Consider the following 230,686-nt stretch of genomic DNA (forward strand, 5'->3'; position numbering starts at 1 on the left):
TTACACAAAGATTTTCTATTTTAAGCACCTTCACTCACCCCCAAATAAGCCTCAATAACTTTAGGGTTATTCTGAATTTCATTTGGAGTTCCTTCTGCTATGGTTGTCCCATAATCTAAAACATATATTTTTTCTGATATACCCATAACTACCTGCATGTGATGCTCTATTAAAAGGACAGTTAAAGAGAATTTCTCTTTAATATTTAATATAAATTCATTCAATTCTTCTGTTTCTTTAGGATTCATTCCAGCTGCAGGCTCATCAAGGAGAAGAAGTTTAGGATTTGTGGCAAGTGCTCTTGCTATTTCCAATCTTCTTTGTAACCCATATGGGAGTGAGCTTGCCTTTTCATTTTTATATTTCTCTAGTCCTAGCATTTTTAATAATTCCAATGAATTATCTATCATATTCCTTTCTTCTTTTATGTATTTACTTAAGTTTAAAACAGCTTCAAAAATATTAGATTTTATATGAAGGTGATTAGCTATTAAAACATTATCAAGAACACTTAAGTTTTTAAAAAGCCTTATGTTTTGAAAGGTTCTAGCGATACCTAATTTAGTTATTTGATCCGGCCTTAGACCAGTTATATCTTTTTCGTCAAAATATACCTTGCCTTCAGTAGGGCTATACACACCTGTAATTATATTAAAACAAGTTGTTTTTCCGGCACCATTTGGTCCAATAAGAGCAACAATTTGACCTTTATTTACTGTTATGTTAAAGTCTTTTACAGCAGTAAGCCCTCCGAATTTCATTGTAACCTTATCAGTTTTTAACAGAGCCATGGAGGTTACCTCCTTTGTTAAAAGGCTTTTTTATGTTTTTGAAAAAAGTTTTTATCTTATCCCAAGATAATTCTTCATTACCCAATAATCCATTTCTATAGAATAAAACTACAATCATCAATAAAGCTGAAAAAACAACCATCCTAAGACCAGGAATACCTGGTATTCTAACGAATATTAAATTTATTTCTTTATCCAAGAAACGCAAGGCTTCACCTGCTATTGTTATTACAAAGGCAGCTATTATAGTTCCTGAAATACTTCCCATACCTCCAAGCACTATAATTAAAAGTATGTTGAAAGTTAAAAAGAACCTAAACATAAGTGGATCAATCGTTCCTAATAAATTTCCTAATAATCCTCCACCAATTCCTGCTAAGAAGGAACCTATCGTGAAGGCCATTATTTTATGTTTAAATAGATTAATTCCCATATTTTCAGCTGCTATTTCATCTTCTCTAATTGCTTTAAAGGCTCTACCGTAGCTACAATTTATAAGCTTAAACATAAATATTACTGTTATAAGCCCTAAGCCATAACTCCAATATAGATTTGTATATGAAGGTATTCCTTTAATTCCTAATGCACCATTAGTTATGCTTTGGGCGTTTGTAATTAATACCCTTATTATTTCAGAAAAGCCCAAAGTTGCTATTGCAAGGTAGTCACCTTTTAATTTTAATGCAGGTGCTCCAATTAGATATCCTACAACTGCAGCCAACACTCCACCTATTAAAAGAGCTGGTAAAAATGGCATTGAGATAGAATTAAGTGGGTATATCAATGGTTTCATATAAAATATTTGTTCTTTTACTTCTGGTTTCATAGTAAGAAGAGCAGTTGTATAGGCACCTATTGCCATAAAACCTGCATGTCCAAGTGAAAATTGCCCAGTAAAACCGTTTATTAAATTCATGCTCAGTCCCAAAATCGTATATATAGCACATAAATTTAATATTCTTAATTTAAATGCATCAAGGGTATTCTGAGCAATTGCGATAACAAGAAAATATAAAATCAAGAATATTAGAATTTTAAATATATTCTTTTTCATATTTCACACCTTCTCTGAAATTTTTTCTCCCATGATTCCAGTAGGTTTGAACAGCAAAATTAATATAAGCAATACAAAAGCTATTGCATCCCTATAACCAGTTAGACTTGGCAGAAAAGCGACTAAAAGTATTTCAATAATACCTAAAATAAAACCCCCAATAACTGCACCTGTAATATTACCAATTCCTCCTATAACAGCAGCAATGAAGCATTTAAGACCTGGCATAACTCCCATAAGCGGTTGTATTTGAGGGAATTTTAAAGCCCACATAATACCGCCGACGGCAGCTAAAGCTGACCCAAGACCAAAGGTAAAGGAAATTGTTTTGTTTACATCTATACCCATTAGTTTTGATGTTTCTATATCCTTTGAAAGGGCCCTCATAGCCATACCACTCTTTGTTTTATTTATCAAATAAGCCAGGATTATAAGTAATACAATTGTTATTATTGGAATATAGAAGGTTAATTTTTGAATCATGACTCCCTTAATATTTACCATATCAGTCAATATATTTGGGGTTGGGAAGGGTTTTGGAACTCCTCCAAAAAGGACTATTGCCAAATTTTCAAGTAAAAATGAAGCACCGATAGCAGATATTAAAACAGATATTTTGGGAGCATCCCTCAAAGGTTTATACGCAGCAGCTTCAATACTTATACCTAATAATGATGTAAATACTATTGCAATGATGAATGAAAAATACCATGGGACGTGGAATATTAAGATAGTATAAAAGGCAAAATAAGTTGCCATCATGAATATATCACCATGGGCAAAATTTATTAGCCTTAATATTCCATAAACCATTGTATATCCAATTGCAATTAGAGCGTAAAGACTACCAAGAGAAATACCGTTAGCAAGATGTTGGAAAAAAGTATCTAAACCCATATACACACCACCTTCTAAAAATCCCCCAATAATGGGGGATTTTTTATTTTTCTGGTTCAATTGTATCTAGATAAGTGAATTTGCCGTCCTTAACAACCTTAATAACAGCATTTTTAACAGCATCTCCATTTTCATCGAGAGTTATTATTCCAGCAGCACCTTCGAATCCTTTTGTTTGTGCTATAGCATCTCTTATTTTTTCTGGTTCTGTTGAGTTAGCTCTTTTTATTGCATCGAGTATCAAAATATAAGCATCATATCCTAATGCTGTTACGGCTGCAGGTTCTTTATTGTATTCTTTCCTGTATTCTGTTAAGAACTTTTCAGACTCTTTCGTAATTGGCTTTTCTGAAGTAAAGAATGTTGAAAATACAGCACCTTCAACTGCACTTCCACCTATTGTTATAAACTCAGGTGTCTCCCAAGTATCCCCGCCGATGAAAGGTGTCTTAATTCCTAGTTGGCGTGCTTGTTTGATTATTAATGCAGACTCAGTAAAATTACCTGGTGCAAAAATTACATCAGGATTTTTTCTTTTATTGTTGTTAGCTGAGCACTGAAGTCCTGGTCACCTGTATTATAATTTGCTATTGCAACTATGCAGTTTTCGTCGCCTGTTAATTTTTTAAAGGCATCTTGGAAGAATTTAGCAAGACCTACTGCATAATCGTTTGAAACTTCTTGAATTATAGCAGCCTTTCTAGCATTAAGTTTTTGAAAGCATAATTAGCCATAACAGTTCCTTGGAATGGATCTATAAAACAAACTCTAAAATAAAAATCATTTCCTTTAGTAACTAAAGGATTTGTGCAGGATGCACCTACAGCTGGTATCTTTGCATTGCGGACAATATCGCCAGCTGCCATTGAAAGGGAGCTGCCCCAACTACCAATGATTGCAGTAACCTTTTCTTGTTCAACTAATCTTGCTGCTGCATTTGCTGCTTCAACTTTATCAGATTTATTGTCGGCTATAACGAGTTCAACCTTTTTACCAAGAACTTCTGGATATAGCTTGTTAGCAAGTTTTACACCTTCAACCTCAAGTTGTCCACCTGCAGCATTTGCCCCTGTTATAGGTTCAAATACTCCAATCTTTATTACGTCGTTGTTGGAGCTGGATTGTTTGGAACATCCAGATAAAAGAGAAATAAGTAAAAATAGACATAGAGCGGCTGAAAGAAGTTTTTTCATAAACATCCCCCTTTTTAATTTTTCTAAAGATGTTTGAATATTCGATTCAAACATCTAAAAAACATGTCGAAAAATTTATAATTTTAGAAATATTATAAAAAATGAATTTTATTAACACTTATATTTAAATTTTAATATAAAATTAAGTAAAAATGCAATCAAAGTTTATAGAAAATTAAAATTCAGAATATAAATTATTTCAATAGTATATTATAAACAATAAATGATGTATTACAAATATTTAACTTTAATTTTTGTGATGCCTTATATTCAATTATTATTTGAAATAGAGCTTTTTATTACTTTTATTAAAGTTATAAATGTTAAAATAATTTTAATTTTGTTATAATATGAATATAATGTTTGTGGGATTGGGGGATGATAGATATGAAAAAAATTAAAGATTATTTTAAATATAAAATTCTTGGTAATTTAGAAGGCAATGCCTATGCTTGTATTATTTTTGAACCAATGTGGGCTATATTTGGTGGAATGATATTTTTTATCAGCCATTATATATGAAAAGCTTAGGTGTAAATGAACTTCAGATGGGTTTAATAAATTCAATAGGAGCTGCTTTAATGATTTTAACATCTTTTGTTGCTGGTCCAATAACTGATAAATATGGCAGAAGAAAAACTACGCTTATTTTTGATTTAATCTCTTGGAGTTTGGTAATGTTTATATGGGCAATTTCACAAAATTTTTGGTTCTTTTTAGTGGCAGCTTTATTAAATTCATTACATAAAATATCATATACTTCATGGACATGCCTTGCAATTGAGGATACTATTGAAGATAAGAGGGTTTACTTTTTAGCCTAATTATGATAATAAATTTAGCTTCCGGTATTTTTGCACCTTTAGCAGGGATTTTGGTGAATAGATTTGGAATAACATTAGCAATGAGGTTGATATATTTTTTAGGATTTATTAGCATGACTTTGATGTTTGTTGGAAGAAATAAAATGACAACTGAAACTAGAATTGGCATGGAATTAATTAAAAAGCATAATAATCTTTCTTTAAGTGAAAAGATTACGGATTATAAAGAAGCTATGGTTTACTTTTTTACAAATAAATTAACTTTTCTAGTATTTTTAATTATGCTATTTACATATTTGCAGAATTCATTTTTATTTTATCAATCGATATATCTAAAGGATATCATAGGCATAAAAGAGTCATTAACATCATTAGTTCCAGGACTTTCGGCTATCATTTATTTAATTACATATTTTATATTTATGAAGTGTCTGACCCAAAAAGGCGAGGCAAGTAGTTTATCTTTAGGTTTGCTATTAAATGGACTAGGAATTTTGCTATTTTTGTTAGTAAAACCCAAGAATTATCTATTACTTGCTTTTAGCACTATTCTAACAGCTTCAGGTAATATTATAACAATAACATTTAGGGAAACCTTATGGAGCAATGTAATTGGAGAAGAGGAAAGGGCTAAAATTTTCGCAGCTGGTCAAGGCCTTATTTCATTGTTTTCTGCCCCGGCAGGATACTTTGCGGGATGGCTGTATAAAATTAATCCTGCTTTACCATTTTTGATGAGTCTAATTTTTTATTTAGCTTCATATGGAATATCGTTTGTTGTGAAAAATATAAAAGAATACATGCCTAGCAAACCAAGCTAGGCTTAAGTTTTACGTAAAGTATTCTATTGTTGAATTAGGGAAATATTGTTTTATCTTATCATAAAAATACTGCTTTATTTCTGATGATATTTCTTTAGGATATACATATTTATAATATCCATAGGGCCCCCATTTTTTAATCTAGTTTCCTCGTTTAAATCAAGTTTAGTTTTAGGAAAACGCTTAAGTATTATATCTTTTGATTTTAGTGTAAACCTATATTGGATTAGTTCAAATGTTAAATTGCTATTTGAAAAACCATCTAATTTGTTGTATAAATTAATTAGCATATCTTCATAATCCTTTTTCCATCCATCATATATGAAAATCGGGGCAATTATAAACCCTGTATCATAATCTGCTTTAAAAATTTTTGCTGCGGCATCCAACCTTTCTTGCAGATTATCTGTATTATGTTCATAGGTTTTAATAATATAATCAGTATTTATGCTAAACCTTATTTTAGTTTTTTGTTATGATTTACGTTTAATAATGAGTCGATGTTTGAAAATTTAGTAACTAATCTTAGCTTTCCGAATTCTTGTTTTGAAAAAATTCAACGGTTCTTGCAACAGAACCAGTTAGATGTTCTACTGATATAGGGTCGCTGGTGCTGGCAAGTTCAAAGGTGGTAATATTGGGCTTGCTTTCATCTATATACCCTTGAATGTTATCAAGGATCTCATTTATGTTTACAAATATTTTAATATGTGGTGAAGCAGCATGTTTTGTCTGAAGATAACAGTATTCACAAGTGCCGGGGCAGCCTGAAACTAATGAAAATTGGAAGTCTGCCGATGGCTTACAGGAGTCTAGCTTTTTATTTTTGCTTATACCAAGGATTATTGTTCTTTTGGAATATGCAAAAATTCTTGCTCGGATAGATTTTTTGTCTTTTTATTAAAGCTATCTTCAATTATTGGAATATTTAAGTTTTCTGCTTTTTTAGGATTTCGTATGTTAAACTATAATTTAAAGCTTCTTTTTCAACAAATATTTGAGAAGGAATAAACTTTTTCATGTATATCACCTATTATTATTTTTGTAAAAAATAATAAAATAATGTAAGTTATGATAAAAAATTATATAAAATTGGAAAGGAATTTAAGAGAAATTGTAGAATTAAATAAATAAGGAGAATTTTTATTTGGAGGCTGCTGGGTATGGGGAAAAGAGTAGTTGACATTTTTAGTTGCAGAGAAGGAGATAAATTAGCTCTTAATGTTGTTACTGACTCTGGAACTACTGTTGTAACTGAAGGGACGATTCTAAATAAATACCTAATAGATAAGATAATTAAAATGGGTATACGAAAAATATACATATATGAAGATAATGAAAACAGTAATATGGATTATATAGCCTTTAAAAAGGAATACTCTAAAAATGTTGATGCGGTAAAAAATATTCTAACCGAACTTGCTGCAGGTAAGAAATTGGATCTTAGCTTAGTAGCAGAAATTTCTAATGAAATAAAAAACATATAGATCAAAAGGATAATATTATTAAGTTTTTATCAACCCTTAAAGCCTTTGATCAATATACATTTAACCATAGCTTAAATGTTGCTTTCTATAGCATGCTTCTTGGTAAATGGTTGGGATTAAAAAGCACACAAATTGATGATTTAATTAAAGCTGCAGTGCTTCATGACATTGGAAAAGTAAAAATACCTGAGGAGATTTTAAATAAAAAAGGTAAATTAAGCGATGAAGAATTTGAGGTTATGAAAAAGCATCCTGTTCATGGTTATGAAATTGCTCTTGAAAGTCAAAAACTTTCTTTTGATATTTTAAAGGCTATACTTTTGCATCATGAAAAGGAAAATGGTTCAGGATATCCTCTGATGGTTAGAGGTGACAAAATTCCTTTATATGCAAAGATTATAGCTATCTGTGATGTTTATGATGCCATTACTTCAGAAAGGGTTTACAAGGGACGTATGTCTCCCTTTGATGCATTTAAAATCATAGAAATGGATGGCTATGAATTGTTTGATGTAAAAATAATGTTAACCTTTCTACAAAATATTTCTAATTATTATATCGGAACAGATGTGGTTTTAAACAATGGCGACATTGGCCAAGTTGTATATATTAATCCAAGAAATATTTCTTATCCTATTGTTAAAATAGGATCGGACTATGTTGATCTTTTAAGCAATAAGGAACTTAAGATTGTTTCATTATTAAATTAAAAAATATAATTGACTTAAATTGCAGTAATTCTTATAATCGAAATTGTGAAATTATAGGTGATGGGGTTCACCTTAATTGCCTTGTGCTGATAACTCCTACTTTTGTAGGAGATTTTTTATCTTTTTGGAGGTGGTCATGATGCTTAAGGTAATTTATGTAGGTTTAGGAGGATTTATAGGTGCATCACTGAGATATTTAATTTCGATGGGGGCATCAAAAACTTTCAATTTGGATATTCCAATGGGAACATTGATAGTGAATATTTTAGGTGGATTATTAATAGGATTTATAATGGAATTGAGTTTGTCGACAGATATAATATCGCCAGACCTTAGACTTTTTTAACAACAGGTATCTTGGGTGGGCTTACAACATTTTCAACCTTTAGTTACGAAACGATAAACCTTTTAAACTCTGGAGCATATATTTGGGGTATAATAAATATTGTTTTAAATGTTTTATTAAGCTTAATAGGGGTTGTAGTTGGGAAAATTTTATGTAATGCTATTATTTAGGAGGGAGTATATGAAGTTAGAAGGTAAGGGAAAACTTTTAAAAATATTTATAGGGGAATCAGATAGATGGCATGGTGAGGCTTTATATCATATTATTCTCAAAAAGGCAAAGGAGTTTGGTCTTGCAGGCGCTACAATAGTAAGGGGAATAGAAGGTTTTGGTGCAAATAGCAGGGTTCATTCGGCTTTAACAGAAGTATTATCCCACGATTTGCCTATTGTTATTGAAATCATAGATAAAGAAGAAAAGATAAATGAATTTATAAAGGTTATCGATCCTATGATAACTGAAGGATTGGTAGTTATTATGCATGATGTAGAAATTATTAAGTATGTAAAATCACAAAATTAATAAGAAAGTTGGAGGGACAAAATTGCAGGCAGCAATAATTTATTTTTCAGGAACAGGAAATACTGAATATGTATCAAAACTTTTTAAAAAGCATTTTGAAAATGGAGGAGTTGGTTGTGTTTTAATTGACGTATCAAAGAAAAGAACACTAAATGAGGAGTATGACTTTTATGTATTTGGAGCACCAATACATGCTGAAGTTTTCCCCAAAATTTATATAGACTGGGTTGCTAAAAACTTAAAAGAAGACAATAAAAAGTGTCTTATATTTTCAACTCAAGCTGCCAATAAAGGATCTGGACCTGATCAGTTATCAGAAATTCTTATTAAAAAGGGTTATAGGATTACAGTTCAGGATTTTATTACTATGCCTAATAATTATTATGTTGTAGCCTTTGAAAAACCAACTAAGGAGGAAATAAAAAAGCAAAAGAAAGAGCGGAGGAAAAAGTTAAAAGTTTAGTTCAGAAATTTTTAATGGATGAAATATACATAAATAAAGTAAGCAAAATAAGATTAAACCTTGCCAAAATAGAGTATAAGTTTTTTTATAGATTTTCTAAGGGGTGGGCAAGAAGAAATCTTACAGTTGATATGAAGCTTTGTGTGAAATGTTTAAAATGTGTAAAGAATTGTCCGACTAAAAATATTAAGTTCAAAGATAACAGTTTTTATTTTGAAGATAGCTGCATATCATGTCAAAAATGCCTACATACTTGTCCAACGAATGCATACCTTTATAAAGGTAAAAAATTTGAGCAATATAAAATTTAAAATGGACTGTCTCTTTATTTTGAGGCAGTCCATAATTTATTTATCCTCTATTCCGTCACTCCCAGGAGTCATAAGATATGCATAAAATACCCATAGAGATGATAATCCGACAATTCCATAAAACATTCTTGCAAAGGGCGATGTATAGCCGCCTAAGATTGGGAGCAAAGGGTCAAACCCAGATAGAGCAATTAATCCCCAATTAATTCCGCCTAATATAACAATAGCAAGGGCAACAAGATTAAAAATTCTCATAGTAATCATCCTTTCTATTTTTATTTTTTATAATTAGGATAAATTATTCAAATATATTATCTTGTTATTAAATTTAAAAATATTCCAAAATTACTTATTTAGCTTAACTTGTAATTTTAAATATATTAAAATTGTAGTATAATGTAGTATGAATTAAGTAAGCATAAAGAGGTGGACTTATGTTTATAAAAATAGACAATTTAGATATTTATTATAAAAAAGCTGGTAGTGGTAAAAAGTAGTTCTTCTTCACGGCTGGGGAGGAAGAGCAGATAGCTTTTGCCAGTTTTTAATTATCTTGCAAGTAAATTTGAAGTATATGCGATAGATTTTCCAGGCTTTGGTCAATCCTCTTTGCCGTCCAAAGCTTGGGGAGTTGGTGACTATACCGATATGTTAAATAAATTATTTGATAAGCTTAATATAGAAAAGGCTTCATTAATTGGGCATTCCTTTGGTGGTAGGGTTTCAATTATGTTCTCAGCTCTTTATCCTGAAAAAGTAGAAAAGGTAGTTCTTGTAGACAGCGCTGGGATAATTCCAAAAAGAACCTTGAAATATTATTTTAAAGTTTATAAATTTAAGCTATTTAAAAAATTATATTTATTATTAAATGGTGGCAAAAAGAAGCTATTGAAAAGTTTTATAAAAAATACGGTTCAAAGGATTATAAAAATTCTGGTCCATTAAGGGAAACTTTTGTAAAAGTTGTCAATGAGGATTTAAGAGGATTTTTACCTAAGATTAAAGCCCCAACCCTTCTTATTTGGGGCGAAAAGGATCAGGACACTCCTCTTTACATGGCAAAAATCATGGAAAAAGAAATACCAGATGCAGGTCTAATTGTTTTTGAGGGTGCAGGACATTTCGCATATCTTGATAAGTTGAATGATTTTAATATAATAGTTTCAAAATTTTTGGAAGGAAGTGAGTGATTTGAGCATGTTAGTTTATGTTTTAGCTATAATCTTTTTTGCCTTTGTTTCGGTTTACTATAATAGGTTTTACCTTCATATGGCTCAGCTTGTAGGATACAAACCAAATGAATTTTTAAATTGGCTTAATAAGTATGATAGGGATAATTTTAAAAGAAACTTTATATTTTTATTTTTACTTTTCATTTCAAATCTTTTTCCAAAAGATTATACTTCTTATGCATTATTAATTCTTTGGATTGCTTTGGCTTCAATAAATATTTACACCCATTATAATAGAAGAAAAAAGGCAAAAAACCTCTTAATTTTACATATAGAGCTAAAAGATTATTTGGTTGTGCATTATTTCTAAATTTATTGCTTGTTATAATATCTTATGCTTTATTTAAGTCACCATTGGCCTTTATAAATGGATTGATTTTAATACAGGTTTTTATTTCTTATTTGATGCTGATTTCCTTAAAAATAATGCTGCCTATTGAAAAGAAAATCCAGCAGGGCTTTATAAACGAGGCAAGGGAAATAATTAAAAGGAGAAAGGACCTTTAGTTATCGGCATCACAGGAAGCTACGGAAAAACAAGCACTAAATATTTTATAAAAACAATTCTTTCGGAAAAATATAATACCCTAATGACGCCTGAAAGTTATAATACTCCAATGGGAATTACAAAGGTAGTTAGGGAACAATTAAGGGATGAACATGAAATTTTTGTATGTGAAATGGGAGCAAGATATGTTGGAGATATAAAGGAGCTTTGCGATATAGTTTATCCTAAAATGGGAGTATTAACTGCCGTTGGCCTTCAGCATCTTGAAACAATGGGATCACAGGAAAACATTAAAAAGACAAAATATGCACTAATAGAATCCTTGCCAGATGATGGTGTCGCCTTCTTTAATGGAGATAACGATATTTGTTTTGAACTTTCCAAAAGGAGAAATATAGAAACCTATGTATATGGAACAAATAAAAAGAAGGCATAAATGTATATGCAACAGACATAAAAAATACTAGGGAAGGTTTAAAGTTTACTGTTCATGGAGATGTTGATGGTAAAATAGTGCAATTTGAATGTAGAACAAAACTCTTAGGAAAACATAATGTTAATAATATTTTAGCAGGAGTCGCAATCGCCCTAAAGCTTGGTCTTTCTGAGGAAGAAATAAAGAGGGGGATTGAAAAAATAGAGCCGGTTCCACATAGGCTTCAAATCCTCGATACTAACAATGGAGTTACAGTAATAGATGATGCCTTTAATTCAAATCCTGAAGGTTCAGCCTTAGCCATTGAAGCACTTTCTGAAATGGATGGAGGCAAAAAATTATTGTAACTCCTGGAATGATTGAACTTGGAGAAGTTGAGTATGAAGAAAACAAAAAATTTGGCCAAAGAATTGCAAAAACCTGTGACTATGCTATATTAGTTGGAAGAAAAGAAGTATTCCTATAGTTGATGGCTTAAAGGAGGAAAACTTCCCAGAGGATAGGATTATCATTGTAAATAGTCTTGATGAAGCAACAAAAGAATTAAGTAAAATAGTAGTTGTTGGAGATATCGTATTATTTGAGAACGATCTGCCTGATAATTATAATGAAAATTAAGGAGGATAGAGATGATTAAGAAAAATGTTTTAATAATGTTTGGAGGAAGAAGCGTTGAACATGAAGTTTCTGTTATAACAGGCCTTCAGGTGGCTGAAAATATCGACAAGGAAAAATATAATGTTGTTCCGCTTTTTATTACAAAACAAGGCGAATGGTATACTGGGGATGAGTTATTAGATATAAAAAATTATAAGAATTTAGATGTTCTTCTTAGCAAGGCCAAAAAGTTTATCTTGAGCCTATTCCTTATAATCCTTATTTAAAGTTTTATCCTGAAAAGGGTTTGTTTAAAAAACACCCAAACCAATAAAAATAGATGTTGTTTTTCCAGCATTACATGGATCACATGGTGAAGATGGAACAATGCAAGGCCTTTTAGAGCTTTGTAATATTCCTTATGTTGGAAGCGGAGTTTTAGGTTCTGCGGTTGGAATGGATAAAATCATAATGAAGGATATTTTCAAAGCCAACGATATTCCAATAGTTAATTATACATGGTTTTTAAGAAGGGATTATGTAAATGACAGCGAAAGGGTTTTAAATTATCTTGAAGATAAACTAAAATATCCTATGTTTGTAAAACCAGCAAATTTAGGTTCAAGTATAGGTATTTCAAAGGCGAAAAATAGAGATGAGCTAATAAATGCAATAGAAATTGCAATAAACTATGATAGAAAGATTATAATTGAAGAGGCTGTTGAAAATCCAATGGAGATAAATTGCTCTGTAATTGGCTTTGATAATGAATATAATGCATCAGTTTTAGAGGAGCCTGTATCTTGGCAGGAATTCTTGAGTTTTGAGGATAAATATTTAAGGGGAAATAAAAACTCAGGTATGAAAAGTGCAGCAAGGAGAATTCCTGCACCAATTCCAGAAGATAAAACTAAAGAAATTCAAGACCTTGCTATAAAGGTATTTAAAATTTTAGACTGCTCAGGAATTTCAAGAATTGATTTTCTTGTTGAAAAGGACACTATGAAGGTTTATGTAAACGAAATAAATACTATGCCAGGGTCTATATCCTTCTATCTTTGGGAACCAACAGGGCTAAAGTTTAAAGATTTAATTAATAAACTCATAGAATATGCAATTTTGAGAAATCAAGAGTATAATAAAAATATATACGTATTTGATACTCCATTGCTTAAAAAGGCTAGTTTAGGAGTTAAAGGAGGAAAAATATAAGAGGGAACTAATTTGTTCCCTCTAATTTTTGATATTTGGAATCCATTTTTACTGCTTTATCTACAAGGTCGCTTAAGTGTCCCATTGGACAAATCTGGCACCAGCTTCTTGGTTTAAATATTGTTCCAAGAGTTATACCTACTAAAAGGGAAAGAGTCATAAATCTATAAATTGAAAAGGAAATTTTGAGGATGTTTCCCTTTGAATGGAACAAAGATAGGCTTAAGAGTGAAAGCATAAGGAGTAACAATATATTTTTTACACCTTTTGTTCGCATAACATTAGGAAGTGGATTATTTAACGATACATATTTTAAAAATTTACCTAATAAAGAACCCCGAGGACAATAATGGGAACAATGAATTTTACCTCTACCTAAAAAGCATGAAATGGAGGCATTATCATACATATTATTCCTGAAAGCCCTATTACAGGATAAAAATAACCAAGTATCACGAAGGATGCTAATATTATCCATGACCAGTGCTGATGACTTTTCTTTTTCATATACTTCCCTCCCTTTAGCAACTATTTTTGTTAAAACTTCGTAACATAAGCTATTACTTATTATACTTATACGGGGTATAAGTGTCAAATGAAAAATATTTTAGAGATAGTGTCAAGATATTGTAGGTTAATTTTTTATAGACAACCCCTAAAATGTTTAAAATCAAGACTTTCGTAAACTTTTAAACTTTAAATTATATTTTCATATTTAATTGATTTTAATATCTTATACATCGGTGTTACTTTTCCAATGTTTAATATTGTTATATTATTTATTCCTTCTCGTGAAGAATTATTTATTCTTTTAATTGTTTCTTTTATCTTCTTTTTATTTAATCTAAATGTTTCAACATCTTCCTTGTATATACTTATTTCCCTTAAATTACCTCCATTCCTGCTAAATACCCTTAGCTTTGCCATTATCTTTAATCCCTCTTTACTCCATCCTAATGGCCTACTGCTTAATCTCGCTGATAATACATGGCTTATATGCCCTTCTGCACTGCATCCTATTACATCCTCGTCCTCTTTATATATTACTATCCCTTCCCAGTTATTTAATATATATCTCCTTGCTTCTTTTGCTCTCTCCTTTTCTGTCTTAGTTTCTGCTATATTTATTAACTCCTTAAATATCTCCCTTAAAACCTTCTTATCCCCTTCATTTATCGCTCCCCATATCTTTTGCCTATATTCTTCTCGCTTTGCTGTCCCTCTTATTATGTATTTGTTCAAATGATATCTATCTAATACAAATTTCGCTTTCGGAATCCATTCCATTCCTTCCTTTATCCATCTTGCTCCATCTCCTGCTATGTATATCTTTTCTATGCTCTCTATTTCATAATTGTCATACACATAATTCGCTACATCTATCCATATTTCTTCAGCTTCTACACCAACGTATGCTTTGTAATATACATTCTTTAATTCGTTTCTCCCATTTTTGCTTTGCCTTCCTTCATGTATATATACAAGCCTTGGCATCTCCTTCTTCCCATCCTGCAATGCCACATGATCCTCATCTGCTTCTATGTATAGCACCCTTACTTTCCTCTTTTCTTTTACTTCCCTTTTACTTCTACTTCTCCTACCTGTCTTATTGCATTAAATACTGCCTGTCTACTTAGTTTCTCCGGACATGTTATTTTACTACTCTCCTCATAGGACATATTAATTGCGTTCTCCACCAGCTTTATCTTTACTTCTTTATCTACCTTCTCATGTTTGCTTATCCCTATAATTTCATCAAGTAAATATCTATATTCCCCATTCTTCTTAGATTTGTAATACGTTCTTGCATATTCTATTTCGCCTAGCATTGTTACAATCTTTTTCTTGTCTTTCCTTTCTACTACCCATCCCTTTTTCCTTTTTTCATCTTCTTTAATCGTTTTATCTAATTCTTCTAAAAAGTCCTTTATTATGTTTGCTCCTAATTCATCAGTCATTTTTTTAACTACATCAACAAGTTTTGTTAGATCCCATTCTTTTGATATAGTTTCTTCAACATTTTTTATTAATTTAGTAGTGAAATTTATTAAATGTTGTTGTATAATATTATTCAAAAGAGACACCCCTTATTGGTTTGTGTGTTTTTTCACTTTTATTTTATCACAGGGGTTGTCTCTTTTAAATTTTTGTCTTTTTTCGTCCTACAATAATTTTACACTATGATATTTTAGAAAATTCTTTAACTTTCTACTAAAATAGTTTAAAATTAGTAATGTGAATGAAAAGGAGGGATAAGATGGAAGGAAAGGAGATATTAAAGAAATTAAGTGATCTAAATGCGGTTTCAGGTAGTGAATATTTATTGCAGGATGATTTGGAATGTATATTTAAACCCTATGTAAATGAAATTAAAAAGGGGAAAATGGGAGACTTTATAGCTATTAAAAGGGGAGAAGGGGAGGATAGATTAAAAATATTAATAACTGCCCATGTAGATGAAATAGGCCTTATGGTTACAGATATCGATGAACGTGGATTTGTTTCTTTTACAAATGTTGGTGGAGTAGATTCAAAGACTTTACCTGCCCAAGAGGTTATAATTCATGGCTTAAGGGATGTATATGGAGTAATTGGAGCAAAACCACCACATGTTTTAACTGAAAAGGATAGAAAAAAGGCAATCAAAATGGATGAGATGGTTATAGATTGTGGGATGACAAAGGATGAATTAAAAGAATTAGTAAAAATTGGAGATTACATTACAATAAAGAAAGAGTCGTTGGAGCTTTTAGGCGATTTCATTACAGGAAAAGCCCTTGATAATCGTGTTGGTATAATGGCACTTTATGAATGTGCCAAAGAATTGAATAAAATAAAACATACTGCTGATGTTTATTTTGCAGCTACAACTCAAGAGGAAAGGGGTCTTTTAGGGATTAAAACAACTACCTATGAAGTAAATCCTGATATTGGAATAGTTGTTGATGTAACCTTTGGAGATAAATATGCAAATCCTGATATTCAGCTTGAATGTGGGAAGGGAGTTGAAATTACTATAGGACCCAATATTCACCCAGAGCTCTCTGAAAAACTTATTAAACTTGCTGATGAATATGGTATACCATATACCATTGATGTTGCACCAGGAGGAACAGGGACAGAAACTTGGAATCTTCAGGTGACAAGAGAAGGTGTTCCAACTCTTTTAGTTTCTGTTCCTATAAAGTATATGCACACATCTACGGAAATTGTAAATTATAAAGATATCGTTAGAGCTGGAAGACTATTAGCTTTGTTTATTTCTTCTTTGAAGAATTGGGGTGATATTTATGCTTAAAAAATTAACAGATGCCTTTGGTGTTTCAGGTTATGAAAAGGAAGTAAGGGAAGTTATTAAGGAAGAAGTTAAGGATCTTGGAGAAGTATTTATAGATAAGCTTGGTAATTTAATAGTTCATAAGAGGGGTAACGGTAAAAGGGTTATGCTTGCTGCCCATATGGATGAAGTAGGATTTATTGTAACAGGAATTAAGGATGATGGTAGAATTAAGTTTTCACCCGTTGGTGGAATAGACCCTAGAATTTTAATATCAAAAAGGGTTGTATTTGGAAGAAGCAAAATAAAGGGTATCATAGGATATAAACCGATTCACCTTCAAAACGAAGGGGAAAGGTCAAATCCAGTAAATATAAAGGATTTGTTTATCGATATTGGTGCAACAAGCAAGGAAGAGGTTTTAAAGCATGTTAAGCTTGGTGATTATACTACCTTTGAAAGTGAATATGTAGATATGGGAAGATACATAAAGGCAAAGGCTTTAGATGATAGAGTAGGATGTGCTGTTTTAATTGATGTATTAAAGGAGAATTATAACTTAGATTTATATTGTGTATTTACTGTTCAGGAGGAAGTAGGGCTCAGAGGGGCCACGGTTGCAGCATACAGCATAGAACCAGAGATTGCTCTTGCTATTGAAGGAACGACCTGTGCTGATTTTGTAAAGGATGAAAAGGATTTTGTAACAGAAACAGGAAAGGGACCGGCATTATCGGTTATGGATTCCTCATCCATTGCTAATGAAAAACTTCTTAAGTTGATTATTAAAGTAGCAGAAGAAAATAAAATACCCTATCAACTGAGAAGAGGAACGGTGGGCGGAAATGATGCAGGCGCTATTCATAAAGCAAAAACTGGCTGTAAAACTGCAAGCATCTCTGTTCCTACAAGATATATACACTCACCCATAAGCATGATTCATAAGGAAGACTATGAAAATACTTTAAAATTAACTAAAAAAGTTTTAGAAAGTCTAGAAGAGGAGGAGTTATGATGGAATTATTAAGGGATTTAGTTTCAATATATGGCCCATCGGGAAGAGAAGATTTGGTTGCTGATTTTATAATAGAGCAAATAAAGGATTATGTTGATGAGGTTCAAAAGGATGCTTTAGGCAATGTCATTGCTATGAAAAAGGGTAAGGGAAGTAAGAAGGTTATGCTTGCTGCCCATATGGACCAAATCGGAATTATGGTAACCTTTATTGATGAAAATGGATTTTTGAGATTTTCTAACATAGGAGGATTAAATCCATATTCCCTTTTATATAAGAGGGTTATATTTAAAAATGGAGTTGAAGGAATTATATCAAAGGAACAAAAGGCAGATATTAAGGAACTTACACTTAAGGAACTTTACATAGATATTGGAGCATCTACAAGAGATGAGGCAAGCCAAAAGGTTCAAATAGGGGACTTTGGAGTATTTAAGTCGGATTTTCAAGATTTTGGCGACAGAGTAGTTGGTGCTGCCTTTGACGACAGATTAGGGTGCTATGTTTTATTAGAAGTAGCAAAACAGATTAAGGATAGTGAAAATGATATTTATTTTGTATTTACAACTCAAGAGGAGGTTGGGTTAAGGGGAGCTAAGGTTTCTGCCTTTAGAATTGAGCCTGATCTTGCTATAGCTGTTGATGTTACTGCAACTGGAGACACACCGAATTGTAATAAAATGGCTGTTAAATTAGGAGAAGGTGCAGCAATAAAAATAATGGATAGGGCATTTATAGTTCATCCTAAGGTAAAAGATCTTCTTGTTAGGGTTGCAGAGGAAAATAATGTTAAATATCAATTTGAAATATTAGAGATGGGAACAACAGATGCTGCAGAAATTTATACTACTAAAACGGGAGTTCCAACAGGAGTAATATCAATTCCTACAAGATATGTTCATTCCCATAGTGAAATGGCTGATAAAAGGGATATAAAGGCCGCAATTGATATACTTAAATATTTAGTGCCAAATAATTTAGAATAAAATTTTTGTAGCAAATTTCTTTTGGTTTCATATTATATAATTGTAATACTCTTTTTAGAGGATAATATGCCGGGGGATATAAAAAGGCAGCAAAATTTTCTGTTAATATCAATTATCCAGAACCTAAGGTTGAAAAGAAAAGTATTAATTATGCAAATTTACTGCTGCTTGACTATTCAGGCCTTGTTAGCGAACTTTCTGCAACATTACTTTATGTTTATCAACATTTAATATCTGATGGAAAATATGAGGATTATGCTGAAGCGGTGGCAGGGATAGCGGTTATTGAAATGAAACACTTAGAACTTCTTGGAGAAACAATTAAATTATTAGGCTTAAAACCGATGTATGCTATCCCGCATATGGGGCTTTATTATCCTTGGAATTCAAAACTTATTGACTACTCAACAAATATTAATAAGATGATAGATATAGATATACAGCCTGAGCTTGATGCCATTAAACAATACGAGAATCATAAGATATTAATAAAGGATAAATACATTGTGGAGTTATTGAACAGAATTATAGAAGATGAAAAATTGCACCTTAAATTTTTTAGAGAGCTTAAAGGAAAATATGAAAGGAGCTAATAGACTTTACTATTAGCTCTAATTTTATTAAGTATAAAACTAGATAAGTAGAGTTCATACTAAAGGTAATATATCGATTTATTGTATATCAACAAAGAATATTGGACAATTTGTCGTTGAATTATTGAAGGTAATGTTATAAAATTTAATATAAATTTTGCTAATGGAGGTAATAATTATGGCAAACATAACTCTAGACTATTCGAAAGTTTTAGGTTTTGTTAACATGGAAGAGATTAAAGGTTTAGAGGGGCAAATAAGGGATGCACATGAGAAGTTACATAATAAAACTGGTTCTGGAAGCGACTTTTTAGGTTGGGTTACGTTACCTAAAGATTATGATAAAGAAGAATTTGATAGGATTATTAATGCTGCAGAAAGGATAAAGACAAATTCTGATGCCCTTGTTGTTATAGGAATAGGTGGTTCATACTTAGGAGCTAGGGCAGCTATTGAGATGTTAAATCATACCTTCTATAATGTCCTTCCTAAAAATAAAAGAAAAACTCCTGAAATATATTTTGTTGGAAACAACATAAGCCCTGTGTATATGCGTGATTTACTTGATGTATTAGAAGGTAAGGAAATATCTGTTAATGTAATATCAAAATCAGGAACAACTACAGAGCCTGCAATTGCTTTTAGAATATTTAAAGAATATATGGAAAATAAATATGGCAAAGAAGGTGCAAAGGAAAGAATATACGCAACAACCGATAAAGCAAAGGGTGCCCTTAGAAAACTTGCCGAAGAGGAAGGCTATGAAACCTTTATAATTCCAGATGATGTAGGAGGAAGATATTCTGTTTTAACAGCGGTTGGATTACTTCCAATTGCGGTAAGCGGAGTTGATATAAGGGAAATGATGCAGGGTGCCTTGGACGGAATGAAGGAATATTCAAACTTAGATGTCATTAATAACCCAGCCTATCTTTATGCTGCAATAAGAAATGCTCTATATAGAAAGGGAAAGACAGTTGAAATAATGGCCAACTATGAACCAGGATTACATTATTTTGCAGAATGGTGGAAACAGCTCTTTGGAGAAAGTGAAGGTAAGGACGGAAAGGGAATTTATCCTGCTTCAGTTGATTTTACAACAGATCTTCATTCTATGGGACAGTATATTCAAGATGGTTTAAGACATATATTTGAAACAGTTTTAAATGTTGAAAAACCAAGATACGATGTTGAGATTAAGGAAGATAAGGATAATATAGACGGTCTTAATTTCTTAGCTGGCAAAACAATGGATTTTGTTAATAAAAAGGCCTTTGAAGGAACTGTTCTTGCCCATACAGATGGAAATGTTCCGAATATAATAATAAATATTCCAGAGTTAACTCCCTATTATTTTGGAAAGCTTGTTTATATGTTTGAAAAGGCATGTGGAATTAGCGGCTATATGTTAGGAGTAAATCCTTTCGATCAACCTGGAGTTGAGGCTTATAAAAAGAACATGTTTGCTCTTTTAGGAAAACCAGGATATGAGGAGGAAAGAAAAAGACTTGAAGAAAGATTAGGAAGATAATAGCCCCAAGGGATACCTTGGGGTTATTCCTCTAATACGATTATTTCGAACTTGTCAAAATCGATTTCTTCTATAAAGTTATCCTGTGTGAAAATTGTTTTTTAAGTTTATTAAATTCTTCAAGATTATGTGGAAGCCAATATGGTTTTTGAATATCAAGTTTTTGAGCTATTTCTGTTATACATTTTTTAAGCTGCTCTTGATAACTTATATTTTCATTATTTATAGCTTCTTCATGCATTATAATCTTATTATTTTTTATAACTTTCCCCCAAATTCTTAGCAAAATATCACCTTCCTATAAATATTTATTTGAATTATAACATCCTTTAGGTATAAAATAAAGATATAAACTATGGAAGGTGATAGAAGTGTTAATAAAAATTACGGATATAGCGATGAAAAAAATAATAGAAAATGCAAAAAATAATAATAAAGACACTTGTGATAAATATTTATATTGATAGATTTATGTGTAATTCTATAAAATATGGTTTGGCTTTTGGGGATAATAATGAAAAAATCCATAAAATCGTTGGACCAATTAAGTTAGTTATAGATGAAGAACTGAATAAATATCATAATGAACTAGAAATAGATTATATTTTTAAACCAAAGGAAGGATTTGTAATTAAAGGATATCCAAAGTTTAGTAAAGGATGTTCCAGCTGTAATGGATGCGATAGAAAACCTTGACAAATTTTTATAATTTGTTATCATAACAATTAAAAGTAAATATTTATACAATGAAGGGGAGGAGTAGTTGATAGCCTCAATCATAGCGAGCCGGTGGGGGTGGAAGACTGGCATTGAGTTTCAACGAAGGGCGCCCTGGAGTATGTAAAACGAGGTGGGTCATACGACCAATTAGGGTGGAACCGCGGAAGCTAAGCCTTTCGTCCCTTACGGGATGAAGGGCTTTTTATATTGCGAATTTATTAAAAGGAGGTCATAATATGGCAGTAGAGAAAACTATGGATAAAATAGTTGCACTATGTAAGAGCAGAGGATTTATATTTCCTGGTTCAGAGATCTATGGCGGTCTTGCGAATACTTGGGATTATGGTCCTTTAGGAGTTGAGCTTAAAAATAATATTAAAAAGCATGGTGGAAAAAGTTTATTCAAGAATCCCCATATAATGTTGGTGTTGACTGTGCTATTTTAATGAATCCACAGGTTTGGGTAGCATCAGGACATGTTGGAGGATTTAGCGATCCTTTAATGGATTGTAAAAGCTGTAAATCAAGATTTAGGGCAGATAAACTTATAGAGGATTATATGACAAATAACGGCTTAGAACCCCATGTTAGCGGATGGAGTAATGAAAAGATGATGGATTACATAAGGGAACATGAGATAAAGTGTCCAGATTGCGGGGCTTTCAATTGGACAGATATAAGGCAGTTTAATTTAATGTTTAAAACATATCAAGGAGTAACTGAAGACTCAAAGGCTTTAGTTTATTTAAGACCTGAAACTGCACAGGGAATATTTGTTAATTTTAAAAACGTATTAAGAACTACAAGAAAAAAGCTTCCGTTTGGTATAGGCCAAATCGGTAAATCCTTTAGAAATGAAATAACACCGGGTAATTTTATATTTAGAACAAGGGAATTTGAACAAATGGAGCTTGAATTTTTCTGCAAGCCCGGTGAGGATTTAGAATGGTTTAATTACTGGAAAAACTTCTGTAAAAATTGGCTTTTAAGCCTTGGAATTAAGGAAGAAAATATAAGATTAAGAGATCATGAGAAGGAAGAGCTTTCCCATTACAGCAATGCTACTACTGATATAGAATACAAATTCCCATTCGGCTGGGGAGAACTTTGGGGCATTGCAGACAGAACTGATTTTGACTTAAAGCAGCACATAGAACATTCAGGTGAAGATTTGGTTTACTTTGATCCTGAAACTAATGAGAAAATTGTTCCATATTGTATTGAACCATCAGTTGGAGCTGATAGGGTTCTGCTTGCCTTCTTAATTGATGCTTATGATGAAGAAACATTGGAAGATGGCGATGTAAGAGCAGTTTTAAGATTCCATCCAGCTCTTGCGCCATTTAAAGCTGCTGTTCTTCCACTTTCTAAAAAATTAGCTGATGGTGCAAGAAAGGTTTATGAAGATTTGTCAAAGGAATTTATGGTTGATTATGATGAAACAGGTAGCATAGGCAAGCGTTACAGAAGACAAGATGAGATAGGAACACCCTTCTGTATAACATACGACTTTGATTCAGTTAGTGATAATATGGTTACAATAAGAGATAGAGATACAATGCAGCAGGTTAGAATTCCAATAAATGAAGTTAAGAACTACATTCTAGAAAGATTAAAATTTTAAGGAGTGATCCTATGGAAGGAAGGGCACTAGTCCTTTATAAAAGGGAAAATAATATTTTGGCTGAAGAACTTGGAAGTTATGAAGTTGAGACGGGATTACAATTCATTACTAAGGCTTATGTAGAAAATGATATTTGTTATATCTACTTATCAACTGATAGGGATGTAACAGATGAACAATATAACGAAATATTTGATTTATACGATATGGAATTATTTGAAAATTTTGGATTTGAGATTGAAGAGGTTGAAGAGTATAATCCAACTTGGCTTATAAAATTTGAATTTAAAGATGATTATGATTACATGGAGGATAAATTAAATTTAATAGCCTCCCATCATGAGATGCAAATAAATGAGATTTACAAAAATTAGGCATTGAATAATTTTAAAGTAAGTTAAAAGCCATATTTTAGACTTGCTAAAGGTCTAAAATTATGGCTTTTTGTTTTGTTTAATTGTTTTTAATTAATATACAATTTAAAACTATTTTAAATTTAGAACTATTTTCATTTATATTGCATTGTTTGACATTTTGTATTAAATTTAATTTTGTTGCAATAATAAGAAATGAAAGGAGATTATTATGGAGAAACTGATTAGCTTATTGGGAATAGCAGTTATTCTAGGAATCGCATTTTTATTATCTGAGAACAAGAAAAAGTCAATTGGGTTTTAGTTGCAAAGGGAATAACTATCCAGTTTATTTTTGCTCTTATAGTTCTTAAGTGGTCTGTTGGACAAAGAATTTTTAATATAATAAGTAGGGGAGTTACAAAACTTTTGGATTTTACAAAGTTTGGAACTACATTTTTGTTTGGGGATTTAATCGATTCAAATAAGTTTGGAGTTATATTTGCACTTCAAATATTGCCTACTATTATATTTTTCTCCGCACTTATGAGTATTTTATATTATTTAGGAATTATGCAGGCTGTAGTATCTTTTCTAGCTAAAATTATGTTAAAAATTCTTGGAACTTCAGGGGCTGAATCTCTGTCAAATACAGCTAATATATTTTTAGGTCAAACAGAAGCTCCACTTTTGATAAAACCTTATGTAAATGATATGACAAGATCAGAATTATTAACTATTATGGTTGGCGGTATGGCAACTGTTGCTGGAAGTGTTATGGCTGGATATATAGCAATGGGGATTGATGCTGGCCATTTGATAGCTGCAAGTTTAATGGCAGCACCAGCAAGTTTAATGATATCAAAAATAATGCTTCCTGAAACTGAAGAACCTAAAACCAAAGGCAAAGTAAATATTGAATTTGAAAAAGTGGATGCAAATGTAATTGATGCTGCAGCACGTGGTGCATCGGAAGGGTTACAACTGAGTCTCAACGTAGGGGCGATGCTAATAGCCTTTATAGCACTTATATATTTGATAAATTATCTCATTGCAAAAGTTGGCTATTTAGTAGGCATTCGTGATTTTAGCCTTGAATGGATTTTAGGAAGACTATTTGCTCCAGTAACATTTATAATTGGAGTTCCGCTTAAAGATGTTATTAATGCAGGTAGTCTATTAGGACAAAAAATAGTTATCAATGAATTTTTTGCCTTTGCTAATTTATCAAACTTAATTAAGGGTGGAATTTTACAACAAAGAACAATAACTCTCTTAACTTATGCCCTTTGTGGTTTTGCCAATATTAGTTCAATAGCTATACAAATTGGCGGTATTGGAGGGCTTGCACCAGATAGACGTTCTGATATAGCTAAATTAGGGATTAAAGCTCTTATAGGTGGAACATTAGTAGGACTTTTAAATGCTGCAATTGCTGGGTTGCTTTTATAAGCAATCCAGTTTTAAATTTTATCTTCTAATGGAATTATTACTTTATATAAGTTTTCAGAGGGGATATTATAATATTTGATTTTAGAATAGTGTTTTTCAAACTCTTGTTTGTTATATTCTTTATTAAAAAATTTCTTATCTTTATCAAGAGTAATAATTTTAGAATATAACCATAAATTGCGTTTTACATATTTATCATTGTTTGCTTTTAAAGCAGCGCCGGGATTGACTATTTCGATTTTGTTATTCTTAATATAAACTTCAATGAACCTGTTGATACAAAAATAGTCTCTGTAAATAATTGCTTTACCAATATGTTCTTGGATAGCAGATTTTACCAGTGAATTATAAGGTATAACTTTATTTATAAACTGGATTGCGTCATCAAGCATGTCGATTATCGTTCCTTTTGAAATATGAAGTTTAGGAAATTCATTATTTATATAGTTATGAATAAGTATAATGGCATGTGGCAAGAAGATATCTGGATGTTTACCAAAGAGAAGCATAGCACCAAGGGAAGGATGAATTTCATTATTATCTTTTTCTTTAATGGCAAAACCAGCAGATATAAGAAGATGATTATCAACAGGATGATTTATACCAGCCATTTTAAAAAAGTCATCGACTTTGTTAAGATCAATATCCTTTAAATTAGCTTTAATTATAGGAATTTGTTCTATGTGGAAGAGACCTGTATCATGCAAAATAGAGGCTATTTCTTCCTTTCTCATATAGTCAGTAGTTGAGCCTCTTCTTATATAAAATGCCCCTGTTTCCCTTAATTGAAATGGCTTTTGCTCTGTATTGTAGATAGTTATGATACCTATTGTTTTTCCAGCGATATCTATTTTATCTACTGATACAGGAACTGGTGGCTCTATTCGCGTAGAAACTATTTGTTGTATTTTTTCTTCACTAAATAAATCTTTGTTAATACCAATAATTTTTTGCTTTTATCTTCTATACCAAATATTAAATATCCTCGACCACCCTTTGAGTTGGCAATTGCACATATGTCCTTTGCAAGTTCTTTTTGCCCGATTCGGTATCGATATTTAATTTTTCTTTAAAATCTAATTTTAATCCTTCTTCCTTTGAAATTAGAGATAAAAGTTTTTGAAAATCCACTTTAGTCACCCTTTATATCTTTTATATTATTATATGAATTGATGGCCTTATTTGTAGACAACATGCTTGATTATAAATTATGTTATAATACATCGGCATCTTTTGCAATAAATATTGCATCGATTTTGTGCAAAAATTGAATATTTCTTATAGATATAATATAATCTTATTGTAGTATATTTGCTGAATATTTGCTGAAATTTTGACGAAAAGGGTGAGAAGATGATAAACATTTTTCGAAAAAACAAGAAGGATGAAATATCTGTTACATTAGATGAAAAAGTAGAAAAGCAGTTATTTGATGAAAATGTAAAACGTGGACTTAAAAATGAAGATAAATTAGTGGAAAGAATGATAAATAGAATAGAAGAGATGGAATTTGCAACTCAAAATCTTATAGATACAATAAATGGTATATATGGCAATGTAGAACATAATCTTGAAGCATTAAACAATGTCTTGGATGAGATAAATAGTTATTCTGCAGTTGCGCAGCAGGTTTTTGCCAACACATCTCAGTCTAAGGAAACTGCCTTTGAAACATTAGACGTAGCCAAGGAAGGTTCATTAGCTGTTGACAAATCAGTTAATGCAATAAGAGGAATAGAAAGTTCAGTGGAAGAGATAGTAAGTATAGTTAATGTATTAAGTCAAAAAGCTGTAAAAATAAATGAAATGCTTGACATTATAAAAGAAATATCAGAACAAACGAATTTATTATCCCTTAATGCATCAATAGAAGCTGCAAGGGCTGGCGAAGTAGGTAGGGGATTTGCTGTAGTAGCGTCTGAAGTTAAAAAATTAGCACAAAGAAGTAGTGAATCTGCAGAAAAGATATCCCAAACAATAAGAGAAATAAATGAAACTATCAACAAAACGAAAGATGCTATGATAAAAAGTAAAGAAATGGTTGATCTTGGGGTTAGCATTGCTGATGATACTAAGTCGGTATTCGATAAAATAATTGAAGCTGTTAAAACTACAGTTACCGCTGCTGATGAAATAAATCAAGGTATATCAAAGCAGGTTGAAAGTTTCGAAAAAGTCATTGAAGCGACAAATATATTAAACGAAAACTCACAAAACCTCATGAAAAAAACAGAATATGCCCTTTTAAATGCAGGTTATACAAAAAATTCCATAGATGCACTTTATGAAACATCTAAGGATTTAAAATTAATTAGTAACTCTTTAGTTAAAAGAGTTAATGATAGCTTTTATAATGATGTAATTTTAAAAACTAATTTACATGCAAAGCCTGATAATTTGGATCCTGCTATGTCCTTTGATTCTGCAACAGCAAGGATTCTTTCAAATGTTCATGCGGGATTATTAATACAAGGTAATTCAACTGAGGTATTCCCTGGAATAGCAAAGAGTTGGAACGTTGAGGAAGATAATAAAACGTGGGTTTTCAACTTAAGAAAAGGTGCTAAGTTCCACAATGGAAGGGAAATTACGGCTGAAGATGTAAAGAAATCCTTTGAAAGGCTTTTAAGTCCAGAGTTAGATTCGCCAAATGCATGGTTTTTATCTTTAATAGAAGGTAGTGATGAGTATCAAAAAGGGATGTCGAGGGAAGTAAGGGGCATAAAGGTTTTAGATAAGTATAGATTGTCAATAAAACTTAAATCACCTTATACTGGATTCTTATTAAACCTTGCTCAAACCGCATGCGCTGTTATTGCTACTGAAGAGCTCAGCAAATGGAAAATAGTTGGCTGTGGCCCATATTATATTGATTATATTGACGAGGGAAGATGTTTATTAAAGGCGTTTAAGGATTATTTTGGAGGGGCCCCATACGTAGATATAGTTGAATATTCATTTGAAGATAATGATATTGCTGAAGGCTTTAAAAATAAAAAGTTCGATTTTATATATTTTGAAGACAAAGCTACTTTAGAAAAGTTAAAAGAATATAATGTATCGAACATTATTATGCAAAACATGCTTTCGACTACCTATGCAGGTTTTAATTTAAGATCAAAATCTACTCTTATAGCGGATAAAGAAGTAAGAAAGGCTATAAATTATGCAATAGATAAAAAACGAATAATAGATACCTTGATGAAGGGTATGGCGGAAGAATCGAAAGGACCAATCCCGCCAGGTATGATAGATAATTCCTATTTGATGGGCTATAGCTATAATCCTTCCAAAGCTAGAGAACTGTTGGTGGGTAAGAACCTAAAAGGAGAAACAATAATTATTCAAACAAGAATAGGAACAGGAAATAGCACTTACGAAATGATTGCCGAAATGATAAAAGAAGAACTCGAAAAGATTGGATTTAAGTGTGAGATAAATAAAGTCCCAAGGGAAGAATATTTAAAACCTCAAACAATAGCAAAGTGTCATATTTTCATTAGCGGCTGGATTGCGGATACCGGAGACCCTGATAATTATTTAGAGCCTTTGTTTAATATAGATAATGTTACTAATTTTTCAGGATATGATAATAAAGAAGTTGTAAGATTAATGAAGGAAGCAAGAGAAATGATAAATCCTCAAAAGCGCTTAGAGATATATAAGGAAATTCAAAAATAATAGTTGACGATGCTCCATGGATATTCTTATATCATCCACAATCTGGTGTAGCATACCAAAAGATATAATAGGGTTAAAGTTATCAACCTTGGGAAAAATAAAATTGGATGAAATTATAAAAGAGGATTAATGTTCTTTCCTTAAAATGTAAAATGTGATATTATATATATAGAATAATATACCCAGAAAGGGGAATTATTGGTGAATAATATACAAAATATTTTAGTATGTGTTACACAACAAAAACCTGTGAAAGACTTATTAAAAAAGGTGCTGAGTTAAAAAGAAACAATGAAAATTCCGAACTTTATGTTATACACGTAGCTAAAGAAGGCGATAATTTTTTAAACAATCCCTTTCAAGATGATGCGCTAGAATATTTGTTTGATATATCAAAGGAATATGGAGCTTCTATGATTGTATTAAGATCAAATTTAATTGCAAAGACTATTGCAGAATTCGCAAGAACAAATAATGTATCTGATATTGTGTTGGGTTCTTCGCCTTTGGATTATCGAAATAATAGTATTATAATAGAGCTTAAAAGTTTGCTTCCGGGAATTCAATTTCATATTGTTAATGGTGAATGACCTTAGCAATTTTTGCTAAGGTCTATTTTTTGATAAAAATTACGTATAAAAGTAAAATTTAAACAAATAATAGATTTGAAGGTCAAATTTACGGAAAAATAAAAATTGAAAAAATTTTCTGAATATAGTATGATTATTTTAACAATAAAAATAAATGAGGTGATAAAAATGGTTCAAGTTATCACCGGCGAAAAGGGTGCCGGCAAGACAAAGAAACTCATTTCATTGGCAAATGAAATGGTTTCAAATTCAAAGGGCCATATTGTTTATATCAGCAACAATTCAGAGCATATGTTTGATTTAAACTCTCATATAAGACTAGTTGATTCTTCTCAATTTCCCATTTCTTCCATCGATTCCTTTATTGGCTTTGTCTTTGGTATAATTTCAGAGGATTATGATATCGAAACGATTTTTATCGATAATGTAAACAACATATTTAAGGACAATTTTGAGCAAATTGAGCATTTTATTAAAACTCTTAAATTTGCTGAGGAAAAATACGGCATTAACTTTATCCTTGGTATACGTGCACCTAAGGACAAAGAATTTAATGTTGAAGTTGAATATTTGGCCGTTTAATATAGATGGGGAAATTCCCCCATATAATTTTGCTATAATTATTAAACGTTATTTAAATTAAAAAGACATGCAGGGAGTGATACTAATGAACAAACAAATATGTGAAAAAATAAAATTTATGCTCTCGGCAATTATTATTAGAGCTGAGGAAAACTCGGATTTCATCAAAGGAATAGATTTTACATTCAAATCCGGAGGAAAAGAATTTAAGGGAGTTTACGATATTGATAAGAATATGCTTTGTTATAATGGACAAAATTTAAATATCAAATTAAATGACTTAAGAAATTTCATAGCGGACGAATCAATAAAATATGATTCATTAGAATTAAGATTATTAGAAAGAGGAAAAACAACTATTTTATCTGCCGATAATAAAAATGTTAAAATTAAAAATATCGATGAAGAGGCATTAGAGGATTATGATGGGCATGAAAGGACGGGAATAAACTTAAAAAGAAGCTATTATATAAAAATTGGAGAAGCAGATGATTTATTAAAGGCAATAGGTATTTTAACAAAGGATGGGAAGCTAAAGAACGACATGATAAGGAAATACAATCAAATCGACCATTTTGTGGAACTAATTGATTCATATATCGATGAATTTCAGGATTATGATACAATAAATGTTCTTGATTGTGCCTGTGGAAAATCATATTTAACCTTTGTATTAAATTACTATATCAAAGAAAAAAGAAAAAGAATTGCTTCTTTATTGGCATTGATACATCTGAGGTTGTTATTGAAAATTCTAAGAAGATTGCAAAGGAATTAGGATATAAAAATATGATGTTTATAAAGGATAATATAAAAAATTATAACCCAGATCGAAGAATAGATATTGTAATAAGCCTTCATGCCTGTGATATTGCAACTGATATGGCACTTGGAGCTGCTATTAATTTTAATGCAAAGGCAATTTTTGCTGTTCCATGCTGTCATCGGGAATTGATTGAACAGATAAAATTCGATGATTTAGGGAAATTTTTAAACATGGAATTTTAAAGGCAAGATTTTCTGACTTATTAACTGATGGAATAAGAGGATTACTTTTAGAAGCTGCTGGATATAAAGTATCAATTGTAGAATACATATCCCCCTTGAAACCCCTAAAAATCTCTTGATAAGAGCTTTAAAGCTTAAAGATAAGGATGAATTTGCATGGAAAAAATATGAGGATTTAAAGAAAAGATTTTGCATTAATCCGTATTTAGAAAAATATGTAAGAATTTAAAAGCACGCTGAGGGCGTGCTTTATTTACAATAATTGTTTATTATGTATTCAAAATCATGGATAATATGTTCAACATAGTCTTCAAATTCTTCAGGTGTGCAGCTTCCATATTCATCGAACACTCCTATTACCTTCATTCCTGCCTTTTTGCTCCAATAGCGCCAGAAATTGTATCCTCAAAAACAAGGCACTCATCTGGTTGAACATTTAGACGTTTTGCAACTTCAAGAAAAACATGGGGCTCAGTTTTTGAATTAGAAACCTCTTCAGTTGTAACGATTACTTCAAAATATTTAAGTATATTGTTACGCTTTAATACTCTTTCAACAAGTTCATGGGAGTTGCTGGTGGCAATACCTATCTTTATATTATTTGATTTAAGATATTCCAAAAATTCCTTGACGCCCTTTTTAACTTCAATTACAGATGAATAGTATTCAGATACCATTTTATGCCATTCTGACATAATTTCTTCTATAGAATCTTTAATACCAAAATTTTCTTTAAAATACAGTGCAGTATCAATAAAACTTAAACCCTCTATATGTTTTTGTAAGTCAGGGGTGGAGTAATGCCATGTTTTTTAAGATACTCTATATCTACTTGCTTCCATACCCATAGAGAATCTATTAAAGTGCCATCAAGATCAAATATTACTGCCTTAATATTGTCTAGCATATCAACACCTCGCTTTGGAAAAAGTATATATAAAATTATACATAATTTAAAATAGTTTTTGAACCTCCCACGACTAAAGTCGCGGGATTCCTGCTTCATTGACCTTTTACCTACTATCTCCACAGGCGTTAATTCGGGTAGTCCCTACCCTACTGTTTTTACTTATGCTATACCTAATATCCTTTTCCCTTCTTTTAATATATTTTTACTTGCATTTACATCTCTATCGTGAACTGTCCTACATATTGGACATTCCCACTCCCTTACGTTTAAGTCTTTTACTTCTTCATTTTTATAACCACATACATTACATATTTGACTTGATGGATAAAACATATCTATTTTTACTATTGTTCTTCCATACCATAATGCTTTATATTCAAGCATGTTTACAAATTTTGACCATGCTACATCTGATATGGACTTTGATAGTTTGTTATTTCTTAAAATATTCTTAACCTTTAAGTCCTCCAAAATTATAACTTGGTTTTCGTTTATAATTTTAGAGGACAGCTTTTGTAAAAAATCTTCCCTTTGGTTTCTTATCTTCTCATGTATTTTGGCTACTTTCTTAGCTTGTTTCTTAAAGTTATTGCTACCTAATTGTTTTTTAGAAAGCCTCCTTTGTTCCTTAATTAATAAGTCTTTTTCTAACTTTATAAGATATTTAGGATTGGATATTTTGTTACCTTCACTATCTATCAGAAAGTGTTTTACTCCTAAATCTATACCTATTACTTTATTAGTTTTAGACTTTTCTGTAGTTTTTTCTATCCTACAACAAATTGAAACAAAATATTTCCCTGTTGGAGTTCTACTTATAGTTGCATTTAGTATTTTATCCTCTACTTCCATTGATTTTACAAACTTTACCCAGCCTAATTTGGGTAGTTTGATTTTGTTCCCTTTAATTTCAATGTTGTTATTTGTAAATGTTGTTCTATAGCTTTGATATTTACATTTCTTTGACTTAAACTTTGGATAATTTGCTCTGCCTTCAAAAAATTCTTAAATGCTTTGTCTAAGTCTTTGAGCGAATTTTGAAGTGCAAACTTATCTACTTCTTTTAGCCATGTATTAGTTTGTTTAAGTTTAGTTAAGTCAGCTGAGCAATCCTTATAATTAAATGTTATACCTTGAGTTTTATATATTTCTTCTCGTTTTGCAAGATAATAGTTATATACAAATCTAACACAACCAAAGGTTTTATTTATAAGCTCTATTTGTTGTTTATTAGGATAAAGCCTAAATTTAAAAGCTTTTTCCATACTTTCACCTCATAGTTATTGTAACATATGTTGTTACACAAAACAAACTTTTAACTAATATAAGTTATGATACACAAATAATATATGTTATTATTAGAGCGTCCTTACTCATGACTAAAGTCACAAGTAAGGACGCTTTCTCAATCAAACTAGTTATTATAAATTACACTACCATAGTAAGGTATATTGACAATTGTATAAGGTTATTATATCATTATAATATAATTATTATATGTTAAAAAATTAAATTTTTAACAAGGAGAGGATAAAATGAATAAGAAAGTTATAATAGTTGGAGGAGTAGCAGGAGGCGCTAGTGCAGCAGCAAGACTTAGGAGATTAGATGAAAATATTGAAATAATTATGTTTGAGAGAGGAGACTATATATCCTTTGCAAATTGTGGATTGCCATACTATATAGGAGGCACTATAAAAGAAAGACAAAACTTGCTTGTTCAAACAGAAGAAGGAATGGAAAAAAGATTTAATATTGATATTAGAGTAAGAAGTGAAGTAACGAGAATATTTAGAGATACAAAGGAAGTTGAAGTTGTATCTGAGGGAAAAACATACAGGGAAAAGTATGATTATTTAATTCTTTCACCTGGTGCTGCTCCCTTTGTGCCACCAATCCCAGGAGTTGAAAAGAGCAACATATTTACATTAAGAAATATGGCTGATGTTGATAGGATAAAATCCTATATAAACGAAAAATCTCCGAAGAAGGCTGTTGTAATAGGTGGAGGTTTCATCGGTGTTGAGATGGCGGAAAATCTAAAAGACGCAGGTTTAGAAGTTACTCTTGTTGAAGCCATGGACCAAATATTAGGACCTTTTGATATTGAAATGGCAAGGATACTTGAAAAGGAAATGAATGATCATGGAGTTGAGGTTATAACTTCGGATGGAGTAGAAAAATTTGAAGGTGAAGGAAGACTAATAGTTTCATTAAAAAGTGGAAAGGCCCTAGAGGCAGATATGGTAATACTTGCAATAGGTGTAAGACCAGAGACTAAGCTTGCAAAGGAAGCTGGGCTTGAGATTGGAGAAAGAGGCGGTATAAAGGTTGATGAGTATTTAAGAACAAGCGACCCTTATATTTATGCCGTTGGGGATGCAATAGAAGTAAAGGATTTAGTAACTGGTGTATGGACATTAGTTCCGCTAGCTGGACCAGCAAACAAGCAAGGAAGAATAGCAGCTGATAATATTTGTGGTAGAAATGTAAAATATACAGCAACACAAGGAACTTCGATTTTAAAGGTTTTTGATATGACGGCTGCTTCAACTGGAGCAAATGAAAAAACATTAAAGAGAATGGGAATCCCTTACTTAAAATCCTATACTCATTCAGGATCCCATGCAGGTTATTATCCAGGTGCATTTACAATGACAATAAAGTTGCTATTCTCACCTGAAGATGGAAAAGTTTTAGGTGCTCAAGTAGTTGGACGGGACGGAGTAGATAAAAGAATAGATGTTATAGCTACAGCAATAAGACATGGTTTAACCGTTTATGATTTAGAAGAATTAGAATTAGCTTACGCTCCACCCTATTCTTCAGCAAAGGATCCTGTAAATATGGCGGGATTTACTGCAGCAAATATTCTTAAGGGGGATATGAAAATCGTCCATTGGGATGAAATTAATAAATTAGATAAAAATAAATATTTTATTGTAGATGTTAGAACAGATCTTGAATATGAAACAGGTCACATAGAAGGAGCAGTAAATATTCCTGTAGACGAATTAAGAGGCAGATTACAGGAAGTGCCAAAGGATAAAAAGATAATTGTATATTGTAAAGTAGGATTAAGAGGGTATATAGCATATAGAATCCTTTTACAACATGGATACGATGTTTATAATTTAAGTGGAGGATATGATATTTATCAAGCATCTAGGAAAAAATATGGTGAAGGTATAAAGTTAAACGATGAGATGACAAAAATAGAGGAAGATGAAAAAAACTGAATTAAAAGAAAACGTTATTAAGGTCGACGCTTGCGGACTTCAATGCCCTGGCCCAATTATGAAGGTTAAAAATGAAATTGAAAAGATAAAGGAAGGAGAAGTTCTGGAAGTTCATGTTACTGATCCAGCCTTTTCAAACGATATTAAAGCATGGTGTGAAAGAACAGGCAATACCTTAATTAAGGTTGATAGGACGCAAGGCTCTTATGTAGCCTTTATTAGAAAGGGGAAAGCACAAGCTGTAAGCTGTTCTTCAAATGAATTGAGAAATGGAAAGAGCATAATAGTTTTTAGCGGAGATTTAGATAAGGCTATAGCTTCATTCATTATTGCAAATGGTGCAGCAGCTATGGGAAGACCTGTAACGATGTTCTTTACCTTCTGGGGATTAAATATATTGAGAAAAGATGTAGCTCCTAAAGTTGATAAAAGCTTCATTGAAAGAATGTTTGCAAAGATGATGCCTCAGGGTAGCAAGAAACTTGGTTTATCAAAGATGAATATGGGCGGAATTGGAGCAAAACTAATAAGAGGTATTATGCAAAAGAAAAATATTGCATCTTTAGAGGAGCTTATTGAACAGGCAAAGAAAAACGGCGTAAAACTTGTTGCTTGTTCAATGTCTATGGATGTTATGGGAATAAAAAGGGAAGAATTGATCGATGGAATCGAAATTGGAGGAGTAGCTTCCTTCTTAGCAGAAGCGGAAAAATCAGATACTAATTTATTTATATAGGTTTTAAAAGGGGCAAATATTGCCCCTTTTAAAATAGTAATTTTTCTAAAACTGATAAAAGTATATCTATCAAAAATAATATTATGACCATCCATTCAAGCTTTGCACCTCGTTTTGATTGAGTTAAGCTTGAAAATATTTCTGTTATATCTAGTAGAAGTTCAGTTTTATGTTTAATCTTTTCATATCTATCGTTTAGTTCAAAAAGCTCAGAAAGCTCGGTAAAGAATTTTTCTGCATCTTCATTTTCCCATACGATTTGAGGCTTATCAAGTAGCATTATGTATGATATAGTGTTATATTTGAATCTTAAAATTTTACTTGACATTTTTGCTAAGTTTTCATCGCTTATATTCAATTTCCCCTTTTCTAAGAAATTCACGATGTCTTCAATTTTATCAAGAAGAATATCAATGTCTTCTTCTATCTTTTCTAGAGCAACGGATTTTGCTAAAATAGTTGCTATTATATTAAAGTGATAGTCTTGGATTCTGTTGATGATTATAGAGTTGTAGGTAACTTCGAATTTAGCATTGGGATTAACGATCAATTTAAAGTCCTCTTTAATCATGGAAGGAGGATTATTCCTTAGATTTTTGTCTATTTTTTTAGATAATTAATGACATCTTGTGTCTCATGAAAGGCCATATTGACACAAACAATGCTACCAAAAGAAAATATAAAAACGAGCTTATCATCGGGTTTTGCTAATATACCTTTAAGATTTCTTTCCCTTAGAATTAAAGGTTCTTCCCATTTGAATTTTTATTTATACCGAAGTGACCGGCGATTTCATTAAGATTTATTTCGTTGCCGATAGTATATGATATAAAATCATAACTTGCCATTCTTTTCACTCCTTTGGATATCTCATATTTATTTTTCCTTAAATGGTAAAATAAATACTTTCAAAGCTTAATAATTACAGCTAGGCTATGGAAAGATGGACAATTCTGTGTTATGATTTTGTTATAGGCTAGAAAGGGGAGTAGTATGGATTTAACTAAAGCATTAAGCTTTGAAGAATATTTAAACGATTTGACAGAGGAACAGAAAAACGTATTATTTAACTTTTATAATAACATTTTTTTAGATGAAGATAATATTACTTTTATTGAAAAAATACAAGAAACTGTAAACTTAATTGTTTTTTCTGAAGGTTATTGCCCCGACTGTTTAGTAACATTGCCTATATTAAAAAGAATAATGGAAATAAATAAAAAAATCAATGTTTATTTATTTAAAAGAAATGGTAATGAAAAAATGCTTTTGGATATGGTGGGAGAGGCAAGAATTCCTACTATTCTATTATTTGACAAAGATTTCCAACCAAGAAGCTTTTATATTGAATTTCCTAAGGAATTTAAAGAAAAACTTACAGATTTAAAGGATGATGAAAAAAGCAGTATATACTAAAGTTTCGAGAGGGGAAATATGTAAAGCTTATTGAAAAGGAGATAATAGAACTGTTAAAAGATTTGGCCAGCTAAAGCTGGCCTTGCTTTATTAGTTCCTTTTGCTCCCTTGCCATGTCTTTTATGCGTGGTTTTACGCTTCTTGAAACAATAACTTTTCCAAACCATAATAATGCCTCATCATTTTTGCCTAGTCTTCTTGCAATTTCTCCTATTAAATACATTAGAGTATGCTGATCCAAATTGCAAATTGGAAAACTTTCCTTTTCAAAGGCTTCCTTAAAACCAATTAATGCAAATTCAAGAAATCTTAATTCATTTTCAGAATCTTTTTTAATCTATACATCCAGGCTAATTTAAGACAATTATATGCCTTTTCGCTGCTTTTTGAATTTTTTACAGCACAATTTAGTAATGAATATTTATATCTTTCTATAGCAATATCAACATTATAAATATTAGGATAAGCTTTAGGTTTAAATTTTGGGGTAATATTTTTTAAAATGAGTTCTATCTGATAGCTTCTAATTTTATCGAAATAACTTATCATTGCACCATAACCACAATAAGGACAAATTACTACATCATAAAAGAGAGGATTTATATTATCATAAAGGGGCATTAAATCCGTATCTTTACCTATTAATCTTATTTTTCCTATTTTTACAGCTCTTGCTTTAAAGGAACGATTACAAACTGGACATGAATAGGTTTTGTCATAAAGGAAATTTTCTTCATTTATTTCTTCGGATTTTTTATTTGACTTTCATCTTTTTTTCATCATCATAAAGTTTTATTTCATTAAGATTATTAAAGCCAAATTCCTCAAGACCAGAAAATATTTCCTGCATAATATCATCCTTTCGTATGCTTTTTTCAAGGTTATAAACAAATGCTATTATTTCAGCAACAGCCTCATATAATTCAACTGGGATAGGCTTATTTAAAGGTAGTTTTGATAATTCATCGGCTAAATTTTCATCTTCAACTACTGGGACATTTGATTTTTTTGCTAATTCTAATATTTTTTCAGCTATAAAGCCAGAACCTTGAGCAACAATTTCAGGAGCTTTATATGTTTTTTCGTATTTTAGAGCTATTGCTTTCTTTTTCATACCTTCACATCCAATTCAACTATATTATCAATAAAAAAATTATTTAAATCAACTATTGATATTCGTTTGTTATTTTCAGTTATTTTAATAATAGTATTTTTATGCCCCTTAATCTTTAGTTTATTTACTAAATCATCAATGTTATTTATAAAAATATCTTTATATTCTTTATTAACAAAAAATTTTATTGACAGATTTTGAAGATTATTGATTATAAATATATTTATATCCCCAAATTTTTCAGAGGAAATTCTCAAATAAAATTTGGAGTCATTATTATCTATGTTGTTTTTAAATTTATCTTTTTTTGAATTAGTAAATTTTTTAACACATTATCATTATCATAGAAATTGAAGTAGTAAATGTCATAATTTAAACATATTTTTTCAAATAATTCTTTTAGAGCAACTAAACTTTTTAGTTGTTCTAAACAATTGCTTGAGCTTTCCAAATTAATTTTACTTATAAAAGAACTAAAATCAACGGTTTTGTTTTTGATTTTTCTTCGGATGAATTGATTACTTCGTTTAAATCAATATCATCAATAAAAGCTAGAATATTAAATACATTGTCGATATTAATATCCAAATCATTTTCTATAAGAAAACATAGATGATTTATATTTACTTCCCTTAATTTATCCAAAACATTGCTAATGTTCTTGTATGTTTCCTCTGCATGTGTTATATTTTCTGTGGTAAACTTTTTTATAAGGGAAAGAATTTTATCATTATCTAATTTTTTTAGAGATTTAAAAAAATTAATATACTGATAAATTAATGAAATATAAAAATCATTTGCAGGAATATTAAATTTAACTAAAGTTTCGATTATTTCTTTGCCTATTTCTTTTGGGATATTAAGCTTGTTTAGAATATCTGAATAATCATTTTTATTTGATTCAATAACATTATAAGGTCGTAATAAAAGAACGTTATCTTCAATATTTTCAATATAAAATTTTATAAACTTGTTAGATTCTATATTTGATATGTTTCGTATAATTGCCTGTAAAGTTTGACCGTTAGGTAGCTGCAAATATCCTATGCCGTTATCTTTAGTTAATATTTTTGCGTATAAGGTTTTTCCAATTTGAATTTTTTCAATCGAAGTTTTATAGTTAAGGCTCTTAATGTTAATTATTTTCATGTTTATCACCTTTATATGTTATCGGAAAAATAATAAAAAATAAAGATGGGATGTGAAGATATGGCGTTATTCGCATTATCGGACTTACATTTATCTTTTTCATCAAATAAGCCAATGGATATTTTTGGGGAAGTATGGGAAAATCACCATTTAAAAATTTTAAATAATTGGAATTCAAAAGTTATGGAAGATGATGTTGTCCTTATTCCTGGTGATATATCATGGGCCATGAAATTCGAAGAGGCATTATTAGACTTAGAATTCATTCATAATTTAAATGGTAAAAAGGTTTTGTTAAAGGGAAATCATGACTATTGGTGGAGTTCTATTTCTAAGCTTAATTCTTTATATGAAGATATGTTTTTTTACAAAATAATTTTTATTCTTACGAAGATTATGCTATATGTGGAACTCGTGGCTGGATAAACATAAATGAAGATGACGAAAAAAATCAAAAGGTTTACAATAGAGAACTTATAAGGTTAAGGCTGTCATTAGAAAGTGCAAAAGGTTATAACAATAAAATAGTTATTATGCATTATCCTCCAATAACTAAAATAAGTGTTGCACAGGAGTTTATAGATGTCTTAAAAGAATATAAGGTAGAGAAAGTCATTTACGGTCATATTCATTATGATGCACGCCACATTTGTGTTAATGGATTTGTCGATGGAATAGAATATATTTGTGCATCTGCAGACATAATTAATTTTGATCCAATTAGGATATTTTAAAAAATGTGGACAAAATAATTATAGGAGGGATCAGCGATGAAAGAATTAAACTTAAGGATTCCTTCTATGCATGATGAGATGTCTGCTAAGAAGGTTGCAAGTATTATTGAAGGTATAAGAGGTATTGAGGACGTAAATGTGGATTTTCAAAGTGGAACAGTTAATGTCTTTTATGATGAAAACCAGGTGATAGATGAAAAAATAAAGTATGTTATCACCAAAAATGGCTTTGAAATAAAGTAGGCAAAATATCCCCAATTGGGGGATATTTTTTGCTGTTAAAGCTGATATAATTTAGATATAAGGTTGTTAGGAGGGACATTATGGATATTAGCAGAATTTTTAATCAGGTTTTGGTGTTATTTTTTATTATGATTGTAGGCTATGTAGCAAGAAGAAAAGGGATAATAGAAAAGAGTTTAAATAAAGGCATTACGGAGCTTATATTAAATATTACATTGCCTTTTATGATAGTATCCTCCTTTAATTATGAATTTTCAAAGGAAATGCTATTAAATGCAGCAAAATTATATATGATATCTTTAGTTTTACATTTATCATTGGTCTTGATAAGCAAATATATTTTTTATAAATACGATGAAAATGAAAAAAGCGTTTTAAGGTTTGCCATAATATTTTCTAATTGTGGATTTATGGGGTATCCAGTCGTTGAAAGCGTTTTTGGGAAGATAGGTATATTTTATGCTGCAATATTTAATATCAATTTCAATATATTTATTTGGACAATAGGAGTTATGCTCTTTAATTCCAAAGGTGAAAAACAAAACTTTAAAAAGGCCTTTTTGAATCCAGGATTGATTTCAGTTATAATAGGGCTAATTTTGTTTATATTTTCAATTAAACTACCATTTGCAATTCAAAAAACTTTAGAAATGGTAGGTTCAACGACAACACCATTATCGATGATAATTATTGGTTCTATGTTAGCAGAGGTTGAATTCAAAAAGCTTTTTAATGATAAAAAGCTTTATTATATTACATTTTTACGACTAATAGTTGTCCCCTTAATTACATTAACTTTATTAAAACTTTTGAATTATTCAAGTTTTTTATTAGGAATTCCTGTTTTAATAATGGCTATGCCTGCAGCAGCTAATACTGCTTTGTTTGCGGAAAAATATCAAGCTGATACCAATTTAGCATCAAGATGCGTTTTTTAACTACAATTTTATCAACATTAACTATTCCTTTAGTTATGTTGATGCTAAATTAATCCCTTTTCTTTTTTGATTTCATTGAGGGTTTTTGAGGTGACATTAGATAGATCTATTTTAAGCAATTTTATTGTTTCTAAAATGAAGCTTTCATCCTCCGACTCAATTTCAATATACGGAAAGGGAATTCTTCTTTATTCCATGTGTCAAAATCTATAATGCAGTTATTAAATAAAAAGCTTTCACGGTGCTTAGTTGCTTTTTTCAAAAATTAATGCCTATGCTTTTTAAAAAGTTTATGCCGGCTTCTACTGAATTAATTACAACATCCTTCTCAATTGTTTGCCTTGTTAAATTCTTTGAAATGATTAATTTGGAAGTTAAAATTATTTTTTCAGTATTATCAATTAGATTTTTTGTTTTTCTTATTCTTATATATCCATCATTTTGGATGGGCAGATCAAAAAATAATTTTCTTGAAATTCTTCTTTAATTTTTTTGCATTAAGGTTTATTAGTAGCTCTTTTATTTGTTTGACATCGATATCAATAACTTTTACTTCTATTTCTTTCATATTTTCTCTCCTTTTCATTTTGAATTTATTTTGATTATATTGTAAAATATTGCATAAGACAACTAAAAGGGGAATTTTATGGACAAATTTTATGAACAATTAATAACGACATCAAAAAGTGCTGTTTACAAGTTTTTGAATTTATTAATGTATTGCTCCTTTATTTTTGCAGTTTTTTATTTTCTTTTAGCTGCTCTTTTGTTTAGCATGCTTTATTTTATTGCAGCTGCAATAGTATTAATATTGGGATTTGTTTTTAGAATATTTAGAAACAGACAGTATAAAGAATACGAATATATTTTTACTAATGGTAACCTTCAAATAGACACAATCTATAATAAATCAAAACGCAAAACATTAATAGATGAAGATGTAAAAAATTTTGATGCTTTTGGCAGGGCTGATGAAATAAAAGTTCCGGATGATTATAAAAAATATTTTGTTTTCCTTTTGACTGTAAATCAGAAATATATGTATTTCTTGCTAGTGGAAAGAGGGCTGTTTATATAGCACCCGATGAAGAGATGTTAAGGCTAATTAATCTGTATAATGTGAGGAGAAGATGGTAAAATGAAGGGGATTAGGGGTAAAATATCGATAATATTTTTAATTATAGTTTTATTATTAAATTTTTCATCCTGTTCAAAAAGAGTGTAGAAAGAACAAAACAAGACGGAATGGTTTTTTATGAAGTTTTTGTTAGGGCTTTTTATGATAGCGATGGTGATGGGATAGGGGATTTAAAGGGACTTATACAAAAATTGCCATATATTAAATCACTTGGAGTTAATGCTATTTGGCTTATGCCTGTTTTTAAATCCCCAAGCTATCATGGTTATGATGTTTCTGATTATTATAATATAAATCCTGAATATGGGACAAATGAAGACTTTGAAAATTTTATTAATAAAGCACATGAACTCGGTATTAAAGTTATATTAGATCTTGTTGTAAATCATACCAGCAGTAAACACCCTTGGTTTTTAAATGCGGATTCCTCACCAAAGAGCAAATACAGGGACTATTACATTTGGGCCACACAGGATACAAAATTGAACGAACCTTCGGCTCTTGGAACAAAACAGTGGTATAATAAAGGAAGCGGATTTTACAATGCTATTTTTGGTCTGAGATGCCGGATTTAAACTTTGATAATAAAAAAGTCAGAAAAGAGATAAAGAAAATAGCCAAATATTGGCTTGACAAGGGTGTAGATGGCTTTAGATTAGATGCAGCAATGCATATATATCCACCTAATAGGGTTCAGGATACATTAAATTGGTGGAAGGAATTTGGAGATTACTGCAGGAGTATAAAAAAGATGTATATTTAGTCGGTGAAGTTTGGAGTAGTGAAAGGGCTATTGCACCATATCTTAAATATTTGGATTCTTGCTTTAATTTTAAACTTGCGGAAGGAATTATTGATGCAGTTATAAAAGGAGATTCATCAAAATTACAATATAATTTGCCTTTTATATATGATGAATATAAAAACTCCTATAAAGATTACGTGGATGCACCTTTCTTGACTAACCATGATATGGATAGAGTAATGAGTAAGATCAATGATGCAAATAAAATGAAGCTTGCAGCGAGCATATTATTGACTATGCCTGGTAACCCATTTATTTATTACGGGGAAGAGATAGGGATGAAGGGCGAAAAACCTGATGAATATATAAGGGAACCCTTTAAATGGGGGAAAGAATATGTCCCTGGTCAAACTAAATGGATAGATTCAGAATATAATGTTGGAGATTATGCACCATCGGTGGAAGAACAGGATAATGATCCTAAGTCATTGTTAAACTTTTATAGAGACATGATTAAATTCAGATTAGGTAATGACATTCTTTCAAAGGGAGACATAACCATCATAGAAACTCAACCTGAGATATTGGCTTATTATAGAGCAATAAATAATGATAAGTTATTTATAGTCCATAATTTAACGGGCAATTTAGTAAATACTGAATTGAAATTGGATCAAAATGATAAATTAAAAGGTGAGACGCTTAAAGGGGATGGAATTGTTCGAATAGAAGATAACAAAATAAAAATAAATTTAAAACCATATTCTACTGTAATAATAAAATAAAATTTTTTGTTAATAATTTTAGTTATAAATTGTAATATTTCTTTTTTATGGGATAATAATATGCAGCATCTATAAAATTTTGAGGTGGTAAAGTTGAAAAAAATTCTTGCTGTTGTTTTAATTGCTGTAACGGTGATGGCAGGTATTGCATTAGGATCATTTTATTATATAAACAAAAAATTTATGTTCCATCTCCTAAAGATTTTTTAAGCATAACGATGGACAAGGTGCCAATCTTAATTATAATGAAGAGAAGGGTATTTTTAATATATTGTTAGTTGGCTTGGACAAACGTAGTGAAAATGATATTGGAAGAACAGACTCAATCATATTAGCAAATATCAATACCGAAGCAAAGACAATAAAGCTTGTTTCTTTTATGAGGGATATGTATGTCCCAATTCCGGGGCATGGACTTAACAGAATTAATGCTGCATATTCGTTAGGTGGGCCTGAACTTTTAATGAAAACCCTTCAGCAGGATTTTAATATTGATGTTCAGTATTATGTGTCCATCGATTTTAGGGCCTTTCAAGATTTAGTTGATAAATTAGGCGGTATAGATGTTGAAGTTAAGGATTATGAAGTCAAGGAAATTAATAAGTATATTAAAGAAGTAAATGGTTCAAAGGCAACATTATTAAGTGGACCTGGATATCAAAAACTAAACGGACAGCAGGCACTATCCTATAGTAGAATAAGAAAGGTTGGTAATGGAGATTTTGAAAGAACGGAAAGACAAAGAAGGGTTTTAACTATTTTGATTAACAAAGCAAGAAGCGTAAGCATATTTAAAATTCCAGATCTTGCTTCTACTGCTTTAAATTATATAAAGACAAATATTCCTACTGGAAAGCTTATGAACCTTGCATATACTGTATATAGATTTGGTAATACACCTGTAGAAACTATAAGGATTCCCGCTGATGGAATGTTTGAAAATATGAGGGTAAAAGGAATGGCTGTTCTTGTTCCGAATTTAGAAAATAATGTTGTTTATTTAGAAAAGTTTTTATCATCACAAGGAATAGCATTTTCAAATTTGCCTTCATATATGGCTAATAACTTTCATTTTAATGACAAGCCGATAGATAACAGGGGAAAGGTTAGAAATGTTATAAAAATAGTCATTCCTAAGGAAGATTTAACACCCACGATTAATGAAGATGAAACAGAACTTGAAGAAAGCATTATAAATCCTGGTAGTAATAATAATGTTAATAACAATTCTGAAGTTATTGTTCCTTCAGAATAATATAGGGCACCAAAAGGTGCCCTATATTAATTCATCATTATAGAGTTTAGTATTTTCAAGTTTGCTTCTTGATTTAATTTAATTTCCCTTGGTAGAATTAAGGATAAAGGATTGTAGGGCTTGCTTTCACCAGAAACATCAATTCCAATAATGGTATATTTTTCTTTAATATAATTTAAAATATATAAAAGTTCGCTTAATTTCATTTTACCCTGATCCCAATTTGTAATAGCGTATTTAGGGTCTAATACATCCTTATCTATGCTTATATATACTTTTGAAATTGAAAAACTTTTAAGTAATGATAAAGCCTTTTTGAGAAAATTTTCATTGTATTCAAGAAAAGTAATATTCTTATTCAAGCATTTTGCGTTAATCTTTGATACTCCTAAAACAAGAATTTTGTAGATATTTGGTAATTTAGATGCTTGAGTTATCCACGAACCGCAGCTTATAGTTCCATTAGGCATATCATTGCAATCACAATGGTTATCAAAAACTATAAGGGAAAATTCATATGGAATATTTGATATGATAGAGTAGGTTATGTGATGGTAATCTCCAGAACCTATGAAATTAATGCTTTTCATAGTGGGAAGCAATTTTTACTTAATTTTTGTAACTTATCGAGGGATGAAAACAATTTTAGTCCGGATATATTTGTAAAGTCCAACACCTTTCCTGCCTTTGCAATTAATTCGCTTTCATAAATTAAGGTGTTATCAAAGTTAATGATATTTACGCCATTTAATCTCCCCATCAGAACACCTCCAATGAAGATTTAAACAGCTTGAATTTTAAAATTTGAAATTATAAAATTAATATATAAGTATGAATCGTAAAAAGAAAAGTTGACCAAACGAATAGGAGGCAAATATGCATAATAGGATATTAATAGTAGAGGATTCGGCTTTTCATGGTAAGGTTCTACAAGATATATTAATAAAATATGGATTCCAAGTCAAGTGGACAAGTTCTGCTGAAGAGGCTCTACAGGAAAAAATGTATGATTATGATTTGATTTTGCTAGATTTAATTTTACCAGGAATTGATGGATATGCTTTTGCCCAAAAATAAAAAGGGCTTATCCTTATCTTCCAATTATTGCAATAACTTCAGTAGTAGAAGAAGAGTCCGTTTCAAGGGCATTGAATATGGGGGCAGATGATTATATCAAAAAGCCTTTTTCAGAAGTTGAATTGCTTGCAAGAATTAAAGTTCAGATAAGAACACGGCGACTTCAGCTTGAATTATTGGAAAGAAACAAAGAACTGGAAATTGCTTATAAAAAATTAAAGATTTAGCTACTAAAGATATGCTTACAGGAGCATATAATAGGCTATATTTAAGAGAATATTTAGAAATGTATGCAAAAGGACATGATAATTATATAATTAGTTGTTTTATTATTGACATAGATAATTTTAAATTAATAAATGATACATATGGACATTTAACGGGCGATGTGATTTTGAAAAGATTAGTAGATATTTGCAAGAATACAATAAACGATTATGGTATTGTTGTTAGATTTGGTGGGGAAGAATTTTTAATAATAATAACGAAATTAGTTGATTCCTCCTTTTTAGCAGAAAATATTAGAAGGGAATGTGAAAAGGACAAAACGGGCGGCTTTAAATGGACTGTAAGTATTGGATTGAGCCAAGGAACAATAACAAAGGACAATTTTTTAACTGATTCAGAAAAGCTAATAAAACAGGCTGATGCGATGCTTTATGAAGCTAAAAGGACTGGTAAAAATAAGGTAGTTAAATATAAAGCTGAGGGCTAACCCTCAGCTTTATATTGTATTGCTACAGCCTAATACATTTACTATTTTATCCTTTACAACTTGCTTTATAGCTTCTCTTGCAGCACCTAAATACTTTCTTGGGTCAAATTCTTCAGGTTTAGTCGCAAATACTTCTCTTATTGTTGCAGTCATGGCAAGTCTTAAATCTGTATCCATGTTAATTTTGCATATAGCCATAGAAGCAGCTTTTCTTAACATTTCAACAGGGATACCTTGAGCACCTTCTAATTTTCCACCATATCTATTACATTTTTCAACGAATTCAGGCATAACAGCAGAAGCACCATGTAATACTAGTGGGAAACCTGGAAGTTTCTTTTGGATTTCTTCTAATCTTTCGAAGTCAAGTTTTGCTTCACCCTTAAATTTATACGCTCCATGGCTTGTGCCAATAGCAACTGCTAAGGAATCTACACCAGTTTTATGAACAAATTCATAAGCTTCTTCAGGATCAGTAAAGGTTGCCTCCCTTGCTGAAACCTTTACTTCGTCTTCAACTCCTGCTAATTTACCAAGCTCAGCTTCAACAACTACACCCTTTGAATGTGCATATTCTACAACTTGCTTTGTGATTTTTATATTTTCTTCTAAAGGATACTTGGAAGCATCAATCATTACTGAAGTAAAACCAAGATCGATGCAGGTTTTGCAGATTTCATAATTTTCACCATGATCAAGGTGTAGAGCAATTGGAAGACCAGAATCTTCAACTGCGGCCTCCACCATTTTAATAAGATACTTAGGGTTAGCATACTTTAAGGCGCTGGCTGAAACTTGTAGTATAACTGGGGCTTTTTCTTCCTTTGCAGCTTCAACAATGCCTTGAATGATTTCCATATTATTGATGTTAAAAGCACCAATTGCATAGCCGCCTTCATAGGCTTTTTTAAACATTTCTTTAGTTGTTACAAGTGGCATAAAAAATCCTCCTTAATATTTGTGTTATACTAATATATTAAATTCATAAAAAAATTATAACACAAAAAATAAATATGTATATACATATATGGGACAAAATGAGTCCCATATGGACAAAATATGTCTAATTATTATTATATACTATTAGATAATAATTTCAAGTTTTTGAATTAAATAATATTTTCTATTCTTAGTTTTTCGATTTCTGATATATGAGTTAGATAGTGCTCTAAAATTGCAAGGCTAGCCATTGCCTCAATGTTGTCTCTATGCTTTATATATTCTATACTTTGCTTTAAATACATGCTTATATTATCTATTTCATTGTGATTAACAAAAAAGACCATAGTTGTTTTTTTCTTTCCCAGTTTTTATTTAGAATTTCGATATTTTTATATGCATCATCCCAATTAGAAGCTTCAACCGATTTTTTACATCATTTAGATTTTCCATAAAGGAGATAGTATCCCTTTCGATGGTTCTTATTTCATATATACCAAGGATTATTATTAGGATAAGGGTTATAAAATTTATTGTAAGAACAATTTTACCTGAATTCAAAGCATTACCTCCTTTGCACAAATAATTGCCCCTTTGTATCTAGCATGGCTATAAAAACATCTTCATATTTTTCAATATTATAAAATTTCAGCTGTTCCTTTAACCAATTTTCATCATATCCTGCAATGAAAAGATTTACTTTTTGAAGTTCACGTCAAGTATTAAGCTTATTGGTAATTTCTCTGGAGGAGAAAATATATTTAAATCTTTCTTAGTTAAGGGAGCTTTGTCGGGTTTAGGAATTATGCTGAGTTTTCCGTTGGTTTCTAATATTGCATATTCTATATCGCTTATATTAAAATAGTTCAGCAATCTTAACTCTTCTAAAAGATCATCTAAATTAAATCGTTGTCTTCTTAATTCTTCTTCAACTACTTTACCATGCTTAATTAAAATGCTGGGTTCTCCACAAACGATTTTTCTAAAGGGCCTAAATTTTAAAGAGATATAAGATATTGTTACTTCAAGTATCATTAAGGTAAGTATAGGAATTATACCATTTAAAAGAGGAACTCCTGGTTCTTGCATTGGTATAGCTGCAAGTTCCGAAAGCATAATAGCAATTACAAGTTCAAAGGGCTGAAGTTCACCTATTTGCCTTTTGCCCATAATTCGCATTACAATCACAACAAAAAATACAAAACAATAGTTCTTATAAAAACTATCATAAAGTTCACCTCGTTTATTATTATTTCAAGTTAATTAAAATTTAATTACTTGAGATGTTGTTAAAGAAGGGGTATAATTTTTTTAGCATAACTTAAAGAAAGGAATTGGGACATGAGGACAAGAATTGAGAAATTTGAAATGAAATATGGTTATTTTTTGCCAAATGAATATAAAGAATTTATTAAAAAATTCGGTGGAGATACTCAGTTTGGAAGTTGTAGATTTGAGTATACTGAAAATATAGTTAATAATTTGTTAAGGATTCCAGGTAAAATGAATTTTAATTTGCTTCCTTTTGGGGATATTGGCAACGGAGATTACTATTGTTTTTACAAATACGGATCAGGAATTAATGATTACTATATAGGAATATGGCTTCATGAAACAAGAAATTTTATTTTACTGGCTTCATCCTTTAAATCATTTTTATTTAAATGTATGTTAGATGATATTATGTCCATTAATTTAATTCAAGATGATGAGGATTATGGGATAACTTCTGATGAAATACTATATAGAGCAAGAATTTTAAAAGATGAATATGGTTTTGATTTTGATAAGGCTATGAAATTACAAAGTGAATTGGATTATCATAAATTAATGGTTGAATTTGATAATAGAGCAATCCAGAGTTTATGTTATTTAGGAAGGCATTATTTGTTTGATAATTTTAAAGATGCAAGAGGTTATTTAGAAAAGGTAATCCAAACTGTTCCTTATTATACCGCTCCATACTATATTTTAGGCAAACATTATCTTTTGAGTGGAAAAAATTATAAATCTTATTTTAAAAATGCCTTAAAAACCTCATTAGATTTAACAGGTTTTAGCTATTGGGAGGAGGATTTTATAGAAATTCCTGAGGATGTTCATAGGGAGATTTTGATTTATTTAGAAGAAGAAATAAAATACGATCCTTATGATGCTGAATATAGAATTTATTTAGCTAAAAATTATGTAAAACAGAATGAATATGATAAGGCTATGATAGAATACAATAATGCACTATATTGCACAGAAGATAAAGAATTAATAAAAGAAATTTTAATTAACGCACATAAAGACACTGTTGAGGGTGGACTTTTATATCTTTCTAGATTAATAGAAAGCGATTTAAAACATTTAAGATAGGAAGGTGTTATTATGAAGGAAATAAGAGTTAGAATTGCACCGAGTCCAACCGGAAATTTTCACGTTGGAACTGCAAGAAATTCGCTATATAACTATATATTCGCAAGAAAAAATAACGGAAATTTTATATTGAGAATCGATGATACCGATATGAGAAGAAATAGCGAAGAATCAGAAAAGGGGATATATGAGGGGCTAAAGTGGCTAGGACTTGATTGGGATGAAGGGCCTGACGTTGGAGGACCTTATGGACCATATAGACAATCAGAAAGAATAGAAATATATCAAAAATACATAGATTATTTAATAGATAAAGGGGACGCATATTATTGTTTTTGCACAGAAGAAGAACTTGAAATGGAAAGAAAAGAACAAATTGCAAAAAAGCAGCCACCTAAATATTCGGGAAAATGTAGAGATCTTACAAGGGAAGAAATAGATAGAAAATTAAAATCAGGACTAAAACCAACGGTTAGATTTAAAGTTCCAAATAAAATAATATCCTTTAACGATGGGGTTCGAGGAGAATTAAAATGGGATGGAAATTTAATAGGAGATTTTGTTATAAGAAAATCAGATGGACTTCCTACATATAATTTTGCCACAGCAATAGACGATTGGAAGATGAAAATTTCCCATGTATTAAGAAGTCAAGAGCATATTCCTAATACATTTTTGCAAATTCTTATTTTGGAAGCATTAGATGCAGAAATACCACAATATGTTCATCTGCCTTTACTTTTAAATGAAGATAGAAGCAAGATATCTAAACGTGATGGAGCTTTATATATTGGAGAATATAAGGAAATGGGATATTTAAAGGAAGCTGTTCTTAATTTTATTGCTCTTTTAGGGTGGAATCCAGGTGATGGAGAAGAAATTTTATCTATTGAAGATATGATAAATAAGTTTTCCTTTGATAGAATTAACAATTCTAATGTTGTTTTTGATTTTAAAAAATTAGAATGGTTTAATGGAATTTATATAAGAAGGAAGGATATTAAGGAACTTGTAGATCTTTCGGTCCCCTTTTTAATGGAAACTGATTATTTTGAAATGAATGAAGAAAACTATAAAAAATTATTTAGCATTATGAGGGTAGAACAGGAAAGAATAAAAAGATTAGATGAGGTTAAAGAGGCTTTTAAAATGTTTTTGTTGAACCTTCAGAATATGACATAAATTTAATAAAAGAAAATGTTAAAAAGATAGAGGTAAAAGATATGGTATTTTTATTAGAAAAGACTATTGAAGAATTAAAGATGGAGGACAATTGGCACGCTGAAGAGTTGGAAAAGAGAATGCGCGATTTTTGCGATAGAATAGGAACTAAAACTAAAATTTTATTCATGCTTTTAAGAATTGCAGAAACTGGGTCAAAAGTTTCACCGCCACTATTCGATACCTTTGAGATAATTGGAAAAGATTCAACGATTAGGAGATTAACAAATTGTAAGAAATATTTAGAAGCTATTGAATAAAATTTGAATATAATAAAGATATCCTCTAATTTTTTAAAGGAAGGTGCATTATATGCTCCAACAAATAAGAATAAGTTTTGATAACAAAACAAGCAAATTATACCCAAAAGGTGTTACAGTAGAAGATATTGTTAGGGGAAATTTTAGGGATATTGAAGCAGTTCTTGCAGTTGTAAACGGAAGTTATATGGAGTTGAATACCCCGCTTTATGAGGATGCTATAATAAGACCTATTACTTTAAAGGAAACAGCAGGGGTTAGAACCTATGTTAGGAGCTTAGCCTTTTACTTATAAAGGCTGCTCAAGATGTCTTTAGTGGTTCTAGAGTAACGATAGAACATTCATTAAACAAAGCTCTTTATTGCGAGATTCATCTGGACAAAAATTAGATGCTGATATAGTAGAAAAAATAAAGTTAAGAATGAAGGAATTAGTTGACCTTAATATTCCTTTTGAAAAGGAATTAGTTGATAAAAAGAGAGCCATGGAAATATTTAATGGCTTAAAAATGAGTGATAAAATAAGACTTTTTAAGAATATAAATAAAGAATTTATAGAACTTAGAAAACTTGATAATTTATACGATTTCTTTTATGGCCCATTAGTTCCTTCAACTGGATATTTAAAGTTGTTTGATGTTAAATTTTATGATCCTGGAATTTTAATAACCTATCCAAACGAAGAAAATCCAAAAGAGATATTAAAATTTAAAGATGTGCCAAAGCTTGCCAAGATTTTTAGAGAAACTGAGGAATGGGCTAAGATTTTGGATGTTGCTGATGTTGGAGCTTTGAATGAAAAGGTAATCGATGGGGATATAAAAGACATAGTTTTAGTTTCTGAAGCATTGCACGAAAAAAACTTGCCTATATTGCAGACAAAATATATGAAAATAGGGATAAAATTAAATTAGTGTTAATTGCAGGGCCCTCATCATCAGGAAAAACTACTTTTTCTAAAAGGCTTTCTATACAACTTAGAATACATGGATTTAAACCTTATCCAATATCGTTAGATGATTATTTTGTTAATCGAGAGGATACTCCAAAGGACGAAAATGGAGATTATGATTTTGAATCAATTTATGCATTAGATATAGGGCTTTTCAATAAGCATTTAAGTATGCTCCTTGAGGGTCAAGAGGTTGAACTTCCAAGGTTTGATTTTGTTCTTGGGAAAAGGGTTAACTCAGGGAAGAAATTAAAACTAGATTCAAAAACAATTTTAGTAATAGAGGGTATCCATGGATTAAACGAGCTATTGACTAATTCTATTCCTAGGGAGAACAAATTTAAAATTTATATAAGCGCTTTAACTCAACTTAATTTAGACGATCATAATAGAATTCCTACAACTGACGTTAGACTTTTAAGAAGAATAGTCAGAGATGCAAAATATAGAGGAAAGAGTCCAGAAGATACAATTTTGTCTTGGCCTAAAGTAAGAATGGGTGAAGAAAAAATATTTTCCCATTCCAAGAGGAAGCAGATGTAATGTTTAATTCTACATTAGCTTATGAAATGCCAATATTAAAAAGTATGCTTATAAGCATTTAAAAGAAATTCCAAAGGATAGCCCTGCATATTTAGAAGCTTACAGACTTATGTTATTCCTTGAATATTTTATTGAGGCAGATAATAATATTGAAGATTTAATACCTAAAAATTCAATTTTAAGAGAATTTATTGGGGGTAGCTGTTTTGAAGAATAATTTAAATTGGATAAAAGAGAATAAAGCTATAAATTTTCTTATTAAATTCATGTTTATTTCCTTTGGGTGTTTTGTTTCAGCTGTGGGGATAAATGCTTTTATAGTTCCCCACAGGCTATTAAGTGGAGGAGTTTCTGGCATTGCTATAATTGTGCAATACTTAACAAGAATCCCTTCAGGATATTTAGTCATAACATTAAATATCCCTATTTTCCTTTATGGAATGAAGGAGCTTGATTTTGATTTTATTTTATTTAGTGCTTTAGGCGTATTTTTACTTTCCCTCTTTTTAATTTTAACGAGGGAAATAAATAAAACTTTTTTATTAAAGATATATTATTGTCCTCTATATATGGTGGTGTTCTGAATGGTATAGGATTAGGTATTGTTCTAAAAAATAAAGGGTCTATGGGAGGTATTGACATTGTTGCTGTAGCATTAAAAAAGAAATTAGGAATAAACATTTCGTCTATTGCATTTGGAATAAATTTTTTATAGTTTTAGCTGGAAGTTTAATTAACAATATTGAAGCTGGACTTTATACTTTGATTTCAATGTTTATATCCTCAAGGGTTTTTGAAGCAATTCTACAGGGATTTGATAGAAAGAAAATGGTTATGATTATAACGAATAAAACCGAGGAAATTTCTAAACACATATTGAATGAACTAGGTAGAGGTGTAACATTTTTGCATGGAGAAGGAGCTTATACAGGCGATGATAAGAAAGTAATATATTGTATTATAACTTTAAATCAACTAGTAAAAATTAAATCCATTATTTTTGATATTGATCCTAGAGCATTTGTTACTATAATAGATGCAGCTGAAGTTCAGGGAAAGGGATTTAAAAATACAATATAGAAAGGGTGTTTAGATGAAACTTTACAGTGTTTTTGACATATTAGGACCTATAATGATTGGACCATCAAGTTCCCATACAGCTGGTGCAGCAAGACTTGGCAAAGTAGCAGGTAAAATTGCAGGAGAGGATTTTAAAAAGGTGGAATTTTACCTTCATGGCTCCTTTGCAAAAACATATAAAGGGCATGGAACTGATAGAGCCCTTGTTGCAGGAGTTTTAGGTATGGAACCCTATGATGAAAGACTAAGAAACTCCTTAGAAATTGCAAAGGAAAAGGGGATAGAAATAATTTTTATTCCTACTGACTTAGGGGATCAACACCCTAATACAGTTAAATTTGTTTTTTATAAGGATAATGAAAAAACAATAGAAGTAATGGGCTCATCAATTGGTGGGGAAATATATTAATAACCGAGATTGATGGTGAGAAAGTAGAATTTACTGGAGAATATCCAACTATAATTACTAAATATAAAGACAGAAAGGGTATGATAGCAGATATATCAAAATTTATATTAGAAGTAGATGCTAATATAGCAAATATGAAGGTTACAAGAAATCCTCAAAAGATTACAACTGCAATTATAGAATTAGATGCCAAATTGGATGATGAAGTAATAGAAAAAATTAAAAATATAAAAGATATGATTAATGTCGTAGCAATAAATCCGGTATAAGGAGGATAATTTTATGTATACTAAAGGGAAGGATTTATTAAACTTAACTAAAGAATCAAATAAAAAAATTTGGGAAATAGTTTTAGATTTTGAATGCGAAAGAACAGGAAAAACCAAAGAAGAAGTATTTGAAGGAATGAGGAACGTTTTAAAGGTTATGATGGATTCTGCAAATAAAGGATTAAATGAAGAAGTTAATTCCATTAGCGGGCTCATCGGTGGAAACGCAAAAAAGTTGAAGATTATAGAAGAGGAAAAACCATATCAGGAGATATAATAAATAAAGCTATGGCAAGAGCATTATCTGTGTCTGAAGTCAATGCATCAATGGGTAGGATAGTTGCAGCTCCAACAGCTGGTTCTGCAGGTATTTTGCCGGCAGTTATGATAACAGCAGCAGAGGTTTTAGAAAAAATGAAGACGAAATGGTAAAGGCCCTTTTTACTGCTTCAGGAATAGGCCAAATAATTGCAAAAATGCAACAGTATCAGGTGCTGAGGGAGGATGTCAGGCAGAATGTGGTTCAGCTGCTGCAATGGCGGCTGCAGCTGTTGTGGAAATGGCCGGAGGGACTCCAGAGCAAGCTATACATGCAGCTTCAATAGCTATTCAAAATATTTTAGGATTAGTATGCGATCCGGTGGCAGGGCTTGTTGAGGCACCTTGTTATTTGAGAAATTCTTCTGGTGCCGTTAATGCCTTAACTTCTGCTGATTTAGCTTTAGCCGGTGTAAAAAGCATTATACCCTTTGATGAGGTTGTGGATGCAATGTATAAAGTTGGAAAGTCACTTCCCTTTGAACTAAGGGAAACAGCTTTGGGTGGAATTGCTTCAACGCCTACCGGTCAAAAGTTAATGAAAAATATTTTTGGAGAATAAATATTTACAAATATTGATTTGATATGGTAAAATTTATTTAACAAAAGATGAAGGGGGATTTTTATGGCAATATTTAAGTGCACTGTTTGTGGAGAAACAAAGGAAGGAAGATGTAAACCTGCAAAATGTCCAAAGTGTGGTGCACCAAAGGATAAAATTGAAAAGCAACAGTAAAAGGCATGGGATTTCCATGCCTTTTATATTAACCAATATCCTAATATTATAATTAAGTAAGAAGCTAATAAAATTGCACCTTCCAGCCAATAGCTTTTTCCGTCCTGGAATACAAAAATGCTAATCCTATGGAAATTATTAATATTATAAGCTCATAGAAGCTATACACTAAAGTTAAAGGAAGTCCCAATAAAAACGCAATAATAATAATTGTAGGAAGAGTAAATAATAATAACTGCATGCTTGAACCTATTGATATTTCTATAGATAGATTAATTTTATTTTTAAGGGAAGCATATATAGCAGTTATATATTCTGCAACATTGCCTATTAAAGGCATTATAATTATCCCCATAATTTTTTCTGGAATTTTGAATTTTGTAATTGCTGTATTTATTAAACTTACTAGGTGTTCACTTAAAGTGTAGGCTATTATTAGAAGAATGATAATTAAAATAAAATTTGTTTTTTAATGTTATTCTCATTATTGTTTTCGTCGGAATGAACCAAAAAAGATTTTTATGTGTTACTAACGAAAATATAAGACCTAATACATATATGAGCAACAAAATTATTGCTATATAAAAGCTAAAAATACATGATTTATGAGTGTTTAGCTTCCCTTGAAAGGAAATTGTAGAGGCGATGATTAGGCTGCAAAGTGCCAAAAACAACAAAGAAAAGTTTGTCCTTGCAATTATTTTATTAAATATTTGTTCGTTATATTTGATTCCACCAAATAAAATACTTAGTCCCAATACTAATAACATATTTCCAATTATAGAGCCTAGTAGTCCACTTTTCACAAGTTCGATTAAATTGCTTTTTAGGGCAAAGATGCTTATAAAAAGTTCTGGCAAATTTCCGGAAGTTGAGCTTATAAAACCACCAAGCTTATCACCAAACCAATAGGATAGAACATTAATTTCCCTGCTTAGCTTTATAGCTACTATAATAAGAAAGCAAAATGTAGTTATGAGATTTAAAATGAATATATTATTTAACATTGAAAAAATAAAAATAATTAATAAGATTATTAGAGTTATTTTTTTCATATTATCACCGCTTAAATTAGTAAAAGATGCCTTGTGCCCAAAAGACACAAGGACATGATTTTCATTTATTAATCTCTTCTTCAATATATTCTTCATCTATTTCTTTAAACAAATCTTCTTCAATTTCCTTTTGTGAGTTTCTTGTTAAACTTTCAAAAGTATCTACTTCATCGTTTAGCAATAATTCGATTGGAACCCATGCAATCATGCATCTTTTCATATAATCACTTCCTATTTGAAGTTTTCACAATAAATTTCAAAATAGCTTCTTGGGAATCCGCAAAGAGGACAGCGCTCAGGTGCTTCTAAGCCCTCATGGATATAACCGCAGTTTCTGCAATGCCATTTTGTTTCCTTATCCCTTTTGAATATTTTACCGCTCTTTAAATTTTGAAGGATTGTATTGAATCTTTCTCTATGATATTCTTCCGTTTCAGCAAGTTCCTTGTAAAAATCAGCAATTTCACTAAATCCTTCTTGGCGTGCAATTGTTTCAAATTCCTTATACATTTTTTCACTCTCATAAGCTTCTCCCATTGCGGCTTCAAGTAAATTTTCTGAAGTAGACTTATTAAGCTTTAAAAAATCATTAAAAACCCTTCTTGCATGGGCTTTTTCGTTATCAGATGTTTCGTTAAAAACGGATGCGATGAATTCATACCCCTCTTCCTTTGCTTTTTCTGCAAAGAAGGAATATTTATTTCTTGCTCTTGCCTCACCAGCAAATGTTTTTAATAGATTTTGCTCTGTTTTGCTCCCCTTAAGATTCATCAAACCACTCCTAAAATAAACTACAATAACATAATATGCAGCACCTATAATTTTGACACAAAAAGAGCCCATGGGCTCTTAAAGACTGTTGAAAAAGTTATTTTTGATAAGCCCCGTGAAGGATTTCCCTGGCATTCGCTCATTTCGCTAAGCAATTCTAAGCTTTTCTTTGTTTTCAAAGTCCTACTCTCGTGAGCCGACATCCGTGTCGGCCACTCGGCTCTGCACGTCCGTGTGCAGAATTACGGACTTTTGAAAAGTCGAAAAGCAAGAATTGCTAAAGCTCATGAGAGATGCCTTTTGAAATCCATTCACGGGGCTCTTGTAAAGCCTGAATACCAATTAGGGTTTGTCTACAATCTGAAAGAGCCCATGGGCTCTTAGAACTTTTTAAATTTGATTTTACATACCATAAGATAGGATAAAAGCAACATGATAATTGCAGATAAAATATTGTGAGGCAGTGATATAGCAATTAGATTATCAACTGCAAGAAAAAACCTGCGAAAGTTATTGGGACCCCAATAAAATAGTTGTTAAAGGGTGTTACATTGAACCTTGCCAATCTATATGCCCCAGCTATTGGTAATATTATTGAAATAATGTATCCTATAATTCCAAAATTTATCAAAAAGTTGCTCCATGAAAGAACAGCAGGTGCAACACCAAAGGAAATTAAATCACAAAGGGAATCAAGCTCCTTACCAAGAGGAGATACAGCGTCAAATCGCCTTGCTATACGTCCGTCATATCTATCCATAAATGCAGCGAGGATGATCATTAATGCGGCTATTTTAAAGTTGGAATTTAATGTAAAAATAATTGATAACATACCACATGTTAAATTAAAAAAGTAAATATGTTGGGAATAATATTTTTGTTTATTTTTACGTTCATTTTATCACTCCTATAACAGTTAATCCTCCTTTTACGGAGTCACCTACTTTTACTTTTATTTCAGTATCAATTGGCACAATGATTTCTGTGCAGGAACCAAACTTTATGAGCCCAAATCTTTCACCCTGCTTTAAAAAGTCTCCTATATTGCTCCAACAAACTATACGCCTTGCCACAAATCCTGTAATTTGATGAACTAGAACTTTTGTGTATTCGTTTTCTATACCAATTGTATTTCTTTCGTTAATTTCAGATGCATGGCTCTTAAATGCTGGAAGATATTTACCAGGTCTATAGCTTTTGTATGTTACCTTGCCAGTTATAGGGCTTCTATTAACATGGATATTAAATAATGATAAAAATATGCTAACTTTAATAGCTTTTGATTTAAAAAACTGATCTTCATAAATTTCTGATATTTCGATTATTTTACCATCAGCTGGCGATAGAAAACATTTTTCATCTATAGTTATATTTCTTTCAGGGTCCCTAAAAAAGAATAAAACGAATAATATCAATAAAAGTGGCAGGATGGATAAAAGTTTGTTAATAAAATAAAAAACAACAAAAACTATAAAAAGAATAAGTGCGTAGGGAAAACTTTCAGGTCTAATTTTTAGTTTCATAATCACGTCTCCTTTAAGCCTTTTTATAGTTATTATATAAAATTACAATATATTTTACAATATTTTAAAAGAATTATTAACAAACTATGGGGAAAACTATAATTTAGGAGGTGCAATAAATGAAGGTTAAAGATTTTATGACTACCAATGTAGCTTATGTAACACCCAATACACCAGTTGTAGAAATAGCAAAAATCATGAAAGATAAAAATGTTGGTTCTGTTCCAGTTCTTGACGGAGACAAAGTTGTTGGTATTGTAACAGATAGGGATATAGTTCTTAGGGATATTGCTTTTGGTAAAAATCCTAATGAAGTTTTAGCAAAGGATGTTATGACGGTTGGAGTAACAACAGCAAATCCTAATATGGATATTCATGATGCTGCAAGGGTAATGGCGGAGAAGCAAGTAAGGAGATTACCAGTTGTGGAAAATGGCAGATTAGTTGGAATGCTCGCAATAGGAGACATAGCAGTTGAATCTAAACTTGCAGATGATGCAGGAGAAGCTTTGAGTGATATTTCAAAACCAACTCATATATTATATTATTAAAAAGGTTCCTGCTGTTGCAGGAACTCTTATTTTATAGTAAAATAAAAAAATTGGGGGATTACAATGCAAAGAGCCTTCTTAATATACAATCCGTATTCAGGAAATAGATCCTTTAGATTAAAAATTGATCAGGTAGTTCATAAATTGCAATTAGGCGGATATATTGTTACACCATATAGAACCTTATCTATAGAAAATATTTATGAAGGAATAAAATTTACTAATGAACATGATATTATAATAGTTTCTGGAGGAGATGGCACTATAAATCATGTGATAAATGCAATGATACAACATAATATTAATAAGCCATTAGGTATAATTCCATCAGGAACGGCAAATGATTTTGCAAGTCATCTTGGAATAGGAAGAAAAATTACAGATGCCTGCGAAGCTATTGTAAGAGGCAATTTAACTAAGTTTGACCTTGGCAAAATTAATGACAGGTATTTTATAAATGTTGCAGCAGCAGGACTATTAACGGATGTTTCACAAAAATAGATATTAACTTAAAAAATACATTGGGAAAGGTTGCATATTATTTAAAAGGAATTGAACAGCTTCCTAATTTCAGAGCTATTCCAATAAAGATAACTACAGAAGATAAAATTATTGAAGAAAAAATATTTTTGTTCGTAATATTAAACGGGTCATCTGCAGGAGGTTTTAAATTAGCTCCTGACGCAACTGCAAATGATGGGTATTTAAATTTGATTGCTGTAAAGCAATGTAATTTAGTTGAACTTTTAAATTTATTTATTAAGATGCTCAAAGGAGAACATCTAGATAGCAATAATATTATTTATTTAAGAGGCAAAAATTTTAAAATTGAGTGTTCAGATGATATAGAAACGGATATTGATGGAGAAAGAGGCCCTAATTTTCCTTTAGATGTTAGGGTTTCTGATAAAACAATAAGTATTTTTACTCCTTATTGATATACCGTTTTAAAAGGAAGTATAAAAGAGTAATTAAAATTATACCTAATAAAACATAACTGGTATATTCTTTTATAAGTGATTTTAAAAGATGAATATTTTCTCCTGCAATTCGACCAGCAATAAAAAGCATTGAGTTATGAATAATTGTTGCAATTCCAATAGATATAACAGAATATTTAATGTCTATTTTAAATAGGCCTGAAGCAATTATTACTATAGAATTTATCCCAGGGATAAATTTACTTATAACTATAAAAAAGGTCCTATTTTTTTATACCATTTTTCAAAATTTTCAAGTTGCCTTAGATTAAAAAATCTTTGAAAGTAAAGGGAATTTTCAATTAAGGCTGAAAAATTATAGCTAAGATATAATAATAAAGAACTACTTAAAAAGGTTGAAAGAATTATTAAAGATAGAACCACGCCTCCTTTGATTATTTTTAAATAAGATAAATAGCCCAAAAGGGCTATTATAGTGTCTCCAGGATAAGGAGGGAAAAAAACTTGAAAAAAGCTATTAATAATGGCGTAAATATATGCTATTTGAGGATTATTCTTTAAAATTAAAAGAATATCCCATATGTTTATTTTCATGTCATTTTCTCTCCTTTTTCTTTGGCGGAATCAAACACTTTTTGTCATATCCTATAAGATCAGTTCGTTTTGCCTTAATAAGGGCTTTATAAACCAAATCATAATTTTTAGGGTCCCTAAATTGTAAAAGGGCTCTTTGCATTTTCTTTTCTTCAGGATCTTTAGGAACATAAACCTTTTCACCGGTTAAGGGATTAACCCCAGTATAGTAAATTGTTGTTGATAAACTACCGGGTGTAGGGTAAAAATCCTGAACTTGTTCTGGATTATATCCCATGTCCCTAATATATTCTGCAAGCTCTATTGCAGCCTTTAAATCGCTTCCAGGATGGCTTGACATTAAGTAAGGAACCAAGTATTGCTTTAGGCCGAATTTTTTATTATATTCAAAGTATTTCTTTACAAATTTATCATAGACTTTTTTGAAGGTTTTCCCATAACCTTTAAAACTTTATCGCACACATGTTCAGGAGCAACTTTAAGTTGCCCACTAATATGATTTTTTATCAATTCAGTTAAAAACTTATCACTTTTATCAAGAAGAACATAATCATACCTGATGCCTGATCTAATAAAAACTTTTTTAACCTTGGGTAAGTTTCTTACTTGGCGAAGAATATCAAGATATTCTTCATGGCTAACTTCAAGATTAGGGCAAGGGGTAGGATGCAAGCATTGCCTAGTTTTACATATTCCTCGTTCCAATTGAGCTTTGCAGGAAGGATTCCTAAAGTTAGCCGTTGGCCCTCCTATATCATGAATATAACCTTTGAAGTTTGGCATGTTTGTCAGCTTTTTAGCCTCATCTATGATCGATTCCCTGCTTCTTTTTGAATTATTCTTCCCTGGTGAAAATGCAGTGCACAAAAAGAACAACCGCCATAGCATCCCCTATGGGATACTACACTAAATTCTACTTCCTTTAAAGCAGGAACACCACCATATTTTTGTATATAGGATGATATGTTCTTTTATATGGTAAAGAATAAATAAAATCCATTTCTTCTACTGTTAATGGTTTAGCAGGAGGATTTTGAACAAGGTAGACATTACCATGTTTTTGAACTAATGTTTTTCCCTTTATAGGATCCTGTTCTAAGTATTGAATCTTAAAAGCCGCTGCGTATTTTAACTTATCCTTTGCCACTTCTTCATAACTTGGAATTTCAATATAATTTATAAGCTTTGAAATGTCCTTTGTTATATAGCATGTTCCATTAATATCATTAAGGTCAGTAATTTTTTACCATAGGATATTAGATTAGCTATCTCTATAATTTGCTTTTCCCCATACCATAAACTAAAAGATCTGCACTGCTATCTAATAAAATTGATCTTCTAACTTTATCATCCCAATAATCATAATGAGCAAAACGTCTAAGACTTGCCTCAATACCCCTGATTATTATAGGAACATCTTTAAAAATTTCTCTTATTTTATTGCAATAAACTATAACTGCTCTATCTGGTCTAAGATTGCCTTTACCACCTGGTGAATATGCATCTTCACTGCGTCTTTTTTATTTACTGTATAGTGGTTTACCATAGAATCTATATTACCTGATGAAACTAAAAAGCAATTTTAGGCTTACCGAGTTTAATAAAATCTTCAGCTGTTTTCCAGTTTGGCTGTGATATTATTCCAACTTTAAATCCTAAACTTTCTAAAAGTCTAGTTACTATTGCATGGCCAAAGGAAGGATGATCAACATAAGCATCACCTGTTACGAATATAAAATCAAGCTCATCCCAACCTCTTTTTTCATATCTTCTTTAGTAATGGGTAAAAAGTCCAAGAGCATCACCTCAATAAATTCTTTACTGAATAATAATATATTATTTTAATTTGAAATAGTCAAATAAAAAGGTATTAAATCTTTAATTTAACAAAAATATAATGGGAGGTGTTGCTGTGAAAAAATTGTATTTGTGACATGGTTTATTATTACTGTTATTTTATTTTCTATAATTTATATTAATATAATTAATGCAGCTACATATAGTTGGGGATCAAGAGGTGAAACCGTTATTGAAATACAAAGAAGACTTAAAAATTGGGGTTATTATAAGGGTAACGTTGATGGAATTTATGGATATCTTACTTATACTGCAGTAAAGGAGTTTCAAAGGAAAAACGGTCTTTATCCTGATGGGATTGTGGGACCTAAAACCTTGGCAGCATTAGGAATTAATGTAGGCAGTGCCCAAAGGGGATACAACGGTTCACAAAATCAAGAGTTATTATCAAGACTTATTTCAGGTGAAGCAAGGGGAGAGCCTTATGTAGGCCAGGTTGCTGTTGGGGGAGTTGTAATGAATAGAGTTAGAGATCCAAGATTTCCATCAACAATACCAGGAGTTATTTATCAGCCAGGTGCATTTACTGCAGTAGATGATGGACAGATTAATCTTCCTGCGGTTGATAGCGCCAAAAAGCTGCAGTAGATGCTCTCAATGGTTGGGATCCATCAGGGGAGCGCTATTTTATTACAATCCTGAGAAAACAACTAATAAATGGATATGGTCAAGACCTGTAATAAAGGTAATAGGTAAGCATGTTTTTGTAAGTGATAGTTAACAAATATTTAACATTAGATTGTTGACAAGGTTAATTAAAAATCATATAATAAAATCAGAGTAAATTAATCGGAATTAAACGCTGTGATCAGGGAAAGTAGGCTATATGGAGTGGCCAGAGAGGGGCTCCTTGGCTGGAAGAGTCCTACACAAAAGTATAGCTGAAGTGCACCTGTGAGCGTTAGGCTGAAATTCAGTAGGCTGAGACGGGTCCACCCGTTATAGTGGGACGGCATGATGGTGCCGGATAGAGATGGGATTATTGTCCCAATCAGAGTGGAACCGCGGAGATTAAGCCTTCGCCTCTGAACAAGAGGTGAAGGCTTTTTATATAGTTTTTTAATTTTCCTGTGCACAGGGAAAAAATAAATATAATTGGAGGGAGAATATATGATTTTTAACAACATTTATGAATTGATTGGAAACACACCAATGATTAAATTAAATAGATTGACTGATGAAGGAATGGCTGAGGTGCTAGTGAAATTAGAGTCCTTTAATCCGGGATCAAGTGTTAAGGACAGAATAGCTTTATCTATGATTGAAAAAGCAGAGGAGTTGGGATTAATAAAACCTGGAGACACAATTATTGAACCGACAAGCGGAAACACAGGTATAGGACTTGCAATGGTTGGTGCTGCAAAAGGGTATAAAGTTATTTTAGTTATGCCAGAAACTATGAGTATTGAAAGAAGAAAACTCATGAAGGCCTATGGTGCTGAGCTTGTTTTAACTGATGGTAAAAAGGGTATGAGGGGTGCTGTTGAGGAAGCTGATAGATTAGCAAAGGAAAATGGATATTTTATGCCGCAGCAATTTAAGAATATAGCCAATCCTCAAATTCACATGAAAACAACAGCACAAGAAATACTAAAGCAAACGGAAGGTAAAATAGATATGTTTATTGCCGGTGTTGGAACAGGAGGAACCATAACTGGGGTAGGTAGAATTTTAAAAAGAGAAATTCCTAATATAAAGATTGTTGCTGTAGAACCTAAAGATTCTCCAGTTCTATCTGGAGGTCAACCAGGCCCTCATAAAATTCAAGGTATAGGCGCAGGGTTTATCCCTGACATTCTTGATAAAGATGTAATCGATGAAGTTATAACTGTTACAGCAGAACAAGCTTTTCAAACATCAAGAAAATTAGCAAAAAAAGAAGGAATATTAGTTGGAATATCATCTGGCGCAGCAATTTTTGTTGCATTAAGTAAGGCAATGGACTTAGGAAAGGGAAAAAGGATAGTTACAGTAGCACCTGATACAGGTGAAAGGTATTTATCAACAGACCTTTTTGAGGAGTGATTAGTATGTTTAAAATGATTATTGAAGAGGCAAAAATATATTAAAGAAGGATCCGGCTGCGAAAAGTCTTTTGGAAGTTATTCTTTTATATCCGGGGTTACACGCATTAATTTATCATAGAATTGCCCATTGGTTTTATGTCAGAAAACACTTTGTGATAGCAAGATGGATATCTCAATTTGCAAGGCATAGAACGGGTATAGAAATACATCCAGGTGCTAAAATAGGCAAAGGTCTTTTTATAGATCACGGGATGGGAGTTGTTATAGGAGAAACGGCCGAGATAGGGAACAATGTAACTATTTTTCACGGTGTAACCCTTGGTGGAACAGGAAAGGAAAAGAACGTTAAACGTCATCCGACCGTTGGAGATAATGTGGTAATTGGAGCAGGAGCTAAGATATTAGGACCGATAAAAATAGGGAATAATGCTAAAATTGGTGCCAATTCAGTTGTTCTAAAGGATGTCCCTCCCTATGGGACAAGTGGTTGGAATCCCAGGTAAAGTAGTTAAAATAGATTATGAATCGATAAAGGATAAAGAAAATTTAAATAATGTTATATATGGATTATGGATTTAAAACCCAGGTTTCACCTGGGTTTTAAAATTCTAATTTGGTAACGCGATTATATATGTCTTGTGCTGTCATGCCAGTTGCATCGATAACAGGGGTTTTACTTTCAGCATTTTGAATGCCAAGAAAATCCTTATTTCCTCCTGCTACGATTATTGCATCATAGTTATTATTCCCTTTAATGTTATAAATTTGAGGACCATCAAATATGTCAACTTTATATCCTTGGCTTTCAAAGTATTGTCTTACGTTTTGCAGATTTCTTTCAACGGCTACCTTTCTTCTCATTGTTATCCCTTCATATTATTTTCTATTTATTATTGTGGAATTTTAAAAAACAATTTATACTAATAATAAGTCCTAAAAGTTTAAAACCCTGGGGTGAAATGATGATAAAGGAAAAAATAATAAATTATGCAAAACATATTGGCATTGAATACATTGGGTTTTCAAGTATAAATTTTAAGGATGAGTTTGTTAATAGATTAAGAGAAAAAAGGTTAAATGGACATTTGTCAGGGTTTGAGGAGGAAGATGAATATAAAAGAATAGATGTAAAGAATATTATGGAAAATGCTAAATCCTTTATATCAATAGCTGTTCCCTATAGAACGATGGAGATCGATTATAATAAACCATTTTTTTCAAAATCATCATTGGGATTAGATTATCATAAAGTTTTATATAATAAATTAAATAAAATACAAATATATTTAAAAGAAGAGTTTAATGCTAATTCCTTCTACTTTTGTGATATAGGGCCCTTACATGATAGAGAAATTGCATATATGAGTGGAATAGGGTTTTACGGAAAAAACACAAATATATACACTGAGAAATATGGTTCCTTCGTCTTTTTAGGGAGTTGGTTACAGACATTTATATTGAACCTGACATTCCAATTAAATCGAAATGTGGTGATTGTGAGATTTGCATGAAGGCCTGTCCAACAGGAGCAATTGAAAGACCTTATTATGTAAATTCTAAAAAATGTTTATCCTATATTACCCAGAAAAAGATGGACTAACTTATGAAGAAATGGCCAAAATGGGCAATAGAATTTATGGATGTGATACCTGTCAGGATGTTTGCCCCTTAAATAAAAATGTATTTTATTCGAACATAAAGGATTTTATGCCTGAAGAGTGGAATATAAATGTAGTAGCAGAAGACTTTTTAAATATGTCAAATAAAAGGTTTAAAGAAACATATCAAAAACTTCTGGTGGCTGGAGAGGCAAAAAATACTACAAAGAAACCTTATTATTGCCTTAGCTAATAGTAGAACTAATGAAGGTCAAGCTAAAATAAAATCTTTAATTAACGATGATTATTTTTCATATTATGTAGAATATTATTTAAAAAGGATGGGGGATATTAGTGTCAAAGAGAGATGACAAAGGTTTTTTAGCTAAGACATTAATAAACGCAACGGCTATTTATTTAACTGCAAATTTAGTTGAAGGCATACACATAAACAGCTTTGGGACTGCAATTGTTGCAGCAATTGTTTTGGGATTAGCAAATGCTTTAATAAAACCTGTTTTGTTAATTTTATCTTTACCTATTAACGTTGTTACTTTAGGACTTTTTACCTTAGTAATTAACGGTATATTATTAATGCTGGTTTCTATGTTTACAACAGGTTTTATTGTAAGCGGCCTTGGCTCTGCAATAATAGGTTATATCGTTATTAGCATCTTATCCTTCTTAATAAATGTTATATTGTAATTATTAGACTAAAGAAGAATTATTACGAAGGGATGATATAATGTTAAAAGACATTTTAGGCAAGGTTTTATTTGCTTTACCTGAAAGTATTTATAAACCTATTTGTAAAAAAATTGTTGACTATACTCTAAACAAATATGCTCATATTGAAGTTAAAAATTATGAAAATCTCGCTAGTTTAAAATCACCAGTCATTTTTATAGCGAATCATTTAAGCAATTCTGATGGACTTATATTAAATAAAGTATTAAAGGATTTTGATCCTTATTTTGTTGCTGGAGTTAAGCTACAGCCTAAAGCATTAAGTAGAATAGGTATTGAAGCGGTAAACACTATTACAATCCATCCAAATTCAGCTGATATTGAGGCGATTAAAAAAGTATAAATGTTATTAAAGAAGGACATTCTCTGATGATATTTCCTGAAGGAACACGTTCAAGAACTGGAAAAATGATAGAAGGTAAAAAAGGAATTATTTTAATTTCACGAAGGTGTAATGTTCCAATAGTTCCGATTGGACTTTATGGAACAGAAAAGCTTATGCCTATTAATGACGATGATATGGGGAAGGAAAGATTTTTAAGGCAGATGTTACTGTAAATATAGGAAAAGCTTTTAGTTTACCAGAAAAAATTGAAGGAATGAATAAAGAAGAATATGATAATTATTGTTTAAATTATTTAATGAAAAAGATAGCTGAACTATTACCAGATGAGTATAGGGGAGTTTATAAATGATAGTTGGAATTGCAAATATTAAATTAAAATTTTTACACCACATTCTTTAAAGGAAAAAAGACAAATAGTAAAGAGCTTAATATCCAAAATAATGCAGCACAATGCTTCGGTAGCAGAAGTTGGAGAAAATGACAAATGGCAACTATGCGAATTGGGTATTGCAACTGTAGGCAGCGATAAGAAAGTAGTAGATGCAACTTTAAATTCAATTTTTAGACAAATTGAGCAGGATGGAAGGGCAGAAATAATAGACATTAATATAGAAATATTGTAAAATAAATCTAGGATATGAATATAATTTGGAGGTGTAAAAATGGGGAGCAAAACATTACATGATTTTTTAGTTAAAAATTTGGAGGAATTAAAGGCTCAGGGGTTTATAGGAAACTTCCTGTTGTTACAGGTCCAACAGGCCCTAAGTGTATTATCAATAGAAAGGAAGTAATAAATTTATCTTCTAACAATTACTTAGGTTTTGCAAATGATCCAAGATTAATAGAAGCTGCAATCAAGGCTACTGAAAAATATGGTGCAGGAGCTGGCGCAGTAAGAACGATTGTAGGAACTTTAGATATTCATGAAGAACTTGAAGAAAAACTTGCAAAATTCAAAAAACTGAAGGAGTTATAGTATTTCAATCAGGATTTAACTGCAATATGGGAACAGTTAGTGCTCTAATGACAAAAGAGGATGCAATTCTATCCGACGAACTAAATCACGCAAGCATTATAGATGGTTGTAGATTATCAGGAGCTAAAATTCTAAGATATAAACATAACGATATGGATGATTTAAGAAAAACTTTAAAGGAAGCCTATGAAAGTGGCCAGTATAAGAAATTTATGATTGTAACTGACGGAGTATTCTCTATGGATGGAGATATAGCAAGGCTACCTGAAATAGTTGAAATCGCTGAAGAATTTGATGCCTTTGTTTATGTAGATGATGCTCATGCTTCAGGTGTATTAGGAAAGAATGGTAGCGGTTCTATTTCACACTTTGGGTTATATGGAAGGGTTGATGTTCAGGTTGGAACTCTTTCAAAGGCGATAGGAGTTGTTGGCGGATACGTTGCAGGATCAAAGGAATTAATTGATTGGTTAAAACATAGAGGAAGACCATTCCTTTTCTCAACTGCAATGACTCCAGGGCAGCAGCTGCTGCATTAAAAGCAATCGAAATTTTATCAGAAAGCAGTGAGCTTGTTGATAGACTTTGGGATAATGCAAAATACTTTAAAGAAAAGCTTTCTGCATTAGGATTTGACTTAGGAAAGAGCGAGACACCAATTACACCAGTAATAATTGGTGATGAAGCAAAGGCAATGCAATTTAGCGATGAATTATTTAAAGAAGGACTTTTTGCTCAAGGTATTGCTTATCCTACAGTTCCAAGAGGAAAAGCAAGGGTTAGAAATATTGTTACTGCAGCACATACTAAGGATATGCTCGATGAAGCAGTTGCTATTTATGAAAAGGTAGGAAAGAGAATGGGTATAATATAAAAGGGCTTTAAGCCCTTTTTATATTATTATTTAGAAGTGAAAATATGAATAATTCTTTGGATATAATTAAAATATTAGAACAGGAATATGGAAATTTGGGATGTGCTTTGAATTATACAACACCCTACGAACTTCTAATAGCTACAATACTATCGGCACAAACTACTGATGAAACTGTTAATAAAGCTACAGCTGAGCTTTTTAAGGATTATAATAAACCCCATGATATTGCAAAATTAACTCCACAGGAATTAGAAGGTTATATAAAAATATGTGGACTTTATAAGACAAAGGCAAAAAATATTATTGAAGCTAGTAAAATTATAGTTGAACAGTTTAATGGAAATGTTCCCAATAAAATGGAAGATTTAATAAAACTGCCTGGGGTTGGGAGAAAAAGTGCTAATGTTGTCCTTTCAAATGCCTTTGGGAAGGATGCAATTGCTGTTGATACACATGTGTTTAGAGTAGCAAACAGATTAGGCCTTGCAAATGCTAAAGATGTTTTGCAGACGGAAAAACAACTAATGGAGAATATCCCAAAGAGTTATTGGTCTAGAGCACACCATTGGCTTATCTGGCATGGAAGAAAAATTTGCACTGCTAGGAACCCTAAATGTGACTTGTGTAAATTAAGAGATTTTTGTAAATATTTCGCAGAAAATAAATAAAAAATATATTTTTAATTTAGAAGGAAAATTATCTTTTTGTAGAATAAACTAATTTAGCTTAAAAATTTCTTAGGAGGATCTTTTATGAATAAAGGCGCTAAGGCAGCACTTATAGTATTTATCTTGATTTTAATTTCTGTTCCAGCTGTGTCGGCTTTTTTAAAAACAAGTGCTAATAACAATAAAATATTTAAAGGCATTTATATTAACAATGAAAATGTTGGTGAAATGACAAAGGAGGAAGCAATAGGTCTTTTAGATGAAAAATTTAATAAGCCATTACAAGAAAAAACTATTAAATTTACTTATCAAGATAGGATATTCAAAACAACCTTTAAGGATTTAAATGTAAGATATAATATCGAAGAAGCTGTGGATAAGGCTTTATTAATTGGAAAAGAAGGTAATATTTTTAGACAAACTATCGAAAGAATCAAATTGTTAAATTCAAGTGTAAATATTACATTAGATTTAAGTTATGATAAAACTAACATAGACAAAATTGTTCAAAAGATTTCCCGAGAAATAAATAAGCCCTTTAAAGATGCAACAATTAAGTTACTAGGTCAGAATTTTGTTATTACAAAAGAAGAAAATGGCATTAAAGTTGATGAAGAAAATTTAAAAAGCCTCATAGTAGATGCTATTCAAAATAAAGAAAACAAAGAAATTCATATTCCAACTTTAAAAGTTGAAGCTAAGATAAAATCTTCAGATTTAGAAAAAATAAAAGAAAAGATATCAGTTTTTTCAACAAAATTCAATCCTTCAGATGTTAATAGAACTGGTAATTTAAAAATAGCTGCTCAAAGTTTGGACGGCACTTGTGGTTATGCCTGGCGAAATTTTTTCAATGAATAAGGTTTTAGGCCCAAGGGTAGCTTCAAAAGGATACAAAGAAGCTCCAGTGATAATAAATGGGACATTGGTTCCTGGACTTGCAGGTGGTATATGTCAGGTTACTACAACAGTTTACAATGCAGCATTATTAGCTAATTTCGATATAATTGAGAGACGCCCCCATGGGCTTAAAGTTTCCTATGTTCCTCCAGGGCGCGATGCTACTATTTCAGGCACTTCAATAGATTTTAAGTTTAAGAATACCAGTAATGCACCTATATATATAAAGGCATGGGTATCTAACTCTTATGTAAATGTAATTTTTTATGGGGCTAATGAAAACCCAAATATAAAAATAGTAATAGAAAGTGAAATAATAGAAAGAATTCCAACAACTACAGAATATATAAAAGATCCAACATTGCCTGAGGGTCAAAAGATAGTTGAAGCAAAGCCAATCGATGGGGTAAAGTCTGTAACTTATAGAAAAATATATAAAGATGGTATTTTAATAAAAAAGAGTTGTTATCTAAGGATTACTATAAGCCAGCAAAGGGGAAGGTTAGAATTGGAACAAAAAAGTCATATCACAAAATACTTTAGAGGAGAAAGTAGAAGATGTAATTGATTCACAATGATTAAATATATAGACAATTAAAATAAATGATGATAGAATTTTATTAGAAATATGCGGGCGTGGCGGAACTGGCAGACGCACTAGATTCAGGATCTAGGGCTTTAGAGCGTATGGGTTCAAGTCCCTTCGCCCGCACCACATTATCCACCTTTAAGGTGGATTTGTTTTTATAAATAATTTAGGGTTGGTGAAGATATGTATTTTTACTATGTTAACTTTCCGGATGGAGAAAAGGAATTTTGCAAAATGGAAATTAGACATCTTTTGGAATAGATTTAAAGGAAAAATATTTTTTTATGAAGATTATGTAGATGTAAATAGAAGTCCCTATGTTAAATATAGTATAAAAATCGATGCTGAGGATTGTGATATCAAAAACTTAGCTGAAAAAATTAAAACTATGGAGCTAAGTTATGATAATTATAAGGTTCAATATATAAGTTTATTTGAAAGAATGGATTTAAATAAAAAGCATTTTGTGGAAAGCATTATTGGTAGTGCTATTAAAGGCAAAGTAGCTATTCATGATCCCTTATTTAAAATCGGCGTTATAGATTTTGAGAATAAATGGATAGTAGGACAATTGCTTAGAAATGAAGGTATTTGGCATATACATGATAAAAAACCAGTTCAATATTGTAATTCTTTAACTTCAAGGGTTTCAAGAGCATTGGTTAACATAGCAGTTGGCAAAAATCTAAATTTAAAAGTAGTTGATCCCTGTTGCGGAATTGGGACAGTGGTTTTAGAGGCATTGTCGATGGGAATAGATATTAAAGGCTATGATATAAATTATAAGGTTGTAAAGGGAGCAAGAGAAAATCTTAATTTCTTTAATTATCCTGTTGCTATAAAAAGAAGTGATATTAAAGATATAAATGAACATTTTGACGCAGCTATAGTTGATCTACCGTATGGTGTCTTATCGGTAACTACTAAAAAATACAAGAGGATATAATTAAACATACTGCAAGATTAGCAAAAAGAGCAGTATTTGTAACTTTAGAGGATATGAAGGATTCTATTGAAAAATATAATTTTAAGATATTAGATAAGTGTCAACTAAGAAAGGCAAAATTTATAAGATTTATAACGCTAGCAGAATTAAATGAATATTGTTATTAATTGTATCTAGTGATATAATTAATACTATAAAACTTAATAAATATACAGGTGCCCTACAAGGGTTAAAAGGGAAAGCGGTGAAAATCCGCTGCAGCCCCTGCTACTGTAAGTGGGTATGAAACCTGAAAAGCCACCTAATTGGGAAGGCCAGGGAGTAAGATGATCCACGAGCCAGGAAACCTGCCTGTATATTAGGAGCAAAACCTTCGGAGGGAAGGGAAAGCTTATGTTAATAAGCCCTTTCCGGGCTTTTGTTTTCCCTCTGATGAAGAAAGGGGTGAATTTATGAAAAAGCTGTTAAGTATAATTTTAATCCTTTTATTATTTATATCATGTGCTAGTGTAAAAGTCAAAATATTGATACCTCAAAACAAAATATTAGTTCAACATCAATACAACAAAGCAATGAGAAGTTAAATGTAGCTAACAAAGACCCTAATAACTTACCTGTTAAAGAATTTAACAAAAGCAGCAAAGAAACTCAGAATACAAAAAAGAATTACAAGCTACTACTAAAAAGTTCAAAATAAGGAGATCAATATTAGACTGATTATATCAAAAGAAAATGGTAATGAAATAATATTTGATAAAACGGTAAAAACCTTATCATCCAAAAACGCTCTACAAATATTAAAAGAAAATGCAAAGGTGTATGAAGTTGGAGGTTTTATTAAGGAAATCAATGGGATTGCCTCCATTCCTCAAAATGAACTTACACAAGAAGATATTCAAAAAGGTATTTTAGGCTACGACTGGTTCATTTATTTGAATGGCAAAAAACAAAGGTGGGCGCAAAGGATATCATCTTAAAAGATGGGGATACATTAAATTTTGATTATAAAGGATGGACTATAAAAGATTTAACACCGTAAAAGGAGGATTTAAAAATGAAAAATTTAGGAAAGAGATTATTAAGCTTATTATTGATTATAGTTTTTATGATATCTTTAAACTTCAATGCGCTTGCAAGTTCTAAGAGTAACTTTAACAATGCCAAGACTGCTCTAAATTCTTCTTTGAAATACTTACTTACAAAGACAAAAACAAAAGGCATACAAGACTGGGATGCAATTGCACTTGCAATGGCAGGATACAAATTAGATAACATCAAATTTAACGAAAAAAGATATATCGATTTAAAAAGCAGCGATATATTAAAAGAGCTCTCATATAATTGGACAACAAGCTATGCAAAACATATTTTAACTATAACTGCCTCCGGATATGATCCTAGAAATTTTAATGGAATAGATTTAGTTGAAATTTTAAAATCCTCACAACTTTCTAATGGCAAATTTAAGGATATGATCAATGGAACAAACGAAAATTTTTTAAATGGTCATATATGGAGCATTATTGCTTTAGAAACTTTAAAGGAGAGCTACAATAGGAGCGCTGCAATTTCATATTTGGAAAAAAATCAAAATAAGGACGGAGGATTTCCATTAGTCATTTCAGGAAAAAGCGATTTAGATATTACTGCAATGGCTATCACAGCTTTGACAATGACAGGTAGAAATAAAAATTCAGCATCTGTTAATAAGGCTTTAAACTATTTAAAAAATAACTTAAAGAAATTGCCTAAAGAGCAACAAACTGCAGAAACGATTGCGTGGATCCTTCAGGCGGCTGTATCATCAGGGGATGATTTGTCAAAATATATCATTAACAATAGAAACATAATAAATGAATTGCTGTTATACAAGGATAAGACTGGTGGTTTTAAACATATTAAAAGTGGGAAAGTCGATGATATAGCTACAAATCAAGTTGTAAGAAGTTTATTAAGCTATGTAAATAAGAAAAATGCATATAAAAATATTATTTGTATGAGGGGTAATTACTATAAGGCTATAAATAGAGAAGAAAGTTCTAGCTTTAATATTCTATATTCTTCTTATTTTAAGGATGTTAAACAACTTGATTTAATTGTAAAGTCTAACTATTACGATGAAGCAAATATTTTATTAAATGGTGAAAAGAATTTACTTATTGCTAAAAGCAACAACGGCATAATTAAATTTTCTAAGAATTTTAATTTAAATAATTTAAACTATAGGTTAATATTAAAGAAGGACGGTAAAGTATTAAAAGTTGTTTTAGGAAATTTTGAACCGGTAGAAAAAAGTTTCATAACAAAGGTTAGAGTTGAGGCACCCGATAAAACCATATTTGATGCTGAAGTAAGAACTGGTAATAAAATAGTTTATGACCTTCAAGGGAAAAGCTATGTCACAGCAAAGCCATCTGCCTATGCTGCTTTAGTTAGGGCATTAATAGAAAACAATATTAGTTTTAGTGTAAATTATGATTATGGGGCACCATTTATAAATGAAATAGCAGAAATAAAAAGTGGATCCTTTGGTGGATGGGATGGCTGGATGTATATGGTAAATTATGCTGAACCAAACTCAGGAATGGCGGATTATGAAATAAAAGATAATGATAATATATTAGTTTATTATGGAGATTGGGGAATAAAACCACTAAGTATAGAAATTCTTGGCGATATAAAATTAAACTCACAAGTCCAAGTCAAAGTGACATCGAATGGTAGTGCTGTAAAGGATGCTATAGTTTGCTTTGGAGAAAATAGGATTAACACAAATGAGGAGGGAATAGCAACTATAGTTTTAGATCAAGCAGGGATATATAAAGTTTATGCAGAAAAAAATATCGACGGTAAGCCGATGTATATTAGAAGTGAAAGCAAATATATTGAAATTAAATGATGGGTGGTTTTTCCACCCATCTTATTATAAAAGGTGATAACTATGTTGAATTTTTCAAGGGATAAATTCATTCAAAGATTTAATACATTAACAAATATAATTTTAATTTTGACTTATATTATAGCATTTCTTATGATAAATAATATTTTAATTTTGGCGATTATTTTAATTTCACTAATTTTACTTGCTAAAGTTAACGAGATACATAAAGAAGTTTTTGCTTTTTTAGGTTTTCAGTTTTTATTGCACTTATAATTATTATTTTTAATTTATTGATAAACAAGAATGGAGAGACACAGATATTTATTATCGGGGACTTTTACATAACTTTAGAATCTTTTTATTATTCCTTGTTTATGGCATCAAGACTTATTGCAATAATGATGACATTTGCTTTTGGAAATTTAATAATAAATCCAGATGATGCCTTTAGTATCATATCAAAAATATTTGGTAAATCTTCACTGGTCATGAGCCTAGTGTATAGACTGAGCTTTAGTTTAATAAATCAAATAAATAATATTAAAGAAATTGAGTTTATTAGGGGAAATACATTTGAAGGAAATCTTTATAAACGAATAAAATCCTATGGTGAAGTAGTAAATATTTTGTTTTTATCTTCCCTTGAGGACTCGATAGAATTGGCAGAGGCGATGTATTCAAGAGGATATGGTTCAACAAAAGAAGTAGTTTTAAAAATCAAAATTTCAATTTTAGAGATTATGTTATAATTTTAATGTGCACTATTTCAATTGGATTCTTAATAGGGCAGTTAATATTAGGTTTAAATTCTTTTAAATTTTTTCCCCAAATCGATAGTCCTTTAAAAAAATTACAGTATATGAAATAATAATTTTATTTGTTTTTTATTCAATAGTATTTGTAAATTGGTGGTGGATTAATGGAAATGATAAAAATTAAGGATCTTACTTATTATTATCCTGAAACTTCAAGACCGGCCCTTGAAAATATAAATTTGACTATAAATGAAGGGGATTTTGTATTGATTGTAGGGCCTTCAGGATGTGGTAAGTCAACGATATTAAGAACAATAAATGGGCTTATTCCAAATTTTTATGGGGGAAGATTAAGGGGCAAGTCCTTGTAAAAAATAAGAATATAAAAGATATATCAAAAAAGAGCTATTTGAAACTGTTGGATTCATTTTTCAAGATCCAGAGAAACAAAGCGTTTATAACACGATAGAAAGAGAAATAGCTTTTGGAATGGAAAATTTGAATATGGACATAACACGCATGAAAAAAATATAGCAGAGGTTAGTAACCTATTTAATTTGGACTTTATAAAGGAAAAATCAATAAATAATATTTCAGGTGGGGAAAGGCAAAAGGTAGAAATAGCTTCAGTAGTAGCCATGGATCCAGAGGTGATTTTATTAGACGAACCAACATCTCAACTTGATCCAATTTCTGCTGATGAAATTTTAAATGCTATAAACAAATTAAATAAGGATATGGGTAAGACAATAATTTTAGTTGAACAAAGGCTGGATAAAAGCTTTGATATGGCTGACAAAATATTGATTATGCAAGATGGAAGAATAATTAATGAGATTGGCAAAGATGAAATTAATATTTATATAGAGAAAATTAATTTTTGCCTAAAGTATCGATTATTTTTAAAGAAGCTGGTTTTAAAGCTGTTCCGTTAAATATAAAAGAAGCCAAAAAATAATAGCTAATAAAAATGTCCCTAATAAAAGAGACAGTAATATAAAAAGTTTTAAAGATGAAATTTTAAAGGTAGAGGATTTATATTTTGAGTATAGTCCAAATAGACCTATCCTAAAAAATATAAATTTTAATCTACATAAAGGTGAAGTATTAGGTATAATGGGGCATAATGGAGCAGGGAAAACAACTTTATCAAAAATATTAGTTGGGTTAATAAAGAAATTTAAAGGTAAAATCATTTTAAATGGTAAGGAAATAGAAAGATTAAATGATGTTGAAAGAGTAAAAAGCATCGGATACTTGGCCCAAAATCCAACACTTTATTTTGGCAGAGATACAGTGTTTGATGAAGCTTCTTATAGTTTGAGAAATATTGGTGACTTTGATAGGGAAAAAGTAATAGAATTATTGAAAAAATTTGATTTATATGGAATAATGGATAAAAATCCTCGGGATTTAAGCGGAGGGCAGAAGCAAAGGCTTGCTATAGCATGCACTGTTGTAACAAAACCGGATATTTTAATCTTAGATGAACCAACCAGAGGAATAGATATTTATCATAAAATAGAAATAGGAAATTTTATAAAGGAATATGCCTCTTTAGGTAAATCAGTTATAATAATAACCCATGACAAGTGATTTTGTTGGTGATTTTTGCGATTCAACTATGATAATGCACCAAGGTGAAATTGTTGCTCATGGGAAAACCTTAGATATACTTTGCGATGCTATATATTATTCTCCACAGATTTCAAGAATTTTTAAAGATAAAATAAAAGTCGTTAATTCAAAGGAAGGCATAGAAATACTAAAAAGGATAACTAATTATTGATGGTGATAATATGAAAAAGTTAATAAATGGACTATTTTTTGTTATTTTTATAGCTTTAATTATAATTTTGACTTATTTTAATATCGGTTTAAATTCTATGATAACAATATCGGCTGTTTTAATTATTATTTACTTTTTCTTATTGTTTGAATTTAAGGGCATAGATTCAAAAAATTAGCAGTAATATCAACTATGGCTGCAATGGGAGGTGTTTTTAGAATTCCCTTTGCGGGTGTTCCTAATGTTCAACCTACTACTTTTATTGTGGCAGTGTCGGGCTATACTTTAGGTTCCGTTGAGGGATTTATTGTAGGTGTATTATCTGCTTTTATATCAAACTTTTTTTAGGGCATGGTCCATGGACTTTATGGCAAATGCTTGGATGGGGGTTGTGCGGAGTATTTTTGGAGTTTTAAGAAAACTTATAAGTAACTACAACATAGTAATATTTACGATTTTTGTGGCTTGTGGGGGTTTATTTATGGAATAATATTGGATATGTGGTTTGTTGTGGGGTTTATTCGCCCATTAACCATTAATGCGGTTTTACTTGGTGTAGCAAGCAGCTTAGTATTTGATTCTATGCATGCTATTGGCAACATAATATTTAGCATATTATTTTCAAATAAATTTGTTAAAATATTAGATAGATTCATTAAAAGATTCGAGGTGGAATATATTGACTGAGGAGGCAATAAAATGAGATATAAGATGATTGCAATGGATATGGATGGGACATTGTTAAATAGTAATAAGGAGATAACAGAACGCACTAAGATGGCTTTAAAAAGGCTGACCAAAAAGGTATTAAGCTTGTAGTATGCACAGGAAGAATTTTTACTTCGGCTTTATTTTATGCAAAGCTAATTGGGACTAAAGCTCCTATTATTGCTTCAAATGGTGCCTATATTAGAGAAAAGGATGAAGATAGAATTATATATAAAAAATGCTTACAAAAGGAAAAGGCAAAGGAAATAATTAAGCTTGCAGAAAATGAAGGATTTATTCCTCATGTCTTTACTGAAGATACCATTTACTCTACAAAATTAATTTATTCATCAAAAAATTATACCTTATGGAATCAGCAAATTCCGGAGAATGAAAGGGTTAAAGTTGAAATAGTTAAAGATTTATATGATGTAATCCAAGAAAATGACATTCTTAAAATCGTTGTTATGTCAGATGAATTGGATAAACTTTTTAAACTTAAAGAACATATAAAAAACAACATGGATGTTTCTGTTTTTCTTCTTTTGATAATAATTTTGAAATTATGGCGGAGAACACATCAAAGGGTAATGCTGTTAAAATACTAGCTGATTATTATAATTTAAAAAGCGATGAAGTAATCTGTATTGGTGATAATGAAAACGATATATCAATGGTAGAATACGCAGGGCTTGGGATTGCTATGGGTAATGCAACCGAAGAATTAAAGAATATTGCAGATTTGATAATAGATTCTAATGACAATGATGGTATAGCAAAATTTATTGAAAATTATATATTATAAGGGGGTCATTATGGAAAAGGTATTTTTATCAAAGTGTGAAAATTATAATAGAGAAGAGGTTTATAGTGCAATTGATAAAATTTTTGATATGGCTGGTGGGATAGGCAAAGTTGTAAATAAAAATGATAAAGTTTTTTAAAGATTAATCTTGTTATGAAAAAACATCCAGATGATGCCGCAACAACCCATCCTATGGTAGTTGAAGCTGTGGCAAAAAATTAGTGGATTATGGCTGCGATGTTATAATCGGGGATAGTCCAGGAGGACCATATAACGAAAAGGTTTTGAAATCCCTTTATAAAGTTTGTGGCATTGAAGAGGCAGCTAAAAATTCCGGTTCAAAATTAAATTATGACTGCCGAACAGAAGATTTTTTAACTCCTGAAAATTGTATGATAAAAAAATTAAACATGATTAAACCACCCTTTGAATGCGATAAAATTATAACCATTTCGAAGTTAAAAACTCATGGGATGGCATTATATACAGGTGCTGTAAAAGTTTTATTTGGGATGATACCCGGAATTTATAAAGCAGAATATCATTTAAAAATGCCAGATATAAAAGACTTTTCAAATTTGCTTGTAGATATTTGTGAGACAGTAAAGCCTCATTTTTCTATAATCGATGGTATTGTTGGAATGGAGGGGATGGACCAACTGCAGGAGTGCCTAAAAAACTGGTCTTATATTGGCATCCTTTAATCCATATTATTTAGATGTTGCTGGTTCTTATGTTATGGGAATAAATCCTGAAGATGTTCCGACAGTTCAAAGGGCTATTGAAAGGAATTTATGCACAGGGAGGATAGATGACATAGAATTTGAAGGTGAAAATATAAATAATTTTATATTAAAATATAAGCTCCCAAATACAAAAAGCGTTAACTTTTTTAGAGGAAGAGTTCCTAAAAGAGTTGAGGAATTCTTAACCTATTATCTTTCACCAAGACCAGTTTTTCAATATGATGTTTGTATAGGATGCAACAGATGCCATGATGTGTGCCCACCAAAGGCCATTAAAATGGTGAATAACAAACCACATGTTGATTATAAAACCTGTATAAGATGTTTTTGTTGCCATGAGTTATGCCCTCAGAAGGCAGTAAAAATCCATAGAAATAAGATAATTAGTAGATTTTTAAAATAGCACAATTAGTTGTGCTATTTTTTATGTTAATTTAACTGCTAAAAAATACAATTTTAACAAATAGGTGTATAATTAAATATGGAATTTTTTTTAATCATTTGTAATAAGTATTTAATAGTAAGGGAAAAGGGGTTTTACAATGAATTTGGCTAAGACAAGATTAGGAGAGGCAGCAATAAAGGAAGTTGTAAAGTATGTTTTGAAAGAACCTGAGAAGAATCTTCCTAAGCTAATCAATTGGGCAGAAAAGATAGTAATAAGGGAACAGGATAAAAAATATATAGCATCCATAAAAAAATATCTTGATGACAAAGATAGCAATTGGTATAAGTATACTTACAAGCTCTTAACAGAGACGCATCCTAATGTTAGAGAAAAAATCGGTATAAATTACTTTTTAAATGCAACTTTCTTTGGCATTCCTATGCAGCTTGAAAATGAGAAGAAATATGATTGTAACATTCCATGGGCTATTTTGATGGATCCAACGTCAGCATGTAATCTTAATTGTATAGGATGCTGGGCTGGAATGTATAAAACATGGAACTTAGACTTTGAAACTCTTGATAGAATTGTAACTGAAGGAAAACAGCTTGGAATCTATATGTATATTTTCTCAGGTGGAGAACCTTTAATTAGAAAGAATGATATAATAAAATTATGTGAAAAGCACGATGATTGTGCATTTTTATCCTTTACAAATGGAACATTAATAGATGAAGAATTTGCTAAGGAAATGCAAAGGGTAGGAAACTTTGCAGTAGCCTTTAGTATAGAGGGTTTTGAAGAAGAAACTGATATGAGACGTGGAAAGGGAACTTTTAAAGCAGTTATGAAGGCAATGGATATATTAAAAGAAGCAGGTTGTGTTTTTGGCTTCTCTACTACTTATCACAGATACAATACGGAAGCTGTTGCATCACAAGAATATATAGATCTTATGATTGAAAAGGGTTGTAGATTCGGCTGGTATTTTACTTATGTCCCTGTTGGAAAAGACAGTGATGTTAACTTTATGGCAACTCCTGAGCAAAGAAAATATATGTATAAAAGAATTAATGAAATAAGAGCAAAGGATCCTATTTTTGTTCTGGATTTTTGGAATGACGGCGAATTTTCACGAGGGTGTATAGCAGGTGGAAGAAGGTATTTCCATATCAATGCAAATGGAGATTGTGAACCGTGTGCTTTTATCCATTATTCAAATATGAATATAAAAGAACACTCACTTTTGGAAGTGTTACAATCTCCTTTATTTAAGGCATATAGAAAGAGACAGCCATTTAATGAAAATCAATTAAGGCCCTGTCCGTTAATTGATAATCCAGAAGCCTTAAAGGAAATGGTTCATGAAACTAATGCATATTCAACACAATTAAACGATGATGAAACAGTAGATGAGTTATCGGAAAAGCTAATGTATTATGCAAATGAATGGGCAAGGGTTGCAGAGGAAATTTGGAATGAAAAGCATATTATTAAATAATTATTTGGCATCCGCTATGGATGCCTTTTATTTATGATAACTCTGCTTGAATAAATTTTAAATGATTGTTAAAATAAGATTAAAAGAATTCAGGAGGGATAATATTGAATTTAAATATAGTTTTATATCAGCCTGAGATTCCTCAGAATACAGGCAATATTGGAAGAACTTGTGTTTTAACAAATTCTTCACTTCATTTAATAAAACCATTAGGATTTCTGCTTACAGATAAATACTTAAAAAGAGCCGGAATGGATTATTGGAAAGATTTAGATGTGCATTATTATGAAAGTTTTGAAGAATTCTATGAAAAACATAAAGGTAAAAGAATGTTTTTATCGACAACCCGAGGGAAAAAATTATATACTGATGTTCAATATAATGTAGGAGATTTTATTATTTTTGGAAGGGAATCCTCAGGTGTTCCTGATTACATAAGGGATCTTTTAAAGGAAAACCTTATAAGGATCCCAATGGTTGAGACTACCGATAGATCCTTGAACTTGTCAAATTCAGCAGCTATTATCATGTTCGAAGCGTTAAGGCAAATTGGCTTTCCAAATATGAAATAAACAAGGAGGTTTCTATGGAAAATATAGTAATTGTAACAGATAGCACAGCAGACCTTTCTAAGGATATAATTGAAAAACATGGAGTTGTAGTTGTCCCTTTAACTGTAACTTACAAAGGTATGTCTTATAAAGATGGAGTGGATTTATCCATCGATGAGTTAATAAGCTTTTTAGATGAATCTGATGAATTGCCTAAAACATCCCAAGTTAACCCAAAGGAATTTTACGATGTATATAAAAAATTTATTGATGAAGGAAAAGAAATCATTTCAATTCATTTGTCCTCTGGTGTTAGTGGAACTTTTCAATCAGCAAATATAGCAAAAGAAATGTTAAATACGGATAAGATTCACATTATCGATTCAAAGGTTGTAAGTTTTGGAACAGGACTTTTAGTTCTTTTAGCTATTGAATTATTAAAACAAGGCAAAGCTATAAAAGAAGTTGTGGATACTTTGAAGGAATATAGCAAAAAGTAAGAGTAGCCTTTGCTGTTGATGATCTTGAATATATTAAAAAGGTGGGAGATTATCTGGTGCTCAGGCAACAATTGCAAAAATATTAAATATTAAACCTATAATCCATATGGAGGATGGTAAATTATATGTATATGATAAAGTTAGGGGACTAAAGAGGGCTATAGAAAGACTTACAGAATATTTAGAAGAAATGGATGTTGATACTTCTAAGCCTATAGCTGTTGGAACGGTTTCATATTTTGAAGAAAGAGAACAATTAGGAACGATGGTAAAAGAAAGATACAATATTGAAAAGATACTTAATTTTATAGCAGGGACTGTTATAGCTACTTACTCAGGACCGGGTGTTGTTGGAATATGCTTTTTCAGTAAATAGTAATTTTTCTTGTAATATTTACAAAAATTTGCAGGAAATTATTTAAATTTATTAATAATATTGAAAAAACAATAGCAATTTATGTTAATTTATAATATAATATAATTGAAAGTTAAATAATGTCTGGATGAAGCAAGTAGGAGAGACCCTGATGGGCGCCGAAGGGGTAAGTTAGGTTAGCCGAACCTAATGATACTCTCAGGCAAAAGAACTATTTGCTGACAGAACTCTGGGCAAGCAGAGGATGTAATGGCAAACATTGCATCCTCTTTTTATTTAATATTTAAAGTTTTTAACTTTATGAGGTGTAATTTTAAATGGAAAAGGTAATAATAGTAACGAATAATGATATGGCTTTAGAAAAATTTAAGGACAAACATCAAGTAGAATTTGTAGATGGTAAGCTTTTAGATGTTTTATATAAAGTTAGGGACTTTATTCATAAACATCATAAATTATTAACCCATCCTCTAATGGGTAGTATAAAGCCTAATCAGACACCCTATAAAAGTGTAGCTTTAAGTTTAAAAAATCGGATGAGTTAGATGTTGACTCGTTAATGTATATAGAGAAAAGTATAGAAACAGCAGAAAATTTAATAAAGAATAAACCGCCAAGGGAATGGCCGGAAAATGTTCTTTATGATTTTAAAGTTATCGATTTTGATTTAATATATAATGCATTAAACAGATAAGGGGTGGTAAAATGTCAAATCATGTTTATGACATAGTTATAATTGGAGGAGGACCAGCTGGACTTGCAGCAGGTCTTTATGGGTCAAGATCAAAACTTGATGTATTGATTATCGAAAAGGGTGTATTTGGAGGTCAAGCTGCTACAACTGCAGAACTTGAAAATTATCCAGGATCAATTGAAAATTGCACAGGTCCAGCTTTAACAGAAAGAATGAAACATCAAGCAGAGGAATTTGGAACAAAATTTGTTTATGATGAAGTTGTAGATGTAGATTTCTCAGGAGATATTAAGGTGGTTAAGGGAAAAGAAGGGGAATATCACGGTAAAACTGTAATTATTGCAACAGGTGCAGCTCCAAGACTTGCAGGATTTAAGGGGAAATTGAATTAAGAGGAAGAGGAGTATCCTACTGTGCAACATGTGATGCAGATTTCTTTGAAGGATTAGACGTTGCAGTTATTGGTGGTGGCGATTCAGCTATAACAGAAGCTTTATATTTAACAAAGTTTGCAGAAAGCGTAACAATTATACATAGAAGAGATACATTTAGAGCAGCTAAATACTTAGTTGAAAAGGCTATGAACCATCCAAAGATTAAGTTTATATTAAATAGTGTTGTTGAAGAAGCTAAAGGCGATGAAATACTTGAAGGTTTAGTTGTTAAAAATCTTCAAACTGGTGAGGTTTCAGAGGTTCCTGTAAATGGTGTATTTGTATTTGTAGGTCTAGATCCAATAACTAAGGTTTTCGAAGGAAAGATAGCCCTTGATGAAAAGGGATACATTCCAACTGATGAAGAAATGAGAACCAATGTAGAAGGTGTATTCGCTGCCGGTGACGTTAGGGTGAAGATGTTAAGACAGGTTATTACTGCAGCTGCTGACGGTGCTATTGCTGCTGTTGCTGCAGAAGAATATATTAATGAAAAATTTAACAAATAGGAGGGATAGTAATGTTAGAAGTAAATAAGGATAATTTTGAAGCTGAGGTTTTAAATTATACTGAAAAGCCGGTATTTGTTGATTTCTGGGGAGATAAATGTGAAAAGTGTAAGCAACTTATGCCAGATGTTCATAAGTTCGAAGAGATGTATGGAGATAAGATCAAATTCTGCAGCTTAAATACAAGTGAAAATAGAAGACTTGCTATTGCACAAAAGGTTTTAGGTCTTCCAACAATGATTATGTATGTAAATGGAGAAAAGGCAGAGGTTTTAACTCCAGATAAGATTCATTCAGCAGCAGATATAGAAGAAATGATTAAAAGATTTTATAAGTAGGCTTACAACCTAGCCTAAGGCTAGGTTGACATAAAGTTTCAGAATCTTGTAAGTGTTCAAAATTTAAAGGAGGTGAAGGCTTTGCGCCTCGAATTAGGAAAAATTTATATTAAGGACGTTCAATTTGGTCCAGAAACTAAAGTTGAAAATGGTATTCTCTTCATCAACAAGGAGGAACTTTTAAAGGAAGTAGGTGGAGATGAAAGATTAAAATCCATCGACGTTGACATTGTTCATCCCGGTGAAGAAGCAAGAATAATCCCAGTTAAGGATGTTATCGAACCAAGAGTTAAAGTGGAAGGACCAGGAGGAATTTTCCCAGGATTTATCTCAAAGGTAGATACAGTTGGCTCAGGAAAAACTCATGTTTTAAAGGGAGCTGCTGTAGTTACAACTGGAAAGATTGTTGGTTTCCAAGAAGGTATTATTGATATGTCAGGAGAAGGAGCAAAATATACTCCATTCTCAAAAACTCATAATGTTGTAATGATATGCGAACCAGTTGATAATCTTCCACAACATGAGCATGAAGAAGCTGTAAGAATGGTTGGATTAAAAGCTGCTACTTATTTAGGAAAGGCAGGCAAGAACGTAACACCTGATGAAGTTAAGGTTTATGAAACATTACCACTTTTACAGCAAGTAGCACAATATCCAAATCTTCCAAAGGTTATTTATGTTTACATGCTCCAAAGTCAAGGTTTGTTGCATGATACTTATGTATATGGTGTTGATGCAAAGAAGATTATACCAACATTCATTTATCCAACAGAAGTATTTGATGGTGCTATAATCAGTGGTAACTGCGTATCAGCATGTGATAAGAACCCAACTTATGTTCATATGAATCATCCAATTATTGAAGATTTATATGAAAGACATGGTAAGGATATCAACTTCTTAGGTTGTGTTATAACAAATGAAAACGTATATCTTGCTGATAAGGAAAGATCATCAAACTATACTGCAAAGCTTGTAGAATTCTTAGGTGCAGATGCAGTTATTATTTCAGAAGAAGGATTTGGTAATCCAGATGCTGACCTTGTTATGAACTGCTATAAGATAGAAGAAAAGGGCATAAAGGCTGTTCTTGTAACTGATGAGTATGCAGGAAGAGGCGGTTCATCACAATCCCTCGCAGACTCAACTCCAAAGGGAGATGCAGTTGTTACTGCAGGTAATGCAAATGAAGTTATTGTGTTACCTCCAATGAAGAAGGTAATAGGCCATCCAGAAGCTGCAGATGTTATCGCAGGTGGCTTTGCAGGTTCCTTAAGACCAGATGGATCAATAGAAGCAGAAATTCAAGTTATAACAGGTGCAACATCAGAAGTAGGATTTGGATATTTATCTGCAAAGACATTCTAATTGAAAAACAATTTCAAAAGGAGGTATTTATATGATTTTAAAGGATAGAAAGGTTATAGCAATTGGCGATAGAGATGGAATCCCAGGCCCAGCAATAGAAGAATGTGCAAAGAGTGCAGGAGCAGAAGTTGTATTTACATCAACTGAATGTTTTGTTTGAACGGCTGCAGGTGCAATGGATCTGGAGATCCAACAAAGAGTTAAAGATTTAACTGAACAATATGGGGCTGAAAATATAGTTGTTCTTTTAGGAACTTCTGAAGCTGAATCTGCAGGACTTTCAGCAGAAACAGTAACTGCTGGTGACCCAACTTATGCAGGACCATTAGCAGGAGTTGCATTAGGACTTAGGGTATATCACATCCTCGAACCTGTAATAAAAGAAGAGTGCGATGCTGCTGTTTATGAAGAACAATGTGGCATGATGGAAATGGTTCTTGATGTTGAGGCTATAAGCAGAGAAGTTAGCGGTATAAGGGAGCAGTTCAGCCAATTTAAGGACTGATTAAGCCGCCGAGAGGAGGGAAAATTTTAAATGTTTAAAGTTGTTCATTATCTAAACCAATTCTTTGCCAACATTGGTGGGGAAGAAAAGGCACATATTGCCCCAGAAGTTAGAGAAGGATTTGTAGGACCAGGTATGGCATTAAATAATGCCTTTAAAGGAGAAGCTCAGATTGTTGCCACAGTTATATGCGGTGACTCATATTTTGCAGAAAATACTGATGCTGCTTTAAAGCAAATACTTGAAATGGTAAAAAATATAGCCCAGATATATTTATTGCAGGACCAGCATTTAACGCTGGAAGATATGGAACAGCTTGTGCAACTATTGCAAAGGCTGTTAAGGATGAACTTGGAATACCAGTCGTAACTGGTATGTATATTGAAAATCCAGGTGTTGACTTATACAAAAAAGATCTTTATATAATTTCTACTAAAGGCAGTGCAGTTGGCATGAGGGATGCTGTTCCAAAGATGGCTGCACTTGCCTTAAAGCTTGCAAAGGGTGAAGAAATAGGAACACCAGCACAGGAAGGCTATATAGAAAGAGGAATTAGAAAGAACTATTTCGCTGAAGAGAGAGGTTCAAAGAGAGCAGTTGATATGCTCATTAAAAAGATTAAGGGTGAACCATTTGAAACTGAATTTAAGATGCCTGTATTTGATAGAGTTGCACCAAATCCACCTATAGCTGATATTACAAAAGCAAAGATTGCACTTGTTACATCAGGTGGTATAGTTCCAAAGGGTAATCCAGATAGAATTGAAAGTTCAAGTGCAAGCAAATTTGGAAAATATGATATTGAAGGAGTTTATGATTTAACTCCTGAAACATACGAAACAGCCCATGGGGGATATGACCCAGTATATGCAAATCAAGATGCAGACAGAGTATTACCTGTGGACGTTCTTAGAGATTTAGAAAAAGAAGGCAAGATTGGATCGCTACACAGATACTATTATTCAACAGTTGGTAACGGAACTGCAGTTAAGAATGCTGCTAAATTTGGTCAAGAAATTGCAAGACAACTTATTGCTGACGGCGTTCAGGCTGTAATTCTAACTTCTACTTGAGGTACCTGCACACGTTGCGGAGCAACGATGGTAAAAGAAATTGAAAGAGCAGGACTTCCAGTAGTTCATATGTGCACAATTGTTCCAATTTCAAAGACAGTTGGAGCAAACAGAATAGTTCCAACAGTTGCTATTCCTCACCCACTTGGAAATCCATCATTATCGCATGAAGAGGAAAAAGCATTAAGAAGAAAGCTTGTTGAAAAGGCTCTTAAAGCATTACAAACTGAAATTCATGAACAAACAGTTTTTGAAGACTAATATTAAGGGTCGGGATTTTAAGGGGTTATCCCTAAACCCCGACCTATAATTTTAATGGAGGTGTTATTATGTTTCCAGTATTAAAAGGTGCAAGTTATATTTTAGTGCATACTCCAGATATGGTTATGCACAATGGAACAACTCAAACATTAGAAAGAGAAATTAACCCAGCTTCGGATTATTTAAAAAGGCTGTTGAACATTTAAGACCATTTGAAGACGTAGTTGCATATCCAGTAACACAGACATACATAGGCAATTATGATCCTGAAGAATTGGCAAAATTATCAAGGCCATGGTTTAATCATAAACTAGAAGGGGCTACTAGATTTGGAAAATTTGGAGAAATTATGCCTCAAGATGAGTTTTATGGTCTTATTAAAATTAGCGATGCCTTTGACCTTGTAAAATTAGAAAAGGAATTTACAAATCAAGTTAAAGCTAAATTTGAAGCCCACAAGTTATTAAAGGACTATGCAGCAAAACTTGGTGAAGGTGTTGATGCATCAGAAATTGAAAAGATGGTGGATTCAGGAATAGCAGAAGGACTTTACATGGATGGAAAATTAGTAGGATGCGTAAAAAGAGCCCATGAATTTGATAAAAATTTATCAGCACATGTTATTACAGAAAATTTAGCTGTTAAGGCATCAGGAGTTTTAGCAGTTTTACATTTAATAGATAAATTGGGAATTAACAAGGATGAGATAGATTACATAATAGAATGTTCAGAAGAAGCTTGCGGTGATATGAATCAAAGAGGCGGAGGAAACTTCGCAAAGGCTATCGGTGAAGTGGTAGGTCTTAAGAATGCAACAGGATGCGATATCAGAGGTTTCTGTGCAGGTCCAACTCATGCCCTTGTAAACGCTGCTGGATTAGTTCAATCAGGGGTATTTAAGAATATCGTTGTTGTAGGCGGTGGCGCTACTGCAAAACTCGGTATGAACGGTAAGGACCATGTTAAAAGGGATTCCCAATTGTTGAGGATGTTTTAGGTGGCTTTGCAGTTTTAGTATCAGAAAACGATGGTGTTCATCCAATTATAAGAACTGATGCAATAGGGAAGCATAACATAGGCTCTGGTGCAACACCACAAGCTGTTATGGAAGCAATTGTTGCAAAACCACTTGAGAAATTAGGATTAAAGTTTACTGATATAGATAAATATTCAACAGAAATGCAAAACCCAGATGCTACAGAAACAGCAGGGGCAGGAGATGTTCCAGCTTCTAACTATAAGATGATTGCAGCTCTTGCTGTTATGAAGGGTCAAATAGAAAAGGCTAAGATGGCAGAATTTGCAAAGAATTGCGGTTATGTTGGTTTTGCTCCAACACAAGGACACGTTCCATCAGGAGTTCCGATAATTGGTTTTGGTGTTGAAAAGATACTTAATGGAACTATGAATAGATTTATGCTTGTTGGTAAGGGAAGCTTGTTCCTTGCAAGAATGACAAATCTATTTGATGGTATATCCTTTGTTGTTGAAAAGAATCCAGGAAAGCAAGAAGATACAACAATTTCAAAGGAAGAAGTAAAGAACATGGTGGCAGAAGCTATGAAGGAATTTGCCTCATATCTACTTCAAAAGTAAGAGGTGATACTATGGCTAATGAAAATGTAAAGAGGCTAATCGGTGAAGTATTTAACGAAATAGCCGATGCGATAAAAAGTGGAACTTTTGGCAAAAAGTTAGGATAGGTTTAACTACATTTGGTAGCGAACATGGGGTAGAGGAGCTTGTTAAAGCTGCTGAACTTGCAACAAGAAAATACTCAGATTTTGAAGTGGTTTTAATTGGACCAAAGGTTGAAACTAATTTAACTGTTTATGAAGTTGCAAATGATGAAGAAGGACACAAGCTAATGGAAGAGCTGTTAGATAAAGGGAAATACATGGCTGTGTAACACAACATTATAATTTCCCAATTGGTGTTTCAACTGTAGGTAGAGTTATTACCCCAGGAAAAGGCAGAGAATTGATACTTTCTACTACAACAGGAACCTCATCAACAAATAGAGTTGAGGGTATGGTTAAAAATGCAATATATGGAGTAATTACAGCAAAAGCATGTGGTATTAAAAATCCAACAGTTGGAATATTAAATGTAGATGGTGCAAGACAGGTTGAAAAGGCTCTTAAGGAGCTTAAGGAAAATGGTTATGATATAAATTTTGCAGAGTCCATAAGATCCGATGGTGGAGTTGTAATGAGGGGAAATGACCTTCTCGCAGGTTCAACGGATGTTATGGTAATGGACTCTTTGACAGGTAATCTTTTAGTAAAAATATTCTCATCCTTTACAACAGGTGGAGATTATGAAGCCTTAGGATATGGATATGGGCCAGGAATAGGTGAAGGATATGAAAGATTAATTTGCATTATTTCAAGGGCTTCAGGTGCACCAGTTGTTTGTGAAGCGTTAAGATTTTGTGCAACTTGTGCTCAAAACAACATAATTAATATAGCAAAAGAAGAATTTGAAAAGGCAAACAAAGCAGGACTTAAAGAAATTTTATCGAAGATTACCAAGTCAAATCAGCCGGCTGAAGTTAAGGAAGTTACAGCACCACCTAAAAAGGTTGTTACAGCTCAAATTGCTGGTGTTGATATATTAGAACTTGAAAATGCAGTAAAAGAGCTTTGGGCAAATGGAATTTATTCAGAAAGCGGCATGGGATGCACAGGCCCAATAATACTAGTTGCAGATGAAGATGAAGAAAAGGCAATAAATGTTTTAAAATCTAAGGGATATATAGCATAAAATTGATAATTTATTGGCACCTTAAAATTAAGGTGCCAATTTTATATAATTTTATAAATAAAAAATTTTTTGAATTATTTTATTTTATTTCAAATAATAATATATTTCAAAAATTCTTCTTGATTATTTTATAAAAATGTCGTATATTAATATATGCATCCTATATAACAATTTTGTGCATTTTGAACATTTTGTAAATAGTAGAAAATTTTGCAGGATTTTAGAATTCTGCAAAGAATATATTTAATATGAAAACTAAAATAAAGGGGAACAAAAATGAAAAGACTTATTGCTTTAATTGCAACATTAACTCTTGTTGCAGGTCTTTTTGCAGGTTGTGCAAAGAAGGAAGCACAACAACCTACAGATCAAACTCAAATTAAAATTGGTCTTGCTACTGATGAAGGAGGAAAGGGAGATAAATCCTTCAACGATGCAGCTATTGCAGGACTTGAAAAAATCAAAGCAGAATACGGAATCGACCCACAAATTATTGAATCAAAATCAGCAGATGATTATGAACCAAATCTCACAACTTTAGCGGCTGACAATGATTTAGTATTTGGCGTTGGCTTTAAGATGGCAGATGCTATTAAGGCAGTAGCACAAAACAATCCTGATAAGAAGTTTGCGATTATTGACTCAGTTGTAGATCTTCCAAACGTTGCTTCTTATGTATTCAAAGAAGAAGAAGGTTCCTTCTTAATGGGTGTTATAGCTGGTAAGATGACTAAAACAAACATAATAGGATTCCTTGGTGGAATTAAGTTTGAACTTATTGAAAAATTTGAAGCTGGATTTAGAGCAGGTGTTAAGGCTGTAAATCCAAATGCTAAGGTTCTTGTTCAATATGCAAACAGCTTCAGCGATGTTGCATTAGGGTATGAAATTGCAAAGAAAATGTATAACGATGGTGCAGACGTTATTTACCATGCAGCTGGTGGTGTAGGAATAGGACTTTTCAATGCTGCAAAGGAAATGAAAAAGTGGGCAATTGGTGTTGACTCAGACCAAGCAGTTCTAATTCCAGATAAAGCTGATGTTATATTAGCATCAATGATTAAGAGAGTTGACACTGCAACATATACTGCTTCAAAGGCAGCAATAGAAGGAACATTCGCATCAGGAACAGTAGTTCTCGGCTTAAAGGAAGATGGTGTTGGAATATCACCAACTATTAATCCAGCTGTTCCACAGGAAGTAATTGATCTTGCAAATAAATATAAGCAAGCTATTATTGATGGTAAATTCACAGTTCCAACTAAGCCTGCTGAAGTTGATACATTCCAAGCACCACAAATATGATTGCATGCTAGATGCGTAAGCATCTAGCTTTTTAAACGCTTAGGAAGGAGGATTATAAGTGGAAAAAGTTATTGAAATGAGAGGTATCACCAAAATATTTCCCGGAGTTATTGCAAACGATAATGTAGATTTCGAACTTAGAAAAGGTGAAATTCACGTTCTACTTGGTGAAAATGGTGCTGGAAAAACAACGTTAATGAATATTTTATATGGTCTTTATCAACCAGATAAAGGAGAAATTTATGTTAATGGAAAGAAGGTTAATATAAAGGGACCATCAGATGCTATAGCTATGGGAATAGGCATGGTTCATCAACATTTTATGCTTGTTCATAATTTTACAGTTGCTGAAAATATAATATTAGGTAGTGAGCCTAAAACAGCCTTTGGTTTTAAAATAGATTACAAAAGGCAATAAAGGATGTAAAAGAGCTTGCTGATAAATATGGATTTAATGTTGATCCAAATAGCATTATAGAAGACATTACTGTTGGACAGCAGCAAAAAGTTGAAATATTAAAGGCTTTATATAGAGGAGCAGAGATATTAATATTGGATGAGCCTACAGCAGTTTTAACTCCTCAGGAAATAGAAGAATTGGGACAGATTCTAAAGAATCTTGTAAAGGAAGGAAAATCAATTATTTTAATTACTCATAAATTAAAAGAAGTTATGAATATGAGTGATAGAGTAACAATAGTTCGTAGGGGTAAGGTAGTAGATACAGTAAATACAAAGGATGTTGACATGGATACCCTTGCAGAGATGATGGTTGGTAGAAAGGTGAATTTGGTAGTTGAAAAGAAACCAGCAAAGGTAGGAGATGTTGTATTAAAAATTGAAAATCTTCAGGCTTTGGATCATAGGAAGCTGCCTAAATTAAAGGGTGTTGATTTAGAAGTAAGGTCAGGCGAAATACTTGGTATTGCAGGTGTCGATGGTAACGGACAAACTGAGCTTGTTGAGGTTATAACAGGACTTAGAAGGGCAACTGGTGGAAGAGTAATCTTAAAGGGCAATGATTTAACAAACAGAGCACCAAAGGAAATCATAGAGGCTGGTATTAGTAATATTCCAGAGGACAGACATAAACATGGTTTGGTTTTAAAATTCTCGTTAACTGAAAACGCCGTTTTGGGTCAACATGATAAGGAGCCTTTCTCAAAGGGAATTATAATGAATTATGACGTTATTAGAGAACATGCTAAAAAGTTAATAAACGATTTTGATGTTAGAACTCCAAATGAAGAGGTTCATGCAGGGGCACTATCAGGTGGTAATCAGCAAAAATTTATTGCTGCAAGAGAAATTACAAAGGACCCAGAACTTTTAATAGCGACACAACCAACAAGAGGACTAGATGTTGGAGCAATTGAATATATTCATAAGAGGTTAGTAGAAGAAAGAGATAAGGGCAAGGCAGTTCTATTAGTTTCCCTTGAACTTGATGAAGTAATGGCCCTTTCAGATAGAATTGCAGTTATGTATGATGGAAAGATAGTAGGAATTTTAGATGCTGACAAGACTAATGAAATGGAATTGGGTATCCTCATGGCAGGAGGAACTTTAAACAAGAAGGAGGGAGAACATGATAAACAATAAAACAAAAATGTAGCTTTTAATGATTTTATTAAAAAGGCAATAGACGTTTTAATGTTCCCTCTCATTGCAATTCTTTTAGGATTGTTTGTTGCAGTATTTTTGTAATGTGGGCAAAAAATTTAGGATTTTTGATGGAGCAGCAACATTATTTTCAGCTATTTGGGAAGGAACATTCGGTAAAAGGGCAAATTTTATAGAAACATTAGTTGCAATGACACCACTTATATTTACAGGACTTGCACACTCTGTAGCCTTTAGAACAGGTTTATTTAATATTGGTGTTGAGGGACAGTTTATAATGGGGATGCTTGCAGCAGCACTTATTGGTTTAATTCCTGGGATTCCCGCACCAATTCATGTTACATTAGTTTTATTAGGTGGATTGATTTTTGGTGCAGTGTGGGCAGCAATTCCTGGATATTTAAAGGCAAAGGTTGGAACTAACGAAGTTGTTAATACTATAATGATGAATTTTATCGCAATGAATGTTTCAAACTATTTCGTTAAGGGGCCTATTCATAGGGAAGGCTCAGCTTCATCAAAAATGATTTTAGAATCAGCACAATTATATAGATTTTTAAGCCCCTCAGAAAGAGTAAATGTTGGATTGTTTATTGGTATTGCTTTGATATTCGTTATATATTGGCTGCTTTGGAAAACAACAATTGGATATGAATTAAGAGCAGTGGGACTTAATATGCATGCTGCAGAATATGGCGGTATTAATTCAAAGAAAAATATCATTTTGGCAATGGTAATTTCAGGGGCAATAGCAGGTCTTGGTGGAGCTGCTCACGTTGCTGGAACTATTCATAAAGCCCATCAGCTTGTTGGATTTACTAATTATGGTTTTGATGGAATAGCTGTTGCCTTACTTGCAAAAAGCCATCCTATTGGAGTTTTATTCTCATCACTATTGTTTGGTGGCTTGAACTCAAGTGCTAGAATACTTCAAAAGTTTAGAATACCAAAGCAAATTGTATATATAATCCAGGGTATAATAATTATATTTGTAGCTGCTGATTATATATACAAATGGTTGAAAGAAAAGAAGAAAAAGGAGGCAATCAAGAATGCATAGCATAACGATCTCCCTATTCGTTTCATTAATTGCAGCTACATTAAGATTGGCAACTCCTATAATTTTCGCAGCCTTGGGTGGCGTAATATCAGAAAGATCGGGCGTTGTAAATATAGGACTTGAAGGTATAATGATAGCTGGAGCATTTTTGGAGTTTTAGGATCATTCCTTACAAACAATGCTTGGGTCGGAATGTTATTTGCCATTATAGCAGGAATGGGAATAGCACTAATTCATGCTGTATTGAGTATAAACTTAAGAGCAGACCAAACAATCTCTGGTGTTTCAATCAATATATTTTCTGCAGCTTTAATGAGCTTTTTACTCTTTAAGATATTTGCAAGAGATGGTCAAACTGACGGTGTTACACAGCTTAGCTATCCTAAGGAATTTTTAAGGGAATTCCGTTAATAGGTAATCTCTTAGCAGAGCTTAACTGGTTTGTTTTTATTGCCTTTGGTTTAGCGTTACTTCTTCATTTAATGCTCTACTATACACCTCTTGGACTTAGAATTAGATCAGTTGGTGAGCATCCAAAGGCATCAGATACTTTAGGTATTAATGTTTATAAAATGAGATATTTATGCGTTCTTTTATCAGGAGCCTTTGCAGGATTAGGCGGAGCTGCGCTATCCCTCGGTGCTACAAACCTGTTTAGAGAGGGTATGGTAAGCGGTAAAGGTTTTATAGCACTAGCGGCTATGATATTTGGAAACTGGAAACCTTTTGGAGCTCTTGCAGCAAGCTTGTTATTTGGCTTTGCTGAAGCCTTTAGAATCGTTGCACAGGGATTTGGATGGAAGGTTCCAGATGAGGTTTATTATTCCTTCCCATATCTTTTAACTATGCTTATGCTTGCTGGATTTGTTGGAAAAACTACTCCACCAGCAGCAGATGGAATTCCATATACAAAGGGTGAAAGATAAACAGGCTACAATGCCTGTTTATTTTTTGTATAATACAATTAGATTATTTTTTACAGTGGGGGAAGAATATGTTGCAATTTGACTTGAATTTAAAAATGGAAAACAAACTCATTTTAACACAAGATATGAATTTATCCTTAAAAATTTTACAAATGAATGTGTTGGATTTGGAAAAATATGTTTATGAAGAGATTGAGGTAAATCCTCTTTTAGACATAGATGAGGAAGAGGATAAAAAATTTATTCAATTAATGTCCTATGATGAAAGCATTTCTTATAGGGAGAATAGCGATGAAAATATTCAAAAAGAATTTATAGAAAATAAGGAGCTAATTCTTAGGGATATTTTACTTGAACAATTAAGACTTTTAAAACTTGATAATAAAAAATATAGAATTGGGAAATATATAATTGATAATTTAGATGAGGCTGGATATCTTATGCTCTCTATAGATGATTTAGCAAAGGAACTTAGGGTTAGGACAGAGGAAGTAAAAGAATTGATTAGAACTATTCAGACCTTTGAACCATACGGTGTTTGTGCTAGGGATTTAAAGGAATGCTTAAAGATACAATTGATCAATTCAGGATGTGCAGATGATATAATAATAAAACTTATAGAAGAACATTTAGAGGACGTTGGAAAGCTAAACTATACAAAACTTTCTAAGTGTTTAGGGCTAGAAAAAGAAAAAATAATTTACTATATTAATGTGATTAAAAAACTAAATCCTAAACCTGGGTTAGTTTATAGGGAAAGTTCTTCACAATATATCTTTCCAGATGCAGTTATCCTTTTTGATAAGATTAAAGACGAAATTAAAGTAGAAATAATGGATAAAAGAATACCTAATCTTAAAATAAATAAAATGTATGTAGATATATTAGCAAATGGAGATACCCTTGAAAGGGAATTTGTTAAAGATAAGATCAAGAAAGCCTTTGCACTAATAAAAGCCATAGAAAATCGGAAAAATACCATTGAAAAAATATTTTCGTATATTGCAAAGGAGCAAAAAGAGTATTTATTTAAAAATGGACTACAAAAAACTATATATCTTAGTGATATAGCGAAGGTAACTAACTTACATGAATCTACCATAAGTAGAACCGTTAATAATAAATATGTCCAAACACCAAAGGGAATAATGCTGGCAAAGGACCTTTTATCAAGAGGGATTTCGCAAGAAGATGATAGGATATCTGTTGAATATATAAAGAGATTAATAAAAGAAATAATAACAAATGAGGACAAAAGAAGACCCTATTCAGATGTTCAAATATCAGACCTTTTATTGGAAAAGGGTATTAAGATTTCAAGAAGGACAGTAACAAAGTATAGGGAGGAAATGAATATTTTACCTTCAAATTTAAGAAAATTAGATAAAAATGTTAAATAGGCTATTGAAAAAAATAAATAAAAGTGATATATTTGATTTAGAAAGAGGGACAAAATTAACAACATAGGGACAAATTAAGTCCCATATTTAAAGCACTTGAGGAGTGATTTTTCTTGAAAAAGTCCTTTCAATACAACAAAAGATTATTCCCGAGATGATAGACCTATTAAAGAAAAGGTATGAAATATTAAAAACTATATATTACAATCAACCTGTAGGAAGAAGAGCATTATCCCAGGAACTTAATTTAGGTGAAAGAATTGTAAGAACAGAAGTTGAGTTTTTGAAAAATCAAGGATTAGTAGAGGTTAATCCAATAGGGATGATTTTGACTAAAGATGGTGAGAAAATCCTTGAAGAGCTAAAGGAAATTATCTATGTTTTAAATGATTATAAACATTTAGAAGAAAAAGTTCAAAAATTGCTTAAAATAAAAAGAGTAATTATAGTTCCGGGAGATAGTGAAAAGGATAGAACCGTTTTAAAGGAAATGGGTAGGGTATGTGCAAATTATATAAAGGAGCTAATACATGAAGGCTCGATTATATCGTTAACGGGAGGAACTTCAGTAGCCCAAGTCGTTGAAAATTTTCCAAAGATTAATACAAAGGATGTTCTAGTTCTTCCAGCAAGAGGCGGTATTGGAAGAGATGTAGAGATTCAGGCAAATACTTTAACGGCAAATTTAGCAAAAAATAAATGCAAATTATAGACTTTTGCATGTCCCTGATAATATTAGTTCAGAAACTTTAGAAACCATCGCAAATGAGCCAGAAGTTAAAGAAATATTAGATGTCTTATCAAAATCTGACTTGTTAATCTTTGGTATAGGCAGAGCCGATGAAATGTCAAAAAGAAGAGGAATGCCACCTGAGCAGATAAATGAGCTGATAGACAAAGGTGCAGTTGCAGAAGCCTTTGGGTATTATTTTAATAAAAACGGTGAGGCAATATTTAGAACACCTTCTATTGGTATAAATTTTTACGATGTGAAAAATATTAAGAATGTAGTGGCGATTGCCGGGGAAAAAATAAGGCTGAGGCGATTATAGCAACAAGAGTAAACAATCCTAATATGGCCCTTGTAACAGATGAAGCCGCAGCCAACGAGATTATTAACATATTGCATAGCAAGTAAAAGTTTAATCTTTTACTTAAAATAAAAAATTTTACATATTTAGGAGGGATATTATGACAATTAAAGTTGCTATTAATGGTTTTGGAAGAATAGGAAGAAACGTGTTTAAAATTGCACAAACAAGACTAAATAAGGACGTAGAAATAGTAGCAATAAACGATTTAACAGATGCTCCAACCCTTGCTCATCTTTTGAAATATGACTCACTCTACGGAAAATTTGAAGGCACTGTTGAAGCTAAGGAAAATGCAATAATTGTAAATGGTAAGGAAATTAGAATTTATGCTGAAAAGGATCCAAAGAATTTACCATGGAAGGATCTTGGAGTAGACATTGTAATCGAATCAACTGGTTTATTCACAAAGAAGGAAAAGGCAATGGCTCATATTGAAGCAGGTGCTAAGAAGGTTGTTATAACAGCTCCAGCTACAGATGAAGATATAACAATAGTAATGGGAGTAAACGAAAAGGATTATGATCCTGCAAATCACCATATTATTTCAAATGCATCCTGCACAACAAACTGCTTAGCTCCATTTGCTAAAGTTTTACATGAAAAATTTGGTATAATCAAAGGTTTAATGACAACTGTTCACTCATATACAAACGACCAAAGAATATTAGATTTACCACATAAGGATTTAAGAAGAGCAAGAGCAGCTGCCCAATCAATAATACCAACAACAACTGGTGCCGCAAAGGCAGTTGGTAAAGTTCTTCCTGAATTAAAGGGAAAACTCAATGGTTTTGCACTAAGAGTTCCAACTCCAACTGTTTCTGTAACAGACCTAGTTTGCGAAGTTCAAAAGCCAACAACAGTTGAAGAAGTAAACGCAGCATTAAAGGCAGCAGCTGAAGGAGAACTTAAAGGCATTTTAGGTTACTCAGATGAACCACTTGTTTCAATGGATTACAAGGGAGATGAAAGATCATCAATAGTAGATGGACTTTCAACAATGGTTATAGATAACATGGTAAAAGTTGTTGCATGGTATGATAATGAATGGGGTTATTCAAATAGAGTTGTGGACCTAGTAAATTATATAGCTGAAAGAATGTAATATAAATGTCCGGTCAAGGCCGGACATTACTTTCAGAATGGAGGGGAATATATGAATAAAAAACTGTGAGAGATATAGATGTTAAGGGCAAAAAGGTTATAGTAAGATGTGACTTTAACGTTCCACAGGATAAAGATGGCAATATAACTGACGATAGAAGAATTGTTGCTGCACTTCCAACTATCAAATATTTAATTGAAAACGGAGCAAAGGTTATCCTTATGTCACACCTTGGGAGACCCAAGGAAGGATATGATCCTAAATATAGCCTAAAGCCAGTAGCAGAAAGATTATCACAACTTCTTAATAAGGAAGTTAAGCTTGCAGAGGATCCTGAAGTTGTTGGAGAAAATGCAATTAGACTTACCTCTGAAATGAAAGAGGGAGACGTTGTTCTTTTAGAAAACGTAAGATTTGTAAAGACAGAAACTAAGAATGACTTAGATTTTGCTAAAAAACTTGCATCCCTTGCTGATATATTTGTTAATGATGCCTTTGGAACTGCCCATAGAGCTCATTCATCTACAGCAGGAATAGCTCAATTTATTCCAGCTGTTGCAGGATTTCTAATTGAAAAGGAAATTACAATAATGGGTAAGGCCCTTGAAAATCCTGAAAGACCGTTTGTAGCAATATTAGGAGGCGCAAAGGTTTCAGATAAAATAGGAGTTATTAATAATCTATTAGAAAAAGTTGATAAGCTTATTATCGGCGGTGGTATGGCTTATACATTCCTAAAGGCTCAAGGGCTTAACATTGGAAACTCATTGTTAGAGGAAGATAAGATAGAATATGCAAAGGAAATGCTTGAAAAAGCACAAACAAAGGGAGTTAAAATCTATCTTCCTGTAGATCATGTAGTTGCAAAGGAATTCAAGGCAGATGCAGAGCATATGACAGTAGATGTTGAAATTCCAGAAGGATACATGGGACTTGATATCGGGCCAAAAACTATAAAGCTTTATGAAGAAGCTTTAAGTGATGCTAAAACTGTTATATGGAATGGACCAATGGGTGTATTTGAAATGCCAGCATTTGCAGTTGGAACTAAAGCTGTTGCAGAAGCGCTTTCAAAACTTGATGCTACAACTATAATCGGAGGAGGAGATTCTGCAGCAGCAGTAGAGCAACTAGGATATTCAGAAAAGATGACCCACATATCAACAGGAGGAGGAGCTTCTTTAGAATTCCTTGAAGGCTTAGAACTTCCAGGAATTGCAGCATTAAATGATAAATAGGAAGATACTAAGTATCTTCCTTCCTTATCTTAACTTAGGCAACAATTTTGAGGAGGAAAAATAATGAGAAGACCAATAATTGCAGGTAATTGGAAAATGAATAAAACTGCAAGGGAAGCTGCACAGCTTATTATAGAACTTAGGGATAAGGTAAAGGATGCAAAATGTGAAGTGGTTGTTTGCCCGCCCTTTACATCTTTAGCTCAGGTTATAACTTTGGTTGAAGATACAAATATTAAAGTCGGAGCACAGAACATGTATTTTGAAGAAAACGGAGCCTTTACAGGAGAAGTATCTCCTATAATGCTAAAGGAATTAGGGGTAGAATATGTAATCTTAGGACATAGCGAAAGAAGAATGATATTTAAAGAAGACGATGAGCTTATAAATAAAAAAGTAAAGGCTGCTTTTGTCCATGGTTTAACGCCTATACTTTGTGTTGGAGAAACCTTAAAGGAAAGAGAAGAAAATAGAACGTATGAAGTTATAAAAGAACAATTAAAAAGGACTTAGACGGTTTAGATAAAGCTAAAGTTGCTAAAATGGTTATAGCCTATGAGCCTGTATGGGCTATAGGAACAGGTAAAACTGCCACAGCTGAGGATGCAAATGACGTTATAAAGTTTATTAGAAATTACATACGTGAAAATTTTGGAAATGATGCAGCAGAAGAAATTAGAATACAATATGGAGGAAGCGTTAAACCATCCACAATAAAAGAACAGATGGCACAAAGCGATATAGGCGGTGCCTTGGTTGGTGGTGCAAGTTTAAACGCTACAGAATTTGCAGCAATTGTAAACTATAAGGAGGATTAAGATGGTTAAAAGGCCAAGAATATTAATTATACTTGATGGCTGGGGAATTAACGATAAAAAAGAGTGGAATGCAATAGAAAACGCAGATCCTAAAAATTTTAAATTTTATTGGCAAAATTATCCCCATACAAAATTGAGTGCATCAGGCCTTGATGTAGGACTTCCAAAAGGACAAATGGGGAATTCTGAAGTAGGACATTTAAACATTGGTGCAGGAAGAATAATATATCAAGAATTTACAAGAATAAATAAGGAAATAGAAGAAGGAAATTTCTTTAAAAATGAAGCCTTTTTAAAGGCTATAGAAAATTGCAAAATTCATAATTCATCAATGCACCTTTTTGGACTTTTATCCGATGGTGGAGTTCATAGCCATATAGAACATTTAGAGGCACTATTAAAACTTTGCAAAGACAATGGCCTTAATAATGTTTATGTTCATGCCTTCCTTGATGGAAGAGATGTTCCACCTCAATGTGCGTTAGATTATGTAGATAGATTAGAAAATTATATGAAACAATTAGGAGTAGGTAAAATAGCAACCATATCAGGTAGATATTATGCTATGGATAGGGATAAAAGATGGGAGAGGACGCAGCTTGCTTATAATGCAATAGTTAAAGGTGAAGGTGAAATTGCAAGATCTGCAAGGGAAGCTGTTGAAAAGTCCTATGAAGAAAATAAAACGGATGAATTTGTAATTCCAACAGTTATAGTTGAAGAAGATAAACCGGTGGCTATATTAAAGGAAAACGATTCAGTTATATTCTTTAATTTCAGGCCAGATAGAGCAAGACAGATAACAAGGTCTATTGTAGATGTTGATTTTGCTGGATTTGAGAGAAAATATTTTAAAGTATTTTTCGTTTGCATGACTCAATATGATAAAACTATAGAAAATGTTGAAATTGCCTATAAGCCTGAAAAATATAAAAACACCTTCGGAGAATACTTAAGTAATTTAGGATTAAAACAATTAAGAATTGCAGAAACAGAAAAATATGCCCATGTTACATTCTTCTTTAATGGAGGAGTTGAAGCACCCAATAAGGATGAAGACAGAATATTGATTCCTTCACCAAAGGTTGCGACCTATGACTTAAAGCCTGAAATGAGTGCATATGAAGTAACTGATAAAGTAATAGAAATGATAGATAGCGATAAATATGATTTTATTATATTAAACTATGCAAACCCAGATATGGTTGGGCATACTGGAGTTTATGAAGCAGCAGTTTCTGCAATAAAAGCAGTTGATGAATGCCTTGGAAAAGTTGTAAATAGGGTATTAAGCAAAGGTGGGGCAGCGTATATAACTGCTGACCATGGAAATGCTGAGCTAATGGTAGATTATGAAACAGGAGAACCTTATACAGCACATACTACAAACTATGTTCCTTTTATCGTAGTAGGAGAAGGAGATATAAAGTTAAAAGATGGTGGTAAATTAGCTGACATTGCTCCTACTATAATAGATCTTATGGGTTTACCAATTCCTGCAGAAATGACAGGAAATAGTTTAATAGAAAAATAATAAGAAAGGGGAATGAAAATGAAAAACTATGTAGAAATAATCGATATTTATGCAAGAGAAGTTTTAGACTCAAGAGGAAATCCAACTGTTGAAGTTGAAGTTGTTCTTGAAGATGGGACTGTTGGAAGAGCAATAGTTCCATCAGGAGCATCAACAGGTGCATTTGAAGCTGTAGAATTAAGAGATGGAGATAAGGCAAGATACAATGGAAAAGGTGTATTAAAGGCTGTTGACAATGTAAACAATGTAATAGCACCAGAACTTATAGGAATGAACGTATTTGATCAGACTCTTATCGATAAAACATTAATTGAACTTGATGGAACAGAAAATAAAGGAAAGCTAGGAGCTAATGCTATTCTAGGTGTATCACTTGCAGTAGCAAGAGCAGCAGCAGAAAGCCTTGGATTACCATTATATCAATACATAGGAGGAGTTAACGCAAAAGTATTACCAGTTCCTATGATGAATATTTTAAACGGTGGGAAGCATGCTGACAACAATGTAGATATACAAGAATTTATGATAATGCCTGTAGGGGCACCAAACTTTGCAGAAGCTTTAAGATGGTGTGCAGAAGTATATCATTCACTAAAGAAGACTTTATCAAATAAGGGATATAACACAGCAATAGGAGATGAAGGTGGATTTGCACCAAATCTTAAGTCAAATGAAGAGGCTATTCAAGTTATAATCGAAGCAATTGAGGCGGCTGGATATAAGCCTGGTGAACAAATCGCAATAGCTATTGATGCTGCCGCAACAGAACTTTATAAGGAAGATGGAAAGTATCACCTTGAAGGAGAAGGAAGAGTATTAACTGCAGAAGAAATGGTAGCCTTCTGGGAAGACTTAGTAAACAAATATCCAATTGTTTCCCTTGAAGATGGTCTTTCTGAAGAAGATTGGGATGGATGGAAGATATTAACAGATAGATTAGGTAAGAAGATTCAGTTAGTTGGAGACGACTTATTCGTTACAAACACCAAGAGACTTGAAAGAGGAATTAAGATGGGCGTTGCTAACTCAATCCTTATAAAGCTTAACCAAATAGGAACATTAACAGAAACATTAGAAGCAATCAAGATGGCTGAAAGAGCTGGGTATACTGCGGTTGTATCCCACAGATCTGGTGAAAGTGAAGACACTACAATTTCAGATCTTGTTGTTGCAGTCAATGCAGGACAAATAAAGACAGGTGCTCCTGCAAGAACAGACAGAGTTGCAAAATACAACCAATTATTAAGAATCGAAGACGAACTTGGAGAAGTTGCTGAATATCTTGGTTCAAAAGCCTTCTACAATGTAAAAAGATAATAACCTACATTATTGTATCCCTAAATAAGCTAAAGGGCAGTGCCCTTTAGCTTAAAATTTATGATAGCACATAAAATAATTATGATATATGATTATGATTGTATTTATTTTTTTATATGTTAAAATATGAAATATGAATTGATTTCAATAAGGAGGTGCTTTAGATGAAAACATTTGTTATTATTGTCCATGTAATTGTAAGTTTAATAATAATAACTACAGTTTTAGGTCAGCCTGCAAAAACCTATGGATTATCAACTGCAATATCAGGCGGTGCTGAAACTTTCTTTGGCAAAAACAAAGGAAGAACAATTGAAGGTAAGTTAAGAAAACTCACTGTATTTGCCATGATTCTTTTTGTTATTACATCCATGCTTTTAGTATACTTAACAGGCAAATAATATTCACAAAGGGGGTACAATAATGAATATTGTTTTAGCGCCAATTGCAGGTGTTATTGCGTTGTTATTTGCTCTTTATTTATCAAATAAGATTTCAAAGGCAGATGCTGGAACTGACAGAATGAAGGAGATTGCTAGCTACATACATGAAGGTGCTATGGCATTCTTAATGAGGGAATATAAGTCATTATCAATATTTATTATAGTTGTATTTTTGGTGCTTGGATTTTTTATAAACTGGCTAACAGCACTATGCTTTATTTTTGGTGCATTATTTTCTATTTTAGCTGGATTTTTGGAATGCAGGTTGCTACAAAGGCCAATGTAAGAACAGCTAATGCTGCAAGAACAGGTCAAAACAAAGCCCTTGAAATTGCCTTCTCAGGCGGTGCAGTTATGGGGATGAGTGTTGTTGGTCTTGGTCTTTTAGGAGTAGGAGCACTTTACATGATTTTTAAAGATGCAAACATAGTTACAGGTTTTGGTCTTGGTGCCAGCTCAATAGCCCTTTTTGCTCGTGTTGGCGGAGGTATCTATACAAAGGCAGCCGATGTTGGTGCAGACCTTGTTGGTAAAGTTGAAGCTGGAATTCCTGAGGATGACCCAAGAAATCCAGCAGTTATTGCGGACAACGTTGGTGATAACGTTGGAGACGTTGCTGGTATGGGTGCAGACCTTTTTGAATCATATGTAGGATCTATAATTTCTGCCCTTACACTAGGTGCTCTTGTTTATAATGATAACAAGGGTATAATTTTCCCATTAATTTTAGCAGCTATAGGTATTATTTCTTCAATTATTGGTTCATTATTTGTAAAAGGCGATGAAAATTCTAATCCACAAAAGGCCCTTAAGAGTGGAACTTATGTTAGCAGTATTTTGGTGATTATAGCTTCGGCTATATTAAGTAAAACTGTATTTGGAGATTATAGAGCGTTTTTGCAATAACAGCTGGTTTAATAGTTGGAGTTTTAATTGGTCAATTTACAGAAATGTATACATCCGCAGACTACAGCCACGTTAAAAAGATTGCAAAACAATCTGAAACTGGGCCTGCAACAACAATAATTTCAGGTCTAGCTGTAGGTATGTATTCTGCTGTTTTACCTGTTGTATTTATTGCTTTTGCAACTATCCTTGCCTTTTTATAATGGGAGGATATGGTTCAAGCCAAAATGTTTTAGCTGGACTTTATGGAATTTCACTTGCTGCTTTAGGTATGCTTTCAACAACAGGTATGACGGTTGCAGTTGATGCCTATGGACCAATAGCAGATAATGCAGGTGGAATTGCTGAAATGTCAGAACTTCCAAAGGAAGTTAGAAAAATTACTGATACTCTTGATTCCGTAGGAAATACGACAGCAGCAATAGGAAAGGGCTTTGCGATAGGTTCTGCTGCACTAACAGCACTTGCTCTATTTGCTTCCTATTCACAGGCCGTTCAATTAAAGGCAATTGACCTTCTAAACCCAATGACATTAGTTGGGCTTTTAATTGGTGGAGTTTTACCATATTTCTTTGGTGCATTGGCTATGGAGGCTGTTGGTAAAGCAGCAAATCACATGATTGAAGAAGTTAGAAGACAGTTTAAGTCCATACCAGGGCTTATGGAAGGTAAGGCAAAACCTGATTATAAAACTTGTGTTGATATTTCAACTGCAGCTGCTTTAAAGGAAATGGTTCTTCCAGGAGTTTTAGCAGTTGTTGTTCCACTTTTAGTAGGATTACTACTTGGTGCAGAGGCGTTAGGAGGACTTCTTGCTGGTGCCCTTGTATCAGGTGTTTTAGTTGCAATCCTAATGGCTAATGCCGGTGGAGCATGGGACAATGCAAAGAAATATATTGAAACAGGTGAACATGGAGGAAAGGGTAGCTTTGCCCACAAAGCAGCTGTTGTTGGAGATACTGTAGGCGATCCATTTAAGGATACTGCAGGACCAGCGATGAATATCTTAATTAAGCTTATGACAATTGTTTCACTTGTATTTGCACCATTATTTGCAAAATTCGGTGGAATATTATTAAACTTAATAAAATAATTAAAGACCTGCGAAAGCAGGTCTTTAATTTAAACATTTTTATATGAATAAAAAAGCTAAATTGTCAAAAATACTTAGGAGGGGTTATAATGGATAGAAGTTTGGCTCTATTGCAGGTTAAAGAAAGAGTTAAAAATGAAAATCTTATAAAACATATGCTTGCCGTTGAAGCAGTAATGAAATCCCTTGCAAGGAAATTAGGGGAAGATGAGTTAAAGTGGGGAATATGCGGATTAGTTCATGATATTGACTATGAAGAAACATATGAGACTCCAGAAAAACATAGTATAATAGGAGCAGAAATTTTACAAAATTTAGGATATCCTGATGATTTAGTTTATGCCGTTAAGGTTCATAATGAGGTTCACGGACTGCCAAGAGTAAGCCTTCTTGATAAAGCTCTATGGGCATCTGACCCTGTTACAGGGCTTATTATAGCATCAGCTCTTGTGCTGCCAGATAAAAAATTAGAAAGCTTAACAGTTGATTCAGTCATTAAAAAATGAAGAAAAAGATTTCGCAAAGGGAGCCAACAGAGAACAAATAAAATCGATAGAGGAGATAGGCATTTCTTTAGAAGAGTTTTTAAGCTTATCTATTGATGCTATGAAGGAAATTGCAAATGAATTGGGGTTATAAGGAGTGATTGCATGAGCAAAATTAAAGAATCTATTTTAGAATTTTTAAGAAGGGAAAGCTATAGGCCAATGTCGGCAGAAGAGCTTGCAAAGGCATTTCAAATCGACAGAAAACAAATTGGAGAATTCCTCTCTATTATCGATGAGATGGAGGAGGAGGGACTAATCTTTAAAACAAGTAAAGAAAAATATGGCCTTCCTGAAAAGATGAACTTAGTGATAGGTAAACTACAGGGACACCAAAAAGGATTTGGCTTTGTAATTCCTGATGATGAAAAGTTAATGGATGTTTTTATCCCAGCTGAAAACATCAATGGAGCTATGCACAATGATAGAGTAGTTGCAAGGATAATTAAAGCTGCAACACCGACCAAAACAGCTGAAGGTGAAATTATTAAAATTTTAAAAAGAGCTAATACAAGGGTTGTCGGAACCTTTGAGAAAAACAGTTATTTTGGCTTTGTTATTCCAGATGATAAAAGGATATATCAAGATATATTTATTTCAAAATCAAACTTTAATGGTGCTAAAGATGGTGATAAGGTTATAGTTGAGGTTACAAAATGGCCTGAAAAAGAAGAAATCCTGAGGGAAGGATTATAGAAGTATTAGGTAACAAAAATAAACCTGGAATTGACATCTTGTCGATTATTAAAAAATACAATCTTCCAGAGGAATTTCCTAAAGAAGTTGAAGAATATGCAAATGCCATTCCAGACGAAATACCTGAAAAGGAAATAAAAAGAAGAAGAGATTTAAGAGACTTAAAGATTGTTACAATAGATGGGGAAGATGCAAAGGACTTGGACGATGCAGTATCAATTGAAAGACTTCCTGACGGTAAATTTAAACTTGGAGTTCATATTGCAGATGTTACATATTATGTTAAAGAAAAGTCACCTTTAGATAAGGAAGCATTAAAAAGAGGAACAAGTGTTTATCTTGTAGATCGAGTAATTCCTATGCTTCCTAAAAAGTTGTCTAATGGTGTTTGTAGTTTGAATCCTAGGGTTGATAGATTAACTTTATCCTGCGTCATGACAATTGATCAAAATGGTAAAGTTGTTGATTATGAAATATTCGAAAGCGTTATAAAGACATGTGAAAGAATGACTTATACAGATGTTACAAAAATACTGCGGGATAATGATCCGGATTTAATAAAAAGATATGATTATTTATATGAAGATTTTAAAGCAATGGAGGAGCTATGTAACATTTTAAATAGAAAAAGAATGCAAAGAGGAGCTTTAGATTTTGACTTTGAAGAGTGCAAAATTATCCTTGATGAAAAAGGGAAACCAGTTGAGGTTAAACCCTATGAAAGGGATATAGCAAACAGGATAATTGAAGAGTTTATGATAGTTTGCAATGAAACTATTGCAGAACATATGTTTTGGGCAAATATTCCTTTTGTTTATAGAATTCACGAGGATCCTGATTACGAAAAGATAATGCATTTTAACGAATTTGTTCATAATTTGGGCTATAAGGTAAAGTTTGCAAAGGATATTCATCCTAAAATGCTGCAGGAAGTTTTAGAGAGTGCAAAGGGTAAAAAGGAACAGCCTATAGTTGATATGCTTCTTTTGCGCTCATTAAAGCAGGCCCGATACTCACCTGAATGCTCAGGACATTTTGGTTTGGCATCAAAGTATTACTGCCATTTTACCTCACCAATTAGAAGATATCCGGATCTCATAATTCATAGAATAATAAAAGAATATTTAAAGGGGAAAATCGATGAAAAAAGGATAGAAAAATTAAAAGCAGTTGTTGAAAAGGCAGCAAAGCAGTCAAGTGATATGGAAAGATTGGCGGATGAAGCTGAAAGGGAAACAGAAGATTTAAAGAAGGCAGAATATATGGCAGAAAGAATAGGGAAATTTATACAGGTATAATTTCCTCCGTGACACACTTTGGGATGTTTGTAGAACTGCCTAATACAATTGAAGGTTTAGTTCATATTAATAGCATGACGGATGATTACTATTTATTTGACGAAAACCTTTACGCATTGATTGGAGAAGAAACAAGAAAGATTTATAGGCTGGGAGATGAAGTTAAAGTAAAAGTTCATAGGGTTGATATAGAAAGTAGAAATATAGATTTTGTTTTAGTCGAGGAGTAGGGCACTTTAAAGTGCCTCTATTTTTTATTGCATTTACAAATTTAGCTGTTATAATATAAGATGAATAAAGGAGTAAGCATTAGCGTTCTATGTGAGGTGTTGATATGAAGAAAAACGAAAAGAGGGTTTTAGCTGAAAATAGAAAGGCAAGGCATGATTATTTTATAGAGGAGACTTATGAGGCGGGGATTGAGCTTTTGGAACTGAAGTTAAGTCCGTGAAATTAGGTAAAGCAAATTTAAAGGACAGCTATGCAGAAGTTGTTGATGGTGAGATTTTTGTTTATAATATGCATATTAGTCCTTATGAGAAGGGAAATATCTTCAATAGGGATCCTCTTCGCCCTAAAAAACTTTTAATGCATAAGTCAGAGATTAGAAGATTAGCAGGTTTGGTTTCTCAAAAGGGATATACTTTAATACCTTTATCATTATACGTTGTAAGGGGACTTGTTAAGGTTGAATTAGCCCTTGCAAAGGTAAAAAGCTTTATGACAAGAGGGAAGACATAGCAAAACGTGATGCAAGAAGAGAAGTTGAGAAGGAATTTAAGATTAAAAATTTATACTAAGTCCATTGAAAATCATATTAAAACTTGCTATAATATAATATGACCTCCTATGGGGGCGTCTTGGCTTTCGACGGGGGTAGGAGGAATTCGGGAAGCGAGTCGTGGTGCTCGGAACCACGTTAAAAACCGGGAATTAAAAATAAACGCAAACGATAATTTAGCTTTAGCTGCCTAATTAAAGGCGGCCGTCCTACCCAAGAGGCCCACGGCTTGGGATAGGGCGTGGACTAGTGGGGAACGGGCCTATCTAAGCTTTGCGATAGGTCGGCATCTATGAAGCTACTGAAGTCCGAATCCTGTCAGTGGGAGTCGGATGGAGGGAATGTCAAAACACTGACTGCACTCGGAGATGCCTGGGTTTCACTGCCTTCGGACAGGGGTTCAACTCCCCTCGCCTCCACCATATTTGAACAACACATTGATACGATAGATAGAAGCCTTGAGAAATCAGGGCTTTTTGTTTTTGAATGGCAGGCATATCACATATAACTTATTTAGTTGAAACCAATGGCAAGATCTGTAACCGTAATACCAGAAACAGCAAATAACGTTTCTCCAATTACAAAAACAAAAGTAAATAGAAAAAGAGTAGCTGCTTAGTCAAGAGTTTCAACGGATAATGAAGAACAGCTTCAAAGCTTTGAGGCACAGATGGACTACTATACAAAATATATAAAGGCAAACCCTGATTGGATATTTGTAAATGTTTATACAGATGAAGGCATATCAGCAACAAGCACTAAAAGAGAGATGGATTTAATAGAATGATTGAAGATGCCTTAAGCGGCAAGATAGACCTTATAATCACAAAGTCAGTTAGTAGATTTGCAAGAAATACAGTAGATACACTAACAACAGTTAGAAAGTTAAAGGAAAAAGGTGTAGAGGTATATTTTGAAAAGGAAAATATCTATACAATGGACAGTAAGGGAGAGCTTTTAATTACCATAATGAGTTCATTGGCTCAAGAAGAATCAAGGTCAATATCAGAAAATGTAACCTGGGGACATAGAAAAAGGTTTGCAGATGGTAGGTTTAGCTTGCCATATAAAAATTTTTAGGATACACAAAGGGAGAAGATGGCTATCCTAAAATAGTTGAGGAAGAAGCAAAGATTGTAAGGATGATATATAGGATGTTTTTAGAAGGGAAAACAGCACTTAGCATAGCAAAGTATTTGACAGAAAACAAAGTTCCAACACCAGCAGGTAAAGGGGTATGGCATCAAAGTATAGTATTAAGTATTCTTCAAAATGAAAAATATAAAGGTGATGCAATACTTCAAAAGAAATTTACAGTAGATTTTCTTACAAAGAAGATAAAGAGAAACAAAGGTGAAGTTCCACAGTATTATGTTGCAAACAGCCACCCTGCAATTATCTCACCTGAAGTATTTGATATGGTTCAGATGGAGATAAAAAATAGAAAAGAGGCAAGAGGGTATAAGACAGGTAGAAACTACTTTTCAGGAAAGATTATCTGTGGTGATTGTGGAAGTTTTTACGGCAGGAAGGTATGGCATTCCAATGATAAGTATAGGAAGATTATTTGGCAGTGCAATTCAAAGTATAAGAATGATAAAAAGTGCAAGACACCATTTATAAATGAAGAAGATTTAAAGAAGGCATTTGTAGAAGTGTTTAATGGGGTTATAAATAATAAGAAAGAAATATTAAAGGGTTATGAGGAAGTTATAAAGGAACTGATTTATACAAAAGATTTAGATGATAAAATATGTGAGTTTGAAAAGAAAGCAAAAGAAATATTAGAAGAAATAAATAGGTGTATTCGTGATAACGCAACTAAAGCACAGGACCAAGAGGAATATATGACAAGATACAATGCTTTAGTTGAAAGGTATGAAGGAAATAGAAAGTTAATTGAAGATGCTGAAAATGAGAGGTTTGAAAGGCTTGTAAAGAAGGATAGGATAGAGGAGTTTATGAAGGTTTTAAGAGATAGGGATGGGCTAGTAGATGAGTTTGATGGGGAGATTTGTAATATGGTAATTGAGGCAGTTAGGGTTTACGAAGGTGGGAAAATGTTGTTTGTGTTTAAGGATGGGATGGAGGTGGAGTGGGAGGTGTAGGGTGATAGTAGAAGATTATTTTACTACGGTTTTTATGATAAAACTTTAACGAACATTTTAATTTATATTTAAGTAATTGTAAGTTATTGATATTATAGGTGAGATAGAAAAGGAATTTATATTAAAATATGTGTAATTAATTGTATTACTTTAAGCTGATGCAGAATTATGTCGGGATAAAATGGAAATTTTTAATTGACATAATTGGTAGAGTGGGGGGTAAAATGGTAATAGTAGGTAACAGTTAAGAAGTGTGTGGACATGTTTTAGACATAATAATTTAAACTAATAGTTTTATAGGTTCGTTTAAGAATTATTTTATTTAGAAAATGATATAGTTACTAAGGTTATTTTAACAAAATTAATCAAAATGTGGATCAACTTTGATATTACAATATTCTTTCTTAACTGTTTCATTAATATTTTAAAGACCTTTAAATGATAAAAAAGAAAGTAAGAATTAATTTAACCAAATAGACGAAGATTTCAACTAAAGCACTATTAATCATGTTGATAACTTGCTCCTTTCTTTGTTTGTTGGTATAAAAATGATGTGGTAACTAAAAAAATACCTCGAAAAAGAGGGGGAGCAAGTTATTATATAAAAAATTAATTAAATCAAGGGGTTAGCGTCGGAAGTACCATAAAACTTTTGACAATACCTAAATAATTCTAGGAGGTGTACTATGCTAAAAAGTAAATTTACAACATCAACTCTAGTAATTATTGTAATAATGACTTTATTTTTAGTTCCACAGAATGCTAAGGCGGATGCAGATGGAAATTCAGTACAAATTGGTATTGAATATGTAGGCAAATATTCAGGTACTGGAAGCCCAGTCATATGGAATTTAGATACTGCTTCTAGTGCTTCGAGAGGGGATATTCGCATCATAAAAGAAAACCCAAACTGGGGATTGCTGTATATTTGGGGAGATTCTAATGTATGGGAAAAAGACTTTAGAAGTAGTTCACTTAATGGTAATGACTATAGGTTAACAGATGATGTTGATTTATTGTTTTATGTAGGTCACGGAGTGAAACCAGGTTTTTATAATGCTAATGATTATTCCTTAATAATGAACAATCAAAACGATAGTTATTATGCTAAACAGGGGAAATGTCATTAGGTGACAGGGACTTAGAATGGTTTATAACCTTTACTTGTAACTTTACAAATGGTTCTGCTAACCAAATAGGACGGTTATTTAATAAACTTCATGCATTAGCTGGGTATAAAACTGATATGACAGTTACATCAAATGCTGGAGATAGATTTTCTTATTGGGCTGCTACCCAAAAGTATCCTATTTCTGTAGCTTACGAAAATTATGCTTGGGATACTCAAAATGCAGTAAATAAGAATTCGATAAGGATATTTAGAGCAACATCAACATGGAATGATCATCTGTGGGGTTTTGGTAGTGTTGCAAGTGACCCTGTGCCATACTCAAGTAATCCAACTGCTTATTCTACATATGAGGCAGACATATGGTAAAGAGAGAGGAGGAATACAATGAAAAAGTATAATCTAATGAAGTATCTTCTAATTATTACCCTTACTGTATTCATATCTGGATGTAATAGTAGTTTAAATAATAGTAGCTTGAATAATTATAAATTAGCCAAAATCACAGTCAATCCATTAGGTGTAACAGGTTCAAGTGGAAATTTTAAAAAACTCAACATTGGTATTGATAAAAACAATATTCCCCAAAAATTTAAAGTATATAAAGTTAAGGATCCTAAAATAGATAAAAATCAAATCAAAGAAAAGGCAAATAAGTTGGGAATCGTAGGAGAACTTATCGAAGATGAAAAAATCATTAGAATAAGTGGAGAAACAGGTGATTTCATAGTCAATAAAATTACAGGTTCTGAGAGATATTTTACAAAACAAATGCGAGGAGATGTAGAACCCAAACCACTTAAAAATATTTTAAAAGATGAGGAATATGTAAAATTAGCCAGTGACTTTTTAAATAAATATGGTTTTTCAAAACCTAATATGGTGCTAAAAGGAGTAAATAAAGGTTATAGAATTGGTACTATTGATAAACAAGGTAATGAAACACAATCAGTTGCTAAGGTAGAAGTGATGTTTGAAAGCAAACCTATTGATGGAATTAAATATACTGGTGTAGGACCAAAAATTTCTGTTTGGTTTGGCGATAACGGAGAGATAATTGGTTATGGTTCCATATGGAGAGAAATAGAGGAAAAAGTAATTATCCATTAATATCTATGGATGAAGCAGTTGAAAATATTAAGAAAGGTAAAGCATTAATATATAATTTAAGTAATAGTGATGAAGAGGGAACCATAGAGAGTGGGAATTAGTTCTATGGAGTGATCCAGATGGTTATGAGCAAAAATATGTAATTCCTCATTATATATTCAAAGGTAAAACTAAGGATGGTAGGGCATTCACTATTGTCACTCGAGCTATATCTGATATATATATAGAAGAGAGCAAATCTGAAAATATTGATTATCCAATTCCTGAAATGAAAGAAAAACCTGAATAATGATTGTATTTGACAAGTAAAAATTTATCATTTTGGTTGAAAATTCATTATATAATCAATGCACAAATAATAAAAATTAATATAAAAATAAATTTAATCGACTCAATTCAATTTTTATAGCCGCAATTAGAATATCAAGGCTTATACATTTTTACAAGTAATTGCAGTGAGAATGGCTGAATAATGTTTGAAATATAAGAGACTCTTTGTCATTTCTTGGGGCGGGTATTCAATTAGAATGCCTGTCCTTTCTTATTTAAGATATAGCTTTTATTTAATTCAAAATAATAAAGATAGTTGTATCAACATCATCGTCCAAAGACATAATATAAACAATAATCTTGATACAATTGTCTTGAAGCTTTAAGTTTCAAGGCTTTTTTATTTTTGACATAGAGTTCATACAACCTTAAATTACCAGTTTACCACAATTTACTGGTTGAAACCGGCTCCCTTGAATGTTAATATTTTATTAACATTTTGCCGAGAGGGGTTTTATGATGCACACACTTAAACGTCGCATTTCTTTTATTCTAATCTTCACATTAATTTTTCCTTTATCAACATCAAAGTATTCGCAGACATTTTTAACAGTTCATCCTCAGCAGAAGATGCACCAAATATTACAGAAATTCCTAAAAAAGAAGCGAAAATAATCAAATTTGATTCCGATATTTTGACAGAGTTACTGCAAAAAATACAACGGAGCAGAAAGGTTTAGATACGAATATGATGCAAGTGGAAATTTAGGCTATTTAGATGACCTTGTAAATGGGGTAAAATATAGATATGTATATAATATTTCAGACAGATTAATAAAGATAGAGGATTCAAATGGAAACAGAATAAATTATACTTATGATTCAAACAGCAACAAAAGCGGTGTAGTTGAAAGGATAAACAACTTTAGCTTTACCACAAGCTATTCCTACGATAAGGACAATAGAGAAAAGGAAATAACCCTTCCAAACGGAGCAAAGGCTATAAATAATTATGACATTTTAGGAAGATTAAATAATAAAGTTATTTCAACAGGTTCAGCATCCTTTACAACAAACTATAGCTATGAAGCTGGAGCATACCAAAACTCAACAACAAACAGGTTAAGCGAGATTGACAACAACGGTAAAAAATAAACTACACCTACGATGCAAATGGAAATATTGAAACAATAACCCAAGATGGGAAAAGAATAAAATACCAATACAACGAGCTTAATGAACTTATACAAGAAGACAACCAAATATTAAACAAAACAATAGTATATACTTATGACTTTGGTGGAAACATTTTAAGCAAGGCAGAGTATCCGTATACAGAAGGAGTGCCTGAAAATCCTACAAAAACAATAACCTACACCTATGATGATTCTAACTGGAAGGATAAGCTTACAAGTTTTGACGGAAAGACAATAACCTATGATGCAATAGGAAACCCTCTATCCTATGATGGCTATATCTTCACATGGGAAGAGGGAAGACAGCTTGCGAGGATACAAGGTAATGGCCTTAATATTTCCTACAAATACAACGACCAGGGCATAAGAACAGAAAAAACTGTAAATGGTGTTACAACAAAATATTACCTTTTAGGCGATAAGGTTATACTTGAAACAAATGGGTTAGATACAATCCACTATTCCTACGACAGTTCAGACAACCTTGTTTCAATGAATCTCAATGGTGTAGAATATTACTATGTAAGGAACGGCCAAGGGGATATTATAGCTCTAATTGACGGGCAAGGGAATGAAGTTGTAACCTACACTTATGATAGCTGGGGTAATATTATCTCTATTGATGGAAGCCTTGCAACAACAGTAGGAGTTAAGAATCCGTATAGATACAGAGGATACAGATACGATGAGGAGACGAAGTTGTATTATCTACAAAGTAGGTTCTACAATCCTGAGTGGGGTAGGTTTATTAATGCGGATGATGTAGAACTAGTTAAAACAACAATAGAAGGCTTTACAGATAAAAATTTATTTGCTTATACTGATAATAATCCAGTTAATAGAGAAGATTCTAGTGGATTCATATGGTTTAATATGTTAGTAGGTGCTGCAGTTGGGGCAAGTATATCCATAGCTTCACAATTAACTTCAGGCACTTCATTTAGTGAAATAAATTTGTGTGATGTAGGTGGTGCGGCATTAAGTGGAGCAATAGCTTCAATACCAGGATTTGGTATAGTGGGTTCATCAATTTTTGGTGGATTTGGTAATATTGCTGGTGGATATATTAGTGGAAATATTAAATCTAGTAAAGATCTTGCAAAACACTTTGCTTCTGGTGCAGTGGCAAATGCAGTAGGATATGGTGTTAGTAAACATGTTGCTAAAAAAGCTTTAACATCATTTAATAGACTTCCACGATATGCAAGAAAAGCAAAGCTGGCCAAATTATATAGCAGTAAGGGAAATATGAGAAACATTAATATCAAAAATGCAGTATTAGATGCAGAACTTGGAATGAAATTAAGTCCATTAAAAAACTTTATATATTCTACAATTTCTTCAGAATTGTCAGGGAGATTAACTCAACGAATACTAAGATAAAGAAACAAGATCTTTTGCCATAAGGAGTTGAATGCATGAGTTGTAAAAAAATAATAAAATGATGCCTTTTATGTGGGAAGCCATTATTCTTCTTGTAATATATTTTTTAATAATAATATTTCTTATATGGACAAGATTTCGTTATTTTTTAACTAATATATTTATGATAGCATATATAATTTTTGAATCGAAAATTTTTCTTAGGTTATTTGAAATAATCAAAGATGTAAAAAACAATGATATAATAAATGAATTTGTATATGTTGATAGTATATTTGAAAGGAAATATGAATTATTATCTTTTAGGAAATTTTATGTTTTAAGATGCCATAAGGTTCGAGCAAAAAATTTACAAATGAAATAATCTTTTTAAAATCGGCAAAAAAATAGACATAAAAGAAAAGTCATTTATAAAAATAACTTATTATAAAAACTCTAAGATAATTTGCTTTATTACAGATGATAAGTAAGATTGAAAAAATTGTTTATTTGGTTATTAGTAAATTAAACTCATAGCAATAGATCTAAATTATCAAATTATAGAGGACAGGAAGTTTATTTGTTCGTTAAGAATGGGATAGGTGTATATACTGACTTATATGGTAACTTTATTAGTGGTTGGAAATTAACTAAGGAACAATTGGAATTTCATTTAAGAAATGGGAAACGGATAAAGTAGAGGAGGTGTGATAGTTGAGCAGTTTTATTTCTATTGGTTTAGTATATAATAAATCTGGCAATTTAATTGGCGAAGAAATAAAAAAGTAATAGAGTATCTAATAAAAACAGAAGGATCATTATTAGAGGTAAAATATAGCTTAGATTCAGAAGGTAATGAGTGGATAGAAAATGATGTATTAGATATTTCTTCTAAAATGATTTATATAAAATAATTGCCACAAAGTTTAATGCTATAATAGTTGTCAAATCAGGTATCTTTGGAATTAAAGATAATATTATCATAATTAGAGTATATAAAGAAATTAATTACTTTGGTTTTCTGATAGATATAGACGAGGAAACGATTATTAAAAAAATTGGGATAAACGAGTTAGAACAAAAGATTTGTGATATGATTTTTGATATTTATAGAGTAAGTGAATTTGACTATGCATTTTGTGACAATGAAGCAGAAATTGAATTTTCACCTGATGAATTTAAAAATTTAAAGGAAAAGATTTATTCGATTTTAGTTTTGCCAATAAACGGAGATAAAAGGCTTGAATTAAAATTGATAAAAAGCAATTGGAAAATTGATGGCTATTCATTGAGAAAGTAATTTTATGATAAGATTTTGTAGACAAAGGCAATGCATTTGTTATAATATTAGTTTTGGAATTAAAAAAGACTAGAAATAATACTTTTCAAATTTTAATGTTTTTTCAAGTTAAGGTAAATTAAACTTATATTGAAAATATAAAATATTTATAAACCTTGTATCAACATCATCCTCCAAAGACATATTTGAACAACACATTGATACGATAGATAGAAGCCTTGAGAAATCAGGGCTTTTTGTTTTGTAATGTAAATTTATCTGGAGGCGAGGGAATTTAATATATAATTTTGGGAAAAAGAAGGAAAATAGGTGGATGTGTAGAATAAAGTAAATAATAGTAAGTAATTAATAATTCAATATATAAAGAAGGAATTAACAATTAGGCAATGCGTAGGTAAATAGTAAAAAATTAAGTTTCTGTGTCAACTATATTAACATAAGTCTCGAATTTTATTTTTAGAAAAAGAAAAATTGCATAATTAATATGTTGTTTGGAGGTGTGAAAATGGAAGATCAATGTTATGAAATTTTATTTACATCAGAAATATATGAGAAATTTAATGATAAAATGGCTACTATTTCAGAATTAAAAAATTCTTATAAATCCATACCAAATGAAAGTGGGATATATTTTGTTATTAAACCCAAAGACTTTAAAGTAGAAATAATAGAAAAAACAACTGCAATAACTGAGTATAAAAATAAATCTATGTTATTTGATAAAAATCAATTAGTAAAAAAATTTGAGAAAAGTAATAAAATTATTTTATATATTGGAAAAGCTGACGGAAAGAAAAATACTTTGCAAAAAAGAATCAGACAATTAATAGAATATAGTTATGGCAAAGCCAAAAATCACCGAGGTGGTAGAGCTTTATGGCAAATTAAAGATAACAAAGATTTGTTATTAATTTATTTTGAAAATACAAATGCCAGAAATTTAGAGAAAGAACTTTTAAAAGAATATAAAAGACGATTTGGCGAACTTCCTTTGGCTAATTGGAGAATATAGTGATTTGTTTGAAATTTATTATTATTATTCAGTAATGCTAATTTTAATTTCTTAAGCCTCCACTCAAATTACAACAGACCTATTAATAAAAGCATATTAACTGGAGGTATTAGTTTCTACGGCTTTAATATATGATCTTTACAGGAGAAAAATAATTTAATAATATTATACGAGGTGATATAATGAGTTTTTCTAGATTTAGTCCAGTAATATTAGCATTATTTGGAACACTTTTTACTTGGTTTTTAACAGCGTTGGGGTCTGGGATGGTTTTTATATTTAAAGATCTTAATAGAAAAGTATTAGATGGGATGCTTGGATTTGCAGCTGGTGTTATGATTGCAGCAAGCTTTTGGTCGCTTTTAAATCCGTCAATAGAAATGGCTGAGAATATGGGAATTATTTCTTGGGTTCCTGCAGTTGTAGGATTTTTATTGGGTGGTTTCTTTTTAAGAGCAGTGGATATGTTTATGCCACATCTACATATGTTTTCGGATGAAGCAGAGGGTATAAAGACAAGTTTAAAAAGAAGCATACTTCTTGTTCTTGCTATAACGTTACACAATATACCAGAAGGGCTTGCGGTTGGAGTTGCATTTGGTGCTTTAAATAGTGGAGATACATCAGCTAATTTGGCAGGGGCGATTGCCCTTGCAATAGGAATTGGGCTTCAAAACTTTCCAGAGGGGCAGCAGTTTCGATTCCACTTAGAAGAGAAGGACTATCAAGATTTAAAAGTTTTATGTATGGTCAGATATCAGGAGCAGTAGAGCCAATTGCAGCTGTTATTGGAGCATCTTTAGTTGTTTACATGAAGGGCATATTACCCTATGCTCTATCATTTGCAGCAGGTGCTATGATCTTTGTAGTTGTTGAGGAACTTATTCCAGAATCACAGGCAGGGGAACATACGCATATAGCTACATTAGGGACTATGATAGGATTTGCTGTTATGATGTTATTAGATGTGGCATTAGGATAGAGTGTTATTTTAGAATAAAAGAGCTTTTCCACACATTTTCTTCTCCACCCCAAGCATCATAAGTTTCACAAACTTTATGTTCAGGACCAGAAAGTAACCTGTAATGAAATAATAATAATTTACTGAATTTTTTTATTTATGTATTGACCAAGAATAAATAAATTTGCTATAATAAAAATGTATTACGAAATGGGTTTCGTAAAAAATTAAAAGAGGTGCATAGATTTGACAACCATATACGATATATCTAAAGCAACAGGATTTTCACCTACAACTGTATCAAAAGCATTAAATAATTACCCAGACGTAAGCGAGAAAACTAAACAAATAATTTTAAAAAAGGCCAGTGAAATGGGGTATATTCCTAATTCTCATGCAAGGATTTTAACTACGAAAAAATCATGGACAATAGGAATATTATTTGATGAAAAACTTAATATAGGTATAAAGCATCCATTTTTCAATGCAATTATTGAAAGTTTTAAGAAAAATGTTGAGATGAAAGGTTATGATCTTTTATTTATATCAAAGGATATAGGTAAAAATCCAATTACCTATTTAGATCATTGTAAAATAAGAGGAGTAGACGGAGTTATAATTATAACTTCAGATCCTAAAAATGAACAAATTCAGGAAATCATAAATAGCGATTTCCCTTGTGTATTAGTTGATAATGAGAGCGATGTTGCTAGCAGCGTTTACTCAGATAACCTTCGAGGATGTTATTTAGCTGTTGAATACCTTTATTCTTTAGGACATAGAAAAATAGCACATATATATGGTAGTCAAGAAACTTTTGCAGGTAAGATAAGATATGAAGGATTTATAAATGCCTTGGAAAAGTTGAATCTAGAGAAAATAGATGAATATTTGGTGGATGGTGGATATTTTTCATTTGACGGTGGTTATAGAGCTATGAAAAAATTTTAGAAATAGATGATAGACCTACAGCAGTTTTTGTATCAGGTGATCTTATGGCCTTTGGAGCAATTAATGCTGCTAAAGAAGAAGGTTTAAGAATTCCTGAAGATATATCTATTATTGGATATGATGATTTAGAAATGTGTAGGTATTTTACACCAAGACTTACTACCATAAGACAAAATACCGAATTAATAGGTGAACAAGCAGCGAATATATTAATAGATGCAATTGATAAAAAAATCGCCCGAACTTCTGTTATTGTTCCTGTAGAACTGATAATTAGAGATTCTTGCAAATCCTTAATTTAGTTAATTTTACTCAAATTCGAAACCGGTTTCGATTATATTTAAATAATGATGTCCATAATTTTTAATAAACCTAAGAAGAGGGGTATATTAAGTGAAAAAATTACTAAGTGCTGTTTTATCAATGATCCTAATAACAACATTATTTGTTGGATGTGGATCAAAAACTAACAAGAATGCAAAGGAATTGGAAATTAATAAGGACAAAGTTTTAAGGGTATGGTCATTTACAGATGAATTAAAGAAACCCTTAGAGTATTTTGAAAAGAAATACGGAATAAAAACAGAACTTACAATTATTCCGACTGAAAATTATGCATCTAAAATTCAGCCAGTTTTAGAAAGCGGAGTAGGAGCTCCTGATGTATTTACAGCCGAAATAGCATGGGTAAAGCAATGGATTGACTTGCCATATTGGGAGAATCTATCAGAAGATCCATATAATGCAGATGAGTGGGAAAAGGATTATGTTCCATACGTATTTAATCTTGGAAAGGACAGCAATGGTAATGTAAAGGCATTATCATGGCAGGCAACACCAGGAGGATTCATTTATAAAAGATGGATTGCAAGAAAAGTATGGGGAAACGATGATCCTGCATTTGTTGGAGAAAAGTTATCATCAATGGAAAATTTCTTTAAAGCAGCTGAAGAACTAAAGAAGGCAGGTTATAAGATAGTGCCAGATGAAGGTGCAATTCGTTGGTTTGCTAAGGGTTCAGATCCAAAACCATGGGTAAATGAAAAAAATGAGTTGCAATTAACACAGGCACAGATAGATTTCATGGATTATCAAAAGAAGTTGCGTGAAAATGAATATACTGCAATGGCTCCAGAATGGTCACCAGCATGGTTTGCATCAATGCAAGGACCTGTTCCTTTTAATGCTGGTTGGGATAAATTAGATAAAGTAAAATCAGACAAAAAAGTTGAAGTGTTTGGATATGTTATGCCTACTTGGGGATTACATTATGTTATTAAACCAAATGCGAAGGATACAGCAGGCGATTGGGGTTTAACTTCTGGACCATCGCCATATTTCTGGGGAGGAACATGGATAGGAGTATATTCAGGATCAGATAATAAAGGTGCAGCATGGGAATTCGTTAAAATGATGACTCATGATGAAGAGTTTTTAAATTGGTGGTATCAAGAAACAGGAGATTTACTTTCATATAAACCTGTTACAGACAAAGTAAAGGATACAGCATCAGATAAATTCTTAAAGGTCAAAACCACTATCAATTCTTCTTAAAAGAAGCTGAAAAAATCAATCCTAATATAGTTACTAAATACGACCAAGGTATAGACAATATTTGGGGTAATGTAGTATCAGAATATGTAAATGGTAAGAAGACTAAAGAACAAGCGATTAATGAATTTTATAAGCAGGTTAAAAACGCATACCCAGAGATTATAACTCCACTTGATAAGCAATAATAATAAAAAACACAAGTATAATAGGTGGACAAAAGTTCACCTATTATACTTATATTTTAAAAGGAAAGAGGGTGCACTATGAATTCTAGAAATAAATACGGCTATTTATTTATATCTCCATTTTTTATAGTATTTAGTATATTTGGTATTTATCCTATATTTCTTTCTTTATATATGAGCTTTACAGATTATAAAGGAATTGGCTCGCCCTTTAAAGCAAACTGGGTAGGATTACAACAATATCTAAGATTAGCAAGTGATAAATACTTTTTGCAAGCTTTCGTAAATACATGGAAAATATGGGGAGTAAATATTATATTGCAATTATCCTTAGCGTTGATATTAGCTATTCTATTTTCAGATATAAGACTAAAGCTTAAGGGTTTAAGTCTATTCCGTGCGATTTTTTATTTGCCTAATTTGATGACAGTTTCTTCTGTTGCATTATTGTTCTTATATATTTTAGATTGGCAACATGGAGCTCTTAATGGCCTTTTACTTAAATATGGATTTATTTCAAAACCTGTTAATTGGCTTGGAGAACCAATTACAGCACAATTATCTGTTTCGCTAATACAGACATGGTTATGGTTTGGACATACATTTATTATTATTTTTGCAGGAATCCAGGGTATTTCAAAAGATTATTTTGAAGCAGCTATGATAGATGGGGCCAATAGATGGCAAACATTTTTTAAAGTAACACTGCCATTGCTAAAACCAATTATGCTTTATGTAGTTATTACATCTTTAATCGGTGGATTACAATTATTTGAAATACCATTTTTAATATCACAAAATGGTCTTGGAGGACCAGAGGGTTCCTTAGTTACGATGGTATTATACTTGTATAATCAAGCATTTAAGTATCATAATTTTGGCTATGCATCAGCGGTAGCTTATGGTTTGTTTTTAATAATATTGCTATTTTCTATGATCGTTTTCAAAGGCATGTTTAAAGAAGAGATTTAAGGGGTGTGATTTTTGGATAAAAGAAACATTATTAAATGGCTTATATATGCTGCGTTAACTTTGCTGGCAACCGCTTGCTTGTTACCCTTTGCTATGATGATAATAAATTCTACACGTTCTAATACTGAAATAGTAAGAGGCTTTACGCTAATTCCAGGAAAGAGCTTGATAGAAAACTATAAAAATATGATGTATCATATGGATGTTAGCGACGGAATATTTAAAGGAATTTGGCTTGGTTATAAGAATAGCTTTATTATTGCTTCATCTGTAACGATATTAAGTGCATATTTTTCAGCTTTAACAGCCTATGGATTTTACGCATATGAATTTAAAGGGAAAAAACTATTATTTATAATTATTTTAATAATGATGATGATACCAAGTCAATTAAGCTTACTAGGCTTTTTCGAGCTAAATAAAGCTTTAAAAACATTAGATAGCTATATACCACTAATAGTTCCCTCAATAGCGACGCCCTTTACTGTGTTTTTATGCGTCAATATTTAATCTCATCAATGCATCCTGCAGTAATCGAAGCGGCCAGAATAGATGGTGCAGGTGAATTATCAATTTTCCATAAAATTATTTTACCAATGATGCTGCCAGCGATTGCAACAATGTCAATATTTACTTTTATTGGAGCGTGGAATAGTTATATAGTCCCATTAGTTGTAATATTTTCACCTGAAAAATATCCGTTGCCTGTTTTGATGGGGTATCTTAAGGGAGGAAAAGTTGCTGAAAATTTAGGTTCAATGTATTTGGCAATTTCTATGTCAGTTGCGCCTATTATTATAGCATTTATGTTCTTATCTAAATATATTATTAGCAGCATTTCGGCAGGATCAGTAAAAGAATAAAGATTATGACTGGGAGCGTTAAGGGAGGATAAATATGAGTAAGTTTTACTTTGATGAAAAAATAGATTTGTTATAGAAAATTTTAATGCATCAAAGCCTTTTGCAAGTTTCTTACCTGGAATAGCAGGTAAGAAGGGAATTCCAATGTGGATATTTTACGTCAACAGAGGTCAATGTATATCATCCTTTGGAATAAAAAACAAAGATAATCCAATAATGGAGTTTTTCCCAGCATATAAATGTTATCAAAATGTTCAAAGCGTAGGATTTAGGACATTTATAAAGTTTACAGATGAACAAAATATATATGAACCTTTCTTATATCCAAGAAATAATAAAGTTAATCAAAAAATGTATATAGGAATGAATGAGCTTGAAATAGAAGAAGTAAACACAGAAAATGGATTGCAAATAAATGTTCTTTATTTTATGCTCCCACAAGAAAAGATAGCTGCCCTAGTTAGAAAAGTAACAATTAAAAATATTTCAAACAACAAAAAAGTCTTGAAATCTTGGACGGGATGCCAGTAGTGCTTCCATATGGGATAAGCGATGGTGGATTAAAACAAGTTGGCAATACCCTTAAAGCATGGATGGAAGTATATAATCATGAAGGTGGAATCCCAATTTTTAGAATGAGATCGTCATCAGAAGATAGTGTTAATGTTACAGAGTTTAAAGAAGGTAATTTTTACTTGTCATTTAAAAATGTAAATGGTAAAAAGGATTTAATAAAGCCAATTGTTGATATTGACCTAGTTTTTGGAATGAATACATCCCTTAGCTATCCAGATGTATTTTATAATTTCCTTTAAGTGAAATTTTAAATAGAAAGCAAATTACTTCAAACAAAATACCATGTAGTTTTTCAGCAGTAAGTTTGGATGTTAATGCAGGGGAAGCTTTGGATATATATACTATTATTGGCCATGCACCGGAGATTTATGTTTTAGAAAGCTATAAAGAAATATTTATGGATGAAAATTACATTAATAATAAATATTTAGAAGGTAAAAAAATTGTAGAAAGATTAACAGAAGATATATATACAAAAACATCATCGAAGCTATTTGATGAATATTGTAGACAAAGTTACCTAGACAACATTCTAAGGGGTGGATATCCTATAATATTAAAAAATGGTGACAAGCCACTTGTTTATTATATGTATTCAAGAAAACATGGCGATTTAGAAAGAGATTATAATTACTTTTCACTTGAACCAGAATATTATTCAAGCGGAAATGGAAATTACAGAGATATAAATCAAAATAGAAGAAATGATGTTTTCTTTAATCCAGAAGTAAAAAGTTATAACATAAAAATTTTTATGAATTTAATTCAAGCAGATGGTTATAATCCACTAGTTATTAATGGGGTTAAATATAGAATTAAAGCTAACAGTTTAGACTTTATCGACGAACTAGCTGAAGATACAGACAAGTTAAATGAGATTTTATCAAATCCATTTACACCAGGTAGGCTGATTACATTTATAGAGCAAAGAAATATAAAACTTAAGGTTTCACAAGAGAAATTTTTAACAAAGATTATGGAAAATGCGGAAGAAGAAGTTGATGCGCTTCATGGTGAAGGATTTTGGACGGATCATTGGACATATAACTTAGACTTGATTGAGAATTATTTAGAGGTTTATCCAGATAAAAAGAGGGATTTGCTATTTAATGAATATGATTATACTTATTTTGACAATAGTAAAGTTGTCTTACCAAGGGAGAAAAGATATGTATTGTCTAACGGTAAAGTAAGACAATATAATTCAATAGTAGAAGATAAGGACAAAAAGAAACTTATAGAATCAAGAAAAACTTATAAAAATATAATGAGAGCTAACAAAGGCTTAGGAGAGATATATACAACTAATTTAATTGTGAAGCTATTAAATCTTGCAGCAATAAAATTTGCTACTATTGATCCTGCCGGAATGGGAATTGAGATGGAGGCAGGAAAACCAGGATGGTATGATGCATTAAATGGTCTTCCTGGACTCTTTGGTTCTTCAGTTGCAGAGGCCTTTGAATTGGTTAGACTTTTCAATTTTATATTAGATGTTTTAAAGGAATATCCAGATGAAGAAATTAAAATTCCGATTGAAGTTATGCAGCTAATTGAAAACGAAGTTAAGTATGTTCAAAGATATAACGAATCAAATATGGATAATAAAGATTATGATTTTTGGTCAATTATGTCTGATTTACGTGAGAAATATAGGGAAGATGTAAAATTTGGGTTTCAAGGCAAAGAAGTATCTGTAAGATCAGCGGAATTGATAGATAAGATCAAAGAACTTAAAGATAAATTACAGTTGGGCTTGGATAAAGCTATTATAAATAACGATGGTTTAATGCCTACGTATTTTTATTATGATGTAGAAGAATACGAGATCATTAAAGGCATTGACAAAGATGTAGAAGATGAAAATCAAGAACAGTATATTAGAGCATTAAAATTTAAACAAAATAAAATGCCATTATTTTTGGAAGGGATAGTTAGAGGGTTTAAAATTTACAATGATAAAGACTTCCTAAGCAATGTATATAAAAGAGTAAAAAATAGTGATTTATTTGACAAAAATTAAAGATGTATAAAGTTAATGCCTCTTTAAATAAGGAAACTATAGAAATAGGCAGGGCAAGAGCATTTACTCCTGGATGGCTAGAAAATGAATCAATTTGGCTTCATATGGAATATAAATATATGCTTGAGCTATTAAAAAGTGGCCTTTATAAGGAATACTATGATGACTTCAAAAACGTATTGATACCCTTCATGGATGCAAGTGTATATGGCAGAAGCCCACTTGAAAATTCATCCTTTATCGCAAGTAGTGCTAATGTCGACGAGTCAATTCATGGAACGGGATTTGTTGCAAGATTAAGTGGTGCAACTGCAGAATTTTTGAGTATGTGGAGGTTAATGTTTGTAGGTAAAAAACCATTTAAAATTATAAACGGCAAACTCACTTTAAGCTTTAATCCTGTGTTACCAGAATGGTTATTCGATGAAGAGAATAAAGTTAGCTTTAACTTTTTAGGCAGATGCAGGGTAACATATTATAATCCATCTAGAAAAAATACTTATGAAATGGACATTACTAAGCAAAAATAATAATCTATTTACCTAGTGGAAATACAATTGAAATTTCAGATAATTTTATAGAGGAAGAATATGCAACATTGATTAGAGAAGGAAAAATAAACAGAATAGATATTTACTTAAAATAACACTCATAGGTGGGATTTAAATGAGAAGTAAACTTAAGGTTTATTTAACAGCAAAAGATACTGAAGATAGATTAGCATTGAAAGAAAATAAAGCTTTAAACTTCGGTGAAAAAATTGATAAAGCAATTGAAGTATTTGAGGATGAAACTTATCAGACAATCGAAGGATTTGGTGGTGCCTTTACTGAAGCGGCTGCATATAATTTTTATAAACTAGGAGAAGAAAACAAAAATAAGATTTTAAAGGCTTATTTTGATAAGCATGAAGGAAATGGATATAATCTCTGTAGAACCCACATAAATAGCTGCGATTTTTCATTGGGAAATTATGACTATGTAGAAGAATACGATGTTGAACTTAAAAGTTTTAATATTGCCAGAGAAAAAAGTATGTTATTCCATTTATTAAAAAGGCAATGGCTTTTTCTAATGATATTAAACTTTTGCTTCTCCATGGAGTCCCCTGCATGGATGAAAACAAATGGGGAAATGAATAATGGCGGTAAACTAAAGGAAGAATTTAAGGACGTATGGGCATTATATTATGCAAAATACATTAAAGCAATGAAGGAAGAAGGAATAGATATATGGGGCATTACAGTTCAAAATGAGCCAGAGGCTACACAGGTATGGGATTCGTGTAGATATACCGCAGAGGAAGAAAGGGATTTTGTAAAATATCATTTAGGACCTACGTTGTATAAAGAGGGTTTAAAACATATAAATATTATTGTTTGGGATCATAATAGAGATTTATTGTATGAAAGAGCAAAGGTTATTTTATCTGATAAAGAGGCTTCAAAATATGTTTGGGGTGTAGGATTTCACTGGTATTCAGGGGACCAATTTGAAAACCTTAAAAAGACCCATGAAGAGTTTCCGGACAAGAAGTTGCTCTTCACTGAGGGATGCCAAGAGGGTGGAGTAAAACTTGGTGATTGGAACGTAGGAGAAAGATATGGACACAATATAATCGGCGATTTAAACAATTATACTGTTGGTTGGGTTGATTGGAATTTACTCCTAGATACTCAAGGAGGGCCTAACCATGTTGGCAATTACTGTGATGCTCCAATAATTGTTGATGTAGAAAAAGATGAAATATATTTTCAAAGTTCTTATTATTATATAGGTCATTTTAGTAGATTTATAAAAAGAGGAGCTAAAAGAATAGGTTTTATAAATCCTTATGATTCCTTAGAAGTTACAACATTTAAAAATCCAGATGGAACAATTGTAACAGTTGTAATGAATAAATCAGATGAAGATATTGATTTTAGATTTAAGGTAGGGAAGGGAATAACTGAACTGAAAAGTCTAAGGCACTCTATAATGACACTATTAGTAAATTAAAAAAGGTGGTATTGGATATGCAAAAATACAATTTTCCTAAAGACTTTATATGGGGAGTTGCAACTTCAGCTTATCAGATCGAAGGTGCTTATAACGCAGATGGTAAGGGAGAAAATATATGGGATAGATTTACTTCTATCCCTGGTAAAATATTTAAAAATCAAAATGGTAACGTAGCATGTGATCATTATAATCTTTATGAAAGGGACATTGAGATATTGGAAGAACTTGGTATAAAAATTACAGGCTATCCATATCATGGGCAAGAATATTTCCTAAAGGATATGGAGAAGTAAATCAAAAAGGGTTTGATTTTTATAAAAAGTTAATTAACAAATTAATAGAAAAAGGTATTCAGCCAGCGGTAACTTTATATCACTGGGATTTACCTCAACATCTTCAAGATATAGGTGGATGGGCAAACAAAAAGGTAGTAGACTATTTTGTTGAATATGCAGAATTTATGTTTAGAGAATTTGGCGATATTGTTCCAATATGGATTACCCATAATGAACCATGGGTTGTATCAATATTAGGCCATGCTTGGGGCGTTCACGCTCCTGGAATTAAGGATTATAAAACTGCATTGCAGGTTGCCCATAATATACTTTTATCCCATGGGAAAGCAGTAAGGCTATATAGAAATATGAGTCTAAAGGGAAGAATTGGTATAACATTAAATCTATCAAGCACATATCCAGAAACCGATGACCAAAAAGATATACTAGCAGCAAAAATATATGATGGATTTATGAATAGATGGTTCTTAGATGCTGTATTAAAGGGAAGTTACCCTGAAGATATGCTAAAATTATACAGTGAACAAAGGATTCTTCCAGAGTTTTTAGAAGATGACATGAAGATTATAAGTGAAAAAATAGACTTTTTAGGAATAAATTATTATACAAGAAGTGTTTTAAGATATGATGAGAATGCTTATCCTCTTAAAGTGACAATGGTGGATCTTGATAACCCCAAAACTGACATGGGTTGGGAAATTTATCCTGAGGGTTTATTTGACTTGCTTATTAATATCCACAAGAATTATGGAGGTGTTGATATTTTAATCACAGAAAATGGAGCAGCCTTTAACGATATAGTAAATTATAAAGGGAAAGTTGTAGATGATTATAGGATCGATTATTTGTATAGACACTTAACACAAGCCCATAGAGCAATATTAGATGGAGTTAATTTAAAGGGCTACTATTTATGGTCGTTTTTAGATAACTTTGAATGGGCTGAAGGATACTCAAAAAGATTTGGTATTGTATTTATAGATTATAAAACTCAAAAGAGGATAATCAAAGATAGTGCTTATTGGTATAGTAATGTTGTTAAAAATAATGGTATATTAGATTAAGATGGGGTCCCCCCATCTTTTTATTTGCCTCTTATTTTAGATATAAATGAAGAGGACAAGGATAAAATAATATGTTAAAATAATATATTGGTTGCTAGAAGGAAGGATTAATTAAGATTTCGATAATTTATAGAGGAGGACCGCTCATGAAAATTTCAAAAAAGATGCGCTAATGTGGTTTGAATTTTTTCACAACTTCCTGAAGATGAAGAGCTCAGTCCTAAACAGGAGGAGATCGTTTACGCTACTTTAGCGCAAATTGAAGCAGCAGTTGAATATAGAAATGCCCTTTTAATGTCGGAAATCAAAAATTTAAAAACATTAGATAATAGAACCTACTTTGTAGGAAATGAAAATAAGTTTCCTAAAGGGTGTCGTTCTTGTTTACTTGGCACTGGTTTAGGTGCAATTAGAAAAACAAATAAATGCAACTTAAATTGTAAATTCTGTTATAATTATGGACAAATAGAATATATGCCTCCAATCGGAGAAGGATTGTGGGAAATTGGAGGAACTAAATTTTATGAAAGAGATATTGATTTACTTTTGTCAATCCAAAGTAAACCTACTGGTGTTGCTTATGTTTATTTAGAACCATTCATAGAAATTGAAAAATATTATCCGATTATAAAAAATTTAGAAAGGCTAATATTCATCAACATCTTTACACAAATGGAACATTAGCGACAGAAGAGACTTTAAGAGCATTAGGTGAAGCTGGTCTTAACGAGATACGTTTTAATTTAGGTGCTTCTAATTGTTCAGATAAAGTCATTGAAAATATTGGAATAGCTAAAGAGTATATTGAAAGCGTGGGAATCGAAACACCAATGACCCCGGAATTTTATGAAACCTTTTTAAAGAAAAAGAAGGCGATATTAGATACAAAACTTGATTTTATCAACTGTGCAGAACTGCATTTAAACGAAAATAATATATACAATTATTATGGTGAAAACATGTATATTTATAGGGGTGGATATATTTCGCCAATTTGGAGCAGGGAATTGACTTTGAAACTTATGAAAATAGCTGATGAGGAAAACTGGGATTTAGTAGTTCATGACTGTTCAAACTATACGAAATTTGCTAGGGGGTTAAATTTAGGGAGCAAAGAAGGTAAATGGTTTGGAGCTAGCAATTACGCTTGTGAATTTTCAAGGATTCCATATGAAGTATTTTTACCGATCTTAAAAGATGATAATTTTAAATTTTTAATTGAAGAAGAATTACCTCATGGTTATAAAATTGGCGAGCTGTTTATTTAAAATCTTTTAATAGCAGGGCGGGCAGTATATTCAACTGTCTGCCCTTTCTGATTATATGGATTTAAGGATATAATATAAAACGCATAAAGAAAAGTTAAAATTTTTGAGCACAATATTATACAACGGAAAATATAAACAATTATGGTATAATATAAATATATAAAGGGGGCGGTAATATGAGAACTAAGACTTTTACCTTTTGTGATGAAGAAAATATAGAAATTTTTACCTACAAATGGATGCCAGATGAAGGAAAAAAATTAAAGGCATTATTCAGATAGCACATGGAATGGCTGAAACTGCCGCACGATATGAGAGATTTGCGGAATTTTTACAAATGAAGGATTTATAGTTTATGCAAATGATCATAGGGGACACGGCAAGACTGCAAAGTGCCTTGAGAATGTAGGCTATATAGGACAAAATGGATTTTATTGGATGATTGAAGATATGAAACAGCTGAACGATATTATTAAAAAGAAAATCCAAATCTTCCTGTTTACCTTTTAGGACATAGTATGGGTTCATTACTCGCACAAGGATATATCACAAAGTATGGTGACAGCTTAGGAGGAGTAATATTGTCTGGAACGGCAGGAAAGCAAGGTCTATTATTAGACATTGGAAGATTTATTGCTTATATTGAAATGAAAATAAAAGGTGAAAAATGGCAGAGCAAATTGCTTAATAAATTATCCTTTGGAAACTATAATAAATCCTTTAAACCAACAAAAACTGAGTTTGATTGGTTGAGCAGGGATGAAAAAGAAGTAGAGAAATATATAAACGATCCCTTCTGTGGGACAATTTTTACATCTAGTTTTTACTATGATTTTTTAAGGGGATTTAGAAGTATACATCAAAAAAGAATATGGCTAAAATTCCAAAAGATTTACCAATTTATATTTTTTCTGGTGATCAAGATCCAGTTGGTAATAAATGCAAGACTATTAAATGGCTAATTGAAACATATAAAAGATTAGGAATAAAGGATGTTCAATATAAATTTTATAAGGATGGAAGACATGAGATGTTAAATGAAATTAATCGTGATGAAGTAATGAAGGATTTATTGCTGTGGATTAAGTCTCATTGACTAAAAATAGTATTATTTTGGAGGTATTTATATGCTAAAAAGATTTTTTACAGTTGGCGCTATTTTGATATGTTTTTTTATACCAGTTTAAAAGCTTTTTCTGCTGATATATTATGGAGACTTATGCATAATGATCAATATGCATTGGTGATTGCTCAAGTATCTGAGCAAAGTGATAATAAAATTGTATTTGAAGTTAAACAGATAATAAGTGGCAAGACTGTTCCTAAGCAAATAACAATAAATGGCAATATTAAATATACTTTTCTTTATATACGACCAAATTTGTATGATTATTGTGTAATATCATTAGATAAAAATCAAATAAATACACTGTTAAGAATGGAATTTTTAAAGCAGATACAGATGATTATAAAAAATTAAAATTCATAAAAGATGGATTGGATAGTGGAATAAAAGGTGACTTGACGGCATTTGAATACTATATTAACAGTAAGGGAAAATATAATAATTTTATTTTTGACAGAGGCACAGTTTATTTATGCCTTAACGATCAAAAAAGATTCAAATATATCCTGAACAAATAGATAAAATTTCTACTAGTTCTAATGAAATTAAAATAAAGGAATTAGAAGAGAAAATATCATCATTGGAGATTGAATTGAATTTTCTAAAGGGAAAAGTAGATGAACAAGAAAAGTATATAAAAATGTTAATGCAAAAATCATATTCAAGCAAGAAATTACTAGAAATTGCAAAAAATGAATGGAAATACAGATTAACTATAAATGGCAAAGATGTTCCTAAAAATGAAGTAGTTGAAGTTAATACATCTAATTTAGAAATAGTTTTAAGTGAAACTCAAAGTGCTTATCCGATGTTACCTATTGAAATATACAATAAAGGGGCACTGAAAAATTACCAGGAACATATTAAAATAATGGCTCCAAAGTCTATAAAATATGATATTAATGCTGCTTCAGGAACGATTGTTGACTCTATTCAATATCAATTTAAGAATTTAAAGAAAGGGACTAAAGTACAGATAAAAATAACAGATGAGCTAAAACAGAGGTTAAATTTAAAAAGTAACATGATTGTTATCAATGTCAATTAAAATAAACATCTGTTACTAGAATGAAAAAATTATTATAAAGATGCTTCTGAGTTTTCAACAGATTCAAAAAGCTACCAAGATTATCTCTTGGCAGCTTTTTTAGTTTAATTTTTAATTATCTTTTCACTACTTCAAAGTTATCCTCTATTAGCAGCCAATTTTGTGGGAAAGAAATTCCTAACTTCCAGTAACTTACACCTCTAAGACCAAGTTCCTTTACTAGATTAAATTTAGCTTGAATGGAACGAGCATCTTCAAACCATACTGTGTGGCGTTTTCCGTCTGCATCTATATAATTAAAATGAGGAGCCTGAGCTTTTGTATCATAGCTTATAGACACATTATTTTCTGCTGCTAATAAAATTGCCTCCTGTGGGCTAATTGCCCTTGCAACGCTTCCAGGGACGAATGGAAGAGTCCAATCATATCCATATAAGTTTTGTCCCATCATAATTTTAGATGCAGGCATTTCCGTCAAAGCATATTCAATAACCTTCCTAACTTCAGGTAATGGAGATACTGGCATTGCAGGACCGCCGCTGTAGCCCCATTCATAGGTCATTATGACAACAAAGTCGGCAATTTCACCATGGGCTCTATAATCATGGGCTTCATACCATTCACCTGTTTGTGTGGCACTTGTTTTTGGTGCTAAAGCTGTAGACATTAATAGACCTTGAGCACTTAACCTTGCTTTAGCCTTACGCAGGAAGGCGTTATAGTTTTCTCTTAATTCACGAGGTAAATGTTCTAAATCAAAATGTATATCTTTAAAGTTTAGTCGCTTAGCTGTGGAAATGATATTGTCAAGTAGAGTATCTTGCAATTTCTGATTTGTAAGAATAAGTCTTCCAAGTTCCGTGCTGAATTGTCCTTCCTCAAGATTAGTTACAGCCATCAATAAAACTGCACCGCTGTTATTTGCAATATTTCTAAAATTGTTTAAGGGGGTTCTTTTAATGTTCCGTCCCTTTGAATCTGAAAACTAAAGGGTGAGAGATAGGTCAAATGTGGTGCTACGCTTCGAACAGATTGCTCTAATGCAGGCGTTACTCTGCCGCCTATTGGTTCTACGTATGCATTTATTTCTGCTCTTCTTCTTGGAAGTGGGGGAATATAAAGTCTAAAACCAATCGGGAGTGGTTTATTAGGTGAAATACCATTAATCCTAGCAAGTGCAAGATAGCTTATTCCAAATCTTCTTGCAATGTTATATAAGCTATCTCCAGGTTGAACCCAATAGAACCTTCCTACTATAGGTATTACAAGTGCCTGCCCCACTACAAGCTGATTTGGATTAGGAAGTTCATTTGCTCCTGCAATTGCGCCAATTGTTGAATTATATAACCGTGCAATACTGTATAAAGATTCCCCTACCCTTACAACATGAATTTGCATAGTATCTCCTTATTTTTATAAATTCATCCAATATTATTTTATGAATAATAAGAAGAGTTGTTCATTTTAATTAGGAAGAAACAAAAGTGATTTTACATTGACAAAGCTGTTAATGAGATACAAAATAATTAAATAGAGATAATAGAGCAAAATTAATCATAAGGAGGGAAAACCTATGAAACTATTTATTGTTGAAGAGGACCTATGGAATTTGTTCCCAAATGCAAAAATTGGAGTTGTTGTAGTTAATGGAATTAATAATACTATAAAAGATACTGAAAAATATAAAAAATGATTTTAGAAGCCGAAAAGGAGGCAATAAAGTATTTAAGAAATCCAGAATTTAGCGAAAATGAAGTTGTTAAATTATGGAGGGAAACCTTCAAAAAATTTAAAACTAAGAAAGGTGCAAGGTCTTCAATTGAAGCATTATTAAAAAGAGTAAAAAATGGAAATCATATAGGAACAATAAATCCACTTGTAGATATATACAATTCAATATCTTTAAGATATGGAATGCCATGCGGCGGAGAAGATATTGATAAAATTGTTGGAGATATTAGACTTACGAAGGCGATGGGGAACGAACATTTTATCCCTTTAGGAAGCGATGAAAATGAACCTCCTTATGAAGGCGAAATAGTCTATAAAGATGATGCAGGAGCAATTTGCAGATGCTGGAATTGGCGAGAATCAGTAAGAACAGTATTAGATGAAAACACAAAAATGCATTTCTATGCATTGAACTTATTGATGAAAAAAGATATAAGGATTTTGATGCAGCCCTTAATGATTTAGCTGAGGCTGTAAAAGATAATTTAGGAGGAACATATAAAATATCGATTTTGGATATTAACAACAGAAGTATAACAATTTTACCTTAACTTATTTTTGTTAATTATGATTGCCACGAACGGGAGGATGAATAAAATAGCAAGAAATATAAATTATGATATTAAAACCTCAAAATACCACATTATATTGGACTTAAACAATTGTAACAGGCGTTCCAATCGGAACAAGGCTGCTAAGTTCAATTACATGGCTATTAAACATTCTAATGCATCCATTAGAAACGTTTTTACCTATTGAAGAAGGATTGTTTGTGCCGTGGATTCCAATTCCCTTTATATTTAATCCTAGCCACCTTGCCCCAAAGGGGCCACCAGGATTAATCGCTTTATTGATTATTTTAAAATTTCCTTTTGGAGTAGGGGTTGAGGGCTTACCAAGGGCTACAGGGTATTGTCTAATTATGATTCCGTTTTTGTATAATATTAATCTGTTTGTTTTGGTATTAATGATAATCTTGTAATTTGCCATGTTTTTCTATCCTTATAAAATCTTTATTACTATAAATATTTTTTTATTTAGTTTTGATGATAATTTTTTTGCAAAAATGTCGATAAAAATTTTTAAAAAGATTGAATAAAAAATTTAGAACTGGAAAAATTAATTAATGAAAGCTCAAGAAAATAACTTGAGCAGGAAACAGCAGTTTCCACTAACAGAACCCCCATCCCCTTAGGGCCTTAAGGCCCTTCTTTTTTATGGTTTTATAACTTAATTTAATTAAAAAATAAAGATTGATTAATAATGATATTTTGGTATAATTTTATATGGGGGTGATAGTTTGAAAAAGAATATGATTCCAGGAAGTTTTCAATTGATGAAAAAGATTAACACGGGGCTGGTTTTAGATACCATTCGCTTATATGCTCCAATATCTAGAGTGGAAATTTCAAAGATGCTAAATCTTACCCCTGCAACGGTAACGAATATTACAGCAGAACTCTTAAAAAGAAATATAATAATTGAAAGCGATTTTGGAAAATCCACGGGCGGAAGAAAGCCAGTTTTATTAAAAATCAACCCGGATTCTTATTATGTTATAGCAGCTCATATTGGCTCTACAAAACTTAGAGTATCAGTCATGAATATGGAATCGGAAATAATTTGCTCTTTAACTGAAAAGCTTTATCCCAATATGGAATTTGAAAAGGTTAAAGATATAATGATAGATTTTATAAATCAGTTAATAAAAGAATATTTGCCAGAAAAAAATAAAATACTTGGTATAGGTGTTGCTGCCCATGGATTAGTTGATTTTAATAATGGGACAATAACATTTGCACCTAATTTTGGATGGAAAAACATTAATTTAAGAGAAATTTTAGAAAGGGAATTTGATGTTCCTGCCTTTGTTGACAGAGATGTAAGGGCTATGGCAATGGCTGAGAGCTGGTATGGTGAAGGAAGAGAAGTAGAAGATTTTATCTGTATAAAGGTAGGATATGGAATTGGTGCAGCTTTCATAAAAGACAAGCAGCAGTTAAGGGGAGCTTCTGATGGGTTAGGGGAATTTGGACATATGAAAGTGGAAATAAATGGAATTAAATGTATCTGTGGCAATTATGGATGCTTAGAAAATTATGCTTCGGAGAGGGCAATAGTAAGATATGCAATGGAAAATGGATACAGTGATGAATTAGATATTGAAAAAATACATGAGGAAGTTATTAAAGGCAATCAAAAATAATTGATGCTGTTAAAAAAGCGGGATTTTATCTAGGCTTAGGCATTTCAAATTTGATCAACATATTTAACCCAAGCTTAATTGTCATAGGAGGGGACTTAATAGATATTAATGACCTATTCTTTGATGAATTACTCCTTTCGGCAAAGAATTATTCTTTACAGGAGTTATTTCAAAATGTTAATATCAAGAGGACTCAAACAGGCAAGGACGCTATAACTAAGGGAGCTGCACTTTTAGTCCTTGACAACTTATTCGATAGTATTCAGAAGGAGGTTATATCATGAAAAATTATGTAATTGGAATTGATGTTGGAGGAACGAACATTGTAACGGCTCTTTCAGATTTGAAGGGTAATGTAATAATAAAGACTAAAATTCCAACTGAAGCTTATAAAGGTTATAAAGATACAATTAGAAGAATAAAAGAACAAATAGAATATGTTATAAACGAAGCTGGCTTATCAGTGGATAATATAGCTGGTATAGGGATAGGCGTCCCAGGACTTATTGATGTTGAAAAAGGTATATGTTATTTCTCTGGTAATTTAGGCAACGAATGGCAGGATGTTAACATAAGGGAGGACCTTAATAAGTTTTTTAATGTTCCAATCTTCTTAGATAATGATGTAAATGTTGCAGCTCTTGGAGAAAAGTATTTTGGAGCTGCTAAAGATTGTAAGGATTTTATTTACATAACAATAGGAACAGGAATAGGATCTGCTATAATTTCTGATGGTAGAATGATAAGGGGTCACAGATTTTGTGCAGGTGAATTTGGACATTTAACAGTTGATAAAAACGGTCCAAAGTGTTCCTGTGGCAATGTAGGTTGCATAGAAGCAATAGCATCAGCTCCTGCAATAGCGAGAAGAATAAAGGAAAAAATAAACTCGGGAAGAAAGTCTTTAATGGTGGAAATTGCAGGAGGCGTTGATAATATCACTGCTAAAACTTTATCGGAAGCTTATGATAAGGGGGACGAACTTGCAATAGAAATTATGAAGGAAACTGGAGAATGGCTTGGTATTGCTATCGCTGGATATATAAATATTATAAATCCAGAATTATTTATAATAGGTGGTGGAGTTTCAAGGGCCCAGGAGAGATTGTTAAAATATATAAGAGAAGAAGTCAATAAAAGGGCGATGAAAATCCAAAAAGAAAGCTGTAAGATTATTACAGCTCACCTTTTAGATGAAGCAGGTATGATGGGAGCAATTGCGGCAATACTTGAATATTTGAATTTAATATAGAAAAATAAAGGGACTGTCCTAGAACAAATATAAGGACAGTCCCTTCTGATTATTTTATTTTTTCAATAGAAGTGATGCTATATTGAGGATTCCTGCTATCATATTTTGAAAGTCTTAATGTAACCTTATATATGGTATTTTCGTAGCCAATAGGAGTATCTTCTGAGGTTCTTAAAATATATGTGCACTCAGTTGGAACATCGTATTTATCGTATTTAACTTCATAAATATTTCCATCTAAGAATTTTCCTTTTGAAACTACTTCTAAATGTTTTTTATTAATATTTAAATTTGCTGCTTCAACTTCTTGGGATTCAAGATAGCCAATTAAATTTTCTAAAGAGCTTTTTCCAAGGTTCATAGAGGTAGGCATAACATAAGGAACTGGTCCCTTTGAATTAAAGGTTAAATAATTATATGTTATACCTTTTTTGATTTATTGCCAATAACAATTACAGGCTCAAAGTCCTTAGTTTTTACAACTCCAAAAATAGAGTATCGGCCTGAAATTAATTTAATAACTTTGTCGTCATAAACCTTAAAAACGTGTAATATTGGACCTTTGTTGTCGGATGATTGAAGGATTAGTTCCTGCTTACCATCTTTATCGATATCATTAAAGCTTATGTTCATTGGCCAGTTTTTATTGAAATATCCTAAAGTTTTAATGGTGGGATCTGGTTCTAGGTTAGAAGTTTTTTTCATCCCATTTAATTGATAAGTGATATTCACCAGTTTTTTCGTTTGTTTCAACAAGGATACAATCTGTTTTGCCGTCGCTGTTTAAATCTGTATAGTAGGTATTTGGTTGGTTGAAAGTGCTAATAGTTTGTTTTGTTTTCATAAGTATCATTATAATTGCAGCTATGATGATTGCGGCGATTATTATGGCTCCCAGATAAGCTGTTGCTTTTTAACTACATATATTTTTAATTTCATTAAACTCACCTCCACTAAATTATATGAATGATAATTATAAAATATTTGTGGAAAAATATAATTAAGGGAACAAATATTGATTTATAATACTATTTTTTATATAATCATTTTGTAATTGAGCTTTCCACATATTGGAGAGATAAATTTAAGAAAGTGGTGATAAGATGAAAAGGCTAATTAGTATTTTGCTTATTTTTACTTTGATTTTGGGAGTTACTTCCTGCAATAAAAAGGAAAAGAAGGAGAAGAGAATAAAAAGACTTTAAAAGTTGCCATAATGTATCCTGAGGAGAATATTGGAGGAATATATAAAGAAATTGTTAAGGAATATGAAAAACAAAATCCTGATTTAAAAATAGAATTAACCCTTGACCTTTCTGATGAATCTAAGATTAAAGAAAGCCTTACAAAGGAAGAGGGTTATGATATAGTTGGGATAAAAAGAAGTCAGCTTATAGAATACGCTAAAACTGGGCTTATTACGGACCTGACAGATTTTATAGATAAAAATGATTTAAGAAATAAGCTATATCCTATCAATCTATCCTATGGAACATTTAATGGTAAAAACTATGGTATAGGTGATTTACCTATAACATACGAATGGTTTTATAATAAAAGCATATTTAACAAATATGGAATTAAAGAACCTGCTAACTTAAAGGAATTAATTGATATATCTAAGAAGCTAAATTCAAAAGGCATTATTCCAATTAGCATTGGTGCAATGGATAGATGGACTTTAGCCCTTTTATTTGGCAATATAACATGTCAAACAACAGGAATACAAAGTTTTACTGATAATTTAGGATCAGACAAAAAAGCCTTTGAGAACATTCAGGGAATAAATATTGCCTTTAATACTTTTGATAAATTAGTTAAAAATTCTATTAAGAAGAATAGTGTTGACATTAATTATATGCAATCAGTTGATGATTTTTTGAAGGGAAAAGCAGCAATATTGCCAACAATTTCAATAACTAAAGAGCTGATAGAAACTAAAAAGCCTTCTGGTTTTGAATATGGAATTTTTGAAACACCAATTCAGTTTGTCGATAATCCTATGGCTAAGGTAAGCGCAAGTGGTGGGCAGATTTTAACTATTTCTTCAAAAAGCTCAAACAAGGATGAAGCAGAAAAATTTTTGAAATTTTTATTTGAACAGGAAACTCAAAAACTCTTTGTAGAAAAAGGTTTTATATCTGCTTTAAAAACAGCTAATCAGCTTGATACAGTAAATAAAAGAATCATCATATCTCATATTGAGATGACAAATGATAATTCAGGATTTCTTATAGATAATCTAGATTTAAAGATGGCAGATGCTATAGGGATTGTATTATCGGATATGATCGAAGGAAGGGTAAAACTGAGTGAAGCATGGGATAGAGTATTAAAAATATCCTTCCAACAATGAAGGGGATCTTAACGATCCCCTTTTTCTTGTTCTTGACATTCAGCACATAGCCCATAAAAATAAACCTTACTACTGCTTATTTTGTAATTTGTATATTTTTGTGCTATTTGATTTATATGGTCAAGTTCAAGTTCATTGATGTCATCAACTCTTCCGCATCCTAGACAAACAATATGAGGGTGGGATTCAGCTTTAGCGTCAAATCTAAAGTTATCTTCTCCAACATTCAGCTGCTGAACTAATCCTAACTCTATTAAAGTATTTAAAGTTTTATAAACCGTTGCTAAGCTCATGGTAGGATAGTGCGGTCTTAAAGCTTCGTAGATCATTTCAGCTGAAGGGTGACTTTTAGTCCCAAGCAGATAATTATATATAGCATATCTTTGTGGTGTGAGCTTTAGATTGTTTTCTTTAAATAGATTGCTTAATTTATTCATAAACACCATCCTTTTATTTATTCTAAGATAAATATAACAGAAAATAATTATTTGTCAATAATTTTTTTAGGTTTAAATAATACAAATACGGTATATATCAATAAAATAATAGAAATAGGTATTGAGTAAGCATTAAAAAATTTTTTTATATTACGGATCAACCTAAAATTTGCTGTAATATAACCTAAATTATAGCATTCATCCTTTATTAGCGATAATAAGAATTTCCCAGATCTTGATATTATTTGAGGGCTTAAAGTGGTATTTTCGCATGAAATAATGGTGTAGGGAAATTCTGAGTCCTGCTTAATGTTTCTACTTGTTATATAAAATGAATGCTCTTTTAAAATATCAATGACGTTATTAGTAAATCCATTTTGTTTTTGAGTTTGGGTTATCGAAAAGGAGTCAGATAATCCTATGCTGTCTATAATTAGTATGTCTCCACTAGGTAAATTTGAAAATACATTATCGAGGTTGTAGTTTAGCAAATGACCAGACAAAAAACAAAAATAATTGTCCTGTCCGGCGTTTTTGCACGTTGATTTTTAATAGAGTTTATTAATTCTAATATGATTGATGGAGTAATGTTTTGCTCATAAGTTGTTATGGGGACTTCTGAAAGTCTAATAAAAAAATCATAGTAGGAGACTATCAAAAGAGGTTTTATGAGCTTATTTTTTCCAGGCATTATCCCATATACATTTTTAAATTTAATTTCCTCCAATTTTTTATTAGCACCTATTCTGATTTTATATCCATTTTGGGAGTATCTTATGATTTCAGAGAAAATTTTTGGGTTTATTATAATTTTAATTAATCCTTTATCATTTATTTTTAGATTATCATCATATATCCCACTACTAAAAGCAAGGTCTTCAGAAAAGGAAGGAGAAATAACGCATTTAACATTCTTTGATAAAAAATAATTATCAAGTTCTTCTATGTTATTATAATTATACAAATCTGTTAGAATAATTTCATTATAAATATTTTGGTCGATTCTACTTACATATTGAAGACTTCCATAGATTTGACCTTCCTTGTATAAGCCCTTAAAGTCTTCAAAAATCCTTGCCATATTCATAGCTTCTAATTCGTTTACCCCCAAGAGAAAGAACTTCAAAATGTGAATTAGCTTCCCCAACAGGAAAAACTCTTTCAAAGGTATGAATATAAGAATTATTAAATGGTTTTAACTTATTGCTCTTAAGGAAAGAAACTATATAATTTGTTGCAAATTCCATAAGTTCAGGATGGTTTTTGAGCGTTCCCAATATCTATTTAAGTTATTATAATGTTTGATAGTGTTGAAGGTTGAAAAAATATCCACTTTAAAATTATGACCTATATTAGAAACCAACAAAAAAATAGTTAATAAAGCTATAAAAACTATGTTTAATAATTTGCCTTCAAATTGTTCCATAAAATTATCACCACTATTCCTCTAATTGAAAAAGTTGAAGGCGTGTCTGCTGAACTTTTTCATTAAGTTCATCTAAAAGATCCTTTAATTCTATTATATCACCTTTTTCTAATAGTTTATTAAATTTATCTTGATAATCTGTAGACTCAGAAATTTTACCTAATGAATAGAGGGTTATAATATTATCAAGTATATCCGAAATTACACTTGATTTAATCTCAAACATCTTTTGAGCTTCAATAATTTCCTCTTTAATCTCAGACATTTCCTGATCTAACAAAAATGCTAACTCTGCAGCTCTTTTCAATCTATCCTTAATTTCTTCAGGTATACTTTGCTTGTATTTATAATTTAGTGAATGTTCAACGTAGCCCAAAAATTCATAGCAAGGGTTCTAATTTGAATTTCTGCTAATATTTCAACTTCTCCTTCGGTAGTTTGAACAGGATATTTTATTATTACATGGTAACTTCTATAGCCACTATCTTTTTTATTTTTTACATAATCCTTTTCATAAACTATTTTTAAGTCTTTGCCATCCCTTTGACGAATAATTTGAACTACTTTGTATATGTCCTCAACAAATTGACACATTATTCTTATTCCTGCTATATCTTCCATTTCCTCTGCAATTTTATTCAGAGGGATATCAAGCTTTTTGCTTTTTCAAGGATACTTGATATTTCTTTTACACGGCCGGTTACAAATTCAATTGGTGAATATTCATTTTTACTTCTATACTGTTTTCTTATACTTTTAAATTTTATTTTTAACTCTTCAACTGCTTGTTCGTAAGGGATTAAAAATTCCTTCCAATCTTTAACAAGCATATCCCCCACGCTCCTTTCCTAGTCTATTTTAACAAAAACTATAGCTTTTTTAAACTATCAATTTTAAAATAAAGGAAAATGAGATTTTTTATAGAATATATATAAGGGGACAAAATGGAGGTGTTTTGATGAATATAGTAGAATTATATTTTACTGTTGCAGACCAAGAGATATTGATTAAAATAGCTAATAAATGGAAGATAAATATCAATGGATTTTCCAATGTTGCAAAAGTTCCAGAAAAAATACTAAGAAAGCATTTGTTTACAAAATTTAACAGTAAAGATGAGTTGTTCTATAAACTTTTAGAGGATATATATGGGTTAAAGTTAAAGGAGCTCAATCTTAATGATTTAGATGATCTTTTATACACATTTTTATCATATCCGTTAAAGGAAAAAGTAGATCCACATTTTCCTTTAGGAATTTTAATACTTATGAATCCTGAATTTGCACAAAAATGCAGATGTGATGTTTAATAATTTTATAAATAATAAGCATATATTTGAAGGTCTAGTAGGTGAGATTGAAATTAATGAAGAAAATTGCTATGAAGTTATTGAAAAGCTTTTGCAACTTAAGGACCCTATTGAGTATTTTTCTTTGTTTGAACCTGAAGCGATTTCGATGCTAAACTTGATAGGACAAGAGGATAACTTTTATAAATTAAAGAAAAAGTTTACAAAAATGAAATTTGATGAATTTGCTAAATTTTTACGGAAAATAGAAGTCAAATTACGGATTATATTGCTGTTTTAGCATATATATCAGAAAACATTAAAGATTTGTTACAGGTCCCCCAAGATAAAAGGAATTTTTTCAATAAATTATTATCGGATGCTAGTGTTTGCTTTAATGTAGCGGTTTATAAAACTGTTGAAGATAAGCTAAAAGAATTAACGGAAAAAATAAAAGTTTAGAAGGTGAGATTAAAAACAAGGAGGAAAAAATTAAGTCCCTTGAAAAGCAAATTGAATCCTTAGAAAGAGATTTTGAAGATTATAAAAATGCAAAAGCAAAGGAATTGGAGGATCTAAAGAAAAGTATTAGTGACGATCAAAAAGTAAATGATGACAAAATAAATAAGTTTGAAAAGGAGAATGAAAATACGATTATTACAAATTATCAGTATGATAGAGTTTTTGATGTTATCGGAAGATGCAATATAATCAATAGTGAAAATATAAATATTCTTGATAATATAGAAAACTATGAAGGGCAGATTTTTATTCATAGGAATTCTATTGATTCAACTAAAGATTTATTAAATTTGGAGAAATCTTTAAAAAGCAAAGGAATTAAGTATTACGTTATTTTCGGATTGTCCTTAGAGGAGCTTATTAGAAATATTATTTTAAAAAAGAAAAGCGTGGAGGGTTTATCATGAAAAATATAAAGCAAGAGGATATTAAAGCAATTCAAGACTGTTATATATTAGGTCATCTTGCATTAGATGAAAAATTTTTTCCATCTATAGGTGAAGAACAAAAGCCTATTACTTACCTTAAAAAAATCCTGAATATGTATTATTTTATATTAAACCAATATCAACAATCCCTAAAAGGATATACGAATTACCAGGACCCTTTGAAAATAACTTGTTTATTGGTTTTGAAAAAGCATTAGAAAATGTTCCTATGTCACCGGATTTTTGGAGTGAAAAAGATATAAAAATAAAAAAGAAAGAATATACGAGAGGTTAGCAAACAAATTAATATTATTTAAACCATTCATGAAAAAGAAGAAAAATCAAAAAATGAATTGTTTTATAGAAATTTAGTAATTTTTGATATTGAAACTGCAAATATCGATTTTACTAAAAGGTATATACCTATTCCTTCCCCAAGTATGTCAAAATATGAATTAGAAAAAGCTATAATGCAACAGCTTCCAATTGAACTACCTTTATACAATAGTGAGTTTGAAGATCCCGAAATTATTATATGTGACGATTATATATATGGAAACCTTAATTGGACAAATCAAAAGGGGAAAAGGATATTAGCAAGTATAGGAGATATAAAAAGATAAAGTTTCCCAATGATTTTTACGATAATGTGATTTATAAGGTAAGCGATGAGCTTTTATTTATATCTGAAGATTATAAAAATCTATTAAAGGAAACAATTGAACAAAATGGATCCTATATATTTAATAAAGAGGATTTTCAGATCTATCGAGATTCTGTTAAAAGCGAAATCAAATTTTTAGAAAAATTTAAGCAATATCTTTTTAATGAGGGATTATGCTATAGAGATATAGATCTTTATAATTTTCATGTATGCTTAAAAACAAATCCTTTAACAATAATAAGTGGAATGGCAGGAACCGGTAAGACAAGATTAGCCGTTGCCTACGCAAAGGCATTGGGGCTTGATGAGGAACATTATACGGTGATCCCAATCAGTCCTGCCTATACTGAACCTGCAGATATTATTGGATATCTTAATACTTCTAAGGAGGAATTTATTCCCTCTGAAACTGGAATTGCCGATATTTTAAAAAGGGCCCATGATAGAAAAGATGAACTTTTTATGATTATTTTTGACGAAATGAATTTAAGTCAAGTAGAGTATTGGTTTAGCCCTTTTATTTCGCTCTTAGAGATGAAGGAAGATGAAAGAAAATTGATATTATACAATAAAAATTCAAACTGTAAAAATAGCGATAAATATCCTGCTCAGATAACTGTTGGCGATAATGTTTTATTTGTAGGAACTGTTAATATAGATGAAACAACTAAAGATTTTTCGGATAGATTATTAGATAGGGCTAATGTAATAACATTAGAAAGCGTTCCATTTGTGGAAATGAAGGATTTGTTTAAAAACAAAAAAATACTAACTACACAGAAAGCTTTGTAGAAAGCAAATTTATAAGGAGTTGGAGAAGGACAGTTGATTTCCCTATTGATGTATTTAAAGACATTGAATTGAAATTTTTGATAAACTACATAACCTGATTAACAGCTTTGACAAACAAAAAGGAGTTTCCTATAGAACACTACAGCATATAGCATTATATATTTTAAATATTCCCGAAGACGATAAAGGACAAAAACTTATTGATAGAAGTAGGGCAATAGATATTGCTATCAAACAAAGAATTTTAACTAAAATCAAAGGGCATCAGGAACAGTTCGGAAGGCTTATAGGAATTAGCGATGGAGAAGGAATTAAAGATAGTTTATTATATCAGCTATTTACTGACGATTTAGCAAAGAATGTTTCAGATTTTAAACTTTGTTTAGCAGAAATAAAGAGAAAGGCTGAGGAGATGTATTATAATGGGTATGCATCATAATTTTGGTGCAGCAGTAGTATTTACTGTTGATAACTTCGATAAAGAAACTATTTTTAGGTTAGACAAATTCTATGACAATATATATGAGATAAAGGAAAAAATAGTAGAACTAAAAGAATCATCAAAAGTAAACGTTAAATTCGAAAGTTCTGATGAAAACAGCTACTTAGAAATAAAAAATATTTTTAACGGCCAAGGTGAGTTTATAAAGATAAATCCAAATGAGAGCCAAAAATTATTTGAAGGTTTAAATAAATATTCTATTCTTCTTCCAGGGGACCATTTGGTAAGAATTTTTATAAGGGCAATTATTATTACAATATTTATTCTGTTAATCCAAGGCATGTTAATGAATTGCAGCTACAATTCATAAGGGATTATATAAATAGTAGAATAGACGGAATATCATATAATTTAAACACCTTTGCTCAAATAAATAGAATAAAGAAAAATATAATAAAATCAAATTATTTAAATGTTATAAAGACATATAAGGAAAACTTCATAATATTAGCTAAGCTATTAGACGAAATAATTAAATCACCTTTAACTGAACTTGAAAAAGCTTATATGAAAGGACAAAATGTTAAAAAACAAGATATTAAAACTATTAGGTTTTCAGGCAGGAGAAATGGGGGAGAAAGATTAGAAATAAAAAGATCCCAACCCTAAATTCAAGAGAAAACAAAATTTTAAAGGCGATGCTTTTAAATCTTTATATGGAACTTAGGGATTTAGAGGTATTTTTGAATGAATTAAAGGAAACAAAAGGAGATTTTAATGATTGTGATTTACTCATTAAGGATCTTCGCTGGATGAAAAACTTATTGTCAAAGTATATAAACTTTTTTATAGATGTAGATTCTACAAGTAAAGTTATCCCATTAAAGAGCATATTAATGAATTCAAAGTATGGGAAAGTTTATAGATTATATAGAAAACTTATAGACTATAAAAATTATTATCAACCAAATTTTAAAACAACGGATCTACTTTATGAATATTTTGTTTTATTAGTTGTCCTAGATATTATTCAAAAATTAGGATTTAACCTTGAGGAAAGCGACTATAAAAAATTGCTTTCAAACAAGTTAAATGATGAGATCCCAAGCGGGATGGGAGCAATTTTTACTAAAGGAAACTTAAGATTAGAAGTGTGGTATGAAAAGGAACTATACTCATTATATCAAGAGGCTTTAAAAAACGGTTCAGGTTTTTATACTCATGCTTCAAATAAATTACCGGACATAAGGATTGATTTTTATAAAGATAACAAATATATAAAATCTTATATAATAGAAGTTAAATATCGAAGATTCGGTTACTTGTGGAGTGATATAGAAAATAATGAGACGATGATTCAAATTAAAAATTACAAAACAACAGTTCAATATATTTCAAAAGATTTAGAAAGGCCTATTTTCCCTATTGAAAAGGTTATAATTATTTATCCTGGGCAGTTAGATATGGATGTTCTTGTTGAAAAGGAATTTGGAAACTACTTATTTTTACAGCTAAAACCAAAAGATGCATCTACAATAATAGGTTATGATGAATTAACTAAAATATTAAAACAATTAATTAATGAGCCCCTAACCTAGGGGCTCATTTTACATTCTTTCAACCACATCTATACCAATCAATGATAATCCATTTTTAATAACTATAGTTGTAGCTTCAACAAGGGCAAGGCGTGCATTTCTTAATGCTTCATCTTCAATTGATAGGATTGGGTGCATGTTGTAGAATTTATTGAAGGCTTTAGCTACATCAATAATATATCTTGTTAAAATGGAAGGTTCATACTTATCTATTGCGGAAAGGATTGCATCATTAAAGGAGGCTAAAAGCTTTACAAGTTCTACTTCTTCAGGAGAATTTAACTTTTCAAAATCAAAATTAGCACCATAACCTTCTGCCTTTCTTAGAATGCTTTTACCTCTTGCATATGAATATTGAACATATGGTCCTGTTTCACCATCAAAATTGAGAATATCATTCCATGAGAAAATAATATCTCTTTCTCTGTTGTTTTTTAAGTAGGTGAATACAACTGCACCAATTCCAACAATTTTTGCAACTTCGTCTTTATTTTCTAATGATGCATTTTTTTCTTCAATAAGTTCTCTAGCTCTTTGAATAGCTTCATTTAATAAATCCTCAAGGAATATTACATCACCTTTTCTTGTTGAAAGTTTTTATCAGCAAACTTTACCATACCAAAACCTACATGAACGCAGTCATCTGCCCAATCAAACCCCATAAGTTTTAGGGTTGTAAATACCTGTTTAAAGTGTAAAGTTTGTTCAAGACCAACAACATATATATTTTTATAAAAATCATAGGTTCTTTTTCTATAAATTGCTGCAGCAAGGTCCCTTGTTGCATAAATTGTGGCACCATCGGACTTTTTAATTATGCAGGGTGGCATATTAAATTCATCTAAATTAACAACCTGTGCACCATGGCTTTCTGTAAGAAGTCCCTTTTCTTCCAGCATTTTTACAACTTCATCCATTTTGTCGTTGTAAAAGCTTTCCCCAGCATAGGAGTCGAATTTAATTTTTAACATATCGTATACTTTATTAAATTCCATCAAGCTAACGTCCTTAATTTTTTGCCAAAGCTTAACTTCTTCTTCTTTGCCATCTTCAAGGTTTTTAAAATGCAATCTTGCAATGTCTTCTAAGCTTGGATCCTTTTCTGCCTCTTCATGGAATTTAACATAAATTCTTAATAGTTCTTTAATAGGTTCCTTTTCAAGGGCCTCCTCATCAACCCATCTTTTGTATGCTTCTATTAGTTTGCCAAATTGAGTTCCCCAATCGCCAAGATGATTTATGCCAACACACTTATAGCCTTGGGATGAAAATATCCTATAAAGAGCGTTACCAACTGCAGTTGAGTATAAATGTCCTACGTGGAATGGCTTTGCTATATTTGGTGAAGAATAGTCTATTGTAACTGTTTTACCTGCCCCTATCTTTGAATGTCCATATGCATCCTTTTCAGATAATATTTTTTCAAGGGTTGATTTTGCAAGGTTTGCCTTATCTACAAAAAGTTTAAATACCCACCAACAGTTTCAATTCTTTCAAAACCAGATTTATCTATGCTATTTTTTAATTCTTCGGCGATTAAATTAGGAGCTTTTCTTATGGTTCTTGCAAGCTGGAAGCAGGGGAAGGCAAAGTCACCCATTTCCGGTTTTGGTGGAATTTCAATAAGTTTTTCAATTGCATCATTTGAAAGTCCTGTTAATGCACTTAGTCTTTCAGAGATTATCTTTTTATATTCCATAAACATCCCTCCCGTATAAAAAATTAAAGCCGTCTCTGCAAGAGACGGCTATCCTGCGGTACTCACTCTTATTGGCATGTGCCCACTCGAAATTTTAACCCTATGAAGGGGCTTACCATACTTGCATAAAGCTTTCCGGCAGCGTCTTAGGGGCTCTTTTCTCATAAGTAACCCTACAGGGCTCCCACCGTCCCCTGCTCGCTTAAGGGATCCTCATGATACTCCTCCCCATCATTGACTTTAAATATTCGGTTTGTTATTAATTATATAATAAAAAATTATGAGCATCAATATTTAACCTAAAGTTTAGCTATTTTTTCTATGCTCTCCAAAGCATAGAATATATCTTCTTCTAACGTAAAGTAGCCAAAGCTAAATCTTACTGTTCCCTTTGGGAAGGTTCCCAAAGTTTTATGGGCTAAAGGAGCACAATGAAGTCCAACTCTTGTCATAATTCCATATTCGTTATCGAGGATAAAGGCTGCTTCAGAGTTATCTATGTTTTGAAAATCAATTGAAACTACGGCTGTTCTTTTACTTATATCATAACTTCCAACAACTTTAATATTTTCTATGTTTTGAAGTCCATCAAGGAATAGCTTTGCAAGATCTTTTTCTTTTTTCTTATATTTTCAAGGCCTAAACTTAATATATATTTTAAAGATGCATTAAGTCCAAAAATACCAGGGATATTTAAGGTGCCTGATTCAAATTTATCAGGTAAAATTTCAGGTTGAGAATAGGATTCTGAAAGGCTTCCAGTTCCACCTTCTATAAGAGGGGATATTTTATTTGCAAATTCATTGGTAATTAAAAATCCTCCGATTCCTTGGGGGCCTAAAAGACCTTTATGCCCTGTAAAGGCAAGGGCACTTAAGTTTGTATCGTAAAAATCTATATCTAATATTCCTGCAGTTTGAGCAGAATCAAGAACAAAATCAATATCATGTTCTTTGCATATTTTACCTATTTCTTTAATTTCCTGTATAGATCCACATACATTAGAAGCATGAGTTATAACAAGCAATTTTGTATTAGATTTTATATATTGTTTAATTGAATCAGGATCTAGAAAGCCTTCATTGTCACAAGGAATTATATCCAGCTCGATTCCTTTTTGCTTTAGACTAGTTAAGGGCCTTAGGACAGCATTATGCTCCATTGAAGAAATTAAAACGTGGTCACCTTCTTTAAGAAAACCTTTAAGTATCATATTTAAGCTTTGAGTTATATTCATCGTAAATACTACCTTTAAGGGGTCATCAAAGTGGAATAATTTACATAAAAGTTCCCTTGTTTCATAGACTATTGATCCTGCAGCATAGGAGTTGTAATAGGAACCCCTTCCAACATTTCCGCCTATATTTTCTATGTAATTTGTCATAGCCTCAGCAACTCCCTTAGCCTTTGGGAAGGATGTTGCTGCATTGTCCATATATATTCTTTTCATTTATTATCCCTCCTTCATTAATTTTATTATACAATAATTTTTTTTAAATTACTTTTAAATTTCCAAAAAAGATATATCATATAAATAACAGGAGGTGAATGTTATGAAAAAACCTTTAATTGGTATAACAGCCGATTATATGATTTCTCAGGAGGGCCTTTACACAGGCCAGGAAAGGTTTTATATTGCAAAGGACTATATCGATGCAGTTTTAGAATCAGGCGGTATTCCTGTTATTGTTCCTATAATTAACAAGGAATCGGATCTTTTGCAGATAATCGATCAGCTTGATGGCATTATTTTATCTGGCGGACATGATGTGAACCCAATTTATTACGGAGAGGAACCATCAAAACATGTAGGATTTACATACACTCCAAGGGATTTATATGAGCTTTTCATAGTTAAAGCAGCTATAGAGAAGGATATGCCTATTTTAGGAATAAGCAGAGGGCAGCAAATAATGGTGGTTGCTTTTGGTGGAAAACTTTATCAGGATATTAGCCAAAACGCAGGAGCATACATAAATCATATGCAGAGGGCTAATATAAACGATATAGGACATTATATAAATATAATCCCGGGAACAAGGCTTTATAAGATTTTTGATACGGATAGAGTTCTTGTAAATAGTTTCCATCATCAAGCAGCAAAGGAAGTGCCAAGTAATTTCATAGTTTCTGCCACATCTTCAGATGGAGTAGTGGAGGCAATAGAGCATAAAACAAAGCCTATAATGGCGGTTCAGTGGCATCCCGAGATGATGACTAAGAAACACCCAATAATGTTGAGGCTCTTTGAAGAGTTTATCAATTGGTGCAAATAAAAAAATAACCCCTACAATCGTAGGAGTAAAATTGAGGTGAGCGTCCAAGCATATTATACTTTAATTTTACTTTTCTTTCAATCGGCAAATATTTCTCTTTTTATTTTTAATGCAAAATCAAGGGCTTTATTTTCAATATTTTGGACCTTAAGGATTGCTTCAGGATCATTTGCAATTTCAGAAAGAAGAAAATAGGGGGTAATATAAACCCCTTATTTATATTTAAAGCACCCAAGAGCTGTTTTGCAACATTGTCGCTTCCTGAATTGCCGGATACGACAATTGAATATATTTTTTATCATAAAATTTCATTTTTCTATAAAGCGCAGTTAATCTATTTATAACAGCCGTTAAATTAGCAGAAATTGCGTCATTATAGTTAGGACAAATCCACATTATTATGTCGGATTTTTCAACCTCTGGGTAAACTTCCTCCACCATAATTCCACCATAAAAGCAGCTTCTTTGTTTACTAAAGTGAATGCAGGTTTTAAAGGAACAGCCAATGCAATCAAGAACAGTTCCATTCTCAACATGCAGTTCTTTTATTTCAAATTCACATAAATTTTTCATTACCATATGCCATAGCATAAGGGTGTTGGAGGTGCTTTTGTTGCTGGCATGAAGGGCCAGTAGTTTAGGCTTAGAAGGCTTTTTATTATCAAAATCCCAAAGTCTATTGCCCAATATTCTGCATTGGTCATAACAGATTTCTTCAAGGGAAAGATTAATTGTTTTCTGCCACGTTTGGAAGTTTTTAAAGTCCTTTATTGCCTCCACAAGGGGATGACCTATAAAACGGCAACCTAAACTATTTGCAAGAAATATTATAGACTGTGCCTGAGATTTAGTAAAAAGATAATTAGGGCTATGGATCAAGATCGCAGCAGTTGAGTTTAAAAGGGAATCTTTTCCTAATTCAAACAATTTAGACATAATAATATTAACTTCATGACAAAAACCTGCCTCATCTAAATCTAAGGCAAATAGTATTTTTTGTTTTGTAGTTTTTCGATCTTTTCAGGTGAGTCAATAATTTTATAAGGTTTATCAGAGAGAAAACTTTTTAGCATATTGTTTAATGTTTTTCCCCTTTTAGGAGTAGTAATTACAAATATCATATAATTTCACCTAGTTTCCTATAACTTTCTTTTATTCTATTTAATAACCTTTCACTTAAAGGATTCCTTTCAATTTCAATGAAACCTTTATTAATACGTATTTTGCAACCAAAATAAGTTCCTCCAATAAATATAGAGCCGTAAAACCAGTCCCCTTTTATTAGGGAAATAATCGATAGAGCCCCTGAAGATAGGGCGGGAGCGATAAAGGGTTTAAAGCCCGTCATTCTAACATCTATATTTGCATTTTTTACCCTTTCTGTAAGTTCAATTGAAACCTCATCATCATAATTAACAATGCTGTTTGCAACGACAATGTCCTTACCATGGGGTCCAAAAACTCTTCCTTCTGTGTCGTAATTTTCGGCACCATTTATTAATTTTGAATAAAAGCTGGCCCTTGCATTCATAACACCAAGACCAAAACCAATTATTTGTTCGGGCTTTAGCCCCTTATAGTCGAAAGTGCCATTTTCATTTTTATTGCTTTCAACAAAGGCTACTTTGCATAAAGGTCAACAGGATCAGAAACTACGGCAAAGATACCCTTAAAACCATTTTTACGAGCATTTTTAGCAACCTGCGTTATTATTTTTGAATTTCCTTCAAACTGAAGCATTCTAACATCGCCCTTTTCATCAAGTCCGGGGACATTGGAACTTACGCAAAATATCAATATATCGCAATCAAATATATCTTCTTCATTGAGGATTGAAACTTTTGGATATTTATCCTTACTAAAGGGCTCAAGAATTTGATTAGCTTCATAGAACCATCTTTTCATTTTTTCGATGTTCTTATCGTAAATGCCTATGGATTCAATGATATTTTTCCCCATCAATCTAAGGCCTGTTAACAATATTCCACCAACATCTCCAAGACCAATTATGTTTATTTTATTAAAGTTTGTCTTGAAGGAATAAAAATCTTGCCAATCACTATAATTAGTATTTATATAAATTAATTTTCTTTGGGTTATTTTGTCTATGAGCCCTTGTGGCAATTCATAAAAATCTATATTTAGATTTAATATTTCAATATCCTCTTCCTTAAGAAAAAGTTCACTAGGAGAAGTTATGACGAAACTTCTCCTAGATTTTGCTAAAGGCATTTTGCCAAAGAAGTATATAATATCTTGATTAAAGCATTGTTCTTCTGAAATAGAAGGTAGATTATATTTATCAGATGAAAAAATAAACTTATCTTGTAATTTATAATAATACATATCAACACCTCATTCGCGAATAAGAATGTTTTCCATTCTTTCAAGGAGCTCAATGTCATTTTTAAGATAATGTGAAGGAGGTAGGCTCAGATCAAAGTTTATATCCTTACGTGGTCTGGGTATCTTGGAGAAATAAACACGTCCCCAAGATTTGATAAAGTTAAATTTCTTTCTCTGATATTTTGATATTCTTCTTCTATTGCCTTTAATATATCAAAGGCATTTTCAAGGCATATTTTGGATAAATCATATATAGCCTTTTTTGATGCTTTTTAATAAATGTAGGAGATGCATAGGGTAAAATTAAGTTTACAGATGGAATTAAATTTCTCTTTGGATATTCACCCCTCCAGAGAATGTCACCACCTATATATGGATAAAGTAAATTTTCATTAAACCAATGACGAAGTTTAGGTATAAAGTAAACGCAGTCAACATCTCTTTTGAACGTCCATTATTTCTTTTCCTCTTCCTGAAAGTATACCAACGATAATTTTATGAACCTTTACATCTTCTTTTTTAGTAGAGGATCTAATGCCTTAATTCTATAGCCCTTATGCAGAACATCATCAATTAAGATAACCGGCCTATTAAAGGATTTAATCATTTTAACCTGATTTTCTATTTCAAGGTAATATGGATAGGCTTTTATAGTAAAGCTTTTCATATCTGGTTCAAAAAATTTTTCAGTGTGTAATGATTTCGTGACCGTATTGGGAACGATGTATCTATTTAAAAAATTACCAAAGGGAACACACATAAAGGGGCCATATTTTTTATCCCTTTGAGGAATAGTTGATACACCATTTTCTTTACATATCTTCCTTACTAAACTTTCGTGAACAATATCCATATCGATAGGCAAGAGTAAATTGCCAGGATATAGATTTACAAGGGCCTCTAAAAGTTTTTGCGTGATTTTTCAATTGTTAAAGCGATGTTTGAATTACTTCTAAATGGTTCCTTTAAAACGTTTTCAATATCAAGATTAATCGTGCAGGGGAGTTCATATTAACTGCATAAACATCATCAGAATGTGGAATTTTTATAAAACCGTATAGAGCTAAATTATTTCTGATTTCTTCGTCATTAAGTTCTAAACAATCTTTATAAATAGCGTAATCATAGTCTTTAGCGATGCAAAAGGCTAAAGTTTCGGTTAAAAGTATTTTATCAATATTTTTATAACTATTATCTTTATTAATATAAAGTGCATCAATCATTATTATTCTGCCAACTGCGTTTTCTCTTATATATTCAGTTGCAATAGCGTCAAAAAGTTCTAAATATAAAGATGAACTTCTTAGCCAATGGAAGGCAGAGAAGGCTAATATTTTATCCTCTTTTATGTCCTTTATTACTAAAAATCTTGCATTATATTTTTGGGACATGGATATTAATTTTTGTTTATAAAGTTCACGTTTATCCTTAAATAATGTAGAAAGCAAAGAAATCAATTCACTGCTTGGTTCATCGTAAACTGCAATATCAATTGATACTGTTTTAATTATCGATTTATATTGTGGCTCCCTTCTATAAAAACCATTCTCAAAAATGTATCTTTCAGCTAAGGGGTCAACAAGGGCTGATATATTTTTATTTTTATCTATATAATTTCTAATTTGTGAAGAACTAATATCCTCATATTGTGGGGGAAGGGAAAGTTTAATTATATCCTTTTTAAATTTTGAATAATCCTGTAGATTTAAACTATCATTTGTAGGAGTGTGTAAAAGACTCCTTCTTTCAAATATTATATGTGGGAAATTATAAATGTTAAAATCGCCCTCAGCTATTTTATAGGCAGAGGCATTGTTAATAACGTCGCTGCCAACGTAAGGTATACTTCTGAATGAGGGAAAATGTCATTAAGCTTTTTAAGGTCATTAACATTTGCTATGTTTATCGGGACATCCTTTGGGAATATATAAATTTTTAGCTCATCTGCTACTGAAAGATTTATAATGTTCCTCCTTAAAAGGTTTGGAAGAGTTTGCTTTGACCAAGAAAATTCATCTACTTGTAGATAAACAGTAAATCCTAAATCCCTGATCGCCTTTGCAATCTCTTTATGGCTTAAGGAGAAGGGGTCAAAACTTCCAGGGAAAAAGGCAATTTTATTTTCTGGCTCTAATTCAATATTGCCTATTATATTTATATATTCAGAAATAAATCTATAAATATGATTTAATGACGCTGAATTTGAGAAAAATTGAAGGTCGTCGTTTTTATCTTCTGGAATCAAAGTTAAAAGCTTTTTAGCGATTAAGTTAAATATTTTTGCTTTTTCTTCAAATTTTAGAGTATTATTTTCAAATATTATTTTTCCTATTACACTTATTGCCATCCTTCTTATAGAATTTTTATAATGGACAAGTCCATTCATCAAAACACCTAATAGCCTGTTTAATCTATGATAGTATTGGTTATTGTCCTCGTAAAAATTTATTTTATATTTAAAATAGTTAGCTATAGATATACCTATGGTCTTTAAAAGAAGTGTATTTATTTGCACACCTGCAGTTTTGATTTTTCTACAAAGTCATCAACAACCTCATTTAATTCAACTGGTTTTAAATATAGGACTATTTGGCCTAAATATTCAGGGATATATTTAGTAAATTGATAACCTTCAATTTCAAGGGCCCTTAATAATTCTACAACTATGTCGTTTCTCTGTTCCATCGTAAGATATGGAATAAGTTTAACAAGCATTTCTCCTGCTTTATTTCTAACGCTCTCGTAGGCACTAACCTTTAATATATTGCAGAAGTGAATTGCAATATAAAGTCCTGAGGTTTTAATATTGCTTATGGCATAATCGTAGAGCATTTCTATTTGAATCCTTTTTACGATCCAGCTGGTAGCCGTTTTTAAGTTGCTAAGGGAAATATCTGATATCTTGTTTTCGTATTTATTTATATCGAGCTCAATTGGATAACCTAATTTTGAAAGTATTTTAGTCTTAATATATTCCTCGGCTTCAAAATGATTGCTGTTCATATTTTTAATTAAATGTTCCTTTATTGAGCTTATTTTAGGGATGGTCGGGTATTTTTCTAAAAGTTTATCAACTGTATCAAGGGCGGATAAAACATAAACTAAATTGTCTGATGTAAAATTGTTAAGGAGAAATTCAATAAAAATATCATCATCGTCAGCTATAGGAATATATTTAATTGCCTCTATCATAAAGATTAAGTTATATTTAGGAGGTGAAGTTTTGTAAATTTCTTTTAAAACCTCTTTGTAAGAATTAACTTGATTTCTTCTACAGTTTTTAAATAGCGACGATAGCATTGTGCTAAAATTGTAGCCAATCCATCCCTTATGTAAGTCTAATAACCTTTCATCGGGGCTTAAAAAAGTTTAATATATTGTTTTAAAAGGTCCAAGCTAGTAATTGAAGGATTTTCTATGTTAATATCCTCAGGAACTTCCTTTCTGTATTCTTCATCAAAGGTGGCAATTAATGTTCCTATAAGCTGGGCACACTGCTTTCTAATATCATCTTCAGGGTTTAACATTTCATCGTATAAGAATTTTAGCATTAATATCTTTTGATGTTGAGTTAAATACTGGGAATATTCCTCAAACACACTTAGGTATTCCCTAAGATTATTTTTATCCGAAAGGCTTCTTGCAGCCTCCAGCATAAGATTTAGTGAAGCTTCGTCGCGAAGGCGATGCATTAAATTGATGTTGTGATAAATTGCAGCAAACTTAAGGTGATTTATAACATCTTTGCCTTGTAGTAGTGAATAGTTTATTTTACTTTTCTCTTCTTTAGGTTGACTTTTTCCAAGTCGACATTTATACCAAGGCTAATTAAATAGTCTTCAAAATCCTTTAATTTTGCGTAAACCTTTCTATATCTTTTTCTTTTTTTCATCGACGTTATCGAGTTTTTGCAATATTACATCGAAGGACTCCTCCAGAGAGAAAATATGCATCTTTTGTCCTTCACCTATTTTTTTATTTTTCACCCTAAAATCAGAATATATAAGGATTAATGATTCGATTGGAAGATTCTCAAGTTCTAAATCCCAAGTGGAATGATTAACAGCAATATGGCCTATATACATGATATTATTCTTTTTAAACCACATATCTGTATAGTAATAATGAAGGTAGGGTATTTTTTTAACTCTTGAGGCCTACATCCGAATTTACCTATATCGTGACCGGCGGCTGCTCCTGAAATTTTAGCAAGGCTAATAGGAAGACCAGCAGCCTTTACCTGTCTTGCAATATATAGTGCAAGAGAATGAACGCCGCAAATATGATCTAAGGTATTATGCTGGGTTAGCTCTTTATGCAATTTCATAAGCTCATAAATGTATTCACTTGTTGAATGCCTTTAAGAACCTGCTATATTCTGTTCTCATTTCGCTATCTATTTCATCTTCATTTAAAAATATCAGTGGAAATCTTCCCTGCCAAGAATTGTCATCGTAATATTTTTGAATTCTATTTAAAATAGAAAATAATAATAAAAATATTTCGCATACCAATGAATAATCATCATATAATTTTATTGTTACAGCATTTGGAAAGGATTTAGATAGAGTATATTCATATAAATATTGCAAGAAGTTTTCGGGCATGGGACCTAAAACTTTAATATTATCGTAAACTTCATTATAAAGTTCTTTTGCTGTAAATTTTTTATTCCTTACTAGCGATTCTAATTTTTCTATAAGGTCATCGTTAATAAAATTTTTAATTAGATTAATATTTTGATTTAAAATATGATTATACAACAAGTTATCCATTTCATACTTCAGAATATTAAAAATATTTATATTTTCCATCGAAATCACCTCAAGGTTTGAATTTACTAATATTATCTCAAAAATGAAGATTTATTCAATAAATATGTTTTTTAAAAGCGAAGGGTTTATTTACAAGAAATCAAAATTACCTTATAATTACAATAAGAGATTGAACTAAAATACCGAAAGGAAATGGTCTATGCAAACTAAAAAGAGGCTAGGTGAAGTTTTAATAGAGGCAGGTTTAATAACCCAAGAACAGCTTCAAAAGGCTCTAACATTACAAAAAGTAGCGGGAAAAAGCTTGGGGAAATATTAGTTGAGCAGGGGGTTATTTCAGAGGATCAAATTATTGAGGTTTTGGAATTTCAGCTTGGAATACCCCATGTTAAGCTTGATAGATTTCCAATAGAACAAGATGCAGTAAAGCTTGTTTCTGAAGGTATTGCCAAAAGACATACATTGATTCCTATTAAGCTTGAAAAGGACAAGCTATATGTAGCGATGTCTGATCCTTTAAATATATTTGCAATAGAAGATGTTCAAATTTATAGCGGCAAAAACGTTCAACCGGTTATAGCAAAATCCGATGAAATAAAAAGACAAATAGATAAGTATTATGGCAAACAAGAGGCCCTTAAAGCTGCTGAGGAATTTAAGAAGGAAAGCAAGGTATTTAAAACTGAAAGAAATAAAAATGCTGCTGAAGATGAATCAGCCTCTGCGCCGATTATAAAATTAGTAAATTCAATATTTGAACAGGCAATAAATCAAAGGGCCAGCGATATTCACATAGAGCCCTTTGAAGAGGAGCTAAAGATAAAATTTAGAATCGACGGAATACTTTATGAAATTATGAAGATGGAAATTGAGCTTCATTCAGCCCTTGTTGCCAGGATAAAGGTTTTAGGAAATATGGATATAGCAGAAAGAAGAATTCCGCAGGATGGAAGAACTTCATATACGTATTTTGAACAGGAATATGACATGAGAATTTCAAGTTTACCAACAGTTTATGGTGAGAAGGTAGTAATTAGAATAGCAGATAAAAGGGCGTTTTTAAAGGATAAAACCAATTTAGGATTTTTAAAACACGATTTGGAGCTGTTTGATAAAATAATTTCATCCCCACATGGGATCATTTTAGTTAGTGGTCCTACAGGAAGCGGAAAATCGACAACTTTGTATACGATTTTAAGAGAACTTAATACAGGAAGCAAAAATATTATAACAGTAGAAGATCCTGTCGAAAGCACGATATATGGTATAAATCAAGTCGAAGTAAACCCAAAGGCTGGATTAACCTTTGCGACAGCTTTAAGATCGATTCTAAGACAAGATCCAGATATTATTATGATAGGGGAAATTAGAGATAAAGAAACTGCTGAAATAGCAGTTCGTGCAGCGATAACTGGACACCTTGTTCTATCAACTATACATACAAACGATGCAGCAAGTGCCGTAACAAGGCTTGTGGATATGGGGATTGAAAATTATTTGATTAGCTCTTCATTGGTTGGTGTAATTGCCCAAAGGCTTGTAAGAAGAATATGTCCCCATTGTAAAGAGGAGTATATTCCGGATGAAACAGAAATTAATGTTTTAGGTATTAATGAATATCAAAATATAAAGCTATATAAAGGAAAAGGATGTTCATACTGTGGCAATAAAGGATATATGGGAAGAACAGGCATTTATGAAATATTGGTCATAGATAAAGAATTAAGAAATTCTATTTTAAAAACTTCCAGCAGTGATGAACTAAAGGATTTAGCAGTGAAAAAGGGGCTTGTTACACTTAAAGAGAGTTGCAAACAGAAGGTATTGATGGGAGAAACAACCTTTGAGGAATACTTAAGGGTAACCTATTCTATGGATTAAAAGAGGGATGACTATGGCGGAGTTTTTTATGAAGCAATTAACAGCAGAGGGAAAAGAATAAAGGGTAATGTTATAGCTAATGACCTTGAAACTGCTTTATCACAATTAAAATCAAAGGGATATTATATTATTGACATTGGTGAGAAAAATTTATTTAACAAGGAGATAAGTATTAAGTTTTTAAACAAAGTATCTTCAAAGGATTTATATTTGTTTTGTAGACAGCTTGCAACTTTATTGGAAGCTGGGCTTACACTTTTGACTTCTTTAGAGGTAATAAGAAATCAGCTCTCAAATAAAAGGCTTGTTAAGGCTGTAAATAATCTATATGAGGATGTTAAGAAGGGAAAAACATTATCTGAGTCGATGATGGAAAATAAAGACGTATTTCCAGATTTGCTTATTAATATGGTAGAAGCAGGAGAGGTGAGTGGATCTTTAGATAATTCCTTTGAGAAAATGGCTTACCACTTTGAAAAGGACATGAAGCTCAAGCAAAAGGTTACAAATGCACTTATGTATCCAGCTATAGTTTTATTAGTTGCAGTAATTGTGCTAAATCTTCTTTTGATTTTTGTAATTCCGACATTTGTAGGGCTATTTAATGATTTAGGCGTTGAATTGCCTCCAACAACTAAATTTATTCTATCTACAAGTTCATTTATTAAGAATTATTGGTCAATATTTCTTTTAATGATTATATTGATATCTATTTTAATAAATATATACAAAAAACACCATCAGGAAGTATATTTTTTCAACATTAAAGCTTAAAATTCCTATAATAGGGAATATATCATTAAATGCATCAATCGCAAGATTTTCAAGGACTCTTTCTACTTTAATCGATGCTGGAGTTCCTTTAGTTGCTGCGATTGATACAACAAAAAACTATTAGGCAATGCCTATATAGAAAAGCAATTTGAAGATGTTGCTGAAAGGGTGAAGGGGGTGAGGGATTAAGTAGACCAATTGAAGATCTAGAGATTTTCCCAAATCTTGTTCCTGTTATGATAAAAACTGGGGAAGAGAGTGGAACTTTAGAAGAGATGCTTACAAAATTAGCAGATTTTTATGAAAATGAAGTTGAAAACTCAGTAGCAAGGCTTACTGCAGTCTTTGAACCGGTCATGATAGTTTTTTAGCACTAATAGTAGGTTTTATGCTAGCTTCAATAATTTTACCGATGTTTAAACTTTATGGTAACATGAATTTAGGTTAGGAGGGTTTTGTTATGGAAAAGAGAAAAAAGAAAGGTTTTACATTGATTGAAATGGTTGTGGTTTTAGCTATTATAGCTGTTTTAGCAGGTATTGCTGTTCCACAAGCATTAAATTCAATAAATAAGTCAAAATCAACTGCTGATATTGCTAATGCAAAAGCTTTGGCAGGTGCAATAACCCAGGGAGTTGCAGAAGGGCAGATTACATTAGCTGATACACAAAATGCTTGGAAAATTGTTAATACTACTAATATAAGTAACCTTAACAAGTATATTAGTTCAATACCAAAATCAAAGAAATATGATGTTGAATTTGAATATAAATATGATGCAGCTAATGGAATTTTAACAATAGGTGTTAAAGATAATCAAGGCAATTATCACATTTTATATCCAACTCCAGAAGCGAATTATTAATAATAAACCAGAGGTTTGATTTACCTCTGGTTTAAATCAATTAAATAATGGAAGTGATTTTATATGAAAAAGGCTTTACCTTAACTGAAATGATCATTGTTCTTGCTATAATTAGTATCATCGCTGCAGTAACAACACTTAATTTTGTTAGACTGGGTAAAAGCTCAAGGGTTAATAGTTATGCTGATGAAATTGCTGCAATGTTAAAGGAAACTTATGAAAATGCCAGTAAGGAGATGGATTACGAAAATTGGTATATAGAAATTAAAAAAATTGAAGATAAATTTTATGTTGAACTTAAAGGAAATAATGCCCAAAAGGAAGTTGAGTTAGTTGACACTGATATCATATTAAAAAATGATAATTCCACTTTGACACTTCAAAATTCTGTATCAATAATATTTTCATCCAATGGCAATATAATAGTTAAATATGATGATGGAACAAAATTAGAAAATGAAAATTTATACATTGAAATGTTTGAAAGGAACAATCCATCAATAAAAAAGGTGATAGAAATCAACTCACTCCCACCAGGAAATATAAAGGTTAAATAGGGATGATTGTATGAGAAAAAAGGTTTTACACTTGTTGAAATTTTAGTTGTTGCACTTATTTTATTTATAGTCTTAGAAGTTGGTTATAATATTTTGATTAACAATATAAAAATGGCCTATAGAGAAAAGAACAAAGCCTATATTGAAACTCAAGCAAAATCATTTTTAGATTATATCTTTACATCGCTTCAATCATCCTATCAGGAAACGATTGATGCTAAAGATAACAAGTTGATATTTATAGTGCCCAAAAATAATAATCAAGTTTTGTTTAGTGAAAATACGTCTAATGGAGTTAAAATAGAAGTTACCTATAGTAATAACTCTATATACGTTCAAAAACGGATTTGCAAAGTAACAAAACTTCTAATAATCTAGTTTTAAATGGCAACATAAAGCAACTTAATATTACAAAACAAAATCGGCTCATCACCATTAGTTTAGTTGTTGACTTTAAAGATAATAAAACAATTAAAACATATACTTTAAGCTATACAATTAGAAATTGAAGGGGATTTTTATGTTTGAAAAAGTATGCGTAGAAATTAGTAATAATTATATTAAGGTAATAGAAGGTAAAATGGGAAAAAAGTTAATATAAAAGAGTAGGAGAAATAAGTTTTGATGTAGGAATAAATAAATCAGTATTGGATTTAGATGAAACTGAAGTTTGTGAAAAACTAAATAAGTTTTTTCAGAAAATAAATTAACAAAAAAGAGCTTAAATATCATACTATCTGGTGTATCTAATTTATTGGTCAGAGAAATAGTAATCCCGATTATTAAACAGGATAAAATATATGATCTTTTAAAATTTGAAGCATCCCATCATTTTCCAGTTGATTTAGAAAAATATATAATTGATTATAAATTAATAGATACCTATAAAGAAAATAAAATTAAAAAACAAAGAATTTTAGTTTTTGCGCTTCAAAAGAAGATGATAGAAAAGGTTATTAGTATATCAAACAAATTAAATATAAAAATAAACAAAATCGACATTGAGCCTAATGTGATTGCAAAATTATTATCAAAAAGCATGGGGCAATCCATTGAAATGATTCCTACTAATATTACTATGATTGTAAATCTTCAAAGGAGTTTTTAACTGCGGTGATAGTAAAGGATAACGTAATTCAAATGACTAAAACCTTTCCATTTGATCTTATTGATATGTATAAAAACAAGGAAAAAGAAGATTTTGTTCCAGATCAATATACCTTAAATGAAGCTTTGGAGAATATTACTAAGTTATTGGAGTTTTATATAGCTAAGGAAAGAACAGATATTAATTCAATAATTTTAATAGGAGAGCTTGCTAAGTATTTTAATTTGAGTTTGCTTCTGCAACAAAAACAGGCGTCAAAACACAAGTTTTAGAAAATCTTCAATTTTTGGATAATTTAAATCAAAGCTATGACTTAAATTCCTTTATAGTTCCAATTGCAGGGCTACTTTAGAGTTAAGGAGAGATTTTATGTTTAACCACAGCTTGCTGCTAAAAAATAAGGACATAAACTTTCTAGAGGCATATTATAGATATGAAAAACATAAAGATTTTTATTTTGCAAAATATCTTTGGTTTATAGGAATTGAAATATCTATTTTTGCAATTATTACATTATTCATGCTATTTAATATCAATTCCTATGAAACTATAAATAATAAAATTAAATCAAATATAGAGAAGTATAAAAACATTGAATCTGAAATTGAAAGATTTCAAGTAATGAAGGGATTACTGGAAAATAAAAAGATATTTATGGAGGATATAATTGAAGGTAATAATTCCTTATACAATATTTTAACAGAAATAGAAAGTAAAATTCCCATAAATTTAAAAGTAGAAAATTTAAACATATCAAGAGAAAAATTAACTATGATGGTAGTTACAAATAAAGAGGAAAATATTGCTCAGTTTATCTATAACTTACAAAACTATGATTGTTTTAAAAATATAAGCATTAATGGGATAACTAATTATGAGGGTCAGATTAGAACTACAATAACAGCTGATATAGTTAGGAAGTGAGTGATATGACGGAGAGGGATAAGAAGTTGATTATTATTTTAATAATGCTTTTGATTGGTGCTTTATATTATTATTTTTACCAAAATCTAAATTCAAAACTTGAAGCTTTAAAGCAGGAAAATATCCAGCTTACAAGCAAGAAGGAACAGTTAAACAAAGCAATTATTATATACAATTCAAATAAGGAAAAAATGCAACAAATCAATCAAGAATATAATGATATTTCATTGAAATTACCAAAAAATTTGGATGAGAAATTTGTATTAATAGATTCTTTAAATTTGCTAAGAAAATATGACGCTAGAATTGGTGATATTCCAATTGAAAAGAAACAGCAATTTATCTTTGAAAAAATAATAAAAAAATAGACAAAATATTTTTTATAAGATAACGTTAAATACGCAAATTAACTATGAAAATTTTAAAAAAATGTTAAAAGAAACAAAGGATTTTAATACCCTATATATGATAGATAATATTTTGTTAAAACCGATTTCTGGTAAGTCAACGGGGGTATTAGATTCAACGTTTGATATATATTTCTTTGGATACGATGATGAAAAGGCACCTGAGAGGGAATGGACTGATTTAAATAATAGCATAGGGAAGACAAATCCCTTTAAATAGTCAGGAAGGGACGTGAAAATATTAAAAAATTTAATGGTTTAACATTAATTGAGGTATTAGTCTCTATTGCAATATTAGGGATACTGATGATTCCACTTTTTACTATGTCGGATTTTATAATGAAAATAAATAAAACATCTTCAGATAAACTTGATGTTGGGCAAATAATGACTATATATATAGAAAAATATAAGATTGATCCTTCAAACTCATACTTTGAGCATCTAGAAAATGGGATTGCTGAGTATAAAATTTACTTTGAGGATGTAGGTGAAATAGCAAAGTTTAAAGTAGAAAGCCCAAATGACCAGGCAGAGAAAATAAGAAAAATAAAAAAATTAATGTTATTATTAAGAAATTAAACAAGACTCTAAATAATTACGAAACGGTTAAGCAGGAAACAATATTGATAATGCAATGAGAGTGATATTTATGAAAAAAGGTTCTGCATTGATTTTTGTGATATTAATATTTTCCATCCTTCTGACTTTAAGCGTTGGACTTTTGCAATTTTCAGTAGCATCCTATAAACAAAGCAATAATTTTGTTTCAAAGAACGAAAACTTTTATAATGCAGATTCAGCTATTGATTTAGCGTTATTTATACTTGATGCTTTTTCTGAAAAAGCAAGAGAAAAGGCTTATGTTTATTGTTTTAAAGATGGAAATGTTAATACAGAAAGCCCTGAAGTTAAAATAATATATGATCAATATATGGCTCAGATTAATGATAACAACCCCAATAATGATGATGCAGCTTATAATGCTTATAAAGAAAATTTAAGTAAAATTTATATAAAAAATATAAAGAATATTTAAAGACATATTTAATAGATAAAGCTGATGATCAACTTTTAAATTTAAATCTTCAGGTTGAGATGTTAAATGAAAAAATTGAAATAGATTATTGGAGACAAGCCGTTGAATATATTTATAATAAAATACTGTCTCCTATTTATCCAAACGTAGATTTTAAAATTCTTTTATATAATGAAGCAATTAAAGATCTTGAGTTTTCAAAGGTTTTAGGAAACCAATTTAATTCATCATTTGAGGATTTCAATCTTAATTCAGAATCTTATCCAAGGGAAACCATAATAATACGTTCTAGGAATAAAACAGACAATACTAAGAATTATATTTTGCTCAACTGCGAATTTGAGCCAGAAGGCGGGGGATTTGTTGAAGGAAATCTTCCGCTTATAACTGATAATATCTTATTTCAAAAGCCTTTAGTAGTGGGAAAAGAAGAAGATATAAAAGTTGATAAATATGTTGATTTTAAAGCTTTAGAAAAAGACAAACAACTTGAATTTACAGATTCTAATAATAAAATTTATATTTATCTTGATAAGAATGATAATAGTAGTAGCAAAAATAATAATGGCATTGATCTTTCAAATTATAATGGATATAAAGTATTAATAGCTTCAAATAATAATAAATATATAATGTCAACAAAGAATATTGAAGTATATGGCAATATTATAGCAGATGACCTTCATAAAGATAATATAAACGAAACAAACGATAATAACAAAGGAATTTTAAAGGATAAAAAAATGGGACAACTATTAACATTATTTATGATGAGAGTATTTCTAAATATTGGATATTGATTTTAAATGAACTTAGAAAGGATAATAAAATCGATCAGGAAAAATATGATAAAATCCTTCAATATTTTAAATTACAAAATCAAAATAATAATGTGAAAATAATTAAAGATTTAAATTTTTCTAATTTTACTACAAGCATTAATATCTTGACAAGGAGGCAGATTAGAGTAAATAATTGATAAAGAGGACAACTTAAAAAGGTTGGGTTAGCGTGAAAATACTACTTCTTTCGGATGTGGAATCAAAATATATTTGGGATTATTTTAATCCAGAAAGATTTAAGGATATTGAGCTTGTTATATCCTGCGGGGATTTAAAATCTGAATATTTATCTTTTATAGTAACGATGATAAAGGCACCTTTGTTTTATGTCCATGGCAACCATGATACTGATTATTTGACCAATCCTCCAGAGGGATGTGAATGTATAGATGATAAATTGGTTGTATACAAAGGAATAAGAATTATAGGCCTTGGTGGTAGCAAATTTTACAATAGTAGCTTACTTCAATATACAGAGGCACAAATGGAAATGCGGATTGCAAAGCTAAGGCCGAGAATTTGGTGGCACAACGGATTTGACATTTTAGTAACCCATGCAGCAGCCTATGGCCTTGGAGATGGTGACGATAAATGTCATGAAGGGTTTAAGGCCTTTAATAGGCTTATAGATAAATATGAGCCTAAATATTTTATCCATGGTCATATGCATCTTAATTATGGCAACAAGGAAAGGATTATTAAATATAAAAACACAACCATAATAAATGCGTATCAATACTATATTTTAGAATATTAGGGAGGTTTATGCCTCCCTAAATTATTTCGACACCTTCTACAAACCAGTCCATATTAAGTATTTGATCAAGGGTTGCAATCTCGTCAGGTTCAATCCTAAGATTTCCATCATTATCGTAAATAGGGCCGGTAAATGGGTGATATATATTGCTAATAACCATCCTTTTCATATGTTCAACAAGTTTTTGGGTTTCAAGGGGAATATTATCCTTTGAATAATATATATCTAAAACGCCAGAGTCTATTCCCCACCAGAAGTTTACAAGACGGTTGGTGTTATTAAAAGGTCTGAAATCGTCTTTATGCTTCCATTCAATATGCTATTTAGTATTTTTTCATAAAATATTCCCCATCTCCAAATTGGAGCAGCAAGATATTTATCGGGCTTTTTATCATTGATAGAAGTTAGCATAGAATATACACCATATTCCTTTGTAATTGGATGATCCTCATCAATGGTAATATTTGCAATTATATCAGCTCCGAGTTCTATCAGCTTATCATCTGCATCTTCGTTTTTAACTTTACTATACCATTCATTGGTCCATGATACTAGAATCTTAGCAAAGGGATTAATAAGCCTTACACCTTGAGTAAAGGCGTTTATTGAAGAAACTACTTCTGGAGCAGGACTTGTAGCTACATAACCTATTTTATTTGTTTTTGTTAAGGCACCAGCAATAAGTCCTGATAGGAACCTTGGCTCATAGGTTCTGCCGAAATAATTCCCTACATTAGAATAGGGCTTAAATTCTGAGCAGTTAAAGAATTTAATGTTTTGAAATTCAATGGCACATTTTACAGTTGAATTTAAAAATATTGGGCTTGTAGTAAATATAACATCGAAATCTTTTTCGGCAACTTTTCTTATGGCATCATATGAAGTATCATCAAGGGGAATATTGGCAAAATATTCAGTTGTTATATGATCCTTTAAAACCTCCTGCACATATTTTCTGCCTAATTCATGGGCATAAGTCCAACCAGAGCTTTCTGGATCCTTTGCATAAATAAATGCAACCTTTAAAGTTTTCTTGATGTTTACTAAAGAAGTTAAAGTGGATATAATGTTCTGTTCATTTATATCCGGTGTTGTCTTTATTTCTTCATCTATCGATGATACTGATTTTAATATTTGAATTATACTCCTTATTCTGTGAGTTAACTCTTCATCTGTAACTTCAATCGGTAATCCATATATATTGCAATACTCTAAAAAGGCATCGGCAGTTGTAATAGGAAGCTTGCCACCACCAAGGTTAAGATATAATCTTCTAAAATTCATATAAATATATTTTTCAAAATATCTATACTTATTTTCTTCAAATTTTATTTCACTAGGATTAAAATTCTCTAATATCCTTAACAATTTATCAAAGCTTCCAAGCTTAGAAAAATATATAGATTGAATACCAGTAATCTTATTAAAATTAAGGAATTCATAATAAAGCTTTATCTCATGGTTAGTTTCGTCGTATTTTGGAATTAATCGTGTAACATCAGCATAAATTGAATATACATCGAAATATTTTAATATGCTAACCCTTTTGTTACCTTCAACGACATAATACCAATTTAAATACTCGTAAACCTTTATGGGATCTCTAATTCCTTCATCTAAATGGGCTGTGCATAATGCAACCCATTTTTTCTGAAACTCTGTATTAGGGTTTAATATGGGCATAAAGTTTTTAGCAAAGGACCTGCTCCTTAAATAGGTGTATGTTCCTATGATCTTCTTTAAAGGGACTTCCTTTATCCCTATATTTATTTCTGATATTATTTCGGTATTTTTAAGTATGCCCTCTAAGGATGGAAGATATCCTGATTGACCTAAGGAAGCATTTTTAGAATATTCCTTTAGGGCCATTTTCCTTGCATTTATATAATGTTCTTCAGGAGTAAAATTTCGCATCTGATCACCTCATAAAAGTGCTTTTAAAATATATTATATAAAAATATGAAAACATGCAATTAATTTTATGTTAAAATTTACTTGGAGGTGATTGATTTGATTAAACATATTGTAATGTGGAGATTAAAGGATGAAGCTGAAGGAAGGACAAAGGATGAAAATGCAAAGGCCATGAAATCTATTTTGGAGGATTTAAAGGGCAAAATTGATGTGATTCAACATTTAGAGGTGGGCATAAATTTTGCCAAATCCGATGCTGCCTTTGATGTTGCACTTTATTCAGAATTTAAGTCAAAGGAGGATTTAGAAAAATATATAAATCATCCTGAACACAAAAAGGTAGTAGAATTTATAAACAAGGTGAGAGAAGAAAGATATGTAGTTGATTACGAAATTTAAAAGAGGGGATTTCCCTCTTTTAAAAAAGCTCTGGATATTTTTCTCTAACATACTGGTCTATTGCTTCTGCGACCTTTTAGAAAGGCTTACAGCTTCAACAACAGCCCTAGCTCCAGTTACAACATCTCCTGAAGCAAAGACGCCTTCTTTTGTTGTTCTTCCAAGATTATCGGTAAGAAGAAGACCACTATTGTTAATTTTTAATCCCTCAGTATTAGATACTATATTTGCTTTAGGTCCTTGGCTTGCTGCAATTATAATCGAATCGGTTTCTAATATTGCTTCTGTGCCAGGTATTTCTACAATCCTATCCTTTTCATTGTTTGATTTTTCTGTTTTAATATATTTTATTCCTTCGTCTAATATTTCAAGGGGAGATTTAAAAAATTCAAATTTAACTCCATCTATTTTAGCATATTCTATTTCCTCTCTGTTTGCAGGCATATCCTCTTCGCCACGCCTATACATTATTATAACTTCTCTTACGCCCTTTCTTAGGGCTGTTCTTGCAGCATCGATTGCGGTATTTCCAGCACCGATGATTACAACCCTCTCTCCTAAATCATAAACATCAGGATTTTTCAAGTAGTCTATTGCATAATGAACGTGGCCGAGGCTTTCTCCTTTTATTCTAAGGGGTTTAGGGTTCCAAACTCCAGTGCCAATAAATATTGCCTTGTAGCCATCCCTAAATAAATCCTCTAAAGTTATAACTGGACCTATAAGAGTATTTGGTCGTATTTTAACTCCCATATTAAGCAGTTTATTTTTAATCAAATCTAAAATATTCTTAGGTAAGCGGTAGTCGGGAATGCCATATCTTAAAACACCGCCTATTTTATCATGGGCTTCGAAAATAGTTATATCATAGCCTTTTTTGCAAGCATAAAGGATATTGTTATTCCTGCTGGGCCAGAACCAATGACTGCAATTTTTCTATCCTTGTTTATATTAGGACTTTCATTTAAAATTCTCAAGTAATATTCCGAAATATAATTTTCAATAATGCTTACCTGAATAGGGTTGTTCTTATGGTTTAAAATACAATTTCCTTCACAAAATTTTTCAACAGGACAAACAAGTGAACATACTGAGGATAAGGGGTTGTTTTCAAATAGCATTTCCCCTGCCTTTATAATATCACCCTCAAGAAGCATTTTAACCATATCGTTAACTGGGGTGCTTACAGGGCAACCCATTTTACATCTCGGATTTTTACATTGAAGGCAACGCTTCGCCTCATCAATAACATGTTTTGACATACCACCACTCCCTGTATGAATTTATAATAAATATACACAAATATGGAAATTTAGTCAAATTTGTATTTTAGCTGTTAAAAAAATTACATTGAAAAAGTTTCAGAAAAATAATAATATTATATTAGATTTTTTAACGGGGGAATTATGATGAAATTAGGTAAAATTAAAGAGCTTTTGGAGGCAGAAGTTTTATGCAATGAAGAATTGCTTGATTATGAGGCAATAGGTGCCTTTGCCTGTGACCTTATGAGTGACGTTTTGAGTTTGGCAAAAAAGAAACTATTCTATTAACAGGTCTTACCAATATTCAGGCAGTCAGAACAGCAGAAATGCTAGATTTAAGGTGCATAATTTTTGTTAGAAATAAAAGGCCTGACGAGAGCGTAGTAGAACTTGCAAGGGAAAAGGGAATATGCGTTCTTTTTACGAAATATTCAATGTTTACTGCTTGCGGTATTCTTTATTCAAATGGTTTAAAAGGAGCTGATATGTTCTAATGCAGGAATTATTAAGTGTTAAGTATGATGTTGAAAGTGGAGATTTTATTCGTGGTGGTGAAGCATCAAGCAGTATTAAGAAATTATTACAGCAGTTGGGGATTAAAGCAGATATAATAAAAAGAATTTGTGTAGCTTGTTATGAAGCGGAAATGAACATAGTTATTCATAGCTATGGAGGATATATAGAGGCGAAAATATTTAACAACAAAGTAGAAATAATAGCAAAGGATAGGGGACCTGGAATCGAAAATATTGACCTTGCAATGAAGGAGGGATATTCAACAGCCCCTGAGTATGCGAGGGAAATGGGATTTGGTGGAGGTATGGGACTTCCCAACATGAAGAAAAGCTGTGATGAATTTTATATAGAATCTAAGACAGGTGAGTATACTGAGGTAAGAATGGGAGTATATTTTTAATTTAAAAAGGTGATATTTATGAAAAAATTTTTCACTCAGTTTCACTGATTGAGGAAAGGTGCATAGGCTGCACAAAATGCCTTATGAACTGCCCTGTAGAAGCAATAAGAATAAAAAATGGAAAGGCTATTATATATGACGAAAAATGTATAGACTGTGGAGAGTGCATTAGAGTATGCCCATATGGAGCCCATGTTTCTAAGGGGAATTCCTTAAATGAAACCGAAGGTTATAAAGTAAAAGTCTTGATACCTTCAGTAACGTTATATCCACAGTTTGGACAAGAAATAAATCCAGAAGAAATAAACAAAGCCCTTTTAAGCTTAGGTTTTGATGAGGTTTTTGATATAACCTTTGCCTGCGATGTTAAGGCTGAGATATTAAAAAAGGAGATAACAAAGGTCGAAAAACCAGCAATTTCAACATTATGCCCTTCGATAATTCGATTGATTGAGAAGGACTTTCCATCCCTAAATGATCATATTGTTAAAATGTTAACACCTATAGAAATTTCAGCGGCTTTAATTAGAGAAAAGTATTGCAAAATGGGATATAAGGAGAATGAAATTGGAATTTTCTTTTAACGCCATGTCCAAGCTGGATTACAAAAATAAAAGAACTGAAATATAATGAAAAAATAGGTTTCGATGGTGCTATTGCAATAAGTGATATATATCCTAAATTATTAAAATTTTTAAATAAAACTTCTAATAAAACCTATAGAAAAATATCTAAAACTGGACTTTTATGGTCCTTCTCAGGAGGACAAAGCCAAGCAATTGGAATCGATAATTTTTTAGCAGTAGATGGAATAAAAAATGTTATAAAGTTATTTAATGATGTAGAAAATGGAAAAATAAAAGATGTTGATTATATAGAAGCCTATGCCTGCACAAGAGGATGCCTAGGAGGATTATTTTTGATAGAAAACCCCTTTAATGCAGAAAGGATTGCCAAAAAGATAATAGCTAATGGTGAGTTTAGCTACAATGTTGAACTGCACGATGAGTTTCAAAGTAAATTTGCAAGGGAGGATATATTAAAAGTTAATTTGAAATTTGCAGATGATTTTGAAAGTGCAGTTAAGATGATAAAAAATATGAACAAAATAATTAATATGCTTCCTGGAACGGACTGCGGACTTTGTGGTTCACCCTCCTGTAGGGCATTTGCCGAGGATGTTGTAAAGGGTTTGGCAAATTTGAATGATTGTAAATTTATAAAAAATGGAGGAGAATAGAATGAAGGTTAGGGATTTAATAAACAGATTAAATCTTAAAATTTTAGCTGGTGAAAAAGGATTAGAAAAGGATGTAAAAGGTATTTATTGCTGTGATCTTTTGAGTTGGGTAATGTCCCATGCAAAAAGTCAAAATGCTTGGATAACCGTTCAAATTCACACGAACATAGTAGCTATTGCAAGTCTACTAGAGCTTTCATGCATTATAATTCCCGAAAATATTGAAGTTGAAGAAAATACATTAGAAAAAGCCAATGATGAGAATATCCCTATTTTACAGTCAGACTTAAATTCCTACCAATTATGTGTAAAATTAAATCAATTGGGGATAGACGAATGAAGTTCTATTATGATCTACACATCCATTCAGCTTTATCACCTTGTGCCGATGATGACATGACTCCAAATAATATATTGAATATGGCGAAACTTAAGGGACTCGATATTATAGCAATTACGGACCATAATTCCTGTAAAAATTTAAAGCCCTGTATGGAAATAGGTAAAGAATTAGATATATTAGTAGTCCCAGGGATGGAGCTTCAGACTATGGAAGAAGTGCATGTTTTATGCCTTTTTAAAACGTTAGATGCAGCAATGGAATTCCAGGATTGGGTTTATTCTAATTTACCAAAGATTAAAAATAAGAAGGAGCTTTTTGGAAGGCAATTCATTTACAACGAATTAGACGAAATAGTTGGAGAAGAGGAAATAATGCTCTTATCCTCTGCAAATGTTAGTATAGATAAGGCTTATAATAAAGTTAAGTCCCTTGAAGGTCTTTTTATTCCATCCCATATTGATAAGGAAAGTTTCAGCATTATATCCAATTTGGGTTTTATTCCTTATAATTTAAGTATTAAGGCGTTGGAATATGTTGATCTTATTAAGTTAGAGAAACTAAAAATAAAAGGTTTAATTCCCAATGATGTAAAATTTATAAAAAATTCAGATGCCCATCATTTAGGCTTAATATCGGAGAGAGAAAATTATATAAATTTAAACAAAAGATCCATTGACGATTTTTTGCTTATTTTGATTAATATTTTATATAATTTATACAAATTTTTTATTTTATCGTGCAAACGATTGCATTTAGTAAGAAAATATATTAAAATAAAAATAAAAAGGATATTGGGGAGGAAAAAAGATGGACAAACTACCAAAAGTTGCATATTTTTGTATGGAATATGGTTTAGATTCAAAATTTAAGATTTATTCTGGTGGGCTTGGAATATTAGCAGGAGACATTTTAAAAGCTGCTAAAGATTTGAATGTTCCAATGGTAGGAATTGGAATTAAGTGGAAGCAGGGTTATGTTGATCAATATATAACTGAGGATGGAAGGACGTTAGATACATATAGAGCTTATGATTACGATTTTCTAGAAGATACGGGAATAACGGTAGATGTAGAAATCAAAGAAAGCACTTATACTTTAAAGGTATGGAAGGTAGATAAATTTAATAATGTTCCGCTATATCTTTTAGATGCTGATGTTGATGGAAATGAAAATAGGCTAATAACTTCACAGCTTTATGGTTGGTTTTCTGAAGAAAGGGTTGCTCAAGAAATAATTTTAGGTGTAGGTGGAGTTAGGGCCTTAAGAAAGCTGGGAATCGATGTGGATGTTTATCATTTTAATGACAATCACCCTGTGTTTGCCGGCATAGAACTTATTAGAGAAAAAATGGAAAATGGGTTAACATTTAACGAAGCTCTAGAGGCAACAAGGGAAGAAATTGTATTTACAACTCATACTCCAGTTCCAGCTGGAAATGAAGTTCATTCCCATAGATTACTTGAATACATGGGGGCATACTTAAATCTTGACTATTGGCATATGAAACGATTAGGTGGAGACCCCTTCAGTATGACTGTTGCAGCCCTTAGAATGAGTAGAATTTCAAACGGTGTTGCACAGCTTCACAAGGAAACAGCAAACAAAATGTGGGAAGGTGTGGAAGGAAGTTCTAGAATCATAGGTATTACTAACGGCGTGCATAATGGAACTTGGCAGGATGAAAGAATAGTTAAGGCTTATAAAGAAGGAAAAAGTTTACTTGAAGTTCACAATGAAATCAAAAAGAGTTAATAGCCTTTGTTGAAAAAAGAACCGGCGTAAAATTAGATGCTGAAAAACTATTAATCGGTTTTGCAAGAAGAGCTGCACCATACAAAAGAAGCAATTTGATTTTTACCGACGAAAAACTAATAGGACCATATTTAGAAAGCGGTAAAATACAAATAATATTTGCAGGTAAAGCTCATCCAAATGATTATACAGGGAAAGGCATTATTTCAGATATTGTAAAGATGGCTAAAAAATATCCAAATAGTGTTGTATTCTTAGAAAACTATGATATGGAAATAGGTGCGATGCTAACTAGAGGATGCGATATATGGCTTAATAATCCAAGAAGACCACAGGAAGCATCAGGAACTTCTGGAATGAAGGCTGCCATGAACGGAGTATTAAACTGCAGTATTTTAGATGGTTGGTGGCCTGAGGCATGTATTCACGGTGTAAATGGATGGCAGTTTGGAGATGGGCTTGGAGTTGATGATTTTGATACATTAGAGGAATTAGATAAGCATGATGCTAAAGCTTTATATAAAGTTCTTTTAGAGGAAGTTCTTCCAACATATTATGAGAATAAATCTAAGTGGGAAGAAATGATGAGAAAGAGCATAGAAACTACTCAAGAAAAATTCTCAGCTGCAAGAATGGTAAAAGAATATTATGATTTAATGTATACAAAATAACAGGGGTTCCCCCCTGTTTTTTTATGTGCTAAAATGATATAAAAAGCAAAGGGGGATAAATATGAAGATAAGAAGCGGATGTCCAAGGGATTGCTATGGAGGCTGTTCGGTTATTCTAACTGTTGAAAATGATAGGATAGTAAATATTGAAGGGGATCCTTTAAATAAAGCAACACAAGGGTATATTTGCTTGAAAGGAAAATCGTATTTAGAAAAAAATTATGGGGATAAAAGACTAAAATTTCCATTAAAAAGGGTTGGAGAAAGAGGAGAAGGAAGATTTGTTAGGATTTCATGGGAGGAAGCAATAGAGGAAATTTCAAAGAAGATAGATTATTATCAAAATATCAGTCCCAAAAGCATCATGTTTTATAAAGGGTCTGGGGAAATAGGAATTTTTAGTAAATGTGCATTTGGATTTTGGAACCAACTTAAGGGATATACCACTACATATGGGGATCTATGCTTTTCGGCTGGATTAGAAGGAGTAATTCAAACCTATGGAAAATCAATTCACAATGCTCCATGGGATCTTGAAAATGCAAAATGCATAGTTTTATGGGGGAAAAATTCTGCCGAGACTAATTTCCAGGAGATGCTTTTTATAAAAAAGCAAAAAATAACGGAGCAAAGGTTATAGTTATAGATCCTGTTAAAACAAAAACAGCAAAGGAGGCAGATTATTTTATTCAAATAATGCCTGGTCAAGATCAGCTTTTGGCTTTAGGACTAGTGAATTATTTGATTAAAAATAAAATGATTGATGAAGAGTTTATTGACAAATATACATATGGGTTTGAAGAGTTTAAAACCTATGTTGAAAAGTTAGACTTAAAAACTGTAGCAACGATATGCAAAATAAATGAAGAGGAGATTATAAAATTAGCAAGGTTGATTTGGGAAAACAGGCCTTTAAGTTTAATTTGTGGATTAGGACTTCAAAGAAGGATAAATGGAGGACAAACGATACGAGCTATAGGACTTATTCCTGCCTTAGTTGGAAGCGTAGGCATAGAAGGTGGAGGCTTTAGGTATGCTAATCTATCTGAACCTAAATTAAAATGGCCTTTTTGATAGATCCTCCGGAAGAAGTAGACTATGTTCATGTAAGTGAAATAGGCAAGGAAATTATTGAGAAAAATATAAAAATGTTATTTGTTCAAAGTGCCAACCCTGTTGTATCAAATCCAGACTCAAAAACATAAGAAAAGCAATATCTCAATTAGATTTTATAGTTGTTATTGAGCAATACTTAAGCGATACTGCAAAATTTGCTGATTATATTTTACCAGCAGCTGCAACTTTTGAGTATTACGATATTTTAAAATCCTATTGGCATCCCTATGTAATATTTATGGACAAAGCACACGATCCTTTGGAGGAGTGCAAGCATGAAAGTGAAATTTATAGAATGCTAGCTAAAAAATTAAAGTTGAATTTAGATTATATTCCTGAAAACAATATAGATAATATAGAAAAAATTTTAAAAGCATCGGGAATTGAAAAAAGTTTAGAGGAATTGAAAAATGCCCCATATTTACCTGAAGATTATGATGAAGTAGCTTTTAGGGACAGAAAATTTAATACAGTTACAGGAAAAATTCAATTTAAGTCAAAGACCATGAAAAGGTGGAAAATGAGCCTAATCCCGGAATACATAGAAAATAAAAGGACAGATTATCCTTTGATGCTTATATCCTACCACTCTTATGAAAAAATAAATTCCCAATATTCAGAGATAGATAAAATTAAAAAACTTCTAGGTGCTCCAAAGGCCAAAATAAATCCTGAAGATGCAAGGATAAGAAATATTAATCATGGAGATAAAATAAAGATTTTTAACGATATGGGTGCAATATATGCCTATGCAGAAGTTACAAGTGATATAAAGGAAGGGGTCATAAGTATCCCATTTGGTTTTTTAGCTGAAGAAAAGGCTAATGTGAACGACATAGTTGAATCCATGAAAACTGATATAGGAAATGGAACAGCCTTTCATGACAATTATGTAGAAGTAATTAAACTAGATTAGTTTAATATAATATATTATTTGGCACAGATTCTTCCTGTAGGCTTATAATAAATGAATCTGTGCTTTTATTTTGTGCATTCTTTGATTAAAAAATATGAATATGGAAATAATTTTAAGTAAAGGGATTTGTTATAAATTTAGGTGGTGTTTTTATGAAGGATCAAGAGAAGATCGTCTTGTTTAAGGAATACATGAAGCAAAATGGATTTGATGAGAAGAGGATTAATTTTAATGTAAAGGTAGTTACAACCTTTAAAAATAACATTTTAGATTACTTTGATGAGACGCTAGATAATTTTGATAGCTTTACCTTTGATGAGTTTACAGATAAAGTTAGTTTAATTGATGATGAGTTTGGAGGAAGGGAAAAGATCCCTTTAATACTTAATGCCATGCTTGATCTTACAGAATTTTTAAAGGAATATAAATTTATAAAGGGCGGAAAGATAGCTTATTATAAACGAATGTTCACGGATGTTGAGTATTATCTTCAAAAGTATGACATGCTTAAGGGCAGAAAAAGCGAAGCAAAGGAAACTATAAAAAATTATCTAAACTCAGAATTTGTAAAAAGGTAGTAAAGCTTACAGAGAATGTTTATATATTAGATTTCAATACTATAAAACTTATCGATTATCTTTTAAATGATATTCCAATTAGCCTAAGTCTTAACAATGATTCGATTAGTCTTGTTAAAGATTTTCTTATAAAGACGGAATTTTTGGAGGTTAAAAATTCAAACATAACAGTAACTAAGATAGGAAGGATGGTGTCACGTTTAGAACCAGAGGAGCGTTACGCTATTATTTTAAGCAATGTATTTAATTTAGAAAAGTGGGTTACGGAAGAAAAATTTTTTAATATTCGCAATTTATTTTATGTAATTTATTCTGTTTTTAGTTTTAAACAAGAGGTCCTTTTACATACAAAATGGGAAGAAGATAATATATTTATTTTATCGAAGGACGAATTTAGATTAGATTATATTCTTAGGGATGATACTTGCAAGTTATATTTTGACACATTTTTAGTAGGTTTAGGACTATTTGAATATGTTTCAGAAAATAACATTAAGAAGATTTCTATTACTGAAATAGGGAAAAATATATTTAAGATAGTAGCAAAGGATTTGAATATTATAATAAAAAACAAAATAGAATATATTGCTTCATTAATTAAATATAAAAAGCTTGATGAAGCTGAGAATGAAATTAAAAATTTTTTATTAATATATGGAGAACATCCTATTGTATGGGATTTTTGGGGTCAAATTGCTATTTTAAAAGGCAACTATTTAGATGCCTATGAATTTTTAAAACATGCCTATGAAACAGCAAATAAAAAGAGCAAACTGGTAAAAAGTGTTGTTTATCATTTAGTTATATGCTGCAAAAGATTAAAAAGGGATGAGGAAATAAAACTATATGAATCGAAGTTAGCAGAATTGAAGTAAGGAGATGATGCAATGCTAAGGAAAAAAGCATTAGACAGTAATATTATTGCAATAGTTAATAACCCAAATGAAGGCTTGGCACTTAGGGAGGCAATTGCGCTATTGCCTTTTAATGGTTTTATAAAAAACAATCATACTGTTACAATTACGGCCAACTTGGTAAATTTAAACCCACCACAGAAGGGTGTCGTGGTAGGACCACAAACTTTAGAAGAGCTTATAAAAATTATAAAGGAACAAAACCCCAAGCGAATAGTAGTTGCTGCTGGCTCTGGTGGTGCCACAACCTATGATGTGCTAAATACATATGGATATAATCAAGTTTTAATGAAGGAAGGAGTAGAATTTTGTGATTTAAATGTGGGAGAGTTTGAAGATTTGGAATTAGAACATGATATTGTAAAATCAACTAAAGTTAATAAACTGTTATTTGAAACAGATATATTAATTTCCTTTACCCAACTTAAAATTCACGAGGAAGCTACAATTTCTGCATCGATAAAAAATATAGCATTAAGTTGGCCTCCAGCATCCCTTCACGGTTATCCCAAAAAATCTTGGGATCCATGAAGACCTCCATGGATTTATTTATGCTTTTGCTAAAAAGGTGCCAATAGATTTTTCTATTGTTAGCTTAAATCCTGCAATGATAGGAACAGGTCCTTCTAAGGGAAAAGCAATTCATAGCGGTTTTTTAGTTGCTGGATTTGATGCCGTTGCAGTTGATACTGTCTGTGCAAGACTTTTAGGCTTTAGACCCCAGGCTATAAATTATCTATTTAGATTAAGTAATGATAAGATAGGCGTTAGCAATATAGAGGATATCGATGTTAAAGGGATTAAACTTATCGATGCTGAAAAGCAATTTTCCCTTATGGCATATGGAAAGGAGTTTGCAATAGATGAATAAGGCTGCCCTTTTAAAGCAGCCTTATTCTGAGTATTTTCTCAATAATTTTTGTTTTGTCTTCCACAGTTTAAAGGAAAGATCTACATAATATCTATGGGGATTTTCAAATCTTAAAACTTCATCCCAAAGGGTTTCAATTTCCCTTTGACAATATTTTTTATTTCATGAACTGAAGGACTTTGATAAATACACTTTCCTTTGTCAAATATTTTAATTAAAAGCTTTCGTGCTTTGTAATTTTCAAGTGTTTTTGTTTTCCAAGTGTAGACAGGATCAAATATTTTAAGTGGCTTTGACTCATCTATTTCTTCACTAGCAAAGGTTATTAAATCTGCAATAGCTTTGTTAGTAACATTGTCATATAACCTGTAGACTTGCTTAAAGCCGGGATTAGTTATTTTTTCTGGGTTTTCGCTTATTTTTATCTTAGGGATTATTTTACCATTTTCTTCAACAGCAACAAGCTTATATACACCTCCAAATACAGGTTCGGATTTTGCTGTGATCAATCTTTCACCAACGCCGAAGCTATCAATTTTTGCACCCTGTGATAAAACATCTCTGATGATATATTCATCTAAAGAATTGGAGGCTATAATTTGGCAATCTGGAAATCCTGCTTCATCTAGCATTTGCCTTGCCTTCTGTGAAAGATATTTTATATCGCCGCTATCTATTCTAATTCCTTTTGGTCTATACCCTTTTGGAAGAAGTTCCTCTTTAAATACTTTAATAGCATTTGGCACTCCAGATTTTAAAACGTTATAGGTATCAACAAGCAAAAGACAATTCTCAGGATAAACTTTTGCCCATGCCCTAAAGGCGTCTAATTCACTATCAAACATTTGAACCCAACTATGAGCCATGGTTCCTACGGCAGGTATTCCAAACATTTTTTCAGCAATCGTATTGGCGGTTGCAGCACAGCCGCCTATATATGCTGCCCTTGCACCTAAAATTGCTCCATCGTAACCCTGTGCCCTTCTTGAGCCAAATTCAAGAACAGGACGACCTTGGGCAGCCCTAACTATTCTGTTTGCCTTAGTTGCTATTAAGGATTGATGATTTATAGTTAGCAAAATCATGGTTTCAATAAATTGAGCCTGAATTATAGGACCCTTTACTACTACTAATGGTTCGTTAGGGAAAACAGGAGTTCCTTCTGGAATGGCCCAAACATCGCACTCAAATTTAAAGTTTTTTAGATAATTCAAAAATTCCTGATCAAAAAGACCCTTTTTTCTAAGAAGTTAATGTCCTCTTCTGTAAATTTTAGATTGTTAAGATATTCTATTAGCTGCTCTAAACCGGCAACAATACTAAATCCTCCACCATCTGGAACATTTCTAAAAAACATATCAAAATAAGCAATTTTATTGCCTATGCCGTTTTTTAAATATCCATTGGCCATAGTAAGCTCATAAAAATCAACCAATAAAGTTAAATTTCTATTATCCTTCCAATCGATCATTTTGATGCCCCTTTCGACTTACTTGAAAAAAATAATTAAAAATTATATATTTTATATTATAACACAAATTATATTTACTGAAAGGAGAATAAAATGGCGTCAATAACGGAAATAAGGAAAAAATTCCTCAAGATTTACTGAATTCATTTTACGATATATTTGATATTCACACTGTAGACAAAATATTATATGGTATTTCAGATAAGAAATTAACGACATTAAGGGTAAATACTTTAAAATATGATATTAAAAGTTTGATGGATTTTTTAAAGAGGTTAATATAAAATTTGAAAGGGTTAAATGGAATGAAAATGCCCTTATATTGAAAAATGCAGATGAAAGGGATCTAGAAAAATTAAATATATTTAAGGAAGGACAAATTTATCTACAAAATTTATCCAGTATGATTCCGCCTATAATATTAGATCCAAAAGAAGGAGAGAAAGTATTAGATGTTGCAGCAGCACCGGGTAGCAAAACAACACAAATGGCAGCAATGATGAAAAACATGGGATTCATATTGGCAAACGAAGCAGATAAAATTAGAGCCGAAAGGTTAAAGTATAATCTAAAGTTACAGGGAGTAGAAATCGCCGAGGTTAGAGTAGGAAAAGGGGAAAAGATAGGGGAGGAATATCCTGAATTCTTTGATAAAGTCCTTTTAGACGTTCCCTGTAGTGGGGAAGGAATAATATCCATAAAGGATCCCAAAACATACAGAGGGTGGAGCCTTAAGGAAGTTGAAAGATTATTCCGCCTACAAAAAAATTATTTGAAAGCGCATATAAAGCCCTAAAAAAGGGGGAATTATGGTTTACTCAACTTGCACTTTAAATAGGAAAGAAAATGAAGAAATCATTGATTGGGCCCTTAACAATTTTGACATAAAAATAATGAATATAGACAGACTTGATAATAATTTCTTAAATGGAATTGATATAGGACTTAGTGATGAGGTTAAAAAATGTATAAGAGTAATTCCAAATGAAGTATATGAAGGATTTTTGTGTGCAAAATAAAAAGAAGGATTAGGCAATCTAATCCTTCAGACTGTTGAAAAAGTTATTTTTGATAAGCCCCGTGAAGGATTTCCCTGGCATTCGCTCATTTCGCTAAGCAATTCTAAGCTTTTCTTTGTTTTCAAAGTCCTACCCTCGTGAGCCGACATCCGTGTCGGCCACTCGGCTCTGCACGTCCATGTGCAGAATTACGGACTTTTGAAAAGTCGAAAAGCAAGAATTGCTAAAGCTTATGAGAGATGCCTTTTGAAATCCTATCACGGGGCTCTCGCAAAGTGCAAACATCAAAGAAGGTTTGTCTACAATTGAAGGATTAGGATAGCCTAATCCTTGGGATATTTTCCTGTTATAAATTTAATATTGAGTTTATCTCATTCTCAAAAATGGTTTCATTTTTTATTAAATATTCCGCCAAAATATCGAGCTTGTCCTTATTTAGGCTTAAAAGGTTTACAACTTCAGAATAGATTTCGTTTACTTTCTTCTTAATCGTTTCTACATTTTCATTTAAATTTAATCCTTCGATTAGGCCATAATTTATCAAACCAGTCTCTTCCAACATTCCATATTCTTGAGCCATATTTAATAGTATATTTGTAACATGTTGTAAATCTGAATAGGCTCCTGTTGTAATATTTTCTTTTCCAAAGATGATTTCTTCTGCTGCTCTTCCTCCCAGAGCGATTTTTACCTGTTTTAACAAATCGCTTTTAGTTTTAAACATTTTATCGGGGGGACATTTAAAGTGTATCCTCCTGCACCTTTAGTGCTTGGAATTATTGTTACTTTCTTTACTGATATTTCTGGGGCGACTAATTTTGATATAAGGGCATGTCCTGCCTCATGATAAGCCGTGATCTTTTTATCCATATCGCTTATATAGCTTCTATCCTTCTTTTCAAAACCTGCAATGATAATATTAAAGGCCTTATCAAAATGATAATTAGTAATAAACTCAGCAGATTCTTTTGCGGCTAGGATTGCTGCTTCATTTACAAGGTTTTCAAGTTTAGCACCAGAAAAATATGGCGTCATTTCTGCAAGTTTAAAAGGTCAACATCCTCTGATATTGGTCTGTTTTTGTGTAAAGCTTTAAAATCTCATATCTTGCTTTAATATCAGGAAGATTTACTTCGATGTGCCTATCAAATCTTCCAGGTCTTAATAGAGCATCGTCAAGAACATCAAGTCTATTTGTTGCTGCAATTACAACTATTCCTTGACTATCCTTAAAACCTGACATTTCTGATAGGAGGGCATTTAAGGTTTGATCTCGTTCATCGGAGCCTCCATCGGCCCTTGAGGTTCTTTTTTGCCTATAGCGTCTATCTCATCAATAAATATAACAGCCTTTCCCTTTTCACGAGCCTTTTTGAATAAATCTCTAATCCTTGCAGCACCTACACCGACGTAAATCTGAACAAAATCGGAACCATTTACTGCGAAAAATGGAACATCAGCTTCGTTAGCTAACGCTTTTGCAAGAAGTGTTTTACCAGTTCCAGGAGGACCATATAAAATTATCCCCCTTGGAGGTCTTGCGCCAAACTTAGCATATTTTTCAGGGTTCTTTATAAAATCTACCAACTCCAATATACTTTCTTTTGCTTCTTCATTACCAGCAATATTATTAAAGGTTACTTTAGTAGCACTTTTTGTATCATATTCGATACTTGACATGGATTTTGAAGAGGGAGCTATTTTTTTAGACAATAAAGTTATTATAAAGACAGTAACAATAACAAAGAAAAGTATTCCGCCAATGGTATTTGCTACGTTAGAAGAATTTTCCTTCACATGAACGTTTTTTAATAAAAGCATTTCTTTGAAGTTTTGACTTCTTGGATTTTCAGTATAATAGATTATGTTATCTTTAGTAACTACCTTTATAAATTCGGAATCACTTAAGAAAACTGTATCTATTTTATTTTGTTCTACCATCGTTAGAAAATTTGTGTAACCTATTATATTTTTTTCTCACCTTTTAGATTGTAAAAATAGATACTTAAGATTAAAATAATTATTATCAGCAAAGGAAGAAGAATTAAATTATATTTTTTATTTTATTCATGTGACCACCTCAAATATTTTAGTTTACATAATATTTTACATTTTTTATCCTGGGTCTGTAAAATTATTTTAATATTAATTACCATGTAAATTTATGTTAAAGACGGGAGTGGATAGAATGAAAAAGAAGTTATAATTTATACAGATGGAGGCTGTAGGGAAACGGCAATGAGGAGACTGTTGGAGGCTATGGTGCAGTTCTTATATATAAGGATAAAATTAAAACTATAAAAAAGGGCTTTAAAAAAACTACCAACAATATAATGGAACTTACTGCGGCGATTGATGCATTATCTTTGCTTAAGGAACCCTGCAAAGTAAAATTACATAGTGATTCTGCATATTTAGTTAATGCCTTTAATCAGGGATGGGTGGAAAAATGGCAGAAAAACGGGTGGAAAACTGCAAGTAAAGAGCCAGTAAAAAATAAGGAGCTTTGGGAGAAATTAATTGAATTTACTAAAGTCCATGAGATCGAGTTTATTAAGGTAAAAGGACATGCAGGCGATGAAATGAATAATCTTTGTGACAAACTTGCAAATGAGGCAATGGATGAAATAGAAAATGAAAGATAACTGCAATATTTTATTTATTTAAACATTGATGTTGCAATTTATAATGCAATTGTGTAAAATAATATTAGGAAGGTATTATCCTAATATTATACTAGAGGAATTAAAATGTCTTTAGCTGAACATTTAAGAAGTTTGAATTTAATAAACTTAGGTAATGTATATTATAATTTATCACCTTCAAAGCTTGTAGAACATACGATTAGAAGAGGAGAAGGAAGCTTAACTTCAACAGGAGCTTTAAATATTAATACTGGAAAATATACAGGAAGATCACCTCAGGATAGATTTATTGTTGATTACCCCGAAATACATAAGAATATAAATTGGGGAAAGGTTAATAAACCAATTAGCCCGGAAGTTTTTGAAAGGATATATGCAAGATTAGCTGCATACCTTCAAAAGAAGGATGTTTATGTATTCGATGGGTTTATTGGGGCCGATAGAAGATACACCCATTCAGTTAGATTTATCAATGAACTTCCAGCCCATAATTTGTTTGTAAGACAGCTTTTTATAAGGCCAACAGATAAGGAACTTGAAAATTTTATTCCACAGTTTACAGTAATAAGTGCTCCAAATTTTAATTCCATTCCTGAGCTTGATAAAACTAATTCGGAAGTATTCGTAATTCTTGACCTTGTAAAGAAAATAATAATTATCGGCGGGACCCATTACTGTGGAGAATTGAAAAAGTCGATGTTTACAGCAATGAATTTTATGTTGCCTATGGCTAATGTTCTGCCAATGCATTGCTCTGCAAACGTTGGTGAAAACGGGGATGTAGCTCTATTCTTTGGACTATCTGGGACAGGAAAAACTACCTTGTCAGCGGATCCTGAAAGAAGACTAATTGGAGACGATGAGCATGGATGGTCTGAGGATGGCATTTTCAATTTTGAGGGCGGATGCTACGCAAAGTGTATAAATCTCTCAAGGGAAAAGGAACCTCAAATTTACGATGCTATCAAGTTTGGTGCATTATTGGAAAATGTAGTTCTTGATGAGAAGGGTCATCCAGATTATTCGGATGATAGATATACTGAAAATACAAGGGCAGCTTATCCAATAGAATATATTCCAAATGCAGTTTTAGAAGGAACAGGCGGACATCCAAAGACGATTCTGTTCTTAACAGCTGATGCCTTTGGAGTATTGCCACCGATATCAAAGCTAACTAAAGAACAAGCAATGTTCCATTTCATTTCAGGTTATACAAGCAAATTAGCAGGAACTGAAAGGGGAATCGTAGAACCTCAAGCAACCTTCTCCTGCTGCTTTGGAGAACCCTTTATGCCTATGAATCCTTCAGTTTATGCTAAAATGCTTGGGGAAAAAATTACTAACCACAATGTAAGTGTTTACTTGGTTAATACAGGCTGGACTGGAGGACCCTATGGTGTAGGAAAAAGAATGGATTTGTCCTACACAAGGGCAATGGTTAGGGCAGCTATAAATGGAGATTTAGAAAAGGTAGAATATTTTGAGCATCCGATATTTAAAGTTTTAGTTCCTAAGAGTTGTCCAAACGTTCCAGCAGAAATATTAAATCCGATAAACACATGGGAATCCAAGGAAGAATATAACAAGTATGCAAAGGACCTTGCAATAAGATTTTATGAAAACATCAGGAAATTTGAGGATTTAACTGATGATATAATTGAAGCTGCACCAAGTATTTCACTATAATTATTTTGCTATAATGTAGATAAAAAGACACAGAATTATGAAATTCAATTTATCATAATTCTGTGTCTTTTTTAGGCAAACAGCATCCCTATTGAAGAATATTATGAAAGATATTAAAATAAAATTAAGATTAATTCTAGGGGTGCAAGACATGCAAATAAGGAAGATTAATTTAACAAAGACAAATAACATAAGTCCATCAAATAAGACAAAAGTAGATAGCGATTTTTCTTCAGCACTTGACTTAGCAAACAAGGAACAGACTGAAGGGCAACTGCAAAAGCTACTTAATGAAATCGATATCCTTGGAAAGCGTTTAATTGCTACAAGAAGCCTGGAGGATGCCAAAAGGTATAAATTAAAGGTCCAAGAATACTTATCCTTTGTAATTAAAAATGCTTACATCTTAAAAAGAGAAATTGGGCCATACAACTATGGAATACATATTAAGATTGAGGTGATAAATAGCAAAATAGATGAGCTTACAAGAGAATTAATTGAATCCCAGAAGGATATAATAAACTTAGCAGATAGAATAGAAGAAATAAAGGGCCTTTTAATAGATGTATATAAATAATTTTTTATTGGTCTTTACAAATAATAGAAAATATTATATAATTTTATTAAAAAGAGAATATGGTCCCATGGTCTAGAGGTTAGGACACCGCCCTCTCACGGCGGTAGCAGGGGTTCGATTCCCCTTGGGACTGCCAAAAGTGCCTTATAGGCACTTTTTTGTATATTTTTGCTTTTTTGACCAAAATACTAATGGAGGTGTTACTATGGGTGAAAATAGAGAAAGAAAAAACGTAAATATTTTTTCAATCATCATTAAGTTTTTAGTAAATGCTGTTATTCTTGTTATTGCAAGCTTTTTAGTTCCTGGCTTTAGGGTTGCTGGCTTTGGAACAGCAATATTAGCTGCTATTGTTATTTCAGCACTTGATTATCTTATTGGATTAGTATTTAAACTGGATGCTTCACCCTTTGGCAGAGGAATTGTAGGTTTCTTAATAGCTGCAATCATTATTTACTTAACTCAATTTATTGTGGCAGGTGTATCAGTTACAGCATGGGGGGCTATCCTGGCTGCACTGGTAATAGGCATTATCGATGCAATAGTTCCAACGGACGTTTTTTCACAAGTATCATAAAAATATCCCATAAAGGTTTCCTTTATGGGATATTTTTATGTGATAAACTATATTTTAAATAATATATCTTATATTTCATTTTACTACTCAATATGATATAATAAAAACAGAAATTTTATCTTGGAGGGACGCTATGGAAAAGTTTGATATTGCAATGGGGATTGTGAGGGTAACAGAGGCTGCTACACTTGCATGTTCTAAATTATTAGGAAAAGGTAATATTGAAGAGGTGGATTTAGCTGCAGCAAATGGAGCTAGATATGCCTTTGAATTATTACCTATTAAGGGAAGAGTAGTGATAGGAGAAGGGGAGATAAATAAGTCTCCAATTCTTTATATAGGTGAAAAAGTTGGGCAGTGGAAGGATGGGCAAACAGAATATGATATTGCAATAGATCCAATAGATGGGAATATACTTGTTGCTAAAGGAAGACCTAACGCAATAAGTGCTATAGCACTTTCAGAAAAGGGGAATATTTTCAGAGCACCCCAAATATATATGAAAAAGATAGCTGTTGGTCCTAAGGCTAAAGGTGCAGTAAATTTAAATGCAAATTTTGAAACTAATTTAAAAAATATTGCAGAAGCTTTAAATAAAGATCTGAAGGAATTAACTGTGATGGTTCAGGATAGGCCAAGACATGAGGAGATTATAAAAAAGCAAGGGAAATTGGTGTAAGAGTCAAGATATTTGGTGAAGGAGATATAGCAGCTGCTCTTGCGACAGCATTTGATGATACAGGAGTAGACGTTTTATATGGAATAGGTGGAGCACCTGAAGGCGTTCTGGCTGCTGCAGCACTAAAGTGCTTAGGCGGGGAAATTCAAGCAAAACTAATGCCACAAAACGATAGACAGCTTGCAATGTGTAAAAGAGCTGGGATAGAAGATATAGAGAAGATTTTAACAACCGATGACCTTATAAAGGGCGATGATGTTTACTTTGCAGCTACTGCAGTGACAGACAGCGATCTTTTAAAGGGAGTTATTTACAAAGGTGATACAGCTTTTACACATTCAGTTGTAATGAGACTAAAAACAGGAGTTGTAAGGTTTGTTGATGCTATGCACAAGCTTGAAAAAGCTTAATTCACTTTAAAGAGGATTCATAGTGTAAAATTATTGTAGGACGAAAAAGACAAAAATTTAAAAGAGACAACCCCTGTGATAAAATAAAAGTGAAAAAACACACAAACCAATAAGGGGTGTCTCTTTTGAATAATATTATACAACAACATTTAATAAATTTCACTACTAAATTAATAAAAAATGTTGAAGAAACTATATCAAAAGAATGGGATCTAACAAAACTTGTTGATGTAGTTAAAAAAATGACTGATGAATTAGGAGCAAACATAATAAAGGACTTTTTAGAAGAATTAGATAAAACGATTAAAGAAGATGAAAAAAGGAAAAAGGGATGGGTAGTAGAAAGGAAAGACAAGAAAAAGATTGTAACAATGCTAGGCGAAATAGAATATGCAAGAACGTATTACAAATCTAAGAAGAATGGGGAATATAGATATTTACTTGATGAAATTATAGGGATAAGCAAACATGAGAAGGTAGATAAAGAAGTAAAGATAAAGCTGGTGGAGAACGCAATTAATATGTCCTATGAGGAGAGTAGTAAAATAACATGTCCGGAGAAACTAAGTAGACAGACAGTATTTAATGCAATAAGACAGGTAGGAGAAGTAGAAGTAAAAGGGAAGTAAAAGAAAAGAGGAAAGTAAGGGTGCTATACATAGAAGCAGATGAGGATCATGTGGCATTGCAGGATGGGAAGAAGGAGATGCCAAGGCTTGTATATATACATGAAGGAAGGCAAAGCAAAAATGGGAGAAACGAATTAAAGAATGTATATTACAAAGCATACGTTGGTGTAGAAGCTGAAGAAATATGGATAGATGTAGCGAATTATGTGTATGACAATTATGAAATAGAGAGCATAGAAAAGATATACATAGCAGGAGATGGAGCAAGATGGATAAAGGAAGGAATGGAATGGATTCCGAAAGCGAAATTTGTATTAGATAGATATCATTTGAACAAATACATAATAAGAGGGACAGCAAAGCGAGAAGAATATAGGCAAAAGATATGGGGAGCGATAAATGAAGGGGATAAGAAGGTTTTAAGGGAGATATTTAAGGAGTTAATAAATATAGCAGAAACTAAGACAGAAAAGGAGAGAGCAAAAGAAGCAAGGAGATATATATTAAATAACTGGGAAGGGATAGTAATATATAAAGAGGACGAGGATGTAATAGGATGCAGTGCAGAAGGGCATATAAGCCATGTATTATCAGCGAGATTAAGCAGTAGGCCATTAGGATGGAGTAAAGAGGGATTAAAGATAATGGCAAAGCTAAGGGTATTTAGCAGGAATGGAGGTAATTTAAGGGAAATAAGTATATACAAGGAAGATGTTGAAACATTTAGATTAAATAAAAAGAAGATAAAAGAAACAATTAAAAGAATAAATAATTCTTCACGAGAAGGAATAAATAATATAACAATATTAAACATTGGAAAAGTAACACCGATGTATAAGATATTAAAATCAATTAAATATGAAAATATAATTTAAAGTTTAAAAGTTTACGAAAGTCTTGATTTTAAACATTTTAGGGGGTTGTCTATAAAAAATTAACCTACAATATCTTGACACTATCAGAGGATTATTTTATTTGATTTTCAAAAACTATGTTATATAATTAACTTAAATCCGTTATTTTGGAGTTTCCGAAATAATGGATAAGCATTTTCCGATTGCAAGGAGGTGTCCGAGCAAAAGGGTAGGGAAGTAAATTAGCCCTTCAGCTTTTGCTGAAGGGCTTTTTGGAGGTTGCTATGGAAAAGAGAATTGGTGTTGTGGGCATTGTAATTGAAAACTTTGATAATACCTATAAGGTTAATGCTATACTACATGACTATTCTAATATTATTGTTGGAAGAATGGGTATTCCTTATAGGGACAGGGGTATATTCATTATTTCACTTATAGTTGATGGAACTGCAGATGAGATAAGCGCAATGACAGGAAAGCTCGGTAAAGTGGAAGGTGTTAATGTAAAAACCGCATTATCAAAAATTTGAATGGGAGGAAAATTATGAAGGATATAAAAGCTGAAGACTTTATAATTCATGAAGAAATTATAGAGTCGATGGAATTTGGAGAGGAAAAATCGAAGGATAAGTCATATGTAAGGGAAATTTTGCAAAAAGCAAAGGAGTGCAAAGGGCTAACCCATAGGGAAGCTGCAGTATTACTACATGTTGAAGATGAAGATATTCTAAATGAAATGTTTAAAACTGCAAGGGAAATTAAAGAGAAAATATACGGAAAGAGAATTGTCCTCTTTGCACCGCTATATGTAAGCAATTATTGTGTAAATAACTGCTACTATTGTGGCTATAAACATACCAATCAATCTTTTAAAAGAAGAAGGCTTACAATGGATGAATTAGTTGAAGAGGTAAAGATTTTAGAATCCTTAGGACACAAAAGGCTTGCCCTTGAGGCTGGGGAAGATCCTGTTAACTGCTCTATCGATTATATTTTAGATTGCATTAAAACTATTTATTCCATTAAATTTGAAAATGGAAGCATTAGAAGAATAAACGTAAATATTGCTGCAACTTCAGTTGAAAATTATAAAAAATTAAAGGAAGCAGGCATAGGAACTTATATCCTGTTCCAGGAAACATACCACAGACCAACCTATGAAAAGATGCATCCTTCTGGCCCAAAGCATGATTATGACTATCATACAACTGCTATGGATAGAGCAATGCAGGCAGGAATTGATGATGTTGGAATTGGGGTATTATACGGGCTTTATGATTATAGATACGATACTATAGCTATGCTTATGCATGCTGAGCATCTTGATAATACCTATGGTGTAGGTCCCCATACGATTTCTGTTCCAAGACTTAGGGAGGCAGAGGGTGTATCGTTAGAAAATTTCCCTTATCTTGTTAGCGATAAGGATTTTAAAAAGATTGTTGCTGTATTAAGACTTGCTGTCCCATATACTGGAATGATTTTGTCGACAAGAGAAGAACCAAATTTTAGAGACGAAGTTATTGGACTTGGAATATCACAGATTAGTGCAGGTTCCTGCACTGGAGTTGGAGGATATGTGGAAGAATACAAACTGCATATTCATAAGGAGGATGAAAAACCTCAATTTGAAGTTGGGGACCACAGATCACCACTTGAGATAATAAAGAGTTTATGCAGGGGAGGATACATCCCAAGCTATTGCACGGCTTGTTATAGGGAAGGAAGAACAGGCGAACGATTTATGAGACTTGCAAAAACAGGACAAATTCATAATGTCTGTCAACCTAATGCAATTTTAACCTTTAAAGAATTTCTTTTGGACTATGGGGATGAAGAGGCAAGAGAAATTGGTGAAGAAACAATAAAAAGGCTCTTGATGAAATACCAAATAAAAGAGCTAGAGAGGCAACTATTGAGAGATTAAAGAGAATTGAGGATGGAGAAAGAGATTTAAGATTCTAAGGAGTGGATTCTATGCAGGATACACCAAAGGCAAATAGACTTCATATAGCGATATTTGGGAAACGAAATGCAGGAAAATCAAGCTTAATAAATGCTATTACAGGGCAGCAGATAGCATTGGTGTCAGATTTTGCGGGGACAACTACAGATCCGGTTTATAAGGCTATGGAGTTGTTACCAATTGGACCTGTAGTGATAATTGATACAGCAGGACTTGACGATGAAGGAGAATTAGGAGAGCTAAGAATAAAAAGACAAAAGAAGTTATGGACAAAACTGATCTTGCGATATTAGTTTTTACTGCTGAAAGTAAAGATTTTAGCTTGGAAAAAGAATGGTTTAATGATTTAAAAGAAAGGAATATTCCAGTTATTGGTGTAATAAATAAGGTTGATTTAGATGATATTGATGTTGAAAAATTGCAAAAAGAATTTGACATTCCCTTTGTAAAGGTTAGTGCAAAAATAAACAAAATATTGGAAAACTAAAAGAATTAATTCAAATTAATGCACCAAAGGATTATGAAAGGGAGACGATAGTTGGAGATATAATAAAACCTAAAGATTTGATTTTGCTTGTTGCTCCACAGGATATACAAGCACCTAAGGGAAGATTAATTCTTCCACAAGTTCAGGTATTGAGGGATATACTAGATCATGATGCAATGCCAATAATAGTTAAAGATAGTGAACTTGAGGATTCATTAAAGGTTTTAAATAAAAACCTGATCTTGTGATTACTGATTCCCAAGTTTTTGCTAAAGTAAATTCTATTATTCCAAAGGATGTTCCCTTAACTTCTTTTTCAATACTGTTTGCAAGATATAAGGGTGAACTTGAATATTTTGTTCAAGGGGCCAAAAAATCAATGAGTTAAAACCTGGAGATAATGTTTTAATTGCAGAGGCCTGCACCCATCATCCTTTAGAGGGGGATATTGGTAGACAAAAACTACCAAAGTGGCTTGAGGAAAAAGCAGGTGGCAAATTAAACATTACTGTTAATGCAGGTGTGGATTTCCCAGAAGATTTAACAAAGTATAAACTTGTGATTCATTGTGGTTCATGCATGTTTAATAGAAAACAACTTATGACAAGGATAATACGATGTTCTGAACAAAATGTGCCTATTACAAATTATGGAGTGGCTATAGCAGAAATAAATGGAATTTTAGACAGGGTTATTGAGGTGTTTAAAAATAAGGCTGCAAATTAATATGCAGCCTTATTTTATCATTTCATTTTTGCTATATATGTTAAGATAAATATCCCTCATCTTTTCAACTTCTTCTATTGCTAAGGGTTTTGGCATTCCAATTTGGGTTGCAAGGATATATATTTTTGCTGATTTTTCAAGTATTTGACAAACATTAAATGCTTCTTTTAAATTTCTTCCGAGGGATATTGCACCATGGTTTGCCAGCAATACAGCGTTTTTACTTTCTAATACTTCTAAAATATTCTCTGCAAGTTCAGATGTTCCAGGAAAGGCGTATTTTGCACAAGGAACCTCTCCACCTATAATCATAGCCATATCTTCTATGATTGCAGGGATGTTTTTCCTTGTAACAGCAATAGCAGATGCATAAATACTGTGGGTATGTATAATAGCCTTAACATCGCTTCTATATTTATATATTTCTGAATGAACAGGCAATTCAGTTGATGGACGATGATTCCCTTCGATTATATTGCAATTCATGTCACAAATTACTATATCTTCTGGAGTTAGTTTTTCATAGGGAATACCGCTCGGGGTAATTAAAATTTTATCCTCTAATCTTGCACTTATATTTCCCCAGGTTCCAAATACAAGACCGGATCTTTTTATCTCCTGGCCATAAAAAATTATTTCTTTCTTCAGACTTTCAATGTCCATTGTATCACCTCATGATTTTAATATTTTCCTCAAAGGGAGGATAGATAACTCCTCTATCAGTGATAATAGCAGTAATATTTTCGTTAGGCGTAACATCAAAGGAAGGGTTGAAAACTTTAACGTTTTCTGGAGCGATTCTAACATTAAATATTTGTCTTACTTCCTCATGGCTACGCTCTTCGATTGGTATTTCTGCGCCGCTTTTTATATTTAAGTCAAAGGTAGAGTAGGGCGCAGCTATATAAAAAGGAATGCTATGAGCCTTTGCAAGGACAGATAGGGAATAGGTTCCAATTTTGTTTGCTGTATCTCCATTAGCAGCTATTCTATCAGCACCAACTATTATTGCATCAATTAAACCAAGCTTCATTACATAACCTGCCATATTATCGGATATCAATGTAACATCTATTCCATCGCTCATCAGTTCAAAGGCAGTTAATCTTGCACCTTGAAGAAGTGGCCTTGTTTCATCTGCAAAAACTTTAATTTCTTTACCCATTTCTATAGCACTTCTAATAACGCCCAGGGCAGTTCCCCAGCCTGCTGTAGCTAAAGCACCAGCGTTACAGTGGGTTAAAACAGTGCATTTATTGGGAAGCAACTTAGCACCATACTCTCCAATTTTTTATTAAGTTTAAGGTCTTCATTAAATATTTCATTGGCTTCATTTTCCAATAGTGTAATTATATTTTCATTGTCATTTTGCAATGCAGAGTAAAATTTATCCTTCATCCTACTTAATGCCCAAAACAAATTAACAGCTGTTGGCCTTGTTGAGGCTAATGTTTCAAATACCCTTTGCATATCCTTTTCAAATTTTATTTTATCATTTGAGTAAACTTCCTTTGCACCAAGAACAACTCCATATGCTGCTGCTATTCCAATAGCAGGTGCTCCTCTAACCACCATACTTTTTATACATTCTGCTACATCTATAAAACTGTTACATTCTATGTATTTAACTTCTATCGGAAGGAGCCTTTGATCTAAAAGATTAAGTTTAAAGTTGGACCAAATTATCGGTTTCATATCTATTTCCCCTTTGTTTTAAACTTATAAGTTCTTGAGTTGCAAATTGTTAATTGTATGATTTTTTAATTAATAAAGTTTTATTTACTAATTGACAAACAATTTTTTATATAGCTCATAACCAATGCAATAGTAGCATAACACAAATTAGTTTTCGCTGCAAGGACAACCTTTGCAACCTTAGTCATACTAATTAACTTTTAAATAGTATTCTTAATTCAGTATTTTAAGGTTATAACAGGAGATTAAGCATCCGCTTCGGAAATTATGGCTATCCTTATCAATTTCAATCTTTAAAGTTGTTTACATTATTATTTTTTTCCTTTAGTATATAATTATAGCACTATTTAATGGTAATTTTAAATATTTGGTGGTGATATTTTGAGGACTTTCATTACCTTTGAGTTTGATAAAAGAACGAAGGAGGAAATTGCAAAGGTTCAAACTCTTATAAAGGAGAATTCATTTAAGGGGAGATTTAAGCACATAAATAATTTCCATCTAACAATTAAATTTTTAGGTGAAACAGATAACGAAACTATAGATGAAATTTATGAGGAACTAATTAAAAACTTTAAAGATATTAACAAAATAAATGCTTATTTAAAGGGAATTGATGCCTTTAGAAGTGGCAATAATATTAAAACGATATTTTTAAATGTATGGGGCGAGATTGAAAAAATTAAAGAAATTGCAGTAAGGGTAGATGATATTACAAACAAGTTTGGATTTAAAAGGGATAATAAGTTTATTCCCCATGTTACGATAGCGCAGGATGTTGAGCTTAAGATCCCTTTTGCTGAATTAAAGGGCAAATTAGAAGATATTTGCATTGATAAGATAATATTTGATAAAATTGTTATCATGAAAAGTGAAGAGATAGATAGGAAAAGAATTTATACTCCTTTAAAAACATTATATTTACGTTAGAAAGGATGATATTATGATTACAAAGGAACAGATTAAAAGAATTAATGAACTTTATAAAAAACAAGTAGAGGGAACGTTAACAGAGGAAGAAAAGAAGGAACAGGCATATCTTAGAAGACTTTATGTGGATTCAGTGAAAGAAAGCTTAAAGGCTCAGCTTGATAATATAAAAATTGTAACGCCGGAAGAATATGAAAAACTTCAAAAGAAAACAAATGCACTTGTGGGCATGATCATTGCCAACATAAGCATTAAATTTGGGTGATTATATGAAAAAGAATTAAGAAGGGAATTGATTAAAAAGCGATTAGAAATGTCTAAAGATGAAGTAGAAACAAAAAGTAATAAAATAATGGATAGATTAATTGAAATACTTAAAGATAAAAAGATTAAAAACATAATGCTTTATTATCCTATAAAAAATGAAGTCTCTACTCTAAAACTTGCTTTATTTTGTTTTGATATGGAAATTGGAGTAATTTTCCCTAAATCCATTAAAGAAACTTATACTATCTTGCCATGCAAAATTAAATCCTTCGATGATTTAGAAGAAGGTGAATATGGAATACCTGAACCGAAAATTTTTGAAATAGTCAATAAAAATGATATCGATATTGTAATAGTTCCTGGCGTTGCCTTTTCAAGGTCGGGTTATAGATTAGGCTATGGAGCAGGATATTATGATAGATTTCTTTCTGATTATAGAGGAATAAAAATAGGTGTATGCTACTCATTTCAAATTTGTGATTCTGTTTTTAATGAAGAATATGATGCCAAGATGGATGCTATAGTGACAGAGAATGAAGTGTTTGAATTTACCGAAATTTAATGATAGAATTAAATTGACTAAATTTTAAGGAGGTAAGTATATGGAACACAATAAGCTTGAAACCCTTACAAAAAATATGAATATGTTTGGGATAAGATTGGGGAAAATGAAGTTAAGGAAATGATGGATTTTGCTGAAAAGTATAAGGATTTCATGAATAAGGCAAAAACTGAAAGAGAAGCTACAGCAGAAATAGTTAGGATGGCAAAGGAAAAAGGTTTTATCGATTTAAACGATGCTATTGCACAAAATAAGAAACTTTCAGCAGGGGATAAAGTTTTTGCAGTTAACAAGGAAAAGGCAGTAGCTTTATTTGTAATTGGGGCAACTCCCATGGAAAAGGGAATGAATATAGTAGGGTCACATATAGATTCACCAAGAATAGATTTAAAGCCTAATGCACTTTATGAAGATGAAGGTTTCGCATTACTTGAAACACATTATTATGGTGGTATTAAAAAATATCAGTGGGTAACAATACCGCTTGCCCTTCATGGCGTTGTTGTAAAAAGGGTGGAGAAAAGGTTAACATAGTTATTGGAGAAGATGAAAATGACCCTGTTCTTTACATAACCGACCTTCTAATACACTTATCTGCGGATCAAATGGAAAAGAAATTAGCAAAGGGTATTGAAGGAGAAGATCTAAATGTTCTTATTGGAAGCAGACCAATAGAAGATAAAGAGGCAAAGGGCAGAATAAAATTAAATATTTTAAGAATTTTAAACGAAAGATATGGAATTGATGAAGAGGATTTTGTTACTGCAGAATTTGAAATTGTGCCAGCTGGTAGAGCAAGGGATGTTGGTTTAGATAGAAGCATGGTAATGGCTTATGGCCATGATGACAGAGTTTGTGCTTATACTTCTTTAGAGGCAATATTGGAGATTGAAAAACCAGAAAAAACATGTGTGGCGCTATTTGTAGATAAAGAGGAAATTGGAAGCAATGGAGCAACAGGAATGCATTCAAGATTCTTTGAAAATGTTGTCGCAGAAGTTATGGAATTGATGGGTGAATATTCAGAGTTGAAATTAAGAAGATGTCTTGCAAATTCAAAGATGCTATCATCTGATGTTACTGCTGCTTTTGACCCGATTTATCCAAGCGTTCTTGAAAGAAAAAATACAGCTTATATGGGCAAAGGTATAGTAATAACAAAGTATACAGGTTCAAGAGGAAAATATTCATGTAACGATGCTAATGCAGAATTTTTAGGTTATCTAAGGGACCTATTCAACAAGTATAATATAACTTGGCAAACTGGCGAACTTGGAAAAGTCGACCAAGGCGGTGGCGGAACAATAGCTTATATACTTGCTGAATATGGAATGGAAGTTGTAGGCTGTGGTGTAGCACTTCTTAGCATGCATGCTCCTTGGGAAATAGCAAGTAAAGCTGATATTTATGAAACTTATAAAGCTTACAAGGTATTTTTACAGTATGCATAAAAGGCAGGTTGTCCCTGCCTTTTATTTTTGATAGTTTTTAAGTTCCTGTATTATCTTAGAAGCGTCATCTTTGGTCCATTCTTTGCTTTCATTTTTGCCTGTAAGTTCTTGAGTTAATTTTTTAAGATCCTCATCATTTATATTTTTATCTTTAGCAAGTTTTGCTATATAATTTTTGATTTTGTGTTGCATAGTCAACCTTTTCTTCTTTAACTTCAACATTTTCATCTGTAATGAGCATTTCCTCCATGTCTTCAATGTCTTGAGTAAAAATTCCAGAAGTCCTTGTCGCTGATAGAGTAGCATCTATTAAGGCTCTTTTTTGGCCATTTTTAATATGGTGTTTACAATTGTATAGGGATTTTGTCTTGCAAATTTTGTTTCTTTGCTATTGCAGGAACCTAATCCTTCAGAAATTATTTCCCCAGTTTTTTACTTCTTAAGGAACACTTGCAAAGATAGTAGAAAAAACCTTCCTTCCAGTTTTCAACTTTTTCCAGTATATCAACGTTTATTGTAAAGCCATATAGATTACACAGCTTTTCAGCCCCAGGTTTAAATAAACTAGGTTTGGGGCTTCCTGGAATTTTACCGTAATCTTCTCCTTCCTTCATTTGGCTTTTTATAAAATTTTGTATAAGTTTAAATTGTTCTATTTCTCTTTCTATTATCTTTTCGTTAAGGGATTCTCTTTCATCATATATAATTAAATTTTTTCTAGGTTATCCATTTTTACACCTCCACCTCTTAATTATATTATACTTCATTGAGAGAGTTTTAAAATAAAAACTGCTAATAATAAATACTAAATTTATTTGAATATTATCACAAATTTTTGGTTGTGAATAGAATAATTAAAAATATCAAGGGGGATAGGTTATATGCTTATAGAAAAAGATTGTCTAATAGTATATTTATTGGAACGTCTATATGTCATGGTATTAAAAATTGATGCTAATAAAAGTGATGATTATGAAAGGGGATATATAAAAGGATTTAAGGATTGTATTGAGGAAGTAAACAAATATCAGGAGTATATAAATAAAAAGGTGGCATATAAGCCACCTTTGGTGCCGAAGGCGGGAGTCGAACCCGCACGGGTGTTACCCCACCGGATTTTGAGTCCGGCGCGTCTGCCAGTTCCACCACTTCGGCAAGGACATTTATATATTAACATGGAATTTTATTTCAGTCAATATATTATTTATTATTTTTGCCCTTCTTGGTTTTGGCTTTGGTCTGCCAATGACCTCCTTTTTTTGTTTATTTTTCAAAACTAATAAGATCAACAAAGGTTAAAGTAATTAACGAAACGATAATCATTTGAAGCCATTGAACAATAGGAAGTTTATAAAGATTACCTAAAAACGGAGGTAAAATAAAGAATATGATAAGTAATATGATTAAATGATGCTTTTTAACATTGTATTTAAAAATATAGGGACGCAAAAATTAAAAAGAACTAATGAAATCAATACGATAGCTAAAATAATTCCAAGTTGAGTCCAGAACATATTATTCCCCTTTCATAAAAAAGTAAAGCAGTTACAAAAATTATTATACCAATAAATGAATATATTAACAATATCAATTTATATTGAGTTGTGGTAAAATATTCTTAGGTTAGAAGTGAAATACAAAATAAGTCAAAAAATGTCGAAAAGGTGATGGGTATGTTAAGATTTTTAGATGCAGGTGAATCCCATGGCAAAATGTTAGTGGCTATCATAGAAGGATTTCCATCAAATGTTGAAATAAATATAGAAAATATAAATCGACAGTTAGCAAGAAGACAAAGGGGATACGGTAGAGGAGGAAGAATGCTTATAGAAAATGATAAAATTGAAGTGATATCAGGGATAAGAGGTGGCAAAACTACCGGGGCACCAATATGCATAGCTATTCATAACAAAGATTATGAAAATTGGAAAGAAATCATGGATATAGAAAAGGAATATAAGGAAAAGATTATTGTTCCAAGGCCAGGCCATGCAGATCTTAATGGAATTTTAAAATATAATTTGGATGATATAAGAAACGTTATTGAAAGGGCAAGCGCAAGAGAAACAGCAATAAGAGTTGCAGTTGGTGCAATTTGTATGGAACTTTTAAAAATTTTTCACGTCAAATTTATTAGCAGGACGGTTAGAATTGGTAATGTTGCCGATGATTCAATAATTGAGGAATATTCAGATGAAATATTAAATAGAATAGAAAAGTCCCCAGTAAGATGTTTAGACAAAGAAAAAGAGCAGGAAATGATAAATTTGATTGAAAATATTAAAGAGGCTGGTGATACCCTGGGGGAGCTGTAGAAGTTATAGCCTTTAATGTTCCACATGGACTAGGTAGCTATTCCTTTTATGATAGAAGGATGGATTATATGATTTCAGGAGCAATGATGTCTATCCAGGGAGTTAAAGCGGTAGAAATTGGAGATGGTTTTGAAGCTCCAAATATTTTAGGAAGCCAGTTTAATGACAAAATAACTTATGAAGGTGGAAGCTTTAAAAGAAAAAGCAACCACTTAGGAGGAATTGAAGGTGGAATAACAAATGGTATGCCGCTTGTTGTTCGCCTTTATATGAAGCCGATTCCTTCCATAAGACAAGAATTTGAAACGGTTAATTTATTGGGAGAAAAAGTAAAAAGTAGATACGAAAGATCAGATGTTTGCGCTGTTCCAGCTCTAGCAGTAGTTGCTGAAAACGTATTGGCCTTTGAAATAACAAAAGAAATATTAAATAAATTTTCAGGGGACAGTTTAGAAGATGTTTTAAATTCGTTTTATCATTATAATTTAAGGGTTGATAGGGGAGTAGATTATGGAGGAAACATTATTAATTCAGCAGTGCAAGGAAAATGATATAGATGCCTTTGAATCTTTATTTAAACAGTATGAAAACAAAATATATAATATAGCGTATTATATTTTAAAAAATGAGCATGACGCAATGGATGTTACTCAGGAAGTGGCTCTTAAAATATATAGATCTATTTCAAACTTTAAAGGCGATAGTAAACTTTCAACTTGGATTTATAGAATTACCTATAATACTTGTCTGGATTACATCAAAAAAGAAAAGAAGACCTTTCATTGGATGAATATATAGCCATCGAAGGTGAAACTATAGATAATACCGAAGATACATATGAATCTAATGAACTTAGGAATATAATTAAAAATTGCATTTTGAAGTTAAATGAGGATTTTAGAACAATTATTGTCCTAAGGGATGTGCATGGCTTTTCATATCAAGAAATAGCAGGGATATTAAACATCGAGGTTGGAACTGTTAAATCAAGACTTAACGTGCTAGAGAGGCACTTAAGAAGGAATTAATAAAGAATGGTATTGTAAGGGGGCAAAAAGCATGAAGGAACAAAATTACATTTCAAATCTCTTTAACGATGAAAAGGATTTTGAGGGAGGTCTTTTGAGAAGTTTAGAAATTACGCCACCACAAAATATGCATGAAATAGTTATGAATAAAGTTAGAACATCGGAAAGAAGATATAGAAACAAATTATTATTTAGAAGATACGTATCAGCAGCTGCTGCAGCCTTTATATTTGCAATAGGTATAGGAACATACTTTAATAGAAGTATAAACAAAGAATCTGAAGTTAAAATAGTTTCTGAAATAAATAATCAAAAGGAAAAGGTTAATATAGAAAACATAATTTCAGAAAACAAAAAGGTAGATGAAAAAGTAGAAGTTACAGTAAAGGATAATAAAACCAATGTGACAATAACTAATAGACAGACTAAGCCGGTTCTAAAGAAAAATGTAAAAGATTCTAATGTAAATAATAAAGAAAATAACGCCAAAGAATCTCAAAAGGAAGATGTTCTTGTTGTAGCTTCTTCAGATAAATACGACTTTAAAGCAAATGACAATAACCTTCAGACTTCTCTAAAGTCTACAACTTTAGTATATAATTATGAAATTATTTGCAGTAAAGAAAATACACAAATAGTTGAATATTTATTATCAAATGCAGTAAAGGTTTCAGAAGAAATTTACTCCATAAATAAAGATAAATTTGAAGAACTAAAAGCATTTTTAAGCAATAACGGTATAGAACTTAAAACAGTAAACGAAGTTTCAAACGATGTTAATGAAATTAACATAAAACTAGTTTTAAAATAACCCTATCAATTCCTCCTTGCCAAATTTGGCAAGGAAATTTTTGTTTCATTTAACATAATTGAGAATTTAATATATAATTTAATATATAAAAATTAATTTAAGGAGAGAAGGTTATGACTAAGAAAATTATAATTATAGATTCCAATAGTCTATTGAATAGGGCATTTTACGCATTGCCTCCAATGAATACATCAACGGGACAACCTACGAATGCGGTTTATGGATACACTGTTATGCTCATTAAAATAATCCAGGAAATGAATCCAGATTATGTTATTGCTGCCTTTGATAAAAGTAAGAAGAACTTTAGGCATGAAAAATTTATTGAATATAAAGCGGGAAGAAAAAAATGCCTGATGAGTTGGCACAGCAAATAGAACCTACTAAAGAAATATTACGTGCCTTTAATATAGAAATTTTAGAGTTAGAAGGATACGAAGCTGACGATATAATAGGGACGATTTCTAAAGGATTTTCAAATAATGATTTTAAGGTCAATATAATTACAGGGGATAGGGATGCATTGCAGCTTGTTGATGATAATATAACGGTATTAATGACAAAAAAGGGATAACTGAGCTTGAAGTATATGGTGTAGAAGAAATAAAACAAAGGTTTGGCATTGAACCTCAAAATATTATTGACCTTAAAGCTTTGATGGGTGATGCATCTGATAATATCCCTGGAGTTCCAGGAATCGGTGAAAAGACAGCACTTAAGTTATTACATCAATATGGAAATCTTGATAATATATATTCGAATATTGATGAAATTAAACCAGAAAGAATTAAAAATTTATTATTGGAAAACAGAGAAGTTGCATATCTTAGCAGGGAACTTGCGACAATAAAAATTGATGTTCCAATAGAAATTAATTTAAATGAAGGCATTTTAAAATATGATTTAAATAAAGTTATAGACATTTTAACAAAGTATGAATTTAAGAGTATAATATCTAAAATTAAAAAAGAGGAAAATGAATCTAAAATAGAAGAAATAAAATTTGTTGATGATATAAATGAGATTGAAAAGATAAAGCAAGAAATATTTAAAGAAGGACAATTTGATTTTTGCTTAATAGAAGAAAATAAAAAAGTAGTAGGAATGGTAGTAAGGAATTTTAAAATAATTCCTGCAGCATTAATTGATAAATTTTATGACATATTTATGGATGAAAAAATAATAAAAAATACATATTCATCAAAGATAGCTTATAAGTATTTAAAAGAAAGACAAGTAGAGATAAAAAACTTAGATTTTGATGCAGAAATAGCTGCCTATGTCCTTAATCCTTCATTAAACGATTACTCAGTAGAGTATATAGTGAATAAATATTTAAATAGAAATATAAGCAAAGAAAAGTTGCTTTACTGCTATGGGGTTTTTATTAATAATATAGTTACAATAAAGGGAAAACTCATGGAAGAAATTGACAAACTAAACCTTGCAATCTTATACAAAGAAATTGAGCTACCACTTGTAGAAGTGTTGGCTGAAATGGAGATCAATGGTTTTAAGGTTGATAAGGAAACTTTAAACAAAATAGGGTTTCAGTTAAGCGAGGAAATAGATATATTAACAGGACAGATATATGATTTTGCAGGCGAGGAATTTAATATAAATTCGCCAAAACAACTTGGAGTTATTTTATTTGAGAAACTTAATCTTCCTGTGATTAAAAAAACTAAGACAGGATATTCGACTGATGCAGAGGTCCTTGAAGAATTACTGCCCCACCATCCAATCATTGAAAAGATAATACAATATCGACAATTAATAAAATTAAAAACAACATACATTGATGGTTTAATGGATGCAATTTCTGAGGATGGGAAAATACATTCTAACTTTAATCAAACAGTTACTGCCACAGGAAGAATTTCAAGCACGGAACCTAATCTTCAAAATATACCTATAAAATTAGAACAAGGAAGGCAAATTAGAAGGGCCTTTGTTCCTACAGATGATGACTATGTCATTTTATCAGCCGATTATTCACAGATTGAGCTTAGAGTATTAGCACACCTTTCTAAGGATGAAAACCTAATAGATGCATTTACAAAAGGACAGGATATTCATACTAGAACTGCATCAGAAGTTTTTGGGGTTAAAATGGAGGAAGTAACTCCTTTACAAAGAAGCAGAGCAAAAGCAGTAAATTTTGGTATAGTTTATGGTTTATCAGATTTTGGCTTAGCAAAGGATTTAAAAATATCAAGAAAAGAAGCTAAGGAATATATAGAAAATTATTTTGAAAGATACAAAGGAGTAAGAAAATATTTAGATTGGATTGTTGATTTTGCAAAAGAAAAGGGATATGTAACAACAATTATGAATAGAATAAGGTATATTCCGGAGATTCGTTCAACCAATAAAGCAGTTAAGATGCTCGGAGAAAGGCTGGCTATGAACACTCCTGTTCAAGGTTCTGCGGCAGATATTATAAAAATTGCAATGATTAAAGTTTTCAAAAGGCTAAAGACAGAAGGATTAAAGTCAAGAATAATACTTCAGGTTCATGATGAATTGATTATTGAAACCTATAAGGACGAATTAGAAAACGTAAAAAAAATAGTTAAATATGAAATGGAGAACGCCATTAAACTTGTTGTTCCACTTGTGGTTGATATCCATGTAGGAGATAATTGGTATAATGCAAAGTAGGTGATATTTTGATAGTTTTAGGATTAACTGGTGGCATTGCGTCGGGAAAGTCAACAGTTTCACAAATGCTTAAGGAAAAGGGGTTTCCAATTATTGATGCAGATATTATTTCGAGGGAGATCTTAAAAATTGGAGAGGTAGCCTTTAATAGGGTAATTGAAAGTTTTGGAATTCAAATATTAAACCCTGAAGGAGAAATCGATAGAAAAAGACTAAGGGAAATAGTTTTTAATGATAATGAAAAGCTAAAAACATTGAATGAAATAACTCATACTGAAATCCTTAAAAGAATTAATGAAAAAATAAAAATTTATGATACAAAGGGATATAGATTATGTGTTGTAGATGCAGCACTGCTGATAGAAACAGGATTTTACAAACACGTTGATTTTGTCTTACTTGTTTATTGCGATAGAGAGACCCAATTAAATAGGCTAATGAATAGAGATGGATTAACTTATGAACAAGCTATAAGAATGATTAACTCTCAGATGGATTTTGAAGAAAAGAAAAAGTATGCCGATTATATAATTGATAATAGCAAAGATTTAGAGAACACTAAGAAACAATTGGACTACATTATAAATAGCATTTTAAAGCATGGAGGAGATGAATGAATAAACGGAAGTTATTTCTTTTATTACTTTTTCTAATTTTATTTTTAAATCTAAAAAATATTTTTAAAATCTTTTATCCGATAAAGTATAGTGAATATGTTGTAAAATATTCTGAAAAATATAGTGTTGATCCCTACTTAATATATGCACTTATAAAGGCAGAAAGCAATTTTGATGAATTTGCATTGTCCCATAAAGGTGCAGTAGGCCTTATGCAAATTACTCCTAATACCGGTAGATACATTTCTACTTTACTGAAGGAAAAAAACTACAAAGATACAGATTTATTTGATCCAGAAAAAAATATAAAATTTGGTGTATTTTATTTTAAAAAGCTATACAGCGATTTTGGAAATGATTTAAATTTAGCTCTTGCTGCCTATAATGCCGGGGAAGGAAATGTTAGAAAATGGATGATAAATAATAAGCTCAAAGAAGAGATGCTATTTAAAGAAACAAAACTATACATTAAAAAAGTAAAAAATATTATATGATTTATAAATGGATTTACCAAAACGAAATTTTATAAAAAGTGTTGACAAAAAGATTAATTTTGCTAATATATATTGTGTCAAGCGGAGATGGCGGAATCGGCAGACGCGCACGTTTGAGGGCGTGTGGGTATCCCGTGCGGGTTCAAGTCCCGCTCTCCGCACCAAAAGTGATAATATGGACCTTGTATGACAAGGTCTTTTTTTATGCCTTAAACAAAATAGTCCACATTTTGTCTAATCTAAAGAGGCATATAACAGATAATAAGTTATATTTTTAACAATAATTTTTAAAAGGATTTTACACATTTGTGTTGAATATAAATAAATAGTAAATATTTAAGTAGGTGATAGGTTGTTACATATAAATATTTCCCACAAAAACATTGTTATTAAAAATGTTTCATTAGATTCCTTAAGGGATATTGTAGAATGCATTAATTCTGATGAAAGTAATCTAGAAGCTATTGGAATTAATAAAAAATTGATTTGGGATTTATAAAAGAAAGGTATATGGAAAGCCTTGTAAATCCTTTAGAATTTTTGCGGAATATATCAAGATTTTAAAATGGTGGGAATAATTAAAGGAAGAGTAGAAAAAAATCTATTCACGAGGCGTGGTTTATGACCTTTATTTTAAAATATGAATTAAGAAATAAAGGGTTAGGAACTTATATCCTTGATTTAGTAGAAGATTATTTAAAAACTATGTATAGTATACAAAGGTTTTGCGTAGTTGTGTCAGAGGAAAACAAAGGCAGTAAAAATTTTTGGCTTAAAAATGGTTATACCATCGAAAGAATATCAAACTATTTTAAATTAAAAGATAGACCAGTTAATATATTGGTAAAGGGGGCAAAATAAATGAATCAAAATGTAAATTGGTATCTGGAAAAGAAATTAGAAAGAGTAAAACAATCACTTGAAAAAAATAATTATGAAGTTTTTATTGCTGAAAACATGGAAGATGTAAAGAAACTATTAAAGAATATTATTGAAGAAAAGAGCACTGTATCCTTTGGAGGTTCAATGACTCTAATTGATGGAGGAATAATAGAATATCTTAGAAAATGTAATATAACACTGCTAGATAGATATAAAGAAGGCTTAACTTCTGATGATATTGCGGAAATTTATAGAAAATCGTTTTTGCTGATTATTACATAACAAGTTCAAATGCTATTACTGAGGAAGGATATCTTGTAAATTTAGATGGTAACGGCAATAGAGTTGCGGCAATGATATATGGTCCTAAAAAAGTTATTGTTATTGCTGGAATAAATAAAATTGTTAGGGATCTTAATGAAGCATACACAAGAGTTAGAAATTATGCATCTCCAATAAATGCAAAAAGACTTTCAAGAAAAACGCCATGTGTTGAGAAAGGGATATGTTTAGATTGCAATTCACCAGAGAGAATTTGCAATCACTATGTAGTAACTTATAGACAAAACGTAAAGGGAAGAGGAATTGTTATATTAGTAAAACAGGAATTAGGATTTTAATAATTAAATTTTTTAACATATATTGAACAAATTTTACGCATATTGATATAATAGTTAAGAGATAATGCCGAATCCCAAATGGGTACGGAGGAACCATATTTTGGGGTGAATCTGATATGTATTATCAGTAGGGAATTCCTTCTTCCCGAACCCGTCAGCTAACTCCGGAGGCATAGGAAGGAGTAGAATAATGAAAAGGAAAAGAATGTTTTTACCAACAATTTTACTTTTAACTATTTGTTTATTTAATTTTAAAGTCAATGCTAATATTAATGATGCGAGGAATAATCGACAAGCAATATCAAGGGGGCCACAGCTGGTTAGTTATGCTAAAAGATTTTTAGGGATAAGATATAAGTGGTCTGGACAATCACCTTCAGGTTTTGACTGTTCAGGTTTCACATCTTATGTTTTTAAGTCCTTTGGGATAGAGTTGCCCCACAGCTCTTATGGACAGCTTACGTCAGGACAAAAATTTCAAAATCACAATTGTTGCCGGGGGATTTAGTGTTTTTTCAAACATCCAAAAGAGGAATATCGCATGTTGGCATTTACATAGGAAATGGTAAGTTTATTCATGCATCGTCTGGTAAAGGATACGTTACAATAACAAGCTTAAGTGAACCCTATTATTCAAAAAGATATAGAGGTGCAGTCAGAGTATTAAGATAGAGCAATGCTCTATCTATTTTTCTGTATTAAATTAGGGGTTGAGGGTATGAGATATATTAGAGTCCAATTGGAAGAAAAAATGATTTTAAGAAAAATATCATAATAATGTTTCTGACTATTTTTATATTTTCAACAATTTTTGCATTTATGATAGATCAAAAAATTATGTTTACTTCTAAAAGCGTTGAAAATCAAGATGATATTAAAATAGATGTAAATCAAAGGGTGACATTTTATTTAGTCCAATTAGGATATTTTAATGAAAAAAGAATGCCGAAAATTTGGTTAGAGAATTGAATGCTAAAAATGTAATGGCAACTTATGTAAATATTAATGGAAAATATCATGTTATTTCATGGATTGACTATATAAAAGATGATATAAAAATTTATGAAAACTATTTGATTAATTTGAATTTATCATATATAATAAAAAATGTCGAATTATCAATTAATAATAAGGAATATGTAGAATTAACAAAAGCTGTTATTAAACAAATAAGCTTATTGAAGGGGAAAATACAACAAGAACAATTATCAATTGATAATATCATTAATACAAATGATGAGAGAATTAAAAAATTTTATGATGAATATCTTTTGTTTTTAAAAAATACAAAAAAGGTGATATTAACTCGTGTTTACGTAATTTGGCTAATGAGATTATAATATTAAAAAATTTTCATTAGTCCAAATTTCATAATAAAGCATGTTAGTAAAATATCAAACAAGGGGAGTGAAATTATGAATCAACAAAATTGCTGCTGTTGTGGTGGAAATCAAGTAGACGAAAGATTAGAAAAGGCAAAAGAAGTTATCCAAAAATACAAGGATGTTAAAGGTGGCCTAATACCAGTATTACATCAAATTCAAAACATTTATGGTTATCTTCCTGAAGATGTATTAAAGATTGTATCACAGGAGTTAAATGTTCCAATGTCAGAAATTTATGGAGTAGCTTCCTTTTATTCATATTTCTCACTTGAACCAAAGGGTGAACATATAATTAGAGTATGCCTTGGAACAGCTTGCTATGTTAAAGGTGCACAAGGTCTTATTGATAGATTATCTAAGGAGCTTGGAATTGAAGTGGGGAAAACAACTGCCGATGGAAAGTTTACATTAGAAGCTACAAGATGTCTTGGTGCATGCGGTCTTGCTCCAGTTATGGTAATTGGAGAAAAAGTATATGGTAGATTAACCCCAGAAGATATTCCAAACATCTTAAAGGAGTATAAATAAGAGGAGATTTTATGAGGGAAATTTCTCTTCATATTATGGATATAGTAGAAAATTCGATTAATGCGGATGCTACGTTGATTGAAATAGAAATAAAGGAAAATATAAATGATAATCTTCTCACAGTTAAAATAAAGGACAATGGCAAAGGGATACCTAAAGATATGTTACAATCTATTACTGATCCTTTTGTAACTTCAAGGACAACAAGAAAAGTTGGCTTAGGATTGTCTTTGTTTGAGGCAACATGCAGGGCTTGTAATGGGTTTTTAAAGGTTTCTTCAGAGGTAAGTAAAGGAACAGAAGTTGTTGCTGTAATGCAGCACGATCACATTGATAGGCCTCCGATGGGTAGAATTGAAGAAACGATTGTATCCTGCTTGTTGAATCCTAAAATAGATTTTGTTTATACACATAATATTAACGGTAAATTATTTTCAATTGATACGAGAGAAATAAAAAAATTTTAGGCTTTGATGACTTAAATCACCCAGAAGTTTTGATGTGGATAAAGGAATATATCAAAGATAATTTAAAAGAAATAGGTGGAGGTGCCTAGTATGAAAACATTGAAGGAATTAGAGGAAATAAGACAAAGGACCCTTGATAGAGTAAACCAAAGGAAGGACAGAACAACAACAAGAATAGTAGTTGGAATGGCAACCTGCGGAATAGCAGCAGGAGCAAGACCAGTTCTTCTTGCTATTATGGAAGAGGTTGAAAAGCTTGGATTAACAGATGTTACAGTTGCTCAAACAGGATGTATAGGTCTTTGTAAGGTAGAGCCCATTGTTGAAGTGTTTAAACCTGGCGAAGAAAAGGTAACTTATGTAAAGATGGATGCGGAAAAGGCAAGAAGAATAGTAAGGGAACACGTAAAGGAAGGCAAGGTAGTAGAGGAATATACACTACATGTAGTTCAAGGTAAGATACTTAACGATTTTAAGGCAGAAAATGAATGATTGGAGGGAAAGCTATGGCATTTTATCGTTCTCAGGTATTAATCTGTGGTGGGACAGGCTGCACATCATCAGGTTCAATGGATTTAAAGGAAAAGTTTCATGAAGAAGTAAAGAAAAATGGAATAGAAAATGAAATAGAAATAATAAGAACTGGATGTTTCGGACTTTGTGAATTAGGTCCAGTAGTAATAGTATACCCAGAGGGAGCATTCTACAGCAGAGTAACAGTTGAGGATGTAGAAGAGATAGTAAAGGAACATCTTGTTAAGGGTAGAGTTGTAACAAGGCTTCTATACACAGAATCAGTAGACGAAGGAAGAATAAAGTCATTAAACGAAGTAGATTTTTATAAGAAACAATACAGAATAGCCTTAAGAAACTGCGGTGTAATTGACCCAGAAAACATAGATGAATATATAGCTTTTGATGGATACAAAGCCCTCGCAAAGGTATTGACAGAAATGACACCACAGGAAGTTATAGAAGTAGTTAAAAGTCAGGCTTAAGAGGAAGAGGAGGCGGAGGCTTCCCAACAGGACTTAAGTGGGAGTTTACGGCAAAGTCACAGGGCGATCAAAAATATGTAATATGCAACGCTGATGAAGGGGACCCAGGTGCCTTTATGGATAGATCTGTTCTTGAGGGGGACCCACACTCAGTATTAGAAGCGATGGCAATAGCAGGATATGCTATAGGAGCAAATCAAGGATACATTTATGTAAGAGCGGAGTATCCAATAGCAGTGCAAAGACTTGAAGTTGCAATAAAGCAGGCAAGGGAATATGGAGTTTTAGGCAAGAACATTTTTGGGACAGGCTTTGATTTTGACATAGAGGTAAGACTTGGAGCAGGAGCCTTTGTATGCGGTGAAGAGACAGCCTTAATGAACTCAATAGAAGGAAAAAGAGGAATGCCAAGACCAAAACCACCATTCCCAGCACAGTCAGGACTTTGGGGCAAACCAACAGTAATAAACAATGTTGAGACCTATGCAAATATTCCACCTATCATTTTAAATGGAGCAGAATGGTTTGCATCAATAGGAACGGAAAAGAGCAAAGGAACAAAGGTATTTGCCCTTGGTGGAAAGATAAGAAACACAGGGCTTGTAGAAGTTCCAATGGGAATAACTTTAAGAGAAATAATATATGAAATAGGTGGAGGAATACCAAACGGAAAGAAGTTTAAGGCAGTTCAAACAGGAGGACCATCAGGAGGATGTATTCCTGCAGAACATTTAGATACTCCAATTGATTATGATACATTAACAGCTTTAGGTTCAATGATGGGATCAGGCGGTATGATTGTAATGGACGAAGACAACTGTATGGTAGACGTTGCAAGATTCTATCTTGAATTTACACAAGATGAATCATGTGGAAAGTGCACTCCATGTAGAATTGGAACAAAGAGATTATTAGAAATACTTGAAAAGATAACAGAAGGAAAAGGAACAGAAGAGGATCTTGCAAAATTAGAAGAACTATCTATTCAGATAAAGAATACAGCGCTTTGTGGACTTGGGCAGACGGCACCAAACCCAGTATTATCAACTTTAAAATACTTTAGACATGAATATGAAGCACATGTAAAGGAAAAGAGATGTCCAGCAGGAGTATGTAAGTCACTTATGAAGTATGAAATAGTAGCAGAAAAATGTAAGGGCTGCAGCATCTGTGCAAGAAACTGTCCAGCAAATGCAATAAGTGGAAAAGTTAAGGAACCATTTGTAATAGACCAAGATAAGTGTGTAAAATGCGGCGTATGTATGGAAAAATGTCCATTCAAGGCAATCGTGAAAAAGTAATTTAAGGGGTGAAGACGATGGAATTAGTTAAATTAACTATAGATGGCTTTGAAGTTGAAGTTCCAAAGGGAACAACTGTTCTTGAAGCTGCAAGAAAGATTGGAATTGAAATACCTACACTTTGCTATTTAAAGGATGTTAATAAGTTTGGAGCTTGTAGAGTATGTGTTGTTGAAGTTGGTCCAAGGCTTCTTGCTTCATGCACACTAGAGGCTGAAAATGGCATGGTTGTTAAAACAAATACTCAAAAGGTTAGAGAGGCAAGAAAGGCAGTTGTTGAATTGATCCTTTCAAATCATAAGAGAGAATGCACAACTTGTATAAGAAGTGAAAACTGTGAACTTCAGAAAGTATCAAAGGAGCTAAATATAAGGGATTTAAGATTTGAAGGAGAAAAGACTCATGAAGATATAGGCAGTGCTTCAGCTTCAGTTGTCAGAGATCCTGAAAAGTGCATACTTTGTGGTAGATGTATTGCAACTTGTAGCGAAGTTCAGACAGTCTATGCTATTAACTTTGCAAGAAGAGGATTTAAAACAAAGGTTTCGCCTGCCTTCAATAAATCGTTAGCTGATACTGTTTGTATAAATTGCGGACAATGTATAATGGCATGTCCTGTCGGTGCATTGCATGAAAAGGAAAATATAAAAGAAGTATGGAAGGCAATTTCTAATCCAGAAAAATTCGTTGTAGTTCAAACTGCGCCAGCTGTTAGAGTTGCTCTAGGTGAAGAATTTGGCATGCCAATTGGAACAAGAGTAACTGGTAAGATGGTGGCAGCTTTAAGAAGATTAGGCTTTGATAAGGTTTTTGATACAGATTTTGGAGCTGACATTACTATTATGGAAGAAGGAACTGAGCTATTAAATAGATTAAATAAAGGTGAAAAGTTACCACTTATGACATCCTGCTGTCCAGGATGGGTAAAGTTTGTTGAACATTATTACCCTGAAATGACGGAAAATCTTTCAACCTGCAAGTCGCCAAGTGAAATGGAAGGAGCTTTAATTAAGACTTATTTCGCTGAAAAGATGGGAATCGATCCAAAGAATATAGTGGCTGTTTCCATAATGCCCTGTGTAGGTAAAAAATTTGAAGGACAAAGAGAAGAATTGTCCCATAACGGCTTACAAGATGTAGACTATGTATTAACAACAAGAGAATTAGCACAAATGATAAAGGAAGCAGGTATTGACTTTGTAAACCTTCCTGATGAAGAATTTGATAATCCATTTGGAGAATCAACTGGTGCCGGTGTAATTTTTGGGGCTACTGGAGGAGTTACAGAAGCTGCACTAAGAACTATATATGAAATAGTTACTGGAAAGGAACTTGAAAATATCGAAATTACAGCAGTAAGAGGAGTAGAAGGAATTAAAGAAGCTGAAATTGAATTAAATGGAAAGGTAGTTAAGGCAGCAATTGCACATGGACTTGCTAATGCAAGAAGAGTATTGGAAATGGTAAAAAGTGGAGAAAAGCATTATGACTTTATAGAAGTAATGGCTTGTCCAGGTGGATGTGTAACAGGTGGCGGTCAGCCTATAGTTGATGCAAAAACAAGGGAAAGAGTTGATGTAAGAGTAGAAAGAGCAAAGGCTATATACGAAGAAGATAGGCACTTACCAATCAGAAAATCCCATAAGAATCCATATGTAATAAGACTTTACGAAGAGTTTTTAGGTGAGCCAAATAGCCATAAGAGCCATGAATTGTTGCATACACACTATGTAAAAAGAGAAAAGTATTAATTTAATATAAAGCGTGCAAGATGCCTTGCACGCTTTATTGATACTTGTTTTTATTCATAATTAATGCTAAACTATAAAGGAGAATTTGATAAGTATGTTTAAAAATTAATAAAATGTTTAAAAATTATTAAAGGGGTAGTCAATATGGGTAAGTATAATTATAGGGGAATAGGTTATCTAATAATACTGCTTTTAATATTTGGCCTTGCAGGGACAATGCTTGGAGAGATAATTGGTTCATCCCTTAATCAACTTTCTATTTTACAAAAAGTTATTTCTTAGGGCTTAATAAACCAATATTTTTGGATTTAAAGATATTTACATTGACCTTTGCTTTATCTTTTAAAGTTAATATACTTACTATTGTAGGAATGATTTTAGGCTTTTTCCTTTATAAAAAAATGTAGGTGATGATATGAAAAGAATCCTTCTTGCTTCATCATCCCCAAGAAGAATTGAATTGCTTCGTAAATTTAATATAGATTTTGATATTGTCCCTTCAAGTTATGAAGAAAAACTTTTCGACACAGATCCTATTTCATTAGCTATAGATATGGCAAAGGGTAAAGCTCTCGACGTTGCCAAAAACTTAATAAAGATTTTATAATAATTTCAGCTGATACCATTGTTACTAAGGATGGCAAAGTTTTTGGAAAGCCTAAAGATGAAGAAGATGCAATTAAAATGTTAAAGGTATTAAGTGGCAGCACCCATGAAGTTGTAACAGCTATTTGTGTATACGATTTAGGTAAGGAAATTTTAAAATGCGACTTTGAAAAAACAGAAGTGGTTTTTAAGGAATTAACAGAACAAGAGATTTTGGATTATATAAATACAAAAGAACCCTTTGATAAAGCAGGGGCATATGCCATTCAAGGTATTGGTAGCTTGTTTGTCAAGTCAATAAATGGATGTTTTTTAACGTTGTTGGTTTACCAATATTTAAACTAGATCAACTTTTAAGGGAAGTGGGGGTTAATTTGTTAAAAGGGAGTGTTTCTTTTGAGTAATTTTAGAATCAGGGATATCCCCCACGATGAAAGGCCAAGGGAAAGACTTATAAAATTTGGTCCAGAATCTTTATCAAATGCTGAACTTTTGGCAATATTGTTAAGAACAGGGACAAAGGATTTTAGTGCAATAAATTTAGCACAAAACATAATTTCAAAAAATGGTCTTGACTTTTTATCTAATTGCACTATTGAAGAATTAAGTAGTATTAAGGGCGTAGGCTTAGCAAAGGCTGCACAAATCAAAGCTGCCATTGAATTAGGTAAAAGGCTAAGAGGCTTGAGAAATTCAAATAAAATCAAAATTACTTCTCCTAAGGATGTATTTAACTTAATAGGAGAAGACATGAGGTATTTAAAAAGGAATTTTTAAGAGTTATTTTTCTAAACACTAAAAATATTGTTATTGATATAAAGGACATTTCAATAGGAAGTCTTAATTCTTCTATAGTTCATCCCCGCGAGGTGTTTAGTGAGGCTATAAGAAGGAGCAGTTCTTCCATAATAATATGTCATAATCATCCATCAGGTGATCCTGAGCCAAGCATGGAGGATATAAATATAACTAAGAGGTTATTCGAAGTTGGCAAATTAGTTGGTATAGAACTGCTTGATCATATTATTATTGGAGATGGCTGCTATATTAGTTTAAAGGAAAAAAATTTATTCTAGGAAAGGAGTATATGACATGGCATTATTTGGATTTTCAAAGGATATGGGTATCGATTTAGGAACAGCAAACACATTGATATATGTAAAAGGAAAGGGTATTATATTAAGGGAGCCTTCAGTAGTTGCTATTAGAAACGACAATTCAAGACAAGTATTAGCAGTTGGCGATGAAGCAAAAGAAATGATAGGAAGAACACCTGGAAATATTGTGGCAATTAGACCATTAAAGGATGGGGTTATTGCAGATTTTGACGTTACACAGACAATGCTAAAAAGTTTATACAAAAGGTTACTAATGGAGGTGCCTTTGTAAGACCAAGAATTGTTGTTTGCTATCCATCAGGTGTAACAGAAGTTGAAAAAAGGGCAATAGAAGAAGCAACAAAACAAGCAGGTGCAAGGGAAGTTCATTTATTAGAGGAACCTATGGCAGCAGCAATTGGTGCAGGACTACCTGTAAATGAACCTACGGGAAGTATGGTTGTAGATATTGGTGGAGGAACAACAGAGGTTGCTGTTATTTCATTGGATGGCATTGTAACAAGTAAATCTCTAAGAATTGCTGGAGATGAACTTGACCAGTCAATTGTTAATTATATAAAGAAGGAATATAATTTAATGATTGGAGAAAGAACAGCCGAACAAATAAAGATTCAAATTGGTTCAGCCTTCCCAGAAGATGAAGAAATGACTATGGATATAAAGGGAAGAGACTTAGTTTCAGGTTTACCAAAGGTTATAAAGATTACTTCATCAGAAATAAGAGAGGCAATAAAGGAGCCTGTTACAGCAATAGTTGATGCTATAAAATTTACATTAGAAAAAACTCCACCCGAACTTGCAGCTGATATTATGGATAAAGGAATTATGCTAACAGGTGGCGGAGCCTTATTAAGAGGACTTGATAAATTGATTAACAGTGAAACACATATTCCGGTTCATGTTGCTGAAAATCCATTAGATTGCGTGGCCATAGGAGCTGGTAAGGCATTAGAATATATCGATAAACTTTCTGGAACTAGAGGATTTGGACTTTCCAAATCTAAATAGAAAGAGGGATAATTATGGACTTTTTAAAGAACAAGCTACTTACAATAGTGCTTGTTCTTTGTCTTGCATTTACGATATTTATAGGAATAACCGCTGGTAATAAAGGAAATACTGGCATAGTTCAAAATATATTAACAACGGGGTTTAGACCCCTTCAGAAAACTTTATATGTAGCAGGGCAAAGAATAAGTAATATTTTTCAGTTTGTATCCTCTCTTGCCAGTTTAAAAAAGAAAACGATGAGTTAAAAAAGGAAGTAGAGGAGCTAAGGCTTAAATTAGTAGACTTTGAAAAGTTTAAAAAGGAAAATGAAGAGCTTAACAAGCTACTTAATTTTAAAAATTCCAATAGAAATATTAAATTATTAGGAGCGAATGTTGTAGCAAAAGTTGGTGGGGAATGGTTTGATATTTTATTGATTGATGTAGGAAGTAACGATGGTGTGAAAAAGGGGCAATATGTTATTGCGGGAAACGGTTTTGTTGGGCAAGTAATAGAAGTTAATCCAAATAATTCCAAGGTAATGACTATTTTGGATGAAATGGCTAATATTCCTGCTAAAGTTTCTTCTACAGAGGATATTGGTCTTCTTACAGGTATAAAATCAATCAACAAAGACAAACAATGCAAAATCAGTATGCTTCCCTATGATACTAAGGCAAAGGAAGGAGATTTAGTTGTAACTACCAATATTATTTCTGAAGGAGATAGTATCATCCAAGACAATATTTTAATAGGGAAAATAACATCAATTGAAGAGGAAAAGCCAAGTCTTACAAAAGTTGCCTATATAAAACCAGAAGTAGATTTTAAAAAATTAGAAAAAGTTATGGTTATTATTAAGTAGGGGAGAAGAATAAAGTGAAAAGAGTTTTAACTTTTATTTTAATTTCAATTTTTATTTTAATAATGCAGCAATCCTTTTTATCAGGGCTAAAAATAAACTTTTTGGCCCTTGATGCTACTCTAGCTTTTATCGCATGCTCATCTTTGCTATTAGATGAGGTTGAATCCTTTATTGTTGCATTAGTAACAGGACTAATTGTTGATAGCTTTTCACCCTATGTTTTTGGAGTTAATTCGATTATATATATATCTATATCGTATTTGTTTACATTAGTCCAAAAAAGATTTATAAAGAAAGAACATTAATACTAATATTATTAAACGTCTTGGCGGTTATATTGAAATATTTGATTATATTTGGAAGTTATTATATTGTATCAATAAAAATTGACTTTATAAAAATAATTAAAGACGTGGTTCCTTTTGAAATGTTTTCTAATATAATTTTTGCCATTTTTCTCTTTAACTTTTTAAAAAAGGTAGTTAATATTGCTTTTTTACAAAAAGAATGGAAGTTTTAGAATAGGGTGATAATATGAAAAAAATGAAGCAGCAAGAATTGCTGCCTTTAAATTTATTGTTTATTTTGTCTTCATTACATTGATATCAAGAGTTTTCTATCTGCAAGTCGTTAACGGCGAATATTATAGAACACTTGCAGAAGAAAAGGGAAGAAAGTTTATAAATGAAATTGCACCAAGGGGAGAGATTTTAGATCGAAATGGCAATAAACTTGCAACGAATGTTCAAAGTTTTAATATAACTTATAATAACGTCAAGTCAAAGGCAGATAATGATGAAATTAATAAGGTTTTATTAGATACGATTAGATTAATAATTAAAAATGGTGACGAACAAAAGATAAATACACCAAATTTTCCTATAGTTTATGAAAATGGTATCTTTAAATTTGACTTTGGCTCATCAGAGAAGGAAATAAATAAAAAGAGAAATAAAATTTAAAGAATTTTACAAACTTGATGATGGTTTAAATGCAAAGGAAAGCTTTATTGAATTAGCAAATAAGTTTGGCCTGTTAGATTCATATAACAATAATAAATTTATCTTTAAATATAATATGACAATTGACGAAGCTTTGAAGTTAATTGCCTTTAGGCATTCGATTCAAGAGTCGATATTTTCACAATACAGGGCAATATATGTTGCAAAAACGTTAGCAAAAAACAGCCCTTGCTGTTGAATATAAAAGAAACAATTTGCCAGGGATTTTTACAGAAATATCACCAATAAGAAAATATCCATATGGTGAAGTTGGTTCAGCCTTTTTAGGATATCTAGGTAAAATTAGTGAGGAGGAAAAGGACTACTATTCAAGCTTAGGCTATGATATAAGCAGGGAATTGATAGGAAAGCAGGGACTTGAAAAAGCATTAGAAAATAATAAGGAGTTAAATATAGCACTAAGGGGAGAGCCAGGAGGTATTGAAGTTGATGTAGATAAATTTGGAAGGATACTGCATGAGACCGCAAGGCTCGATGCAATACCTGGTGATTCTGTAGTAACAACTATTGATGTTGAATTGCAGAAGGTAACCGAAAAGGCCCTTGATGAAACTATGGAAAATATAAGAACAAGAAAAATTCCAACTGATGAACCTTATCCTAACGCAAACATTGGCGCTGCAGTTGTCGTTGATGTAAGAACTGGAGAAATTTTAGCTTTAGCAAGTAGGCCAGGATTTGATCCAAATTGGTTTGCAGAAAAAGGGTCACCATCAAAGGAGCTTGTAGAGTATCTGTGGCCACAGGGTCGAGATTTTGGTTTAGTTCCTCTTCCTACATTTAATTATGCAACTTATGGGACTGCACCACCAGGATCCACATTTAAACCATTGGTTGCCATTGCAGGACTTCAGGAGGGAGTTATAACACCTGATACTATAATAGTTGATAAAGGTGTGTATGATGGATTACCAGGATTTCATGGTGCCTGCTGGATATGGAATGAAAAAGAAGGACTCACGGTCCTGTAGATGTAGCAAAGGCTATACAGGTTTCCTGCAACTACTTTTTCTTTGAAGTAGGAAAAAGATTAGGGAGGGAAAAATTTAACGAATGGGCCTATAAATTTGGACTTATTAGAGACCCTAAAACAGGAGAGATGCCTAAAACGGGAATTGAGATTGAAGAAAAGCCAGGTGAAGTTGCTAATCCTCAAAAAATAGTGAGAAGTAATGTTGACAATACGATGTATAATATAAAAGAAAGATTAAAAGATAAATATAAAATTTATACAATTGAGAGTGGAACGCCTGGATATAAGGCATTAAGAAATATGCTAATATCTGGTCAGTATGATGAAAATTTACTAGATTCAATTGGTATATACGATGAAAAGGCTAAAAAGTATATTAAAAGTGAATTAAATATTCTGCATACTGTAGCAAATAAATTTTTCCAAATTTTAAATGCTTCTATAGGTCAAGGCAATACTGACTTAACTCCCCTTCAGATGGCAAGCTATGTTTCTACTTTGGTAAATGGAGGAAATAGATATAAACTGCACCTTATAAAAAGGTATTAAACCCTGATGGAACATTAAAATATGAAAATAAACCTGAAGTTTTGCAAAAATTAAATTTAAATCCTAAATATGTTGAAGCTGTTAAGGAAGGCATGAGGAAGGTTACAGAAGAGGGTGGAACAGCTTCTTCAACATTTAGAAATTTCCCTATTCCAACAGGTGGGAAAACAGGAAGTGCTTCGGTAGATGATTCATTAAAGCTCAAAGGGCGTGCTGCCTATGGCTGGTATATTGGATTTGCTCCCTATGATAATCCAGAAATTGCGGTTGTTGTTGTAATTTACAATGCGGGACATGGAAGCTATGCTGCACCGGTTGCAAAGGCAATATATGAGCAATATTTTGGACTCAATAAACCTGCAACTAATTCCACAAATAATATAAATAACAGTTCGAATAGTCAGCTTAATAGAAATAATTAAGTTTGGCTGTCGTTTTGCGAAAACGACAGCTTTTGTTCACTTTATGTATTTTTTAGTTTCTTTTGTATGATAAAATAATAATTAAACGAAAAAATAATTTAAAATTATGAAGGATTTAAGCTTTTTGTGAAGAAATATATTAAATAGAAAGTGGAGGTTAGGAATGGGTTCTGTAGTTTTCAAAGGCAATAGAAATGGTATTGTTGTATATGTTTTAGGAAAAGAACCTAACGAAATTAAAGAGGATATCTTTGAGAAATTATGTCAGGGCAAGGACTTTTTTATGGAAGTAGGATGTATCTTAAAAGTGACTATGAGCTTTCAGAGGAATTCCTACATAGCTTGAAGGATGAGTTATTAAAGGAATTTAACATAAACTTGATTTTTGAGGATAAAAAGACCAATACACCTAAAAAGGTCAAGATTTAAATGAAGCGATAACAAAAATATATAAAAGAACAATAAGATCAGGACAAAGAATCTTCTATGATGGCAACATCGTCATTATAGGCGACGTAAATTCAGGGGCTGAAGTTGTAGCAACTGGAAACATAATAGTTCTTGGAGTTGTAAGAGGTATTGTCCATGCCGGGGCAGATGGAAATTATAAGGCCTTTATAGCGGCTTATGAATTACAGCCGGAACAGATTAGGATTGCTGACGTGATATCAAGATCGCCGGATGATAAGATGAATAAACCTAAGATTCCAGAGGTGGCAAAAATTAAAGGAAAATTTATTTCTATAGAACCATATTTACCTAATAAACTAATCTAAAGTGGAGGGATTTTAATGGGAACATCGATAGTAGTAACATCTGGAAAGGGTGGAGTAGGAAAAACCACAACTACAGCAAATATAGGAACAGCCCTTGCAATGCTTGGGAAGAAGGTTGTAGTTGTGGATGCTGATACTGGTCTTAGAAATCTTGATTTACATTTAGGTTTGGAAAATAGGATTGTTTATAACCTTGTAGATGTAGTTGAGGGAACCTGCAAATTAAAACAAGCTCTTATAAAAGATAAGAGGCTCGATAATTTATTCTTGCTTCCAACAGCACAAACAAAGGACAAGACAGCAGTTACGCCTGAGCAAATGCAGGAACTTGTTGAAAATCTAAAAAACGAGTTTGACTATGTTATTATAGACTGCCCTGCAGGTATAGAACACGGTTTTGAAAATGCTGTAGCAGGAGCCGACAGAGCAATAGTGGTTACAACTCCTGAAGTATCAGCAGTAAGGGATGCAGATAGGATAATAGGAAAGCTTGAAGCAAAGGGCTTAGAGGACCATCAGCTTATAATAAACAGGATTAAATTTGAAATGACGAAAAAGGGAGAGATGCTAAATATTGATGATATGACTGATATTTTAGCGATTAAGCTATTAGGAATCGTTCCTGATGATGAAAAGATAGTCATTTCAACAAACAGGGAGAGCCAGCTGTAACTGATCCGGCATCTAAAGCAGGACAAGCTTATAAAAATATAGCAAGAAGGCTTTTAGGTGAAGAAGTGCCATTTATGGAATTAGATAACGAAGAATCCGGATTCTTCTCAATATTCAAAAAGCTATTTAGAAGATAGGAGGGGTGTTATGGATTTTTTAAAATTATTCAGCAAAGAGCCTCCGTCAAAGGATGTCGCAAAGGAAAGGCTTAAATTAATATTGATACATGATAGGGCAAATGTTTCTCCCACTTTTCTTGAAATGCTAAAAAGCGATATAATTAGAGTGATATCCGATTATGCTGAAATAGATGAGAGAGGTTTAGAAATAAAATTAACTAAAGCAGGTGAAGAAGGAATCAGCACTCCAGCTTTAATTGCAAATATTCCAATTAGAAAAATGAAGGATACCGCAAAATAAAAATCATAACCCTTTACAAGAAATATATATTTACCTTGTAAAGGGTTATGATTTTTAATATAATTATTTAGTAAAAGAGCCTATATATAAGGAGTGTTGTTATGCTAACAAAATTAAGCGTTGATAAGAAAATTATGAAAAATATAGATTATTCTATTATTTTTAGCATGATATTTATAATTGCATCTGGCATAATATCGATAGGAGCAGCAACTTTAGCCTTTAGCCAGGGAAACTTGCAGAGGCTAATTTTTCAATCCTTATTCTTTATAATCTCTATGGCAATATTTTTTCTAATTATATTTATTGATTATAATATAATTGGTGGATATTATAAGATACTTTATTCCATCTCAATTATCTTATTAATAGCAGTTCTATTATTTGGAAGTGTAAGAAATAACGCTAAGGCATGGCTAGGGGTAGGACCATTAGGTATTCAGCCTTCGGAGTTTGCTAAATTAGCGACTATAATAACAATAGCAAAGGTTTTAGAGGATATTGAAAACATCAATACCTTTAAAAATTTATCAAAGATAGCCATAATAGCATTAATTCCTATGGCCCTGATACAACTTCAGCCGGATACAGGAACCAATTTAATATTTGCGATGACTATCTTAGGCATGATTTTTGTGGCGGGACTTGACCTTAGATTTATTTATTGGACTGCAATTGCTGGATTAACTTCATTTATAGCTGTTTGGAAGCTTAATATTTTAAAGGAATACCAAAAAACAGAATTTTAGTTTTTCTAAAACCAGAAATGGACAAACTTGGTGCAGGGTATAATGCTTATCTGGCTAAAATAGCAGTAGGTTCAGGGAAGTTTTTGGAATTGGGCTTTTCAACTCTGGTTTAACCGATGGAAAGTTTATTCCCGAAGCACATACAGATTTTATATTTTGCGTTTTTGCTGAGAAATTTGGGTTCATTGGCGTTCTTTTATTATTACTTGCTTATTTGAATATTTCCTTGAAGGGATTATATATAGCTAAAAATTCTAAGGATAGATTTGGAAGGTTCTTGGTTATCGGAATTTTATCTATGTTTGTATTTCAAATATTGCAAAACATAGGTATGGATATAGGACTTATGCCAATAACAGGGATACCTCTTCCATTTATGAGTTATGGCGGTAGTTCACTTCTTACTAACGTCATATCAATAGCACTTATTGTTAACGTCGGAATGAGAAAACAAAAAATAAACTTTTAAAATTTCCCCCTTAACATATAGGAATAATTTAATTCATATAATGTTAAGGGGTGATTATATTGTATTCACAAAATTATTATAATCACATTAGAAATAGAAATAAAAAATCAAGCGATTTTTTAAGCAAGTTAATAAATAATTTATCGATAGTTCTTATAATATTAATTTTTTTATAGTATTAAAGGCTGTAAAGACAAATACAGCCCTTTGGATGAATGAAGGAATTAAAAATGCCTTTTACAAGGACTACACACAGCAAATAAAAAGCTTTGCAATGAATAAACTAAGCTCATTTAACTTAGGCTCGATTAAGGTTTTCAAACAGCAGGAATTTATTATCGATCAGGTTCCAATTGAAGGGAAAATAGTTTTAAAGTTTGGTGAAAAAATAAATGAAGATAATATTTCAAAAGGCATTATTTATGAAACGGAAACTTCAAAAGATGTTAAGGCAATTTTTGATGGAGTTGTAGAAAAAATAGAGGCAAATGATGAATATGGGCTTTTAATCACTATAGATCATAAGAATGGTTATAAATCTATATTCGGTTACTTAGATGAAATAAGATTAACTGAAGGGGAGACAGTAAAAAAGGAATGGTAGTTGGAGTTAACGGTTTGATTCCGAAAACAAAAAGTATGCATTATACTTTGAACTGCAATTCAATAATACTTCTGTTGATCCATTAAAATACATAAAGCAATATTAACCGCCAATTGGCGGTTATATATTTTTATTGCTTATTTTAGAATACTTTGTTATTATATGATATGTTAATATTAAGCTGCTTTGGGAGGAATTTATATGGTAAAAATACCTGAAGATATATTAAGGAGAGTTCAAAAGCCTGCTAGGTATATAGGAAATGAAATAAATATGGCAGTTAAAGATCCGACAACCGTTAAGGTTAGATTTGCTATGTGTTTTCCTGATGTTTATGAAGTTGGGATGTCGCATCTTGGGATTAAAATATTATATCATCTATTAAATGAAAGGAAAGATACATATTGTGAGAGGGTTTTTGCTCCATGGGTGGATATGGAGGATGAGATGAGAAAGAATGATATTCCTCTTTATGCCTTAGAAACTAAAGATCCTATAAAAGATTTTGATTTTGTTGGTTTTACTTTGCAGTATGAAATGAGTTATACAAATATAATAAACATGCTTGATCTTGCAGGCATTCCCTTCCTTTCAAAAGATAGGGAATCGGGTCCTTTTGTAGTTTTTGGCGGTCCTAGTGCCTTTAATCCTGAACCTTTAGCAGATGTTGCTGATTTCTTTATAATAGGCGAAGCAGAAGAGGCATTAATAGAGGTTATTGATATATATGTAAAGTGGAAGGAAAGAAGAGGCAAAAGAATAGAATTTTTAGAAGAAATAACAAAGATCCAAGGAGTATATGTTCCTCAGTTTTACGATATAGAATACAATGAAGACGGAACTATAAAAAGAATGATTCCTAAGAAGGAGGAATATCCAAAGGTAATTAAAAAAGAATTATAAAGGATCTTAATAAATCTTATTATCCAGAGGCCTTTATTGTTCCATTAACCGAAATAGTCCATGATAGAATAATGCTTGAAACCTTTAGAGGCTGCACAAGGGGATGCAGGTTCTGTCAAGCAGGCATGATATATAGGCCTGTTAGGGAAAGAACTGCAAACAAACTATTAGAAATGGCTGAAAAACTTGTAAATAATACAGGTTATGATGAAATATCGCTAACATCCTTAAGTATCTGTGACTATTCTGATATTCAAAATTTAGTAATGAGCTTAATATCAAGATATGAAAAGGATAAGGTAGGTATTTCACTACCTTCATTGAGAATAGATGCTTTTTCGGTTAATTTAATAAACGAAATTCAAAAAGTTAGGAAAACAGGACTAACCTTTGCCCCTGAAGCAGGTTCACAAAGGATGAGGGACATTATAAATAAAGGCGTTACTGAGGAGGATTTAATAAATTCCGTAACTTCGGCCTTTCAGTCGGGATGGAATACAATAAAACTTTATTTTATGATAGGACTTCCCTTTGAAACCATGGAGGATGTTGAAGGCATTGCCCATTTAGCCCAAAAGTGGTTGATGCATATTTTTCGTTGCCTAAGGAAAAAGGACAAAGGGGTTAAGCGTAACCGTCAGCACATCCTCCTTTGTTCCAAAACCCTTTACTCCCTTCCAGTGGGAACCTCAGGACAGAATTGAAACTTTACAGGAAAAACAAAGATTCTTAAAGGGAAAAATAAAAAGCAAATTTATAAATTATAACTATCATGAATCCTATATAAGCTTTCTTGAAGCGGTATTTTCAAGGGAGATAGAAGATTAACAAAGGTCCTAATAAAGGCTTGGGAAAAGGGATGTAAATTCGATGGCTGGCAGGAATACTTTAAATTCGACAAATGGATGGAGGCATTTAAAGAGTGTGGCATTGATCCTGAATTTTATGCTTATAGGAAAAGAGCACTTGATGAAATTCTACCATGGGATTTTATAGATGCAGGTGTAAGCAAGGAGTATTTAATAAAGGAATACCAAAAGGCAATGGAGTGTATATTAACTAAAGATTGTAGGTTAGGTTGCACAGCCTGTGGTATAACAAAATATCTTGAAGGTGGTGCTTGTTTTAATGGTGCGATATTTAATAAAGTTTCAAAAGACTGATTTAGTAAAGTTTCTTTCCCATTTAGATACTTTA

At 31.7% G+C, this 230,686-nt stretch carries 243 protein-coding genes, 4 tRNA genes, 1 other RNA gene, 77 pseudogenes, 4 riboswitches and 1 other annotated feature (2 of these 330 cut by a window edge); of the genes and pseudogenes, 253 read left to right on the forward strand and 72 right to left on the reverse strand.

The window, feature by feature from the left end:
- From PWK10_RS03875 to PWK10_RS03895, 5 genes and pseudogenes are all read right to left on the reverse strand, one after another.
- Positions 1-28 carry the beginning of an ABC transporter ATP-binding protein gene (locus tag PWK10_RS03875; protein ID WP_274767431.1) on the reverse strand. Its footprint begins 680 nt before the window's first position, so only the first 28 of its 708 coding nucleotides appear in the window; its start codon is at positions 26-28; the stop codon falls past the left edge of the window.
- Positions 21-791 carry an ABC transporter ATP-binding protein gene (locus PWK10_RS03880; RefSeq protein ID WP_274767432.1) on the reverse strand — a complete coding sequence of 257 codons (771 nt, stop codon included), beginning with the start codon at positions 789-791 and terminating at the stop codon, positions 21-23. Before PWK10_RS03880 ends, PWK10_RS03875 begins: the two co-directional genes overlap by 8 nt.
- Complete coding sequence (locus PWK10_RS03885) at positions 772-1,845, reverse strand: branched-chain amino acid ABC transporter permease (RefSeq protein WP_274767433.1); 1,074 nt, start codon at positions 1,843-1,845, stop codon at positions 772-774. The genes PWK10_RS03880 and PWK10_RS03885 overlap by 20 nt, the downstream gene beginning before the upstream one ends.
- Before the next feature lie 3 nt (positions 1,846-1,848).
- A complete protein-coding gene (locus PWK10_RS03890; RefSeq protein WP_274767434.1) occupies positions 1,849-2,742 on the reverse strand; it encodes a branched-chain amino acid ABC transporter permease in 894 nt (297 codons plus the stop codon).
- Positions 2,743-2,785: 43 nt separating this feature from the next.
- Positions 2,786-3,935, reverse strand: a pseudogene (locus PWK10_RS03895) (ABC transporter substrate-binding protein).
- Between the two features lie 387 nt (positions 3,936-4,322).
- Here PWK10_RS03895 and PWK10_RS03900 point away from each other — a divergent pair.
- The 3 genes from PWK10_RS03900 to PWK10_RS03910 are packed head-to-tail and all read left to right on the forward strand — an operon-like array spanning position 4,323 to position 5,580.
- Positions 4,323-4,457 carry a hypothetical protein gene (locus PWK10_RS03900; RefSeq protein WP_274767435.1) on the forward strand — a complete coding sequence of 45 codons (135 nt, stop codon included), beginning with the start codon at positions 4,323-4,325 and terminating at the stop codon, positions 4,455-4,457.
- The gene (locus PWK10_RS03905; RefSeq protein ID WP_274767436.1) at positions 4,454-4,759 is read left to right on the forward strand and encodes an MFS transporter; all 306 of its coding nucleotides are present in this window, start codon (positions 4,454-4,456) and stop codon (positions 4,757-4,759) included. The genes PWK10_RS03900 and PWK10_RS03905 overlap by 4 nt, the downstream gene beginning before the upstream one ends.
- Before the next feature lie 2 nt (positions 4,760-4,761).
- A complete protein-coding gene (locus tag PWK10_RS03910; RefSeq protein WP_274767437.1) occupies positions 4,762-5,580 on the forward strand; it encodes an MFS transporter in 819 nt (272 codons plus the stop codon).
- Between the two features lie 9 nt (positions 5,581-5,589).
- Here PWK10_RS03910 and PWK10_RS19410 read toward each other — a convergent pair.
- Positions 5,590-6,462, reverse strand: a pseudogene (locus PWK10_RS19410) (spore photoproduct lyase family protein).
- Between the two features lie 281 nt (positions 6,463-6,743).
- On the opposite strand from PWK10_RS19410, the gene PWK10_RS03920 reads away from it, so the two are divergent.
- From PWK10_RS03920 to PWK10_RS03940, 5 genes and pseudogenes are all read left to right on the forward strand, one after another.
- On the forward strand, positions 6,744-7,067 hold the full coding sequence (locus PWK10_RS03920; protein WP_274767439.1) for a hypothetical protein: 324 nt from the start codon (positions 6,744-6,746) through the stop codon (positions 7,065-7,067).
- A gap of 17 nt (positions 7,068-7,084) precedes the next feature.
- Positions 7,085-7,777, forward strand: coding sequence for an HD-GYP domain-containing protein (locus PWK10_RS03925; protein ID WP_274768100.1), 693 nt, complete (start codon positions 7,085-7,087; stop codon positions 7,775-7,777).
- A gap of 47 nt (positions 7,778-7,824) precedes the next feature.
- Positions 7,825-7,883, forward strand: a riboswitch (Fluoride riboswitch).
- A 33-nt stretch (positions 7,884-7,916) separates the two neighbouring features.
- A pseudogene (crcB, locus tag PWK10_RS03930) lies at positions 7,917-8,293 on the forward strand (fluoride efflux transporter CrcB).
- Between the two features lie 10 nt (positions 8,294-8,303).
- The gene (locus tag PWK10_RS03935; protein ID WP_274767440.1) at positions 8,304-8,645 is read left to right on the forward strand and encodes a DUF190 domain-containing protein; all 342 of its coding nucleotides are present in this window, start codon (positions 8,304-8,306) and stop codon (positions 8,643-8,645) included.
- Positions 8,646-8,667: 22 nt separating this feature from the next.
- Positions 8,668-9,419 (forward strand): annotated as a pseudogene (locus tag PWK10_RS03940) (EFR1 family ferrodoxin).
- A gap of 36 nt (positions 9,420-9,455) precedes the next feature.
- Here PWK10_RS03940 and PWK10_RS03945 read toward each other — a convergent pair.
- The gene (locus PWK10_RS03945) at positions 9,456-9,674 is read right to left on the reverse strand and encodes a DUF378 domain-containing protein (protein WP_274767441.1); all 219 of its coding nucleotides are present in this window, start codon (positions 9,672-9,674) and stop codon (positions 9,456-9,458) included.
- Positions 9,675-9,953: 279 nt separating this feature from the next.
- On the opposite strand from PWK10_RS03945, the gene PWK10_RS03950 reads away from it, so the two are divergent.
- From PWK10_RS03950 to PWK10_RS03980, 8 genes and pseudogenes are all read left to right on the forward strand, one after another.
- Entirely contained in the window at positions 9,954-10,364 is a 411-nt protein-coding gene (locus PWK10_RS03950) for an alpha/beta fold hydrolase (RefSeq protein WP_274767442.1), read from the forward strand.
- Positions 10,307-10,609 (forward strand): alpha/beta fold hydrolase, encoded by a 303-nt coding sequence (locus PWK10_RS03955; RefSeq protein ID WP_274768101.1) that lies wholly within the window; start codon positions 10,307-10,309, stop codon positions 10,607-10,609. The genes PWK10_RS03950 and PWK10_RS03955 overlap by 58 nt, the downstream gene beginning before the upstream one ends.
- Before the next feature lies 1 nt (position 10,610).
- Positions 10,611-10,961 carry a hypothetical protein gene (locus PWK10_RS03960; RefSeq protein ID WP_274767443.1) on the forward strand — a complete coding sequence of 117 codons (351 nt, stop codon included), beginning with the start codon at positions 10,611-10,613 and terminating at the stop codon, positions 10,959-10,961.
- Between the two features lie 205 nt (positions 10,962-11,166).
- Positions 11,167-11,595 (forward strand): Mur ligase family protein, encoded by a 429-nt coding sequence (locus PWK10_RS03965; protein WP_274768102.1) that lies wholly within the window; start codon positions 11,167-11,169, stop codon positions 11,593-11,595.
- Entirely contained in the window at positions 11,592-11,942 is a 351-nt protein-coding gene (locus PWK10_RS03970; protein WP_274768103.1) for a Mur ligase family protein, read from the forward strand. Before PWK10_RS03965 ends, PWK10_RS03970 begins: the two co-directional genes overlap by 4 nt.
- A 282-nt stretch (positions 11,943-12,224) precedes the next feature.
- On the forward strand, positions 12,225-12,479 hold the full coding sequence (locus PWK10_RS03975; protein WP_274767444.1) for a hypothetical protein: 255 nt from the start codon (positions 12,225-12,227) through the stop codon (positions 12,477-12,479).
- A 49-nt stretch (positions 12,480-12,528) separates the two neighbouring features.
- Positions 12,529-12,573, forward strand: a pseudogene (locus PWK10_RS19415) (hypothetical protein); the annotation flags it as partial.
- Between the two features lie 6 nt (positions 12,574-12,579).
- A complete protein-coding gene (locus PWK10_RS03980) occupies positions 12,580-13,404 on the forward strand; it encodes a D-alanine--D-alanine ligase family protein (RefSeq protein ID WP_274767445.1) in 825 nt (274 codons plus the stop codon).
- A 7-nt stretch (positions 13,405-13,411) separates the two neighbouring features.
- Here PWK10_RS03980 and PWK10_RS03985 read toward each other — a convergent pair whose 3' ends face one another.
- From PWK10_RS03985 to PWK10_RS03995, 3 genes and pseudogenes are all read right to left on the reverse strand, one after another.
- A complete protein-coding gene (locus PWK10_RS03985; protein WP_274767446.1) occupies positions 13,412-13,654 on the reverse strand; it encodes a 4Fe-4S binding protein in 243 nt (80 codons plus the stop codon).
- Positions 13,655-13,779: 125 nt separating this feature from the next.
- Positions 13,780-13,911 (reverse strand): hypothetical protein, encoded by a 132-nt coding sequence (locus PWK10_RS03990; RefSeq protein WP_274767447.1) that lies wholly within the window; start codon positions 13,909-13,911, stop codon positions 13,780-13,782.
- A 189-nt stretch (positions 13,912-14,100) separates the two neighbouring features.
- A pseudogene (locus PWK10_RS03995) lies at positions 14,101-15,488 on the reverse strand (ISLre2 family transposase).
- 173 nt (positions 15,489-15,661) lie between these two features.
- Between PWK10_RS03995 and PWK10_RS04000 the strand changes: the two are divergent.
- The 5 genes from PWK10_RS04000 to PWK10_RS04020 all read left to right on the forward strand — a co-directional run bounded on the left by PWK10_RS04000 (position 15,662) and on the right by PWK10_RS04020 (position 20,806).
- Positions 15,662-16,702, forward strand: a complete 1,041-nt coding sequence (locus tag PWK10_RS04000; RefSeq protein ID WP_274767448.1) for a M28 family peptidase — start codon at positions 15,662-15,664, stop codon at positions 16,700-16,702.
- Positions 16,695-17,696, forward strand: coding sequence for a M42 family metallopeptidase (locus PWK10_RS04005; RefSeq protein WP_274767449.1), 1,002 nt, complete (start codon positions 16,695-16,697; stop codon positions 17,694-17,696). The genes PWK10_RS04000 and PWK10_RS04005 overlap by 8 nt, the downstream gene beginning before the upstream one ends.
- Entirely contained in the window at positions 17,693-18,682 is a 990-nt protein-coding gene (locus PWK10_RS04010; protein ID WP_446715290.1) for a M42 family metallopeptidase, read from the forward strand. Before PWK10_RS04005 ends, PWK10_RS04010 begins: the two co-directional genes overlap by 4 nt.
- 230 nt (positions 18,683-18,912) lie before the next feature.
- Positions 18,913-19,275 (forward strand): ferritin family protein, encoded by a 363-nt coding sequence (locus PWK10_RS04015; protein WP_446715334.1) that lies wholly within the window; start codon positions 18,913-18,915, stop codon positions 19,273-19,275.
- Positions 19,276-19,453: 178 nt separating this feature from the next.
- On the forward strand, positions 19,454-20,806 hold the full coding sequence (locus PWK10_RS04020; protein ID WP_274767450.1) for a glucose-6-phosphate isomerase: 1,353 nt from the start codon (positions 19,454-19,456) through the stop codon (positions 20,804-20,806).
- A gap of 70 nt (positions 20,807-20,876) precedes the next feature.
- On the opposite strand, the gene PWK10_RS04025 is transcribed toward PWK10_RS04020, so the two are convergent.
- Entirely contained in the window at positions 20,877-21,092 is a 216-nt protein-coding gene (locus PWK10_RS04025) for a hypothetical protein (protein WP_342455616.1), read from the reverse strand.
- A 158-nt stretch (positions 21,093-21,250) separates the two neighbouring features.
- Here PWK10_RS04025 and PWK10_RS04030 point away from each other — a divergent pair, with 158 nt between their 5' ends.
- The 4 genes and pseudogenes from PWK10_RS04030 (at position 21,251) to PWK10_RS04045 (ending at position 24,955) form a co-directional block, all read left to right on the forward strand.
- Positions 21,251-21,502: a hypothetical protein gene (locus tag PWK10_RS04030; RefSeq protein ID WP_274767451.1), complete on the forward strand. Its 252-nt coding sequence runs from the start codon at positions 21,251-21,253 to the stop codon at positions 21,500-21,502.
- 260 nt (positions 21,503-21,762) lie between these two features.
- Positions 21,763-23,150 (forward strand): annotated as a pseudogene (locus PWK10_RS04035) (glycine--tRNA ligase).
- Positions 23,151-23,161: 11 nt separating this feature from the next.
- Positions 23,162-23,524 (forward strand): DUF6762 family protein, encoded by a 363-nt coding sequence (locus PWK10_RS04040; protein ID WP_274767452.1) that lies wholly within the window; start codon positions 23,162-23,164, stop codon positions 23,522-23,524.
- Positions 23,525-23,735: 211 nt separating this feature from the next.
- Positions 23,736-24,955 (forward strand): annotated as a pseudogene (locus PWK10_RS04045) (NupC/NupG family nucleoside CNT transporter).
- Positions 24,956-24,966: 11 nt separating this feature from the next.
- On the opposite strand, the gene PWK10_RS04050 reads toward PWK10_RS04045, so the two are convergent.
- From PWK10_RS04050 to PWK10_RS04055, 3 genes and pseudogenes are all read right to left on the reverse strand, one after another.
- The gene (locus tag PWK10_RS04050) at positions 24,967-25,689 is read right to left on the reverse strand and encodes a hypothetical protein (RefSeq protein ID WP_274767453.1); all 723 of its coding nucleotides are present in this window, start codon (positions 25,687-25,689) and stop codon (positions 24,967-24,969) included.
- A 60-nt stretch (positions 25,690-25,749) separates the two neighbouring features.
- Positions 25,750-26,000, reverse strand: a pseudogene (locus PWK10_RS19420) (AlbA family DNA-binding domain-containing protein); the annotation flags it as partial.
- Positions 25,931-26,086: a hypothetical protein gene (locus PWK10_RS04055; RefSeq protein WP_274767454.1), complete on the reverse strand. Its 156-nt coding sequence runs from the start codon at positions 26,084-26,086 to the stop codon at positions 25,931-25,933. The gene PWK10_RS04055 and the pseudogene PWK10_RS19420, both read right to left, overlap by 70 nt.
- A 222-nt stretch (positions 26,087-26,308) precedes the next feature.
- Here PWK10_RS04055 and PWK10_RS04060 point away from each other — a divergent pair, with 222 nt between their 5' ends.
- The 5 genes from PWK10_RS04060 to PWK10_RS04080 all read left to right on the forward strand — a co-directional run bounded on the left by PWK10_RS04060 (position 26,309) and on the right by PWK10_RS04080 (position 30,816).
- Positions 26,309-28,636 (forward strand): ABC transporter substrate-binding protein, encoded by a 2,328-nt coding sequence (locus PWK10_RS04060; protein WP_274767455.1) that lies wholly within the window; start codon positions 26,309-26,311, stop codon positions 28,634-28,636.
- A gap of 227 nt (positions 28,637-28,863) precedes the next feature.
- A complete protein-coding gene (locus PWK10_RS04065; RefSeq protein WP_274767456.1) occupies positions 28,864-29,226 on the forward strand; it encodes a universal stress protein UspA in 363 nt (120 codons plus the stop codon).
- Positions 29,227-29,394: 168 nt separating this feature from the next.
- Entirely contained in the window at positions 29,395-29,808 is a 414-nt protein-coding gene (locus tag PWK10_RS04070; RefSeq protein WP_274767457.1) for a twitching motility protein PilT, read from the forward strand.
- Between the two features lie 85 nt (positions 29,809-29,893).
- Entirely contained in the window at positions 29,894-30,586 is a 693-nt protein-coding gene (locus tag PWK10_RS04075; RefSeq protein WP_274767458.1) for a methyltransferase, read from the forward strand.
- Positions 30,532-30,816 (forward strand): methyltransferase, encoded by a 285-nt coding sequence (locus PWK10_RS04080; protein WP_274768106.1) that lies wholly within the window; start codon positions 30,532-30,534, stop codon positions 30,814-30,816. Before PWK10_RS04075 ends, PWK10_RS04080 begins: the two co-directional genes overlap by 55 nt.
- 362 nt (positions 30,817-31,178) lie before the next feature.
- On the opposite strand, the gene PWK10_RS04085 is transcribed toward PWK10_RS04080, so the two are convergent.
- From PWK10_RS04085 to tnpB, 3 genes and pseudogenes are all read right to left on the reverse strand, one after another.
- The gene (locus PWK10_RS04085) at positions 31,179-31,589 is read right to left on the reverse strand and encodes an HAD family hydrolase (protein ID WP_342455691.1); all 411 of its coding nucleotides are present in this window, start codon (positions 31,587-31,589) and stop codon (positions 31,179-31,181) included.
- Positions 31,586-31,723 carry a hypothetical protein gene (locus PWK10_RS04090; RefSeq protein WP_274767459.1) on the reverse strand — a complete coding sequence of 46 codons (138 nt, stop codon included), beginning with the start codon at positions 31,721-31,723 and terminating at the stop codon, positions 31,586-31,588. The genes PWK10_RS04085 and PWK10_RS04090 overlap by 4 nt, the downstream gene beginning before the upstream one ends.
- A 162-nt stretch (positions 31,724-31,885) precedes the next feature.
- Positions 31,886-32,991, reverse strand: a pseudogene (gene tnpB, locus PWK10_RS04095) (IS200/IS605 family element RNA-guided endonuclease TnpB).
- 270 nt (positions 32,992-33,261) lie between these two features.
- On the opposite strand from tnpB, the pseudogene PWK10_RS04100 reads away from it, so the two are divergent.
- A pseudogene (locus PWK10_RS04100) lies at positions 33,262-35,701 on the forward strand (FAD-dependent oxidoreductase).
- 28 nt (positions 35,702-35,729) lie between these two features.
- On the opposite strand, the gene PWK10_RS04105 reads toward PWK10_RS04100, so the two are convergent.
- Positions 35,730-36,272 (reverse strand): RMD1 family protein, encoded by a 543-nt coding sequence (locus PWK10_RS04105; protein ID WP_446715291.1) that lies wholly within the window; start codon positions 36,270-36,272, stop codon positions 35,730-35,732.
- Between the two features lie 422 nt (positions 36,273-36,694).
- Here PWK10_RS04105 and PWK10_RS04110 point away from each other — a divergent pair, with 422 nt between their 5' ends.
- Positions 36,695-37,117: a thioredoxin family protein gene (locus PWK10_RS04110; protein WP_274767461.1), complete on the forward strand. Its 423-nt coding sequence runs from the start codon at positions 36,695-36,697 to the stop codon at positions 37,115-37,117.
- Between the two features lie 70 nt (positions 37,118-37,187).
- Here the strand turns inward: PWK10_RS04110 and PWK10_RS19425 are convergent.
- The 4 genes and pseudogenes from PWK10_RS19425 to PWK10_RS04135 form a co-directional block, all read right to left on the reverse strand.
- Positions 37,188-37,858: pseudogene (locus tag PWK10_RS19425) on the reverse strand (DUF2225 domain-containing protein).
- A gap of 13 nt (positions 37,859-37,871) precedes the next feature.
- A complete protein-coding gene (locus PWK10_RS04125; RefSeq protein WP_342455617.1) occupies positions 37,872-38,231 on the reverse strand; it encodes an EscU/YscU/HrcU family type III secretion system export apparatus switch protein in 360 nt (119 codons plus the stop codon).
- Entirely contained in the window at positions 38,228-38,488 is a 261-nt protein-coding gene (locus PWK10_RS04130; protein WP_274767462.1) for a hypothetical protein, read from the reverse strand. The genes PWK10_RS04125 and PWK10_RS04130 overlap by 4 nt, the downstream gene beginning before the upstream one ends.
- Positions 38,489-38,693: 205 nt before the next feature.
- Positions 38,694-39,380 carry a hypothetical protein gene (locus PWK10_RS04135; RefSeq protein WP_274767463.1) on the reverse strand — a complete coding sequence of 229 codons (687 nt, stop codon included), beginning with the start codon at positions 39,378-39,380 and terminating at the stop codon, positions 38,694-38,696.
- 60 nt (positions 39,381-39,440) lie between these two features.
- On the opposite strand from PWK10_RS04135, the pseudogene PWK10_RS04140 reads away from it, so the two are divergent.
- The 8 genes and pseudogenes from PWK10_RS04140 to PWK10_RS04175 all read left to right on the forward strand — a co-directional run bounded on the left by PWK10_RS04140 (position 39,441) and on the right by PWK10_RS04175 (position 45,218).
- Positions 39,441-40,114 (forward strand): annotated as a pseudogene (locus PWK10_RS04140) (metallophosphoesterase).
- Between the two features lie 36 nt (positions 40,115-40,150).
- Complete coding sequence (locus tag PWK10_RS04145) at positions 40,151-40,357, forward strand: heavy-metal-associated domain-containing protein (RefSeq protein WP_008908348.1); 207 nt, start codon at positions 40,151-40,153, stop codon at positions 40,355-40,357.
- An 80-nt stretch (positions 40,358-40,437) separates the two neighbouring features.
- Positions 40,438-41,295 (forward strand): AEC family transporter, encoded by an 858-nt coding sequence (locus PWK10_RS04150; protein WP_274767464.1) that lies wholly within the window; start codon positions 40,438-40,440, stop codon positions 41,293-41,295.
- A gap of 646 nt (positions 41,296-41,941) precedes the next feature.
- On the forward strand, positions 41,942-42,373 hold the full coding sequence (locus PWK10_RS04155) for a DUF6106 family protein (RefSeq protein WP_274767465.1): 432 nt from the start codon (positions 41,942-41,944) through the stop codon (positions 42,371-42,373).
- Between the two features lie 167 nt (positions 42,374-42,540).
- Positions 42,541-43,008: an alpha-amylase family glycosyl hydrolase gene (locus PWK10_RS04160; RefSeq protein ID WP_274767466.1), complete on the forward strand. Its 468-nt coding sequence runs from the start codon at positions 42,541-42,543 to the stop codon at positions 43,006-43,008.
- On the forward strand, positions 42,996-43,196 hold the full coding sequence (locus tag PWK10_RS04165; protein WP_274767467.1) for an alpha-amylase family glycosyl hydrolase: 201 nt from the start codon (positions 42,996-42,998) through the stop codon (positions 43,194-43,196). The genes PWK10_RS04160 and PWK10_RS04165 overlap by 13 nt, the downstream gene beginning before the upstream one ends.
- Positions 43,145-43,963: an alpha-amylase family glycosyl hydrolase gene (locus PWK10_RS04170; protein ID WP_274768110.1), complete on the forward strand. Its 819-nt coding sequence runs from the start codon at positions 43,145-43,147 to the stop codon at positions 43,961-43,963. Before PWK10_RS04165 ends, PWK10_RS04170 begins: the two co-directional genes overlap by 52 nt.
- A 271-nt stretch (positions 43,964-44,234) precedes the next feature.
- A complete protein-coding gene (locus tag PWK10_RS04175; protein ID WP_274767468.1) occupies positions 44,235-45,218 on the forward strand; it encodes an LCP family protein in 984 nt (327 codons plus the stop codon).
- 26 nt (positions 45,219-45,244) lie between these two features.
- On the opposite strand, the gene PWK10_RS04180 is transcribed toward PWK10_RS04175, so the two are convergent.
- Both PWK10_RS04180 and PWK10_RS04185 read right to left on the reverse strand, forming a co-directional pair.
- Complete coding sequence (locus PWK10_RS04180; protein ID WP_274767469.1) at positions 45,245-45,808, reverse strand: arginase family protein; 564 nt, start codon at positions 45,806-45,808, stop codon at positions 45,245-45,247.
- Positions 45,805-45,978, reverse strand: coding sequence for a hypothetical protein (locus tag PWK10_RS04185; RefSeq protein WP_274767470.1), 174 nt, complete (start codon positions 45,976-45,978; stop codon positions 45,805-45,807). The genes PWK10_RS04180 and PWK10_RS04185 overlap by 4 nt, the downstream gene beginning before the upstream one ends.
- 116 nt (positions 45,979-46,094) lie before the next feature.
- On the opposite strand from PWK10_RS04185, the pseudogene PWK10_RS04190 reads away from it, so the two are divergent.
- Together PWK10_RS04190 and PWK10_RS04195 are read left to right on the forward strand one after the other, a co-directional pair.
- Positions 46,095-46,522: pseudogene (locus PWK10_RS04190) on the forward strand (response regulator transcription factor).
- Between the two features lie 11 nt (positions 46,523-46,533).
- The gene (locus PWK10_RS04195) at positions 46,534-47,010 is read left to right on the forward strand and encodes a GGDEF domain-containing protein (protein WP_274767471.1); all 477 of its coding nucleotides are present in this window, start codon (positions 46,534-46,536) and stop codon (positions 47,008-47,010) included.
- Between the two features lie 9 nt (positions 47,011-47,019).
- Here the strand turns inward: PWK10_RS04195 and fba are convergent, their stop codons facing one another.
- The 4 genes and pseudogenes from fba to PWK10_RS04215 all read right to left on the reverse strand — a co-directional run bounded on the left by fba (position 47,020) and on the right by PWK10_RS04215 (position 49,178).
- Positions 47,020-47,949, reverse strand: a complete 930-nt coding sequence (fba, locus tag PWK10_RS04200) for a class II fructose-1,6-bisphosphate aldolase (RefSeq protein ID WP_274767472.1) — start codon at positions 47,947-47,949, stop codon at positions 47,020-47,022.
- Between the two features lie 170 nt (positions 47,950-48,119).
- Positions 48,120-48,317 carry a DUF4363 family protein gene (locus PWK10_RS04205; protein ID WP_274768111.1) on the reverse strand — a complete coding sequence of 66 codons (198 nt, stop codon included), beginning with the start codon at positions 48,315-48,317 and terminating at the stop codon, positions 48,120-48,122.
- A 7-nt stretch (positions 48,318-48,324) separates the two neighbouring features.
- Positions 48,325-48,510: a hypothetical protein gene (locus tag PWK10_RS04210; RefSeq protein ID WP_274767473.1), complete on the reverse strand. Its 186-nt coding sequence runs from the start codon at positions 48,508-48,510 to the stop codon at positions 48,325-48,327.
- A gap of 4 nt (positions 48,511-48,514) precedes the next feature.
- Positions 48,515-49,178 (reverse strand): annotated as a pseudogene (locus PWK10_RS04215) (DUF421 domain-containing protein).
- Between the two features lie 112 nt (positions 49,179-49,290).
- Here PWK10_RS04215 and PWK10_RS04220 point away from each other — a divergent pair.
- The 10 genes and pseudogenes from PWK10_RS04220 to PWK10_RS04275 all read left to right on the forward strand — a co-directional run bounded on the left by PWK10_RS04220 (position 49,291) and on the right by PWK10_RS04275 (position 56,098).
- Complete coding sequence (locus PWK10_RS04220) at positions 49,291-50,310, forward strand: SMI1/KNR4 family protein (RefSeq protein ID WP_274767474.1); 1,020 nt, start codon at positions 49,291-49,293, stop codon at positions 50,308-50,310.
- Positions 50,311-50,322: 12 nt separating this feature from the next.
- Positions 50,323-51,492, forward strand: coding sequence for a glutamate--tRNA ligase (gene gltX / locus PWK10_RS04225; RefSeq protein WP_274767475.1), 1,170 nt, complete (start codon positions 50,323-50,325; stop codon positions 51,490-51,492).
- 26 nt (positions 51,493-51,518) lie between these two features.
- Entirely contained in the window at positions 51,519-51,791 is a 273-nt protein-coding gene (locus tag PWK10_RS04230; protein ID WP_274768112.1) for a hypothetical protein, read from the forward strand.
- A gap of 52 nt (positions 51,792-51,843) precedes the next feature.
- Positions 51,844-53,503: pseudogene (locus PWK10_RS19430) on the forward strand (nucleoside kinase).
- Positions 53,493-53,870, forward strand: coding sequence for a YitT family protein (locus PWK10_RS04250; protein WP_274767479.1), 378 nt, complete (start codon positions 53,493-53,495; stop codon positions 53,868-53,870). The pseudogene PWK10_RS19430 and the gene PWK10_RS04250 overlap by 11 nt, the downstream one beginning before the upstream one ends.
- Positions 53,843-54,102 (forward strand): annotated as a pseudogene (locus PWK10_RS04255) (YitT family protein); the annotation flags it as partial. The gene PWK10_RS04250 and the pseudogene PWK10_RS04255, both read left to right, overlap by 28 nt.
- Positions 54,103-54,120: 18 nt before the next feature.
- Complete coding sequence (locus PWK10_RS04260; protein ID WP_274768113.1) at positions 54,121-54,366, forward strand: YitT family protein; 246 nt, start codon at positions 54,121-54,123, stop codon at positions 54,364-54,366.
- Positions 54,367-54,379: 13 nt separating this feature from the next.
- Positions 54,380-55,044, forward strand: a pseudogene (sdaAB, locus tag PWK10_RS04265) (L-serine ammonia-lyase, iron-sulfur-dependent subunit beta).
- 13 nt (positions 55,045-55,057) lie between these two features.
- A pseudogene (sdaAA, locus tag PWK10_RS04270) lies at positions 55,058-55,924 on the forward strand (L-serine ammonia-lyase, iron-sulfur-dependent, subunit alpha).
- A gap of 63 nt (positions 55,925-55,987) precedes the next feature.
- Positions 55,988-56,098 (forward strand): RCKP-type rubredoxin-like domain-containing protein, encoded by a 111-nt coding sequence (locus PWK10_RS04275; RefSeq protein ID WP_156792030.1) that lies wholly within the window; start codon positions 55,988-55,990, stop codon positions 56,096-56,098.
- A 64-nt stretch (positions 56,099-56,162) separates the two neighbouring features.
- Here the strand turns inward: PWK10_RS04275 and PWK10_RS04280 are convergent, their stop codons facing one another.
- The 6 genes and pseudogenes from PWK10_RS04280 to PWK10_RS04305 form a co-directional block, all read right to left on the reverse strand.
- Positions 56,163-56,555: a hypothetical protein gene (locus tag PWK10_RS04280; RefSeq protein WP_342455693.1), complete on the reverse strand. Its 393-nt coding sequence runs from the start codon at positions 56,553-56,555 to the stop codon at positions 56,163-56,165.
- Positions 56,512-57,153 (reverse strand): hypothetical protein, encoded by a 642-nt coding sequence (locus PWK10_RS04285; RefSeq protein WP_274767480.1) that lies wholly within the window; start codon positions 57,151-57,153, stop codon positions 56,512-56,514. The genes PWK10_RS04280 and PWK10_RS04285 overlap by 44 nt, the downstream gene beginning before the upstream one ends.
- Positions 57,154-57,214: 61 nt before the next feature.
- A complete protein-coding gene (locus tag PWK10_RS04290) occupies positions 57,215-57,373 on the reverse strand; it encodes a hypothetical protein (RefSeq protein WP_274767481.1) in 159 nt (52 codons plus the stop codon).
- An 11-nt stretch (positions 57,374-57,384) separates the two neighbouring features.
- Positions 57,385-57,924, reverse strand: coding sequence for a rubrerythrin (gene rbr, locus PWK10_RS04295; RefSeq protein WP_274767482.1), 540 nt, complete (start codon positions 57,922-57,924; stop codon positions 57,385-57,387).
- A 380-nt stretch (positions 57,925-58,304) separates the two neighbouring features.
- Positions 58,305-58,821, reverse strand: a pseudogene (gene pssA / locus PWK10_RS04300) (CDP-diacylglycerol--serine O-phosphatidyltransferase).
- Positions 58,818-59,447 carry a phosphatidylserine decarboxylase family protein gene (locus PWK10_RS04305; protein WP_274767483.1) on the reverse strand — a complete coding sequence of 210 codons (630 nt, stop codon included), beginning with the start codon at positions 59,445-59,447 and terminating at the stop codon, positions 58,818-58,820. Before PWK10_RS04305 ends, pssA begins: the two are co-directional and overlap by 4 nt.
- 119 nt (positions 59,448-59,566) lie before the next feature.
- Here PWK10_RS04305 and PWK10_RS04310 point away from each other — a divergent pair, with 119 nt between their 5' ends.
- From PWK10_RS04310 to PWK10_RS04320, 3 genes are all read left to right on the forward strand, one after another.
- On the forward strand, positions 59,567-59,998 hold the full coding sequence (locus tag PWK10_RS04310; RefSeq protein WP_274767484.1) for a CBS domain-containing protein: 432 nt from the start codon (positions 59,567-59,569) through the stop codon (positions 59,996-59,998).
- Positions 59,999-60,061: 63 nt separating this feature from the next.
- Positions 60,062-60,499: a diacylglycerol kinase family protein gene (locus PWK10_RS04315; protein WP_274767485.1), complete on the forward strand. Its 438-nt coding sequence runs from the start codon at positions 60,062-60,064 to the stop codon at positions 60,497-60,499.
- Positions 60,500-60,519: 20 nt separating this feature from the next.
- Positions 60,520-60,936, forward strand: a complete 417-nt coding sequence (locus tag PWK10_RS04320; protein WP_274767486.1) for a hypothetical protein — start codon at positions 60,520-60,522, stop codon at positions 60,934-60,936.
- A gap of 598 nt (positions 60,937-61,534) precedes the next feature.
- Here the strand turns inward: PWK10_RS04320 and PWK10_RS04325 are convergent.
- Positions 61,535-63,338 (reverse strand): annotated as a pseudogene (locus PWK10_RS04325) (YgiQ family radical SAM protein).
- 115 nt (positions 63,339-63,453) lie between these two features.
- On the opposite strand from PWK10_RS04325, the pseudogene sleB reads away from it, so the two are divergent.
- The 3 genes and pseudogenes from sleB to epsC all read left to right on the forward strand — a co-directional run bounded on the left by sleB (position 63,454) and on the right by epsC (position 65,920).
- Positions 63,454-64,111 (forward strand): annotated as a pseudogene (gene sleB / locus PWK10_RS04330) (spore cortex-lytic enzyme).
- 74 nt (positions 64,112-64,185) lie between these two features.
- Positions 64,186-64,420, forward strand: a binding site (T-box leader).
- Positions 64,421-64,500: 80 nt separating this feature from the next.
- Positions 64,501-65,415: a cysteine synthase A gene (cysK, locus tag PWK10_RS04335; protein WP_274767487.1), complete on the forward strand. Its 915-nt coding sequence runs from the start codon at positions 64,501-64,503 to the stop codon at positions 65,413-65,415.
- Positions 65,416-65,485: 70 nt separating this feature from the next.
- Positions 65,486-65,920: a serine O-acetyltransferase EpsC gene (gene epsC / locus PWK10_RS04340; RefSeq protein ID WP_274767488.1), complete on the forward strand. Its 435-nt coding sequence runs from the start codon at positions 65,486-65,488 to the stop codon at positions 65,918-65,920.
- A 97-nt stretch (positions 65,921-66,017) separates the two neighbouring features.
- Here epsC and PWK10_RS04345 read toward each other — a convergent pair whose 3' ends face one another.
- Positions 66,018-66,278, reverse strand: coding sequence for a YkuS family protein (locus PWK10_RS04345; RefSeq protein ID WP_274767489.1), 261 nt, complete (start codon positions 66,276-66,278; stop codon positions 66,018-66,020).
- 101 nt (positions 66,279-66,379) lie between these two features.
- Here PWK10_RS04345 and PWK10_RS04350 point away from each other — a divergent pair, with 101 nt between their 5' ends.
- From PWK10_RS04350 to PWK10_RS04760, 89 genes and pseudogenes are all read left to right on the forward strand, one after another.
- Positions 66,380-66,928, forward strand: a complete 549-nt coding sequence (locus PWK10_RS04350) for an epoxyqueuosine reductase (protein WP_274767490.1) — start codon at positions 66,380-66,382, stop codon at positions 66,926-66,928.
- Positions 66,856-67,031 (forward strand): annotated as a pseudogene (locus PWK10_RS19435) (4Fe-4S double cluster binding domain-containing protein); the annotation flags it as partial. The gene PWK10_RS04350 and the pseudogene PWK10_RS19435, both read left to right, overlap by 73 nt.
- 6 nt (positions 67,032-67,037) lie before the next feature.
- Positions 67,038-67,268, forward strand: a complete 231-nt coding sequence (locus PWK10_RS04355; RefSeq protein ID WP_274767491.1) for a hypothetical protein — start codon at positions 67,038-67,040, stop codon at positions 67,266-67,268.
- Between the two features lie 101 nt (positions 67,269-67,369).
- A complete protein-coding gene (locus tag PWK10_RS04360; RefSeq protein ID WP_274767492.1) occupies positions 67,370-67,720 on the forward strand; it encodes a phage holin family protein in 351 nt (116 codons plus the stop codon).
- A 40-nt stretch (positions 67,721-67,760) separates the two neighbouring features.
- Positions 67,761-68,457 (forward strand): annotated as a pseudogene (locus PWK10_RS04365) (lysophospholipid acyltransferase family protein).
- 28 nt (positions 68,458-68,485) lie between these two features.
- Entirely contained in the window at positions 68,486-68,731 is a 246-nt protein-coding gene (locus tag PWK10_RS04370; protein ID WP_274768115.1) for a DUF503 domain-containing protein, read from the forward strand.
- Positions 68,732-68,770: 39 nt separating this feature from the next.
- Positions 68,771-68,902 carry a hypothetical protein gene (locus tag PWK10_RS04375; RefSeq protein ID WP_274767493.1) on the forward strand — a complete coding sequence of 44 codons (132 nt, stop codon included), beginning with the start codon at positions 68,771-68,773 and terminating at the stop codon, positions 68,900-68,902.
- 50 nt (positions 68,903-68,952) lie between these two features.
- Positions 68,953-69,626: pseudogene (locus PWK10_RS04380) on the forward strand (aminotransferase class I/II-fold pyridoxal phosphate-dependent enzyme).
- Positions 69,627-69,637: 11 nt separating this feature from the next.
- The gene (locus PWK10_RS04385) at positions 69,638-69,961 is read left to right on the forward strand and encodes an aminotransferase class I/II-fold pyridoxal phosphate-dependent enzyme (protein WP_274768116.1); all 324 of its coding nucleotides are present in this window, start codon (positions 69,638-69,640) and stop codon (positions 69,959-69,961) included.
- Between the two features lie 44 nt (positions 69,962-70,005).
- Complete coding sequence (nth, locus tag PWK10_RS04390) at positions 70,006-70,632, forward strand: endonuclease III (RefSeq protein ID WP_274767494.1); 627 nt, start codon at positions 70,006-70,008, stop codon at positions 70,630-70,632.
- Between the two features lie 84 nt (positions 70,633-70,716).
- Positions 70,717-71,493 (forward strand): peptidoglycan binding domain-containing protein, encoded by a 777-nt coding sequence (locus tag PWK10_RS04395; protein WP_274767495.1) that lies wholly within the window; start codon positions 70,717-70,719, stop codon positions 71,491-71,493.
- Positions 71,486-72,100: a VanW family protein gene (locus tag PWK10_RS04400; RefSeq protein WP_274767496.1), complete on the forward strand. Its 615-nt coding sequence runs from the start codon at positions 71,486-71,488 to the stop codon at positions 72,098-72,100. The genes PWK10_RS04395 and PWK10_RS04400 overlap by 8 nt, the downstream gene beginning before the upstream one ends.
- A gap of 62 nt (positions 72,101-72,162) precedes the next feature.
- Positions 72,163-72,247: transfer RNA gene (locus tag PWK10_RS04405), tRNA-Leu, on the forward strand.
- Between the two features lie 70 nt (positions 72,248-72,317).
- Positions 72,318-73,067: a TRM11 family SAM-dependent methyltransferase gene (locus PWK10_RS04410; RefSeq protein ID WP_274767497.1), complete on the forward strand. Its 750-nt coding sequence runs from the start codon at positions 72,318-72,320 to the stop codon at positions 73,065-73,067.
- A gap of 196 nt (positions 73,068-73,263) precedes the next feature.
- A riboswitch (cobalamin riboswitch) is annotated at positions 73,264-73,436 on the forward strand.
- Between the two features lie 83 nt (positions 73,437-73,519).
- The gene (locus tag PWK10_RS04415) at positions 73,520-73,651 is read left to right on the forward strand and encodes a hypothetical protein (protein ID WP_274767498.1); all 132 of its coding nucleotides are present in this window, start codon (positions 73,520-73,522) and stop codon (positions 73,649-73,651) included.
- 231 nt (positions 73,652-73,882) lie between these two features.
- Positions 73,883-74,044, forward strand: coding sequence for a hypothetical protein (locus PWK10_RS04420; RefSeq protein ID WP_274767499.1), 162 nt, complete (start codon positions 73,883-73,885; stop codon positions 74,042-74,044).
- 77 nt (positions 74,045-74,121) lie between these two features.
- Positions 74,122-75,966 carry a DUF4430 domain-containing protein gene (locus PWK10_RS04425; RefSeq protein ID WP_274767500.1) on the forward strand — a complete coding sequence of 615 codons (1,845 nt, stop codon included), beginning with the start codon at positions 74,122-74,124 and terminating at the stop codon, positions 75,964-75,966.
- Between the two features lie 233 nt (positions 75,967-76,199).
- A pseudogene (locus PWK10_RS04430) lies at positions 76,200-76,697 on the forward strand (energy-coupling factor transporter transmembrane component T); the annotation flags it as partial.
- Positions 76,698-76,867: 170 nt separating this feature from the next.
- Positions 76,868-77,074 (forward strand): ATP-binding cassette domain-containing protein, encoded by a 207-nt coding sequence (locus PWK10_RS04435; protein ID WP_274767501.1) that lies wholly within the window; start codon positions 76,868-76,870, stop codon positions 77,072-77,074.
- A 186-nt stretch (positions 77,075-77,260) separates the two neighbouring features.
- A complete protein-coding gene (locus PWK10_RS04440) occupies positions 77,261-77,638 on the forward strand; it encodes an ATP-binding cassette domain-containing protein (protein ID WP_274767502.1) in 378 nt (125 codons plus the stop codon).
- Between the two features lie 181 nt (positions 77,639-77,819).
- Positions 77,820-78,299 (forward strand): ATP-binding cassette domain-containing protein, encoded by a 480-nt coding sequence (locus tag PWK10_RS04445; protein ID WP_274767503.1) that lies wholly within the window; start codon positions 77,820-77,822, stop codon positions 78,297-78,299.
- Positions 78,289-78,492 carry a hypothetical protein gene (locus tag PWK10_RS04450; RefSeq protein WP_274767504.1) on the forward strand — a complete coding sequence of 68 codons (204 nt, stop codon included), beginning with the start codon at positions 78,289-78,291 and terminating at the stop codon, positions 78,490-78,492. Before PWK10_RS04445 ends, PWK10_RS04450 begins: the two co-directional genes overlap by 11 nt.
- A 10-nt stretch (positions 78,493-78,502) precedes the next feature.
- A complete protein-coding gene (locus tag PWK10_RS04455; protein WP_274767505.1) occupies positions 78,503-78,670 on the forward strand; it encodes a hypothetical protein in 168 nt (55 codons plus the stop codon).
- A 14-nt stretch (positions 78,671-78,684) separates the two neighbouring features.
- A complete protein-coding gene (locus tag PWK10_RS04460; protein ID WP_274767506.1) occupies positions 78,685-78,840 on the forward strand; it encodes a hypothetical protein in 156 nt (51 codons plus the stop codon).
- Between the two features lie 150 nt (positions 78,841-78,990).
- Entirely contained in the window at positions 78,991-79,179 is a 189-nt protein-coding gene (locus PWK10_RS04465) for a hypothetical protein (protein WP_274767507.1), read from the forward strand.
- A 39-nt stretch (positions 79,180-79,218) separates the two neighbouring features.
- A pseudogene (locus PWK10_RS19440) lies at positions 79,219-79,808 on the forward strand (HAD-IIB family hydrolase).
- Positions 79,766-80,005, forward strand: coding sequence for an HAD hydrolase family protein (locus PWK10_RS04475; RefSeq protein WP_274767509.1), 240 nt, complete (start codon positions 79,766-79,768; stop codon positions 80,003-80,005). The pseudogene PWK10_RS19440 and the gene PWK10_RS04475 overlap by 43 nt, the downstream one beginning before the upstream one ends.
- A gap of 10 nt (positions 80,006-80,015) precedes the next feature.
- Positions 80,016-80,144: a hypothetical protein gene (locus PWK10_RS04480; RefSeq protein ID WP_274767510.1), complete on the forward strand. Its 129-nt coding sequence runs from the start codon at positions 80,016-80,018 to the stop codon at positions 80,142-80,144.
- Between the two features lie 82 nt (positions 80,145-80,226).
- On the forward strand, positions 80,227-80,709 hold the full coding sequence (locus PWK10_RS04485; protein WP_274767511.1) for a DUF362 domain-containing protein: 483 nt from the start codon (positions 80,227-80,229) through the stop codon (positions 80,707-80,709).
- Positions 80,696-81,154 carry a 4Fe-4S dicluster domain-containing protein gene (locus PWK10_RS04490; protein WP_274767512.1) on the forward strand — a complete coding sequence of 153 codons (459 nt, stop codon included), beginning with the start codon at positions 80,696-80,698 and terminating at the stop codon, positions 81,152-81,154. The genes PWK10_RS04485 and PWK10_RS04490 overlap by 14 nt, the downstream gene beginning before the upstream one ends.
- A gap of 139 nt (positions 81,155-81,293) precedes the next feature.
- Positions 81,294-82,640, forward strand: a complete 1,347-nt coding sequence (locus PWK10_RS04495; protein WP_008909700.1) for a radical SAM protein — start codon at positions 81,294-81,296, stop codon at positions 82,638-82,640.
- A 104-nt stretch (positions 82,641-82,744) separates the two neighbouring features.
- Complete coding sequence (gene trmL / locus PWK10_RS04500; protein ID WP_008909699.1) at positions 82,745-83,212, forward strand: tRNA (uridine(34)/cytosine(34)/5-carboxymethylaminomethyluridine(34)-2'-O)-methyltransferase TrmL; 468 nt, start codon at positions 82,745-82,747, stop codon at positions 83,210-83,212.
- Positions 83,213-83,226: 14 nt separating this feature from the next.
- The gene (locus PWK10_RS04505; RefSeq protein ID WP_274767513.1) at positions 83,227-83,691 is read left to right on the forward strand and encodes a DegV family protein; all 465 of its coding nucleotides are present in this window, start codon (positions 83,227-83,229) and stop codon (positions 83,689-83,691) included.
- Between the two features lie 49 nt (positions 83,692-83,740).
- Positions 83,741-84,067, forward strand: a pseudogene (locus tag PWK10_RS04510) (DegV family protein); the annotation flags it as partial.
- Positions 84,068-84,194: 127 nt separating this feature from the next.
- A riboswitch (glycine riboswitch) is annotated at positions 84,195-84,291 on the forward strand.
- Between the two features lie 126 nt (positions 84,292-84,417).
- Positions 84,418-84,761 (forward strand): annotated as a pseudogene (locus tag PWK10_RS04515) (GrdX family protein).
- Positions 84,762-84,772: 11 nt separating this feature from the next.
- Positions 84,773-85,704: pseudogene (gene trxB / locus PWK10_RS04520) on the forward strand (thioredoxin-disulfide reductase).
- Positions 85,705-85,715: 11 nt separating this feature from the next.
- On the forward strand, positions 85,716-86,042 hold the full coding sequence (gene trxA, locus PWK10_RS04525) for a thioredoxin TrxA (protein ID WP_008909695.1): 327 nt from the start codon (positions 85,716-85,718) through the stop codon (positions 86,040-86,042).
- An 81-nt stretch (positions 86,043-86,123) separates the two neighbouring features.
- Positions 86,124-87,410: a glycine/sarcosine/betaine reductase component B subunit gene (locus PWK10_RS04530; RefSeq protein ID WP_274767514.1), complete on the forward strand. Its 1,287-nt coding sequence runs from the start codon at positions 86,124-86,126 to the stop codon at positions 87,408-87,410.
- Positions 87,411-87,441: 31 nt separating this feature from the next.
- Positions 87,442-87,915 (forward strand): glycine/sarcosine/betaine reductase complex selenoprotein A, encoded by a 474-nt coding sequence (gene grdA / locus PWK10_RS04535; RefSeq protein WP_274767515.1) that lies wholly within the window; start codon positions 87,442-87,444, stop codon positions 87,913-87,915.
- Positions 87,916-87,945: 30 nt separating this feature from the next.
- Positions 87,946-89,249 (forward strand): annotated as a pseudogene (gene grdB, locus PWK10_RS04540) (glycine reductase complex selenoprotein B).
- A gap of 65 nt (positions 89,250-89,314) precedes the next feature.
- Positions 89,315-90,845 (forward strand): annotated as a pseudogene (gene grdC, locus PWK10_RS04545) (glycine/sarcosine/betaine reductase complex component C subunit beta).
- Between the two features lie 11 nt (positions 90,846-90,856).
- Positions 90,857-92,015: pseudogene (gene grdD, locus PWK10_RS04550) on the forward strand (glycine/sarcosine/betaine reductase complex component C subunit alpha).
- A 276-nt stretch (positions 92,016-92,291) separates the two neighbouring features.
- Complete coding sequence (locus tag PWK10_RS04555; protein ID WP_274767516.1) at positions 92,292-93,320, forward strand: BMP family lipoprotein; 1,029 nt, start codon at positions 92,292-92,294, stop codon at positions 93,318-93,320.
- A 58-nt stretch (positions 93,321-93,378) separates the two neighbouring features.
- Positions 93,379-94,922 (forward strand): annotated as a pseudogene (locus PWK10_RS04560) (ABC transporter ATP-binding protein).
- Between the two features lie 51 nt (positions 94,923-94,973).
- A pseudogene (locus PWK10_RS04565) lies at positions 94,974-96,003 on the forward strand (ABC transporter permease).
- A pseudogene (locus tag PWK10_RS04570) lies at positions 95,996-96,929 on the forward strand (ABC transporter permease). The pseudogenes PWK10_RS04565 and PWK10_RS04570 overlap by 8 nt, the downstream one beginning before the upstream one ends.
- A 68-nt stretch (positions 96,930-96,997) precedes the next feature.
- The gene (gene rpoN, locus PWK10_RS04575; RefSeq protein WP_274767517.1) at positions 96,998-98,329 is read left to right on the forward strand and encodes an RNA polymerase factor sigma-54; all 1,332 of its coding nucleotides are present in this window, start codon (positions 96,998-97,000) and stop codon (positions 98,327-98,329) included.
- A gap of 154 nt (positions 98,330-98,483) precedes the next feature.
- Positions 98,484-99,381: pseudogene (locus tag PWK10_RS04580) on the forward strand (sugar-binding transcriptional regulator).
- A gap of 139 nt (positions 99,382-99,520) precedes the next feature.
- On the forward strand, positions 99,521-100,528 hold the full coding sequence (gene gap / locus PWK10_RS04585) for a type I glyceraldehyde-3-phosphate dehydrogenase (protein ID WP_274767518.1): 1,008 nt from the start codon (positions 99,521-99,523) through the stop codon (positions 100,526-100,528).
- Positions 100,529-100,593: 65 nt separating this feature from the next.
- Positions 100,594-101,766 (forward strand): phosphoglycerate kinase, encoded by a 1,173-nt coding sequence (locus PWK10_RS04590; RefSeq protein WP_274767519.1) that lies wholly within the window; start codon positions 100,594-100,596, stop codon positions 101,764-101,766.
- 63 nt (positions 101,767-101,829) lie between these two features.
- Positions 101,830-102,584, forward strand: a pseudogene (gene tpiA / locus PWK10_RS04595) (triose-phosphate isomerase).
- A gap of 1 nt (position 102,585) precedes the next feature.
- Positions 102,586-104,118 (forward strand): 2,3-bisphosphoglycerate-independent phosphoglycerate mutase, encoded by a 1,533-nt coding sequence (gene gpmI, locus PWK10_RS04600; protein ID WP_274767520.1) that lies wholly within the window; start codon positions 102,586-102,588, stop codon positions 104,116-104,118.
- A gap of 18 nt (positions 104,119-104,136) precedes the next feature.
- Complete coding sequence (eno, locus tag PWK10_RS04605) at positions 104,137-105,435, forward strand: phosphopyruvate hydratase (RefSeq protein WP_274767521.1); 1,299 nt, start codon at positions 104,137-104,139, stop codon at positions 105,433-105,435.
- 164 nt (positions 105,436-105,599) lie between these two features.
- Entirely contained in the window at positions 105,600-105,836 is a 237-nt protein-coding gene (gene secG, locus PWK10_RS04610) for a preprotein translocase subunit SecG (RefSeq protein WP_008908249.1), read from the forward strand.
- 22 nt (positions 105,837-105,858) lie between these two features.
- Positions 105,859-106,784: pseudogene (locus PWK10_RS04615) on the forward strand (sodium/proton-translocating pyrophosphatase).
- A gap of 44 nt (positions 106,785-106,828) precedes the next feature.
- Entirely contained in the window at positions 106,829-106,987 is a 159-nt protein-coding gene (locus PWK10_RS04620; protein WP_274767522.1) for a sodium/proton-translocating pyrophosphatase, read from the forward strand.
- On the forward strand, positions 106,987-107,877 hold the full coding sequence (locus PWK10_RS04625; RefSeq protein ID WP_274767523.1) for a sodium/proton-translocating pyrophosphatase: 891 nt from the start codon (positions 106,987-106,989) through the stop codon (positions 107,875-107,877). The genes PWK10_RS04620 and PWK10_RS04625 overlap by 1 nt, the downstream gene beginning before the upstream one ends.
- 89 nt (positions 107,878-107,966) lie before the next feature.
- Positions 107,967-108,516: pseudogene (locus tag PWK10_RS04630) on the forward strand (HDIG domain-containing metalloprotein).
- An 11-nt stretch (positions 108,517-108,527) separates the two neighbouring features.
- A pseudogene (gene rnr, locus PWK10_RS04635) lies at positions 108,528-110,646 on the forward strand (ribonuclease R).
- Positions 110,647-110,750: 104 nt separating this feature from the next.
- Positions 110,751-111,216, forward strand: a pseudogene (gene smpB / locus PWK10_RS04640) (SsrA-binding protein SmpB).
- 51 nt (positions 111,217-111,267) lie between these two features.
- Positions 111,268-111,619: a transfer-messenger RNA gene (gene ssrA, locus PWK10_RS04645) on the forward strand.
- A 248-nt stretch (positions 111,620-111,867) separates the two neighbouring features.
- Positions 111,868-111,984: a recombinase family protein gene (locus PWK10_RS18345; RefSeq protein ID WP_342455620.1), complete on the forward strand. Its 117-nt coding sequence runs from the start codon at positions 111,868-111,870 to the stop codon at positions 111,982-111,984.
- Entirely contained in the window at positions 111,981-112,277 is a 297-nt protein-coding gene (locus PWK10_RS18350) for a recombinase family protein (RefSeq protein WP_342455621.1), read from the forward strand. Before PWK10_RS18345 ends, PWK10_RS18350 begins: the two co-directional genes overlap by 4 nt.
- Positions 112,278-112,339: 62 nt before the next feature.
- The gene (locus PWK10_RS18355; protein WP_342455622.1) at positions 112,340-113,305 is read left to right on the forward strand and encodes a recombinase family protein; all 966 of its coding nucleotides are present in this window, start codon (positions 112,340-112,342) and stop codon (positions 113,303-113,305) included.
- A gap of 686 nt (positions 113,306-113,991) precedes the next feature.
- Positions 113,992-114,435: a DUF6345 domain-containing protein gene (locus tag PWK10_RS04655; protein WP_274767524.1), complete on the forward strand. Its 444-nt coding sequence runs from the start codon at positions 113,992-113,994 to the stop codon at positions 114,433-114,435.
- Positions 114,426-114,803 (forward strand): DUF6345 domain-containing protein, encoded by a 378-nt coding sequence (locus PWK10_RS04660; RefSeq protein ID WP_274767525.1) that lies wholly within the window; start codon positions 114,426-114,428, stop codon positions 114,801-114,803. The genes PWK10_RS04655 and PWK10_RS04660 overlap by 10 nt, the downstream gene beginning before the upstream one ends.
- A gap of 18 nt (positions 114,804-114,821) precedes the next feature.
- A complete protein-coding gene (locus tag PWK10_RS04665) occupies positions 114,822-115,544 on the forward strand; it encodes a hypothetical protein (protein ID WP_274767526.1) in 723 nt (240 codons plus the stop codon).
- Positions 115,545-117,157: 1,613 nt separating this feature from the next.
- On the forward strand, positions 117,158-118,393 hold the full coding sequence (locus PWK10_RS04670) for an RHS repeat domain-containing protein (protein ID WP_274767527.1): 1,236 nt from the start codon (positions 117,158-117,160) through the stop codon (positions 118,391-118,393).
- A 541-nt stretch (positions 118,394-118,934) separates the two neighbouring features.
- Positions 118,935-119,072, forward strand: a pseudogene (locus tag PWK10_RS19445) (colicin D domain-containing protein); the annotation flags it as partial.
- Between the two features lie 88 nt (positions 119,073-119,160).
- On the forward strand, positions 119,161-119,286 hold the full coding sequence (locus PWK10_RS19450; protein WP_446715335.1) for a hypothetical protein: 126 nt from the start codon (positions 119,161-119,163) through the stop codon (positions 119,284-119,286).
- Positions 119,283-119,672 carry an Imm64 family immunity protein gene (locus tag PWK10_RS04675; protein ID WP_274768117.1) on the forward strand — a complete coding sequence of 130 codons (390 nt, stop codon included), beginning with the start codon at positions 119,283-119,285 and terminating at the stop codon, positions 119,670-119,672. Before PWK10_RS19450 ends, PWK10_RS04675 begins: the two co-directional genes overlap by 4 nt.
- 505 nt (positions 119,673-120,177) lie before the next feature.
- Positions 120,178-120,684, forward strand: a complete 507-nt coding sequence (locus PWK10_RS04680) for a hypothetical protein (protein WP_274767529.1) — start codon at positions 120,178-120,180, stop codon at positions 120,682-120,684.
- A 182-nt stretch (positions 120,685-120,866) separates the two neighbouring features.
- Positions 120,867-121,666: pseudogene (locus tag PWK10_RS04685) on the forward strand (ZIP family metal transporter).
- Between the two features lie 225 nt (positions 121,667-121,891).
- On the forward strand, positions 121,892-122,596 hold the full coding sequence (locus PWK10_RS04690; protein ID WP_274767530.1) for a LacI family DNA-binding transcriptional regulator: 705 nt from the start codon (positions 121,892-121,894) through the stop codon (positions 122,594-122,596).
- Between the two features lie 44 nt (positions 122,597-122,640).
- Positions 122,641-122,898, forward strand: a complete 258-nt coding sequence (locus tag PWK10_RS04695; protein ID WP_274767531.1) for a substrate-binding domain-containing protein — start codon at positions 122,641-122,643, stop codon at positions 122,896-122,898.
- Positions 122,899-122,989: 91 nt separating this feature from the next.
- Positions 122,990-124,150, forward strand: a complete 1,161-nt coding sequence (locus PWK10_RS04700) for an ABC transporter substrate-binding protein (RefSeq protein ID WP_274767532.1) — start codon at positions 122,990-122,992, stop codon at positions 124,148-124,150.
- A gap of 263 nt (positions 124,151-124,413) precedes the next feature.
- The gene (locus PWK10_RS04705; RefSeq protein ID WP_274767533.1) at positions 124,414-125,307 is read left to right on the forward strand and encodes a carbohydrate ABC transporter permease; all 894 of its coding nucleotides are present in this window, start codon (positions 124,414-124,416) and stop codon (positions 125,305-125,307) included.
- 12 nt (positions 125,308-125,319) lie between these two features.
- Positions 125,320-125,817, forward strand: a complete 498-nt coding sequence (locus PWK10_RS18360; protein ID WP_342455623.1) for a hypothetical protein — start codon at positions 125,320-125,322, stop codon at positions 125,815-125,817.
- Complete coding sequence (locus PWK10_RS18365; RefSeq protein WP_342455624.1) at positions 125,802-126,170, forward strand: carbohydrate ABC transporter permease; 369 nt, start codon at positions 125,802-125,804, stop codon at positions 126,168-126,170. The genes PWK10_RS18360 and PWK10_RS18365 overlap by 16 nt, the downstream gene beginning before the upstream one ends.
- 144 nt (positions 126,171-126,314) lie before the next feature.
- A complete protein-coding gene (locus PWK10_RS04715; protein ID WP_274767534.1) occupies positions 126,315-126,701 on the forward strand; it encodes a hypothetical protein in 387 nt (128 codons plus the stop codon).
- Positions 126,692-126,985 (forward strand): hypothetical protein, encoded by a 294-nt coding sequence (locus PWK10_RS04720; RefSeq protein ID WP_274767535.1) that lies wholly within the window; start codon positions 126,692-126,694, stop codon positions 126,983-126,985. The genes PWK10_RS04715 and PWK10_RS04720 overlap by 10 nt, the downstream gene beginning before the upstream one ends.
- Before the next feature lie 65 nt (positions 126,986-127,050).
- Positions 127,051-128,769: a hypothetical protein gene (locus PWK10_RS04725; protein ID WP_274767536.1), complete on the forward strand. Its 1,719-nt coding sequence runs from the start codon at positions 127,051-127,053 to the stop codon at positions 128,767-128,769.
- Between the two features lie 2 nt (positions 128,770-128,771).
- A complete protein-coding gene (locus tag PWK10_RS04730) occupies positions 128,772-129,299 on the forward strand; it encodes a hypothetical protein (RefSeq protein WP_274767537.1) in 528 nt (175 codons plus the stop codon).
- 136 nt (positions 129,300-129,435) lie between these two features.
- Positions 129,436-130,767 carry a glycoside hydrolase family 30 protein gene (locus tag PWK10_RS04735; RefSeq protein ID WP_274767538.1) on the forward strand — a complete coding sequence of 444 codons (1,332 nt, stop codon included), beginning with the start codon at positions 129,436-129,438 and terminating at the stop codon, positions 130,765-130,767.
- 17 nt (positions 130,768-130,784) lie between these two features.
- Positions 130,785-132,130: pseudogene (locus PWK10_RS04740) on the forward strand (GH1 family beta-glucosidase).
- 172 nt (positions 132,131-132,302) lie between these two features.
- A pseudogene (locus tag PWK10_RS04745) lies at positions 132,303-133,398 on the forward strand (radical SAM protein).
- A gap of 176 nt (positions 133,399-133,574) precedes the next feature.
- Positions 133,575-134,494 (forward strand): annotated as a pseudogene (locus PWK10_RS04750) (alpha/beta hydrolase).
- 123 nt (positions 134,495-134,617) lie between these two features.
- Positions 134,618-134,878 carry a hypothetical protein gene (locus tag PWK10_RS04755; protein WP_274767539.1) on the forward strand — a complete coding sequence of 87 codons (261 nt, stop codon included), beginning with the start codon at positions 134,618-134,620 and terminating at the stop codon, positions 134,876-134,878.
- Positions 134,879-135,104: 226 nt separating this feature from the next.
- Entirely contained in the window at positions 135,105-135,572 is a 468-nt protein-coding gene (locus PWK10_RS04760; protein ID WP_274767540.1) for a hypothetical protein, read from the forward strand.
- 115 nt (positions 135,573-135,687) lie between these two features.
- On the opposite strand, the gene PWK10_RS04765 is transcribed toward PWK10_RS04760, so the two are convergent.
- Together PWK10_RS04765 and PWK10_RS04770 are read right to left on the reverse strand one after the other, a co-directional pair.
- On the reverse strand, positions 135,688-136,470 hold the full coding sequence (locus PWK10_RS04765) for a glycosyl hydrolase family 18 protein (protein ID WP_274767541.1): 783 nt from the start codon (positions 136,468-136,470) through the stop codon (positions 135,688-135,690).
- Between the two features lie 44 nt (positions 136,471-136,514).
- Positions 136,515-136,970, reverse strand: a complete 456-nt coding sequence (locus PWK10_RS04770) for a LysM peptidoglycan-binding domain-containing protein (RefSeq protein ID WP_274767542.1) — start codon at positions 136,968-136,970, stop codon at positions 136,515-136,517.
- Between the two features lie 175 nt (positions 136,971-137,145).
- Between PWK10_RS04770 and PWK10_RS04775 the strand changes: the two are divergent.
- A pseudogene (locus PWK10_RS04775) lies at positions 137,146-137,854 on the forward strand (B3/B4 domain-containing protein).
- 103 nt (positions 137,855-137,957) lie between these two features.
- Here the strand turns inward: PWK10_RS04775 and PWK10_RS04780 are convergent.
- Positions 137,958-138,293: a L,D-transpeptidase gene (locus tag PWK10_RS04780; RefSeq protein ID WP_274767543.1), complete on the reverse strand. Its 336-nt coding sequence runs from the start codon at positions 138,291-138,293 to the stop codon at positions 137,958-137,960.
- 310 nt (positions 138,294-138,603) lie between these two features.
- Between PWK10_RS04780 and PWK10_RS04785 the strand changes: the two genes are divergently transcribed.
- Genes PWK10_RS04785 through PWK10_RS04795 form a run of 3 tightly spaced genes read left to right on the forward strand, consistent with a single transcriptional unit; the run spans position 138,604 to position 140,761 of the window.
- On the forward strand, positions 138,604-139,509 hold the full coding sequence (locus PWK10_RS04785) for an ROK family transcriptional regulator (RefSeq protein WP_274767544.1): 906 nt from the start codon (positions 138,604-138,606) through the stop codon (positions 139,507-139,509).
- Positions 139,509-139,793: an ROK family protein gene (locus PWK10_RS04790; protein WP_274768118.1), complete on the forward strand. Its 285-nt coding sequence runs from the start codon at positions 139,509-139,511 to the stop codon at positions 139,791-139,793. Before PWK10_RS04785 ends, PWK10_RS04790 begins: the two co-directional genes overlap by 1 nt.
- Positions 139,790-140,761, forward strand: coding sequence for an ROK family protein (locus PWK10_RS04795; RefSeq protein WP_274767545.1), 972 nt, complete (start codon positions 139,790-139,792; stop codon positions 140,759-140,761). Before PWK10_RS04790 ends, PWK10_RS04795 begins: the two co-directional genes overlap by 4 nt.
- Before the next feature lie 49 nt (positions 140,762-140,810).
- Here PWK10_RS04795 and PWK10_RS04800 read toward each other — a convergent pair whose 3' ends face one another.
- Genes PWK10_RS04800 through PWK10_RS04810 form a run of 3 tightly spaced genes read right to left on the reverse strand, consistent with a single transcriptional unit; the run spans position 140,811 to position 141,614 of the window.
- Entirely contained in the window at positions 140,811-141,134 is a 324-nt protein-coding gene (locus tag PWK10_RS04800; protein WP_274767546.1) for a hypothetical protein, read from the reverse strand.
- Positions 141,135-141,181: 47 nt separating this feature from the next.
- Positions 141,182-141,466 carry a hypothetical protein gene (locus tag PWK10_RS04805; RefSeq protein WP_274767547.1) on the reverse strand — a complete coding sequence of 95 codons (285 nt, stop codon included), beginning with the start codon at positions 141,464-141,466 and terminating at the stop codon, positions 141,182-141,184.
- Positions 141,450-141,614, reverse strand: coding sequence for a hypothetical protein (locus tag PWK10_RS04810; protein ID WP_274767548.1), 165 nt, complete (start codon positions 141,612-141,614; stop codon positions 141,450-141,452). Before PWK10_RS04810 ends, PWK10_RS04805 begins: the two co-directional genes overlap by 17 nt.
- Positions 141,615-141,977: 363 nt before the next feature.
- Between PWK10_RS04810 and PWK10_RS04815 the strand changes: the two genes are divergently transcribed.
- Complete coding sequence (locus PWK10_RS04815; protein ID WP_274767549.1) at positions 141,978-143,117, forward strand: ABC transporter substrate-binding protein; 1,140 nt, start codon at positions 141,978-141,980, stop codon at positions 143,115-143,117.
- 8 nt (positions 143,118-143,125) lie between these two features.
- On the opposite strand, the gene PWK10_RS04820 is transcribed toward PWK10_RS04815, so the two are convergent.
- From PWK10_RS04820 to PWK10_RS04830, 3 genes and pseudogenes are all read right to left on the reverse strand, one after another.
- Entirely contained in the window at positions 143,126-143,554 is a 429-nt protein-coding gene (locus PWK10_RS04820; protein ID WP_274767550.1) for a Fur family transcriptional regulator, read from the reverse strand.
- Between the two features lie 484 nt (positions 143,555-144,038).
- On the reverse strand, positions 144,039-144,665 hold the full coding sequence (locus PWK10_RS04825; protein ID WP_274767551.1) for a hypothetical protein: 627 nt from the start codon (positions 144,663-144,665) through the stop codon (positions 144,039-144,041).
- A 328-nt stretch (positions 144,666-144,993) separates the two neighbouring features.
- Positions 144,994-145,810 (reverse strand): annotated as a pseudogene (locus PWK10_RS04830) (GTP pyrophosphokinase).
- A 128-nt stretch (positions 145,811-145,938) separates the two neighbouring features.
- Between PWK10_RS04830 and PWK10_RS04835 the strand changes: the two are divergent.
- The 9 genes from PWK10_RS04835 to PWK10_RS04875 all read left to right on the forward strand — a co-directional run bounded on the left by PWK10_RS04835 (position 145,939) and on the right by PWK10_RS04875 (position 150,714).
- On the forward strand, positions 145,939-146,289 hold the full coding sequence (locus PWK10_RS04835; protein ID WP_274767552.1) for a hypothetical protein: 351 nt from the start codon (positions 145,939-145,941) through the stop codon (positions 146,287-146,289).
- The gene (locus PWK10_RS04840; protein ID WP_274767553.1) at positions 146,279-146,569 is read left to right on the forward strand and encodes a hypothetical protein; all 291 of its coding nucleotides are present in this window, start codon (positions 146,279-146,281) and stop codon (positions 146,567-146,569) included. Before PWK10_RS04835 ends, PWK10_RS04840 begins: the two co-directional genes overlap by 11 nt.
- A 265-nt stretch (positions 146,570-146,834) precedes the next feature.
- On the forward strand, positions 146,835-147,197 hold the full coding sequence (locus PWK10_RS04845) for a hypothetical protein (protein WP_274767554.1): 363 nt from the start codon (positions 146,835-146,837) through the stop codon (positions 147,195-147,197).
- Positions 147,194-147,436: a hypothetical protein gene (locus PWK10_RS04850; RefSeq protein WP_274767555.1), complete on the forward strand. Its 243-nt coding sequence runs from the start codon at positions 147,194-147,196 to the stop codon at positions 147,434-147,436. The genes PWK10_RS04845 and PWK10_RS04850 overlap by 4 nt, the downstream gene beginning before the upstream one ends.
- Before the next feature lie 135 nt (positions 147,437-147,571).
- Positions 147,572-147,841: a hypothetical protein gene (locus PWK10_RS04855; protein WP_274767556.1), complete on the forward strand. Its 270-nt coding sequence runs from the start codon at positions 147,572-147,574 to the stop codon at positions 147,839-147,841.
- A complete protein-coding gene (locus PWK10_RS04860; RefSeq protein ID WP_274767557.1) occupies positions 147,784-148,674 on the forward strand; it encodes an McrB family protein in 891 nt (296 codons plus the stop codon). Before PWK10_RS04855 ends, PWK10_RS04860 begins: the two co-directional genes overlap by 58 nt.
- Before the next feature lie 422 nt (positions 148,675-149,096).
- Positions 149,097-149,486, forward strand: coding sequence for a hypothetical protein (locus PWK10_RS04865; RefSeq protein WP_274767558.1), 390 nt, complete (start codon positions 149,097-149,099; stop codon positions 149,484-149,486).
- Positions 149,468-149,785, forward strand: a complete 318-nt coding sequence (locus PWK10_RS04870; protein ID WP_274767559.1) for a hypothetical protein — start codon at positions 149,468-149,470, stop codon at positions 149,783-149,785. Before PWK10_RS04865 ends, PWK10_RS04870 begins: the two co-directional genes overlap by 19 nt.
- 29 nt (positions 149,786-149,814) lie before the next feature.
- Positions 149,815-150,714, forward strand: coding sequence for a nuclease domain-containing protein (locus PWK10_RS04875; RefSeq protein WP_274767560.1), 900 nt, complete (start codon positions 149,815-149,817; stop codon positions 150,712-150,714).
- Between the two features lie 9 nt (positions 150,715-150,723).
- Here the strand turns inward: PWK10_RS04875 and argS are convergent.
- Both argS and PWK10_RS04885 read right to left on the reverse strand, forming a co-directional pair.
- Positions 150,724-152,413 (reverse strand): annotated as a pseudogene (gene argS, locus PWK10_RS04880) (arginine--tRNA ligase).
- A 299-nt stretch (positions 152,414-152,712) separates the two neighbouring features.
- A pseudogene (locus PWK10_RS04885) lies at positions 152,713-153,863 on the reverse strand (aminotransferase class V-fold PLP-dependent enzyme).
- A 103-nt stretch (positions 153,864-153,966) separates the two neighbouring features.
- Here PWK10_RS04885 and PWK10_RS04890 point away from each other — a divergent pair.
- Entirely contained in the window at positions 153,967-154,689 is a 723-nt protein-coding gene (locus PWK10_RS04890) for a gamma-glutamyl-gamma-aminobutyrate hydrolase family protein (protein ID WP_008909298.1), read from the forward strand.
- Positions 154,690-154,911: 222 nt separating this feature from the next.
- Here PWK10_RS04890 and PWK10_RS04895 read toward each other — a convergent pair whose 3' ends face one another.
- The 12 genes from PWK10_RS04895 to PWK10_RS04950 all read right to left on the reverse strand — a co-directional run bounded on the left by PWK10_RS04895 (position 154,912) and on the right by PWK10_RS04950 (position 161,849).
- Complete coding sequence (locus PWK10_RS04895) at positions 154,912-155,625, reverse strand: flavodoxin family protein (RefSeq protein WP_274767561.1); 714 nt, start codon at positions 155,623-155,625, stop codon at positions 154,912-154,914.
- A 41-nt stretch (positions 155,626-155,666) separates the two neighbouring features.
- Positions 155,667-155,810 carry a hypothetical protein gene (locus PWK10_RS04900; protein WP_274767562.1) on the reverse strand — a complete coding sequence of 48 codons (144 nt, stop codon included), beginning with the start codon at positions 155,808-155,810 and terminating at the stop codon, positions 155,667-155,669.
- Positions 155,807-156,220 carry a hypothetical protein gene (locus PWK10_RS04905; RefSeq protein ID WP_274767563.1) on the reverse strand — a complete coding sequence of 138 codons (414 nt, stop codon included), beginning with the start codon at positions 156,218-156,220 and terminating at the stop codon, positions 155,807-155,809. The genes PWK10_RS04900 and PWK10_RS04905 overlap by 4 nt, the downstream gene beginning before the upstream one ends.
- Before the next feature lie 89 nt (positions 156,221-156,309).
- On the reverse strand, positions 156,310-157,035 hold the full coding sequence (locus PWK10_RS04910; protein ID WP_274767564.1) for a lactate/malate family dehydrogenase: 726 nt from the start codon (positions 157,033-157,035) through the stop codon (positions 156,310-156,312).
- A gap of 505 nt (positions 157,036-157,540) precedes the next feature.
- Entirely contained in the window at positions 157,541-157,900 is a 360-nt protein-coding gene (locus tag PWK10_RS04915) for a hypothetical protein (protein WP_274767565.1), read from the reverse strand.
- 100 nt (positions 157,901-158,000) lie between these two features.
- The gene (locus PWK10_RS04920; protein ID WP_274767566.1) at positions 158,001-158,483 is read right to left on the reverse strand and encodes a hypothetical protein; all 483 of its coding nucleotides are present in this window, start codon (positions 158,481-158,483) and stop codon (positions 158,001-158,003) included.
- Positions 158,484-158,827: 344 nt separating this feature from the next.
- Positions 158,828-159,550: a hypothetical protein gene (locus PWK10_RS04925; RefSeq protein WP_274767567.1), complete on the reverse strand. Its 723-nt coding sequence runs from the start codon at positions 159,548-159,550 to the stop codon at positions 158,828-158,830.
- Positions 159,541-160,335, reverse strand: coding sequence for a hypothetical protein (locus PWK10_RS04930; protein ID WP_274767568.1), 795 nt, complete (start codon positions 160,333-160,335; stop codon positions 159,541-159,543). Before PWK10_RS04930 ends, PWK10_RS04925 begins: the two co-directional genes overlap by 10 nt.
- A gap of 59 nt (positions 160,336-160,394) precedes the next feature.
- On the reverse strand, positions 160,395-160,691 hold the full coding sequence (locus PWK10_RS04935) for a hypothetical protein (RefSeq protein WP_274767569.1): 297 nt from the start codon (positions 160,689-160,691) through the stop codon (positions 160,395-160,397).
- A 213-nt stretch (positions 160,692-160,904) separates the two neighbouring features.
- Positions 160,905-161,120 (reverse strand): hypothetical protein, encoded by a 216-nt coding sequence (locus PWK10_RS04940; protein WP_274767570.1) that lies wholly within the window; start codon positions 161,118-161,120, stop codon positions 160,905-160,907.
- Positions 161,111-161,356 carry a hypothetical protein gene (locus PWK10_RS04945; protein ID WP_274767571.1) on the reverse strand — a complete coding sequence of 82 codons (246 nt, stop codon included), beginning with the start codon at positions 161,354-161,356 and terminating at the stop codon, positions 161,111-161,113. Before PWK10_RS04945 ends, PWK10_RS04940 begins: the two co-directional genes overlap by 10 nt.
- Positions 161,357-161,378: 22 nt before the next feature.
- Complete coding sequence (locus PWK10_RS04950) at positions 161,379-161,849, reverse strand: hypothetical protein (protein ID WP_274767572.1); 471 nt, start codon at positions 161,847-161,849, stop codon at positions 161,379-161,381.
- Between the two features lie 160 nt (positions 161,850-162,009).
- Here PWK10_RS04950 and PWK10_RS04955 point away from each other — a divergent pair.
- From PWK10_RS04955 to PWK10_RS05025, 15 genes and pseudogenes are all read left to right on the forward strand, one after another.
- A pseudogene (locus tag PWK10_RS04955) lies at positions 162,010-163,691 on the forward strand (GspE/PulE family protein).
- A gap of 210 nt (positions 163,692-163,901) precedes the next feature.
- Positions 163,902-164,465: a type II secretion system F family protein gene (locus PWK10_RS04960; protein WP_274767573.1), complete on the forward strand. Its 564-nt coding sequence runs from the start codon at positions 163,902-163,904 to the stop codon at positions 164,463-164,465.
- Between the two features lie 236 nt (positions 164,466-164,701).
- A complete protein-coding gene (locus PWK10_RS04965; protein WP_274767574.1) occupies positions 164,702-164,836 on the forward strand; it encodes a type II secretion system F family protein in 135 nt (44 codons plus the stop codon).
- Between the two features lie 89 nt (positions 164,837-164,925).
- A complete protein-coding gene (locus PWK10_RS04970) occupies positions 164,926-165,330 on the forward strand; it encodes a prepilin-type N-terminal cleavage/methylation domain-containing protein (RefSeq protein ID WP_274767575.1) in 405 nt (134 codons plus the stop codon).
- A 47-nt stretch (positions 165,331-165,377) separates the two neighbouring features.
- Positions 165,378-165,887 carry a prepilin-type N-terminal cleavage/methylation domain-containing protein gene (locus PWK10_RS04975; protein ID WP_274767576.1) on the forward strand — a complete coding sequence of 170 codons (510 nt, stop codon included), beginning with the start codon at positions 165,378-165,380 and terminating at the stop codon, positions 165,885-165,887.
- A gap of 6 nt (positions 165,888-165,893) precedes the next feature.
- Positions 165,894-166,265, forward strand: coding sequence for a type II secretion system protein (locus PWK10_RS04980; RefSeq protein ID WP_274767578.1), 372 nt, complete (start codon positions 165,894-165,896; stop codon positions 166,263-166,265).
- A 376-nt stretch (positions 166,266-166,641) separates the two neighbouring features.
- The gene (locus tag PWK10_RS04985; protein WP_274767579.1) at positions 166,642-166,995 is read left to right on the forward strand and encodes a hypothetical protein; all 354 of its coding nucleotides are present in this window, start codon (positions 166,642-166,644) and stop codon (positions 166,993-166,995) included.
- A gap of 5 nt (positions 166,996-167,000) precedes the next feature.
- Positions 167,001-167,267 (forward strand): hypothetical protein, encoded by a 267-nt coding sequence (locus tag PWK10_RS04990; RefSeq protein ID WP_274767580.1) that lies wholly within the window; start codon positions 167,001-167,003, stop codon positions 167,265-167,267.
- Positions 167,268-167,364: 97 nt separating this feature from the next.
- Positions 167,365-167,919 carry a PilN domain-containing protein gene (locus PWK10_RS04995; RefSeq protein WP_274767581.1) on the forward strand — a complete coding sequence of 185 codons (555 nt, stop codon included), beginning with the start codon at positions 167,365-167,367 and terminating at the stop codon, positions 167,917-167,919.
- 5 nt (positions 167,920-167,924) lie between these two features.
- Positions 167,925-168,287 (forward strand): hypothetical protein, encoded by a 363-nt coding sequence (locus tag PWK10_RS05000; RefSeq protein ID WP_274767582.1) that lies wholly within the window; start codon positions 167,925-167,927, stop codon positions 168,285-168,287.
- Between the two features lie 61 nt (positions 168,288-168,348).
- Positions 168,349-168,546, forward strand: a complete 198-nt coding sequence (locus tag PWK10_RS05005; protein WP_274767583.1) for a hypothetical protein — start codon at positions 168,349-168,351, stop codon at positions 168,544-168,546.
- 20 nt (positions 168,547-168,566) lie between these two features.
- Positions 168,567-168,908 (forward strand): type II secretion system protein, encoded by a 342-nt coding sequence (locus PWK10_RS05010; protein WP_423219148.1) that lies wholly within the window; start codon positions 168,567-168,569, stop codon positions 168,906-168,908.
- A 70-nt stretch (positions 168,909-168,978) separates the two neighbouring features.
- A complete protein-coding gene (locus PWK10_RS05015) occupies positions 168,979-169,365 on the forward strand; it encodes a hypothetical protein (protein ID WP_274767584.1) in 387 nt (128 codons plus the stop codon).
- A gap of 59 nt (positions 169,366-169,424) precedes the next feature.
- Entirely contained in the window at positions 169,425-170,165 is a 741-nt protein-coding gene (locus PWK10_RS05020; RefSeq protein ID WP_274767585.1) for a hypothetical protein, read from the forward strand.
- 211 nt (positions 170,166-170,376) lie between these two features.
- Positions 170,377-170,964, forward strand: a complete 588-nt coding sequence (locus tag PWK10_RS05025; protein ID WP_274767586.1) for a metallophosphoesterase family protein — start codon at positions 170,377-170,379, stop codon at positions 170,962-170,964.
- 16 nt (positions 170,965-170,980) lie between these two features.
- On the opposite strand, the gene PWK10_RS05030 is transcribed toward PWK10_RS05025, so the two are convergent.
- On the reverse strand, positions 170,981-171,124 hold the full coding sequence (locus PWK10_RS05030) for a hypothetical protein (protein WP_274767587.1): 144 nt from the start codon (positions 171,122-171,124) through the stop codon (positions 170,981-170,983).
- A gap of 98 nt (positions 171,125-171,222) precedes the next feature.
- Positions 171,223-172,878, reverse strand: coding sequence for a BMP family ABC transporter substrate-binding protein (locus PWK10_RS05035; protein WP_274767588.1), 1,656 nt, complete (start codon positions 172,876-172,878; stop codon positions 171,223-171,225).
- A gap of 96 nt (positions 172,879-172,974) precedes the next feature.
- Here PWK10_RS05035 and PWK10_RS05040 point away from each other — a divergent pair, with 96 nt between their 5' ends.
- Positions 172,975-173,277 carry a Dabb family protein gene (locus PWK10_RS05040; protein ID WP_274767589.1) on the forward strand — a complete coding sequence of 101 codons (303 nt, stop codon included), beginning with the start codon at positions 172,975-172,977 and terminating at the stop codon, positions 173,275-173,277.
- Between the two features lie 57 nt (positions 173,278-173,334).
- On the opposite strand, the gene PWK10_RS19455 is transcribed toward PWK10_RS05040, so the two are convergent.
- Both PWK10_RS19455 and PWK10_RS19460 read right to left on the reverse strand, forming a co-directional pair.
- Entirely contained in the window at positions 173,335-174,054 is a 720-nt protein-coding gene (locus tag PWK10_RS19455; protein WP_446715292.1) for an FAD-dependent oxidoreductase, read from the reverse strand.
- 83 nt (positions 174,055-174,137) lie between these two features.
- A complete protein-coding gene (locus tag PWK10_RS19460) occupies positions 174,138-174,539 on the reverse strand; it encodes a hypothetical protein (RefSeq protein ID WP_446715293.1) in 402 nt (133 codons plus the stop codon).
- 147 nt (positions 174,540-174,686) lie between these two features.
- Here PWK10_RS19460 and PWK10_RS19465 point away from each other — a divergent pair, with 147 nt between their 5' ends.
- The 19 genes and pseudogenes from PWK10_RS19465 to PWK10_RS18385 all read left to right on the forward strand — a co-directional run bounded on the left by PWK10_RS19465 (position 174,687) and on the right by PWK10_RS18385 (position 183,859).
- Positions 174,687-174,830 (forward strand): hypothetical protein, encoded by a 144-nt coding sequence (locus tag PWK10_RS19465; protein WP_446715294.1) that lies wholly within the window; start codon positions 174,687-174,689, stop codon positions 174,828-174,830.
- 38 nt (positions 174,831-174,868) lie between these two features.
- Complete coding sequence (locus PWK10_RS19470) at positions 174,869-175,036, forward strand: hypothetical protein (RefSeq protein ID WP_446715295.1); 168 nt, start codon at positions 174,869-174,871, stop codon at positions 175,034-175,036.
- Positions 175,036-175,458, forward strand: a complete 423-nt coding sequence (locus PWK10_RS05055) for an ATP-binding protein (RefSeq protein WP_274767590.1) — start codon at positions 175,036-175,038, stop codon at positions 175,456-175,458. Before PWK10_RS19470 ends, PWK10_RS05055 begins: the two co-directional genes overlap by 1 nt.
- 47 nt (positions 175,459-175,505) lie before the next feature.
- Positions 175,506-176,042, forward strand: coding sequence for a [Fe-Fe] hydrogenase large subunit C-terminal domain-containing protein (locus tag PWK10_RS05060; protein ID WP_274768119.1), 537 nt, complete (start codon positions 175,506-175,508; stop codon positions 176,040-176,042).
- A gap of 200 nt (positions 176,043-176,242) precedes the next feature.
- Positions 176,243-176,359 (forward strand): annotated as a pseudogene (locus PWK10_RS19475) (hypothetical protein); the annotation flags it as partial.
- 18 nt (positions 176,360-176,377) lie between these two features.
- Positions 176,378-176,698 carry a (Fe-S)-binding protein gene (locus tag PWK10_RS05065; protein ID WP_274767591.1) on the forward strand — a complete coding sequence of 107 codons (321 nt, stop codon included), beginning with the start codon at positions 176,378-176,380 and terminating at the stop codon, positions 176,696-176,698.
- Position 176,699: 1 nt separating this feature from the next.
- The gene (locus tag PWK10_RS05070; protein ID WP_274767592.1) at positions 176,700-177,038 is read left to right on the forward strand and encodes a DRTGG domain-containing protein; all 339 of its coding nucleotides are present in this window, start codon (positions 176,700-176,702) and stop codon (positions 177,036-177,038) included.
- Entirely contained in the window at positions 177,035-177,910 is an 876-nt protein-coding gene (locus PWK10_RS05075) for a PHP domain-containing protein (protein WP_274767593.1), read from the forward strand. Before PWK10_RS05070 ends, PWK10_RS05075 begins: the two co-directional genes overlap by 4 nt.
- Positions 177,849-178,793 carry an alpha-glucan family phosphorylase gene (gene glgP, locus PWK10_RS18370; RefSeq protein ID WP_342455625.1) on the forward strand — a complete coding sequence of 315 codons (945 nt, stop codon included), beginning with the start codon at positions 177,849-177,851 and terminating at the stop codon, positions 178,791-178,793. The genes PWK10_RS05075 and glgP (PWK10_RS18370) overlap by 62 nt, the downstream gene beginning before the upstream one ends.
- Positions 178,793-179,464: an alpha-glucan family phosphorylase gene (gene glgP, locus PWK10_RS18375; RefSeq protein ID WP_342455694.1), complete on the forward strand. Its 672-nt coding sequence runs from the start codon at positions 178,793-178,795 to the stop codon at positions 179,462-179,464. The genes glgP (PWK10_RS18370) and glgP (PWK10_RS18375) overlap by 1 nt, the downstream gene beginning before the upstream one ends.
- 61 nt (positions 179,465-179,525) lie before the next feature.
- A complete protein-coding gene (locus PWK10_RS05085) occupies positions 179,526-180,104 on the forward strand; it encodes a molybdopterin-dependent oxidoreductase (protein WP_274767594.1) in 579 nt (192 codons plus the stop codon).
- Positions 180,105-180,106: 2 nt separating this feature from the next.
- A complete protein-coding gene (locus PWK10_RS05090; RefSeq protein WP_274768120.1) occupies positions 180,107-180,538 on the forward strand; it encodes a molybdopterin-dependent oxidoreductase in 432 nt (143 codons plus the stop codon).
- Positions 180,535-180,669 carry a hypothetical protein gene (locus PWK10_RS05095; RefSeq protein ID WP_274767595.1) on the forward strand — a complete coding sequence of 45 codons (135 nt, stop codon included), beginning with the start codon at positions 180,535-180,537 and terminating at the stop codon, positions 180,667-180,669. Before PWK10_RS05090 ends, PWK10_RS05095 begins: the two co-directional genes overlap by 4 nt.
- A 35-nt stretch (positions 180,670-180,704) precedes the next feature.
- A pseudogene (locus PWK10_RS19480) lies at positions 180,705-180,830 on the forward strand (hypothetical protein); the annotation flags it as partial.
- Positions 180,831-180,839: 9 nt separating this feature from the next.
- Complete coding sequence (locus tag PWK10_RS05100; RefSeq protein WP_274767596.1) at positions 180,840-181,496, forward strand: molybdopterin dinucleotide binding domain-containing protein; 657 nt, start codon at positions 180,840-180,842, stop codon at positions 181,494-181,496.
- Positions 181,497-181,648: 152 nt separating this feature from the next.
- The gene (locus PWK10_RS05105; protein WP_274767597.1) at positions 181,649-182,074 is read left to right on the forward strand and encodes a hypothetical protein; all 426 of its coding nucleotides are present in this window, start codon (positions 181,649-181,651) and stop codon (positions 182,072-182,074) included.
- 143 nt (positions 182,075-182,217) lie between these two features.
- A complete protein-coding gene (locus tag PWK10_RS05110; protein WP_274767598.1) occupies positions 182,218-182,949 on the forward strand; it encodes a hypothetical protein in 732 nt (243 codons plus the stop codon).
- Between the two features lie 12 nt (positions 182,950-182,961).
- Positions 182,962-183,519 (forward strand): DUF362 domain-containing protein, encoded by a 558-nt coding sequence (locus tag PWK10_RS18380; RefSeq protein WP_342455626.1) that lies wholly within the window; start codon positions 182,962-182,964, stop codon positions 183,517-183,519.
- A 37-nt stretch (positions 183,520-183,556) separates the two neighbouring features.
- The gene (locus PWK10_RS18385) at positions 183,557-183,859 is read left to right on the forward strand and encodes a DUF362 domain-containing protein (protein WP_342455627.1); all 303 of its coding nucleotides are present in this window, start codon (positions 183,557-183,559) and stop codon (positions 183,857-183,859) included.
- Positions 183,860-183,880: 21 nt separating this feature from the next.
- Here PWK10_RS18385 and PWK10_RS05120 read toward each other — a convergent pair.
- Positions 183,881-185,330: pseudogene (locus PWK10_RS05120) on the reverse strand (nicotinate phosphoribosyltransferase).
- 322 nt (positions 185,331-185,652) lie between these two features.
- Between PWK10_RS05120 and PWK10_RS05125 the strand changes: the two are divergent.
- Both PWK10_RS05125 and PWK10_RS05130 read left to right on the forward strand, forming a co-directional pair.
- Entirely contained in the window at positions 185,653-186,126 is a 474-nt protein-coding gene (locus tag PWK10_RS05125) for an RsmB/NOP family class I SAM-dependent RNA methyltransferase (RefSeq protein WP_274767599.1), read from the forward strand.
- Positions 186,127-186,139: 13 nt separating this feature from the next.
- Positions 186,140-186,349 carry a hypothetical protein gene (locus PWK10_RS05130; RefSeq protein ID WP_446715296.1) on the forward strand — a complete coding sequence of 70 codons (210 nt, stop codon included), beginning with the start codon at positions 186,140-186,142 and terminating at the stop codon, positions 186,347-186,349.
- 346 nt (positions 186,350-186,695) lie between these two features.
- Here PWK10_RS05130 and PWK10_RS19485 read toward each other — a convergent pair.
- From PWK10_RS19485 to PWK10_RS05150, 3 genes and pseudogenes are all read right to left on the reverse strand, one after another.
- Positions 186,696-187,384 (reverse strand): annotated as a pseudogene (locus PWK10_RS19485) (hypothetical protein).
- Between the two features lie 10 nt (positions 187,385-187,394).
- The gene (locus PWK10_RS05145; protein WP_274767602.1) at positions 187,395-187,592 is read right to left on the reverse strand and encodes an AAA family ATPase; all 198 of its coding nucleotides are present in this window, start codon (positions 187,590-187,592) and stop codon (positions 187,395-187,397) included.
- A gap of 17 nt (positions 187,593-187,609) precedes the next feature.
- The gene (locus tag PWK10_RS05150) at positions 187,610-188,290 is read right to left on the reverse strand and encodes an AAA family ATPase (protein WP_274767603.1); all 681 of its coding nucleotides are present in this window, start codon (positions 188,288-188,290) and stop codon (positions 187,610-187,612) included.
- Between the two features lie 261 nt (positions 188,291-188,551).
- On the opposite strand from PWK10_RS05150, the pseudogene rnhA reads away from it, so the two are divergent.
- From rnhA to hydF, 10 genes and pseudogenes are all read left to right on the forward strand, one after another.
- Positions 188,552-188,994 (forward strand): annotated as a pseudogene (gene rnhA, locus PWK10_RS05155) (ribonuclease HI).
- Between the two features lie 105 nt (positions 188,995-189,099).
- Positions 189,100-190,680: a phosphoenolpyruvate carboxykinase (ATP) gene (gene pckA / locus PWK10_RS05160; RefSeq protein ID WP_274767604.1), complete on the forward strand. Its 1,581-nt coding sequence runs from the start codon at positions 189,100-189,102 to the stop codon at positions 190,678-190,680.
- Positions 190,681-190,831: 151 nt separating this feature from the next.
- The gene (locus tag PWK10_RS05165; protein WP_274767606.1) at positions 190,832-191,257 is read left to right on the forward strand and encodes a YaaR family protein; all 426 of its coding nucleotides are present in this window, start codon (positions 190,832-190,834) and stop codon (positions 191,255-191,257) included.
- Between the two features lie 61 nt (positions 191,258-191,318).
- Positions 191,319-191,393: transfer RNA gene (locus PWK10_RS05170), tRNA-Glu, on the forward strand.
- 69 nt (positions 191,394-191,462) lie between these two features.
- Positions 191,463-191,834 (forward strand): phage holin family protein, encoded by a 372-nt coding sequence (locus PWK10_RS05175; protein WP_008909356.1) that lies wholly within the window; start codon positions 191,463-191,465, stop codon positions 191,832-191,834.
- A gap of 133 nt (positions 191,835-191,967) precedes the next feature.
- Positions 191,968-192,923, forward strand: a pseudogene (glpX, locus tag PWK10_RS05180) (class II fructose-bisphosphatase).
- Positions 192,924-193,039: 116 nt separating this feature from the next.
- Positions 193,040-194,427 (forward strand): annotated as a pseudogene (locus tag PWK10_RS05185) (ISLre2 family transposase).
- A gap of 263 nt (positions 194,428-194,690) precedes the next feature.
- Entirely contained in the window at positions 194,691-194,936 is a 246-nt protein-coding gene (locus PWK10_RS05190; protein WP_008909358.1) for a TM1266 family iron-only hydrogenase system putative regulator, read from the forward strand.
- 14 nt (positions 194,937-194,950) lie between these two features.
- Positions 194,951-196,371, forward strand: a pseudogene (gene hydG, locus PWK10_RS05195) ([FeFe] hydrogenase H-cluster radical SAM maturase HydG).
- Between the two features lie 12 nt (positions 196,372-196,383).
- Positions 196,384-197,585: pseudogene (gene hydF, locus PWK10_RS05200) on the forward strand ([FeFe] hydrogenase H-cluster maturation GTPase HydF).
- Between the two features lie 9 nt (positions 197,586-197,594).
- Here hydF and PWK10_RS05205 read toward each other — a convergent pair.
- Positions 197,595-198,248, reverse strand: a complete 654-nt coding sequence (locus PWK10_RS05205; protein ID WP_274767607.1) for a class II aldolase/adducin family protein — start codon at positions 198,246-198,248, stop codon at positions 197,595-197,597.
- A gap of 4 nt (positions 198,249-198,252) precedes the next feature.
- Positions 198,253-199,280: pseudogene (mtnA, locus tag PWK10_RS05210) on the reverse strand (S-methyl-5-thioribose-1-phosphate isomerase).
- A 381-nt stretch (positions 199,281-199,661) separates the two neighbouring features.
- On the opposite strand from mtnA, the gene thpR reads away from it, so the two are divergent.
- The 4 genes and pseudogenes from thpR to PWK10_RS05230 all read left to right on the forward strand — a co-directional run bounded on the left by thpR (position 199,662) and on the right by PWK10_RS05230 (position 202,490).
- On the forward strand, positions 199,662-200,210 hold the full coding sequence (gene thpR, locus PWK10_RS05215) for an RNA 2',3'-cyclic phosphodiesterase (RefSeq protein ID WP_274767608.1): 549 nt from the start codon (positions 199,662-199,664) through the stop codon (positions 200,208-200,210).
- A gap of 13 nt (positions 200,211-200,223) precedes the next feature.
- Positions 200,224-200,475, forward strand: a complete 252-nt coding sequence (locus tag PWK10_RS05220; protein WP_274767609.1) for a DUF896 domain-containing protein — start codon at positions 200,224-200,226, stop codon at positions 200,473-200,475.
- Positions 200,476-200,496: 21 nt separating this feature from the next.
- A pseudogene (locus PWK10_RS05225) lies at positions 200,497-201,039 on the forward strand (5-formyltetrahydrofolate cyclo-ligase); the annotation flags it as partial.
- A gap of 120 nt (positions 201,040-201,159) precedes the next feature.
- A pseudogene (locus PWK10_RS05230) lies at positions 201,160-202,490 on the forward strand (aminopeptidase).
- A gap of 21 nt (positions 202,491-202,511) precedes the next feature.
- On the opposite strand, the gene PWK10_RS05235 reads toward PWK10_RS05230, so the two are convergent.
- The 3 genes from PWK10_RS05235 to PWK10_RS05245 form a co-directional block, all read right to left on the reverse strand.
- Positions 202,512-202,682 carry a hypothetical protein gene (locus tag PWK10_RS05235; protein ID WP_274767610.1) on the reverse strand — a complete coding sequence of 57 codons (171 nt, stop codon included), beginning with the start codon at positions 202,680-202,682 and terminating at the stop codon, positions 202,512-202,514.
- A 224-nt stretch (positions 202,683-202,906) separates the two neighbouring features.
- Positions 202,907-203,104 (reverse strand): hypothetical protein, encoded by a 198-nt coding sequence (locus tag PWK10_RS05240; protein ID WP_274767611.1) that lies wholly within the window; start codon positions 203,102-203,104, stop codon positions 202,907-202,909.
- A gap of 454 nt (positions 203,105-203,558) precedes the next feature.
- A tRNA-Leu gene (locus PWK10_RS05245) sits at positions 203,559-203,645 on the reverse strand.
- Between the two features lie 557 nt (positions 203,646-204,202).
- Between PWK10_RS05245 and aroC the strand changes: the two are divergent.
- The 40 genes and pseudogenes from aroC to PWK10_RS05435 all read left to right on the forward strand — a co-directional run.
- Positions 204,203-205,356, forward strand: a pseudogene (aroC, locus tag PWK10_RS05250) (chorismate synthase).
- Positions 205,316-205,833, forward strand: a pseudogene (locus PWK10_RS18390) (RNA polymerase sigma factor). Before aroC ends, PWK10_RS18390 begins: the two co-directional pseudogenes overlap by 41 nt.
- A 31-nt stretch (positions 205,834-205,864) precedes the next feature.
- Entirely contained in the window at positions 205,865-206,644 is a 780-nt protein-coding gene (locus tag PWK10_RS05265; RefSeq protein ID WP_274767612.1) for a hypothetical protein, read from the forward strand.
- Positions 206,645-206,826: 182 nt separating this feature from the next.
- Positions 206,827-207,218, forward strand: a pseudogene (locus PWK10_RS19490) (PIN domain-containing protein).
- Between the two features lie 29 nt (positions 207,219-207,247).
- Positions 207,248-209,308, forward strand: coding sequence for a DNA polymerase I (gene polA, locus PWK10_RS05270; RefSeq protein WP_446715336.1), 2,061 nt, complete (start codon positions 207,248-207,250; stop codon positions 209,306-209,308).
- Positions 209,309-209,316: 8 nt separating this feature from the next.
- Positions 209,317-209,925 carry a dephospho-CoA kinase gene (gene coaE / locus PWK10_RS05275; protein WP_274767613.1) on the forward strand — a complete coding sequence of 203 codons (609 nt, stop codon included), beginning with the start codon at positions 209,317-209,319 and terminating at the stop codon, positions 209,923-209,925.
- Positions 209,922-210,419: a lytic transglycosylase domain-containing protein gene (locus tag PWK10_RS05280; RefSeq protein WP_274767614.1), complete on the forward strand. Its 498-nt coding sequence runs from the start codon at positions 209,922-209,924 to the stop codon at positions 210,417-210,419. Before coaE ends, PWK10_RS05280 begins: the two co-directional genes overlap by 4 nt.
- Positions 210,420-210,500: 81 nt before the next feature.
- A tRNA-OTHER gene (locus PWK10_RS05285) sits at positions 210,501-210,583 on the forward strand.
- 188 nt (positions 210,584-210,771) lie between these two features.
- Positions 210,772-210,918: a hypothetical protein gene (locus PWK10_RS05290; protein ID WP_274767615.1), complete on the forward strand. Its 147-nt coding sequence runs from the start codon at positions 210,772-210,774 to the stop codon at positions 210,916-210,918.
- Between the two features lie 104 nt (positions 210,919-211,022).
- A complete protein-coding gene (locus PWK10_RS05295) occupies positions 211,023-211,280 on the forward strand; it encodes a GNAT family N-acetyltransferase (RefSeq protein WP_274768122.1) in 258 nt (85 codons plus the stop codon).
- A pseudogene (locus PWK10_RS05300) lies at positions 211,281-211,921 on the forward strand (lactate utilization protein). It begins immediately after the preceding gene.
- Between the two features lie 55 nt (positions 211,922-211,976).
- Positions 211,977-212,109: riboswitch (cyclic di-AMP (ydaO/yuaA leader) on the forward strand.
- Between the two features lie 17 nt (positions 212,110-212,126).
- A pseudogene (locus PWK10_RS05305) lies at positions 212,127-212,593 on the forward strand (C40 family peptidase).
- Positions 212,594-212,874: 281 nt separating this feature from the next.
- Complete coding sequence (locus tag PWK10_RS05310; RefSeq protein WP_274767616.1) at positions 212,875-213,261, forward strand: hypothetical protein; 387 nt, start codon at positions 212,875-212,877, stop codon at positions 213,259-213,261.
- Positions 213,262-213,336: 75 nt separating this feature from the next.
- The gene (gene nuoE, locus PWK10_RS05315) at positions 213,337-213,834 is read left to right on the forward strand and encodes an NADH-quinone oxidoreductase subunit NuoE (protein ID WP_008907576.1); all 498 of its coding nucleotides are present in this window, start codon (positions 213,337-213,339) and stop codon (positions 213,832-213,834) included.
- An 11-nt stretch (positions 213,835-213,845) separates the two neighbouring features.
- Positions 213,846-214,301, forward strand: a complete 456-nt coding sequence (locus PWK10_RS05320) for an ATP-binding protein (RefSeq protein WP_008907577.1) — start codon at positions 213,846-213,848, stop codon at positions 214,299-214,301.
- A gap of 90 nt (positions 214,302-214,391) precedes the next feature.
- Positions 214,392-214,793 (forward strand): (2Fe-2S) ferredoxin domain-containing protein, encoded by a 402-nt coding sequence (locus PWK10_RS05325; RefSeq protein ID WP_008907578.1) that lies wholly within the window; start codon positions 214,392-214,394, stop codon positions 214,791-214,793.
- A gap of 14 nt (positions 214,794-214,807) precedes the next feature.
- Positions 214,808-216,600, forward strand: a pseudogene (gene nuoF / locus PWK10_RS05330) (NADH-quinone oxidoreductase subunit NuoF).
- Between the two features lie 17 nt (positions 216,601-216,617).
- Positions 216,618-218,351: an NADH-dependent [FeFe] hydrogenase, group A6 gene (locus tag PWK10_RS05335; RefSeq protein ID WP_274767617.1), complete on the forward strand. Its 1,734-nt coding sequence runs from the start codon at positions 216,618-216,620 to the stop codon at positions 218,349-218,351.
- Positions 218,352-218,495: 144 nt separating this feature from the next.
- Positions 218,496-218,633: a hypothetical protein gene (locus PWK10_RS05340; RefSeq protein ID WP_274767618.1), complete on the forward strand. Its 138-nt coding sequence runs from the start codon at positions 218,496-218,498 to the stop codon at positions 218,631-218,633.
- 20 nt (positions 218,634-218,653) lie between these two features.
- The gene (locus PWK10_RS19495; protein ID WP_446715297.1) at positions 218,654-218,758 is read left to right on the forward strand and encodes a DUF4321 domain-containing protein; all 105 of its coding nucleotides are present in this window, start codon (positions 218,654-218,656) and stop codon (positions 218,756-218,758) included.
- An 8-nt stretch (positions 218,759-218,766) separates the two neighbouring features.
- Positions 218,767-219,302: pseudogene (locus PWK10_RS05345) on the forward strand (nucleoside triphosphate pyrophosphatase).
- Positions 219,303-219,353: 51 nt separating this feature from the next.
- Positions 219,354-220,033 (forward strand): annotated as a pseudogene (radC, locus tag PWK10_RS05350) (RadC family protein).
- Positions 220,034-220,049: 16 nt separating this feature from the next.
- Positions 220,050-221,083: pseudogene (locus PWK10_RS05355) on the forward strand (rod shape-determining protein).
- A gap of 14 nt (positions 221,084-221,097) precedes the next feature.
- Positions 221,098-221,331: a hypothetical protein gene (locus tag PWK10_RS05360; RefSeq protein ID WP_274767619.1), complete on the forward strand. Its 234-nt coding sequence runs from the start codon at positions 221,098-221,100 to the stop codon at positions 221,329-221,331.
- Entirely contained in the window at positions 221,292-221,930 is a 639-nt protein-coding gene (mreC, locus tag PWK10_RS05365) for a rod shape-determining protein MreC (protein ID WP_274768123.1), read from the forward strand. Before PWK10_RS05360 ends, mreC begins: the two co-directional genes overlap by 40 nt.
- A 14-nt stretch (positions 221,931-221,944) precedes the next feature.
- Positions 221,945-222,235: a rod shape-determining protein MreD gene (mreD, locus tag PWK10_RS05370; RefSeq protein ID WP_274767620.1), complete on the forward strand. Its 291-nt coding sequence runs from the start codon at positions 221,945-221,947 to the stop codon at positions 222,233-222,235.
- 294 nt (positions 222,236-222,529) lie between these two features.
- The gene (locus tag PWK10_RS05375; protein ID WP_274767621.1) at positions 222,530-222,892 is read left to right on the forward strand and encodes a hypothetical protein; all 363 of its coding nucleotides are present in this window, start codon (positions 222,530-222,532) and stop codon (positions 222,890-222,892) included.
- Positions 222,893-223,122: 230 nt separating this feature from the next.
- Positions 223,123-223,401 (forward strand): annotated as a pseudogene (locus PWK10_RS05380) (hypothetical protein); the annotation flags it as partial.
- A gap of 105 nt (positions 223,402-223,506) precedes the next feature.
- Positions 223,507-223,923 (forward strand): penicillin-binding transpeptidase domain-containing protein, encoded by a 417-nt coding sequence (locus tag PWK10_RS05385; protein WP_274768124.1) that lies wholly within the window; start codon positions 223,507-223,509, stop codon positions 223,921-223,923.
- 14 nt (positions 223,924-223,937) lie between these two features.
- Entirely contained in the window at positions 223,938-224,474 is a 537-nt protein-coding gene (locus PWK10_RS18395; protein ID WP_342455695.1) for a penicillin-binding transpeptidase domain-containing protein, read from the forward strand.
- A 35-nt stretch (positions 224,475-224,509) separates the two neighbouring features.
- Positions 224,510-224,896: pseudogene (locus PWK10_RS18400) on the forward strand (penicillin-binding transpeptidase domain-containing protein); the annotation flags it as partial.
- 163 nt (positions 224,897-225,059) lie between these two features.
- Complete coding sequence (locus PWK10_RS05395; RefSeq protein WP_274767622.1) at positions 225,060-225,242, forward strand: hypothetical protein; 183 nt, start codon at positions 225,060-225,062, stop codon at positions 225,240-225,242.
- Between the two features lie 91 nt (positions 225,243-225,333).
- Complete coding sequence (gene minC, locus PWK10_RS05400) at positions 225,334-225,672, forward strand: septum site-determining protein MinC (protein WP_274768125.1); 339 nt, start codon at positions 225,334-225,336, stop codon at positions 225,670-225,672.
- A gap of 15 nt (positions 225,673-225,687) precedes the next feature.
- Positions 225,688-226,481: pseudogene (minD, locus tag PWK10_RS05405) on the forward strand (septum site-determining protein MinD).
- 10 nt (positions 226,482-226,491) lie between these two features.
- Positions 226,492-226,764: a cell division topological specificity factor MinE gene (minE, locus tag PWK10_RS05410; RefSeq protein WP_008907590.1), complete on the forward strand. Its 273-nt coding sequence runs from the start codon at positions 226,492-226,494 to the stop codon at positions 226,762-226,764.
- 101 nt (positions 226,765-226,865) lie between these two features.
- Positions 226,866-227,513 (forward strand): FtsW/RodA/SpoVE family cell cycle protein, encoded by a 648-nt coding sequence (locus PWK10_RS05415; RefSeq protein ID WP_274767623.1) that lies wholly within the window; start codon positions 226,866-226,868, stop codon positions 227,511-227,513.
- 88 nt (positions 227,514-227,601) lie between these two features.
- Positions 227,602-227,982, forward strand: coding sequence for an FtsW/RodA/SpoVE family cell cycle protein (locus PWK10_RS05420; RefSeq protein WP_274768126.1), 381 nt, complete (start codon positions 227,602-227,604; stop codon positions 227,980-227,982).
- A gap of 211 nt (positions 227,983-228,193) precedes the next feature.
- On the forward strand, positions 228,194-228,586 hold the full coding sequence (locus PWK10_RS05425; protein WP_274767624.1) for a peptidoglycan DD-metalloendopeptidase family protein: 393 nt from the start codon (positions 228,194-228,196) through the stop codon (positions 228,584-228,586).
- A 201-nt stretch (positions 228,587-228,787) separates the two neighbouring features.
- Positions 228,788-230,652, forward strand: a pseudogene (locus PWK10_RS05430) (TIGR03960 family B12-binding radical SAM protein).
- Positions 230,621-230,686, forward strand: partial view of a TIGR03936 family radical SAM-associated protein gene (locus PWK10_RS05435; RefSeq protein WP_274767625.1) — the start only. Its footprint extends 180 nt past the window's final position; 66 of the gene's 246 nt are visible here — the first part of the coding sequence; it begins with the start codon at positions 230,621-230,623; its stop codon lies beyond the right edge, outside the window. Before PWK10_RS05430 ends, PWK10_RS05435 begins: the two are co-directional and overlap by 32 nt.

Origin of the sequence: Caloramator sp. Dgby_cultured_2, assembly GCF_028872215.1 — a bacterium.
Classification (GTDB): domain Bacteria; phylum Bacillota; class Clostridia; order Clostridiales; family Caloramatoraceae; genus Caloramator; species Caloramator australicus.

Coding starts and splice junctions, on each gene's coding strand:
- PWK10_RS04090 (WP_274767459.1), bottom strand. CDS start 31,723: ATGCTAGACAATATTAAGGCAGTAATATTTGATCTTGATGGCACTTTA.
- PWK10_RS04125 (WP_342455617.1), bottom strand. CDS start 38,231: ATGAAAAAGAAAGCAATAGCTCTAAAATACGAAAAAACATATAAAGCT.
- PWK10_RS05150 (WP_274767603.1), bottom strand. CDS start 188,290: ATGGTAGAACAAAATAAAATAGATACAGTTTTCTTAAGTGATTCCGAA.
- PWK10_RS03905 (WP_274767436.1), top strand. CDS start 4,454: ATGAAAAGCTTAGGTGTAAATGAACTTCAGATGGGTTTAATAAATTCA.
- PWK10_RS04315 (WP_274767485.1), top strand. CDS start 60,062: ATGCAAAGAGCCTTCTTAATATACAATCCGTATTCAGGAAATAGATCC.
- PWK10_RS05385 (WP_274768124.1), top strand. CDS start 223,507: ATGGAAAATATAAGAACAAGAAAAATTCCAACTGATGAACCTTATCCT.
- PWK10_RS04155 (WP_274767465.1), top strand. CDS start 41,942: ATGGACAAATTTTATGAACAATTAATAACGACATCAAAAAGTGCTGTT.
- gltX (WP_274767475.1), top strand. CDS start 50,323: ATGAAGGAAATAAGAGTTAGAATTGCACCGAGTCCAACCGGAAATTTT.
- PWK10_RS04850 (WP_274767555.1), top strand. CDS start 147,194: ATGAAAAATATAAAGCAAGAGGATATTAAAGCAATTCAAGACTGTTAT.
- PWK10_RS04160 (WP_274767466.1), top strand. CDS start 42,541: ATGGTTTTTTATGAAGTTTTTGTTAGGGCTTTTTATGATAGCGATGGT.
- PWK10_RS04665 (WP_274767526.1), top strand. CDS start 114,822: ATGAAAAAGTATAATCTAATGAAGTATCTTCTAATTATTACCCTTACT.
- PWK10_RS04305 (WP_274767483.1), bottom strand. CDS start 59,447: ATGAAACTAAAAATTAGACCTGAAAGTTTTCCCTACGCACTTATTCTT.
- PWK10_RS05415 (WP_274767623.1), top strand. CDS start 226,866: ATGCTAACAAAATTAAGCGTTGATAAGAAAATTATGAAAAATATAGAT.
- PWK10_RS04010 (WP_446715290.1), top strand. CDS start 17,693: ATGATGGAATTATTAAGGGATTTAGTTTCAATATATGGCCCATCGGGA.
- PWK10_RS04660 (WP_274767525.1), top strand. CDS start 114,426: ATGTCATTAGGTGACAGGGACTTAGAATGGTTTATAACCTTTACTTGT.
- PWK10_RS04715 (WP_274767534.1), top strand. CDS start 126,315: ATGTGGATATTTTACGTCAACAGAGGTCAATGTATATCATCCTTTGGA.
- PWK10_RS04820 (WP_274767550.1), bottom strand. CDS start 143,554: ATGAATAAATTAAGCAATCTATTTAAAGAAAACAATCTAAAGCTCACA.
- PWK10_RS04765 (WP_274767541.1), bottom strand. CDS start 136,470: ATGGCTGTAACTAATCTTGAGGAAGGACAATTCAGCACGGAACTTGGA.
- PWK10_RS04000 (WP_274767448.1), top strand. CDS start 15,662: ATGGAAGGAAAGGAGATATTAAAGAAATTAAGTGATCTAAATGCGGTT.
- PWK10_RS19465 (WP_446715294.1), top strand. CDS start 174,687: ATGAAATTAGGTAAAATTAAAGAGCTTTTGGAGGCAGAAGTTTTATGC.
- PWK10_RS03910 (WP_274767437.1), top strand. CDS start 4,762: ATGATAATAAATTTAGCTTCCGGTATTTTTGCACCTTTAGCAGGGATT.
- PWK10_RS03975 (WP_274767444.1), top strand. CDS start 12,225: ATGATTAAGAAAAATGTTTTAATAATGTTTGGAGGAAGAAGCGTTGAA.
- PWK10_RS03945 (WP_274767441.1), bottom strand. CDS start 9,674: ATGAGAATTTTTAATCTTGTTGCCCTTGCTATTGTTATATTAGGCGGA.
- PWK10_RS04400 (WP_274767496.1), top strand. CDS start 71,486: ATGAATAAGGTTTTAGGCCCAAGGGTAGCTTCAAAAGGATACAAAGAA.
- PWK10_RS04455 (WP_274767505.1), top strand. CDS start 78,503: ATGAAAAAGTTAATAAATGGACTATTTTTTGTTATTTTTATAGCTTTA.
- rpoN (WP_274767517.1), top strand. CDS start 96,998: ATGTTGCAATTTGACTTGAATTTAAAAATGGAAAACAAACTCATTTTA.
- PWK10_RS04145 (WP_008908348.1), top strand. CDS start 40,151: ATGAAAGAATTAAACTTAAGGATTCCTTCTATGCATGATGAGATGTCT.
- PWK10_RS05020 (WP_274767585.1), top strand. CDS start 169,425: ATGTTAAATGAAAAAATTGAAATAGATTATTGGAGACAAGCCGTTGAA.
- PWK10_RS05130 (WP_446715296.1), top strand. CDS start 186,140: ATGGTTTACTCAACTTGCACTTTAAATAGGAAAGAAAATGAAGAAATC.
- glgP (WP_342455625.1), top strand. CDS start 177,849: ATGGACAAACTACCAAAAGTTGCATATTTTTGTATGGAATATGGTTTA.
- PWK10_RS04730 (WP_274767537.1), top strand. CDS start 128,772: ATGTATAAAGTTAATGCCTCTTTAAATAAGGAAACTATAGAAATAGGC.
- PWK10_RS04435 (WP_274767501.1), top strand. CDS start 76,868: ATGGAAATGATAAAAATTAAGGATCTTACTTATTATTATCCTGAAACT.
- PWK10_RS04970 (WP_274767575.1), top strand. CDS start 164,926: ATGGAAAAGAGAAAAAAGAAAGGTTTTACATTGATTGAAATGGTTGTG.
- PWK10_RS03880 (WP_274767432.1), bottom strand. CDS start 791: ATGGCTCTGTTAAAAACTGATAAGGTTACAATGAAATTCGGAGGGCTT.
- PWK10_RS05015 (WP_274767584.1), top strand. CDS start 168,979: ATGAAAAAAGGTTCTGCATTGATTTTTGTGATATTAATATTTTCCATC.
- PWK10_RS04185 (WP_274767470.1), bottom strand. CDS start 45,978: ATGGGGAGATTAAATGGCGTAAATATCATTAACTTTGATAACACCTTA.
- PWK10_RS04930 (WP_274767568.1), bottom strand. CDS start 160,335: ATGCTATCGTCGCTATTTAAAAACTGTAGAAGAAATCAAGTTAATTCT.
- PWK10_RS04555 (WP_274767516.1), top strand. CDS start 92,292: ATGAAAAGACTTATTGCTTTAATTGCAACATTAACTCTTGTTGCAGGT.
- PWK10_RS19460 (WP_446715293.1), bottom strand. CDS start 174,539: ATGTCAAAACATGTTATTGATGAGGCGAAGCGTTGCCTTCAATGTAAA.
- PWK10_RS05205 (WP_274767607.1), bottom strand. CDS start 198,248: ATGGACATTGAAAGTCTGAAGAAAGAAATAATTTTTTATGGCCAGGAG.
- PWK10_RS04865 (WP_274767558.1), top strand. CDS start 149,097: ATGGGTATGCATCATAATTTTGGTGCAGCAGTAGTATTTACTGTTGAT.
- PWK10_RS04815 (WP_274767549.1), top strand. CDS start 141,978: ATGTATCCTGAGGAGAATATTGGAGGAATATATAAAGAAATTGTTAAG.
- PWK10_RS04835 (WP_274767552.1), top strand. CDS start 145,939: ATGAATATAGTAGAATTATATTTTACTGTTGCAGACCAAGAGATATTG.
- PWK10_RS04890 (WP_008909298.1), top strand. CDS start 153,967: ATGAAAAAACCTTTAATTGGTATAACAGCCGATTATATGATTTCTCAG.
- PWK10_RS04805 (WP_274767547.1), bottom strand. CDS start 141,466: ATGAAAAAAACTTCTAACCTAGAACCAGATCCCACCATTAAAACTTTA.
- PWK10_RS18365 (WP_342455624.1), top strand. CDS start 125,802: ATGCGTCAATATTTAATCTCATCAATGCATCCTGCAGTAATCGAAGCG.
- PWK10_RS04975 (WP_274767576.1), top strand. CDS start 165,378: ATGGAAGTGATTTTATATGAAAAAGGCTTTACCTTAACTGAAATGATC.
- PWK10_RS04940 (WP_274767570.1), bottom strand. CDS start 161,120: ATGTATATAGGCCATATTGCTGTTAATCATTCCACTTGGGATTTAGAA.
- PWK10_RS04505 (WP_274767513.1), top strand. CDS start 83,227: ATGGAAAATATAGTAATTGTAACAGATAGCACAGCAGACCTTTCTAAG.
- PWK10_RS04905 (WP_274767563.1), bottom strand. CDS start 156,220: ATGAATGCAAGGGCCAGCTTTTATTCAAAATTAATAAATGGTGCCGAA.
- PWK10_RS04065 (WP_274767456.1), top strand. CDS start 28,864: ATGTGTTACACAACAAAAACCTGTGAAAGACTTATTAAAAAAGGTGCT.
- gpmI (WP_274767520.1), top strand. CDS start 102,586: ATGGTTAAAAGGCCAAGAATATTAATTATACTTGATGGCTGGGGAATT.
- PWK10_RS04285 (WP_274767480.1), bottom strand. CDS start 57,153: ATGAAAAAAATAACTCTAATAATCTTATTAATTATTTTTATTTTTTCA.
- PWK10_RS04495 (WP_008909700.1), top strand. CDS start 81,294: ATGAATTTGGCTAAGACAAGATTAGGAGAGGCAGCAATAAAGGAAGTT.
- PWK10_RS04275 (WP_156792030.1), top strand. CDS start 55,988: ATGGCAATATTTAAGTGCACTGTTTGTGGAGAAACAAAGGAAGGAAGA.
- pckA (WP_274767604.1), top strand. CDS start 189,100: ATGTCTTTAGCTGAACATTTAAGAAGTTTGAATTTAATAAACTTAGGT.
- gap (WP_274767518.1), top strand. CDS start 99,521: ATGACAATTAAAGTTGCTATTAATGGTTTTGGAAGAATAGGAAGAAAC.
- PWK10_RS04050 (WP_274767453.1), bottom strand. CDS start 25,689: ATGAGAAAGGAAGAAATAGCCTCTATTTTGCATGATACAGGTCTCTTC.
- PWK10_RS05335 (WP_274767617.1), top strand. CDS start 216,618: ATGGAATTAGTTAAATTAACTATAGATGGCTTTGAAGTTGAAGTTCCA.
- trxA (WP_008909695.1), top strand. CDS start 85,716: ATGTTAGAAGTAAATAAGGATAATTTTGAAGCTGAGGTTTTAAATTAT.
- PWK10_RS18355 (WP_342455622.1), top strand. CDS start 112,340: ATGATATATAGGATGTTTTTAGAAGGGAAAACAGCACTTAGCATAGCA.
- PWK10_RS04875 (WP_274767560.1), top strand. CDS start 149,815: ATGCTTTTAAATCTTTATATGGAACTTAGGGATTTAGAGGTATTTTTG.
- PWK10_RS03900 (WP_274767435.1), top strand. CDS start 4,323: ATGAAAAAAATTAAAGATTATTTTAAATATAAAATTCTTGGTAATTTA.
- PWK10_RS03980 (WP_274767445.1), top strand. CDS start 12,580: ATGCAAGGCCTTTTAGAGCTTTGTAATATTCCTTATGTTGGAAGCGGA.
- PWK10_RS05240 (WP_274767611.1), bottom strand. CDS start 203,104: ATGAAGGAAGGAGAAGATTACGGTAAAATTCCAGGAAGCCCCAAACCT.
- PWK10_RS05235 (WP_274767610.1), bottom strand. CDS start 202,682: ATGCAACACAAAATCAAAAATTATATAGCAAAACTTGCTAAAGATAAA.
- PWK10_RS04410 (WP_274767497.1), top strand. CDS start 72,318: ATGTTAACTTTCCGGATGGAGAAAAGGAATTTTGCAAAATGGAAATTA.
- nth (WP_274767494.1), top strand. CDS start 70,006: ATGAATAATTCTTTGGATATAATTAAAATATTAGAACAGGAATATGGA.
- PWK10_RS04770 (WP_274767542.1), bottom strand. CDS start 136,970: ATGCAAATTCATGTTGTAAGGGTAGGGGAATCTTTATACAGTATTGCA.
- rbr (WP_274767482.1), bottom strand. CDS start 57,924: ATGAATCTTAAGGGGAGCAAAACAGAGCAAAATCTATTAAAAACATTT.
- PWK10_RS04680 (WP_274767529.1), top strand. CDS start 120,178: ATGGAAGATCAATGTTATGAAATTTTATTTACATCAGAAATATATGAG.
- PWK10_RS03885 (WP_274767433.1), bottom strand. CDS start 1,845: ATGAAAAAGAATATATTTAAAATTCTAATATTCTTGATTTTATATTTT.
- PWK10_RS03990 (WP_274767447.1), bottom strand. CDS start 13,911: ATGAAAAAGAAAAGTCATCAGCACTGGTCATGGATAATATTAGCATCC.
- PWK10_RS04460 (WP_274767506.1), top strand. CDS start 78,685: ATGGCTGCAATGGGAGGTGTTTTTAGAATTCCCTTTGCGGGTGTTCCT.
- PWK10_RS05005 (WP_274767583.1), top strand. CDS start 168,349: ATGTTAAAAGAAACAAAGGATTTTAATACCCTATATATGATAGATAAT.
- PWK10_RS05035 (WP_274767588.1), bottom strand. CDS start 172,878: ATGCGAAATTTTACTCCTGAAGAACATTATATAAATGCAAGGAAAATG.
- PWK10_RS03920 (WP_274767439.1), top strand. CDS start 6,744: ATGGGGAAAAGAGTAGTTGACATTTTTAGTTGCAGAGAAGGAGATAAA.
- PWK10_RS05360 (WP_274767619.1), top strand. CDS start 221,098: ATGGACTTTTTAAAGAACAAGCTACTTACAATAGTGCTTGTTCTTTGT.
- PWK10_RS04795 (WP_274767545.1), top strand. CDS start 139,790: ATGAAAAATTATGTAATTGGAATTGATGTTGGAGGAACGAACATTGTA.
- PWK10_RS04625 (WP_274767523.1), top strand. CDS start 106,987: ATGGGAGGATATGGTTCAAGCCAAAATGTTTTAGCTGGACTTTATGGA.
- PWK10_RS04780 (WP_274767543.1), bottom strand. CDS start 138,293: ATGGCAAATTACAAGATTATCATTAATACCAAAACAAACAGATTAATA.
- PWK10_RS04810 (WP_274767548.1), bottom strand. CDS start 141,614: ATGATACTTATGAAAACAAAACAAACTATTAGCACTTTCAACCAACCA.
- PWK10_RS04075 (WP_274767458.1), top strand. CDS start 29,894: ATGAACAAACAAATATGTGAAAAAATAAAATTTATGCTCTCGGCAATT.
- PWK10_RS05340 (WP_274767618.1), top strand. CDS start 218,496: ATGGGTAAGTATAATTATAGGGGAATAGGTTATCTAATAATACTGCTT.
- PWK10_RS04020 (WP_274767450.1), top strand. CDS start 19,454: ATGGCAAACATAACTCTAGACTATTCGAAAGTTTTAGGTTTTGTTAAC.
- PWK10_RS05190 (WP_008909358.1), top strand. CDS start 194,691: ATGGAAAAGAGAATTGGTGTTGTGGGCATTGTAATTGAAAACTTTGAT.
- PWK10_RS19470 (WP_446715295.1), top strand. CDS start 174,869: ATGCTAGATTTAAGGTGCATAATTTTTGTTAGAAATAAAAGGCCTGAC.
- PWK10_RS05280 (WP_274767614.1), top strand. CDS start 209,922: ATGAATAAACGGAAGTTATTTCTTTTATTACTTTTTCTAATTTTATTT.
- PWK10_RS04950 (WP_274767572.1), bottom strand. CDS start 161,849: ATGGAAAATATAAATATTTTTAATATTCTGAAGTATGAAATGGATAAC.
- PWK10_RS05425 (WP_274767624.1), top strand. CDS start 228,194: ATGAATGAAGGAATTAAAAATGCCTTTTACAAGGACTACACACAGCAA.
- PWK10_RS05030 (WP_274767587.1), bottom strand. CDS start 171,124: ATGGTTATTAGCAATATATATCACCCATTTACCGGCCCTATTTACGAT.
- PWK10_RS04375 (WP_274767493.1), top strand. CDS start 68,771: ATGGGGAGCAAAACATTACATGATTTTTTAGTTAAAAATTTGGAGGAA.
- PWK10_RS04040 (WP_274767452.1), top strand. CDS start 23,162: ATGGAAGGAAGGGCACTAGTCCTTTATAAAAGGGAAAATAATATTTTG.
- PWK10_RS04720 (WP_274767535.1), top strand. CDS start 126,692: ATGCCAGTAGTGCTTCCATATGGGATAAGCGATGGTGGATTAAAACAA.
- PWK10_RS04345 (WP_274767489.1), bottom strand. CDS start 66,278: ATGAGAAGAAAGGTAGCCGTTGAAAGAAATCTGCAAAACGTAAGACAA.
- PWK10_RS04450 (WP_274767504.1), top strand. CDS start 78,289: ATGACAAGTGATTTTGTTGGTGATTTTTGCGATTCAACTATGATAATG.
- PWK10_RS04060 (WP_274767455.1), top strand. CDS start 26,309: ATGATAAACATTTTTCGAAAAAACAAGAAGGATGAAATATCTGTTACA.
- fba (WP_274767472.1), bottom strand. CDS start 47,949: ATGCCACTTGTAACAACTAAAGAAATGTTTAAAAAAGCCTATGAAGGC.
- PWK10_RS04995 (WP_274767581.1), top strand. CDS start 167,365: ATGTTTAACCACAGCTTGCTGCTAAAAAATAAGGACATAAACTTTCTA.
- PWK10_RS04705 (WP_274767533.1), top strand. CDS start 124,414: ATGAATTCTAGAAATAAATACGGCTATTTATTTATATCTCCATTTTTT.
- PWK10_RS04695 (WP_274767531.1), top strand. CDS start 122,641: ATGGCCTTTGGAGCAATTAATGCTGCTAAAGAAGAAGGTTTAAGAATT.
- PWK10_RS04425 (WP_274767500.1), top strand. CDS start 74,122: ATGAAAAATTTAGGAAAGAGATTATTAAGCTTATTATTGATTATAGTT.
- PWK10_RS03890 (WP_274767434.1), bottom strand. CDS start 2,742: ATGGGTTTAGATACTTTTTTCCAACATCTTGCTAACGGTATTTCTCTT.
- PWK10_RS18380 (WP_342455626.1), top strand. CDS start 182,962: ATGCTAAGGAAAAAAGCATTAGACAGTAATATTATTGCAATAGTTAAT.
- PWK10_RS04070 (WP_274767457.1), top strand. CDS start 29,395: ATGGTTCAAGTTATCACCGGCGAAAAGGGTGCCGGCAAGACAAAGAAA.
- PWK10_RS04195 (WP_274767471.1), top strand. CDS start 46,534: ATGCTTACAGGAGCATATAATAGGCTATATTTAAGAGAATATTTAGAA.
- PWK10_RS05165 (WP_274767606.1), top strand. CDS start 190,832: ATGCAAATAAGGAAGATTAATTTAACAAAGACAAATAACATAAGTCCA.
- PWK10_RS04900 (WP_274767562.1), bottom strand. CDS start 155,810: ATGATATTTGTAATTACTACTCCTAAAAGGGGAAAAACATTAAACAAT.
- PWK10_RS05105 (WP_274767597.1), top strand. CDS start 181,649: ATGAAGGATCAAGAGAAGATCGTCTTGTTTAAGGAATACATGAAGCAA.
- PWK10_RS04475 (WP_274767509.1), top strand. CDS start 79,766: ATGGCGGAGAACACATCAAAGGGTAATGCTGTTAAAATACTAGCTGAT.
- cysK (WP_274767487.1), top strand. CDS start 64,501: ATGATTTTTAACAACATTTATGAATTGATTGGAAACACACCAATGATT.
- PWK10_RS04290 (WP_274767481.1), bottom strand. CDS start 57,373: ATGAAAAGATGCATGATTGCATGGGTTCCAATCGAATTATTGCTAAAC.
- PWK10_RS04935 (WP_274767569.1), bottom strand. CDS start 160,691: ATGCTGGAGGCTGCAAGAAGCCTTTCGGATAAAAATAATCTTAGGGAA.
- PWK10_RS04445 (WP_274767503.1), top strand. CDS start 77,820: ATGGGGCATAATGGAGCAGGGAAAACAACTTTATCAAAAATATTAGTT.
- PWK10_RS04350 (WP_274767490.1), top strand. CDS start 66,380: ATGATAAAGGAAAAAATAATAAATTATGCAAAACATATTGGCATTGAA.
- PWK10_RS04395 (WP_274767495.1), top strand. CDS start 70,717: ATGAATAAAGGCGCTAAGGCAGCACTTATAGTATTTATCTTGATTTTA.
- PWK10_RS04800 (WP_274767546.1), bottom strand. CDS start 141,134: ATGCCTACCTCTATGAACCTTGGAAAAAGCTCTTTAGAAAATTTAATT.
- PWK10_RS04355 (WP_274767491.1), top strand. CDS start 67,038: ATGGGCAATAGAATTTATGGATGTGATACCTGTCAGGATGTTTGCCCC.
- PWK10_RS05075 (WP_274767593.1), top strand. CDS start 177,035: ATGAAGTTCTATTATGATCTACACATCCATTCAGCTTTATCACCTTGT.
- PWK10_RS04180 (WP_274767469.1), bottom strand. CDS start 45,808: ATGAAAAGCATTAATTTCATAGGTTCTGGAGATTACCATCACATAACC.
- PWK10_RS04110 (WP_274767461.1), top strand. CDS start 36,695: ATGGATTTAACTAAAGCATTAAGCTTTGAAGAATATTTAAACGATTTG.
- PWK10_RS18350 (WP_342455621.1), top strand. CDS start 111,981: ATGATTGAAGATGCCTTAAGCGGCAAGATAGACCTTATAATCACAAAG.
- PWK10_RS04465 (WP_274767507.1), top strand. CDS start 78,991: ATGTGGTTTGTTGTGGGGTTTATTCGCCCATTAACCATTAATGCGGTT.
- PWK10_RS05055 (WP_274767590.1), top strand. CDS start 175,036: ATGCAGGAATTATTAAGTGTTAAGTATGATGTTGAAAGTGGAGATTTT.
- PWK10_RS04735 (WP_274767538.1), top strand. CDS start 129,436: ATGAGAAGTAAACTTAAGGTTTATTTAACAGCAAAAGATACTGAAGAT.
- PWK10_RS05000 (WP_274767582.1), top strand. CDS start 167,925: ATGACGGAGAGGGATAAGAAGTTGATTATTATTTTAATAATGCTTTTG.
- eno (WP_274767521.1), top strand. CDS start 104,137: ATGAAAAACTATGTAGAAATAATCGATATTTATGCAAGAGAAGTTTTA.
- PWK10_RS04415 (WP_274767498.1), top strand. CDS start 73,520: ATGAAAAAGCTGTTAAGTATAATTTTAATCCTTTTATTATTTATATCA.
- PWK10_RS04310 (WP_274767484.1), top strand. CDS start 59,567: ATGAAGGTTAAAGATTTTATGACTACCAATGTAGCTTATGTAACACCC.
- secG (WP_008908249.1), top strand. CDS start 105,600: ATGAAAACATTTGTTATTATTGTCCATGTAATTGTAAGTTTAATAATA.
- PWK10_RS04755 (WP_274767539.1), top strand. CDS start 134,618: ATGCATAATGATCAATATGCATTGGTGATTGCTCAAGTATCTGAGCAA.
- PWK10_RS18345 (WP_342455620.1), top strand. CDS start 111,868: ATGGACTACTATACAAAATATATAAAGGCAAACCCTGATTGGATATTT.
- nuoE (WP_008907576.1), top strand. CDS start 213,337: ATGAATCAACAAAATTGCTGCTGTTGTGGTGGAAATCAAGTAGACGAA.
- PWK10_RS05395 (WP_274767622.1), top strand. CDS start 225,060: ATGGGTTCTGTAGTTTTCAAAGGCAATAGAAATGGTATTGTTGTATAT.
- PWK10_RS04105 (WP_446715291.1), bottom strand. CDS start 36,272: ATGATTAAAGAGGACTTTAAATTGATCGTTAATCCCAATGCTAAATTC.
- PWK10_RS04165 (WP_274767467.1), top strand. CDS start 42,996: ATGCCGGATTTAAACTTTGATAATAAAAAAGTCAGAAAAGAGATAAAG.
- PWK10_RS04910 (WP_274767564.1), bottom strand. CDS start 157,035: ATGTATTATTATAAATTACAAGATAAGTTTATTTTTTCATCTGATAAA.
- PWK10_RS04480 (WP_274767510.1), top strand. CDS start 80,016: ATGGAAAAGGTATTTTTATCAAAGTGTGAAAATTATAATAGAGAAGAG.
- minE (WP_008907590.1), top strand. CDS start 226,492: ATGGATTTTTTAAAATTATTCAGCAAAGAGCCTCCGTCAAAGGATGTC.
- PWK10_RS05085 (WP_274767594.1), top strand. CDS start 179,526: ATGAAGATAAGAAGCGGATGTCCAAGGGATTGCTATGGAGGCTGTTCG.
- PWK10_RS04965 (WP_274767574.1), top strand. CDS start 164,702: ATGATAAAAACTGGGGAAGAGAGTGGAACTTTAGAAGAGATGCTTACA.
- PWK10_RS05220 (WP_274767609.1), top strand. CDS start 200,224: ATGATTACAAAGGAACAGATTAAAAGAATTAATGAACTTTATAAAAAA.
- PWK10_RS04135 (WP_274767463.1), bottom strand. CDS start 39,380: ATGAAAATAATTAACATTAAGAGCCTTAACTATAAAACTTCGATTGAA.
- PWK10_RS04150 (WP_274767464.1), top strand. CDS start 40,438: ATGGATATTAGCAGAATTTTTAATCAGGTTTTGGTGTTATTTTTTATT.
- PWK10_RS04620 (WP_274767522.1), top strand. CDS start 106,829: ATGTATACATCCGCAGACTACAGCCACGTTAAAAAGATTGCAAAACAA.
- PWK10_RS04005 (WP_274767449.1), top strand. CDS start 16,695: ATGCTTAAAAAATTAACAGATGCCTTTGGTGTTTCAGGTTATGAAAAG.
- PWK10_RS05265 (WP_274767612.1), top strand. CDS start 205,865: ATGAAGGAACAAAATTACATTTCAAATCTCTTTAACGATGAAAAGGAT.
- PWK10_RS04220 (WP_274767474.1), top strand. CDS start 49,291: ATGAGGACAAGAATTGAGAAATTTGAAATGAAATATGGTTATTTTTTG.
- PWK10_RS05325 (WP_008907578.1), top strand. CDS start 214,392: ATGAAAACATTGAAGGAATTAGAGGAAATAAGACAAAGGACCCTTGAT.
- PWK10_RS05070 (WP_274767592.1), top strand. CDS start 176,700: ATGAAGGTTAGGGATTTAATAAACAGATTAAATCTTAAAATTTTAGCT.
- PWK10_RS03935 (WP_274767440.1), top strand. CDS start 8,304: ATGAAGTTAGAAGGTAAGGGAAAACTTTTAAAAATATTTATAGGGGAA.
- PWK10_RS04895 (WP_274767561.1), bottom strand. CDS start 155,625: ATGTCTAAATTGTTTGAATTAGGAAAAGATTCCCTTTTAAACTCAACT.
- PWK10_RS04655 (WP_274767524.1), top strand. CDS start 113,992: ATGCTAAAAAGTAAATTTACAACATCAACTCTAGTAATTATTGTAATA.
- PWK10_RS05145 (WP_274767602.1), bottom strand. CDS start 187,592: ATGTCAGGTTTTAAGGATAGTCAAGGAATAGTTGTAATTGCAGCAACA.
- PWK10_RS04260 (WP_274768113.1), top strand. CDS start 54,121: ATGATTATAACGAATAAAACCGAGGAAATTTCTAAACACATATTGAAT.
- PWK10_RS05320 (WP_008907577.1), top strand. CDS start 213,846: ATGAGGGAAATTTCTCTTCATATTATGGATATAGTAGAAAATTCGATT.
- PWK10_RS05175 (WP_008909356.1), top strand. CDS start 191,463: ATGGGTGAAAATAGAGAAAGAAAAAACGTAAATATTTTTTCAATCATC.